Below are 230,686 nucleotides of genomic sequence, written 5' to 3' on the forward strand. Positions count from 1 at the left end.
AATGTGGCGATACGTTCTGAGGAGTTACAATCTATTCAGGTGATAATGGAGGAGAAGACGGAGGAGGAAGAGGATGATTCCGCCCTGGTATTTCCTCACAGCCCGTCCCCTGAAGATGGCGCACAGGGGCTGGAAAGCACGGTGCAATTGGCCTGGGCCGCGGATAGTTTAAATGCAGAAGGTATCACCTATAATTTGGTCGTGTACCAGGGAAGTCAGGATCAGATCTTTGATCAACGATTAGGTTTAACCGATACCACTTATACTTTAAATGCTTTTCAGGGACAAAATTATTTTTGGCAGATCACTACTGTAAAAGGAGGTTTGGAAAAGGCAGGGCCCATTTGGAGTTTCAGTACGGCCTCCTCGACGAATAATCGGTTGGTATTTTCTAAAATGACCAACGCTGGATTACAACTTTTTTCCGGAAATGTAGCATCTCAGGCGGAGGTACAATTAACCCGCTTTGCTAGTGGTGTTTATTGGCCCCGAATTAATCCTCTGAATGATTTAGTCGCTTTCGCCTCTTTGGAGGAGGGACGCTGGCAGCTTTACTTAACGGATTTAGACGGCTCCACGCCAAAAAAGCTCACCACCCTTCCCATGGATAATTATCATAGTTATGGTGGAGGGTTTTGCTGGTCAGCCGATGGAAAGTATTTGATCTATCCGCACTATGATAAGTTGTACAGAATCGATTATAACGGAACGGGACTAACCGAATTTGCTACCGCTCCTGCCGATCGGCATTTTGCGGAAGTGGAATGGGCGCCGGATAATTCTAGGCTGGTCACCCGAGTAATTGGAAGTACGGTAGATGAGGATGATATTTATTTAATGGACCGTGATGGGGGTAATATGATCCTGTTAGTCGCCAATCAGGAAGGGGCTATGCGTTCGCCAAGCTTTACTTTGGACAGTCGCCATGTGCTCTATACGGTAGATAAATCAGGGAGTACGAGTGTGGATGGTCGGCAACTAGATGCGGGAATTTTCAGTATAGATATTAATTCACTGGAAATAACGGACCTGAGCTTTGGGAAGCCTTCAGGGACTAATGACTTTTTCCCCAGAGTAAGTCCGGATGGCGCTTCATTAATCTTTCAAAATGGCTCCAACCAAGCAGGAGCTTCGGCAGATATAATCGTAGGAAATAATCTTTCAGATTCCGAATTGGAATCGAGAACGCTAGTATTTGAAGATGCTTTTTATCCTGATTGGCAATAAAAAAGGAAATATTTATTTTATAATACCGGCTAAGGCCGGTTTTTTTATGCTCAATAGTTAAGAATGGGAGAGTTTCTCCTTGTGATTTAGGGGCTGTAATGGATAAAAAGTCCAAGCGATTCATATTTTTAAGGGAATCTGTGACGCTTGAAACGTACCTTTGGGCGGAGAAGGGAGATTTGCGAATAGGCTATTTATACTGAGGAATGTATTCGGAATTACACCCAAGATTCAAAGCCCCCTTTCTTGTTTTCCTTTCTATTGAGGGGGAGTTCCGGTATGTTTTTTAGTTTCTAAGAAGGTGTTTGAAGGGATATAATAGCCCTTTGCCCTTTCCAAGGGGCATTACTGAAAGGCTTTGGATTTCTCTTTGGGAATCGCCAGAGAGCTGAAATAAAAAAAGGCCAACCAAATCAGATTTGGCTAGCCTTTTTATGAAGAGTATTCCTTTTAGTTAAAAGTTATTGTGGCAGTCATTCCCCCCGTTTGGGTGATGGAATACTTTATTGGGTTGGCGGCATTGGTGCCGCTTCTCAGTTCATGATGTTCTAGTTGGTTGTTGTTACCGACCTGATTAATATTGAGGTTTAAATGATTTCCCTGAATGGTTTGTGTCAGTTGATTTTCACGTCCGTCCTGAATATTTTCTAAACGAACATTCTGACCCTCCAAACTCAAATCATAGGTGTTACTGCCTCCCTGTTGTAAAATGGAAGCTTCATAATCAGCAGCGCTAATGGTAAGTTCCGCTTGTTGGTGGGTTCCTGTTTGGATGATCACCACCCGCTGGTCCCGAACTCCCAAACTAGATGGGGCAGTGTTTTCAACCAAAAGGTATTCTTCAGAAGAAGGAATTACTTGTGGATCCTGCGCCTGTAGCTGATGAATTGAGATTATTATAAGACATGCCACTAATAGATGTCTCATGACAGTTGTGTTTAAGGGAGTGAATCATCACTCCCTGAATTTTAATTATTGTTGAGTGATCACAGCCGTATGGTTTCCGCCGTGCTGTAGGATCAATGCCTGATCACTATTACCAGCTTGGTCGATTAAAGCTGTTGAGGTACCACCAGTGAAGATATCTTGGAAAATAGCGGCTTCATTGTTATTTCCATTTACTACGATAGTCGCTTCAGCAGTAGCGCCATTAGTTACTAATTGACCGATTACAGCATCATTATTGTCTCCGGTAATTATGGTGTTTGCTTCTGCAGTTGCTCCAAAAGTAGCTACCTGACCAGTAAATGCAGTGTTGTCTTTCCCCATAGTGGCAATCAAAGTATTTGCACTACCGCCAAAGGCAGCACTTTGAAGGCTAATACCAACGTTACCTTTACCAGAAAGGTAAGTTTCAGAGAATGCAGAACCTCCCAGAGTAGCATTTTGTGCAGTGTAACCAGCATTGTCTTTACCTGCTGCATACACGCCAGCCAATGCTGATCCACCCATACTTACATTTTGATCAATATGACCATAGTTGTTTTTGCCATCTAAAGCAACTCCAGCACCCGCAAATCCAGCAGAAGCAGTTTGGTGAATAAAACCAAGATTTCCATCTCCATTTTGGTAGATACCACCTAATACCTCAGCGCCTTGAGAGCCCATTTGTTCGATTTCAGCATAGTTGTTTTTGCCAAATTCTTCTACTCCGGCAAGTTGGGAAGCTCCTGTGGAAGCTTCTTGATAAATGTAAGCAGTACTTTGAGTGCCATTTTGGTAAATGCCTAGTCCGTTAAATGCCTCACTAGTGGCGATTTGGGTGGTGAAAACATCACTATTATTACCTAATTGTCCTACTAATGCAACGTTTTCGCCTTTGGAATTAGCCATTTGGATCGTGTTACCAAAATTTTGCTCACCAACCTGCCCAACAATGGCAGTGTTTTTACTGTCATAATCAGATGCTTCCTGAGTAACAAAATATTCCCCCATTTTGCCGTTTTGGTCAATATCAGAATAGTTAGAGCCTTTGTCGGATGCATTTTGTGTTACAGTAGCTTTATCACTCATGCCTAATTGATCCACAAAAGATTCGTTAGAAGTCCAACCGGATCCTGAGGTGTATTGATTTGTAGTTACGGTATTGCCTTTCCCTTCTTGATTGGTTTTGGAATGGTTCATGCCGGTTTGCGCATCCTGCATCAAGGTGGCTGTGTTATTGTCACCAGATTGCTTGGACCAAGCCCAGTTTGCTGCAGCATTAGCATTTTGTGTTACATTACTAGTGTTGTCATCGCCTCCCTGTCTTAGGAAGGTGTAGTTCTTGGCATCCACACCAGCGGCATCTTGGTCCACATCAGCCATGTTATCATCACCACTTTGCGCAGCATTAACATCGTTGAAAGCGACATTTTTATCATGCCATTTCTGATCTGCATTAAACTCATTTTTATTTCCACTTTGTGTAAGCACCGCTTGGTTAGTGCCCATTTTGGTTCCAAATGGAGTCGTTTTGTTCTTGGAGCGTTGCCAGATAGTGGCCTCATTGTTTTTACCCGTTTGAGAGGCGTTCGAATAGTTGGCATCAAATCGCTGTTGGATTACAGCGCTGTTACCTTCTTTTTCCTGATTAAGGAAAGCGGCATTGTTCTCGGCCCAACCGACACCTTGCTGAATAGTACCATCATTGTTTTTACCGGTCTGAGTAGACTCAATGTAGTTGTTGTCTTCTCCATATTGTCTTGCATCAATAGATAAAGAGCGACCATCCTGAGAAACAGTAGCGAAATTGTTCTCGCCGAATTGGTTAACATCTACAGTATTAGCTTTGGAACTTCCTCCAGTTCCATTGGATGCAACAGTGGCAATATTACCAGTTCCTTCTTGTCCTACATAAGAATCTGTACCATTGCCAGTTTGATCAACATTGGCAAAATTGTCCTGATTCCCAAATTTAGTTGTAGAGCGATTTTGTCCAGGCATTGAACCCTGAAGGCCATTTTTTTGCTCGATTAGAGAAGTGTGATTGCTACCGGTTTGATTGTTGGTAGCATCTTGATTGATGCCATTTTGGTCAATAACACCCAAATTTGACTGAGCATAAGCCGCAGCAGAAAATACTACTGCAGATGCAAGCATTAATAGCTTTTTCATAAGTGGTTAAAATTGATAGATAAAACTTTTGTTAAAAGAGATAATATTTGCCTTAGACATTACGCTGTCTAATTTTTTCAATTGAAAATTGGAATGGACTAACTCCCAATTGCGCAATACTAAATTATCGTTTCGTGTGGAATTACACAATAAAAATGCAATTTATAAAAGGAATAGTGATGTTTGGTTTTTAGCGTTTTTAGATTTTTTTTGAAAAAATGTGACTTATTATCGAAAATAGAATAAAAAATTAAGGCCTGTAAAATTAATGAAGTTCCTTTTTTGAAGGAATCAGGACATTTTGGATTTGTTTACTGCAGTGATCTCCAAAAAAGTACAGATGTAAGATTGTAGAGAGATGCTAAAGCTTTGATTTTTTTAAAATTAAGGCAAAAAAAGGGGTTTCATTTTTCCTTGAGTATTTATACTTAAATATGATGAATTTCTTGTCCTGATAAAAATTATGTAATCTTCTGCCTGAAGTAGTGTTTTTTCATCAAAAAGTTTGTTATGTCGATTTTTTGCGCTTTTTGACATTTTTTAGGATTGGGCGCTTTCCCAGTGTTGGCTGATTTTCCCTACTTGCTCAAACAATCTTACATTCCTCATAGTCCTTTGAAAAAGGGAGTGTATGAAAGCATTATTGTGGGTAATTTTGATGACGGTCGGGCTGAGCTTCAGCGTGGAAGGGCAGGATGTTTTTCTTCGGGAAAAATTGCTTTTGATGCAGGAGCAGGCTTCAGTGGCCACCTTAATGGAGGAGCTATATGGGCAGGAGGAGGTCTTGGTGGATATTGATTTATCACCAGACTTAGAAGAGATCTATTATTTGAAAAACTGGGAATATCAAAGGAGGCTGGATCAACCAGTGCAGTTTTTCCCTCAAGAGGTGTTTTTCTATCCCCGGGATTGTTTTGTTTTTCCAGGCCTGGGACCGAATCCCTGTGTGATCGCTCAGCCTTTTCCACAAAATTTCCGTAAGTTTGGGGTCTATTGAACCAAAATGGAAATGAGGAATTTGGATATTTCAGTAATTGTGCCTCTTTATAATGAGGAAGAATCTCTGCCGGAATTAGTAGCCTGGGTGGATCGCGTGATGCAGGAAAACAACTTCCGCTATGAGTTAATCATGGTGGATGATGGAAGTTCTGATTCTTCCTGGGAGGTGGTCAAACAATTAGGCCTTGAAAACTCCAATATCCATGCGCTGAAATTTAATCGTAATTATGGAAAGTCTGCCGCTCTGAATACAGGCTTTACGGCTGCAAGTGGGCGAGTAGTCATTACCATGGATGCAGACCTGCAGGACAGTCCGGATGAAATTCCAGGTTTGTACAAAATGATTGAGGAAGAGGGCTATGATTTGGTGTCCGGTTGGAAGGCCAAGCGTTACGATCCCATATCCAAAACCATCCCTTCCAAATTCTTCAATTATGTGACACGCAAGCTGTCCGATATTGAGCTGAATGATTTTAACTGTGGCCTGAAAGCCTATCGATTAGAGGTGGTGAAATCTATTCAGGTATATGGAGAAATGCACCGCTATATTCCGGTATTGGCCAAATGGGCCGGTTTTTCCAAAATAGGCGAAAAAGTAGTGCAGCATCGCGCCCGTCAATATGGGGTGACCAAGTTCGGTTTGGAAAGATTCATTCACGGTTTCCTGGATTTGCTTTCGGTGACTTTTGTTTCCCGATTTAAGAAGAAGCCGATGCACTTTTTTGGCTTATTGGGGACATTAAGTTTTATGATGGGCTTCTTCACGACGGTATATATTATCCTGAATAAGGTTTATTGTTTGTATTATGATTTACCGGTGAGGGAGATTGTAGATCAGCCCTTGTTCTATATCGCCTTGGTGGCGGTGGTGATTGGTATGCAGCTGTTTTTGTCCGGTTTTATCAGTGAACTTTTGGTGATGAAAAACCATAATGAAAAGGATTATTTGATTGCGGAGTGTTTTTCAGAATCCAAGCCCAAGATTATGGAAGAAGTAAGTGTCAGAAGAGTTTAGTTATTCCCCATTTCCACATGTCATTATTTTTTTCGGTAGTGGTGCCGGTGTATAACCGCCCACAGGAAATTCAGGAATTTTTAGAAAGTGTAAAAAATCAGGATTACCGGGATTTTGAAGTTTTGGTAATTGAGGATGGTTCCTCCGTGGATTGTAAAGCCATCGTAGAGCGCTATGAACCACATTTCCAATTGCAGTATTTCTATAAGCCGAACAGTGGGCAGGGGCCTAGTCGGAATTTTGGCTTTGAACGCGCCAGGGGTGATTACTTTCTGGTGTTTGATTCTGATGTTATCCTGCCTCCGAATTATTTGGCACTGGTGAATGCCGCTTTAGCAAAAGAGGGCTTAGATGCTTTTGGGGGACCGGATGCCGCTCACCCTGATTTTGATGATCTTCAGAAAGCTACCACCTATGCGATGACTTCTCTATTTACCACTGGTGGCATTCGTGGCGGGAAAAAGGCGGATGCCAAATTCCAGCCCCGAAGTTTCAATATGGGCCTGAGTCGGGCTGTTTGGGAGAAAACCGGCGGATTCCAGCTGGAGCGATTGAGTGAGGATATTGATCTTTCAATCAGAATGCGGGCGGCCGGATTTAAAGTAGGTTTGATTCCCGAGGCCTGGGTGTACCATAAACGCCGCACCAGCCTGAAGCAATTTTTCAGACAGGTATTCGCCTTTGGGCATGGCCGCTGGATATTGTCCGCATTACATCCGGGGCAGTTGAAAGCCATTCATTTTATGCCCGCCTGTTTTGTGCTAGGCTTGTTGTTTTCCTTTTCTACTTATTTTTGGTGGCCCGAAGTGTTTCCCTTTTTTCTGGTTTGCATTCTGATGTGGTATTTGGCCATTTTCATTGATGCTGGTCGCCATTACCGGTCAGTAAAAGTGGGCGCCCTGAGCATGATCACTTCCACCGTGCAGTTGGGGGGGTATGGCCTGGGTTTTATCCGTGGGGGTTTTAGGAAAATACTGGGGAGGAAAATCTATTAAGCCGGATTATCAGGCTTAAATCCTCGTTTAGCTGCCAGGCGGGAAAAATGAAGGAATTTTTCCTGTTTCGAGTTTTTCCCAACGAAGCAGATGAATAAGGAGAAAGCAAGCATACCCAAATTTGAGCCATTGATAATTCGATAAAAACAACCGGAAGGTGCTGAAATGTAGGTATTTATGGTGGTTCACTAAATCTAGCGGTGAATAATTCGGGTTAATTTGCCTTCAATCCGGCAAAAAAAAAGCAGAGGTGATTCCTCTGCCTGTCTTATCTTATTTCTTACAAAAATACACAATCTCCTCTGCTGGCAATCCATATTGATGCACCACCTCAGCGGGTAATTGCTTTACAAAGTCATCCTCAATGACATCAAATCCGGCCTTTTCCAATCGCTTGCCATAATCTCTTCCGAACAGGCGCACATGATCTGACTGCCAAAAGGCTTCTTCCCGGGCTTTAGGGTCAGTGATCGTAGGATCCTCATATGTTTCCTCCCGGCTCATGTCCTGTGGCGATTGCATAATGGCAAAACCACCGGGCTTCAGCACGCGGCGAATTTCACTCATGGCCTTAATGTCATCCTCCACATGTTCCATCACGTGGTTACAGAAAACGGCATCAAAGGAGTTGGCCTCAAAGGGAATTTCATGTACATCCATTTTTACCTTGGCCAGCGGTGATTCTATGTCTCCGGTGATGTATTCCAGATTATCCATGGCCTCAAAGCGCTTGATGAAACACAGCTCCGGTGCTACGTGCAATACTTTTTTGGGAGCCGAAAAGAAGTCTGTTTTTTCCTGCAGATACATCCACATCAGGCGGTGGCGTTCCAAAGTAAGGCAATTGGGACATAGGGCATTGGAACGGGGAGGTTTGCGACCGTAAGGGAGAAATTCCCGATAGCTGTGATGGCAAACATTACATTCCACTTTATTTCCCAAATAGAACAATCCTAAAAACTTTGCACCGAAGTGGGCAAAAAGTTGTAAGTATTTTCGTGGGATATGCTTAATGACAAAGCTGATTAATCGCTTCATTTTCCTTCAAAAAATTTCATGTGTTAAGAGCGGCTACAAAGATAGACAAGATTTTGGTATCGCCAATCCCACCCCTTGAATACAGTTCTCTGCAGATTCCAATCCCCAATCCTGATTTTTTCGTTGAATATTGTAAATTAGAGGAATTTTGGTATTGTTTAAACATTTGTTACTTCTATGGCTGGTAGGGGACTCTTCCTTTTTCTCTTTTTATGCGGTTTGTCGGTGAACATTTCTATGGTTCAGGCGCAAAGGCTTAGTGACCGCACGAACGCCACTGCCTTTCGGTCATCGAAAGAATTACGAAAAAAGCACCAATCTTCTACTAAAGTGTACCCGGTGATTATTAAAAAGAATACCCAAAATACCTTGAATGGAAATCCCTGTTTTACAGAAGAAACACGAAAAATGGGCTTTGAATATTTGGTGATGCCCAAGGGTACTGCTCCCTATAAAAATGAATGGTCACGATTTTGGCGAAATTTTGGGGTGAAAACAAAGCTATGCTTTACCCGTGGGCCGTGGTGGAAAGCCACTCTGAATAAGAAATACAAAGATTGTCAATACCAAACCGGGGATTATACGCCCCACTTTTAAGCATAATACTATGAAAAACCTACTTTTTGCACTTCCCATTTTGGTTTTCTTAATGGCTTGCGGATCTGATGACAAAGTGGAAAATCCGAGCCTTAAAATCAATATGCTGCATACCGTGGATGGCGCCAAATTGAAAATGGATGCCATGTTGTATGCCAATGATTTGGGGGAGCAATTCAGCGTGACCAAAGTCAATTATTATTTGTCCGAATTGGAGTTGGTGAAAGCGAACGGGGAGTTGGTGAAAATAGACAGCATGTGGTATATATCACTTAATCCTCAAAACATGGAGGCCACGATTAATTTGCAAAGCCTTCCTCTAGGGGATTATCAGCAAATCAATTTTATTTTTGGATTGACGGATAAGTGGAATGATCAGTCTTTAGTGCCGGTGGATCAATTGCAGGCGATGATTTGGCCGGAAAATATGGGCGGTGGGCTGCATTTTATGAAGCTGGAAGGGCGCTTTTCCTTACCCGAAGCGGAAGCTTTGAATGGTTACAATACCCATATGGGGAATCTGAAAATGGGAGATATGGATTTGGATCACTTTTTCAAAGCGGAGGTGCCGGCAGCGGGTCTTTCTGTGGGGCAGGGGTTGACGGAGGTGAACCTGGAGATGGATTTGCTTAAATGGTATACACATGGAAGTACGCATTATTCGCTGACTGAATTTCAGGCGATTATGAATAAACCAGAAAAGCAGGCGATTCTAATGGAAAACGGGCAAAATATCTGGTCATTTAGTATAAAAGGAGAATAATCATGAGAAGGATTTTGATACTTTGTCTGTCTGTTGTGTCTTTAGTGGCCTGTGAGGCAGACGAACCTGTTGATCATTCCGCAGCAACGCCAATAAGCCTGAATGTTCCGGGAAAATTCCCTAAGGTGGTTATTCCGGCAGATAACCCCTTGACAGCGGAAGGTGTGGCACTGGGCAGAAGGGTTTATTATGACCGTAACCTAAATACCAAAGATAAAGGAAGGGCTTGTGGGGACTGTCATCAGCAAAAGACCGGTTTTGCCTCGGCGAATGAGCAGGGGCAGTTGGCCATTATGCCACATGCGAACCTGGCTTATGACCAGTATTTTCTTTGGAATGGCAGTAAGGAAGGCAGTCTGGAGGACGTGATGGTCTTTGAAATCCGTGATTTCTTTGAAGCGGATCTCGACTATGCCAATGGGAATGAGGAATACCGACATTTGGCCAAACTGGCCTTCGGGCATGAAGAAATTTCTTACAAGACTTTGGGTTATGCGTTGGCACAGTTTTCCAGAACGCAATTAAGTGGGAATTCCAAATTTGATAAATTTAACCGGGGAGAGGGCACGCTCACGGAGCAGGAAAAGAGAGGATACGACTTGTTTTTTACCGAAGATGCGGATTGCTTCCATTGCCATTCCACCGTTTTGTTCCGGGATGGTGATTTTCATAATATCGGCCTGGACGCTACTTTTCATGCTGGAAATGCCGGACGTTTTTTAGTGACAGGCGATTCCGTGGATATCGGAAAATTCAAAACCCCCTCATTGAGGAATGTTGCGGTGACGGCGCCTTATATGCATGATAATCGTTTCGCTACCCTGGAAGAAGTAGTGGATTTCTATTCGGATCAGGTGAATTTTACGGAGTTTACAGATCCCTTGATGAATCATGAAGGAGGAATTAATATGACTGCTGCGCAAAAGGAGGATTTGATCGCTTTTCTAAAAACCCTGACCGATGAGGAGTATTTGGAAAATGAAGACTTTTCCAATCCTTTTAATTCTCCAACCACAGATCGCTGATTTTTCATAGGCAATAACTATCTTTGCACGTCAATTAACCCTCATTGCTGTTCATTTCGAGCGGCTTGTATAAATTATTATTGTGCTGAATAGTTTCTTAAGACTTTCTATTTTCGGAAAGATCATGGTGGTATTGCTGTGTTTTTTCCTTGCTGGCTGCCTGTCAGTCGTTGGATTTGTGTGGTCCGTAAAGTGGGGAACCTTCGGGGACCTGCCTGTTGAGCAGGATTTACGGAAGATAGAAAATGCCCAGGCGTCTTTGGTTTACAGTGAAGATGGTCGGATTTTAGGGAAGTATTTTATACAGGAACGTTCCAATATTAAATATGAAGACCTTTCTCCGGATTTGGTTCATGCCCTGGTGGCCACGGAAGATGCTCGTTTTTTTGAGCATGATGGGGTAGACTATCGTGCCTGGGGGCGTGTATTGGTGAAAACCGTGATCTTGGGGCAACGATCGGCTGGTGGAGGTTCTACCCTTACGCAGCAATTGGCCAAGAATCTCTTTCCCCGAGATGGCTATGGAAAGCTGGATTTAGCTGCTTCCAAAATTAAGGAAGTGTTAATTGCCCGTCAGATTGAGTCCATTTATTCTAAAGAGGAAATCATTAATCTTTATCTGAATACGGTTCCCTTTGGAGACAATAGCTATGGCATTCGGACCGCCGCGCGAAAGTTTTTCAGCAAAGAACCCAAGGAGCTCAGCCTACAGGAATCAGCAGTTTTAATTGGCATGCTGAAGGCGAATTATTATTACAATCCACGGGTTTTTCCGGAAAGATCGAAAGAGCGTAGAGATGTGGTGATCTCGCAAATGGAGAAATACGGCTATTTAAATGCCCAGCAGGAAGATTCTCTACAGCAATTACCTTTGGAAATTAAGTATCGCTCTACCGGAGAGAATGAGGGGCTTGCCACTTATTTTCGGGAGCAATTGAAATTTGAGGTAAAGGATATTCTGGATTCTATTAATCTGCATCTGGAGGCGAAGGATCGTTATGATCTGAACCGGGATGGATTGAAGATTCATACGACCCTCAATTACCGAATGCAGGAATTGGCTGAAGAAGCCATGCGGGAACATATGACGGACCTGCAAAAAAGCTTTGATGCGCACTGGAAAGGGAAAAAGCCCTGGGCCAGACATCCGGAAGTTTTTGAGCGCGCCAAAAGAAATAGTAATCGTTATAAGGAGCTCAAAGCTCGTAATGCCTCTAAAGAAGAAATTGAAGAGGCCTTTAATACGCCGGTGTCGATGGAAATTCTGACGCATGAGTTTAAGCGTGAAAAGCTGGTGATGACGCCGAATGATTCCCTTTCTCACTTTCTTCATTTCCTGAATATGGGAATGATCGCCATGGAGCCCAGAAGTGGGGAGGTGAAAGTTTATATTGGTGGGATTGATCATCGATATCTGAAGATTAATCATGCCAAAGACTCCTATAAACGTCAGGTGGGGTCAACCATAAAGCCCTTGGTATATGCTACTGCCCTGGATCAGGGCGCTAAAGCCTGTAATTATTACCCTGCTGCCAAGCAGTATTATTTAGAAGACCCGAAAAAAGGTTGGTTGCTGGCAAAATTGCCCTCTACGGAGGATTTGGAAGAGGGAGAGGAAGTAGAAATGCCGGATTTGGAGGATGCCTGGGCGCCCGGAAATGCAGATGGGAAGTATGAAGGATTGTATTCTATGAAAGGAGCGCTCACCAATTCTGTGAATACAGTTTCGGTTCAGGTGGAAATGGAAGCCGGTTTGGTGACCGTCGGAGATTATCTGGAGGAATTTGGCTTGTCAGGAATTGAGCGAGATAATGAAGATCGTGTTCCGCCTTCCACGGTGTTGGGAACGCCGGAGGTATCTATTCAGGAAATGGTAAATGCATATGCGGTATTAGCAAATGGAGGCTACAAGGTTCGTCCAAGGTATTTGACAAAGATAGTGGATGGTTTGGGGAATGTAATTTATGAACAAGCCCCGGCAGAAAGAGGGGAACGTGTCATTAAGCAATCTACCGATCACCAGATTCTGGCCATGATGCAAAATGTGGTGAATAATGGAACCGGAGGAAGATTGCGTTATGTTTATGGTTTGAAGAATGATCTGGCTGGGAAAACCGGGACCACCCAATCCAATACCGATGGTTGGTTTATGGCTATGACGCCCCGATTAGTGGTCGGAACCTGGGTGGGGAATGATGAGCCGGCCATTCGCTGGAGAAGTACACGCCTGGGCCAGGGGGCGAATACCGCTCTTCCTGTTTTTGGTAAATTCATGCAAAAGCTAAACAAAGAGTCGGCATTCAGGCAGATTACCCATTCGCGTTTTCCATCTTTAACCCACTATGAATTGCAGGCCATGAACTGTGAGGACTGGATTGAGGAGCCGGAGACGAAATCCTTTAATGATGTGCTAAAAGATATTTTCAAATCTGATCCCATTAAAAAACAGGAGCGTATTCAGAAACGAGAGGAGAAGCGTGAGCCGAGGGAACCTAAGGAATTCCGCAAGCATAAACGCAAAAAGAAAAAGAAGAAGTTCTTCGATAAGATATTTGGATAATGGCAAGAAGGCGGTGGAATTTATTCTACCGCTTTTTTATTCATTTAGGGCAAAATAAGGGAAATCTGCCCACTTTCTAAATAAGGTGATTTTTTAATATTATTTGATTAGTGGCTCATTCCTGCCGTAAATTGAAGCCAAAAAAAAGCCCAACGATATTTCACCGCTGGACTTCGACTAAATTTTACCCCTAAAAGCTAAAATGACTAACGAAAACGTTAATCTAATTCTAACTCAATAGCAAGACTACTTTAATATCAACCATTATTTTCAATATTCCAATGTATCATCTCGCTTTTTTGGATTTTTTTTTGGCAGGCGCACCTGTTAGTGGGGACAGTGCCTGAAATAGAAAAAAGTCATTCCCATTAAGGTTAAAAACTATCCCACTTCTATCACCACTCCTTTGCTTTTTGGGTGACTGACACAGGTTAGAATATATCCGCCTTCCAACTCGTCTTCGGAGAGTCCGTCATCTTCTTCCATGGCCACTTTACCCTCAATGCATTTGCCTCGGCAGGCGGTGCATAATCCGCTTTGACAAGAGAAGGGCATGTCAATATCCTGATCTAATGCAGCCTCCAAAATGGTTTTCTCTGCCGGTACATTGACTTTAAAGGTTTCTCCTTCCAATAGAATCGTCACCTCTTGCTGCACAATTTCTGCGGATTCTGTTTCGCTTAATCCGCTGCTACCGGAAAATTTTTCATGATGAATCTGTGCTTCCGCAACACCCGCAGCCTGCAGGCTTTCAGCTACCAAATCCATCATGGCTTCCGGACCACAGCTATAAACCTGAGTTGCTCCTGTTTTTTGGGGGAGGTTTTGATAGATTTCCTGAATTCGTTCTTTGCTTAATCGGCCTCTTTCTCCCGTCCATTGGTCAGAAGCCCGCGTTAGGGTATGGATTACTTCGAAATTTTCATATTGAGCCTGAAGCTGTGAAAGCGTTTCCGAAAATATGATGCTTTCTTCATTGCGATTGGTATATACCAAAGTGACATGACTATCAGCCTCCTGGGCCAATACTGTTTTTAATATGGATAGCAAAGGCGTAATACCACTACCAGCACCAAATAATAAAATATTTCGACTTTGGCTCTCCGCTGGCGCTAGTACAAAAATTCCTTCCGGAGGAATGACTTTGATAAAGTCCCCTTCTTTTACCTGATCGTTAATATAGTTGGAGATCAATCCTCCTTCCACCCTTTTTATGGTAATGGCGAGGTCTTTATCAGTTACAGGAGAAGAGCATAATGAATATGATCGGGTTTCGGTTTGCCCATTGAGTTCAAAACTGAGGCTCAAAAATTGGCCAGCCTGATAGGTCCAGTTAGGATTTTCAAACACGAGACTCACCGTATCGGCAGTCTCTTGAATAATAGCTTTTACTTGTAAACCGCCTTGGGCAGTAGCTGGGGTTTCGGCCTTATTTTTTTTAAAAAAACTGAATGCCATATGGGTATTATTTTAGGTTATTGCTTGTTGATTATACGTTTCCTTGAGGAAACTAAAGTACGGAATAAATTTTTTTAACCGCCCTTTATGCTATAAGTTTAGCTATACTTCCTATTGTTTTTATCCATAGCCAAGGAGGTTTGGTTGCTAAAGTTTTCGCATTTGATAAGGTGATTTGAAATTCGTTTTGCGCACGTTCGCTACTTATTTTACAAGGGATTGGAAGACGGACCAATACCATGCGGGGTGTTTCAACGCAAGATTTATTCCATTACGCTAAAATTCTAAAAGCCCTTATATTTTGGGGCAATTTGCTGATTTATTAATGGCCCAATTATGAGCAAGCTTGTGCTCTCCTTCTTCATCTGCTTCTCTTTGAAAAATTTGAAATGGAACATTATTCCTTCATTTTCCCCTCATGAAGTAAAACAGGGATTTAAGCCTGGATAATCCGGTTGTTGGCATTAGCGTGTGCATTCAGATCCTTTTGTCAAAGAATATGGTTTTTGATAATAACAAGCCGGTGCTATTTTAATTGCAAATTCTTAAGATCACTTGGGTATTCTCAAAGAACGATGTTATTTTTGATTTTGAAATAATATCTCATTTACGTTTAATTTTGATATGGAATTGAATCGTCTTACTGCTGTTTCGCCAGTTGATGGTCGTTACGGGGCACAAACGGAGCCATTGGCGCCATATTTCTCAGAATATGGGTTAATTTGCTACCGTGTACGCGTAGAAATCGAATACTTTATTGCTTTATGTGAATATCCATTGCCTCAGCTGGAAGGTGTTGATGCGGGATTGTATGAGTCGCTTCGTGATATTTATCGCAACTTCACTGAAGAGGATGCGCAAAGCATTAAGAATATCGAGAAAACGACTAACCACGATGTTAAGGCGGTTGAATACTTTATCAAAGAGAAATTCGACGCTTTGGGCTTGTCCGATCACAAAGAGTTTATCCACTTTGGATTGACTTCTCAGGATGTGAATAACACCTCTGTGCCTTTGTCTTTAAAAGAGGCAATGGAAGAGCAGGTGTTGCCACTGTTCGAGGAAGTTTGCGCTTTAATGGAAAATAAGTCCAAGGAGTGGGGGAATGTTTCTATGTTGGCAAAAACCCATGGTCAGCCGGCTTCTCCAACGCGTTTGGGTAAAGAAATTGAAGTGTTTACCGAGCGTTTGGCCATTCAGAAAGGTCAGTTGCTGCAGGTTCCTTTCGCTGCTAAATTTGGTGGCGCTACGGGTAACTTCAATGCACACAATGTAGCCTACCCGGCTATCCACTGGAAATCTTTCGGTGATCAGTTCGTAGCAGAGTATTTGGGCTTGGTTCGTTCTCACCCTACCACTCAGATTGAGCATTACGATAACCTGGCAGCATATTTTGATGCACTGAAGCGTATCAATACCATTTTGATTGACTTCTCCCGTGATGTTTGGCAGTACGTTTCAATGAATTACTTCAAGCAGAAAATTAAGGAAGGGGAAGTAGGGTCTTCGGCGATGCCACATAAAGTAAACCCGATTGATTTCGAAAATGCTGAAGGTAATTTGGGTATCGCCAGTGCGATTTTTGAACACCTTTCCGCTAAATTGCCCATCTCCCGTTTGCAACGCGATTTGACGGATTCTACCGTATTGAGAAATATTGGGGTTCCTTTAGGCCATTTGGTAATTGCATTGAATTCCCTGAAAAAAGGACTCAATAAACTGGAATTGAATGAGGCTGCTATTCGTCAGGATTTGGAAGATAACTGGGCGGTAGTTGCTGAGGCGATTCAAACGATTTTACGTCGAGAGGCTTATCCGAATCCATATGAGGCGCTGAAAGCTTTGACGCGTACCAATGAGAAAATCACCGGGGAGTCTATTGCTGCCTTCATTGAAGGCCTGGATGTTTCGGAAGAAATTAAGGCAGAGTTGCGCGTAATTACGCCATGGAATTATACTGGAATCTAATTATTAGATTTTTTGCATTAAAAAGGCCTTGAGGTGATGCTCAAGGCCTTTTTCATATCAAATGCCTGCTTTCTCCTGATTTGTCTGCTTCCTCGGGAAAATTCGGAATAGGAAAAATTCTTTCATTTTTCCATCAGGCAACTAAACAAGGATTTAACCCGAATTATTCACCGCTTATTTTATTTATTAATCATAAGTATTTTATTTTTAGTCTATTACAATCAACTTCTTTGATTTATAATAGCCCAAATTTGGGCAAGCTTGCTTTCTCCTCATTCATCTGTTTCGTTAGAAAAACTCGAAATAGGAAACTATTCCTTCATTTTTTCCGCCTTACAGCTCAACGAGGATTTAAGCATGAATTATCCGGCTTAAGCATGCATAACCCAGTCTATTTTAAAAGGAAGGACAAATCATCCTGATGATTTACTTCCTCTGCTTTTTCTGCATTGAAGAATACTTTTCCGCTGTATTCACCAAGGTAGGTCGCCTTACCATCGCGAACTTCCACCATGGTGCCTTCCGGTAAGCCCAAAACTTCAATATCTGTATTTTTGGTCAGGAACTCCTGTAAACGTTGGGCGCGGCTTTCACCTCCGTGATTTGGAATGCGCTCCTCTGTATAATGCGGGTTAATTTGAAAGTGGATCAGGTTCAGGGCTTTGAATGAAATTGGCATTGTAATCGGCATATCATTCGTTGTTTTAATGGTCGGGCAAGCCATATTCGATCCGGCGCTCCATCCGATATAAGGTGTTCCGTTAATCACCTTTTTACGGATGATTTCAACAATGCGCTTATCGTATAATTTAGAAAGTAATTCAAAAGTATTTCCACCGCCAACAATAATGGCTTTGGCGCCCTCCACTGCATTAATGGGGTTGGAGAAGCTGTGAATGCCCGTAACCTCAATGCCAAATGGATTCAGCGCTGCCGCTACATTCGCCGTGTAGTCCTCATAACTAACCGTAACACCAGCATAAGGAATGAAAAGTACTTCCTTAACGTCCCCTAAAAACTGGGCGATATTTTCTTTACAATACCCTAGATATGCCTCTCCGGGCATGGTAGAGTTGCTGATCAGTAAAAGTTGTAGATTATTCATTTAGATTTTATTTCCATACGTTCACCGCAAATATGCAAAAGCCGGAGAATTATCAGCTATGATCTACATTAGTTTTCAAAAAGATCATCTGTGCTTAATCCCGTATTTTTATTGGAAATTTGGTGAAAGATATGGGGGAGGCCCTTTATGGTTGAAAAATGGACAAAAAAACGCCCGGATTACCAGTCCGGGCCGAAATAATAATATATCAACGTTAATTTTTAGATTGTGCTCATCTTAAAAGGGGGAAAATGACCTTTACACTCAAATGCCATTTTCCATTACCCCATCAATCACAAGGTTATTTTAGCAAATTCTATACCAAATCAGCCATTTGTTATTAATTTTTTAATGATAAAGGTGGAGGTATTTCCGCACACGACTTCATCCGAATTTTGTCTGCCTAAACCGGATTATTTCCGCTTTAATCTTTGTTGAACTACATGCGCTAAAAATGAAGAAATAATTCCTTTTATCGATTTTTTTCAAAGTAGCAGATGAGTGAGGAGGAAGCAAGCTTTGCCCAATTATGGGTATTTGAAATTCGGAAATAACAGGATTAATATGTTGGAAATAAAGTATTTAGTTGGGTTTGTTGAATCTGGCGGGGAATAATTTAGGCTTATTTTTAAGCGGAAATTTGGAGTGTGATAAGAGCTTGTTTAAAAGCACACTATCTGGCTGAAATTTCGAATTATTGCATGCGATTTTGGATAATTTCCCAACAAAAGTGATGCTGCCCTTAAAATAATCGGGTATTGTTTCTGCACTAATCAAATTTTCGCATTTAAATACACTCTAAATTTTTACCAGATGATAAGTCGATCAGCCTGCTTTTTGAAAAGTTGAAATTCATGCTTAGGAGCGGAAAATCGGGCTAATATTTTGCGGCAGATCCAATCTGAAATTAAGGGTAATGATCGTGAGTGGTACCTGAAAGAGGTTGAGAATTGTGCTAATTTCACGACCAACAAAAAAAGCCTGTAAACAGGCTTTTAGGGAGTTATTGGTGCGCACGAGAGGATTCGAACCTCCACGACCGTTAGGTCACCACCCCCTCAAGATGGCGTGTCTACCGATTTCACCACGTGCGCGCTTATTGAAAGCGAAGCAAATGTAAGGCGTTTTCTTTGAATTGTCTATGAATTTAGAGAGAAAAAAATAGTGCTAGGGGTAGGCGTTTGATAATGAGGGGCTTTGTGTGGAAAAATTAATTTTCACTCTAAATCTTACCTTTCGGGATAGCGTAAGATTGGGATAAATAGGTTTATTTATCTTGTAAGGTTCTGAGGATGAAAGTCCTAGCTATTTGGTGATCGTGCAATAAAAATGACGTATGTTATATAAAAACCTCTATTTGCCCATATATGCATATTCATCATTCTAAACTCAAGCGCCTTAACGTAGTATTTGCCTATTTTTTGTTGGTGTTGCTTACCAGCACTTTATTGGTATTATTTCTTTTTGACCGGAAGTTAGACCAGCAAGGCGCCATTACACATTTGGTGGATCAGCAAATAAAACGTATTCAGGCCATTTCAATCAGTCCGGATGTTTGGCGGTGGAAAGGGATTCATGATGGCCATTTGGAAATTAAAAGTAAATGTTCGGATTTGACTTATGGCGCTCAATGGGAAACTATGCTGTCTAAAGCCAACATGAGTTTTAATTATCTGCAAAAAGAGCGAGAGGCGCACCTCTCCTTTTTACAACATCCCATCGTTAAGAAGGACTTGATTCAATATGAACGGCAGCTGGAAGCGATGTACGAATTATTGATATTAAAATTCAGAAGGCAAAACTCGCAGTTGATTGACCTGGCTATGGGGCTGGTATTTGCCATTTCATTATTAGTGTTTTTGGGAATAATATTAATTACGCGACCTCTATTTCGTCATTTGAATACTAAAAACAAAGCGCTGGAGAATGCTTATAAGACTACCCGAGAAAAGGAGGTGGAGTTACGAGATGCCATGATGGAGCTTTCAAACACGCAGGAGCACCTTGTGATTCACGAGAACCGTTACCGCACGATTACTGAAAAAATGAGCAATGTAATTTTGCTACTAAATGAGGATGCCAAGATCATTTATGTCTCTCCTTCTTGCCTTGAACAATTAGGATATGAGGTGGCGGACTTATTGCAGGCCGGTTTTTCAACATTAATAACAAGGGATAATCATCAGGATATTGAGCAACATCTGGAAGGAATTTCCGAAGAGGAGATCATTGAAGTGCCAGTGCAATGGATACGATATGATGAGGTTGAGGTCTGGATGCAAATGAAAATTCAGCGGGTGCAAGGGATGGTGGATGCAAGTTTTTTGATAAGTGCTCAAAATATTGAATCGGAAATACGTGCAGAGAATCTGCTAAAAGGTACACAGGATATTGCTCGCCTGGGAGGCTTTGAGATCGATTTTATAAAACAATCGGTGGAGTGGACCAGCCAAATGAATCAAATTCATGAGTTAGGAGAAGGGTTTGAGATCTCATTTGACAAGCTACCTGCATTATATGGCTTAAACAACCAAAGTGCGCTGATGACATTTCTGGATTTGGATGAGAATACCGCTTGCTTTCAAAAGGAGTTTCAAATTCCTATAAAGGCAGGTGAGTTTAAATGGGTCAGGGCATTGGGACATGTGGAGTTTGAAAATCAGAGCATCACCAAATTGGTAGGGACGCTTCAGGATGTGGATGAGCAGGTGAAGGTGGCTAAAATGTTGGAAGATAAATCGCTGATGGTCGAGCAAATCATGAAAGCATCCCCTAATTTTTTAATGGTGGTGGAAGCTCGAAAACAGGAGGTTATTTATACCAAAGGCTCCGTGAATCGAGTTTTAAAATTAGAGGGAGAGGAAGCAGACTGGCGAAAGTACCTGCATGCGGAAGACCGGCGGAGCATGGAGGAAATGCTAGCCTCCTCCTCATTGGACTTGCAAACAACCGATAAGTTGGAAATGGATTTGCGATTAAAAAATGCGGAGCGCAAAAACCATTGGTTTCATTTGACAGTAAGCCCCTTCCGCCGAAATGAGAAAGAGGAAGTGACGGAGTTGTTATTCACCCTTTTTGATATTCAGTTGAAGAAAGAACGGGATGAAAAACTTAGAAGAAATGTCGTTTCGCTAAAAACTTTCGTAGGCGAAGCGCCGGCTGCTATTGCTATGCTAGATCAGGATTTGAAGTTTTTGGCGGTAAGTGAGCGCTTTCGGGAAGATTATCGCACCAAAGACCGGCAATTGGTAGGTCAATCCTACCATACCGTTTTTCCTGATTCTCCCGCTTATATGGAATTTTTATTGAAGCGCGGTTTGAAAGGTATTATTGAGGAAGAGGAGGAAATGCAGGTTTTTCGTTGTGACGGTAAAGAGGAATGGGCCAGATGGGAAATGCGCCCATGGTTTACCGATGATTATGAAATTGGGGGCATCATACTGTTTTCTCATTTTATTACAGAAGACCGAAAACTTCGGGGTGAATTAATTGAAGCCAAGGAAAGAGCAGAGGAGGCTTCCAGAACCAAAGCCCAGTTTCTTTCTACCATGTCTCATGAAATCAGGACTCCCATGAACGCCGTGGTAGGCCTTTCTCATCTATTAATTGAGGAGAATCCAAGACCCGAGCAATTGGAGTACCTGAGCAAATTGAAATTTTCTGCGGAAAGTCTACTTGGCTTGATTAATGATATCCTGGATTTCTCCAAAATTGAATCCGGAAAGCTGGAAATCGAAAGCATCACTTTTAATCTTTGGAAAGATGTAAAAGGCGTTTATGATATGCTTTTCTTCAAGGCACAGGAAAAGAAAATTTTATTAAAATATTTCATTGAAGAGGATGTGCCCAAAATGGTCATTGGTGACCCGGTTCGGATTCGCCAGATTTTGGTTAATCTGGTGAATAATGCCATTAAGTTTACGCCAGTCGGCATGGTAGAAATCAAAGTTTCAGCCACCTCGGTGGGCGATAATGCCTGCCAGATAAAGTTTCAGGTCATTGATACCGGTATTGGTATTCCGGAGGATAAGGTGGATGCTATTTTCCAAAGCTTTTCACAGGTAAGCGCAGAGACTACCCGGAAATTTGGAGGTACCGGCTTAGGCTTAACCATTACTAAAAAGTTGTGCGAGATGCAGGGCGGAAGTGTTTCGGTCTCCAGTGAACTGGAGGTAGGTTCAAAGTTTACGGTTCAATTACCTTATCGTCTCCCGGACTCTGTAGAGGAACGGGCAGAGGAAAAACAAGAAACAACGACCATGGGGGAAGATTTGGAGGGCGTACGTGTGCTTTTAGTAGAGGACAATACGATGAATCAATTTGTAGCGAAAAAGTTCTTATCGAAGTTTGGGGTGATCGTACAATTGGCGCAGAATGGAGTGGAAGCCGTAGAAATGGTCCAAAAAAATAAATTTGACATGGTATTGATGGATCTGGAAATGCCAATAATGGACGGTTTTGAAGCCACCAAAAAGATTAAATCCTTTAAGGAGGATTACTATCAAAAGCTACCCATTCTTGCGCTTACGGCTTCGGCCCTGTCGGAAGTTCAGAAAAGAGTATACGACTGGGGAATGGTAGATTTTATTACCAAGCCTTTTGACCCCAAAATATTCTACAATAAATTGCTAAAGCATTATCGTCCCAAAAAGAAGGATGGTTTGCCTGTCCTCAATGCTAAGAAATCTCCCTGACTTGTCCGTGTTTTTGCATAAATCTTTCTTTAAGAAGCGCATTTATTCGGCCAAACATCTCTATCTTTGCGGCTATCGCTATGAAAGAATACGAGATTTTAGAACTCCCCAATGGCATTCGGGTGGTTCATAAAGAAGTGAGTCACACCAAGGTGGTGCACTGCGGATTTATTTTGGATGTTGGAAGCAGGGATGAGAGTGCCGAGGAATTGGGAATTGCTCACTTTTGGGAGCATATGGCTTTTAAAGGCACGGCGAATCGTCGGGCCTTTCATATTTTAAACAGACTGGAAGCAGTAGGAGGAGAGCTGAATGCTTATACCACCAAGGAAAAGGTATGCTTTTATGCCTCGGTACTGGATGAGCATTTTCATAAGGCTTTTGATCTGCTGACGGATATCACTTTTCATTCTACTTTCCCGGAAAAGGAAATTTTGAAAGAACGGAATGTGATTCTGGAAGAAATGGCCATGTATCATGATACCACGGAAGATGCTATTCAGGATCATTTTGATGAGTTGGTCTTTCCCAATCATCCGCTGGGTTACAATATATTGGGGACTTCAGATTCCATCGCTCAATTTAAGCAGGAAGATTTCCTTAAGTTTGTTCAAAAAAATCTGACCTCCGGACATTTGGTATTTTCCAGTATCGGGAACATTCCGGCCAAGGTAGTTTTTGAGAAAGCCAAAAAATTCCTGGGAGACATCAAGCTTACAGGCACTCCTCAGCAACGAATAAAGCCGGATTATTATGAGCCGGTAAGGAAAATTGTGGAACGCAGAGATATTACCCAATCTCATTCGATAATCGGTTTGCCGGCGCCCCATTTTGAGCATCCCAAGCGATTACCCTTTTTCATGTTGGTGAATTTGCTTGGAGGACCAAGCCTGAATTCCCGACTGAATTTGTCTCTGAGAGAAAAATTTGGACTGGTATACTCTATAGAGGCTAATTTTACGCCTTATACGGATGCAGGACAGGTGAGCTTTTTCTTTGCAACGGATCCGGCCAGCCAGAGGAGAAGTGAAGCTTTGGTGATGAAGGAGATTCGACAGGTGAAGAAGAAAAAACTTGGGCCCATGCAATTGAGACAGGTAAAGGAACAATTAGTAGGGCAGCTGGCCATGGCGGAGGAAAATAATATGGGATTGATGCTGAGTATGGCAAAGGGCTTGCTTGATCAAAACAAAATTGAGTCATTGGATAATATCATCCGGGGTATTCGGGCCGTAACGGCTGAGCAATTGATGGATGCAGCCAATGAATTTTTAGTAGAAGAGCAATTTAGTTATTTGACTTACCAACCGGAGTTGGAAGCATAGAAAGAGTTAATATGGAATTTATAGATCCTGAATTACAGGCTTATTGTGATGCGCATACCGATAAAGAGCCTGAGGTTTTAACGGCTTTGGATCGTGATACGAATGTAAATGTATTAATGCCCCGCATGCTATCCGGACATTTTCAGGGAAGGTTTTTAAGCATTTTCACCCATATATTAAAGCCGAAGCGGATATTGGAAATTGGAACCTTTACGGGGTATTCCGGGATTGCCATGGCGGAAGGCTTGCCCGAAGACGGAGAGTTGGTGACAGTAGACATCAATGAAGAACTGACCGATATGGTGGAGGAATATGCGGAGCAGGCGGGAGTTTTGGATAAAATCAAAATCCTGAGTGGTCCGGCATTGGAGATTATTCCTGCCCTGGAGGGTACATTTGATTTGGTTTTTATCGATGCCGACAAGGGTAATTATGCCAACTATTATGAGTTGATCGTGGAGAAGCTTAATCCGGGAGGTGTGATTTTGGCCGATAATGTGCTTTGGAGTGGAAAGGTGCTGGAAAAAAACCGAAAGAAGCTTGATAAAGACACTGCTGCCGTACTAGACTTTAACCGAAAAGTACAGGAAGATCCCAGGGTGGAGAATATTTTACTTCCCTTAAGGGATGGCCTGATGATGGCACGAAAAAAATAAAGAAGAGCTACCTTGGGTAGCTTTTTTTTGTATCAAATGCTACCTAAATCCTCTTTTTGCTGCAGGGGCAGGAAAAATGAAAGAATCGTTCCCGGTTGCGAGTTTTTCCCAAAGAGGCAGATGAATGAGGTCAAAGCAAACATCCCCAATTTGGGCTATTAATCATCAAAGAAGATTGCCTGCAATTGGTTGATGTTTAGTGAGATTAGTGGTTTTGGCGGTGAATAATCCGGCTTAATACTTGAATGATCATTAAACGTGAAGGCGGGAAAATAAGGGAAATTGACCTGTTCCGAGTTTTTCTTGCGAAGTAAAGAAATAAGGAAAATTAGATCACCCTCATAGGGGCGATGATCAAAACAGGAAAGTCATGTGCAATCTACCGAAGGTTACTTGTCTGTGAGTGGTTGTAATGTACTTCCTTGCGCATAATTTGGGGTAAGCCGGATTCTATTAGGATCGTTCAGTTTTTGTAAAAAATGGGTTAATTGGCAGTTGATCAGGGGGCAAGGTGAGTCGGGAGAAAGCTTTGTTTAGAGGTGGATAAAGCGCAAACTGCTATGGGAATTTTGACGGGCTTTAGTCCTAATCCTTGATTCATCCTTGATTCTAGGGCATTGTCATGTGGATGATGTGAAGTGATCCATGCCCTCTACTCATCATTGGAATTTGCCGCTGATGATAGGGTTTGGAATACGCACTTTATTTTTGTGGCAAATATTATTCAGACGAAATTCAATCCCGGAAAACGATTTTTTTGGTATTATTGTGAGCTTGCTTAGCAAGAATGATCTAATAGAATTTTTTAACCCAATATTCATGATTAAAAAATTTGTGGGAGGCCTTTCCCTTATCCTTTCCCTTTTTATTGGAATGCAGTCCGTAATGGCGCAGAAGATAAAGGTTTCTGAAACCATGTACTTTGCTGGTGTAAAGCTTCAATTATCCAAATCCCTGCAGGCAGAACTGAAGAAAGAGGCCGAACAGTTACATAGAGGCGGCGTTTATTTCGATCAGAAATTACAAAGAATTTATGCCTATATGCCCGTTATTGAAGAGGTCATGAAAGAGGAGGGTTTGCCGGAAGACTTTAAATATTTGCCCATACAGGAAAGCTCTTTAATTGGAGATGCGGTATCTTCTTCAAACGCGGTAGGTTTTTGGCAGTTTAAAAAGCCAACAGCACTGGAAGTCGGCATGCGTGTGGATGGCAGTGTAGATGAGCGGATGAGTATTACGGGGGCAACCAAGGGAGCCGCGAACTATTTGAAGAAGCACAATCGCTATTTGGATAATTGGGTGCATACCTTGTTATCGTATTATGCTGGTTTGGGAGGTGTTAAGCGGCATATCAACAATAAATACAAAGGCGCCAAAAGTATGAAGGTGGATACCAAATTGCACTGGTATGTGAAAAAGACTTTAGCGCATAAAATTGCTTTTGAATCTTATTTGGAAAATATACCACCGCAAAAGTATTATCTGAAAACCTATAACCGGGGATCCGGCAAGACTATGCGTCAGGTAGCATATGAGCTGAAAATTGATGAAGACATCCTGAAAGATTATAACCTGTGGTTGAAAAAAGGAAGAGTGCCCACCGGGAAGACTTATACTTTTGTGTATCCTATAGAGGGACCAAGCAGAGCGCTGGACCGATTAAGTCCGGCCTACGCCCATAATGATGGGAATGTACCAGCGGAGATTAAAGATTATCCGGCTTGGAGACGAGTGGGAGATCGGGTGAAAAAGATCAATGGCATCCGGGGGATTGTAGCGCAAAGAGGCGAAGATATCTCTGATTTGGCCAACATTGGAAAGGTTTCTGAAATCAAGTTTATCAAATACAATGATATCCCAGCGCACAGACTGGTGCATGAAGGGGAAATTTTCTATTTCAAAAGAAAGAAAAGAAAAGCACCTAAAGGAGTGGACTTTCATATTGCGCAGTATGGGGAAACCATGTGGGATGTGGCGCAGCATTATGGTATTAAACTGAAATCGTTGTTAAAAAAGAACCGCATGCATGAATTCGATCCATTAAAGCCGGGTCGTAAATTGTTCCTGCGCGATACGCGAGCGTCCAGACAAGCTATCGAGTATGTAGAAGTAGAGGAACCCCAAAAACAATCGCCTCAGGCCAAGCAGGAATGGAAGCCCCTGCCAGCGGCTGAAGAAAAAAGTGCCGGCAGGGAAGCCGAAAAGGAATACAATCCTCCCAAAACGGAAGAGGTAGTGGTGGAGCAAGTGCCGGAGGAAAAGCCCCAGTCATCCCCAAAAAAGGTAAGCCGCTCGGAACCTGAACCATCAGCTAGCACCTCGGCCTATCATATTGTAGTCAAGGGAGAAACCTATTATGGAATTTCAAGAAAATACCAGCTTTCAGTGGAGGACCTGTTAGCATTAAATGGTTTAGCGGAAAACGCACCCTTATCCATTGGCCAACAGTTAAAGGTCAAAAATGGAGGTGTTACTGCAAAACCAAAATTAATAAGCAGTGATAAAATACATAAAGTACAAAAAGGGGAGACGATGTATAAGATTTCCAAGCAGTATGGGGTGTCTGTAGAAGACATCCTGAAATGGAATAATAAAAAAGACGCGTCTTTAAGTATAGGAGAAGAGTTGAAAATCCTTAATTCTCTGGCTCAGTAGTGTATTGAATATAGTTAAATTTGTGCAAATCCAATGCAAATCCTTATATTGGGAGCTTCTTGGGATATTGACCGCCCAAAAGGTTGGAGCAAAAATAAGGACCTCATTTAATAAATGGTAATGATATGCCTTCGGAAAAAATAGAATTGGTGATGTTGGTGGATGATAATGACACCGATAATTTTATAAGTAAGAGAATAATTGAAATAGCAGGCTTTGCCGAGAATATTGTAGTTCAGAATTCGGGGAAAGGGGCTTTAGATTACCTGAAAAATAATGCAGATAATCCGGAGGCTTTGCCTAATTTGATTTTTTTGGATATTAATATGCCCATTGTGGATGGCTTTGTTTTCCTCTTTGAGTTTGAAAAATTCCCCTCTTCAGTGAAAGACAAATGCCGGGTGGTGATTCTTTCCAGCTCGGATAACGAAAGAGATATTGATCAAATTATGAGCAATGATCATGTTTTGACTTTTATTACGAAGCCTTTGACAGATGTCTCATTAAATAAGGTGAAAGAATTTGTTTGATTTTCCTTAAAAGCTTGGCATAGGCCAAGCTTTTTTGGTTTTTTTGCAAATCAATCAAATTTTTACATTTCAGCCGCATGAAAAGACTGCTTTGGCTCTTCATCTTTTTTTTTCCAATGGCAGTGTTCGCTCAGCAAGAGGACGAACAGGATCAGGAAGACATTGAACAAATAGAAATCCTCAATTTTGGAAAGAAGTATAAAGCCAGGATGGATTCCCTGGAACGGGTGACTGAGGAATTACGCTACGACTCTCTTTATTATCTTTTGGAACCCGAGTATGTTGTCATCGCCCCCACGGCGCTGATGGATACCTTGAAGTTGTCCAACATCGATACGCTCAAGTTTTTCTTTCCTCCAAAAGTTTTACTGGTAGATGTGAATCATTACAATGATTCCATTTCGGTATATCAGGCTTCCACTGATACGATGGAGCTCAGAATGAATCCCAAATTTATGCTAGTGCCGGAAGGCTATGAAGTGGAACCGGATGAGAAACCTAAGTACTGGACGCACGGCGGGTATTTAAGAGTGCATATGGCGCAGGTATCTTTAACCAACTGGAACCCCGGGGGGAAAGCTCTCTGAATGCAACTACTGAGTTTAAAGTCTGGGCCAGTAAAAAGAAAGGGCATGTCGAGCTGGAAAACAGAATGGAATTACAATATGGGGTGATTCGGTCTGGTCAGAAGTTAGAGAAAAACAATGATCAGATCTGGTTAGTCTCCCGGCAGTCCCGGCAGATTACCAACTCCTGGCAGCTTTCCGCGCTGGAGGATTTTCGTACCCAGTTTCAGCCGGGTTTTACCATCAATGATGATAACAGTAAGAATTACATTTCCAATTTTATGGCGCCGGCCAATTTGGAACTTTCGCTCGGTTTCTCCTATAACCGCATCAAGAATTTGAACGTTTTGGTATCCCCGATTAAAGGTAAAGTAACCTTTCTGCTGGATGATCAACTTTCACAAGATGGAGCACATGGTGTGGAAGCCGGGAAAAAGTTTAGATCCCAGCTCGGTTCGGGTATTTTCCTCGATTTAAAGGAAACCGAAATATTACCCAATATCTTTTATACTTCCTCCGTCAACCTTTTTGCAGGTTTTCAGGCTTTTTCGCAAGTAGCAGTGGATTGGCGAAATGACATTCGTTTTCGAGTGAATCGTTATATGTCAACTAACTTTAGTTCCAGACTTGTATATGATCACGATGTGGCGGTAAGCCGGGACGATGGAACCTCCGGGCCTGCAATGCAGATGCGTAATGAGATCAGTTTGGTATTCATATTGGATTACTCCAAATAATAAAAAGGGAAAGCAGTATTGGTTGCTTTCCCTTTTTATTGATTAGCCAGCTTTTATTTGTCCACCGTTAAATTCCAAATCCACCAGCTCGAAAGATTCTTCCATCTGGGCATAGGTGAGGAGTTGTTGCTTTTGTGAATTGAATTTTCGTTTTTCCATATCGGTAGAAAAGCCGGCAAAAAGGGTTTGCCAACCCATTTGGAAGGCTCTGTTCAGTACTTCGTAAAGCACTTGCCCATAAGGATTTAAAGAATAAAAGGAGTGGTCAAGCCCGATGAGCTTAATTTCTATATGGCTATTACCAGCATAGATCCAAACCACAGCAATGAGTTGGTCACTTACCCGATGCCTGATTCTCAATATTTGCCAGTGCGGATCTCTCTCCATTTCTTCAAACCAGGCCTTTGGCAAGGGAGCGGTATTTATCGCCCTTCCCTTTTTTTGTACATTCAGGTACAGTTGGTAATCCTGAAGGTTATTCGCCTGGCCATTCCATTCAAACAGGAGTTCTTCCCGATGTCGAAGTACTTTCTGGCGAATATTTTTTCTTTTCTTGAGACTCATCGCCTGCAGGTACGCTATTATGGAGGAAAAGGGTTTAAGGTCATAATAATGATAGGCCGGCAATGGTGCCGCCACCCATCCTTTCTGGACAATTTTTTGATGCAGCGCACTTTTTTGACTTTCCTGAGGAAAGCAAAGCATGAAGCCATGTTTGGTGTTGTATTGTGCTTTGAGATCTTCATAGAACTGGTTGATTAAATCAAAGCTTTTGGCTTTTAATGTATCCTCCAGTGCTGCCTGCCACTTAAGATGTTCTCCTTCCGTAATGAGGGTTCCTGCCATTAATACCCGCTCACAAAGGTAATTTGGTCCATAAATCTTCCTCATGGTTTCGGCATACTCACTCACTTCTGCCCCAGAAAAAATATCCAGCTTTATTTTTAGTTCTGTGAAAAGTCCCGCGGCAATTAATTGCTGGTCATGGAAAACACCAAAATAGTGGAAGTTCCATCGTTCCTCTTTTGGCAGCTGGGTGAAAACCTTTTCCAAAGAACTAAGTCCTTCATAACTTAATTGCCCAGCATCCTGAAACAGGCTGCGCCAGTGTTTTTCCATCTCCTGAACAGAACGATAGCGCTTAAGTTTTAAAGCATGTTGTAGCTTTGGAATAATGGATACTTTTTGCTTTTTTTTGAGCTTGAAAGGACGGAAAATTTGTTGCTCATTAATTTCTAGTTGGCTAATGCCTTCCCAGTAAGCGGCTTCCATTTTATTCAGTAAGGCAAGGATGTCTGCTTTTTGGTGTAATGCTGTCACGGTGAATCGAACTCCGGATTTACGGATAGAGGTTGCCGGAAAAGTGCCTAAATTGGTCCAGTAGCCATCGGCCTTGAGCGAGGCAATCATCTCATGTGCCAGCTCCGGATAAGAGGTTCCCCAAAAGAAGATAGGTGTGTCATTTTTTCTCACTAATGGGTAGTCTCTTTCCTCAAACCAATCATTTACGGTTTGAATGTTCTCCATTAATTTGGCCTGTAATGGCAAAAATTCCTCTGAAAGCATGATATTCGCAGAGGCAATAGCCGCCCCTAAAGTGGCAGGCTGTAGTGGGCCGGAGGTAACCATGGGGCCCCCTACGGTACGGATCAGGCTCATCATTGCTGCATTTTCGCTACAAATCACCGCTCCTCCGGTAGCATAGGCCTTAGCTAGTGAAGTCGTGATGACCAGCCGTGGGTGGTTGCGTAAAGCATTATGTATATACCCTCTTCCATTTTTACCATACCAGCCCATGCCGTGGGCATCATCCAGATATAAATATAAGTTATCATATTTGTCCAGTAAGCGCTGGAGTTCTTCCAGGGGTGCGGCATCGCCATACATGGAATAAACCCCATCCGCCATATACCAAACCTTTCTGCCGGTATTGCGGTAATGCAATATTTTGTTTTCCAGCAGGTCCATGCGGTTATGGGGCAGTAATTCCGCCTGAACTCCCCTGGCCCGACAAAGGTCTACCGCGGCAGAGATAGAGCGGTGTGCCTGATGGTCAAGCAGAATGATGTCCTCATTGTCTACTAAAGTAGGGATAGCGGAAGCATGCGCCAAAGTAGTGGTGGGGGCAATGACTACCGGACATTCAAAAATCTGCACAAAAAGGGCTTCTAGTTCTTTGTAAAGGCTAATGCTGGCGTAGGCACGGGAAGAAGAAAACTGAGTTCCGAATTGGTCAATGGCGTCTTTGGCGTATTGGCGTAACTTGGGGTGAAACTCCAATCCTAAATAGGAACAAGAGCCAAAGTTAATAAGTTTGTCAGCGCCTATCTGGACTTGCATGTCTTCAGATGAAGTGGCTTGAATTTCCTGGTGTAAAATGGATTTGCTTACCGCAAATTGAAGGTTGTCGTAAACGGTTTTCAGTTTCTGAGAGTGCTTCATATAGAGGAATAGTAAAGTGTATTTTGCCTGAAAAGCCTGTTCCCGATTCCTGCTATGGGGAACGAAAAAGTAGGGCAAATAATTTCTAAAAATGGGAGAGGCATAAAGTATAATCACTCAGCCACCCCATGTGCTTTATGATACTGATTTTGAGGAGTTGAGTTAGGGGTAGGCCAATGGCGACTTGTACAGGAAAATACAGGGATCGTTTTGCGTAAATTAAAAAAAAATGCGGTGAAAGTAATTTGAAGTAAATTTTAATTTGTTCGTCAAATCTTACATCCCTTGATCACGCTTTATCCTGATGAATTACGTATTTTGGAGGATTATTTTTTTTTATTGATGTAATAAAATGGAAGATTTGGTGCCGGAAAAAGCGGGAAATATGCTTTTTTTTCACTGAGGAATGGGTTCCTGATTATTTTTTCGAAGAGGTAGACTGAGAGATGACTTCTTTAAGCTTAGTAATATCAAAGGGTTTTACCAATGCATCTGTAAATCCTTTGTCTTTCATATTCTCCAAATTAGAGGGAAGGGTGGCGCTTAGTGCAATGATAGGGCGTTTGTATCCCTGATCCCGAAGTACTTGGGTGGCTTCATAGCCATCCATTACCGGCATTTGTAGATCCATCAGGATGAGGTCAATATCTGGTTTTTCTTTTATTTTATTTACTGCATCCTGCCCATGAGAGGCTGTAAATACTTTGCAGCCAGCTCGACTCAATAATTTTTTGAGCACCATCAGATTAATGGGGTTATCATCAACGCCGAGAATATTGAGATTCTCGATTTGTACTTCCTCGATCGTCTCCGGAGTGGAGGAGTGTTCCGGGCTTTCATCGAACTCAAGCTCAAAAAAGAAAGTAGTCCCTTTGCCTACTTCCGATTCAAATAATAAATCTCCACCCATGGCATGCAGAATTTTCTGAGAAATGGATAGCCCTAGTCCTGTGCCGCCAAATTCTTTGTAAACATTTTCGGTTTCCTGCTCAAATGGGCGAAAAATAATGTCTTTTTTCTCCGGCGCGATTCCCTTCCCACTGTCCTCAATGGCAAATCGAACCCGGACTTTTGCATCAGTCTGCTTGATTTTTTGGATGGAAAGTTTCACAAAACCTTCATTGGTGAATTTTATGGCATTATTGATCAGGTTATTGATACACTGACTCAGGCGGGGGCCATCGAATAACAATAGCTTCGGAATGCTTTCGTCAATCTCTAATTGGGTCGTTAAGCCCTTTTTATCCGCACTGATCTGGTGGATGTTAAGGATCTCCTTTCCCAAAATAGAGAGCTCAAAGGGCTGTGGGTTGATTGGGATGTCCCGGTCATCAAATTTGGCGAGATCCAATACGTCATTTACCAAATGAAGTAATACCGTGGCGGAATAAGCCAGGGAATTAATCGTACTCTTCTCATTCTGACAACCTTTTTCCTTTAGCACACTGACTAAGCCCACAATGCCATTAAGGGGTGTTCTGAGTTCATGGCTAAGGGTGTTGAAAAATTTGGATTGTTTCAGCGCATGTTCCTGAATTTTTTCCATGGAGGCCTCCAACTCCTGGTTGGTTTCATACAGCTCCATGCTTAGTTTTCGGGCTTCCTTGGTGGCGGTTTCTTCTTTTTCTAGTGTGGAGCGATAATTTTTCTGTAGATTTTTTAAACCGAGGAAGCTCATTAATACTGCACAAACGCCATAGCCGATTCTCTGCCATTGTTTTTCAACCGGACTAAGAGGAGTTTGGTACTCTATTGGAATGGTGAAGAGGTTAACCACAAAAAAGCAGATTAAAACCGCAATGAGAATAAAGAGCTGTGCTTTACTTTCCTCTCTTTTAAAAACTAAGAATACCACTGCGATAGCAGCTATAAAGAGGTATTCCACCCCGACATTTCCACCGTATATTAATTCCAGGGCAATATTAGTGATCATCGCAACACTTATCAGGCCTGTTTTGATTTCGGTAATTCTTTGCGCCTTCATCAGGAAATATACTGGAATCAAAAGAAAGGTGGAGCCCATTAATACGGCGCCAATCAAGTAGTTTCCGGTAGAAAAAAGGATGGCGCCTAATATCAATTGAAGAGAATAACCAAAGACAATGAAGGTGATTACTAGCCGAATTTCATGAAGTGTTTCGGTACTGAGGCCCTTTACATCCGGGAAAAAGTGATGTTGAATTTTGCTGATAAAATTCTTTAGCATAAGTAAGGTTTTGAATGCCTAAAATACCATTAATCTTGGCGGTTGGTAAAAAAGGTAATTCGGTGAAATGTAATGTCGCTGCCTTTAAAATTTGGGTTTTTCAGGCATTTAAAATTGTTCGAACTTACATTATGCCGATAATATACTTAAGACGGGATATAGGTAATTAGGTACATCAGGGAAAAAGGAGGGTGGTGTAATAGGAGATGACCGATGTGCATAAATGGTGCAAGAGATGGGCGAAAAAAGGGCTAAAAAGGTATTTTCAGGCTACTTGTGAGTAGGAGTTTGAAGCTAAGCGTTAAAAGTGCTGTGTAAGAAAAAAACAGAACTAATGTTTTTTAGCGGCATTTAATGTCCGGCTGTTTGAGGCTTGATTTTCATTTCTTTTTTGATCTGCCGGCTGAAGATGCTTAATCTTAGCGATTCTGGGCAGAGTAAGAAGAACAATCGGTGAATTTTATTCCAAAGTCCGGGTAGGATGACCTTATCCCGGCGAAGCATTTTGGAGATACACTTTTCTGCTACTTCTGCGGGATCCATAAAAGCAGAGCGGACTAAAATGTTATGACTCGCCATTCGTTGAGCATTTTCCGGGCAGGTGGCCATTCCTCCGGGGTGAGCCACACTAACACTGATATTGAAATCTTTTAGCTCTTCCTGTAAGCCTCTGGAAAAGGAGTAAACGAAAGCCTTGGAAGCGGGATAGACCGTTTTGAATGGCATAGCGCCAAAGGCGGCCATACTGGAAATATTGAGAATGTATGCCTTAGGAGATTTTTTTAATAAAGGTAATAAGCGGTGGGTCATCAGCACCAGCGCCTGAACATTCAATCGAAGAATGTTAACCAGATAGCTCTCCGAAGATTGCTCAAAAGGCCGCGTTCCTCCAATGCCGGCATTGTTGATTAGGGTGTCAATGGCATAATGCTCTTCAATTTTGCTGCAAAGGTTTTCAATACCATTTTCTGAAGAAAGATCCACCTCCAGCGCGACGGTCTGTATGCCGTAATCAGTAGAAAGCTCATTGGCGAGCTCCTGAAGGCCTTCCATGGGCAAAGAGATCAGGATTAGGTTTTTGGATCTTCTGGCGCAGGCAATGGCTAATTCTTTTCCAAGACCTTTACTTGCGCCGGTAATGACGGTGTACAATGGTGCTTTTTCCTGCATGAGCATTTGTTCGAAATAATGAGCGGTTCAGGCATTTATTCAGATGGGATACTTCCCAGTGCCTGTGTTGAAAATGATAAAAAGTAGTCGTTCAAGTCATTGAAAAAGAGTTGAGTCCATTGAAGGTATATAATAATAAACAAAAAAAGGCTGCCTTGTGTAAGACAGCCTTAAAAATATTTTAAAAGGGTAAATTTATTTTACCTCAATTTCTTCGCGAATGAAAGTTTCTGTACGATCAGGACCTACCGATACAATATTAATTTTTACACCTGTAAAATCCTCAATGTATTTCACGTAATCTTTCAATTCCTGAGGAAGCGCTTCGTAATTATCACGTCCTACCAAGGTCTGATTCCAGCCCTTAAGGGTTTCATAAACCGGTTCGAACTCTTCATTGTCAATATCGAAAGGCATCTCGTCGGTCAGGGTACCATCTGCTAATTTATAGGCAGTACATACTTTGATTTCTTCAAATCCGTCCAAAACGTCGGCTTTCATCATGAACATCTCCGTAACGCCATTGATCATGGCTGCATATTTCAGTGCAGGCAGATCTAACCAGCCACAACGACGTTCACGACCAGTAGTGGCCCCGAATTCGTTTCCTACATTCTGAAGTTCTTTGCCTGTTTCATCAAAAAGCTCTGTAGGGAAAGGTCCTGAACCTACTCGCGTACAGTAAGCCTTAAAGATTCCATATACACGACCAATTTTATTTGGTGCAACACCCATACCCGAACATGCGCCCGCAGAAGTAGTGTTGGAGCTGGTTACATAGGGATAAGAACCGAAGTCAATATCCAACAAGGAGCCCTGAGCACCTTCGGCCAATACGGAATGTCCTTCGTTCAGGCGGCCATTAATGAAATAGGCACCATCTACAAAACAGAATCCTTTGATGAATTCAACCGCTTCGAAGAATTTAGCATTAACTTCCGTCAGGTCATATTCGAAATTATAGGAATCCAAAATACGACAGTGCTGTGCCACTAAAGCATCATAGCGATCACGGAAATTAGGGGCTAAAATATCACCTACACGCAAACCTAAACGTGCAATTTTGTCCTGATAAGTAGGACCGATTCCTTTTAATGTAGAACCGATTTTTTTATCACCTTTGGATTGCTCATAAGCAGCATCCAATAAGCGGTGAGTAGGTAAGATTAATTGAGTCTTTTTGGACAATACCAATCGCTCCTTTACATCAAAGTCAAAGGAAGCCATCTTCTCAATTTCATCTTTAAAGATTACAATGTCCAAGACTACGCCATTCCCAACAATGTTCAGAATGTTCTCACGGAAAATTCCCGAAGGAATTTGGTGCAAAACGTGCTTGATGCCGTCAAACTCAAGGGTGTGGCCCGCATTTGGTCCGCCCTGAAAACGAGCAACTGTATCGTACTTAGGGGCAAGGTAATCTACGATCTTACCTTTTCCCTCATCTCCCCATTGTAATCCTAAAAGGATATCTACCTTCATTTTTATTTATTTTTCAGTTCAACTATCGCCTCTTCTTCCGTGTCCACTATGGTGAAAATGGAATTCAGTTTGGTGATAATCAGCAATTTTTTTACACTTTCGGAAGGTTTAATCAATACCATCTCGCCTCCGGCATTGCGGAACTTGGTCAGGCCAGTAATTAGTACCCCGATACCACTAGAGTTCATATAGCGCAAAGCGGAGATGTCCATGGCTGCTAAAATCAGGCCGCTGGAAATGTGGTCATTGATATGTTCAATTAAATCCAAGCCCGCCTCCTGACCGATCAGGTCACCTTCTACCTGTAGGGATAAAATCCCGTCATGTACTTTTGAGCTAAACTTCATAATGGTTGTCGTTACGCTTTCCGAAGAAAACAGGTTATCAATTGGACAAAAAAAGGAGGGCATCACCTGCCCCCTCGCAAATATAATCACCTTCGGTCAGATGCGAAAGTTTATCCGGAGATAATATCCTCTGGACTAGGCTGAATTATGCACGCTTAATTTTTCGCTTGGCTGCATAGTGGGGAAAAAGAAGGAATAGCGCCCTATTTCGAGTTTTTACGAGGAAGCAGATGAATGAGGAGAAAGCACGCTTATCCCATTTTGGGTTATTAAAAATCAAAAAAATACACCCAATCGATTGATGGTTAGTGGTTTAATGTGATTTTCTGAATTAGCGGTGAATAATTTTGGCTATTTCGATTTTTTAAAAGGAAGCAAAGGAAGATCGCAGGCTCAGCCATTTTTGTCTATTCAAAAAATATAGGGAGCATACTGTAAAATTTCCCGCATGATGTGTGGATCATATCAATCGGGGCCACAGTCGGGTTAAGGAGTAGAAGTAAAATAAGAATAAGCCAGATAGGATGACAGTATGAGCAAGAGCATCAAGGTACCGATTACCTCCCGTCTAAAAGGAAACTTGTATTTGTTTTTATGCCATATATTCAGCCCGGCTCCAATTACTTCAAGAAGCAGCCAGGGAATCCAGTATTTCAGGGAAAGGTTAAGAATGAAATAAAAGATGCAAAACAGGATGAGTCCTGTGTAAATCAGGGGAGTTCCCCATGGATGATACTTTGGGACGGAGCTCATGGGTGGTGGCTTGTGGGTAGATGTCAACTGTACAGATTTTACGGTTTCCCCCAAAAAAAAGGTGCCGGCAATGGATGTAAGTAAAGGATAGCTTTCTGCCAAAATCTTTATTGCGCGCATAAGCACCGCGGAATGTAGAGGCAACACAACAAATAGCGAAGCCAAATTCTTCAGGGGTAAATCCTCCTTTAGTTGTATAGCGGTAAAAATGTAGGACTAGGAGCCTGTCGGATTATAATTGACTTCACAAAATTCACAAAATATTATTTTGGCCATTAATTGTGCGTTGAAGTCAAACTAGCTCTAAAGGCTATATTTCGGGAATTGGAAATATATTTTCTTCAATTGAAAATAGCGAAACTAAATAATATTTCGACTAATAGAATAAAATGGTATAAATCCGACAGGCTCCTAGTCACCTGTTTTACATTTTTTTCAAGGAGGCTGATGAAGGGGTAGAAATCAAGCTCACTCCTGTTTGAGTTGTTGGAAAATGCAAAATGCCTGTATTTTGCCGGTGATGAACGCCTTATTGTGTTTTGCGGAAATAGGCGGTACATATTTGGGTAAGTTTAGCGATCCTTAACCCGAATTATTCACCGCTATTTTTGGGGTTCGCTGTAAGGGTTTGTTTTTGAGTTTGTTATGGTTGGGTCTATTAAGTTTCTGATAGTCCAAATTTGAGTAGGCTTGCTTTCTCCTTATTCATCTGCCTCGTTGGATATACTCGAATTAGGAAACTATTCCTTCATTTTTTCCGCCTTACAGCTAAACGAGGATTTAAGCCTGAATAATCCGGGTTAATCCGTTTTTCATAGCCAGATATCCCATTTCAAAAAAAAGCGATAGCCTTTTAGGAGCCATCGCTTTGTAAATAACTTTTGTGTTGCTGCTTATTTGTCCCGGTCTTCCCGAATGACTTGTATCACGCCATTTACGTCAAGGAGGTTGCCGATCAGCTTGTCCAGATGCTTGGTGTCCTGCACGAAAAGCTCAATGTTTCCGCGAAATATTCCTTTGTCTGATTCAATAGAAACTGATCGCATATTGACCTTTAGTTCTTCGGAAATAATTTTGGAAATGTCATTGATCAAGCCAACGCGGTCCGTCCCTTCAATGCGTAGCCCCACCAGGAAGGACTCTTCCTTCTGACTCGCCCATCGGGCTTTGATCACCCGGTGTCCGTGATTAGATAAAAGCTCCACCGCATTTGGGCAGGAGGTTCTGTGAATCTTAATTCCCTCATTCACGGTAATAAAACCGAAGATGTCATCTCCCGGAATCGGATTACAACATTTGGCGGTTTTATATTCAAAGATGTCCATGTCCTCTCCGATATAGAGCACATCTTCATCTCTTTCCTTGGTTTTGGTAATTTCTTTTTTAAAAGTGCTGGCATCGGAGATCTTGTCCGCTTTTTTCTTGGCGGTAATCTTGTCTCGGGCTTCCTGGAATTTTTTTATTTCTTTAGGGTCAATTTCTCCCTTTCCGATTTTATCCATCAGGTCCGGAATCGACTTCTGATTGAAGAAAGCACGAAGGCGCTGCATGGTCACCTCATTGTACTCCATCTTCATTTGCTTCACTTTACGCTCCACTATCTCCTTACCTAAAGCAATATTGCGCTTGCGGTCCTCGGCCAAAGCATCCTTAATTCTGGAGCGGGCCTTGGAAGTAACCACAATTTTTAGCCAACCCTCATTGGGCTTTTGTTTGGTAGAGGTCAGGATTTCCACCTGGTCCCCGGTCTTCACTTTATAGGAAATGGGTACCAGCTTTTGATTTACCTTGGCGCCTATGCATCGCGCTCCTACCTCGGTATGGATTTCAAAAGCAAAATCCAAAGCAGTGGCATTATAGGGAAGGATCTTTAAATCTCCTTTGGGCGTAAAGATAAAGACTTCCTCCTGGAACAGGTTAGATTTGAAATCATCCACAAACTCCATGGCATTGGAGTCATTCTGCTCAAGCATTTCACGGACCTGACCTATCCAACCTTCCAGTCCGCCGCCCTTTTCTTTTCCTTTGGAGTTCTCTTTATATTTCCAGTGAGCAGCATATCCTTTCTCCGCAATTTCATCCATGCGTCGGGTGCGAATCTGCACCTCCACCCACTGCCCCGGCTTACTCATGACCGTGGTGTGGAGCGATTCATAACCATTTCCTTTCGGGGTGGAGATCCAGTCCCTTAGTCGGTCCGGATTTGGCTTATAAGAATCGGTCACCAGGGAATATATCTGCCAGCAGGTACTTTTCTCATCTTCCACCGGGGTGTCCACAATGATCCGGATAGCGAACAGGTCATATACCTTTTCAAAGGGTACATTCTGCTTTTTCATTTTTCGCCAAATGGAATAAATGGACTTAGGACGTCCCTTGATTTCAAAGGGGTAGTTCAGGGTTTGAATTTTCGTCCGAATCGGTTTAATAAATGACTTGATGAAATTATTGCGAGCGACCTTAGTCTGATTCAGCTTGCTGGCGATTTCTCGGTAGGTATCCTGTTCGGTATATTTCAGGTAAAGATCTTCCAGCTCTGATTTTATGGCATATAAGCCCAATCGGTGCGCCAAAGGTGCATAAAGGTATATGGTTTCCGAGGCAATCTTTAATTGCTTATGTCTCGGCATGCTCCCTAAAGTACGCATGTTATGCAGGCGGTCGGCTAATTTGATCAGGATTACCCGCACATCTTCTGAAAGGGTCAAGAGCATTTTTCGGAAGTTCTCGGCCTGTGCGGAAGTTCCATATTCAAATACTCCGGAGATCTTGGTCAGGCCGTCAATAATTTGCGCCACCTTGGGGCCAAAGTCTCTTTCAATGTCCGTTAATTCAATCTCGGTATCTTCTACTACATCGTGTAACAGGGCCGCAACAATGGAGGTGGTCCCGAGGCCAATCTCATCAATGCAGATCATTGCCACCTCGATGGGATGAAAAATATAAGGCTCACCGGATTTTCTTCGCATGTCCTGATGGGCCTCCATGGAGGTGTAAAAAGCTTTTTTGATGATTTTGGCGTCCCCCTCCTTTAGTACGGGTTTGGCGTGTCTCAACATCCTGCGGTATCTGCGGATGATCTCTTTGCGCTCCTCTTCCAGTTCGATTGTGGTCATGTCTTAAGATAAAAATTCCTAAAGCTAGATGAAAGATCTTCAGGGCTTTAATCGATAAATTAGGATGATATTCCTTAAAATAATAAAGCTTGAAAACGTAATAAACACGCTCTTAGAAAACGTACTCGTTTTTTGTAAATTCAATGTTACCTAAATATTTTAAAAAAGTGAAAGATTATTTCCTCCGTTTGAATCTAATTTGGATAGAATAAAAATTGTTAGCAAGACTTGGAGGGCATAGTACAATGGCCGCACATTTTTTCTAAATTTGTCAAAATTATTAAATGAGTTTCTTTTTTCGCATATGGACCTTGTATATGGCACTCATTGTAATGGTGCCCTGCTCGGATGATCCTGCTGTTCCGCATGATCATCACGGAGGAGCTATGCACCAGTGTGAACAGTTAAATCATGCGGAAGAGGAAGAAGACTTTGGAGAGACCTGCTCTCCTTTTTGTGGTTGCGGTTGTTGCCAAAAAGTCGCCGACCGATGTACCTTGAAGATTCCCACTATTGATCGTATCCCATCGGAGGCGGGCTTCAAAAATCCTAGGCTCCTGCAGCTTGTAGTGGATGAAGTCTATGTCGACCATTTTCAGCCTCCCCGGGCTTGATTGAATTTTCTCAGGATATCATTTTTTATTAGACTCGATCTGAATAATACGGATGGAGCGAAATCCCCTGTTTAATTATTTATAAACCGCGGCGAAGTGTTTACCTTTTGGTAAGGGCTTGTTTTGTATGTCGTTGGTGGTGAAAGGGGAAAGGTGTCCTATGTCAAAAAATTACCAGCCCTGCGCTTGGTGATTATTTTCTTTTCCGAACGACTTTAGGCTTCTGCTGTTCTTTAACAGTGGAGGGGCTTGCGTTCCAAAAAAAATCAATCAATGATTCAAAAGATAATAGATCTGTCTATCCGTAATAAGGGTGTCATTGCCCTGTTAATGGTAGGCTGGATATTGGGGGGGATCTGGGCAATGAAAGATCTCCCTTTGGATGCAGTACCTGATATTACCAATAATCAGGTGCAAATCATTACCGTGGCGCCGGATCTGGGCACGGAAGAAATCGAGCAATTTGTATCTTATCCGGTGGAGGTGAATATGGCCAATCTGCCCGGGGTGGAGGAAATCCGTTCTATCTCAAGATTTGGCCTTTCAGTGGTCACGGTGGTGTTTGAAGAAGATATGGGTACTTATCTTCCGCGACAGTTAGTGGGAGAAAAGCTGGATGAGGTCAAGGAGCAAATTCCTGCTGGATTCGGAACCCCGGAGATGGGACCCATTACCACCGGATTGGGAGAAGTTTATCAATATTTTCTGGAAGTAGATGCTGATCATGCCGATCAATATTCCCTTACTGATTTGAGGGAAATGCAAGACTGGATTATCCGCCGACAAATGGCCATGGTGCCCGGAGTCGTGGAGGTGAATGGTTTTGGTGGTTCGGTGAAGCAGTTTGAGGTGAAGTTAGACCCGGCAGTGATCAATGCGATGGGCATTACGGTGTCAGAGGTGTTTGAAGCTTTGGAAAAAAATAATGCCAACACCGGTGGTGCCTATATCGAAAAGAACCATAAAGCCAACTTTATTCGGGGGAAGGTTTATTGCGTTCAGCAGAAGAGATAGAGCAGGTCGTAGTGGCCAATGTGCAGGGCTTACCGGTTCTTATTAAAGATGTGGCGGAGGTTGGCATTGGCGGTGCGATACGTTATGGCGCTTTAACGGTGGACGGAAAAGGAGAAGCCGTAGGAGGCATGGTCATGATGCTGAAGGGAGGAAACTCTAATGCGGTAATTGATCATGTCAAAGTCCGGGTAGCGGAGATTCAGAAGTCCATGCCGGAAGGAGTGACGATTGTGCCTTATCATGATCGATCGGAATTGGTGAAGAAAACAACCAGCACAGTGGCGGGTAACCTGGTAGAGGGTGGGCTGATCGTTATTTTTATTTTGGTGCTCTTCCTGGGGAACTGGCGGGGAGGTTTGATTGTGGCCTCTACCATCCCGTTATCCTTGCTATTTGCTTTTATGATGATGCGCGCCTTTGGGGTGTGGGCGAATCTGATGTCTTTAGGGGCGATAGATTTCGGAATTATTGTTGACGGAGCGGTAATCATTGTAGAGAGTGCAGTCTTCATGATGCACAAAAGAATTTTGGGCGGACATGCCCTGAATCGAAAAGATCGGGATGAGGTAGCCTCCGAGGCTTCCGGTAAGATGATGAACTCTGCCTTCTTCGGGCAATTGATTATCCTGATTGTATTCCTGCCGATTTTGGCATTGGAAGGAGTGGAAGGGAAAATGTTCCAACCGATGGCACTCACCTTTGGCTTTGCTATTATTGGTGCTATGCTGTTGTGTCTGACCTATGTACCTATGATTGCCGCGACCTTTTTGAATGCCCGAGTTAATGAAAAGCCCGGTTTTGGAGATAAGGTGGTGAGCCGTTTGGAAAACAGCTTTAAGCCGCTTTTGGAAAAAGTACTGGATCATGGTAAGCAGTTTTTGGCCGTTTGTGTGGTAGCCCTTGCCCTTGCAGTGGGGGTGTTCAGCCAAATGGGGGGAGAGTTTATTCCGCAGCTGGATGAAGGCGATTTTGCTTTCCATGTCATCGCTAAGCCCGGTTCGGCCCTTTCTGAAACCGTGGATGCCACCACCAGGGTGGAACAATTGGTGATGAAGAATTTCCCGGAAGTAAAACATGTGGTAAGCCGCATAGGAGTAGCGGATGTGCCTACAGACCCCATGCCGATGGACGTAGCCGACGTGATCGTCAACTTACAGCCGGAAGAACTATGGCGGGAAGGGATGACGAAGCATCAATTAGTGGAGGAAGTAGAGGCATTGGTGAAGACGGTGCCGGGAATCAATTTCGAATTTACCCAACCAATTGAGATGCGATTCAATGAACTCCTCACCGGAGTACGCGAAGACATTGCGGTGAAGATCTATGGTGATGACCTGGAAGTGCTGGCACGTATTGCCAGGGAAACGGGGCAATTAATCAATGGGATTGAAGGCATCGGGGATTTGAAAGTGGAAGCCACCACCGGACAACCGCAGTTGAATGTTAAATACAAGCGGGAGCTTTTAGCTAAATACGGGGCTTCAGTGGCAGAGGTGAATCAGGCCATTCGAACCGCCTTTGCCGGTGGTGTGGCAGGGACTATTTTTCAGGGAGAACGTCGCTTTGATTTGGTGGTTAGGCTGGCAGAAGAAAACCGAAATGATCTGGAGGACCTGAAACATTTATTTGTAAGATTGGACTCCGGGGCAAAAGTTCCCCTTCAGGAATTGGCAGAAATTACTTTTGAGCCCGGGCCGATGCAGATTTCCCGCGATGACACCAATCGCAGGACTTATGTGGGGATTAACGTTCGGGGGAGAGATGTGGAGTCGTTGGTGAATGAAATACAGGAAAAACTGGATGCGGAATTGAAGATGCCTCCGGGCTATTTTATCCGATATGGAGGGGCTTTTGAAAATCTGGAGCGTGCAAAAGAACGTTTGCAAGTACTTGTTCCGGTGGTACTGGTACTTATTTTCGTGCTGGTGTACTTTGCTTTGGGCTCTGTCAAAAAGACCATCATGATCTATATGGCCATCCCGATGGCTACTATTGGAGGAGTGGTCAGCTTATGGTTAAGGGGAATGCCTTTTAGTATTTCTGCTGGTGTCGGATTCATCGTATTATTCGGGGTGGCCGTTTTGAACGGATTAGTATTAATTCATGGACTGGATGAATTGGAAGAATTGCCTTTGCGGGAGCGAATCCTTCAGGGAACCACACGTCGTTTACGCCCCATTTTACTGACAGCCTCTACGGATATTCTGGGCTTTTTGCCCATGGCGCTTTCCAATGGCGCCGGAGCAGAAGTGCAGCGCCCCTTGGCTACGGTGGTGATTGGGGGATTGTTTACCGCCTGTTTGTTGACCTTATTTGTTCTGCCCATTTTATATCAATTTGTTCATAAAGACGAGCATTCAAAAGTGGTAGAGGTTCCGCCAAAGGCCGTTATGGCCACCCTATTATTGATGGTAATGCCATTTTTTGGGAAAGCACAAGATCAAAAGCAGGAGCTTTCTCTGGAGGAGGCGCTGGATCGTGCCTATAAGAATTACCCCATCATGCAGCAGGCCGGTTTGAATATTGAACAGCAGCAGGCATTGAAGAAAACCGCTTTCAATTTTGGAACCACTCAGCTGACCACCGGTGGCGAGGAGATCGGTGAAAACGGGAGGGGAGTTTATACGCCCTTTATGATTAATCAGCAAAATATTGATATCTTTTCCATGTCCGCCAAATCCAAATATTATAAAAAGGCAATCAATGCGGCAGAGGTGGAGCAACAGTTGCAATGGCAGGATTTGAAGCGCTGGGTGAGTCAGGATTGGGTACGCTCTTCAGTAGATTATGCCCGCCTGCAATGGGTGAATCGCTTTATGGACATTAACAATGATTTTGAGCGTCGGGCCAAAATGTTGTATGAAACCGAAGCCACAAATAAGCTGGCCTATTTGGCGGCACAGAACAAAATGCAGATGCTGAAGAATCAGCAGATTCAGGTGGAGAAGGAATATCAGGAACAATTGGCTGCGCTGCAGCAGTGGATGATGTCCGACACCCTCTTTACCGTAGCGCAGGCACCGGAGCAATTCCTTTCGGAGGTGGATGCCGACAGTGTGTTGCTGCAACAGCATCCTTTAATTCAGTATTATGAGCAGCAGACGATGCTGGCAAAGCAATCAGTGAAGGTGGAGCAGGCGAATTATCTGCCTAAATTAAGTGTGCAGTACGGTTGGCAAACGGTGGAAGGGCAGTCCGGTTTTTACCAATGGCAGGGTGGAATTACCCTACCCCTGGTTTTCAATGCCCAAAAGGGAAGAGTGAAAGCCGCTAAAAAAGTAGCAGAAAGAACCGAAGCCGTACAACAAGAACAGCTGGCCAGATTGCAGGGACGATTAAATCAATCCAAAATCAATTTTGAAAAGTGGCAGCTGTCGGTCAGTAACTATCGGCAGTCCTTATTGCCGGTGGCAGAAGAACAAATTCAGGCGGCTCAGCTGGCTTATGAAGTTGGGGAGATTGATTATGTCACCTTTATTCAAAACCTGGATAATGCCATGCAGGCCTATCAGGCCTATTATCAGGCATTGGAACAGCTGCTATTGGCACAAATTGATTTGGAATACCTTCTGGTAACCCTTTAAAAAAACATGAAGATGAAATTGAATCTGAAAAATATATTGATATTAATGGCAGTCCTGCTTTTCGGGGCTTGTGGAAGTAAAGATCAGGCGACCATGGAAGCCAGTCTTGCAGAGGAGGAACATTTAGATGCTGGTCTGGTGAAGCTGACCAATATGCAAATTCAGGCCTTGGACTTAAAAAGTGGCCCGTTGGAAATGCGCAATTTGTCCGAGGTGGTCGTGGCGAATGGAAGTCTGGAAGTCCCTCCGCAGGGAAGAGCCAATGTGTCTTCGGTGATAGGAGCCAATGTGGCGAAGATTAAAGTGGTAGAGGGGCAGTTAGTGAAAAAGGGGGAGGTTTTGGCCTATTTGGAACATCCCGACATTATTCAGGCACAGTTGGATTATCAGGAAGCTTATCAGCAATTGTCCTATGTAGAGGATGATTTCAAACGTCAGGAAAAACTGTATCAGGAAAAAGTGGCCTCGGGTAAGCAATATCAGAAAGCCAAGGCGGATTTCATGACGCTGAAAAGTCGGGTGAGTGGCTTGAAGATGAAGTTGCAAATGCTAAATATCAATGCCGCCAAGGTAGTGGAAGGAGAAGTGATTCGGTATGCGGCCATTACTTCCCCTATCCATGGGGCGATCACCGAGATTGACATCGCCACAGGTCAGTATGTGGATCCGCAAAGGGTGATGTTTGAATTGATTGATGCTTCTCATGTGCATGCAGACCTGATGGTATATGAAAAAGATGCCTTTAAATTGAAAAAAGGCCAGCGAGTGAAATTTTCATTATCCCAGTATAAAGAAGAGATCTTTGAGGCAGAAATTATATCCGTGGGGAAAAATTTTGAAGAAGACCGCAAGGCAGTACATGTTCACGCCGAACCTTTCGCCGATAGCCCGAAATTATTACCGGGCCTATACATTAAAGGGCTGATTGAGGTAGGGGAGCATACCGTAGCGACGCTTCCGGAGGCGGCAATCGTGGAGAAGGCCGGGAAATATTACATTTTCCGAACAAAAGAAATTCAGGATAAAGAACAGATTTTTGAACAAGTGGAGGTGGTTCCCGGCATGAAGCATTTGGGATTTGTAGAGGTGAAAGCCATGGAGCCACTGGAAGCTGAGGATCAATGGGTGCTGAATGCTGCCTATTATCTGCTTTCAGAAATGGATAAGGAAGAAGCAGAGCATGATTAGCACCCCTAACATTGCGTTTCACCCAAATTATTAACCGATAAATTTATTAACTAAGCATAAATAGCTTGTTTTTAGTTTATGGCGATTTGTTTTCTTTGATTTATAATAGCCCGAAATTGGGCAAGCTTGCTTTCTCCTCATTCATCTGTTTCGTTGGAAAAAAACTCGAAATAGGAAAAATTCCTTCATTTTTTCCGCCTTGCAGCTAAACGAGGATTTAAGCAGGAATAATCCGAGTTTCACACTTGATGAAATGGAGGGAATAATCAGAGGCGATCAGATGTTGGTCGCCTCTTTTTGCTTTTCCTGTAGGGCTCCCTTGCCAATGGACCAGCGCCCGATTTTGCAGTGCAGACAGCGATGTAGCTGGCAATACTGCTGTTCCAATTGCAGCAGCCCTTGCCCTTCCCCCGCGTTCTTGGCCTTCAGGCCATGTGCAGCCCATTCTTTGATTACTTTATTTTTTTCGGAAGGTCGTTCTGCTAAAATATTCAATGCCTCCTCTTTGAGTAAAGATCTCCCGCTTTGTTCTCCATAAGCCAGCATAAACGGCACAATGGCATTGATCACGATGGTGTCCAAAGCCGAAGGACCAAGTTGTGCGAAATTTTTAGCGGAGGGCTTTGCGAAATGATGGTGTTTTTGCCAATAAGCGGATCCACAGATATTCCAGGATTCGGCAATGTCTTTTGGGTTTTTTAGCAGGGCATTTAAAGGAATGGGGTTTTTTAATAGCCAGTTGGCCAATTGGGCTAGTCGAATAGTGGGGAAATTAAAAGGACGCGTTCTGGCAAATCGCCAGGCTACCGGATTCATGGGTTGCAGGTTGAATTTTTTCTGATAAAAGGAAAACTCCTCCCAGAGTGCGGCTTCATACTGATCCCTTGGGCTGGAGGTGATCAGTCCTGCAGTACCAAAAAGTAAACATTCCGTGGTAAGTTTTTGGTCCAGCGTTTTCACCAGGCTACGCCAGCTTAGCGTTTCAGCAAGCATCATCATGGCATCGGAGTTTAAACGGAAGCCGAAAGCGCGCGCAATGACCCAAAAGGCCGTTTGTTGCCAGTGTTGTTCATTTTTGTAATGATATTCAAGTATTTGGTCTCGCTTAAGGTGTAGGCGTTCCATTAAAGCCATGTCCACCATGCCCATTTAAAGTAATCAGGGCATTGCGCCAGAAATGGCTTGCAGGGGTGTTGATGGTCGGTTTGTAAAAAGTGTTGGTATTTTTTGAGGGCTTTATCCCCAACTCTTTCTTTTAAGCTTAGGGTTGGGATAAGACTATTGTCTCTTCGGCGGATCGGTTGATTGTTTTCCCAGACCACATGGAGGATAACGCCGTCATAAGCGGGATCCTGCTGATGCTGGTGCGCCATCCAGTCCGAGGATTTGATGTGAATTTCTACCTTTCCAAGCCATTCTATTGCTCCTATCTTAATTCTCGCCTGCTCGAAATCCGGCCCAGCCTGATCGTTGATAAAGCCGGGTGTGAAAATTTGCAAAGCTTCCCCTTCGTCCGTTTGAAGGTGTTGATGGTGGAACTGCTGGCTTTGCCAAATATAGTGTAAAAAAGCTTCCTGCATGAGGAGGGAACCATCCGCTGTGGTGAATTGCTTATGGAATTTATCCGGCAATCTTACGCATAAAAAAAAGGAGAAAGAACCCGAAGGCTCAATCTCCTTTAGAATGTATTTTGAATCTGATTTTTACAGATATTTTTCCAAATATTCAGCCATCTCCTTTTGAAGCGTTTGGGCTGCTTCTGCTGCTTTGTCAGCGAAATCTTCTCCATTAGAAGCATAAATGATGCCACGTGATGAATTGACCAACAATCCACAGTGATCATTCATACCAGCTTCCGCTACTTTTTGAAGACTACCGCCCTGAGCACCCACCCGGGAACCAACAGGAAGTGATCCGGAATGATTTCGCGAACTTTTTTCAACATATCCGCACGCGTGGCGCCCACAACATACATCATGTTATCTTCCGTTCCCCATTCCTTTCCTTTTTTCAATACACGCTGCCATAGGGCTTCATTCTTGCCTAAGTCGCAGTGCTGAAAGTCAAAACTTCCCTGATTGGAGGTAAGCCCTAAAAGAATCACCCATTTGTTATCATAGCCTAAAAATGGCGTAACGGAATCTTCTCCCATATAAGGAGCCACTGTTACGGAGTCAAAGCTCATGTTTTCGAAAAAAGCACGTGCATATAAGCCTGAGGTATTTCCGATATCGCCTCTTTTGGCATCCGCAATGGTGAAAATTTCCTTCGGAATATAGTTCAGTGTTTTCTCAAGACTTTTCCATCCCTCAGCCCCTAAAGATTCATAGAATGCAATATTGGGTTTATAAGCTACGGCAAATTCTTTAGTGGCGTCAATGATCTCCTTATTAAATTCAAAGACCGGGTCTTCGGTATCTAATAAATGGCTTGGGATTTTTTTAATATCGGTATCCAAACCTACACAAAGGAAAGATTTTTTCTTTTGGATCTGCTCAAAAAGTGACGCTCTGTTCATGATAAAGTCCTGAATATCAGTAAATAAATTGCGTGGTTGATTCCTGTATAATTGCTCAGAATAACCGAGGCGCAAATTTAGTATAAAATGCTTGCAAACAGATGCTAAAAAAGGAAATGTTTTGAAGAAATAACAAAAAGGGTAATGAAGTCAATCACTACCCTTTTGGATGGAGTTTAACACTACAAAAACTCCGAACATCGATCAAATGAATAGGTGAGCATTTCAATCACCTAATACTATGACTGTTATTAAAGGAAAAAGTTCGTATTAAGCCGAATTATGCATCCTTTACCTCAATTATTCATGCATAAATTCACGTTTACCTGTAAGTCTGAAAAAATGAAGTAATTGTCCTCTATTTCAAGTTTTTTCCAAGGAAGCAGGTGAAGGAGGAGAAAGTAAGCTTAACCCAATTTGGGCTATTAATAAATCACCAATCATAATTTTACTAAAATGAAAAAAAGCCACTTAAGCCAACTCACTTAATTTTTCGGTGAATAATTCGGGTTAAAAATACAGTAAAACCATTCAAAATGGACAGAAGATTATTTTTTGTGAATTTCTGAACCCGGAGGTGCGGAATTCGGCCAAACGCAAAAAAGCCACCTCTTGGGCAGCTTTTTTGTTATTCTGTAAGAAGATTTATTATCTCAAATCAACAACTTCTACATCCGGATGAGCAGAGGTATTGAACTCAAAGCTACCCGCCGCTACGGTAGGATTACTTTCGAATTTATCAATTATGTATTCGTAATTAATACCGGAACGGTCGAAAATTTCCCAGGCCACCAATTCATGGTTCTTTTGTGCGATCTTCATTCTGATCTTAAAAATGCTTTGGCTATGATCTTCCGGTACCAAATCCACTACATCAACTGCCTGACCGCCTTCAGATACCTGCTCCAGATAAAGGTATTTATAACCTTCTTTATACATATTATAGATGGTCGATAATTCAAAACCACCCTCTTCCGGATCGTTGTGAGAGACATTGACTTCTTCATCCTCAATGAGCCAGGTCCAGACAGTAGTGCCGTTATTGTAAATGACCTGTCCAGAAGCTTCTAACTGGAATTTGTCTCCCTGCACCAAAATTTTCCCATTAAAAGATTCTTCAATATTTTCCATTTTATTGATAAGCTTTTGGGTGAATTCCGCCCGGAAGGCGTCCATCTTTTGGTATTTATTGCTCATCGCATCCAATACTTCGAGTGCCTTGGGGTCTTTTTGGGCAAAAGTCGTTGACACTGTAAAGAAGCACAGAAAGAAGGCGATAATATTTTTCATAGTTGAATAGATTACTGATATTCTTATTACCAATTAATAACCTGTTTTGATTTTTTTAAAACCTTACATAATTCGGTAATTATGACTAAATCGACAAAAATCAGGCCTAATTCCTGCGAAAGTACTTAAAAGTTTGCTATTAATTATAAATCATTTAACATTTGTTCCAGAGCGTATTCATCACTCACTAATACCTCTCTGGCCTTGGATCCTTCCGGTGGGCCTACAATTCCAGCCGCTTCCAACTGATCGATGATTCTCCCGGCTCGGTTGTATCCTAGTTTTAATTTCCTTTGAATTAGGGAGGTGGAGCCGGATTGATTGCGGACGACCATATAGGCTGCTTCTTCAAAAAGGGCATCTCTTTCAGATAAATCGACTCCTGCAGCGGCCGATTCCCCTTCCTCTCCAACATATTCCGGTAATAAATAAGCTGACGAGTAACCTCTTTGATTACCAATAAAATCACAAACATTGTCCACTTCCGGGGTATCCACAAAAGCGCATTGCAGGCGGGTTAATTCGTTACCGTCTGATAACAGCATGTCTCCACGGCCAATTAATTGTTCTGCTCCTCCCGTATCCAGAATAGTTCTGGAATCTACCTTTGAAGTTACCTTGAAAGATAATCTGGCCGGGAAGTTCGCTTTGATGATACCTGTGATAACGTTCACCGAAGGCCTTTGGGTGGCCACTACTAAGTGAATACCAATCGCGCGGGCCAGCTGTGCCAATCGTGCAATCGGAGTCTCCACTTCTTTTCCAGCGGTCATCATCAAATCCGCCAGCTCATCAATCACCAATACAATATAGGGCAGGTGGCGGTGTCCGTCCAGCGGATTTAGCTTGCGATCAATGAATTTCGCATTGTATTCTTTAATATTCCGACAACCTGCATTCTTCAGCATGTCGTAACGGTTGTCCATTTCAATACAAAGCGAGTTTAGGGTATGTACCACCTTTTTGGTGTCGGTGATAATGGCGTCGTCCCCATCCGGTAGCTTGGCCAGAAAGTGGCGTTCAATTTTATTGTAAAGCGTTAATTCTACCTTTTTGGGGTCAACAAGGATCAGTTTTAATTCCGAAGGGTGTTTTTTATAAAGCAGAGAAGTTAATACTGCATTCAGCCCAACAGACTTACCCTGACCGGTGGCTCCGGCAATCAGCAGGTGAGGGGTTTTGGCTAAATCAAAAACGTAAACCTCATTGGAAATGGTTTTACCGATTACTACCGGCAGGGCTTTATTGCTTTTTAGGAATTTCTCCGTGTTCAGTACGGATTTCATTGATACCATTTCCTTATTCGTGTTCGGTACCTCGATACCAATGGTGCCGCGGCCGGGAATGGGGGCTATAATGCGAATGCCCAAGGCAGATAACGACAGGGCGATATCATCTTCCAGGTTTTTGATTTTGGAGATTTTGATTCCCTTCGCCGGAACGATTTCATAAAGGGTGACAGTCGGTCCGACAGTCGCTTTAATATCGGAAATGGTGATTTTAAAGTTCTCCAGGGTTTCTACAATCCGCTCAAAATTGGCATTTAATTCCTCCTCTGAAATTTCGGCATTATTGGCCGGGTAATCTTTGAGCAAATCGGCTTGTGGGTACTGGTAACTCCCAAGATCCAGAGTGGGATCATAAGGCTCCATGACCAATTCCTTATTGGCAGATTCCTCTTCCTCATCCTCCGCTTTATCATCCACTTCGGCAATGTCTACACTCAGGGATAATTTGGGCTCCTCTTCCTCTTTTACCTCAGTCATGGGTTTATTTTCTGCAGCAGCAGATGGTTTTGGCCGTATTTCTTCCGCCACCGGTGCTTCCAGCGGTGTTTGAGGCAGACTAAATTCTTCCTCGTCCGGAATAAGAATGCGATTCGCGGAGGATTGCGGTTTTAATACCGGAGGCGTCACTTCTTCCTCCTGGGGTGTTGCTGTTTCCGGTAAAGGTTGAGTGCTTGTTTTTTTCTGAGGCAATTCCTCCTTAGCCACCGGGCTTTCCGGAATGGGTTTATTGATGGAGAAGTTGACTTTATTGGCAGGCTTTTCTTCCTGAGGTGGTGTTTTTACTGCTGATTGAACGTTTTCGGTAAGGTCTTCCTCGCTTGCTAAGGGATCCTCACTGGTGAAAAACTCATTATCGGAAGTATCCTCTGATGGAAGGGAATTTTCTTTCTTTTTGAGTATGCTGGGTGCAGAAAATTGCGGTAACTGAAAAGCTTCTTTGATGTCAAAGAAATAAATGATGAAGAAGCCAAGGATAATCAGTAGAATGATCAGCGTCCCCCAGGAGAAAAGATCATTAAAAATAAGGGCGATTTCATGTCCTATTCCTCCTCCAATGAAAGACCAGTAGCCGGAATATCCCCTGCTCTTGGCCATAATCAGGCAAAAAGAGAAAAAGGTGGATAGCCAAATAGAGGTGAACAGGACAAATTTGGCACTTCTCCTGATGGGCAAGTTTACATTGGAAAATGTTAATTGAATCCCGCTGATAAATATAAGGTAGGGGATTAAATAAGCGCCCAGACCAACGGTTCGGTACATTAAAAAGTGAGAGATGCCCGCTCCTAATGCACCCAGCCAGTTTTCAATTTCACGCCCCGACTGGAGTACGCCATTTTGGAAATAAGACTCCATTACACTTTGATCGGCCCTTCCGGTGAAAAGGAAAGAAACCAAGGCGAAAGCCAAATAAATTCCACTGAGTAAGAGGGTGATGCCAATTCCTAAACGGAGCTGTTTGTCATCCTTCAGGGATTTGATCTTGCTGAAGAAGCTGGGTCCGGACTTTTTCGGACTTTCTTTTTTTCGAGCTTTGGCTTTACTCTTTTTAGCAGGTTCCTTTGGTGGCTCAGGTTGCTGAGACGCAGGGGGTGTGAAAAATGTGTTTTCAGCCATGGGAAAATGTTGGTATTCTCAGGTAGAGATCAATATTTTGAGCGCAAAAAGGTGATTTTAGACCTTGGAAGCGCCTTCGTTGCGCAGATTTTTATCTAATCAATTCATGCGAATATAAGGAAAATTTCAGCTTCATGGATTCTTAGAAATTATTATCCAAAAAAAAAGGAGAGACCAACGCCCTCCTTTCGTGATATTTTATTTCTGAAAATTATAAGCCTGCCTTCAGGATCGCTTTGTTGATGGCTTTGATAAATCCCGGGCCCTGGTAGATAAAGCCGGTGTAGATCTGTACCAGAGAAGCTCCAGCTTTCAATTTTTCCACCGCATCTTCCGGGCTGTTGATTCCCCCTACCCCAATAATTGGGAAAGCACCATTGGATTTTTGGTGAAGATAAGCTACAATCTCGGTGGAGCGTTTGGTTAAAGGAGCACCGCTCAATCCCCCGGCGCCAATTTCTTCCACGCGCTCAGCATTTTCTTTCAAGCCTTCCCGGCTGATGGTGGTGTTGGTCGCGATCACGCCATCGATTTGCGTTTCATTTACAATCTCGATGATGTCATCCAACTGCTCATTAGTCAGGTCCGGTGCAATTTTTAATAAAATCGGCTTTGGCGCATCTTTCTGAGCATTGAGCTTTTTTACTTCTGAGAGGAGTTGCTTTAAAGGTTCTTTCTCTTGTAGTGCTCTCAGGTTGGGCGTATTCGGTGAACTTACGTTCAATACGAAGTAATCCACATAGGGGAAAAGCGCTTCAAAAGCTATTTTGTAATCCTCAAAGGCCTGCTCATTAGGGGTAACCTTATTTTTACCGATGTTGCCGCCTACTATAATATTGGTCTTGCGATTTTTTAGGCGTTCTACCGTAGCCTCTACGCCATCATTGTTGAAACCCATGCGGTTGATAATCCCCTGATCTTCCGGAAGACGGAAAATTCTTGGTTTTGGATTGCCGGGCTGTCCTTTAGGGGTCACCGTACCTATTTCCACAAAACCAAAGCCCATTTGAGCGAATTCATCAATCAGCTTGGCATCCTTATCAAAGCCTGCCGCCAAACCTACCGGATTGGCAAATTTAATCCCGAAAACTTCACGCTCTAGTTTTGGGTCCGAGAAATTATATAGTGCTCGACAAATAGGGCGGGAAAAAGGAAGGGATAACGCACCTTTGGTGAATTTCACTATCGAATGGTGAATAGCTTCAGGATCGTGTTTAAACAGAAAAGGGCGGATGACAGACTTGTACACAGTAAATTTTCTTTTTATAAAGATGAATAATGAATTGAATAAAAATGTTAGCGCAAAGAAAAGCCGCTTCCTAACAGGAAAGCGGCTTCAATATTAATTTTCTTCTGCCTCAGCAGGAGTATCTTCATTTTCCTCAGCTTCGAAGACTTCCGGCGCCTTCTCCAATAGCGTTTTATACCAGCTTACCAGCTTTTTGATATCAGAGGTATAAACGCGCTCCTCATCGTGATCCGGCAATACGTGCTTCATGAAAGCCCTTAATTCTTCCGAAGAAGAAGTGCTTCCAACTCCCGGATCATCACCGAATTCCTCACGGATTTTCAACATCACATCTCTCAAAGGGCAAGCGCCTTCGTCATCATTAGTGTAAATGGAGATCTCCTGAAGGATAGAAACGCGGCTGTTAGAGTTCGCCACCATCTTTTTTCCAGGTTCGTTAATGCTCTCTACAATAACTCCTGCGCGGGTAGGTTTCAATACTTTGAAAAGCCCTCCCTTTCCGGCAATTGCACAAATTTCTGAAAAGTTCATACTAAATATTTTTATCCAAATTGGTAATGTCGTTTACAAAAGCGGGGCAAACATAGGAGATTTGCCTTTTATTTGAAAGAAGATTAATTAATTTCCTGTTCCGGACATGAATCCTTCGGCCACTTCCTCAATAAAATCCAATACATCTTCTCTTCCGCGGCCATCATCGGAGCTGGTGGCAATCATGGTAGGGAGTTCCTCCCAGTTTTTTCTCATGATTTTGCGGTATTTGGCAATGTTGGATTGCAGCTTGGTGTGAGACTGTTTATCAGACTTGGTGAAAATGATCACAAAGGGAATGCTGTTTTCTCCCATCCAGTTCATGAATTCCATGTCCACTTTCTGTGGCTCGTGTCTGGAATCTACCAAAACGAAAGTACACAAGAGGTTTTCTCTTTTCTTGAGGTATTCCTCAATCATTTTTCCCCACTTGCTGCGGCTGGTTTTGCTGACTTTCGCATAGCCATATCCGGGAAGATCGACCAGGTACCAGTTGTTGTTAATTTCAAAATGATTGATCAGCTGGGTTTTTCCAGGAGTGGAAGAAGTTTTGGCCAAACTTTTACGCTCGGTCAGGCAATTGATTAAGCTTGATTTTCCAACATTGGAGCGTCCGATAAAGGCAAACTCAGCTTTATCTGCCTTGGGGCACTTACTAATGTCGGTATTACTAATGACGAAATTCGCGGATTTAATTTTCATAACTATGCTATCTGTCAGTGTGTAAGCCGGTGAGTGAAAGGCGAAATGCCTGATGGCTCACACTGCGGATTGAGCTGCAAAGTTAATGCCTTTCCCCTTTAACACAAAGTGCTAAAAGTCTAAAGTGAAAATGAGGGAGGAGCAGGCTAATTTGAAGCTAAAAACCGCATTTAAAATTCATCTATTACATGGGGTGGATTGGTCAAATTAACCATTTGGATTTAAACCATATTGACTGTAAATCATAAAAATTAGGAAGCAATCATTGGGATTGGATCCTATCTTTAATATATTTCAACAAATTAATAGCTTAATCTTGGTGTTAATTTGTTAATTTTGGCTTTGTGGGATTCACATTTATGCATGATTTTATTAATTATTACATCCATGTGTCCGCTCGAAATTTTGACTTCAACCTCTTACAGATCACGAATTAGGTGATGAATTTTAAGAAATATCGTTTTTTATTAGGAGTTTCTTTACTCCTCGGTTTTAGCAGTGCATTTGCTCAAACAGTAGATCCCAATAAGGAAACTGCTCGGCAATTATTGGAAATGGCGGAGGAGATTAACAAAAGTACTGCCGTAAAAACTCAGGCTAGGGATATTTATGTGCAGGTGGTGGATTTTGATCCTGAAAATCAGCGTGCTTTGTTTATGGCCGGAAAGCTCTATCTGGAGACCGTAAACAAGGAACGTGCGGTGAAATACCTGAAGAAACTCTATGAATTAAATCCTGAATATCGCTTTGATATCCCTTTTATGATTGGGGAGGCGTATCAGTATGCCATGGATTTTGATAATGCTTTGCTTTATTACCGAAAGTATAAATCCAAGTATGAGAGTAAGGTGAATTACCGCGGGCAGGATTTGGTGCCAATGGATTGGGTAGATCGCAAGATTTATGAGTGTGAAAACGGTAAAAAATTCATGGTGAATCCTTCTCACTGGACCATCGTGAATTTGGGGGAGAACATTAATTCCGACTCTTATGACTTTGCCCCGGTGTTTAATGAGGATGAAACCCTGATTATTTTTACTTCCCGTCGTCAGGATGGGAACCTGAATGAAAACGTGGATAAGGATAACTTTTATTTCGAAGATATTTATTATTCCAGAAAGGTAAACGGACAATGGGAACCGGCCAAAAATATTGGAACGAATGTCAATACCCGCTTTCATGATTCTAACCTGGCTTTGTCAGCAGATGGTCAGACCTTGTTTATTTATCGTGATTCTAATGGGGGAGATATTTACTATTCCACCTATAATGAGACGGAGGATGATTGGTCAGAGCCACTTCCGGTGGAAGGCCGTGTGAATACCTCCTTTTCTGAGAATTCTATATCGATTTCACCGGATGGTAATACGCTTTTCTTTTCTTCTGATCGCCCGGGCGGTATGGGAGAACTGGATATCTATATGGCCACCAAGGATGATAAAGGGGTTTGGTCAAAGGTGAAAAACCTGGGAGAAACCATCAATACGCCTTATGACGATGATAGCCCATTTATTGATTATGATGGGAAAACGCTATATTTCTCCTCTAAAGGGCGAGATGGAATGGGTGGATTTGATATTTTTAAAACCGTTTATGATTCCGCAGCCTCAGAATGGAGTGAGCCTGTGAATTTGGGATACCCGATCAATACCCCGGATAATGATATTTATTTTGTGTCTACAGCGGATGGTAAACGTGGGTATTACTCCTCCGTTCGGGAAGATGGAATGGGTTATACCGATATTTATATGGTTAAAATTCCGGATGAGTTTGATGAGCAGCAGCAATTACTTGCCGGAAAAGATATTGAAAAAGCAGAAGATGCGGCAGCACCGGATGTGATGTTGACCTCAGCAGAAACCGAAGAAGTAGTGGCGGTTATTCAGCCTGTTATTTTAGAGGTGAAGATTGTGGATCAGGGTAGTAAGGCGGCTATGGAGTCACGGGTAAATGTGCGAGAGGCTAATACCGGAATGAGCTGGAGAGGAGTAAGGCAGGAAAATGGGGCTTACCGTTTTGAATTAAAGCCTACAGAGACCTCGAATTTTACTTTGTCTTCGGAAAAAGATGGTTATGTATTCAAAAACCTGAAATTGAAATTACCGGTAGCGAACGATGAGGAGCAAATGGTGGAGCGCACCTTGGCCATGAGCAGGATTCAAACCGGACAAAAGTCGATCTTGCGTAATGTTTATTTTGACTTTGGTTCCGCTAAGCTGAAGAAAGAATCTTTTTCAGAACTGAATAAGCTGGAGCGTATGCTTTCTGAAAACCCATCCATCAAGGTGGAGATTTCCGGACATACCGATGCGGTGGGTTCTGCAGGAAATAATATGAAGCTTTCTCAGAAACGTGCAGAAGCGGTAATGAATTATTTGGAAGGAAAAGGAGTGGATGCTACCCGTATCACCGCCGTTGGTTATGGGGAGGAAAGACCACTGGCTTCCAATGATGATGAAGAGGAAGGACGTGAATTGAACAGAAGAGTAGAGTTTGAAATTATTGAGAAATAGTTCAGAAATATATGATATTGTCGTAGAGGTGGGGAAACTCGCCTCTTTTTTTTTGCGGCAAAGGAATTCGTATTACCTTTGTAGCATAAATTTCACATGAGCCAGATCATTATTGTCGGTGACTTTGAGGGAAATCGGGTCTACGAAAGGTTAGCTAGATGTGATAATTAAAAATGACATTTTGATGAAAGTAGTTCCATATAAAGATCAGCAAGAAGGGAAAAAGGCGCAGGTGCGTGATATGTTCAATAATATTTCCAAGAAATACGATTTATTGAACCATGTTTTAAGCCTTGGGGTTGATATTTACTGGCGTAAGCGTGCGGTAAAGATTTTGAAAAAATATCAACCGGAATTGATCTTGGATATTGCTACCGGCACGGGAGACTTCGCCATTGAGGCCCTTGCAGCCAATCCAAAGAAAGTGATTGGGGTAGATATTTCCGAAGGGATGTTGGAAATCGGAAAAGAGAAGATCAAAGCCAAAGGATTGGAGGATCGTATAGAAATGCGATTAGGAGATTCTGAGGGATTACTTTTTGAAGATAATTATTTCGATGCCGTGATCGTATCATTTGGTGTTCGGAATTATGAAAATCTGGAGAAAGGTTTGGCAGATATGTGTCGTGTGTTGAAGCCTGGTGGAAGGTTGGTGATCATTGAATTCTCAAAACCTAAGATTTTCCCTTTTAAACAAATTTACAACGCCTACTTTCGCTTTGTATTACCTGCTGTTGGAAGAATCATTTCAAAAGATCAGTCCGCTTATACCTATTTGCCGGAATCTGTAAATGCTTTCCCCGATGGTGAAAAATTCACAAAGATATTGGATAAGGTGGGTTATAAAGAGACAGAATGTATTCCACTAACCTTTGGCATAAGCTCCATTTATACCGCTACCAAATAATATTTGTATTAGCGTTCTTCTTGCCTTTAAGTACTGTCCTGGCACAGGCCGGGCCTAAGATCAATCTGCCCTATGTGGATCAGAAAAAGATTCACTACGGTTTTTTTGTGTCTACAGGGCTTTCAGGTTTTAAGCAAACCTATTCTCAGGCTTATTTCGATCGAATAGGTTTTGATCCGAATAATAACCCTGTGGATTTAGAAGGGGTTTTATCCATTCAGACCGAACGTCAGCTCTCCTTAGGGGTGGGTTTTATAGGAAACCTAAAGTTGGCCGAGGCTTTGGATGTGCGGGTGACCCCAAAGGCTGGTTTTTACACTTATCGTTTGACTTACCAGTTTAGTGATTCGGTATCTATCGGGCCTCCGGGGAATGGTGATTTCAGAGCAGAGCAGGATAATATTGAAAACGTAAGGTTCGAGATGCCAATTCTGCTAAAATTGAAGTCTCAGCGAAGAGGGAACATTCGTGCTTATTTTATCGGAGGGATTAATCCATCCGTAGAAGTGACCGGTAGGCGAGAAAAAGAAATTGCCTTCGAAATGGCCGGTTTTGACCTGGCACTGGAATGGGGTTTCGGCTTTGATCTGTATTATCCGCTTTTCCGTTTCTCTCCCGAAATTCGTTTTTCCCATGGCCTCATGAATATGAAGGGAACCAATGCCAATAGGCCTATCGCAGTGGCAGTAGATCGGCTGACCACCAATAGTGTGACATTGTATTTCAACTTTCAATAAAAATATGAACCTCCTTTTGGAGGTTTTTTTATATCCGGGGTGCAGATTTTTTGGGAGGTATTGAAGTATGAATAAGGCCAAATTTGCTAAAATAAATCCGTTTTGGTTGGTAGCCGTTTAATCCCGGCTTGTACAACGATGGATTTAACAGGCCTACTTAAGCAAACTATTAACACTGCCTACTCATTATATTTTCCGATTAACAATGGGTCACATTGTGGTAACTTTGCTTTCTCATCAATCTTTAGCTTCGTTGGAAAAAGCTTGAAATTGGATGAATTCCTTCATTTTTTTCGCCTTGCAGTTAAAAGAGACTTTAAATATGAATACTCGGGCTTGATGCAATTTATAAAGCGGCTTGCTTTAATGGCATTTATGAAAAAGGGAAAAAGCGCGAAAGGAGATTGGTGAACTTTATTAGCAAATAATAGTCTTTCATTTAATTGAAAAGGATTGGAGTATCTCTTTTTGGAAAAGGTGATGCCCCTAACCATTTGACAGATATGATGAAAGCAATTTTTCTACTTGTGATGTTTACTGGTGTCTTCTTGTCAACTTTACTCTATGGGCAAGCTGAGCAAGAAGGGCAAAGTCATCCTCATGAAGCAAAGGGAAGTGGACATGTGCACGGTCGACATGCAATAAATTTTTATACAGGTTTTACTTTTATTCCACCTAAGCATTATGCTCATATTGATGTGCTGGGATTGAGGAATACCGGTAATTGGGTGCCTACCCTTGGCTTAGATTATGTCTATAAAATAAATCATCGCTGGAGCCTGGGCTTGATGGCCGATGTTGAATTGGATCGGTACACCATGTTGACCCTGTCAGAACAGTGGATTGTACGTGAAAATGTGGTGGTGTTGGCGGCGGTAGCTAAGTTTGAGTTGCTGAAAGGTTTTAGTGTATTTGCCGGGCCGGGTTATGAACAGATGTTTGCTGAGGGAGGCGAAGATTTTTGGCTGGTGAAGGTGGGTTTGGAGTATGAAATTCGGATGGAGAAGGGCTGGCAATTGGCTCCCTCCATTATTTATGATTACAAAGATGTATATCAGACCATTTCCTATGGATTTGCGGTGGGCAAAAGGTTTTAAATTAGATACTAAGCATTGAATTTGTCGTTTGGTATTATTAATTATTTTTTAATAGATAAAATCGTTACAAATAGCTTTTGATTATGCTCGGTATTTTGGAACTTTGAACAAATTGGTGATTATCTCATCCTTTATGCTCAGGCTTCGGCCCAAAGCTGGAGAGTGAGGTGAAAACTGAATAAAAATTCAACTTATACATGAATAGCTGAGCTAATTTGTATATTTTGTGAATTGGTAGGGAATATAAATTAATTCGTTTTTACAAGGAGCATGGGCTTTTTTGACTTTTTAACAAGTGATATTGCAATCGACCTTGGAACTGCCAACACGCTTATTATTCATAAAGATAAAATTGTTGTTGACGAGCCGTCAATAATTGCCATTGATCGTTTAACCAATAAGGTTTTGGCGATCGGGCATGAGGCGATGCAAATGCACGAAAAAACGCATGAGTCAATTAAAACAATTCGTCCGTTGAAGGATGGGGTGATTGCAGATTTCCACGCGGCGGAGCAGATGATTCGCGGAATGATTAAAATGATTGACACCAGAAATCGTTTCATTCCGACATCTCATAGAATGGTGATTTGTATACCTTCCGGTATAACTGAGGTAGAGAAACGTGCGGTAAGAGATTCTGCTGAGCATGCGGGAGCAAAGGAAGTTTATTTAATTCATGAGCCTATTGCAGCTGCCCTTGGTATTGGTATTGATATCGAACAGCCGGTAGGATCTATGGTCGTGGATATTGGAGGAGGTACCACCGAAATTGCGGTAATCGCCCTTTCTGGTATTGTTTGTGATCAGTCCATTCGAGTAGCCGGAGATACTTTTAACCGTGATATTCTGGACTATATGCGTCGTCAGCACAATCTTTTGATTGGTGAGCGTTCTGCAGAAAAGGTAAAAGTGGCCGTCGGGTCTGCTTTAACGGAATTGGATGAGCCACCGGAAGAATATCAAATTCGTGGACGAGATTTGATGACCGGTATTCCAAAAGTGGTGACCATTTCTTATTCCGAGATTGCTTTTGCTATTGATAAATCTGTTTCTAAAATTGAAGAAGCGGTATTAAAAGCATTGGAAATTGCTCCACCGGAATTGTCTGCAGATATCTATGATAATGGTATTCACCTGACAGGAGGTGGTGCTTTATTGAGAGGATTGGACAAGCGTTTGGCTTTGAAAACCAAATTGCCTATCCACGTGGCAGATGATCCATTAAGAGCAGTGGTTCGCGGTACGGGTAAGTCTCTGAAAAATATGGAAAACAACCGTGCCGTGTTGATGACTTGATAATTTAATAATGGAAAACCGTCAAACAGTTTTTCGTGAAAAATTTTATAATTCAACATTTGGTGGCATTCGCCCGGCCGGATGTTGAATTTTCTTTTTAGGGAGATATTTGGAATTTGCAAAATAGATGCGGGAACTCTTTTTCTTTATTTACCGCTTTCGCGGCTTGATGCTGTTTTTGATTTTGGAAATGATTTGCTTTTGGCTGATTGTGACCAAAAATTCTTACCAAAGTATAGCTTTTTTTCATAGCTCTAATCGGGCTATTGGTGCCTTATATCAGAACAAAACCAAGGTCAATAATTATTTTGAACTCAGCCGAATCAATGAGGAGTTGGTCAAAGAGAATGCGGCATTACGTGCAGCTCTGAAGGTGAGTGAAGCTTCTGATTATTATTGGACACATGAATTTTCAGCGGATGAAGCTCGTCTGAAGCAATTTTCTTTCACGCCGGTACGGGTGGTGAATAATTCGATCAGTGAGTACCATAATTATATTACTATTGATAAAGGTTCGCTGGATGGAATAAAACCCAATGAGGGGGTGATTGGCCCCTATGGGGTAATTGGAAAAGTGAAATCTGTTTCTCCCCATTATGCCACTGTGATCTCTCTCCTTAATAATAAGTTTTTGGTTTCGGCCAAAGCGTACCCTTCCAATGTGCTTTGTTCGGTGAACTGGTCCGGAGAGGATTTTCAGTTTGCCGACCTGAACTATGTGCCGCGACATGTGGAGATGCATGTAGGGGATACCGTTCGAACGTCCGGCTATGACGGGATATTTCCGGCCGGTACGATGATCGGAACCGTGGAAGAGTTTGAATTGACGGATCAGGATATTTTTTATAATATCAAGGTGAGGTTATCTACCGATTTTTCTTCCCTATCCTACCTTTATGTAGTGGAGAATAATCTGGAAGAGGAGCAGTTAGAAGTTGAGCGTTTAACCGAGGAGAAAAAATGAAAAACAGCACTATTTTACGAATTGTACATTTCGTAATCTTTCTATTACTTCAAGTGTTGATTTTGAAGAATATTGCCCTTTTCGGCTTTGGTTTTATTTTTCTCTATATCGCAGTTTTGTTGTTTCTGCCTGCGGACATGGAGAAATCCACCCTATTGCTGCTGGGCTTTGTGTTAGGGATAATGGTCGATTGGTTTTATGATACCCTGGGGGTACATGCTGCCGCATCGGTGCTTATCATGTATTTGCGACCGAAATGGATGCAGCTGATCACGCCCAAGGGAGGATATGATGCGGGCGTAAACCCGATGTTGTCAGATTATGGTTTCAACTGGTTTGCGCTGTATGCACTGCCCTTAATTCTGATTCACCATTTCACCTTATTTGTAATTCAGTCCGGAGGTTTTGATCGCTTAATGAGTATTTTGGCCAAGACCTCTTTTAGTGGGGTACTGACATTTGTGTTAATGGTGTTAGTGCAGTTGTTATTTTATACCAAACAACGGAGGGTGATATGAATGAGGACAGACGGATAATTGTTCAGCTGCTCATCGCCGGAGTAGCATTGTTATTTGCAGGAAAACTATTATTCATCCAGGTGCTGGATGATGATTATAAGTTGGCTGCTCAAAACAATGTGATGAAGAAATTCATCGACTATCCCTTAAGGGGAATGATGACCAGTCGTGATGGGGAGTTGTTGGTGGTGAACAATCCGGTGTATGACATCACCGTCGTAGCCAAAGAATTTCGAAATTCCGATACTTTAGCTTTAGCGAAGGTGATGGGCATTGAAATGGAGGAAATGCGGGAAAAGCTGGCCAAGCTCAAAAAGGCCCGAAGTTTTTCCTGGGTGAAACCTCAGGTTTTGTTCAAGCAATTGAGTCCGGAAGAATTTGCCAAAATCGAGGTTTATTTGGATGATTTCTCCGGAATTTATGTTTCCCCAAGAACGGTAAGAGGGTATCAATACCCTTATTCGGCGAATAGCCTGGGCTATATTGGGGAGATTACCGATCGTCAGATTAAGCGGGATACCACTAATTATTATAAGGCAGGAGATTATATCGGCCGAAATGGTATTGAGAGTACTTACGAAGAACATCTCCGTGGGCAGCGCGGCATTAGCTTTAAAATGGTGAATGTCCGTGGAATTGTAAAAGGAAGTTTTCAGGATGGAGAATATGATACCCTTTCCGTGCCAGGGAATAATTTGACCACCACCCTGGATTTGGATCTTCAGGCATATGCTGAAAAATTAATGGAGGGGAAGATTGGTTCATTAGTTGCGATTGAACCATCCTCTGGAGAGATTCTGGCCATTGTCAGTGCGCCAGATTATGATCCTTCCTTACTTTCCGGGCGCTCATTCGGGAAAAATATGGGCGTATTACAAAAGGATTCCCTAAAGCCTCTTTTTAATCGACCGATCATGGCGGCCTATCCTCCGGGTTCCATTTTTAAGGTGTTACAATCCTTGGTGGCGCTACAGGAAGGGGTAATTGCCCCGGGTGAATTTATTTATTGTGATAATAAGTTAATAGGGGACCATGCGCCCCCGGGCAGATATGATACGCGCCGAGCACTTAAATATTCCTCCAATAACTTCTATGTAAAAGTCTTCAGGGAGGTATTGAATCAGCGGGTGGACGATAATACTTTTGTGGATAGCCGCCTGGGGTTGGATAAGTGGGTCACCTATATGAGTCGTTTTGGCTTAGGCAGTAAGTTGGGCATTGACCTGCCCGGCGAGAAGTCCGGTTTTATCCCAAATTCTGCATTTTACGATCGGTATTACGGTCGAAATCGCTGGAAAGCATCTAACGTTCACTCCCTGGCGATTGGACAAGGGGAAATTTTGGTCACTCCTATTCAAATGGCCAATATGGCTGCATTAGTAGCCAATAGAGGTTATTTTTATACGCCGCATCTGATTAAAGATATTGGAGGGCAGGGGCCACTTGAAAAATACCTTGAAAAACACGAAACCGGTATTCAGTCACAATATTTTGACGAGGTGATCGCCGGTATGGAAGAAGTAATTCAGGGGACGGCTACCCGGGCTTATATTAAAGATTTACCCATTGCAGGGAAAACCGGAACAGTTCAGAACCCGCATGGTCCGGATCATTCGGTATTTATGGCCTTTGCGCCGGTAGAGCAGCCTCAGATTGCCATTTCTGTTTATGTGGAAAATGCCGGTTGGGGAGGGAGAGCTGCAACTGCGATTGCGGGCTTGATGCTGGAGAAATATGTAAAAGGGGAGATTTCTCGCCCGTATATGGAAAAGTATGTGTTAAAAGGGGACTTTTTATACTAGAATGGAGCTACAAGGTAAGAATAGAGGGAATTTCTTTGGTCGTGTGGACTGGTTGTCCATCCTGATTTTCTTTATACTGGTCACAATCGGCTGGCTGAATATTTATGCCGCCGTTTATGATGAGGAGGCGCAACGCAGCATTTTTGATTTGAGTATCAACTCCGGAAAGCAATTGCTTTGGGTGGGGACCACCATCATTTTGATTACCATCATTTTTGCGGTTGACTTTAAGTTTTATGACTCCTTCGCCTATGTGATTTATGGGGCAGTGATGCTTTCCTTGATCCTGGTGTTAATTTTTGGTCGGGAAGTAGCGGGTTCTAAATCATGGATGGAGATTGGTCCTTTTCGGCTACAGCCGGCAGAGTTTGCCAAATTCGCAACCGGTCTGGCGGTGGCTAAATTTTTGTCTGACCCTGGCCTGAGGATGGATAAGATAGAAACTTACCGGAATGCCTTTATCTGGATTGCGATTCCTATGCTTTTAATTCATTTACAAGGGGATACCGGTTCTGCACTGGTGTTTTTAGCATTGGTTCTTGCTTTTTACCGAGAGGGATTAACGCCCCTGATCATGGTGGTGACTTTTATCGTAGGAGTAGTTTGCCTGATGGCCTTGTTGTATCCGACCATTTATGTCATTGGAGGGTTGGCTGTTATTGCCTTCCTGCTCGCCTGGTTCGGTGAGCGGACCAAAAAGCGCATTATCACCATAATAGCCGGTTTCGGTATTCTTTGTTCGGTAGCTTTTGGGGTTAACTATTTTGTGTATAATGTATTGAAGCCTCACCAGCAAGGGCGCGTAAAAGCTTTGATTGACCCGGACGGGGACCCGCTTGGAGTAGGATGGAACGTAACACAGTCCAAAATTGCGATTGGATCAGGTGGTTTTTGGGGTAAGGGTTTTTTAAACGGAACCCAAACAAAGTTTGATTTTGTGCCCGAACAAAGTACCGACTTTATTTTTTGCACCATTGGAGAGGAGCACGGCTGGATTGGATCTGTTGGAGTGGTGTTTTTGTTTGCTTTTTTAATGTACCGTCTGATATTTTTAGCAGAAAGACAAAAATCCCGCTTTGCGCGGGTGTATGGCTATAGCGTAGTTTCCATTATTTTCTTTCACTGGTTCGTAAATGTAGCCATGACAATAGGACTTTTCCCGGTGATCGGAATTCCTTTACCTTTAGTGAGTTACGGGGGGTCGTCTTTATGGGCATTTACCATACTGATTTTTATATTCCTGAAACTGGATGCTCACAGGATGCAGGTGATGGTTCGCTAATCGTCGGGCTTTTATTTGATTTGTTTATTGAAAAATGCCATAGCGGCGGCATTAAAAAAAATGTAAAAAAAGGGAATAGCTGCCTTAGGTTTTTAGGCCATGTAAGGTTTTGTGTAATAAAGTATTACAATAGCTTGTGATAAAAAGCATTGATATGCTTCAACATCTATTCTATTTTTATTGCACTTTATGGGATGAAACTGCGTATTTTTGTTTAAAATTGTTAATATAGTGATTAAGTCTTTTTAATTTGGATTTTTTCCTTGCAGGATATAGCTCCTTAAAAATGAAGGATTTTTACACTTTTTAATGAGTATTTGAATTCGACCTATTGATAAAAATTACCCAACAACAATGATTCAATTTAAGGGATGTTCCCGGTTTTTTTTGCTGGGATTGTTGATGATTGTGCTACCACTTAGCCTAATAGCTCAATCTCATAAAGTGGCAAGAGTAATTCTTGATGGAGGTAATAAATACACCAATTCTTCCTTTATAAAGGTGAGTTTTGACCTGGTAAATCCTTCCACCAAAGGATTTATTGATCAAATGCAGCTCTCCGAAAATCCCGATTTCTCCGGTGCCAGATGGCTTGATTTTTCTATGGAAGGCGTGAGCTACCAATTCAATGGTGGTGACGGCTTGAAAAAGCTTTATTTACGATTTAAAGATAAAGCAGGTAATGTCTCCCCGGCAGATGTGGGGACAATTGTCCTGGATCGTGCTGCGCCTAAGGGAAAAATTGTTATTAATGACGGAAGCGAATTCACGAATGATGTTCAGGGGCGGGTGATTTTAAGTGTTGAATCCAATGAAAATGCCAAGCTGTTTATAGCCAATCATGCTTCTCCGGAAAATACCCAGCCAATCGCATTGGAGCAAACCATGCGATGGAAACTGGATGATGACGGAGATGGCTTGAAAAAGGTATATGCTATTTTGGAGGATCGTGCCGGTAATAGATCTGATTTGCTGGAAGCTTCGATTCGCCTGGATCGTGAGGCCCCGCGCAATGGCCAAATTTTGATTAATGATCAGGAGGAGGTAACCAACCAAACAGAAGTTTTGCTGAAGATTAAAGCCCTGGATGTGGAAATGATCCGCGTGGTCGATCATCAGGTGGCGGAGGTGATGCGTTTTCAGCCTGGTTTAGATGGCTTTATGGAAGTCCCATGGACTTTGAAGGGGGAAGATGGGATTAAGAAGATTGGCGTATTTTTCATGGATAAAGCCAAAAATAGAACACGCGAAGCGGTTACTGCTGAGATAAAGTTGGATCGTCAGGGCCCAGAAATCAACTCCTTTAAAATTAATAATGGTCAAAGGTATGTTTCTAACCCCAAGGGAAATGTTGAGCTTTCAGTTGTAGTCGAAGATAAAAATAGGGTGAAGTACATGGAAGTCAGTAATGATGCCGACTTCACGGTATCGGAAAAATTCCCATACCAAACGACTATTCCATGGGAGATTGATGCGAGTGAAGATGGATTAAAAACGGTTTATCTTCGTTTGGCGGATCAGATTGGAAACATTTCGACCGTCAATCAAGCTAAGATTTTTCTTAAAAGGACAGAACCCAAAGGATTGGGTATTCAGGTGGCGAATGGAAAAGAATTTATCGCTGAACAGGCGACCTTTGTTCGCCTAAAGGCCAAAGACGCTCGTTTTATGCAAATTAGTGAAAACGCTAGCTTCACTGATGCAGAATGGCAGGATTATGCCGAGCAGCTGAACCTTAAATTATCTGATGGAGATGGCAAAAAGGTCATTTATGCGAGGTTTAAAGATGAGGTAGGGAATGTGTCTGAAGCATTAAGTACGGAGGTGCTTTTGGACTCAAAGCCTCCGGTAGGTAAACTGATTGTGAATGATGGAGAACCCTATGTGACGGCAAAAGATAGAGTAACCGCTTTGACTATTGAGGCTGGTGAGGATGCTTATGCCATGAGGGTGAGTAATTCTGTGGATTTTACAAAAGCACCCTGGAGACCTTTCCAGACAGAAATACGTCCCTGGACACTTGCCGGAGAGGATGGTTTGAAAATGGTTTATTTGCAGTTGGCTGACCGTGCAGGGAATAAATCAGAGGTGATTACGGCATCTGTAACCCTGGACCGAACCAAACCGACCAAAGTTTTATTCAGACTTAATGACGGTCAAAAATGGCATACCGGTGATAATTTAAATGTAAAGGTTTCATTAGAGGTACAGGGGGCGAATGAAATGATGATCGCCAATGATGAACATTTCGCCGGAGGTGAATGGCAACCCTATCAAACCGAGTTTATGCACAAGATTGAGCCGGGTGATGGAATGAAAATGGTTTATGCCAAGTTCCGAAACAAGGCTAAGATCGAGACGGATCCTGTTCGAGCACGCATTATGCTGGATACTACTCCTCCAAAAATTATCAGCGGAGAGGTGAATGATGGGAATTATTATGTTACGGCTCGCGACAGAAGAGTGCCAGTGGCGGTGAAAGCGGAGGGCGCAGCCTTTATGCGGATCAGTGCACAAGCCTTGGATCATCAGGCTTTAGAGGACCGGTCTAAATGGCAAAAGTACGAAGGTTTAGTGGCTTGGCTATTGGAAGACCGTGAAGGAGAACAGGAAGTTTTTGTATATACACGAGACTTTGCCGGAAATATCTCAGCGCCGTGGTCCGGTAAAGTGAATTTCCATACTTCTCCGGTAGAGGTGGTGAGTTTCAAAATTAATAATGGCACTAAGTATACTAATGCCATGGACCAGGTGGTAGAGCTGAATTTCAATGTGAATGGTGCCAGTGAAATGATGCTATCGAATTGGGAGCATTTTTCAAATGCCAAATGGCAGCCTTATCAAGCTAATGTAGATTTTAAACTGGATGGTAATGATGGGGTGAAATCTGTTTTTGCCAAATTTAGAAATGAGGCAGGAGTGGAGTCGGCGCCTTCTTATGGTCGGGTGATTCTGGACCGGGAACCTCCTGTACAGTGTAAAATTCGAATCAATAATGATTCTTCTTTTACTACGCATGCTAAGCGATTAGTAAAGGTGCAGCTGAAAGCAATGGGGGCGAAATACATGGTGCTGTCTGAGAAAAAGGATTTTTCAAATGTGCAATGGCAGCCCTATAAATCTTTTATGAGTTATCAGTTCTCGGATCCGGATGGAGAAAAGGTTTTGTACGCTAAGTTTAAGGATGAACCAGGTAATGAAAGCGCTATAGTTTCTGCCTCTATAATTTCGGATGTTACGCCGCCTAAAGGATTGGATTTTGTTATAAATGATGGCGCAAAATATACCAATGATTCCGGTAAGGAAGTTATCCTGAAAATAAAAGCAGATAAGGCGCGTCAGATGATGATTGATTTCTCCCCATCTTTTGCAAGAGGGAAATGGGAGCCTTATCAGGAAACGAAATCTGTTCAGCTTCCGGGAGAGGATGGAGAAAAAGTGGTGTACATCAAATTCCGAGATGAAGCCGGAAATGAATCTAAATTGATGACCACGCGAATAATGTTGAAAAGAAGTTTTAACTAATATGAAAAAGCCTCTTCCAAATTGCAGGAAGAGGCTTTTGTTTTTTTTGGCTTTTGGAATTAAGCTTATTTGATTGCAATCTCTTTAACCATATCTACTTCTTTGTGTTTCTTCATCTCAATGGTTAAGATGCCATTCTCAAATTGAGCAGTTAAACTTTCCTGATCAATAGATTTGGGTAATTTGAAGCTTCTCTCAAGGGGCTTGCTCTCAAATTCTTTTCGGATTACTTTTGAAGTTACCTTTTCTGTTTCAGTCTCTTCTGATTCCTTTCTTTCTGCGTTAATGGTTAAAATTCCATTTTTTACAGATAGAGTAATTTCCTCTTTTTTATAACCGGCAGCCATTAATTCTATTTTGTATCCGGACTCTTCTTCATAAACATTGGCCGGGCTGTTAGAGACTGCGTAATCACTTCCTGCAGGCCAATTAAAGTTTCTATCGAAAGCTCGAAGAATATCATTAGCGTTGTTAACTAAAGTGCGAGGAGTTTTATTGATTGTAGCGATCATAACTATTGTTGTTTAAAGTTTTCGTTATCAAATACAATCTCTTTTTATCAACTCCTGTACCATTCCAATTTTTAGGACAATTTGCCTTAAATGCAGACTTTGTTGATGACAATTTGTCATTTAAATTTCATTTTATCGCCTATTTGATGACAAAATGACTTAATTTAAGTGTTTTTTTCCGATTTCAGCGCAAATGAGGTTGCTGCCGACAAAAAAATACCCGACGTTTTGCCGGGTGAGTTTCATTTTAATGGCTTGAGGAGAATAATTTCCCCTGCCAGGTATTTCTTTCTTCCAATCGCTTTTCGATTTGGGAAAGCAAAGTATCTCCCCGGACCATACCCCAATTAGGGGCTATTTTGATGGCAGGAGGAGCCTCACTGGTAAATCGCTGAATTTGTAGATCCGGGCGAAGGCGCTCCACAAAATCGATCACAAAGTCGATATACTCTTCCCGGTCGAAAAAATTGAACTGATCAGGGTGATCTTTGTACTCTTTGGCCATGATCGTCCCTTTCACTACTTGCAGTTGATGAAATTTTATGGAATCTAATGGTAATTCATTGATCAACGCTACCTGTGCCAGCATTCTTTCCCTGCTGTCATTTGGAAAACCGAACATTAAGTGTCCTCCTACATGAAAACCCCTGCCAACAGACATCTTGATGGCCCTGACGGAATCTTCAAAGCTGTGTCCACGATTCACGCTGTCCAGGGTGTCATTGTAGCAAGACTCGATGCCATACTCCAACACAATTAAATGTTCTTTTGCCAGTGCTTCAAAATAGTCCAGTTGCGCTTCGTTGATGCAGTCTGGTCGTGTGCCGATCACCAATCCTTCAATATCCGGATGGGCGAGTGCTTCTTCATATACTTTTTTGAGATCTTCTAAATCTCCATAGGTATTGGTATAGGCCTGAAAATAGCCCACAAATTTCGCGGTTCGCTTGTACCGCTTTTTTAGGAATTTCAAGCCTTTCTCCAGTTGCGTCGTGATGCTTGGATTTTCCCTCACATAGGAAGGCGTAAAACTATCATTATTACAAAAGGTACATCCTCCTCTGCCCAGAGAACCATCCCGGTTTGGGCAGGTAAAATCTGCATTGATAGAAACCTTCTGGATCCGTCCGCCATAGGTTTGCTTCAAATAATCTACATAGGCATTATACCTTCTTCCGCTATCCCAAAAATTGGGAGGTGTATTTGCATCAATCATAAGAACGCAAAAGTAATATTCTTGCTTTAAAAATTTGCTAAACTAAGCATGCAAGCAAAATGCCAACCTTCTTTTTTTGGGAGAAAGTGCATAATTTAGTTCCTTTCCAAGATGTATTAGCTTTTTATTACCGAAAAGTAATCCCCATGTAAGTAGCCGCCTTTACCTTAATTGTAAATTTTTCATCAATACTTTTATTTCATGCTAAGGATTTTTTGTCTGGGATTGTTGCTATGGAGTTTTGGAATCGCTCACGCTCAGTTTGTGGACTTTCCCCAACACTATATTTGTTATAAGACCGATCAAGCAATAAAAATTGACGGGATGCCCGAAGAGACTGCTTGGTCTAAAGTGCCCTGGAGTAATGATTTCGTTGATATTGAAGGGGACATTCGTCCAAAACCAAAGTACCAGACCCGGGTAAAAATGCTTTGGGATGATGCGTTTTTGTATTTCTATGCCGAAATGGAAGAACCTCACCTATGGGGAACATTAACCGAGCGAGAGTCCATCATTTATCTCGATAATGATTTCGAAGTCTTCATTGACGCTAATGGCGATGGGCAGCATTATTATGAATTTGAGATCAATGCTTTAGGGACCGAGTGGGATTTAATGTTAACCCGACCTTACCGCTTTAACGGAAAACCCATCTTCGACTGGGATATTAAGGGTATGAAAACAAAGGTAGCCTTGAATGGTACTTTGAATAATCCGCAAGATATTGATCGTTCCTGGTCTGTGGAGATCGCGATGCCATGGTCAAGTTTGAAAGAGCTCTCCTCCAGAGGTGGAGCCCCGATTGCAGGAGACCAGTGGAGACTGAATTTTTCTCGTGTGCATTACGATTTGGAGGTGGTTGATGGGCAATATGAGAAAGTTAAAGGGCCGAATGGAAAACCAAAGCCGGAATATAATTGGGTTTGGTCACCGACCGGAAAGATTGATATGCACCGCCCTAATCGATGGGCTATTTGCAGTTTTCGGAATTGAAAGCCGGGGAAGGTGAAGAGGAGTTCCTGGCGGACCCTGATTTTACCTTACAACAATACCTTTACGAAATCGCAGATGCGGAATTGGCATTCAAAGCCAAACACCAACACTACACTTACCAATTGGCCGAATTGACAAGCCTTCCTGAATTACCAAAAGACATCGAGCAGGTTGAGATTTACCCTGGACCCAGCTTATGTTTTGGAGCAACTTCCTCCATTACCGGAAGACGCTATTATGTGAATATGGAAGGTAAATTATGGTCAGTACATTAAATTATCACTATTTATGAAAAAGCTAAATTTTTTACGATTGAGGCTACTGGCCCTCAGTATTTTTTCAGTTTTAGTAATGTTTGCTTGTCAAAGTTCCAAGCAGGAATTTACTTCTAAGAAAACGAAGAACTGGGTTTGGGTAACGCCAGATTTGGAGAAAACCGACGAGGTTTGGAGGAAAGAGTTTTATCGACTGAAACAAGCAGGTTTTGACGCGGTCCTGTTAGAAATTTATGCAGGAAATGAAGCATTTTTTGGCAGCAAACGTTTGCCGGTGAAGGCGCCCTGGTTGGAGCGTATGCTTCCCTTGGTAAAGGAAGCGGGCTTGGAATGTCATGCGTGGATGTGGACCATGCCGAATAATAATCCGGCAAATTATGAGGATCCGGCAAAGCTGGATTGGTATAATGTGAATAGAAAAGGAGAGAGTTCTTCGGATAAGCCGGCCTATGTCAATTATTATCGTTTTATGTGCCCCTCAAGTGAGGAGGTGCAGCAGTTTATTTTAGGCACCGTAAAAGAACTTTGTGCTTATGATATTGACGGGGTTCATTTTGATTATATCCGTCACCCAGATGTAATTCTGGCAAAAGGCCTTTGGATAATTATGGCATTGTACAGGATAAAGAATACCCGGAGTATGATTACTGCTATTGTGAGCGTTGTCGAAATGGTTATAAGGATAAATTCGGGCAGGATCCTTTAGAGATGGAGGATCCCACCCAAAGCGATAGTTGGAGACAATATCGTATGGATTTGATCACCCATTTGGCGAATGATATTTTGATCCCTGAGGTGCATAAGCGTGGGAAGTTAGCTTCTGCAGCTGTATTTCCAAACTGGACATCAGTGAAACAGGAATGGAAATCATGGCATATGGATGCGGTATTGCCAATGTTGTATAATGGTTTCTATGAAGCACCAGTGGCCTGGGTAGGCGAGCAGGTGCAGTGGGGAAAAGCGAATTTGAAGCATTCGGAGACTCAGTTGTATAGTGGATTATTTTTACCGGATTTAACGCAGGCGGATAGCCTGAAAGCAGCAGTAAGACATTCCCTGAAAAATGGAGCAGAGGGTATCTCCTTATTTGCGATGGGAGGGCTGACCGAGGCGCAATGGAAGGCGCTTGAAGAAATGTACGAAAATGGAGAATTGTGATTTTTCTAGATAGATGAGAAAAAAGGCGGAGGAGACTCCGCCTTTTTTATGGAGGGCTTCGTAAATTATTACATCAATTAGAACCTACAGCTCCTATGAACAAAATTTTCCTAAGCCTGATTTTTTGCCTTGCGTGCACCAGTTTTTCTTTTGCTCAGAAATTTAGAATGACCGCCTCTTATGCTATGGCACAACCCATAGGGGAATTTCAGGATTTATATTCCAGTTACAGTGGTCGGGGTGGGCACTTTACGCTTGAATATTTTATTTATCCTGAAAAGTGGAGTGTCGGGCTTTCCTCAGGAATCAATGATTTTCGATTAGGGAAATCTATTCAGAATCCGGCGGGTGGTGTAATTCCCGTGGGCCTTTCTACTAAGGTTTACCCTCTTTTGGTGCAGTCCCACTATTATTTACCCTGGGACAGTAAGATTAAACCCTATGCAGGATTGGCCTTAGGGACTTATTTGTTCAATGCTGAGGTCTTTCTTGGGGATGATGCCGAAGAAATAGATAAAGGAAGTTACTTTGGAATGGTGCCGGAAATCGGTGCTTATTTGAATTTGACTGAGACAATTGAGCTCCTGGCTGCCTTGCGTTATAATCATGTTTTTGTAGATAATAGCCCAATGCAGTATTTGCAGCTCAATATCGGTTTGGCTTATCGTTTTGTACGATATGATTATTAGATTTTTCAGCTTTATTTTTGATCTATTCGCCTGAATTTTGCGTTGCTCTTTTTTTATTATCGGACTACTATAATAAATTCATATTTTTGTGCCTAATAAAATTTGGATTTGCTAGAAACTCTTTGAGATTTTTTGGTTTCTTTTTGATTTATGGAGAATATAAATGAGTTGAAACCCTGGATTAATCAATATGAAGCCGGCGTGCCGGATGAGATTTCAGGGGAGATGTATAATTCATTGGTGGAGATGTTAAAAACCGCCATGGATAAATACCAGGATTTGGTGGCCTTTGAGTGTATGGGTGGGAAAATTACCTATGGACAGCTGGATACGCTATCAGACCAATTTGCGGCATATTTACAAGCCAATGGCCTCAAAAGGGGAGATCGCGTGGCTTTACAGATGCCGAATGTCCTGCAGTACCCGATTGCCCTGATCGGGGTTTTGAAAGCCGGTATGGTGGTGGTGAATACTAATCCACTCTATACGGCCAGAGAAATGGAACACCAATTTAATGATGCCAATGTTTCGGCTATTTTGATCGTCGAGAACTTCGCACATAATCTTCAAAAAATAATGCATAAAGTGCCGTCCCTTAAATTGGTGATGGTGACCGGATTGGGGGATATGCTGGGGGCATTAAAAGGTCCCCTGGTGAATTTTGTGGTGAAGCGCGTGAAGAAAATGGTTCCTCCATTTCATTTGCCAAATGCCATTCCATTCAAAAAAGTGATGAAGGAAGCCCAAAAGCTGAAGTTTTCGCCAGTGGAAATTGGTCGTGATGATATCGCCTTTCTTCAATATACAGGGGGGACCACAGGGGTCGCCAAGGGAGCAAAGTTGCTTCATCGGAATTTGCTGGCTAATGCTGAGCAACATATTCACTGGATGCGAAATTTACTGGAGGAGCGTACCGAGGTCGTGGTGACGGCTTTACCTCTATACCATATTTTTGCACTCACGGTGAACTTTATGACCTTTTTTCAATATGGATGTAAGAACGTCCTGATTACCAATCCAAGGGATATGAAAGCCTTCCTTGGAGAGTGGAAGAAGCATGAGGTGACCATTTTTACCGCAGTAAATACCCTGTTTAATGGGATGATGAGCCAGCCACAGTTTGATGAATTGAGCTTTAAGCGGCTAAAGCTTTCTATTGGAGGTGGCATGGCAATTCAGGATCACGTAGCAGAAAAGTGGAAGGCCAAAACCGGCGTAGTGTTAAGAGAGGGATACGGTTTGACTGAATGTTCTCCTGTAGTTTCATGCCAGCCATTTCATGATAATACCCGTCTGGGTTCGATTGGAATACCATTTCCTTCCACAAATTTAAGGATTGTAGGAGAAAATGACGAGGTACTTCCTTTTGGGGAAAAGGGCGAGTTATGCGTAAAAGGCCCACAGGTAATGGGAGGTTATTGGAATAATGATACCGAAACCGCAAAGGTGTTTGTAGATGGATATTTGCGCACAGGCGATATTGCCTACATCGCAGAGGATGGTTTCGTATATTTGGTGGATCGTAAAAAGGAAATGATCAATGTTTCCGGTTTTAACGTTTTTCCAAATGAGATCGAATCCGTGATCGCCTCTCATCCAAAGGTTTTGGAGGTTGGGGTTTGTGGGGTGCCGGATGATAAATCCACCGAGGCGCCTAAGGCCTTTATCGTGAAAAAAGACGAAAGCCTAACTGAGGATGAAATTGCCGCTTATTGTAAAGAGAATCTCACGGCTTATAAGCGCCCTCGACAGTTTGCTTTTAGGAAAGAGCTTCCGAAGTCCAGTGTTGGGAAAATCATGAGGCGTTTGTTAAAATAGAAATTTTAAAGCCAGGGGTATGGAGCTCCTGGCTTTTTCTTTATTTTTAATTTTTATTAACGGAGGCCAAAAGGCATAATGTAGCTTTTGTGTTGGCTTACAATCATCAACCTTAACCTTAAAATGAAACCATACTTTTCATTTATATTTTTCGCTATTGTTTTTTTATCGTGTAATCCCTATTCCTCGGATCAGGGCAAGGTGTATTTACAATGGAAGGAAATTCATGAATTCCAAAATCAGCGCAATACTGATACGCTATTGTATTTTTTGAAATCCGATCAGGCAGACATCAGGCGATCTGCGGCTAGAGCATTGGGATCTGTCCAGGATGAAAAAGCACTAAATGATTTGAAATTCGCCCTGGCTGATGATCAGGAAGAAGTGCGGGCTGCGGCAGCTTTCGCCTTGGGGCAATTAGCAAAACAACAGGCCTTTCCTTCTTTGCAGGCAGCTTTATTGAGAAGTCAGGAGGAAAGTACTTTGGAAGAAATTCGCATGGCCTTAGGGAAATGTTTGGCTCCAAAACAGGTCGGGGTTTTGCTGGATCAGCCGGCAAGTCCGGGGAATTTACGGGCCTTGACCTATGCTGCTCAAAATGGGGCCTATAATGATCAGGTCCAGGCTTATGTTTTGACATGCCTGCAAGATGAAAATGGTAGGGAGGTCCAATCTTTGGCGGCAAATATTCTGGCCAGAAACATTATCGATCAGCAAGATCTCATTCCTCAAATTCAAGCTTTGTTTGAGGAAAGTGACAACAAAGAAACGCGTTGCCATTTGCTGGAAGCCTATGGGAAAATGAAAGGAAACGCTGGATGGTTGAAGTATGTATTGGACAAGCAAACATTGGCGCCTATGGAAAAGTGTGCAGCAATTCGGGCAATAGGCAAAGATTGGAATTCATCGGATATCCCTTTGATCAAGAAATTATTAAAAGATCCGCTATATAATGTGGCTTCCATTATGGTCAGTGCTTTGCCGGAGGCTGATTGGGTAAAATCCGACTGGGCTTTGGAGATGCCGCTTATGATTCCCAAAGCACAATGGTTGGGGAAAACCGGAGATATGAAATTGATCTCATCAGCGCTGGATACTGCCCGTAATGTTTATGTAAAAGGGGAGTTATGGAAGGCTTATGCCCGCTTTCCTACAGGTCTGGAGGCTTTGCAAGAAGGTTTGGCCAGGGCCTCTGTTCCTGAGCAGGCTTTCGTATTTGAAGCCATCATAGAATGGGCGAATCAATTTCCGGAGCAATCGAAATCAGATTTGTTCAAGAGGGTGTTGTGGCAAGGGATGCAAAGCAGAGACGTTGCCATGATTTATTATGGCGCTTTGTGGTTGCAGTCGAATTGGGAAGACTATTCGGATTGGCAATTAAGACTAAGTGAACTTAAAAATGAACTGAAGCTTCCAATTGATCTGGAAGCGTATAATGAACTTGAGGGCCTTTTGGCCAAGATGGAAGGCAGAACTCCCAATAAGGCCAATCCAGCTGATATGCTATCGATTGATTGGCAACAGTTGTCCTTCTTGCCTCCTCATCCACAATTTGAGTTTTACACTACTCAAGGCGGCTTTGTATTGGAGTTATTGCCGGAAGCTGCTCCAGCTGCGGTGACGGCATTTTTAAAATTATGGAATGAGGGCTTTTATGAGGGGAAAACTTTTCATCGTGTGGTACCTGGTTTTGTGGCGCAGGGAGCTTGTCCTCGTGGAGATGGATTCGGAGGAATGAATTGGGTGATTCCTTCAGAATTTGATGAGCATCAGTTTGAGGCAGGTAGTGTAGGCTTAGCTTCTGCAGGAAAGGACACGGAAAGCTGTCAGTTTTTTATTAATTATACCAGCACTCCCAGACTGGATGGACGATATACCATTTTTGCCAAAGTTGTCTATGGAATGGAAACGGTAGAAAGGCTTGGTGTTGGAGATCAGATAATGGAAGTGAAATTTAAAAAGAAATAATTTAGGAAGGTGCTTCATTAGTTTGGAGCGTCTTTTTTAATTGTTGTAAAATCCTTTTGTCCGAAGAGCGGATCATCCATACCATAAAGGGACTTAAAGCAGCCCAAAAGGCATTTTTACCTTCGCAACAAACATCCAGTCGAACTTTACACTTTTGGTTTAAGCTGGTAAAATTGTAATGGTATTTTACCAGTATGCCACCGCTTTTGGATTCAATAGTAAAGGCTTTCTCCGGGTCGATATCGGTCACACGAAATCTGGAAAGGTAATCTTCCCCTCCTGTTTCAGAATGAATAGATACCTCAAATTGATTTTCACCTATTTGCTCAATGGTCCTGACCTCTTTCAGCCATAGCGGGACATTTTGAAAATCTATGGCAAATTCCCAAACGTGTTTTTTAGGTAGGTCAAATCGCTCTTCACAGGAAAAGGCTTTTCTCATGCGTATTATGGAGTAGTCTGGATGTACAAAATAAGAGGGCGAAACTTGAAAAGCAATATGAGGTGACTTTTCGATTGTTATTCGATAAATTGCTCTGGGTAAGTTTTTTGTGAAATTTTACCTGAATTAGGTATGCCTAAAACCTCCTTTGGCTTCAAGGAGGGAAAGTTGAAGGAATAGTCGCTCTTTGGTTTATTTACCAGGGAGCCAGAAGATAAAGGAGCATGCCTATTCAATCGTGGGTTATTAAAAAAACAGTAAAACCAATCAAAAAATACCACTTATGAGATTCGTGTGGTAGATTTAGCATCTTTCGGTGAACCATTGGGGATGAGTTTCTTGGGGCGGCTTAGCCTGACAGCGGCGTAACATCCGGGATAAGTTATTGGAATTGGTTTTTTTGTAGACTTTTTAATCTAGGAAGGATTTTATTAGCCCGGTTTTGAAAACCAGCAGTACCGTAGTCCCATTGATCTTCAATAAGGATAATGACTTCTGAGGCTAATTCCGGGTATATGGGAATGATATTAGCCAAACAGGTCATGGCGAAAATTTTGTTAGCGGTAGGGTAATTTCGTTTTTCTAAAATGCTCAAGCAAACGTTTAATAAATCTTCATGAAGGACTTCAGGAAAGGCATTGAGGCTTTGAAAAATTCCCAGGATATTCCGTTCTACTGGAATATGTTGGGTTTTGACTAAAATAGAAATAAGTTCAGGAAGGTATTGGGGTAATGTTTGAGGATTATTATCAAAAAATCCTCTGGAAATCCAGGCCGCATTGGATTTTTCTCTATCATCTCCGGTAGATAAAAATGTTAAAATGTGGGAAATAGTTTCAGGATTTTCTTCAATTTGACTTTGCCATCGGTTGATAGCTGCTTTGGGGAGAGGGGATTTTAATTCGGAGAAATTGACACTATGGATCATTGGTTTTCTGAAAAATGGTAGAGGATTCCAATTCCCAATATTAATGTTTTTTGAATCAGGAGAAATGAAAACTATCCCTTTGTTTTAGTATTTTCTTCCTGAGATTCCATAGTGGTAATCCATTGGTATAAATCTCCTTGTCGATTTTTCTTGCGCAGTTTTTCCAAATACTTGTTTTTATTTTCTTTCCGAAGGTTTTCATATAAACGAAGCAGTATTTGGTGGCCATTATTCTGAATCATGACGGAGGAAGCATGGGGGAAATCCATTTGCGTCATGGCCATGGCGCTCATATAAGGGATGAGGAGTTTTTGACTGATTTTCGGATTTTTATCCGAAATAATGTCCTTTAAATAAACCGCTTTCAGGTGAATATTGACTTCGGGGCTCCCTTCCAGATATTGGGTAATGAAAGCTGCTGCAAGATCCCATTCCGCATTTTTTTGTTGGACAGGTTGGCGAATCATCCACTTCATTGCCTCATACGCATGTTTACGATAGCGTTGATAATCTTCGATGTTTTTAAACTGGTAGTTAGCTGGCAGATTAAGATAATCTTGCGCATGAGCCGAAATTCCGGTAATAAACATCAGATTTAAGAGGATGAAACGCCAAATTGCCATATTATAAATCAATCTTCTTTAGTCTGGAAATTGTCTCTTCCAGGTGTTGGTCTGTGAAATCATAATGAGTGACAAAACGAATGCTTTGACCACCGAAAGGGACGGCATAAATATCTTTTTCTGCCAATACATTTAAGAAAGCCATGGCATCCAAATCCTGTCGAATATCAAAAATTAAAATATTGGTGCTTGGTGCAATCACCCTATCCACAAAGGGAAGTGGGGCAAGGGCTTCGGCCAGGATTCTGGTGCGTTTATGGTCTTCCTTTAATTTTGCAATATGATGATCAAGGGCATAAATTGCCGCTGCAGCCAAATAGCCAGATTGTCTCATGGCGCCTCCCAGTACTTTTCGGATACGCAATGCTTTGGCCATATGTTCTTTGGTGCCTAAAAGTACCGAGCCAATCGGGGCGCCAAGGCCTTTGGAAAGACAAATGGAAATGGTATCAAATTGCTCGCCATAAGCTAGAGGACTTTCCCCTGTTTCTACCAGTGCATTGAATAAGCGGGCACCGTCCAGGTGCAGAGGGAGCTCGTGCTGTTTACAAACCGATCTAATTTTCTTGATCTCTTCTAAATGGTAATAAGCTCCTCCGCCTTTGTTACAAGTGTTTTCTAAAGAGACTAAAGTACTTTTTGGCATGTAAAAGGCATCCGGTCGGATTTTTTCTTCTACTTGCGCAGCAGTAATGCGTCCATGATCCCCTTTGATGAGCGATGCTTGCACGCCACTGTTAAAGGCCATTCCCCCGGTTTCATAATGGTAAATATGAGAGAGTTCATCACAGATGACTTCGTCACCCATCTGTGTATGCAGTTTAATGGCAATTTGGTTCGTCATCGTGCCGGAAGGACAAAACATGGCTTCTTCCTTACCGAACATTTGTGCTATTTTTTCTTCCAGCGCATGCACCGTCGGATCTTCATCAAATAAGTCATCGCCTACCTGCGCTGCCCACAAGGCGTCAAGCATTTCGGGAGTGGGCCTGGTGACGGTATCGCTTCTTAAATCTATTTTCATTTTAAAGGATGTCCAGGATTTGAATTAAATCGTGTACTTCGTGTTGAATTTTTTTGCCATGTTTCTTGCGTGTGGGGTTGAAGAAAATGTGGTCGATTTGCGCTTTTTTCGCACCTGCAATATCGGTATCGAAATTATCTCCAATCATGATACATTCTTCAGGCTGAGCCTCAATCGTCTCCATGGCGAAATTAAATATCCCCTTGTGAGGTTTTTTATAGCCTGCTTTTTCGGAAGTAAAAACCGCTTCAAAATAAGGCGCTAATTTGGAAGCTTCCATTTTGATGTGTTGCACCTCCTCAAAGCCGTTGGTGATAATATAAAGCGGATATTGGGATTTTAAAGCTTCCAGGGTTTCAAATGTATTGGGAAATACATGAGGCATGTGTGGACTCTTTTCTAAATATACCTCCCCCAGGTTCGCGGAAATCAGATCCGGATTTCCACCCAGATTTCGGATAACGGTAGTAAAGCGACTATCTCTTAAATCCTCTTTGCTGATTTCATCTTTGTTGTATAGGGCCCAAAGCTGGTGATTGACTTTTTCATATTCCTCCAAAAAGGCCTCCAGGGTAATATTTTCTCCCGTGGAAGAAATTTGATGTTCTTCAAAAAGATCCTTTAGCACCAGGCTGGAGTTTTTTTCAAAATCCCAAAGGGTGTGATCCAGATCAAAAAAGATGTATTTATACTTTTTCACTTATCTCAAATTTTTAAGGCCTCAAGATAGTTAAAAATCCGGAATGGTCTGAAGTCTAGGGAATGGCTTTAAAGTTTTCAATCGCTTAAAGCTTACTAAATTCTGCTGTAATAAAGTAAAAAGGGGCTTTTCAAATTCCAATCTGGATAATAGTTGTTTCTCTTTTCCAGTCTTGAAAATGAAACGAACTGTTAGGCCGTGTTTAATAGCCAAAATTCGCAGCGAAAATTTGAAGTATTGCAGAAGCGATAAAGGATTATTATTAGAGAATTTCATCACTATTGTTGAGGAATTATCCAAAATCGCTTCCAATAGTTCGAATTTGCAGCCGGATTGTGTGCTTTTAAACATGCTATTAATCACTTTTCATTGAATCATTGACGTTTTTGGGTGATTTTAATTTTAGATGTATGTGCACAGCTAGAGGAAAAGTGATCCAGGTGGGCTAAATCCGAAATATTCACCGATAAATTAAGCGATTCGGTTTAAGTGATTTAATTTTAGTCTGCTATAGTTGTGATTGCTTATTTGTAATTAACTCCGGATTTGGGCAAGCTCTCTTTCTTCTCATTCATCTCCTTCATTGAGGGGGGGAATGAAATAGGGAAAATTGCATCATTTTTCCCATTTTGCAGCTAAACGGGGATTTATAGCGTGAATATTTCGGGTTAATTTACCACCGTATCTTTTGTAAATTTATTAGATGGAAATGCATGAAATCATTCGCCACATAGTTATTGATTCAGTTTTGATATTATTTGGCTTGAAAATCAGGACAACTTCTGTCGAAAAACCATTTTAGGCATGGGTTTTAAAAGGATTTATCGGCTTAAAAAATGTATGCTGGGAATATTTATTTAATTTATACCTTGTTCAAGAATAGGTTTATAATTTTCAATTAATCAGAATGGATTTAGATAGCTTTCGAAATTATTGTTTGGCCAAAAAAGGAGTTACTGAAGAATTGCCTTTTGATGATACCACTTTAGTTTTTAAGGTGATGGGGAAAATGTTTGCCCTGTGTAATTTAGAGCAATTTGAAGGCGCAAGCCTGAAATGTGATCCGGAAAGGGCGATTCAATTGAGGGAAGCGTATGAGGAGATTAAGGGAGGGTATCATTTAAATAAAAAACATTGGAATTCAATCAAAGCCAATGGAAGGGTCGGTGATCAATTGTTTATGGAATTAATTGATCATTCTTACGACTTGGTGGTGAGTAAATTGACGAAAAAAGATAAAGAATTATTACAAGGGATGTGATTTATACGTAAAAGAGTAAATCACGACAAACTCTAATTGTTGGGTTGGGTTATTTTTTGTGTTCTTTGAACATTTAATTATCTTGCCCAGAATCTTTCAAGATCTAAAACAGGTGTTTTTTTGCGTTCTTATCAGCATTTAATTCTAATAATGCTTGTGATGCTGGGGTCAATGTCTTGCCGAAAGCAAAATATTTGCCCCGCTTATCATAGTGCATTTATTTTCGATACGCTGGTCGCTGACCAAACCTTCTCTACGATGGACAGAGATGGCAATCCCCTATTTCCTGAAACTAGGGGGCGTAAAACGAAGGGCGGTATTCGTAAATCACCACCGGTTTATGCTTTTTGGCAAAAGAAAGATAAGCCCATGACCATTCCAATGGAGTATAAATATGCCCGTGATCGAAAGGTAGAGGGACCTATGGATGGTGAAATGGATGAGGCTACCTATGCTATGGCTGCGGCAGATACCGTGGAGTTTGGAGAAGTGAATCCGGCGCTTTTTGCGGATACTACCCAGGTGGCTCAACAAAAAGATACGGTCGAGCATCACTTCAATGAAGATCAAATTGTTTATTTAAGGTATTTCCTGGATTATCTTCCAGCCCCAAGGGCACAGGCCCCTACGCAATTGGATGAAAATGGCCAGCCGATGGAGCACATAGAGGGTGGTACTTCTGCTACCAATATTGGAGGCGGAAAGGAGAAAAAGAGCTGGTGGCCATTCGGGAAGAAAAAGAAAAAGGCCAAGGAGAAACAAGAGGAGGTGGATCCTGCCGCCAGTCCGAATCAAGATCAAGGGGTGATGGTTCCTCAGTTAGTAAATGATGATGAGGATGATTTATATGATGATTAAAAAGTGAAAATAACTTATATAAAAAGGCTTTCCGAGGTACATCGTTGAGCCTTTTTTTTGGTTTTTGAGAGTTTTCTGAATTGTTCATCGCTAGATTTAGTAGGTCAGATTAAGTCGTTTATTGTCAGGTTAGTAAGGTTGTGTTAATTATTAATAGCCCGAATTTGGGCAAGCTTGCTTTCTCCTCATTCATCTGTTTCGTAGGGGAAAACTTGAAATAGCGAACTATTCCTTCATTTTTTCCGCCTTACAGCTAAACGAGGATTGAAGTATGAATAATCCGGACTAATATAAAAAAAGGCTGCCTGAGGGATTTCGGGCAGCCTTTTGTCTGTTTTGGAAGGAATTATTCTCCTAATTTTTCGTCAATATAATCAAGTACTTTTTCCATCAGGTGAACCCGATTTTTTCCTCTTACATTGTGTTCATGCATGGGGTAAGTAAAGAAATCTACTTTTACCTCATTGTCTACACAGGCTTTTAGGAAAGCCATGCTGTGTTGAGGAACTACTACAGGGTCGATCGATCCGTGGATGATTAATAAATCTCCCTTCAGGTTTTGGGTTTTGTCTAAAAGTGAAGCTTCAGCAAAACCTTCCGGATTGGTTTCCGGAGTCTGCATATAGCGCTCTGTGTACATTACTTCGTAATATTTCCAGTCCATCACCGGGCCGCCGGCAACACCGACTTTGAAGGTATCCGGTGCTTTCAACATCAAAGAAGTAGTCATGAATCCTCCATAAGACCATCCGTGTATCGCCATTTTGTCGGCATTTACCCATGGTTGGGCTTTTAGCCAATTGACACCTTCGAGTTGGTCGGCAATTTCTTCCGTGCCCAGTTTTTTGTGCGTGGCATGCTTGAAGGTTTTGCCTCTGTTGTGGGAGCCCCTTCCATCCACAGTGAAGACAATGTATCCTTTTTCCGCAGCAGTGTACATCCAGGTGGAGGCGCCGGTGTTATAGCGGTTGGTAATCAGCTGAACCCCCGGGCCATTGTAAGTGTAAACAATCACCGGATATTTTTTATTGGGATCGAAATTACTTGGCTTGATGATTCTGCAGTTTAGTGGAGTGGCTTGGTCAGCAGCAGTGATTTGGAAAAGCTCTGGCTTTGCTACCTGGTATTGCTCCATTGGGTTTTCAGAAGTAAGGATGGTTTTTACGGTTTTACCGGAAGCAGCCAAAATACTTTCCTCACGTGCGATTTCATTGGAGCTGAAAGTGGCCAGGAATTGATTGTTCGCTTTATTATATTTTACAGTATAAACACCGGACTTTGGAGAGATTTTCTTTTGGCCGGTGTTTTTAACATCTGCTACATAAATTTGGCGATCCATACCATAGTTGGCTGTTCCGACCATATTGATTTTTTTACCGCTTTTATCAAATCCTAAAATTTCGGTAATCATCCAGTCTCCTTTGGTTACCTGGTTAAGTAATTCTCCCTTGGTGTTGTAGCGGTACAAATGCTCAAAACCATCTCTTTCACTCACCCATAGGAATTCATTTGGACGATTCGGAACGAATTGTAATGGATAATGCCACTGTCCGTATTTTTCCTCTTTTTCTTCGAATAAAGTTTTATCGAATGCACCATCTGAAAGTTGGTAGCGGTTAAGGGTAATGTGGTTTTGCTCACGGTTCATGATGCCCGCATAGATAAACTTGCCTTCCGGTCCGAAGGTGACATTGGTAATGTATTGGTCCCTAGGGCCGGTCACCTGAGCAAATACGGTTTTCTCCTGCTCTAAATTGTAGATTCCCAATTTTACATGCTCACTTGCTTGTCCGGCCATCGGGTAACGGATCGGCATTTCCTTAGCCGGAAGTGAAGTCACGTCCACCAAAGGGTAAATACTTATCGCAGTTTCATCCTTTTGGTAAAAAGCCAAAGTTTTTCCATCTTCTGACCAATAGGCGCCATTATGAATGCCGAACTCATTTCGGGAAGGTACCTGGCCGCTGACGATCGCCTCATTTTCTTCTGTGGTAACGGCTTTGAAATTATCACCTTGCCAAACATAAAGATTGTTTTCCCGGGTAAATGCGATTGCATCACAGGTTGGGCTGATTTCTAAATTTTCAGCTCCTTCCGGAAGTGAGGCCCACTGGCTTACTTTTTTGTTCGTAGCATCTAGTTTGAAAAACTTCAGCCCTACATGGAAGGCAAGCGTTTGCGGATCAACCCACTTTAATGAAGGCATTGCTTTTAAATTGGCCAAAGCTTCATGTGCCTGTTTGAGCTCCGGAAGGGAGATGATGCTTTGCTCATCATTTTTGCGAACCATCATTAAATGATCCTCTCCATCCAATTTTTCAATCAGGCTGTATTCATTACTTCCTTTTACCCATTGTAATTGCTTACTGTAATCCGGGTAAAGTTTGGAATATACTCCTAAAATGGAGGTTTTCAGATCAAGGGTCTGTTTTTGGGCCCAGCTGCTACTTAGTATAAATACCAAAGCAGGGATCAGCCTCAAGACTTTTTTATTCATAAGGTTCAAAATTTTTTCAAAGCGAAAATAGAACCTTAATAGTAAAGCGCAAAATGATTATCCGGACTTTACTTTGAATTAAATAGGATTAAGCTGAATCCTTTTCTTATCCATCTGCGTGATTTCTTTTTGGTGCTAAGGGAGTTATTCTGAAAAAATAATCTTACATTTGCACTTCGTTCGAGTGAGCGGCCCTGAAAAGGGATTCTTATTAATCAATTGAGTGGCCTGATTGCTCTAGGGTTATTCAGTATTATAGAGCAACATATTATTATGTCAGTAGATCCTAACGATTTTAATTGGGACGAAATCGAAGCTGGTGCAAAAGGCTTTGGTGATGAGTATTCTGCCGATAAGCGTGCAGAGATGGAAGCCATGATCGATGGCACTATGAACGCGGTAACAGAGAAGTCAGTAGTGAAAGCTACTGTAGTTTCTATCTCTGATCGTGACGTAGTATTGAACATTGGTTTTAAATCTGATGGTTTGGTGTCAGCGGCTGAATTCCGTGATACTCCAGAATTGTCAGTAGGTGACGAAGTTGATGTTTTCGTTGAAGAGCAAGAGAATGCTAACGGTCAGTTGGTATTGTCTCGTCGTAAGGCGAAAATCGTTAAAGCATGGGAGCAAATCCAGGGTGCTTTGGCGGAAGACAGCGTTATCGAAGGTGTGGTTAAGCGCCGTACTAAAGGTGGTTTGATCGTTGATATCTATGGTGTAGAGGCTTTCTTGCCAGGATCTCAAATTGACGTTAAGCCAATCCGTGATTTCGACGTTTACGTTGGTAAGAAAATGGAAGTGAAGGTTGTGAAAATCAACCACGCTAACGACAACGTAGTTGTATCTCACAAAGTATTGATCGAGAAAGATCTTGAGAAGCAAAAAGCTGAAATCTTGAACAACCTTGAAAAAGGTCAGATTTTGGAAGGTGTAATCAAGAACATGACCAACTTCGGTGTATTCATCGATTTGGGTGGTGTTGATGGTTTGCTTCACATTACAGATATCTCTTGGGGTCGTATCAACCACCCAGAGGAAGTATTGCAGCTTGACCAAAAGGTTAAGGTTGTAGTATTGGATTTCGACGAAGATAAAAAACGTATTTCTTTGGGTATGAAGCAGTTGACTGCTCATCCATGGGATTCATTGTCTGAGGAGATTCAGGTTGGTTCTAAAGTTAAAGGTAAGATTGTAAACGTAGCTGACTACGGTGCATTCTTGGAGATCATCCCAGGTGTTGAAGGTTTGATTCACGTTTCTGAGATGTCTTGGTCTCAGCACCTACGCAACCCTCAGGACTTCATCAAAATTGGTGATGAGCAAGAGGCTGTTGTATTGACTTTGGATCGCGAAGATCGCAAAATGTCTTTGGGTATCAAGCAATTGTCTGAAGATCCATGGACTAAAGGCGATGTATTGACTAAGTACGCAGTAGGTACTAAGCACCAGGGTGTTGTTCGTAACTTGACTAACTTCGGTCTATTCATCGAGTTGGAAGAGGGTATCGACGGTTTGGTTCACGTATCTGACTTGTCTTGGACTAAGAAAATCAAGCACCCATCTGAGTTCGTTAAAGTTGGTGAGACTTTGGACGTAAAAGTATTGGAGCTTGATGTTGACAATCGTCGTTTGGCTTTAGGTCACAAGCAATTGGAAGAGAATCCATGGGATACTTTCGAGACAATCTTCACTAAAGGTTCTGAGCACGATTGTACAATCTTGAACAAGAATGATAAAGGAGCTGTTCTTGAGTTGCCTTACGGTATCGAAGGATTCGCAACTTCTAAAAACTTGGTGAAAGAAGACGAGACTAACTTGGAAGCAGGTGAAACTGCTAAATTCGTAGTTGTTGAGTTCTCTAAAGACGAGAAGCGTATTGTATTGTCTCACACTGCAACTTTCAAAGAAGTAGCAGCAGAGGCGCCTAAGAAAGCCGCTCCTAGCAAGAAGAAATCTCCAGCAGCCGCTAGCAATGCAAATGTAGAAAAAGACACTATGGGTGACTTGGATGCATTGGCAGCATTGAAGAAAAAGATGGAAGGTGGTAAATAATTAACCATCTGAAAGCTAGAAATATAATAAAAAGGCGCCAGTTTTGGCGCTTTTTTTCTCCTTGAGGGTTTGCATAAAAACAAATGATTACTACCTTTGCATTCCCTTCAGAAAAGGCCTTAGGGGGCGCTTAATGGCCATTTTATTGAAATATTGGATTGATTTAATATCGATTTTTCGCAAAGAAAAATCTTTTCAAAAAAGTGGAATTTCTGCTAGTGAAAAAGAAAAGTTTTCTATCTTTGCACTCCCAATAAAACAAGCGAATACCAAATCGCTTACTTATTCGGGCTCTTAGCTCAGTTGGTTCAGAGCACCTGCCTTACAAGCAGGGGGTCACTGGTTCGAATCCAGTAGGGCCCACATCACAGATGTGAAAGGAATTACAAACGTGTGGTTCCGTAACGAAAAAGAATATTTAGCCTCCATAGCTCAGTTGGTAGAGCAACTGACTTGTAATCAGTAGGTCGTTGGTTCGAGTCCGACTGGAGGCTCACGGTCTCGTGGCCGAGTGGCTAGGCATAGGTCTGCAAAACCTCGTACAGCGGTTCGAATCCGCTCGAGACCTCAACTGTAAACCGATTGGGATGCAGTATCTCCACGCGAAAAGCATTGGGCTTTTCGCACTGGGGCTCTTAGCTCAGTTGGTTCAGAGCACCTGCCTTACAAGCAGGGGGTCACTGGTTCGAATCCAGTAGGGCCCACATCACAAGATGTGAAGGGAATTACAAACGTGTGGTTCCGCGATAAAAAAATCTTTAGCCTCCATAGCTCAGTTGGTAGAGCAACTGACTTGTAATCAGTAGGTCGTTGGTTCGAGTCCGACTGGAGGCTCAATGGTCTCGTGGCCGAGTGGCTAGGCATAGGTCTGCAAAACCTCGTACAGCGGTTCGAATCCGCTCGAGACCTCTCGATAACGTTGAGGAGCGTTACGGGCTCTTAGCTCAGTTGGTTCAGAGCACCTGCCTTACAAGCAGGGGGTCACTGGTTCGAATCCAGTAGGGCCCACATCACAAGATGTGAAGGGAATTACAAACGAGTAATTCTAAATTGAAAAAGTATTTAGCCTCCATAGCTCAGTTGGTAGAGCAACTGACTTGTAATCAGTAGGTCGTTGGTTCGAGTCCGACTGGAGGCTCAATGGTCTCGTGGCCGAGTGGCTAGGCATAGGTCTGCAAAACCTCGTACAGCGGTTCGAATCCGCTCGAGACCTCTCGATAACGTTGAGGAGCGTTACGGGCTCTTAGCTCAGTTGGTTCAGAGCACCTGCCTTACAAGCAGGGGGTCACTGGTTCGAATCCAGTAGGGCCCACAAAGCACAATTCATTTTTGGATTGTGCTTTTTTTATGCTCATTTTTTGGCTTACTGTCCAGGGGTGACAGTATTAACCCGAATTATTCACCGCTAGCTTTAGAGTCCGATACATGAAGTTGTTTGTCAATTTATAACGATTGGGCCTGCTAAATTTCTGATAGCCCAAATTGGGGTAAGTTTGCTTTCTCCTCATTCATCTGCTTCGTTGGGAAAAATTCAAAATAGGAAGCCATTCCTTCATTTTTGCTGCCTTACAGCTAAAGGAGGAGTGAAGCATGAATAATCCGGCTTTAACCACTAAATAGGAGGTCGTCGTGGAAATGGAAAGAGAAGCGATTTTCAAGCTTGGGTGATTTTGTGAAAAATGGCGAACGGGTGTTCGGGCCAAGGATAGAGGCAGAGGCGTAGCCGTTTGTTGGAGCTCTTTTTTTGATAGTAGTTTTTTGGGGGAAGCTGCGGTTTGTTTCTCAAAAAAAAGCGACTGCCGATAGCCTGACACGCTAGCGTGGGGCCCAAAAATAAAAAAGCTACAATACCTGTAGTACTGTAGCTTTTGTGAAATTAGGCGCAAAGCTAATATTTCTATTTTCCGTTGACGTAAGCCAAAAATTCTTTTTTACGGGCTTCCTCTTTGAATTTACCGCTGTAATGTGCCGTAATGGTGCTGGAGGAAGTATCCTTTACTCCGCGGCTGGAAACGCAAAGGTGAGTGGCGTCGATGATTACGGCCACATCTTCCGTTTGTAGCATTTTCTTTAGTTCAGTCGCAATCTGCATGTTCAGTCGCTCTTGTACCTGTGGGCGCTTGGCATAGTACTGAACTATTCTGTTCAATTTGGAGAGCCCGACAACCTTCCCGTTTGGAATATAGGCCACATGGGCTTTGCCGATAATCGGTACAAAGTGATGTTCGCAGTTAGAGTATAGTTCAATGTTTTTCTCTACCAACATTTCCTGATACGCATATTTATTGTCAAACAGCTTGACATCAGGTTTATTGGCAGGGTTTAAGCCACTAAATATTTCCTTCACATACATCTTGGCTACGCGGTGAGGTGTTCCGCTGAGGCTGTCATCTTCAAGGTCCAAACCCAGAATATGCATGATTTCCCTAAAATGTGCTGAGATCTGCTCAATTTTAGCATTATCATCAAGCTCAAAAGCATCGGGGCGAAGAGGGGTGTCTACGGATCCCGGAATATGCTCGTCACCCATCGTTTCGATGGTTTCCCAGTCAAGCTTTTCCTTATGCGGGATATTCGACAAAGTTCCGTTCTGTTTCATACAATGTGATTTTGAGGTCTTGATCGGGTGAAATATGTGGTTTTAGATCATCATATATCACTCGGGCAATATTTTCAGCGGTTGGATTTAAATTTCTAAATGCTTCGGTGTCCAGATTCAAATTTTTATGATCGTACTTATCGAGCACCAACTCTTTGATCATCCGACTAAGTACTTTCATATCAAAAACATAGCCAGTTTTAGGATCTACATCGCCGGTTATTTTAACGATAAGTTCATAATTATGACCATGATAATTCGGGTTATTACACTTTCCGAAGAGCATTTTATTTTCTTCATCACTTAACTCCGGATTATGCAACCGATGCGCAGCATTGAAATGTTCTTTTCGATAAACCGCTGTTTTCATAAATTTTTGATCTAATAGATTGATTGTTGATTGAGATGGTTGCCCGAACCCCCAAAATTAATAATAAAATTTTCAATTTGCACCTGAGCTGGCTACAAAGGCCTCTTTGGCTTATAAAACTTTAAGATATTGCCATTGAAGCCTTTGATAATTGAAACTATTTAATTTCTCCTAACGCTTTTAGGGTATGACTCAGACTATGAATACGAAATTTTCAGATGTGTTGGTTGTCGGGAGCGGGATGGGGAGCTTAACGGCGGCTTGTCTTCTGGCACAAAAAGGCTTAAAAGTCACCATACTTGAACAAAACTGGATTCCCGGCGGCTGCACGACTTCTTATTGGAGAAAGGGCTTTGTCTTTGAAGCTGGGGCGACCACCCTGGTGGGTTTAGATGAAGGAATGCCCTTAAAGGTCTTTTTAGATACCATTGGTCTTCGGATAAATGCCCGGAAGCTTGAACTCCCGATGCGCGTTAAACTTAAAAAAGGGGGTTGGATTAGCCGGTATCAGGATATTGATAAATGGATACAGGAGGCAGAGCGGGTTTTTGGACCTTCCGGTCAAAGAGGCTTTTGGGAGCGGTGTTATGCGTTAAGTCAGTTTGTTTGGCAGCAATCTTCCCGACAGCTTACTTTTCCTCCGGAAAAATGGCAGGATCTTTCCCGGATTGTTCGTCAAATGGATTATTCAAAAATAGGCTTTGGTCGGTTTGTTTTTAGTACAGTTCAGGATCTTTTGGTTGAATTTGGGTTGGCATCGAACCAGGCTTTCTGCGAATTTGTGGATGAGCAATTGATGATTACCGCCCAAAACACCCGGGAGCAGGTGAATGCACTTTTTGGGGCGGCAGCGCTTTGTTATACGAATTACAGTAATTTTTATTTAGATGGCGGAATGAAAAGTTTAGTCGATCCGCTGGTGGCTTATTTGAAAAGTAAGGGTGGGGATTTGTTGTTGAGGAAAGAGGTGCGGAAAATCCGATCCATCAGCGATGGCTATGAAGTACTTACTTCAAAGGAAAAATTTCACTCCAGATTTATAGTGGGGGGGATTCCGGTGAATAATTTGGCAGATATTAGTGAAGGCTTGCTTTCGGAAGAACTTTCCTCTCGTTTGTTTTCTCCTGAGGCATTGAATAGTGCTTTTCAGATGGGGATTGGGTTTAAGACGGATCAGAAATTTAAGGCTTTGCATTTTCAAATTCATTTGAAGGAAAAATTGAGTGGCTTAAGTGCGCAATCTATTTTTGTGAGTTTGAGTCATGAGCAGGATGCTTTACGATCTGATACATCCGGCTGTCGGGTGGCTTCCGTTTCTACACATTTGGCAAAACCTCACCACAATTTCACCCTGGAAAAGACGCAAATTGAGGAGGAAATTGTAGCTCTATTAGAAAAGGAAGGTATTTTTTCTAAAGAGAATATAATTTATCAGCATAGTGCTACTCAGAAAGCCTGGCAAAAATGGACCGGTAGAAAGTGGGGCTTTGTTGGTGGATATCCTCAGTTGAAATCTGTTAAGCCCTGGGCAATGAATGCTGCTAGATGGGATAAGAAAGGGGCTTATTTAGTAGGAGATACCGTTTATCCGGGGCAGGGAATTCCCGGGGTTACCCTTAGTGGGATGATTGCTGCGGAAAAATTATGGAATGATTGGAAAGGGGAAATTGAAAGGAGTGGAATAAAATTGGGGGTAAGTGATGTTTTTCGGTAATTTATTCTGTTAATCCGTTTTTAACTTTTGCTTGCTTTATTGTTTTTGCCCCGACGTTCATTCCCTTTGAATAATTACTATATTTGCCAGTCAATACTAAAAAAACAACACATTGGATTTCGAAGGAATTAAAACAAAATTGATGCAGTATAAAGAGGAAGGGAAAGGAGTTTTTACTTCATCCTCTTTCCAGACGCATAGTATTGTGTTGCTGCACATTTTAAGCCGAATCGACAAATCCATTCCGGTATATTTTATTAATACCGGTTTTCACTTTCCTGAAACTTTGATGTTTCGGGATGAAATTTCGGAGAGATTTGGTTTAAACTTGGTAGACCTGAAGACGCCCGTTTCGATGAGCCGTCAATTAGATCAGGATGGTCGATTTTTTTACGCTTCAGATCCGGATTATTGTTGCTTTTTGAATAAAACAGCTCCTATGCAGAATGTTTTACGGGAATATGATGTCTGGATCAATGGGGTGCGCGGAGATCAAAGTGCAGTACGGAAGGCGATGAAAGTAGAGCAGCCCGCTCCACACGATTCCATTCGTTTTCACCCCATGCTGGACTGGAATGCAAAAATGATCTGGCAGTATCGCAAGGAGTTTGATTTGCCGGAGCATCCGCTGGATTCAAAAGGCTATATGAGTATTGGTTGTGCTCCCTGTACCCGTAAATTGGATCCCGATATGCAAGAACGCGAAGCCAGATGGTACGGGATGAATAAAGTAGAGTGTGGTTTGCACACGGATCTTGTTAAAAAGTAATTTTAGAAATAAGCATTTTTTTATATGAAAATATTGGTAACTGGTGGGGCGGGGTATATCGGTACGGAATTGTCTCGCTTACTTGTTAACCACCCTGAGGTGGATGAGCTCATTGTTTATGATAACCTCAGTAGGGCAAATTATAACTTGTTTTTAGGCAGGCCTACGCCAAACGGTCACAAAATCAAGTTTATTAAAGGGGATATTCTCGACGGAAGAAAGCTTTCCAAAGCTTTGGAAGGTGTAGATGTGGTGTATCATTTTGCCGCTCATGTGTCTACTCCTCTTCAAAATAACGAAGTTTCTACCTTTGAGCAGGTCAACCATTGGGGGACAGCTAATGTGGTGGATGCGGTGGAAGCGTCTGACTCTGTGAAGATGTTTGTTTACCTGAGTAGTGTTTCTGTCTATGGTGATCATACGGATCAAATGCTGACAGAGGAAACGGCTCCTATGCCGAAATCATTATATGCTGTGTCCAAATTTCGTGGAGAGGAACATGTAAACCGATTAAAGGATAAAATTCGAACTTTTATTATCAGAAGCGGGAATGTTTATGGTTACAGTAAAACCATGAGATTCGATGCCGTGATAAACCGGTTCATGTTTGAGTCCCATTATTCCAACCGTATCCAAATTCATGGGGACGGGAAACAGAGAAGAGCGTTTATTCATGTAAGTAATTTGGTGAATGTGCTGTATCAAATGATCCGATCCAAAACTCCTTCAGGTGTTTATAATATGGTGGAGAAAAATTTGCAAGTGCTTGATATCGTTGATGTGTTGAAGGAACTCTATCCTTCTCTCGAGTTTATTTTTGTGAATCAGCATTTATCTCTCAAGGAATTAATGGTTTCCCCTGATTCCAAGCTTTGGGAGTATGTTAAGCCTTTGGAAAACCGACCTTTACAGGAAGAATTGGAAGACTTTAGAAGGGAATTCACAATGTGATAACTTTCTTATTATAAGATGAAAAACACCGCCAAATGCGGTGTTTTTTTTGTTTTTCCGTGTTCAATTATAAAAAATATTCGATATTTGCGCGTAAGAAATTTCTCAGTTGAGTAAGTTTTTTTATATTTTCAACTTAAAATGTCCTCTTTTTTAAAATTAGTTCATTTTTAGATTATCAACCTAATCAGATTTTTTAGAAGGTTACCTTTTTTTGGATCTGTATATAATAATAAGACAACACCCAACATCTTCATATGAAGCAGTATATATTTACGGTAATAGCTGTTATTTTTTTTGCTTTTAACTCATTGGCCCAGTCTCCTGATTGTGGAAATGAGCTCCGGTTAATTAAAGTAACTCCAACTTCGTCAGTAGAAGCTACTGGTAGCATTGAATTGATGGTGACCACCAGTTCAGGCTTTGAAGTGAAACTTCAGAAAATTTCTAAAAATGGTTATGAGACTATTCTTTCCGAAAAAAATTCAGGGAAGAAAAAAGTCTTATTTGATCAATTACAGGGTGGGTGTGAATACAAGGTATTAGCAACATTTAATAATGGGCAATCCCTTCTGTGTAAAAGTCAGGTCATTTTTGTAGAAATGAAGTAATTATGAGGAAGTTTATACTATTTCTTGTTGCCCTAATTTTTTCTTTTGGTTTCAAAGAAGCAAAAGCTCAATTAGTGGTTAGTCATACCGCAATTGACCCTACCTGCTTTGAGGGGAATGACGGGCGTATCATATTGAATGTTGATCAAGGAACAGGTCCCTTCTTATATGAATTATTTTTGGTCTATAATGGAAGTTTATATCCTATAGCCTCATCCAACGTTCCGGTTAGCGATTTCTCATTTGAGTTTAGTAGAGCTGCGGGTAATATTCCTGATGATCCTTTTGTAACCTTGTTAGGTGCAAATGATTATCGCGTAGATATTTCCGATACTTCTATTGGAGGTATTTTTGGAAAGACCAGCAGGTTTATCACTTTAGGAGAACCAGATGAATTAGTTCCAGATTTTTCAGGTACCATAGATAATGTTAATTGTGAGTCACCTTATACTGGCCAGATTCAGGGTGTTAGCGCCATAGGAGGGACTCCTCCTTACAATATTGATTTGTCAGGTCCACAGTCGGATTCTTTTCTAAATATTGGAGAAGGTGTTTCCGTTCAGTTTGAGGATCTTGTCCATGGGAATTACGCTATTACTTTTACAGATGCAAATAATTGTGTTGCGCAATTAACCGATATTGTTGTAGGAGATGGAAGAAATATTAACGTTCCAGTACTGGATGCAGACAATAAAACAGTTTGTTTTGCTGATCCAATTCCAACCTTTACGGCAACTATTGACGCCACCGGAACAGGAATAAATTGGTATTCCGATGCTGCCGGGACTAATTTGATCGCCACGGGGGTTACATTTAATCCAGCGACTGATGGAGGTGCGGGCGCAGTTAATACCTATACATACTATGTGACGCAGGAAAATACAGTCACTGGATGTGAAAGTGATCCGGAGCCTTTTACTTTGGTTATTAATGAGTTGCCAACCTTAACTTTATCAGCTATTTCGGTAGATGCTTGTGATAATTTTGACCTGCAATCCCTAATTACTGATTTTGATGGTGCAAATACTTATGAATATTATTTAGGAGATCCTGATGCTTCAGGGACCTTACTTCCTGGTAGTACCGTTTCAGATTTAGGAACAAATACCTATTATATAAAGGTAGAGAATGGATATTCTTGTACCGTGAAGGAGGCTGTTGAGGTAACCATTGATGAAACTCCAACCGCTGATGCTGGTGACCCCGGGCAGGTGTGTCAGGTAGATATTCCAGGAAATACTTTTGCATTTACAACGTCTTCTTTAACAGGTACTGGAGCTACAGGAAATTGGAGCCATGATGGAAATGGGGCGTTTAATGCTTATGATCCTGCAGATCCTTCTACCGCGGTTTATACATTTGTGCTTGGCGATGAAACTTTAAGTCAAATCACATTTACTTTGACTGTTTCCTCTCCTAATGGGAATTGTGCTCCCGTGACGGATCAGGTTATTGTTCAGATAAATGCAACTCCAATTGTTGACGCGGGAGCTGATCAAACGGTTTGCTCTAATGAGGTAGTGGCTTTGGATGGTTCATTTTCAGGTGGTGCGACCGGGATTACCTGGACCACTTCTGGTGATGGAATTTTTGATGATGTGTCAGATCCAAAGTCAAACTATACGCTTGGGGTGAATGATATTTCATCAGGTTCAGTGACTTTGACGATTACTTCAAATGTTAATGGTAGCTGTGATGCCGTAGAAGATTTTATTAATATTACTATTGATCCCGCTGTTACCACGGCCAATGCCGGCTCAGATGATGTTTCCTGTGATTTTGTTTATCAGTTAAATGGAAATACGCCTGATGCCAGTGCTGGAGAAACGGGAGAGTGGACAGTAGTTCCAACAACCGGTGCTTTTGATAATGCAAATTTACCAAACGCTACTTTCTCCGCGACAGCAGCAGGGACTTATACATTTACTTGGACGATTACAGGTACAGGGGTTTGTCCAGCCACCTCAGATGATGTATCTATAGAAATTTTTGAAGAGTCAGCAGCGAGTCTGGCTTCAGATCAAACCATCTGTGAGGGAGAGACCGCGAATTTAACGGTAAGCCTGACCAATACGATAGGCACTTATACCGTAGTCTTGAATGATGGTACGGCTGATTTAGCAGCGATTACGGGTTATACCTCAGGGGATAATATTCCGTTGAACCCAACAGCCACAACAACCTATACTTTGGTTTCTGTGACAAGTGAATCTAATGCTTGTCCTGCAACTATCGTTGATGCGGTAGCAGTGGTGACGGTGGATGAACCCGTAACTGCAGCGAATGCCGGTTCAGATGATGTTTCCTGTGATTTTGTTTATCAGTTAAATGGAAATATACCTGATGCCAGTGCTGGAGAAACGGGAGAGTGGACAGTAGTTCCAACAACCGGTGCTTTTGATAATGCAAATTTACCAAACGCTACTTTCTCAGCGACAGTAGCAGGGACTTATACCTTCACTTGGACGATTACAGGTACAGGGGTTTGTCCAGCCACCTCAGATGATGTATCTATAGAAATTTTTGAAGAGTCAGCAGCGAGTCTGGCTTCAGATCAAACCATCTGTGAGGGAGAGACTGCTAACTTAACGATAAGCTTGGTCAATGCGATAGGTACTTATACCGTAGTCTTGAATGATGGTACGGCTGATTTAGCAGCAATTACGGGTTATACCTCAGGGGATAATATTCCGTTGAGCCCAACAGCCACAACAACTTATACTTTGGTTTCTGTGACAAGTGAATCTAATGCTTGTCCTGCTACCATCGCAGATGCGGTAGCAGTGGTGACGGTGGATGAACCCGTAACTGCAGCGAATGCCGGCTCAGATGATGTTTCCTGTGATTTTGTTTACCAGTTAAATGGAAATATACCTGATGCCAGTGCTGGAGAAACGGGAGAGTGGACGGTAGTTCCAACAACCGGTGCTTTTGATAATGCAAATTTACCAAACGCTACTTTCTCAGCGACAGTAGCAGGGACTTATACCTTCACTTGGACGATTACAGGTACAGGGGTTTGTCCAGCCACCTCAGATGATGTATCTATAGAAATTTTTGAAGAGTCAGCAGCGAGTCTGGCTTCAGATCAAACCATCTGTGAGGGAGAGACTGCTAACTTGACGGTAAGCTTGGTCAATGCGATAGGTACTTATACCGTAGTCTTGAATGATGGTACGGCTGATTTAGCAGCGATTACGGGTTATACCTCAGGGGATAATATTCCGTTGAGCCCAACAGCGACAACAACTTATACTTTGGTTTCTGTGACAAGTGAATCCAATGCTTGTCCTGCTACCATCGCAGATGCGGTAGCAGTGGTGACGGTGGATGAACCCGTAACTGCAGCGAATGCAGGATCCGATGATACTTCCTGTAGTTTTGTTTACCAGTTAAATGGAAATACGCCTGATGCCAGTGCTGGAGAAACGGGAGAGTGGACAGTAGTTCCAACAACCGGTGCTTTTGATAATGCAAATTTACCAAACGCTACTTTCTCAGCGACAGTAGCAGGGACTTATACCTTCACTTGGACGATTACAGGTACAGGGGTTTGTCCAGCCACCTCAGATGATGTATCTATAGAAATTTTTGAAGAGTCAGCAGCGAGTCTGGCTTCAGATCAAACCATCTGTGAGGGAGAGACTGCTAACTTAACGGTAAGCCTGACCAATACGATAGGCACTTATACCGTAGTCTTGAATGATGGTACGGCTGATTTAGCAGCGATTACGGGTTATACCTCAGGGGATAATATTCCGTTGAACCCAACAGCCACAACAACTTATACTTTGGTTTCTGTGACAAGTGAATCTAATGCTTGTCCTGCTACCATCGCAGATGCGGTAGCAGTGGTGACGGTGGATGAACCCGTAACTGCAGCGAATGCCGGCTCAGATGATGTTTCCTGTGATTTTGTTTACCAGTTAAATGGAAATATACCTGATGCCAGTGCTGGAGAAACGGGAGAGTGGACGGTAGTTCCAACAACCGGTGCTTTTGATAATGCAAATTTACCAAACGCTACTTTCTCAGCGACAGTAGCAGGGACTTATACCTTCACTTGGACGATTACAGGTACAGGGGTTTGTCCAGCCACCTCAGATGATGTATCTATAGAAATTTTTGAAGAGTCAGCAGCGAGTCTGGCTTCAGATCAAACCATCTGTGAGGGAGAGACTGCTAACTTGACGGTAAGCTTGGTCAATGCGATAGGTACTTATACCGTAGTCTTGAATGATGGTACGGCTGATTTAGCAGCGATTACGGGTTATACCTCAGGGGATAATATTCCGTTGAGCCCAACAGCGACAACAACTTATACTTTGGTTTCTGTGACAAGTGAATCCAATGCTTGTCCTGCTACCATCGCAGATGCGGTAGCAGTGGTGACGGTGGATGAACCCGTAACTGCAGCGAATGCAGGATCCGATGATACTTCCTGTAGTTTTGTTTACCAGTTAAATGGAAATACGCCTGATGCCAGTGCTGGAGAAACGGGAGAGTGGACAGTAGTTCCAACAACCGGTGCTTTTGATAATGCAAATTTACCAAACGCTACTTTCTCCGCGACAGCAGCAGGGACTTATACCTTCACTTGGACGATTACAGGTACAGGGGTTTGTCCAGCCACCTCAGATGATGTATCTATAGAAATTTTTGAAGAGTCAGCAGCGAGTCTGGCTTCAGATCAAACCATCTGTGAGGGAGAGACTGCTAACTTAACGGTAAGCTTGGTCAATGCGATAGGTACTTATACCGTAGTCTTGAATGATGGTACGGCTGATTTAGCAGCAATTACGGGTTATACCTCAGGGGATAATATTCCGTTGAACCCAACAGCCACAACAACTTATACTTTGGTTTCTGTGACAAGTGAATCCAATGCTTGTCCTGCTACCATCGCAGATGCGGTAGCAGTGGTGACGGTGGATGAACCCGTAACTGCAGCGAATGCCGGTTCAGATGATGTTTCCTGTGATTTTGTTTACCAGTTAAATGGAAATATACCTGATGCCAGTGCTGGAGAAACGGGAGAGTGGACAGTAGTTCCAACAACCGGTGCTTTTGATAATGCAAATTTACCAAACGCTACTTTCTCAGCGACAGTAGCAGGGACTTATACCTTCACTTGGACGATTACAGGTACAGGGGTTTGTCCAGCCACCTCAGATGATGTATCTATAGAAATTTTTGAAGAGTCAGCAGCGAGTCTGGCTTCAGATCAAACCATCTGTGAGGGAGAGACTGCTAACTTAACGGTAAGCCTGACCAATACGATAGGCACTTATACCGTAGTCTTGAATGATGGTACGGCTGATTTAGCAGCGATTACGGGTTATACCTCAGGGGATAATATTCCGTTGAACCCAACAGCCACAACAACCTATACTTTGGTATCGGTAATCAGTGAATCTAATGCTTGTCCTGCTACCATCGCAGATGCGGTAGCAGTGGTGACGGTGGACGGGTTGATAACTGTCGATGTCGGTGCCGACCAACAAATTTGCGCTACTGATATCGTCACATTGTCTGGAAATATATCTGGCGATTACGATACTTTTGTTTGGTCTACTAATGGAGGCGACGGGGTATTCACTAACGAGAATACTTTGACACCAACTTATACGCCGGGTGTTGGAGATATTGCCAATGGTAGTGTGAACATTATACTCTCCGCAGAAAAGGCGGGTGGAATTTGTGGGATCATTTCTGATGACTTGGATGTGGTAATCAATAATTTAGAGTTCTCGGTAATTGCCAATCAATCAGCATGTGAATCTTTTGATTTGAATAATGCCGTAGATCAGCTAACCTCTGGTGCTAACCTTACTTTTTACGACGGCGATCCAAATGCAGGAGGCAATGTAATTAGCGCAGTAGTTACTGCTGATGGAGCGTATTGGATTGAAGCCACTTTAGGATCTTGTTCGGAATCATTACCGGTGAATGTGGTGATTACACCCTTGACTAATGTGACTTTCAATGTTACTCAGGTTGTAAATCAAAACGATCGAATCGTATTTGCCATTACCTCTGACGGAGTGACCGATTTACATGGAATGCAGTTTTCGGTACAATGGGATGATATGATTTTTGGGAACCCAATGGTGAATAGCTTTAATAGCGCTATTTCACCAGCGATTAACCCAACAACGGATATTGTTTTTGCTCCCGGTAATTTGACTTTTAGCTGGAGTAGTGATGCGGTGAATGCCCAAACCCTCGCTAATGGGGAGGTTTTATTTGAAATTCAATTGGACCGATTAACCTGTGGCGGAACCGGTAATATCGCTATTTCTTCCATCCCAACGGCGATTGAGGTGATAGTTGGAGAGGCTTTGTGCCAGGCGAATGTTTCTACAAACGACTCTGATTTTGGTATTATTGACCCGGTGGTAGTGACCCTTGATAGAAGTCAGGATGAACAAAGCTGTAATGGAAATGATGGAGAGATTGAAGTGTCTGCAACGGGTGGTGATTTGAACTATACCTTCATTTGGTCAGATGATGCCAGCATAACGATTAGCGAAAGAACAGGCTTAGCGCCGGGTTCTTATGAAGTCATTGCCAGAGATGGATTCGGTTGTGAAAGTGCGCCTTTAGAAGTGGTTATTAACCCTTCTACTAATTCTCCAATTTTAACTTTAGAGGAAGTACGAGATGAAACGGTGTGTAATGCAGCAGATGGTTATATTTTATTGAAAGTAGAAAATGGAACCCCTGATTACACCTTCGTTTGGGCAGATGATAACACCATTAATTCTGGAGAACGAAACAATCTGACTCCCGGAGATTATGAGGTTCATGTTACGGATGCAAATGGATGTAATTCAAATACTTTGAATATTACGGTTAATCCATCGGCAGATGGGCCGGTGGTTACTTTTACCAAAACCGATGAGCAAAACTGTAATAGTCATGATGGAACTATTCAGGTTCAGGTATCAGGTGGAACAGCTGATTACACCTATGTTTGGGCAGATGATAATACCATTACCACGGCAGATAGAACAGGGCTAGCGCCTGGGATATATACGGTTACGGTGTCTGATGCTAACGGATGTACAGCAAGTCCAGTAGATATTGAGATTTTACCATCATCTAATCGTCCGGTAGTTTTAGTAGACGATAAAATAGATGAGGGTGGCTGTAATGCCAATGATGGAGAAATTACTTTGTCAACCACTGACGGGACGGCACCATTTACCTACCACTGGGATGATGCTCCATCAGAAACTTCTAACTATAGAAATAACCTTGCCCCTGGTGATTATGTGGTGAGCAGTACCGATGCCACAGGTTGTACAAGTGATGCAATTACCGTGACTATTTTACCTTCTTCTGATCAGCCAATCATTACTTTGGTGGACAGTGAGGATGAAAGCACCTGTAATGCCAATGATGGTAGTATTGAGATTTCGGTTCTTGGTGGTGATGGTAATTATACTTATGCTTGGGAAGATGATGCTACGATCAATCTGCCAATTCGTACAGATCTGGCGCCGGGGACTTATACGGTTACAGTTACAGAGGGTAATGGTTGTGTGAGTGATCCATTTTCAGTTGAAATTCTTGCAGCGCCAAATACACCTTCGGTTCATTTAATTTCAAAAACAGATGAGACGGGCTGTAATTTGAATAACGGTACTATAGAAGTTGAAGGCCTGGGAGGTCTTAGCCCTTATACTTATGTTTGGGCGGATGATGCTTCAGTTACAGCAGCAACAAGAGATAATTTGGCGCCTGGGACTTATGAAGTTTATGTTCAGGATGACAATGGTTGTCAAAGTACTTCCATTGCTATTGAGATCTTACCTTCATCTGATACGCCAACCATTGTATTGGATACTAAAACAGATGAGACAACTTGTGGAGCTAATAACGGAACGATTACCGTTGAAGGTCAGGATGGAACATCACCATACACTTACATTTGGTCAGATGATGCCACTGAAACAGCGGCCAACAGAACTAATCTTGCTCCTGGAATTTATGAAGTTCAGGCAGTGGACGCGGCAGGTTGTACCAGTACCCCAATTTCGATAGAGATTTTGCCTTCTTCAGATACGCCAATGATCAGTTTGGTTGAAAAAATCGATGAGACAGGTTGTAATCTAGGAGATGGAATTATTGAGGTAGCCGGCCAGGGAGGTATCGGAGTGAATTATACCTATAAGTGGTCTGATGATGCCTCGGCAACGGAGGCAAGAAGAACAGGTTTGGCTGTGGGAGAATATACCATTAGCCTTATTGATGAGGCAGGTTGCGAAAGTGAGGCGATTGTTGTTGAAATTCTTCCATCCACCAATACTCCTGTAATTGTATTGGATGACTCAACGGACGAAACCAGCTGTAACCTGAACGATGGGACCATTACGGTTTCCGGTCAGGGCGGAACAGGTAACGGATATGTTTTCAACTGGTCAGATGATGCCTCTATCACGGATGGTAATAGAACAGGATTGGCTCCTGGCGACTATGTCGTTAGCGTTCAGGATGATGCAGGTTGTGAAAGTACCACCATTACCGTGACCATTAATAGAGCGTCAAATGTTCCGACAGTTTCCATTGATGAGGTAATCGATGAGCAATCCTGTAATGCCAATGATGGCGAGATTCGCGTTTCCGGCCAGGGCGGCAGCACAACCGGATACACCTTTATTTGGGAAGATGATGCGACGATTACGGATGGAGAAAGATTAAATCTTGTTCCTGGTGATTACACCGTAAGTGTTCAGGATGCTTCAGGTTGTATTAGTGATGCAGTGATAGTAACGGTGAACCCATCGGGTGATGCACCAACCATCGTTTTGGATACTAAAACCGATGAAACAACTTGTGGAGCTAATAACGGAACGATTACTGTTGAAGGTCAGGATGGAACATCACCATATACTTACATTTGGTCAGATGATGCCACTGAAACGGAGGCTATCAGAACAAACCTTGCTCCTGGAATTTATGAAGTTCAGGCAGTGGACGCGGCAGGTTGTACCAGTACACCGATTTCGATAGAGATTTTACCTTCTTCAGATACGCCAATGATCAGTTTGGTTGAAAAAATCGATGAGACAGGTTGTAATCTAGGAGATGGAACGATTGAGGTTGCTGGCCAGGGAGGTACAGGAGTGAATTATACCTATAAGTGGTCCGATGATGCTTCGGCAACGGAAGCAAGAAGAACTGGTTTGGCCGTGGGAGATTATACCATTAGCCTTATTGATGAGGCAGGTTGCGAAAGTGAAGCGATTGTAGTAGAAATTCTTCCATCCACCAATACTCCTGTAATTGTATTGGACGATGCGACAGACGAAACCAGCTGTAACCTGAACGATGGAACCATCACGGTTTCCGGTCAGGGCGGAACAGGTAACGGATATGTTTTCAACTGGTCAGATGATGCCTCTATTACGGATGGTAATAGAACAGGATTGGCTCCTGGCGATTATACCGTAAGTGTTCAGGATGATGCAGGTTGTGAAAGTAACACCATTACCGTGACCATCAATAGAGCGTCAAATGTTCCGACAGTTTCCATTGATGAGGTAATCGATGAGCAATCTTGTAATGCCAATGATGGCGAGATTCGCGTTTCCGGCCAGGGCGGCAGCACAACCGGATACAACTTTATTTGGGCAGATGATGCAAGCATCACGGTTGGAGAAAGACTAAATTTAGCTCCTGGTGATTACACCGTAAGTGTTCAGGATGCTTCAGGTTGTATTAGTGATGCAGTGATAGTAACGGTGAACCCATCGGGTGATGCACCAACCATTGTATTGGATACTAAAACAGATGAGACAACTTGTGGAGCGAATAACGGAACGATCACCGTTGCAGGTCAGGATGGAACAGCACCATATACTTACATTTGGTCAGATGATGCCACTGAAACGGAGGCTATTAGAACAAACCTTGCTCCGGGAATTTATGAAGTTCAGGCAGTAGACGCGGCAGGTTGTACAAGTACCCCGATTTCGATAGAGATTTTACCATCTTCAGATACGCCAATGATCAGTTTGGTTGAAAAAATCGATGAGACAGGTTGTAATCTAGGAGATGGAACGATTGAGGTTGCAGGCCAGGGTGGTACAGGAGTGAATTATACCTATAAGTGGTCCGATGACGCTTCGGCAACGGAAGCAAGAAGAACCGGTTTGGCCGTGGGAGAATATACCATTAGCCTTATTGATGAAGCAGGTTGTGAAAGTGAAGCGATTGTAGTAGAAATTCTTCCATCCACCAATACTCCTGTAATTGTATTGGACGATGCGACAGACGAAACCAGCTGTAACCTGAACGATGGAACCATCACGGTTTCCGGTCAGGGCGGAACAGGTAACGGATATGTTTTCAACTGGTCAGATGATGCCTCTATTACGGATGGTAATAGAACAGGATTGGCTCCTGGCGATTATACCGTAAGTGTTCAGGATGATGCAGGTTGTGAAAGTATCGCCATTACCGTGACCATTAATAGAGCGGGAGATGTACCGACAGTTTCCATTGATGAGGTAATCGATGAGCAATCTTGTAATGCCAATGATGGCGAGATTCGCGTTTCCGGCCAAGGCGGCAGCACAACCGGATACACCTTTATTTGGGCAGATGATGCGAGCATCACGGTTGGAGAAAGACTAAATTTAGCTCCTGGTGATTACACCGTAAGTGTTCAGGATGCTTCAGGTTGTATTAGTGATGCAGTGATAGTTACGGTGAACCGAGCGGGAGATGTCCCAACGGTAGAGTTGGATAATAAAACAGATGAATCCACCTGTAATGGTAAAGATGGAACGATCACCGTTATCGGTCAGGGCGGAAACGGAAATTATACATTTGCCTGGGCAGACGACGCAAATATTACCATTGGAGAAAGAACGGGATTATCCCGGGAATTTATACGGTAACAGTAACAGATGATGCTGCCTGTATGAGTGATCCTTTGGACATTGAGATTTTGCCGGCAAGTGATGGACCATCGGTTGTTTTAGTGAGCAAGCAGGATGAGCAATTCTGTAATGCCGAAGATGGTGCCATTGAAGTGGCTGCTGAAGATGGCGACGGGTCTTACACTTATATTTGGTCGGATGATGCGAGTCTGAACACCAATGTAAGAACCGCATTGACTCCGGGAACTTATGCCGTTAGCGTTGAGGATGGAAGAGACTGTATAAGTAATGTTCTGGAAATTGAAATTCTTCCGGCAACCAATTATCCGGAGGTTACCTTAGATTCCAAAGTGGATGAGTCCGATTGTGAGGCTGCGGACGGTCAAATCACCGTGGTGGCTTCCAATGGAAGTGATAGCAATTACACTTATATCTGGGCCGATGATGCTTCGGTAAATAGTGCAACAAGAACAGGATTAACTGCTGGAACTTATCAGGTAGTGGTTCAGGATGGTAATGGATGTCAATCCGATCCATTATTTGTGGAGATCGAAAATCCGGATCATTGTTTTGAGTGTTCCAGAGATTTGATTACCGCCGTTTCTACCAATGCAGAGAAATGTAATGGATCTGCAGATGGCGCCATCGTTGTTCAGGTTACGGGAGCACCAAATGGAACCGTATTCTTCTATGAAATTGATGGTGATCGTGGAACTTTCACTACTCCATTTATTGAAGTAACGGCGATCAATGGAAATGGCATTTCGGCTGGGAGCTATGAAGTAATGATTGGTATTGATGGTGGAGATACAGACTGTATTCAAACCAAAACAGCAAACGTTTCTACGGCCCTTGGCCTGAATACTTCTTTCGATGTGAACGATGCTTCTTGCGATACGGCTGACGGAACGATCAGAACCATTGTGACGCCAACCACCGGAACAGAATCTTTTGAACTATTTGATAATGCACAAAATTCCATTGCGACTAGTTCTACAGGCTTATTTGAGAATTTAGCAGCAGATGAATACTATGTTCAGGTAACGGATGAAGACTGTTCTACAGAGATGTTGAGAGTGGTTGTTGGTGATGATTGTGGATCTGTGGTGGACTGTAGTACACTGGAAATTGAAGTAAATGCTACCAATCCAACCTGCGACAAGCCTGAAACCGGAATGATCGTGCTGACGCCAAATCAAGCGGCTAATTTCACTTACCAATTGATTACGGCTGAGGAGACGATTGAGCAGGATAATGGTTTATTCCAGAATTTACTTGCGGGTGAGTATACTTATATTGTGACTTCCGCTGATAATAATTGTCAGAAGTCGGGTAAAGTATTCTTGGATGGTAATTCGGATATTGATGTTCAATGGTCCATAGAACCATCTTCATGTAATAATAATGATGGTGAAATTCACCTTCGCATTTCGGGCGGTGAGCAACCATATGCTTATAAGTTTAATGGACAGGATTACTCACTACCGGAGGATGGTATTATACCGGGCTTGTCAAGAGGGGAATATGTCTTTGAAGTAATCGATGCTAAAGGATGTTCTGTCATCAGGGAAATAGAGGTTACCTCTCCTGATTTGGTATACTACAGAGACCCTATCATTACCCCTCCTTCTTGCGAAGGAAATGGAAAGGATGGCGCCTTTACCATCAGAGTAGATGAAGCACAAACTTCTGCCCCGGCTCCATATTATATTTCCCTAAATGGGGGAGCATTTGAGCAGATGTTTGATAAGAAAATGACTTATGAGGGCTTGACCAATGGAGAGTATCAGGTGGTATTGAAGGCTGGTTCTCCTGATGCAGGCTGTCCTAATGAATTGCTTGTTTCTATCACAGGTGGGGTTTTATCCGTAACCTTTGATGTAAATACTACCGATCAAGGCTGTATTGATGAGTCCGCAATGGTGGAGGTAACCAATATTTTTGGAACGGCAGAGGTGGAAACTACGCTTCAGTTATTCAAAAAAGTAGGTTCATCAGAGTCATTGGTGGAGGAAATCACAGAGGATTTTACCGACTTCAATACTTTCACTTTTGATCAAAATATAGTTCCTGGAGATTACTTTGTGAAAGGTTTCCAATTCGTAGCCGGCTGTACGGTAGAATCCAGGTCTGATGTTTACACCATTATTGGTCCGGGCAGTGAAATGGCGATCGAAGGTATCGAAGTAATTAGGTTATCTTTTGAAGACCGTGGTTCAGGTATTATTGGTGTGAAAGATTTCTTCCGATCTGGTTTGGGTGGCTATGAAGTGAGAATTCATCAAATTGCGCCAGAAAAACCAGGACAAATACTACCAGAACAAGATTGGATAGCCATAGACGATCAAAGAATTATCGGAGACGTTTATGAAGAGCAATGGGAGCAGTTACCAGCGGGTAGTTACCAAATCGAATTCAGAGATCGCAAAGGTGAAGGCTGCTTAGTGATCAGTGATGAAATTTACCTGGAGGCTGACCCAAGTGTTTGGATTCCGAATGTCTTTACCCCTAACGGAGATGGCGTTAATGAAACGTTTTATGTTCGAAACATGCCGGAAGGAGATGAAGAAGGTGGTTGGAAAATGGTGATTACCAATCAGTGGGGTGGCATTGTTTATAAGAATGACGATTACAGAAAAGAGAATGCCTGGAGAGCAAATGGCTTGCCGGACGGTACTTATTTCTACTCTTTAGATGCCAAAGAACACGGGAAGTTCAGTGGTTGGGTAGAGGTCTTTAAAGGGAGGATATCATCAAATTAATAAAAAAAAGGTCGGGCATTTGCCCGACCTTTTTTTTATAGTGATCAATTATAAATCCTGCAGAAATGCCAGGGTATCGACATTGTCTGCGAAATCATCGATTTCGGGGGCCTGCGCTTTCCCAAAAGGAATGTATGGAGTAGCATTACCTACCACGCATTGAATCTTTTCCTGATGCTGGGAAAGGTATTGCTTAATGTCTTCCTCCGTTTTATAGGTTTCGTAAAACAAAACACTAATAGGGGAAACCATCGCCTCTGATTGTTGAAGCAGCAGAAAGCCGGAATCCAGGTGAGGCACTCGGTTGACTAGCAAAATGGATTTATTGTAATCATAATTATTGGCATACTTATGATGATCCCCTACCGCTTTATAAGATTGAAGGGCATCCAAAAAAGGGGTGAAGTTATATCCTTCCGGTACCAGCACTTTGGAGATATTTCGACAACCTAAACCGAAAAAGGTGAAAATGTCTTTTCCCAAGCCCTTAAAATCTTCTTCGGATTCATTTCCCGAAAGAATGGCCAGTGAAGTCCTGTTTTTTCGAATGATATTGGGCTTCTTGCTGAAATAATGGTGGAAATAACGAGCCGTATTATCACTTCCGGTGGCAATAAAAGCATCGGCATCATTCAACCTTTCCGCAATGGTAATTTGTTCATATAGAGGTGGGCAAATCTCTTTCAGGCTATTGATGATGAATTTCATCAGCACTTCATCCTGGCTGCTGAGTTTAATCAGGGCCCGGTGTCCGGATAAAAGTACGCAAAGCAAATCATGGAAACCTACCATGGGAATGTTGCCGGCTAATACCAATCCGATTTTTTTATCGCTGAAATTATTGGAAAGCCCCTGGTGCTGTTGGCAAAGCTCCTGTAATTTTGATGCTTCTAAAAATAGTAAAATACCATTAAAGGCTTCTTCAACATTGGAAGGGGTGAACCAATTGTTTTTTGACTCTGCACTGAAAAATAAACCTTCTTTTTCTGCTTTTGAGAGCCCTCTGAGGTATTGCCCCAAAACCGCTAATCCTTTTATTCGTTCGCTGACTGTCATTTATTTCATGTTTTTCGAACAAATATAATACACATTTCTGTTAGCAGATTGACTGTCGCAAATTTATTGTCTCTGGGTCGTAATATTAGAATTTAACAAAATCTGCTTATTTAAAATGATTAAAATCAGTAAAGCCGATGCTGATTGTAAAAAAAATACTAATTTTGGCTTTCCATTACGAATAGTGTAATTAAATAAAGACGTGATATTATGGCAATTATGATTACGGACGAATGCATCAATTGTGGTGCATGCGAACCTGAATGCCCAAATACCGCCATTTATGAGGGAGGTATTGAATGGAACTACAGCGATGGGACGAATCTTCGTCAAATCGAGCTGGAAGATGGTTCCTCGATGGAAGCTTCAGCAGAACAGGAGCCGTTGTCGGATGAATTCTACTATATTGTGAGCACCAAATGTACCGAGTGTATTGGATTTCATGAAGAGCCACAATGTGCTGCGGTTTGTCCGGTGGATTGTTGTGTAGATGATCCTGATCAGCCTGAAACCGAAGAGGAATTGTTAGCTAAAAAAGCTTGGCTTCATGCCGAATAAAAAAAAAGCGGGTAGATCCCCGCTTTTTTTGTTTTATACCATTTTTTGTCTTTTTAATAAATAGGAGAGCAATACCTGTTCATAATCTCCATTAATATCAACTTCCACAAAATCAATTTTTGCCAGGCCACACCTCATTTTTAGTTTTTCAAAATAGGATTTGGTGGCTTTCTGATAATATTCACGAATTTGGCTTGGGTGTGCCTTGATCACCTGATCACTCTCCACATCAATAAATTCATAAGGGCGATCCTCAAATTCAAAATCCATTTCTGTTTTATGATCCGTAATATGGAAAAGTAAAACTTCGTGCCGCTGATGTTTCAGGTGTTGAAGTGCCTGAAATAGCTGATTCTGATTTTCCCTGCGGTCAAACATATCGCTGAAGATAATGACCAGGGAACGTTTGTGAAGCTTAGTCGCAATTTGATGTAACACATGCGGAACATCCGTGCTTTTATTTTCAGACGGCTCCTCCATAATTTGCTCAATTTGTAAAAGCAGCTTATGCAAGTGGGTGCCGGAAGATTTTACAGGCGTCTGAATCTCCAGATCTTCAGAGAAAGTGGTTAAGCCCACCGCATCTCTTTGCTTTTGAAGCAGGTGAGCCAGGCTAGCGGCCAGAAGCAGAGAGAATTTGATTTTATCTCTTTGTGGACGTGGATAATGCATGGAAGGAGAGTTATCTACTACAAGCATGCATCGCAAGTTGGTTTCTTCTTCGAATCGTTTGGAATACAACCGATCCGTTTTTGCATATACTTTCCAGTCAATATTCCGGGTGGATTCTCCGGCATTGTAAAGCCTGTGTTCCGCAAATTCTACAGAGAAACCATGATAGGGAGATTTATGTAAACCTGTTATAAAGCCTTCTACCAATTGCTTGGCTAATAATTCCAGTGACCCAAATTGATTGATGGAGGAGAGATCGATTTTCATATAAATAAAAAAAAATACTTACAATTATAACGGAAATCTGCTTCGGTGCGTCACTTTATTTTTGAAATTATTATACAAAATATTAAATTTTATGGGCTTAGACTTGCAACTTAACAAGGAGGAGCTTTATATTAGTCCTATCATATGTGTGATTTTTACATTTTTTTTAACGAATTGTTGGACACTTAAATAATTGGATTGTGGAAGAGCACAAGGATCATAAGGGTGAGATATACTCGCGTAGGGTACGTGCTGGAAAAAGAACCTATTTTTTCGACGTTAAAGCAACGCGCTCTAATGATTATTACTTAACAGTTACAGAGAGCAAGCGTCGTTTTAAAGACGATGGTGATCAGTTTTATGAAAAACATAAAATTTTCCTGTACAAAGAAGATTTTAACAAATTCATTAATGCCCTGCAAGACACAGTAGGTTTTGTGAAGGAAGAGTTGATGCCTGATTTTGATTTTTCTCAATTTGATGAAAATGATGAGGTTTCGGACAATTCGTATGATGAAGAAGTTAAGTGGAATGTCTAATTCCGAAGAATAAGAAAGTAGGTCTGTATAGATCTAAAAAAAATAAACCCGTCAATTTTTATCAATTGTCGGGTTTTTTGATTTAAAAGTTAGCGAATAATAGCACTGAACGAAATGCGGCACAATCTGACCCTTTATGTAATTCTTGGTTTTCTCATATTCATTGGGCTTGCCTGGCTCTTTTCGGATATTTTCGTTTATGTGACCATTGCACTGATTGTCTCCACTTTCCTTAGTCCGCTAACGAATTATTTTTCCCAACGCAGAGCTTCCGGCTGGAGACTGTCGCGGGTCACCTCTGTTTTATTGTCTTATCTCATTTTTAGTGCGGTAATTACGCTCTTTATATTGCTGTTTTTGCCCCTCATCTCTGAGCAGATTGATGTTTTAAGCAAACTGAATGTGGATGATCTCATTGATAAAGTCTTGGAGCCTATTGCTTATGTGGAAGACTTTTTAATTGAGAATGGACTTAGCCGTAAGCCTGTTGGCTTTTTGGAAAGTGCTATTGGTAATAGTATAGAGGAACTTTTCAGCAGCATCGAGTTTTCCACCTTGGTGAATAATGTCATTTCTTTGACCGGAAACTTATTGGTTGGCGTACTGGCCGTATTTTTTATCAGCTTTTTCTTTTTACTGGAAAACGGTTACCTCCGTAGAAAAGCGATTTCCTTCGTTCCCAATAAATATTTTGAGCTTTTTGTCTCTACTTTCCAAAAAGCAGAAAAGCTGTTGACCAATTATTTATTAGGCTTGCAATTGCAAATGTTCTCCATATTTGGCTTGGCCGCAGTTGGCCTTACGATTGTTAATATTAGGTACGCGGCTACAATTGCGCTTTTTGCCGCAATTGCCAACCTTGTTCCCTACCTTGGGCCGCTTTTAGGGGCGATTTTTGGGATTATTGTCGGGATTTCTACCAGTGTAGATCTTTTTACTTATCACGATTATTTGATCATGATTATTAAGATCGCATCGGTCTTTGGCTTGGTACAATTAATAGACAATTTAGTCCTGCAGCCGGTTATTTTTTCAAAAAGTATAAAAGCGCATCCTCTTGAAATATTTATTATTATCTTTGCAGGCGCAAACTTATTAGGCATTGTGGGCATGGTTTTCGCTATACCTGCCTATACAATTTTGCGCGTTACTTTTGTAGAGCTTCGTGAAAGCTACAAACAGTACTATATTTTTAATCGGAATTAGAATAATTATATTATAAATCGCATATGGCACTTCAATGTGGTATTGTAGGTTTACCCAATGTGGGGAAATCGACGCTTTTTAATGCTTTGGCTAATAATAAGGCTGAGGCGGCCAACTTTCCTTTTTGTACTATTGAACCAAATGTAGGGGTGATTTCTGTCCCGGATCCTCGCCTTGGTGAATTGGAGGCCCTGGTTAATCCTCAAAGAGTAATTCCTACTTCTATGGAATTCGTGGATATTGCAGGCTTGGTGAAAGGAGCCAGCCGTGGGGAAGGTTTAGGGAATAAGTTTTTAGCCAATATCCGTGAAGTAGATGCTATTGCGCACGTGGTAAGATGTTTTGATGATGAAAACATTGTACACGTGGATGGTCGCGTTGATCCAATGGCGGATAAAGGGGTGATTGATGCTGAGCTTCAGTTGAAAGACCTGGAGTCTATTGAAAAACGTCTTCAGCGGGTAGAGAAAATTGCTAAATCAGGTGATGCAGATGCAAAGCGTGAGGTAGCGGTTTTAAAAATGTATACCGAAGCATTGGAGAACGGCAATAATGCCCGTTCAGTTGAAGCTTCAGAGGAAGATCTTGAAATTATTGGTCATTTGAATTTGTTGACCATTAAGCCGGTGATTTATGTGGCCAATGTGGATGAAGAAAGTATTCACACTGGAAACGAATTCGTTGATGCTTTGCGTGAAGGCGTGAAAGACGAAAACGCTTTGGTCATTACTGTATCAGCGGCTATTGAATCTCAGATAGCAGAGATTGAAGATAAAGAGGAGCGTGATATGTTCCTGGAGGAGTATGGCTTACAGGAGTCTGGCTTGAGCAGATTGATTCGCGCTGCTTATGAGATCCTGAACCTGATTACTTACTTCACCGCTGGTGTTCAGGAAGTACGTGCCTGGACGATTGAAAGAGGATGGAAAGCGCCACAGGCAGCTGGGGTCATCCATACTGATTTTGAGCGTGGCTTTATCAAGGCTGAAGTCATTAAATTGGGCGATTATCAGGAATTTAAAACCGAAGCGGGTTGCCGTGAAAATGGTAAAATTTCAATAGAGGGTAAAGAGTATATCGTAAAGGACGGAGATATTATGCATTTCCGTTTTAACGTTTAATAGAACTTAAAAGGAGCTTGTATTGAGCTCCTGAAGTTGAAATTTGAGGAAAGGATAGGCATTATTCTTTCCTCTCATTTGTAGTTTCAGGGTGTGTTTGCTGGGTTATTATTTCCTAATAAAAATCTAATTGATGTTATTTTTTAAAGGAATTATTTTAAATTAGTCGAATATTTCACGGTTAGTTTAAACCTTAGTAAAAGCCCGTAGTTACAGCAGTGTCCAGCGATGTTAGCATCGTTCCATGCTTGTAAAGTTTTTTACAATTTTTTTCAACTGAAAAATTCAGAAGGCTTGAGAATTCGTATTGTATTTATTTTGAAAAATAAAGGAGCAAATGTTCCTTTTCATCATCAGTTTTTATTAGCGCAATTGGTTAAGGGAATTGTAGTTAGAGGCGGGAATGAAAAATACCGTGGCTTCAATCACTATAATTTTTCCGGACTAAAGGGTCAAACCAAAATTAGCCGAAATGGGCTACACTTCTTTTCTAGTCGTGTAACATTGGTGTTTTCTTCTACAGATCAGGAATTTATTAATTACTTCCTGACGGAGTTGTTTAAATTTCCTACGGTTGAAGTGGGTAATCTAATTTTAATCCCTGAGGGAGTAGAAAAAGAAGAAACCCCAGCGCTTACGGAAGAAACAAAGTTTATTTGTATCTCTCCTTTGGTGTTGATTGTACCTGGGTTTAATGATTCTCAGGGAAAAAGATTTATTTCTCCGGAAACGGAAGACTTCTCCGACATGCTCTATGAGTCTACCATGGGGCGTTTAGCCGATTATGGTCATTACTCCACCGAGCAACTTGCTGAGTTTACTAAATTCCAGGTTGTTCCTGATGCCGAATATCTGCGAAAAATTAAAGAGAGTCAGAAGAAATTCGCGAGAATCTACCCTGTTTACGATCAGGATGTGAAGTATGAAGTGCGAGGTTATACCTTCCCCTTTACTCTTTATGCAGCGAAAGAAGTTCAGGAATTTGTATTCCATAGCGGCTTGGGTGCTTTTACCCATAAAGGTCTTGGAATGTTGGATGTAGCCAACACTGATCTGACTAACAGAACGACTCGCTACGAGTGGTAAAAAATGAATAACGCGTCTTCCGCTGGAACCTCACAGGACACCAGCGGAAAACGAATGTTATTTATTGTTGTAATGAATTGAAGGTCTTATATCCAATCACCTGATCGGCACGATCTGTAGGGCCTCTATAATAAACGATGATATCATAATCGTTTTCAGTATCCCAGAAGCTACCCTCTAGCTCCCACCACTGAAGTCCTCCTCCCAAAATTACATATTGATAATTGTAGAATCCCTGCTTTAAAAGGGTAGTACATTCATATAATCCGGAGTTTGGGTTTTTTTTCATTTTTAGTTTGGGCTGCAATTCCCAATTGCTAAAAGCTCCAATGAGGTAAATGTCTCCGCTGGCAATATTTTCTGCTTCTAGTCTGAAGGTGGCCTGAACGTAATCGGCACCGCTTAAACCTTGTTCCAATCCCACGTTTTCAAGAAAGAATTGCCCATTTTGATCCTCAAAACTGACATAAGGTTGCCCCATTCTGTTTTGGTCAACATTTAGCATGGCATAGTTCATATCCGTTTCGCGGCGTATTCTGGCCACATTCCTTCCGGTATAGGAGACTGACCTTAAATCGGTATAGCGAAATTCATTACCGGCTATAAAATTATTTTCACCATTAAAGAAATTATATTCGATCTGCCCAAGGTCATTGCGTACATTGGTAGGCTCCAGGTTAAAAATGGCGTTGTCCCATCTTTGGTTTTGGCGTAGGACCACCTTAATATCGGTGAAGGCATTTGAAACGGTGTAGGAACCATAATTAATGCCGAAATTAATCTGCTGGTTGATGTCTCTGTTCATTACTAAATCAGATCGTCTGACCTCTGAATTAATTGCGGCCACATTTCTGTAGACGACAAAACGCGAAGTGATAATTAAATCCTCCGGATCAGCATCGCGGTAAACAGCTACCAAATAATTACCGGTTTCCTTAAGTCTTGGAATAGGAAATTGATATTTTACGTATTCTACCCGGGTATTTTCAGAGAACTCATATTCCGTCACATTAAATTCATTATACTGATCCAAATAGTCCATATTGACCAAATTGGAGGGTTTCCAGTCATAATTGCAATGAATGATTTTTGCCCGGTACTCTTCATAATCTTCATTGATATCATCAAACTCCAAAACCAGCTGAATGCCACTCCCAATAGGGATTACCGGAGCGATCATCATTCCGATGGGGTCATTCGTTTTAGGAAATATCTTTACTCCTTTTATCCGATCTTCGTAAACATGATCTCGATAAAGCATTTTGGTCTTTTTGGCCCATGATTGAAGAGGGGCACAAAACAGCATGAGCAGCAAAGCCTGCAGGTAGTATTTTTTATTCATATACAACAGTAGAATTTTTTGAATATAATCATCATAGACGGGAAATGATAATTTAATTTTTAAGGCAGAATTATTGACGCTTAAATCGTCCTTCATCTGTAAGGCAGTAATAATGCTGGAATTTTTCCCTGTACGCTTTTTTTCCAGGGAAGCAGATGAATTAACCCGGATTATTTATGATTAAATCCTCGCTTAGCTGTAAGGTGGAAAAATGAAGGAATAGTTTCCTGTTTTGAGTTTTTTCCAACGAAACTGATGAAGGAGGAGAAAGCAAGCTTGCCCAAACTGGGGCTATTATAAACCAAAGAAAATAAATTATAATAACCTGAAAATAAACCACCTGCACTAAATAAATAAATTTGCGGTGAATAATTCGGGTTAAAAGAACGCTCGCCCTAATTTGGACTATCATAAAATCAATAAAAATAACCGCTATGCGCTAATAATAAGTCGTTTAGTGTGGCTTCCTGAAAATGGCGGTAAGTAAATCGGCCTTTGCCCATGGTCACCGAAGCAGCTAGGCATAAAAAAAGCCCTGAAGTGGGTGGATACCACCTCAGGGCTTTTTATTTATAGTAGTTTTTCCTCTAAATCTCCCACAGCGGTGGCATGGAGTTCCCAATCCTCATTTAGCTGTTTTTCTTTCGCTTTAATTTCATCGAGTTTTTGGGAAATTTCCCTCACCTTATCGTTATCAGCATAAATTTCAGGTTTTCCTAATTGAGCTTCCAGCTCTTCGCGGTCTACCTCCATTTCCATTAACTTCCCTTCCACCTGATCTAATTGCTTTTGGGCCTTTCTTAATTCTCGCTGAATATTTTTTCTTTCAGATTGAGAGTATTCCTGCTTTTTGGAAGGCTTCTCATTTTCATCCTCAGCGCTTGATTCGCTATCACTGGACTGTTCAGCTAATCTTCGGTTTTCCATCCAGGCATTATATTCCTGAAGGTTGCCAGGATATTCCTTTATTTGACCTTCCTCTATATACCAGATTTTATTTGCAACTTGTTCGATGAAGTTCCGGTCGTGAGAAACAAGTAGCAGGGATCCTTCATAGTTTTGAAGTGCCTGTGCCAATACGTTCACCGATTGAATGTCCAGGTGGTTGGTGGGCTCATCGAGTAACAGGAAGTTGGCTTCAGAAATAAGGACTTTTGCCAGGGCTACTCTCGATTTTTCGCCACCGGAAAGCACTTTGATCTTTTTGAAAACATCGTCCCCATTGAACAAAAAAGCACCCAGTATGGATCTTAATTCCGTTTCTGTTCTGGTGGTGCCGGTTTGTTTTAGCTCCTCCACCAGGTCATTCTCCAGACTTAAAGATTCCAATTGATGCTGAGCAAAGAAAGAGGGAATGGCATTATGGCCAAGTTTTGCTTCCCCGCTTTGGATAGGCTCTGTCCCCATAATAATTCTCAGCAGGGTAGACTTACCTTTGCCATTGGCACCTACAAGTGCAATTTTATCACCTTTTTCCACTACGCCGGTGGCATTTTTTAGGATTTCCAGCTGATCGTAACGTTTGTCCACTTTGTCAAATGTGGCCACAAACCTTCCCGATGCCTGAGAAAAGGTGAAGCGAATATTCACTTTGGCTTTGGACTCTTGTACTTCCTCTACTATGTCCATCCTTTCCAATTCTTTTACCCTGGATTGTACCTGTCGGGCCTTGGTGGCTTTGGAGCGGAAGCGTTCAATGAAACGTTCGGTTTCCTTTATTTTTTGTTGCTGATTTTCGAAAGCATTTCGCTGAACTTCCTGTCTGGCTACTTTCTCTTCTTTGTAAAAGTCATAATTCCCGGAATATAAATTGAGTTTTCCGCCGGAGACTTCCACTGTAATATTGGTGCAGTTATTCAGGAACTGTTGGTCGTGAGATACTACAATGACTGCGCCTTCATAATTTTTCAGATAATTCTCCACCCATTGAATAGAAGGTAAATCCAGGTGGTTGGTGGGCTCATCGAGCATTAGCAATGCGGGCTTTTCCAGGAGTAATTTGGCCAGCATTACGCGCATTCTCCATCCACCGGAGAATTGGCTCAAGGGTTTTTCCAATTCTTCCGTTCTGAAACCGATTCCTTCCAGAATCTCCTCCGCCTTTGATTTCAGGCTATAACCACCAAGTGTTTCAAACCTTTCCTGTAAAGTGGCCAGCTCTTCCACCATACGCTCTTCATAGGCAGTCTCCATTTTTTGGATCAAGGCTTCAATATCGGATTGAATTTTTAAAGCCTCGGAGAAAGCGCTCATGGCGATATGAAGAATGCTGTCGTCAGATTGAAAGGATAATAAATCCTGATTCAAATAACCAATAGAGGTTTCCTTACTTTTGGTGACATCTCCCTCATCCGGAGTGTATTCTCCTGCGATGATGCGGAGCAGGGTGGATTTACCAGCTCCGTTGGCACCGATAAGCGCGATCTTATTTTTGGGCTTCACATGTAAAGAGGCTTCAAAATAAATGGGGCGTCCGCCGATGTAATAGGTAAGGTTATTTATCGCTAGCATTTGTATTTTCTTCAATGAGTAAGCAAGCTCCAGAACCGGAGTAAATACAAATTTATAAGGAAATGATGGTTCCTCACAGTATTAGCCGGGAAAAAGGGTTAATCCTCTCGCTTGGGGATCTTTTTTATGATATTTTCCAAAAATTGATTGGCTTCCAGCAGGCGGATTTCCTCTGGCGGATGCTGGCGAAGGTAATTGATGAAATCCATCAGGCTTTTGCCCGATTTCCCTGTGCCGGAAAAGTAAACACAATGGGGCGTATTATCCGAAAGAAGGGAGCTTAAGGGAAGTGATGAAAAGTTGTCCCAGGAAAGTAAATTGCTTTCAGCGGCGATATTGGCGTCGAAAGTTTGAAGATCAGGAATGGGTTGAAATCCCTGTGGTGCTTTTTCCCAACAGTGAAAATGAATGTGAAAAAAATCAGACATTAATCTACAACAATTTTTTTGGTGATAATCCCCCTCTCGGATTTAAAAGAAAGCAAATATAATCCTTCCTGCAGCTTGATGGGATAGTTTTCTTCCTGAAAAGCAAAGATCTTAAATGCGGGTACGAGCGCCTGCCCGGCCATATTGTAAAGGTGTACTTCCGCATTTTGATTACTGTATATTGTAATTTTACTTCCTTTATTCACAGGGTTAGGGTAGCAGTTTACTTCCCAAGCTTGTTGATTTTCGGTTCCGGGTTTTAGCCAAAGCAAGCCACCGGATTTTTGCCCAAGGAGTAAGTAGGGCATTGCATGGCTTTCCCAAAATACCGGATTCAGATGATTGCCCTCTCCCAGACGGAAAGCAGTGCTGGTTTCATTAGTGCTCCACAAATGGGGGTAAAATTGGGGTTCCTGATGAATATCCTGAATCCAGGAAATATTGCCACTAAGATCCGTTTTGATTAAAGTGAAGTCATCCTCAAAATTGAAAATGCAGATATCAGGTTTGGCTTTTGTAAAATCGTCTTCAATTCCCAAAAAGCTTTTATTGATTAATATCGCCTGATTCTGATTGACTTCCCAAAGTTCTAAGCGGCCCTCTGTTCTGGCGATTACCAAATTCACCATTCCTTTTTTTCTATAGAAATAGAAATTATCCGAAGCTCTGATGTGCTGATTGGTCGGGAATTCAATGGAGATGGGATTTAAATCGGACAGACTTCCACCGGATTTTACCCAGTATAATTCTTTTCGCCTTTGGTCCTCAGAATGCACATTTATCAGTAAGTCCTCCTGTCCATTTCCATCATAATCGAAGACTTGCAATTGAGGGAAAGTGCGGTTAAGCATGCTAAGATCAATAGGCGGATTACTTTGCGTTTCAAATTGAGGGGCAGCATTGGAGCCCGTATTTTTTAGCCAGAATAGTTGAGCGGCACTTTTAGTGTTCTGCGATGGATGCTGGGCAGCAACTATAAGGTCTTTTAGGCCATCCTGATCCCAATCCATCGCAACGGCGGAGGCATGGCTTCCAAAATCCAACATTTCCCCCTGAAGAAAATTGGTGGAGGTAAGTTCCAAATCACCATTGGAGGTTTCTAATAGCCAGACAGTGTTCTGAAAGTCAATATCCAGCGTTTCATCATCCAAAATATTACTACTGGCGATGATGGAGGGTTTTTCATTGCCATAAATTTTCACCTGATAAGCGGTGGGGTAGAAAGGGAAATTTATTCCTTTGAAAGGGGCTTCGAAGGACTCGAAAAGGGCTTGTTCCGGTGTTCCGGTGTTAGGTAAAAAGTATAGCTCAGGACACTGTTCATGCCCTGCAAGTAAATCCAATAGGCCGTCATTATTGAGATCCATAAGGGTAAGACTTTTTCCGCCCACATGCTCTATTTTTAGGGGTGCCTGTCCGCATCCTTCCCCATTGAATGCGTAATGTTGACAATCACATTCTTCAAAAGTCCCCCAGTTTTTGCTGACCAGTTCGAAGTCAAGCCCGGCGACTCCTGTTCTGTCCATGGAAAAATTTTCATGTTGACGGACAAATCCACCTACCGCAAAATTGTAAACCAATATATCTAAATCTCCATCGGCATCAATATCTTGAATCACAGGAATGTCGGTAGAGGAGCACTGTAAATTCTGAAAAATACCACTGCTGAGCGAGATCAATGGATCCGCTACTAATTCAAATGAAAGGTTTCCACCGCTGCTGGTGTTTTCATAAACTGAAATTCCAAATAATTGCTTGGTGAAAATGTCCGGCCTTCCGTCTTGGTTAAAGTCCCGAATGAGTAGCCAGCCGGAAATGTCGGTGGGAAAGGGAAGGGCGCTTTCGGGCGAAAATTCATAATGATCCTCTCTCCAGATAAAGGTCTTTAATTGATTATTGTCCCGATCGTATAGGATCAGATCATCAATACCATCTCCGTCTAAGTCAAAATTATTAATTTGTGGGCTATTGAGTCCTCCTGCCCAGGCTAATGATTTTTGAACACTGCTTTTTAGGGGAAATGAAAAGTCAAATTGATAGCTGGGCTGCCCAATGGAAACCGAAGTGGAAAAAAACAGCAGAAAGGGAAGGTATTGGAGAAAGTTGGGCATTAAAAAACAGGCTTTTTTTATAACTTAACGTAATTCTAAAAAAAGAATAGCAGCATCAAATGAATTTAGAGGAAATTTATAGAAAATATAAAGAATGTTCTGGGGTGAATACCGATACCCGGAAAATTCTGAAGGATAATATCTTTTTTGCCCTTAAAGGTCCAAATTTCAATGCCAATCGTTTTGCCTTGCAGGCTTTGGAAAGTGGTGCCAGATATGCTGTAGTGGATGAACCGGAATTTGCCATAGATGAGCGATTTATTCTGGTGGAGGACGGCTTAAAGTGTTTGCAACAATTAGCAACCTATCATCGTCGCCAACTGGGGATTCCGGTATTGGGGATAACAGGTTCCAATGGAAAAACCACCACTAAGGAATTAGTGAATGCGGTGCTTTCTCAAAAATATAAAACCTATGCTACGGTGGGGAATTTCAATAACCATATTGGGGTTCCTTTGACGATTTTAGCCTGGGATGAATCTATTGAGTTGGCCATAGTAGAGATGGGGGCCAATAAGCTTGGTGACATTCGGGAGCTATGTGAAATCGCGGAGCCCAATTTTGGATTGATTACCAATATCGGTAGAGCGCATATTGGGGAGTTTGGAGGTTTTGAGAATATTTTACGGGCGAAGAGTGAGCTGTACCAGTTCCTTTTGGCTAATGACGGAAAGGCTTTTATCAACTCCAATAATCCGCTATTTGAAAATATGGCCCGCCGATTTGCAGAGCCCATAATGTATCCCAATAAAGGGGACAGCGTACAGGTGGATTTTATTGAGGCTAATCCTTTTGTGGAATACCGTTCTGAGAATGGGGAAGAAGTGATGACTCATCTGATTGGGGATTACAATTTTGAGAATATTGCGGCAGCTTTGGCTGTGGGGAAATGGTTTAATGTCCTTCCCGCGCAGGCAAATGAGGGTATTCGTAATTACATACCAGAGAATAATCGCTCCCAGATTATTCAGAAGGGGGATTTAACCATTATTTTGGATGCCTATAATGCCAATCCAAGTTCTATGGAAGTGGCCTTAAAGAACTTGAGTCAGATGTCCGGGGAACCAAAATATGTGATCCTTGGAGATATGTATGAGCTCGGGGAAGAGAAAGATCAGGCACATGGGGAGGTTGGTCAGCAATGTGAAGATTATGGTTTTGAATCCTTTTTTGTAGGGGAGTTTATGACGGCTGCCAAAAGGGAATTTCCCGGCGGACATCATTTCTTTAAGAAGTCGGATTTGGTACACTACTTAGAGGCACATCCCATTACTGAAGGATTGTTATTGATAAAGGCATCCCGGTCTATGGGCCTGGAGAGTTTATTGGAACAGTTTCATTAATGGCGTTTTTGAATCCAGCATATTCGAAGCATTTTTGAATTCAGCCGAATTATTTACCGATAGATTTGAGGGCTTGTCCTTAGGTGTTGCATGTGAGGTTGATTCGAGTGGTTTTGCTGATTAATCAATCACTCAGATTGGGGAGCGTTTACTTTTTCCTCAATTATCTACTTTGTTGGGGAAGTTCGAAATGGGGAGCAATTCCTTCATTTTTTCCGCCTTGCAGTTATACATGGATTATGGCATGAATAATTCGGCTTAGAAAAAGTGGTATTGGATATTTTAAAAACCAATCAATCCTATTTGTAAAATATAATACGGCATCACTTTAATTTTCAATGTCGTGATTTTGAAAGTGTTCAGTACTAAAAAGGGCTACCGGAATTCCGATAGCCCTTTTCTCTTTTCTTACTGGTGATTGGATCTCAATAAATCATTCACCGTTTTTACCGGGTTAAAAGTACTAATGGGTACTTCTACAAAAATAGTGTTCCAATCAGACATAGCACCGTTCCATAGGCCGGGAAGTTCCTGAGCTTTGATGTCTTTTCCATTACGAGATTTCAGGGTAATGAAGCCCGTCTTTGGGTCTACAAAATCTTTTAAATCGAATTTATTCCCTTTATAATCTTTTACCAGGCAGACTAAATCCACCGGGTTGAAATGAGTCGCATTATTTACAATTTCTAATTTTTCCAGACTTTGTAAATTGATCTGAGAGGACTCTACAATTTGTAGAGAAATGGTTTCATCATTGTTGATGGCCCAGAAAGGACCGCCACCCGGCTCCCCTTCATTTTTTACCATTCCACAAGCCCGAATAGGACGATTCAATTTTGTCTTCAACCATTCTACGCGGGTAGCACGAGCCGGATTTTTCAAATGAGAAATGGTGCAAAGCTCGTCTTCCACGAATCGGGTGATTTCGGCAATATCATTAGCCGTAAGGTTTTCCGGATTTTCCAGCATTTCTAAATATTGGAAAATCTTTTCCTGCGCCTTCATCGCTACCCCTGCCAAAACTTTTTTATAGGTGATGGTGTCCGCCACAACACGGTCATTCACAACATTGTCGATATTTTTGATGAAGATGACTTCTGCGTCAATTTCATTCAGGTTCTCAATCAGCGCTCCATGTCCTCCCGGGCGGAAAAGAATTTTTCCCTCTTCCTGGAAAGGTTCATTATTAATATCCACCGCTAAGGTGTCGGTAGACGGCTTTTGAATAGAATAACTGATGTCATATTTCACGCCAAAGGTCTTCTGGTATTTGCCCTTAACCTCCGCCACATGAGCTTTGAAGGCCTCAAGGTGTTGGGGAGATACCGTAAAGTGCAGCTGCACCAAGCCATTTTCCTGCTTCGCGTAAGCCGCCCCTTCTTTCAGGTGCTCTTCCACCGGGGTAGCCACATGGTCGGCATACGAATGAAATTTTAATAAGCCTTTTGGCAGAACGCCATAATTCATACCTCCTTTGCCCAGGACTTTATCCATCACCGCTACATGATGCCTTTCTGCAGCAATATCCAAATCTATTCCCTCAACGCTTAATTGTTCCTTAAGCTCCTGATAGAAGGCGAATTTTTGGATATTGTCAAAGAAATTATAAGCTGGAGCTACATTACTGTCTTCTATTAAATCAGCCGCAGAAGGGGAATAATCGCGGTATTTGTCTTTGTAACCAAAAAGGTTTTTAAACATTCTGGTGGCAGCTCCGGATGCCGGAATAAATTTGTAAACATCCGTGGACTTGATTTTTTCATCGAAGATATTGACAAATTCCTGAACCTCCTGTTCATCAAGCTTTAAAATTCCATCATCGATGGTAGCTGCTTTCAGAATTTCCATGAAAGGAAAGCCTTCATGAAAATTTTGGATTTGCTTTAATACCGCCTCCGTAGAAATTCCTCTTTCTTCAAATTGAGCTAGAACTTCATCACTGAAGCTTGTCTTTTCAATTGTTGGCATAGACTAAATAGTTGGTTTGGTGGATTAGGGGGAAAAAATGATTTATCTGCGATAAATTTGATTAGTAACAACTGATCAACCAGCAGGCCTAAAGTTAAGGATTTCAATCATATTCGAAAACGTTTTCGATTGCATTTTAGGCAAGCTAAGGGTGATTTATGTCTTTTTTTTGAACCTAAATTTACAATAAATTTAACAATAGTTTTACGCAAATTAACAAATAAATCTATGATTACTCATATTGTAATGTTTAAGCTTCATGAGGAGGCAGAGGGGAATAATAGGCAGGAAAATGCGCAGAAAATCAAGGACTTATTAGAGGCTTTGCCTTCTGAAATTGAAGCACTGAAAAAGATAGAGGTCGGCTTAAATTTCAATTCAACTCCAGCTGCTTATGATTTGGTACTGACCACTTTGCATGATGATGAAGCGGGATTAAAAGAATATGCTGCTCATCCGGCCCATTTAGAAGTCTTGGAATTTATAAAAAAGGTAATTACAGATAGAAAAGTGGTGGATTATATTTCTTAATTGAAAAAAGATCAGTAAAAATCTTTCGGGTGATTAAATTTTTATTTATCCGTTATTTCGTTTTGAAAATTTGGATTATGGCGTTTTTTGAAAAATAAAAGCCTGATAAATGGAAAAAGCTCGAAATTAATCGAGCTTTTTTTTGGGCGTAATATTTTTCTACTTTTTCTCTTAAACAGAGAAACTTTCTCCACAGCCACAAGTTCTTGTCGCATTCGGATTAATGAACTGAAACCCTTTGCCGTTCAGGCCATCGGAAAAATCCAGCGTTGTTCCCAATAAATATAGGAGACTTTTCTTATCGACAAGGATTTTAACCCCTTTGTCCTCGAATACCTGATCAGATTCTACCACATTATCATCGAATCCCAAATCATACATCAATCCGGAACATCCGCCTCCTTTTACCGAAACGCGCAGGTGGTGATTTTCATCTTTTCCTTCTTCCTGCCTTAACACCTGTAGTTGTGAAATGGCTTTTTCTGTTATATTAATCATTTTTTTCTCTTTCAGTGGGTTATTACTGTTTTAGGCTAAACGCTCAAACGTTTGGCGCTATCCAAAAGTTTAGGCATTTTTGCAAATATAATCAATTGGCAGCCAAGAATGAAAAATTGTAGTTTTAGCCAATTTGTTTTTAATATTTGAGATATGTCAACAGCTGATAATAATAAAAGAACAGAGCTTGGGGCTTTGGGGGAATTTGGGATTATTGACCGAATTGCTAAAAATTTTAAAACACATAAACAGGCTTCAACGGCACTTGGAATTGGAGATGATGCTGCACTCATTGACTGTGGGGATTTTTATCAGGTAATTTCCACTGACATGTTAGTGGAAGGCATTCATTTCGATTTAAGCTATATGCCTTTGCAGCATCTGGGTTTTAAGTCGGTGTCGGTGAATATTTCAGATATTGCGGCGATGAATGCAATCCCGAAGCAGATTACAGTGAATGTGGCTTTGAGTAATCGTTTTTCAGTGGAAGCGGTAGATGCCATTTATGACGGAATTCAAAAAGCTTGTGATACCTTTGGTGTTGACCTGGTGGGGGAGATACCACTTCCTCTCCCGGTGGATTAATGATCAGCATTACGGCGATCGGTACCGCAGAAAAAGATACGGTAGTGAAAAGAAGTGGCGCCTCTGCCGGGGACATTATCTGCGCCACAGGGGATTTGGGTGCGGCCTATATTGGACTTCAGGTCTTAATGCGTGAAAAGGCTGAATTTAAGGCTAACCCGGATATGCAACCGAAATTGGAGCAATATGATTATGTGGTAGGAAGACAGCTTCGTCCTATGGCACGTATGGATGTGATCCATGAGTTAGGAAAGTTAGGGGTGGTGCCCACTGCTATGATGGATATTTCTGATGGTCTGGCTTCAGAGCTGATGCATATCAGTAAGCAAAGTAATGTTGGGGTGAATGTTTTTGAGGATAAATTACCCATCCACCAGATTACTTATGAGAATGCAGTGGAATTTCAGTTAGATCCTGTTATTGCCGCCATGAATGGGGGAGAAGATTATGAATTGCTGTTTTGTATTAAGCAGGATGACTACGAAAAGATTAAAAACCTGCCGGATGTCCACACCATTGGTTATATTCAGGATTTGGAAAAGGGAAGGAATTTAGTCAGTAAACAAGGCAACGTTTATCCACTAAAAGCACAAGGCTTTACCCATATGTAATTTTTTGTATGCAAAAACTCATATTAACCACTGCAGCTGCTTTGGGTGCCCTGACCGTGATGATCGGGGCATTTGGAGCACATGGGCTTCAGTCCATTCTTCAGACTCATGGTCGAGTAGATACTTTTGAAACAGCTGTGAAATATCAGATGTATCACGTAATGTTGATGATGATTTTGGGGCTGCTCTACCCTAAAATTTCAGGAAATCTGGCTCATTATAGTTTTTATGCCAATATTTTTGGTATGCTGGTATTTAGCGGTTCACTATATGCATTGTGTTTGACCAATATTTCTAAATTAGGAGCAATCCCCCCTTTGGAGGGATGGGTTTTATTGCGGCCTGGCTGCTGTTTGGTATTGCCTGCTGGCAAAAACTATAATTTTGGGGGGACAGGATCATGTCCATTTCCTCCCCAGGGATGGCATCTTGATATGCGCTTCAGGCCCAGCCATAATCCTTTAAAAGGACCGTGGGTCTGGATAGCCGCTATCATATAAGAAGAACAAGTAGGGGTGTAGCGACAAGAAGGGGGGAATAATGGAGAGATCCCATATTTGTAAATATTCACTAGTAGAATTAAGAATTTGGATATAATGCTTTTCATGTTGATTTAATTTGGGGAAAGGATGCCCAAATATTTTTTGTTCTGAAAAGAAATATACGCTTTTTTTTGTCGATTCTTCGTAAATTCGATCCTATGAAAAACTCACCCGCTCGTATTGAGGAGGTAAAAAATATATTTACCAAGTATTTAGAAAATAACTCCCTTCGTAAAACGCCAGAGCGTTTTGCGATTTTGGAGGAAATATATTCCCGTGATGAGCATGTTGATGTGGAGTCTTTATACATTAACATGAAGAACAAGAACTACCGTGTCTCTCGTGCGACGGTTTATAATACCCTAGATCTTTTAATTGAATGTGATTTGGTGACGCGCCATCAATTTGGTAAGAATTTGGCCTTATATGAAAGTTCCTATGGAAATAAGCAGCATGATCATATAATCCTTACAGACACAGAGGAGATTTTGGAATTTTGTGATCCGAGAATTCAGCAAATCAAAAAAACCGTTGAGGACTTATATAACATCAAGATTGATGCGCATTCCTTAAATTTTTACGGTAAACGTGGAAAAGAAGAGTAGAGCGTAAGCATAGATACAAAAGGGAAATCCCAAATTTGGAACTAATTCCAGATTTGGGATTTTTTTTGTTCATATTTTTGAAGAAATAATACATTTCGAAGGTGATGTAAGCTTTTGGTAAGGAATTGTCTTTGTTGAGACTAGTTTTCGAGATAAAAAAGGAGATGGAATAAAGATTGATAAATTCGGGTAAACCTAACTCTATGATTTTGAGAACTTTACTTTCATTATTTCTGGCTTTGTCCTTATGGACGCTTCCGGAAATAGCCTCTGCCGGTGGTAAGCAGCACCAAAAAGAAATCGTTAAAACCAAAAAAACTTCGGTTAAGCGCCAAAAATCTGCGATCAGAGATCGCCGAAAGTTTCAAAGGAAGTTGGCGAAGTTTCAGGGAGAGCTCATGAAAAAAAGTGAGAAGCATGATAAACGCATTATTAAGCTTCAACGAAAAGGACGCTAGTCCATGTTTTTTTACTCCTGATTTTAATCCTTATGAAACTTACTATAATATTTCTTGCCAGCTTTTTGTTTGTTCTTCATTACACTGTTCAGGCTTCTTCAGCCTGCTATGATGATTCCACTCACTTTCATTTTAATAAAGCGCAGCAAATGATGCTGGAGGAGATGCCAGAAGAGGTGCTGATCAGAGCAAAAAAATTGAACGATAATCTCTTCTTCTACGGTTTGGTTATGCCAAACGGGGAAGAAATGGAATTTGTCAGTGAACCCGTTGGCTATATTAAACTCGGAGATATTCCCATAGATTTAAATCACGTCAATTCCGATACGGTCTTTATTGTAAATCTGAAGGAGTTGCAGCAGGCTCAACATCCTTTGGAGGTAAATAATAATCCCGAATTACAGTCCAATTATGAGGATATGGAAGGGGAGGTAGAAGTAGAAAAAAACGAATCTGAACTGGATATCAGGGATAAATTAGTTTTGGACAAATTTGTGGATGCGCTGATTGCTAACCGGCAGTTTCAGGTGAATTTGGAGTCTCAGGGAAGTAATGGAAAAGAGGATCGGAAATTATCGCTTTTTATGGATAAGGTGCAGCAATATTTATTGGATCATTGGGTAGACATTAGTCAAATACAGGTTCGGGAATATAAGCAGGTGAAGGCACTTAAGAATCAGGGGAAAAGCCTGGTAGCCCTTAAAATCAGCAATGAATAGAAGTTTTTCGGAGGTTTTTCAAAAGCCAAAATTCACAAAGAAAATACGCTTCTTTTAGAAATGATATCTATTGATTAGCGGGAACAGCAGCACTGTTTAGGTGGTGAGATATAAAGCCGCTTCTTATCGGGCTTTTTAATAAAACTGAAAATGGACATACTATAGGAAAGCTCCAGTTTCAAATCAGGTTCTATTTGATTGCTTGTGGTTAGTTGACCTCAATAATCATCGCTAGATTTAGTCCGAATAATGCCTGCTTCAATCCTTGTTTAGCTACAGGGTGAGAAAATAAAAGGCCAGTTTCCTGTTTCGAGTTTTTTCTAACGAAGCAGATGAATGAGGCGAAAGCAAGCTTGCCGAAATTGGGGCTATTAAAAATCAGAGAAAGATACGGGTAATAAGTTGAAGATAAGTTTCTTGGTTTGCTTTGATGAATTTAGCAGTGAATAATTCGGCTTAGGGAGTGGAGGTAAAGGTTTCGCTATTACTTTGATGAAAAAATAAGCTAAAAGAAAAGCCGCTTTATTGAAAGCGGCTTTTTTATTTATTGGAATACAACTTTTGACATTTTATCTCGGAGCCCATTTTTGTAGGTGTTTCCGATGGGCAATTCCACCCCATTTACCTGTACCCGATTACTGGTCATTTTCTGAATTTTATCGGTATTGGTAATGAAGGATTTGTGAATTCGGACGAATCTTTCGTCCAGTTGTTCCATGATGCGAATCATGGTTTCGGTCTGAATGTAAACTTTGTTCGGATGATGAATTTTTAAATAGTTACCAAATGCTTCTACATAATAAATTTCGTCGAAAAAAAGCCGGTGGTTAATGCCGTTTTCTTTCACAATTAAAGAAGGGCCTTCTTCTTTATTGGTCTCCACTTCTTCCAAAGGCGCCTTATTGTAAGTCGTTAAAGCTTTGTTGACTCCTTTGAGGAAACGCTGTAGCGTGATGGGCTTTAATAGATAGTCCACCACAGAATATTCATAGCATTCAAGCGCATAGCTCGGATCCGAGGTGGTCATGATAATCATGGGTTTGTCCACCAGGGTTTTCATAAAATCAATTCCGTTTAGCTCTGGCATTTGAATATCTAAAAATATTAGATCGACCGGGTTTTCGTTGATGTAGTTGAGTGCATCAATGGCATTCTCCAGGTTTGCACAGAGCTCTAGCGCTTCATTTTGCTCGACGAACTTCTGGATGATATTCCGCGCAAGAGGCTCGTCATCTACGATGATGCATTTAAGTTTTTTCATATAGAGAAGAAATAATATCGGTTTATAGGGTGGTGGAATAATTTGGTCATGAAAAAATGCCGAAAGGCTTTGTAAGTTTAACACGATGAAAATCAAAATGTTGGGCGGGTTTGGGAGAGTATTTTGAGATTAATTTCCTGTTGAAACTTACATGTTTGATCCTTTTGATATTTAGGTAATAATTCAAATTTTTATTTGATCCGAAAAGGCTGAGCAATTTTCATTTTTCTGTGTTAGACTTTAGAACAGAAAAGAAAAATACATGAGTGTAAAATGGGAAATAGAAAGGAGTATGCTCGGCCAGGTTGGTGACGAGTTTTTACTCAATACGTTGAATAATCTATATTCTATGTCCTTATTGGAGGATGGTAGGTTAACCGATTCATTGGTTAAATTATCCGATTTTTTCAGGTATCAGTATCGGGTTGCAAAATTGGATAAAATATCTATTGAAGAAGAGGTTCAGTTTTTAAAATCGTATTTTTATTTGCAGCGATTACGCTTCAATAATCAATTGGACATTAATTTTATTTATTCAATAGATAGAAATCATTACATCTCACCCTGTGTTTTTTTTCCACTTTTGAGCCTATCCTTTCAAATGTTGCAGCGTAGAGTAGTCGATAAATTGGGTTTTTCCGTTCATTTACACGCCAAAGAAAATAATATTGACTTGGTTTTAGAGATTCTGAAGCCGGATAATTTTAAGCCATCAGTTTTTAGTGCGGAGTTAGATGCCTGTTTAGAAAATTTAAGAACCGAATATAAAGGGCAGTTTAAAGTTTCTGTGGAGGAACGCCTGAATCAGTATGTGGTTGGGGTGGTATTGACGCCCTGGGTGGATGCCTAAAATTATTTTCTCAATGAACAAAAGAAAAGGTCGCCCTGTATTCCAGGACGACCTTTTCTTTAAGGGTTTATGAAGAATCTCTAAAGCTGATTATTCCGGCCTCCATCCTCGTTTAGCTGCTAGACGGGAAAATGAAAGAATTTTGCCTATTTCGGGTTTTTTCCAACAAAGCAGATGAATGGAAGGAGGTGAATGCAAGTTTAGCCAATTTCGGGCTATTTAAGATTCAGCAAAATTAACCACCGCGCATCGGTAATGAGCGTTTTCTAAACACACCACGGGATCTAGCGATGAATAATTCGGTTTAATCTTCCAGCACATTGTTCATAAAAGAAGACTTCAGGCCGATAAAGCAAAGTAGAAAGATAATGCCCCACTTCAAATAAACGTCATAGAAGTCCTGAGTGTCTTTGAAACGGGTCTCCATGATTTTTGCTTTCTCGAATTGGTCAATTTCATCAAAGACATTTTCCAGCGCTTTATTGTTGGATACCCGGTAAAATTGTCCGGCACCAATATCTGCAATTTCACGAAGGGTGGTTTCGTCCAGGGTATTTTCCACCATTCTCGGGCGTCCAAAGAAATCTTTCCCCCAGGGCACTCGACCTTCTTTTCCAATGGCAATGGTATAGATTTTGATCCCATAGGCTGCTGCTAATTTTGCTGCGGTAATCGGGTCAATATTACCAGCTGTATTTTCTCCATCAGAAAGTAAAATAATCACTTTTGATTTAGCATCACCATCCCGCATACGGTTGGTAGCTACAGCCAAGGCGGAACCAATGGCCGTTCCGTCATTCGCAATCATTTTAAAATCAATTTCCTCAATATACTCTTCCAGTAATTTGTAGTCCGTGGTGAGTGGTGCCAATGAATAGGCCTCTCCGGAGAAAATGACTAATCCGATGCGATCCTGAAAGCGGCCCTTAACAAAGTCAGAGCACACTTTTTTGGCAGCGACTAAGCGATTGGGTTTGAAATCCTCGATTTGCATGGATCCGGAAATATCCACGACCATGGTGATGTCAATCCCTTCGGTCCATTGTTCCACTCTTTCATTGGTCTTCTGTGGTCTTGCCAATGCGATTAACAAAAGGGCCATGGCAAGCGCAAAAAACAATGGTGGAATAAACCGCAGAAGCGTAATCGCACTCCATTGTAGTTCCCTTTTGGTGAGGGCAATGGGAAGTCTTTGCTTCAGCTTAATGTTCAGCAACCACTTTAAAATAAAAAGCAGGGGGATGAGTAAAATTAGAAATAATACCCAGCTGAATTCCCAGGTGAAATTATTTAATATGGACGGAGTAAACCATTGCAAACTCCACCATTCATGATCCAATGCGTTATTTACTTCAGTCATTTTTTAATTGGTTGAGCTTGTCCTCGTATTTGCTAATGGCCAGATCTCTCAGTCGGTCGTAATTTTGGGTGTCAATCTGCTGAGCTTGTTGGCTATAAATATTCATATCAATAAGACGGAGGGTTTCCAAAACTTCCGGCTGCTGGAGAATTTTCCCAATTTCTTTGGTGGTCAATTTAGGATAGGGACGATTGTCCACTTTTTCCATATAATGCTTCCATAAGGAAGAAAGCGCTTCCTCCTCTCTCTTGGAAGTATGCTGGTCAAAATTGCCCAGGAATTGTCGATGCTGACGCTCCAGCTTGCGAATGTTAAACAGGCGCTTGATTTTACCCCCAAATAATCCGAAGGAGATGATGGCTAGGAAAAGCAAAATACCGGTCCCGGCCATCCAATAAGGATAATTGAAGGGATAAATAACCGGATAGTAATCGGCAGCTGTTTCCAACGCAATGGAGTCCGGCATAGTCAATAGGCTGGGCTTGAAGTTGATCTCAGCCATGGGTGTAAATACCGGAACACTGTCTTTTTCCTGCACCCAGTAAATGGGTACGGAGAGTTGCTGCAGGCTATCGGTCTCAAAAGTAGAGATGTGGTAGACGATGCTATCTGTACTGATCCCTTCGGTGGTGACGGTAGTGTAAACCTCTCTGGAGTTATACTCAAAAGGATGAAAGTTGTATAGGGAATCCGGAAACAGGATGTTCAGATCCATGGGATAATGGGCCGTAACGATATACGTTAAATCTTCCCCTATCATTACTGAATCCCTCAGGAAAAATCCGTCTAGCTCAATTTCCTGTGCCTGGGTTTTTCCCAAAAAAGCCAGCTGAAGAAAGCTCACTAAAAAAATACAAAAGCGATTAGCCATTTTTCTTACTTAAATTTCTGACTTTGAAAAGTTTGATTAATTGTGGGACGTAGTCATCTTCCGTGTCTACTCTCAGATAATTGGCTTCATATTTTTGGCAAAAATCCTTGAGCTTGTTTTGGCTGTCCCCATACTTATCCTGAATTTTTTTTCGGAAGGCAGGAGAGGAAGTATTCACCCAAATGGTTTTCTGAGATTCTTTATCATAGAGCGGAATGATGCCTAACCTTGGGAGTTTGGTCTCCCTTTGATCAAAGATATGCAAAACCACCAAGTCATGCTTTTTGGCCAAGGCTTTCAGGTTTTTTTCATAGCCCTCATCGATAAAATCTGAAATCAGAATAATTACCGATCGCCTTTTGATCAAATTCAGACAATACTGCATGGCCCGCTCCAAACTGGTTTTTTTGGATTTTGGGGCCAGTTTATACAAACTGCTGATCAACTGATAAGCCTGAGACTCTCCCTTTCCGGGTTTTATATACTTTTCCTTTTGATCAGAAAAACAAATTGCCCCAACTGAACTGCCCTCTTTCACTGCAGAGAGCGCCAGCACACTGGTAATCTCGTTGGTGATGTCTATTTTTTGCTTCCCTTGCTTACCAATTTGCTGGGATGCACTCACATCCACCAAAAAGAAAACGGTCTGCTCTTTTTCTTCCTTAAATGTTTTGACATAGGTGCCATGTCCCTTGGCGGTCACATGCCAGTCGATGCTTCGGATGTCATCCCCATATTGGTAGGAACGCACATCATCAAACTCCAATCCGCTTCCTTTAAAGATGGAATGGTAGTCTCCCTGCATGTGGCTCTTTACCGCCTTTCTGATTCGAATTTCGTACTTACGTATTTTTTGAAAAATTTCTTTCACCTTATCCTATTTTTTGAAGGTCGGCGCTGAATCCGAACATTGGTATTTTTTTAAAATCATTGGCCTAAATATCATTTATTCCTCAGATGATATGGATATTGTCCAATGCTGTATTTTCAAAATTAGAAAGTATTCGCCTAATTTGCACTTGTGAAAAAATATTTTTTGTTATCGGTTCTATTCTGTAGCCTTTTGGGCTGTTCAGAAGAAAAAGTGAAAGTAGATAAGCCCAAGGGCTTGTTGTCTGAGAATGAGATGATACAGCTCATGATGGACTTCTATATTTTGGAGGCCAAGGTAAAAGAAGTGCGGGTGGGAAGAGATTCTGCAAAAGTGCTTTATCGTGAGTTAGAACCTCTGGTTTACCAGCAGCATGATATTGATTCGGTTGATTACCGCCAAAGTTTAGAATATTATCTTCACTTTCCAGAGACCATGGAAACCTTCTATTCCGCCATTGTGGACAGCCTGAGCTTGAAAGAACGAGTGGCAAATGATAAGGAAAAGGCGAGTAAGAAAAAAGATAAGTTAAAAGAGGCGAAGGAAAATGAGCCTCAGGATTAAGGAAGCGAAAGGAGAGAAAATCAATGCTATACCCCCGCAGTTTTGAGGAGAAATTAGGTTTTGACCGTATTAGAAGCATCATCAAAGAAAACTGCCTAAGCCCACTGGGCATGGCCTATGTGGAGAAGATGCGTTTTTCCAAAAACTTTGATCAGTTACAAACCTGGCTCCAGCAGACGGAGGAGTTTAGAAGAATTTTAACCTCAGGGGAAAGTTTTCCCAATGCCAATTATATTGATGCGACCAGCGGATTGGACAAAGCCAGCCTGCAGGGCACTTTCCTGACGCAGGAAGAGTTTTTCGATTTGCTGCTGGCCCTAAAAACCATTGAAGGCATTGTCCGCTTTCTGAAAAGTAATGCAGAGGAATACCCACTGCTGTCTGATATCAGTGGGGCAGTATTCTTCAATCAGCAATTAGTCCATCAGATAGAAGCCAAAATTGACGATAAGGGTCAGTTACGCAATAATGCCAGTGCGGAATTACAACAAATTCGCGCCAAGATACAGGGGCAGCAGGTACAGCTTCGCCGGGTTTTGGACCGAATCCTTCGGGAGGCTAAAGCCAAAGGCTATACCAAAGACGATGTAACGCCCACCATTCGTGATGGCCGGATGGTGATACCGGTGAGTGTTGCCTATAAGCGTTCCATCAAGGGATTCGTTCATGATGAATCCGCCACCGGGCAAACGGTATATCTGGAGCCGGCGGAAGTGCTGGAAGTGAATAATAGCATTCGGGAGCTGGAATATGAAGAGCGAAGAGAAATAGTTCGTATTCTGACCGTGCTGACGGATGCCCTTCGTCCGGAATTAGATTCCCTCAGAAAGGCTTTTCGCTTTTTGGGCTTGGTGGATTTTATTCGTGCCAAGGCCAAATTTGCTGTAAAGCTGGAAGCCCATATGCCGGAATTGCATAACCGTACCTTGGTGGAATGGTATAATTCCCGTCACCCATTATTATGGATGGCCCATCAGGAGCAGGGTAAACCTGTGGTCCCTTTAAATATTCGCCTGAGCCAGCAACAAAGGATATTGGTGATTTCCGGACCGAATGCCGGAGGAAAGTCGGTTTGTGTGAAAACAGTGGGGCTGGTACAGTATATGATGCAGTGCGGGCTTTTGGTACCCATGGATGGCCATTCCAAAATGGGGATTTTTCAGAACGTATTCTTGGACATTGGAGATGAGCAGTCGATTGACAATGACTTGTCGACCTATTCTTCTCACCTGACCAATATGCGTCATTTTGTGAATAATGGGAATAAGCGGACGCTGATTCTGATTGATGAATTCGGTACCGGTACTGAGCCTCAGTTTGGGGGCGCTATAGCGGAATCTTTACTGAGCCAGTTTGCAGAAATGGGCATGTATGGGGTGATCAATACACACTATGGCAATTTGAAGCGCTTCGCGGATAAAACCAAAGGCCTGGTGAATGGCGCCATGCGTTTTGATCTGGAAAAACTGGAACCGCTTTACGATTTAGAAATCGGCAAGCCGGGAAGCTCTTTTGCTTTGGAGATTGCCCGTAAAATCGGATTGCCCAAAGAGGTATTGAAAGATGCTCAGGGCCTTGTGGGGGTGGATCAGGTGAAGCTGGACCGAATGCTGGGGCAGCTGGAAAGTGATAAACGCAAGCTGGAAGAAAAACTGAAGAAGGCGGAAGACCGGGACCGTCGCCTGAAGCTTCGTATGGAAGAATATGAAGATTTGAAAGCCAGACTGGATGATAAGCGCCGAGACCTGATTGACGACGCCAAACGGGAGGCTAAAGGAATTATGGAGGGCGCCAATCGTCGGGTAGAGGCTGCCATTAAGGAGATTAAGGAAAAGAAAGCCTCCAAAGAGAAAACCAAGGAGGTGCGCGAGCAGCTGGAAAAATACAAGGGCAATATTAAAATTGGCCAGCGAAAAACACCGGCAGCAGAGGTAAAAGAGCCGGAATTCGTGGTTGAAGGCGGTACCATCAAGGTGGGCAATTATGTCCGGGTGAAGGATTCCGGCACTATAGGAGAAGTATTGGGCGTACGTGGTAAAGACCTGGAACTTTCTTTAGGTGGATTAAAAACCACCGTGAAAATGAACCGAGTGGAGAAAGTATCCCGCCGGGTGCAGAAGAAAGAAGAAAAAGAGCGCAGCAGTCGTGTGAGCATGAAGGGCATTGATATCAATGCCAAAATGTCTAATTACACAGCAAATCTGGATATCCGGGGTCGTCGCGGAGAGGAAATTTTCTTTGATGTCCAGAACTTTGTGGATGAAGGCGCCATGTTGGGGTTTGACGAATTGCGCATAGTGCATGGAAAAGGGGACGGCATTTTGCGGGATGTGGTGCGGAATATTCTGGACACCATGAGTCAGGTAAGGGCCTATAAAGATGAACATGTAGAGCGTGGAGGAGCGGGTGTAACCGTCGTCCATATCAAATAAAGAAATCAGGGAGCTTAGCTCCCTTTTTTTATTTCAGTTTTTTCCACTAAAATTTGCCTTCCATCGGGGGGATTGTGCAAATTGAGTATGCTTTTACTGACCGTAATCAATTTTTCGTTTTGAAGTTTTTTTTGAATAAAGTACTGCCCATGGCGGGCATTTTGGCTTTTATCGGCTTGTTCTCTTATTGGTATTTGGGTGGATTTGAGCCGCTGAATGTAGAGGAAAGTGGTGCCCTGGATTATCCCTTGATGGGAAAGTATTATGAGGGCAGCCCTAATGCTGCGGAATTTCGGGAAATATTCGAAAGCCTGCGGGATCAAATAAAATCCGGCCAAATGCAGGGGCCATTGGTGCTGGTGGATTATGGCTCCGAAGACAGTGAACTTATTCAGGTATTTGTCGGCGCGCAGGGGGATTCGTCTGTGGGAGCGGGATGGGAGCGTAATCATATTCGTTCTTCAGGAGGCTTTGAAGTGAGCCTGGGGAACAGGTCATGGTGAAGCCACGTCCGGAAGAAGTAGTCCAAGAAATCCGGAATTTTGCCAACCAAAAGAGCCGGAAATTGGCCAATTATTCCTTAGAATTGTATTTTGAAAATGAAGAAATAAAGGTGCAGATACCTTTTCAACCTTAAGTTTATGGGGGCAATTTTTAAGCTTATTCGTTTTAATAATCTGTTGATTCTGGCATTTACCCAGATATTGGTGGCCATAGCCCTGGTAGGGGTTTCTCCGGCGTCAGTAGATTTACAGCAGTGGCTTCCGCTGTTTTTTATCGTACTTTCCACTGTATTCATCGCAGCTGGTGGCTATGTGATCAATGATTACTATGATGTGAAAATCGATTATATCAACCGGCCGGAACGGGTAACCATCGGTTCGGATATCAGCCGGCGAAAAGCCATGTTTTTCCATTTTATCATTACCGGGCTGGGCATTTTAATTGCGCTGATCCTTTCCTGGAAAACCGGCCTGATCGCTGCCTTTTCGGCCTTTTGCCTGTGGTACTATTCCAATCAGCTGAAAAGAATGCCGCTGATCGGTAATCTGACCATCGCCATGCTGACCGCCCTTTCATTGATGCAGGTCAGCATCTATTTCGGGCAGTCCTATCTTATTACCGGCATTTATGCCGTATTTGCTTTTGCCTTAACGGTCATCAGAGAGCTGATCAAGGATATGGAAGATGTGGAGGGCGATAAAATGCACGGTTGTAAGACGGTGCCCATCCTTTGGGGGATGCGCAATACCAAGCGTTTGCTGATGGTGTTTATCACCCTTTTTATTCTATTGATGATGGGCTGGATGGTCAGCACCAACAATGTGCACCTCAATATTTATTTTATGGGGCTGAGCCTGCCATTGATATTGGTGGTGATCTATCTGCTAAGGGCAGATACAAAAAAGCATTTTAAAAACCTCAGTCTGTTTTGTAAACTGTTAATGATGGGTGGTGTACTCAGTATGTTGATGGTTTAACGAACTCTTTGCTTCCTTCACGCGTTATGAAAGCATCAGTGTAGCGCCAAAGAATATTCAAAACGTCATTTTCGTAGAAGGAAGTGGCGTTTTTTTGTTGGTACATTTTTTAACCCGAATTATTCGCTGCGAATTTTGGTTTTTAAACATACCCTAAGTATGATTATTCATGGCTTTTTTATGAAAATACCAATGGGCAGATTATGGGAAAGATCCAGTTCCCAATGAAGATCTATTTGATTTGAGTGCTTGTTTATTAGTTAGGTTACTATCTTTTACAATATTGACTTTATAGTAGGCTGTCGAATATTTCGGACAGCTATCAGGTTTCTTCCTGACAAAGGGCTTTGACGTGATCAGAAAAGGGTTTGATTTCCTTACGTTAAAGGATTTTCGACAGCCTAACTTTATAGTACAATATCTTCCACATTAACAGTCCGGCCTTGATCAATGGGCGGATAGACAAAGGTTCTGCTGGCGACCAGAAGGCATTACAGCGACATTTTAGCCATATTTCACAAATCTCCTGACCTCTCCAAATGTCGCCTTGATGGATTCCGTCAGCAGGTTCGTTGTCCCGCCGACATTGATCACAGCCTTGATTTTTTTGTTTCGTTTTTTATCAAGAAAAAATGAAAAAGAAACGATTGATGATTAAATATAATGGTTCGAAAGGCCGATCTAGCTTTTTATGAAAAGCCCTGCATGACTATTCGACTTTTAAATTATTTGGGCCAGTCCTCCTGACGTCGGTCGGGCTTTCGGCAGTCGATCTTTATGCAAGCCGCTACGCATGAAGGCTGCGAAAAGGAGCTTCGCAAAGCGGCGCCGGCAGGTCTCGAGTATGCTCGCGGGCGATAGCCCGCCGGGGCAAGGATGAAGCGGGTCTGTTTAAACCACAGCGGCCCAAAAGGCCGATGGGGTGAGCCGCGCCAGCCTGATGCTGACGTCTAAGCGGCAGCAGCCCCCCAAAAAAAGTACCCTCTGAATACCGTGCTGTAAGCCGAATTACTCACCGCTGGATTTATTGATGGTGCTCAAAGGGTTTGCTTTCAGTTTGGGCCGGGTGTTTTGTTATTTTATCGCCCCGATATGGGTAAGCATGCTTTCTCCTCCTTTATCTGCTTTCCTGGAAAAAACTTAAAACAGGAGACTATTCCTTGATATTTTCTGTCTTGAAGCAGAACGAAGATTTAAACATGCATAATTCGGTTTAGCTACCGCAGGCCATGCAATCCTCCGGATTATCCAGAGAGCAACTCATGTCCGACTGTTTCTGCGCTTTGATTTCTTCCGCCGTGGGCTGCAACTCCTCTTTTTTCAGGGTGAACTTGATGGCATCTGCCGCCGCTTTGGTTCTGAGATAATACATGCCGGTTTTAAGGCCTTTTCGCCAGGCATAAAAATGCATGGAGGTCAGCTTGCCGAAGTTTACATCCTGCAGGTGAACATTCATGGATTGTGACTGGCAGATATAGGGCCCGCGGTCAGCAGCCATCTCCAAAATTGATTTTTGAGAGATTTCCCATACGGTGCGGTAAAGATCCTTGATGTTCTGAGGGATTTCATCTATGGTCTGAATAGAACCATTGGCCGCAATCAGCTTTTGCTTCATCTGTTCATTCCAGAGCCCAAGTGAAATGAGATCTTTGAGTAAATGTTTATTCACCACAATGAACTCGCCCGAAAGGGTTCTGCGGGTGTAGACATTGGAGGTATAGGGTTCGAAGCACTCATTGTTTCCCATGATCTGGGAAGTGGAGGCGGTGGGCATGGGGGCCACCAGTAAAGCGTTTCGAATGCCCTTATTGACCACCTCCGCTTTCAGGCTTTCCCAGTCCCAGCGGTTGGAGGCCGGTGTTACGCCCCAAAGGTCAAACTGGAATTGCCCTTTGGAGGCGGGGGAGCCCTCGAAAGTTTCATAGGCGCCCTGCTCTTCTGCCAGTTCTTTGGAAGCCGTCATGGCCGCAAAATAGATGGTCTCGAAAATGTCGGTGTTCAGTGCTCTGGCTTCTGGCGAATCAAAGGGCATGCGCAATTGAATGAATACATCAGCGAGTCCCTGTACGCCCAGGCCAATCGGGCGGTGCCTTTTGTTGGAATATTCGGCTTCCGGCACCGGATAATAGTTGCGATCAATGACTTTATTCAGATTGCGGGTGATCACTTTGGTGATCTCGAACAGTCGCTGATGGTCAAACACGCCTTTGATGATGAACTTCGGTAGTGCGATGGAGGCCAGATTACATACGGCCACTTCTTTTTCTGACGTATATTCCATAATCTCTGTGCAGAGATTGGAAGAGCGGATGGTGCCCAGGTTTTTTTGGTTGGACTTCTCATTGGCGGCATCTTTATAAAGCATATAAGGGGTGCCGGTTTCTATTTGGGATTCCATGATCTGAAACCAAAGGTCCTGTGCTTTGATGACTTTTTTTGCTTTTCCCTCCCGCTCATATTTTTCATATAATCTTTCGAAGGATTCGCCATAGGCATCATACAGGCCCGGGCATTCATTCGGGCAGAAAAGGCTCCATTCTTCATTGGCCTCTACCCGCTTCATGAACAAATCGGAAATCCAAAGGGCGTAAAAAAGGTCTCTGGCCCGCATTTCCTCTTTTCCGTGGTTCTTCTTTAATTCCAGAAATTCAAAAATGTCGGCATGCCAGGGCTCTAGATAAATGGCGAAGGAGCCTTTCCGCTTGCCACCACCCTGATCTACATAGCGGGCCGTCATGTCAAAATTACGCAGCATGGGCACGATTCCATTGGAATTGCCACCGGTGCCACGGATGTAACTGCCTTTGGATCTGACGTTGTGAATGGAAAGCCCGATACCTCCGGCCGATTGGGAAATGAGTGCGCATTGCTTGAGCGTATCATAGATGCCCTCAATGCTGTCGTCTTTGGTAGTGAGCAGGAAGCAGGAAGACATATTGGGTTTGGGGGTGCCGGCATTGAAGAGGGTGGGGGTGGCATGGGTGAACCACATCTGCGACATGAGTTCATAGGTCTCCAGGGCGGCCTCAATATCTTCTCCATGAATGCCAATGGCCACCCGCATGATCATATGTTGCGGACGTTCGACTATGCGGTCGTCCAGACGCATGAGGTAGGAGCGTTCCAAAGTTTTAAAACCGAAATAATCATACTGATAGTCCCGGTCATAAATGATGTTGGAGTCCAGGGTGGCGGCATTGGCACGAACCACCTCGTAAAATTCCTTGCTGACCAGGGGGGCACGTTCTCCGGTGGCCGGATTTACACAGGTGTATAGTCTTTTCATGGTGTTGGAAAAAGACTTGGCGGTTTCTTTATGCAAATTCGATACGGCAATGCGGGCTGCCAATCGCGCGTAATCGGGATGCCGTGTGGTCAGGGAGGCGCATACTTCTGCCGCCAGTTGGTCCAATTCCACGGTGGTGACCCCGTCGTATAAGCCCTCAATAACTTTTTGGGCCACATCGAGGGGGCTGATATAGTTTTGGTGGAGGCCATAGCAGAGTTTCTCTATGCGAGCGGTGATTTTGTCGAATCGAACGGACTCTTTGCGGCCATCTCTTTTTAAGACTAGCATATTCGGGAGGTAGGTTTTAGGAGGATTGAAATTGGTGATTAGAAATCTTCGTCCATACTGAATTTTGGAGTATCAGCATTTTCTTCCTGTTGCATGACGCCGGCTTTTTGGTATTCGGCCACGCGTTTTTCGAAGAAATTGGTTTTTCCCTGCAGGGAAATCATTTCCATAAAATCGAAGGGGTTTTCAGACTGATATATCCGCTCGCATCCTAATTCTACTAAAAGCCGGTCGGCGACAAATTCGATGTATTGGTTCATTAGTTTGGCATTCATTCCAATCAGGCTTACCGGAAGGGCATCCGTCACGAACTCCTGCTCAATGTTTACGGCATCACTAATGATTTCTCTGATTTTTGCTTTGGGCAATTGATTTACCACATGTTTTTGATGAAGGTGGCAGGCAAAATCACAGTGCAGGCCTTCATCTCTGCTGATTAATTCATTGGAGAAGCTCAGGCCGGGCATTAAGCCTCTTTTCTTTAACCAAAAAATAGAACAGAATGAACCGGAAAAAAAGATACCTTCTACCGCTGCAAAGGCAATTAGACGTTCCTGAAAGCTGCCGTTGTCAATCCAGCGCAAGGCCCAGTCGGCCTTTTTTTTCACGCAGTCAATGGTCTCCATGGCATTGAAAAGTTTATCTCTTTCTGCCGGATCCTTGATGTAGGAGTCAATCAGCAGGGAATAGGTTTCTGAGTGGATGTTTTCCATCATCACCTGAAAACCGTAAAAAAACTTGGCTTCCGTATACTGTACTTCACTCAGAAAATGTTCGGCCAGGTTTTCATTCACAATCCCATCCGAAGCGGCAAAAAAGGCCAGTACATGGGAAATGAAATGTTTTTCTCCTTCATTTAAATTTTCCCAATCTTTTAAGTCCTGACTCAGGTCAATCTCTTCCGCCGTCCAAAAGGAGGCTTCTGCCTTTTTATAAAATTCCCAGAGGTCATGATGCTGAATAGGGAAAAGGACGAATCTGTTGGTATTTTCCTGAAGAATAGGTTCTTGTGATAAGGGGCTTTCTTGGTTCATGTTGTAGGTTTCAGTTTTGATTTGTTGATGGGCTACCGGATAACTCCACGCGCAAGTCGTGAGAGGTGATGGCCTGCTAACTTATAAATTCAATAAAAACGCCTTAAATTGCAAGCGGGGCAAATGGGTGAAAATCTGCTGTTTAGCGTTTGGTAAAGTATTTGTTGTGTGAGCTGGGTGGTTGTTTTTCAGTGAGTTATAGTTGGGTCTGGAGGATGTTTTTCGCTCTTTGAACTTTATTTTCAGAAGGCGGAAAATCTAATAATCAGGCAGACTTTGTAAGTTGCAGAAAAACACCTATATTTGCATTCCGTTTGAGTAAACGGTACTTAATTATTAATCGAATAATTATTTAATTAACAAATGTACGCGATTGTAGAAATAGCCGGAAAGCAGTTCAAAGTAACGCAAGATCAGTACATCTACGCTCCTTTAATGAAGGACGCAGAGGCTGGCGCTTCCGTAGAGTTCGACAAAGTATTGTTGGTTGATGCCGACGGTCAGGTCGAGATTGGTGCTCCTGTTGTTGAAGGTGCTAAAGTTTCAGCTGAAGTAGTAGAGCACGTAAAAGGTAACAAAGTGATCGTTTTCAAAAAGAAACGTCGTAAAGGTTACAAGGTGAAAAATGGTCACCGTCAAGGTTTTACTAAAGTTGTAATTAAAGGTATCTCTAAATAATTTGAACCATGGCACATAAGAAAGGTGTAGGTAGTTCCAAGAACGGTCGCGAGTCGGAAAGTAAACGATTGGGCGTTAAAATTTTTGGTGGTCAGGCAGCTATCGCTGGTAACATCATCGTTCGCCAGCGTGGTACAAAGCATCACCCAGGTGAGAACGTAGGTATTGGTAAAGACCATACTTTGTTCGCATTGGTTGATGGAACAGTAGCATTCCGCAAAGGTTACAAGAACCGTTCTTTCGTATCTATCGTTCCTGCTGAAACAGCAGAAGCATAAGATCAGAGACAGAACAGTCGAAAAAATTAGAAAGCTCGCCTTATGGCGGGCTTTTTTGGTTTTGGGCTTATTTTTTTTGTTGCCTCATGATTGAGGGAGGATGGAGTTAAAGGTGGGTGGATTTTTTTAACCACGAATTTCACCAATTTTCACGAATTATTTTGAGGATGGATTGGGTAATGCGCATTTCCGGGGAGGTTTACTTTTACATCGATCGGTCTTGATTATTTATGGTGCTTGCTTTGGGGGAGAGGCAGGGAAGGATTTTTTTGTCATGAATGACGCGAATTTTCACGAATGATTTTTAGGGTGGATTGGGTAATGCGCTTTGCCTGGAAGGTTTACTTTTACATCGAACGGTCTTACTTGATTATTTATGATGCTTGCTTTGGGAGAGAAGTAGGGGAGGATTTTTTTGCCACGAATGACGCGAATTTTCACGAATGATTTTTAGGCTTGCTTATGAGGGTGGAGGTAGTTGAGAAACCTTCCATCACAACACTCCGGCCTTGATTAAAGGGCGGTTAGGCAAGGGTTCTGCTGGCGACAAGAATGCATCACAGCGACATTTCCTTTTCATCCTCTCCAAATGTCGCCTTGATTTTTTGTCAAGAAAAAATGAAAAGGAATATTGTGAAGGTTGGATTGGTGGTGAGATTTTTTTAACCACGAATTTCGCCAATTTTCACGAATTATTTTGAGGATGGATTGGGTAATGCGCTTTGCCTGGAAGGTTTACTTTTACATCGAACGGTCTTGCTTGATTATTTATTGTGCTTGCTTTGGGTGAGAAGTTGGGAAGGAGTTTTTTGCCACGAATGACGCGAATTTTCACGAATGATTTTTAGGCTTGCTTATGAGGGTGGAGGTAGTTGAGAAACCTTCCATTACAACACCCGGCCTTGATCAATGGGCGGTTAGACAAGGGTTCTGCTGGCGACAAGAATGCATCACAGCGACATTTCCGCAAGCGCTTACTAGTTTTCATCTTCTCCAAATGTCGCCTTGATTTTTTGTCAAGAAAAAATGAAAAGGAATATTGTGAAGGTTGGATTGGTGGTGAGATTTTATTAACCACGAATTTCGCCAATTTTCACGAATTATTTTGAGAGTGGATTGGGTAATGGGCATTGCCGGGGAGGTTTACTTTTACATCGATCGGTCTTGCTTGATTATTTATGGTGCTTGCTTTGGGAGAGAAGTAGGGGAGGAGTTTTTTGCCACGAATGACGCGAATTTTCACGAATGATTTTTAGGCTTGCTTATGAGGATGATCAGTTGGAAAGCATCATAGTAAATCTTTCATCATAAATAATCATCGTTTGGCAACTTTTTGATTTTGAGTGGATTGTAATATTGATTAATTAATGAAAATCATATTGAACGAAATCCAAACCCAACGTTTTCAAGAATTAAAGGATAAGCCACCAATATTGACAGATCACATCGCTTCCCAAACTTTTATGCATCATCTGACCTTTTTTTTATTTGAATTAAAAGAAGATCATAAAAAAAGTCGTCAGCGACTTCGGGCCGTCAGGCGGTATGTGATGAAGTTTCAGGCGCTGTGCTGGCAGACACAGGAACAGCTGAAAGTGGCCAAGGGGAATTCGGTTGAAGTGAGGGATTTACAGGATAAAATGGCGGAATGTCATGACCGTTTACAGCACTATATGAACTTGAAGGGGCTGGAAGAAAAAAGTACAGAATTAGAACGAGAGGCCATAAATTCGGTCAAAGCCTATGGTCAGGAATTATGTAATGCCTTTAAAGTGGAGGGGCCAGAGGGTACGTCCTTAGTTTGGGAGGGGCGGGCGTATATTGTGCCGGTGAAAACGACCATTGTTTAGATATAAGTTTAGTTTTTTAGTTAGAAACCTTCGTGTTAACCTCTTTGGCATGAAGGTTTTTTTGTGGCCTGGAATTTTAACTTTGCCTGCTAATGGGCATCTATTTTGTAGATGATTATATTGTCGGAAAATTTTGAATAAGATAATACAATTCATAGATGAGTTTTGTGAAAAATATGGAATCGCGTTATACTACTAAAATGTATGATGCTTCCAAAAAGGTCAGTCCAGCGCAAATTGCTGATTTAAAGCGAATCCTGCAGTTGAGCCCATCTTCTATCAACAGTCAGCCATGGGGCTTTACTTTTGTAGAAGAAGAGCAGCTTAAAGCGGCATTGGCGCAAGTGTCATTGTTCAACGCACCTAAGGTTGAAAATGCTTCTCATGTAGTGGTGTTTAATGTAATCAGTGATCTGGCTTATTTTGAGGAAAATCATATTGGGGCTTTGCCGGAGCGCCAGCAAGAGTATTATAAAAATTTCCTAAAGCCCATGCCGGAAGCGGAGATCAAGGCCTGGATGAAGCATCAGGTTTATCTGGCTCTTGGGGTATTTTTAAGTGCATGTGCGGAGATGGGAATTGATTCCACCCCTATGGAAGGGATTGATGTCGCGGCTTATGCTGACTTATTGAAGCTGGAAAAGCACGAGACGGTCTTTGCAGTGGCAATTGGTTATCGGGATGTGGAGGATTTTAATCAGTTGGATAAAAATCCAAAACAAAGAAAGGTGTTGGAAGAGGTGATTGCGACTATTTAGAAGGTGTTGAAAGTCCGGAATTCGTAAAGGGAAACAGGAAGAATTGCAGCGGCACGGCTTTTTCATAAAACTACAAATAGGCAAATTATAGAAATGATCTAGTTCCCAATGGGGGCTATTTGATTTGAGCGCTTGTTTATGAGTTAGCTTACTACCTTTTACAGTATTGACATTATGGTATAAAATCTTCCACATCAACCCTCCGGCCTAGATCAATGGGCGGATAGACAAAGGTTCTGCTGGCGACCAGAAGGCATCATAGCGACATTTTAGCAATATTTCACCAATCTCCTACCCTCTCCAAATGTCGCCTTGATGGATTCCGTCAGCAGGTTCGTTGTCCCGCCGACATTGATCTCAGCCTTGATTTTTTGTTTCGTTTTTTATCAAGAAAAAATGAAAAAGAAACGATTGATGATTAAATATAAGCTGTTGAATGGCCGATCTAGCTTTTTATGAAAAGCCCTGATTACAGAAGCGAACACCTTTTATTTTGAAGTTATACCAGTACTATTTTGGGGAAATATTCCAACATTGTTTTCAATCATTCGAATTTGTGTTTGGATGGGCTTGATTTTGCCTCTTTCGTCATCTTTGTTAGATAAAAATTGAAATAGGGGAAGTCCTCAATTTTTCTCGCCTTGCAGCTAAACGAAGATTCAAGACTGAATAATCCGGCTTAAGCATAAATAATCCTGATAATTAATTCTGGATAAGTGCCCCTATAAAAGAAAAGCCCTTTCGGTATAGAGTCGAAAGGGCTTTTTTATTATTTTCTGAGTGCATTGTACTTCTCCTGCACCTCTAAAGGCGGGTTGAAGTAGCCGTAGGCAATATGTGGAAATTCCTCATGAATGGCTTCCATAACCTCAGCTACGCCCATACCATCGCCGGTATCCTCAATGCCCATTTTTTCCAAATACCAGTTCAGGTCAATATTGAAGTTACGCCACTGAATCATGCTCAGGTCAGTGTATTCAATCACCTGTCGGAGGGTTTCATATTCCTCAATATTGTCGGTGAATCCCGGCAGGGTGAAATAGTTGATGGATGCCCACTTCCCATGCTGACGCGCAATCTTGATGGACTCAATTACATCCTCGTACTCGTAATTATTGGGCAGGTAGTAATTGGTGTACAGGTCTTTTCGCACTGAGTTCATACTTACCCGAATGCTGTCCAATCCCGCTTTGAAAAGCTCATCAACGGCCTCTGGTTTGGAGCCATTGGTGTTGAGGTTAATAATGCCCCTTTTGGTCTTTTTTCGGATGGCGATAATGGTATCACGGATCAATTGCCAAACCAATAAGGGTTCTCCCTCACAGCCTTGTCCGAAGCTGACAATTGGGAGTGGAGCGGTTTCCAGATGCGGAACGGCCATTTCCAAAACTTCTTCAATATAAGGGATGAAGTCCAGGCGGTTTTGCATGGCATCAATTTCATGTTCTTCCGGCTGAAAGCTGATACAGCCTAAGCAATTAGAGTTGCAGGCAGGGGATAAAGGGATCGGGGCTTCCCAGCGACCCATAAAGAAATTCCGGGCGGCAGGGCAACTGTAGGTCAAAGAACAGTTATTGCCTAAATGCTGAATCAGGCGATTTTCTGGAAATTTTTCCAGGGTTTCAACAGTTTTTTGCTCTATGGCCTCGCAATCAAATTGCTCAAAATCCTGACGTTTGTCCGGGTCGATTCTCACGGCGGTAGTGTAGAACTTGCCATCCAGCCAGCCTACAGCAGTATAAGCATACAGTGGAAGGGTTTCTGCTCCTTCTGTTTCTTCATAAGCCGGCATGAAGGTCTGCGTATAAGCCGGCGAAACAAAGGCTGCTACCGCAAATACATCTTCCAGTAATTCAATTTCGCCAGTATGGACATTTCGTCCGTAAGGGTTGCGACAAGGCATGGTGAAAAATTCACTTCCTTCCGGTAACTCAATAAAATCCTCGGGCTCCAAACTTACCAGGCGGGTGCCTGAGCGGCCAATAACCTCATAATTTTCTTCTTCAAACATATTGCCCTCAGCATCGCAGGTAAGCAATAGCGGAAGGCTGTCCGGATGCTGATTGGCAGCCGCTTTGGTTTTATGAATGTTCGATTGTTCCTTCAACACGGTATTCCTTTTGAATGATTGTTGATAATAACCTATTGATATTAAGTGCTTTTCCTAGGTGTTGGCCTGCGGAAATGTCGCGCAATTTAAGGAAAAATTGTCAATAGATCATCAAAATACCTTTTTCATCCCTTCTTGCTTAGGCATTAATAGCTGTAGACCATCTTGATATGTGGGATTCGGTCTTCTAGATAAATGTCTCCTTCCGGAATAAATCCAACGGACTGGTAAAAGCTGACAATGGCTTGTTGAGCGGAAATTACGATCTGCTCTGTTTCGGGAAAGGCGCTTTTGGTGGCTTGTAGTGCTTCTGTCATCAATAGTTTGCCAACTTTTTGCGGGCGAAATTCCGGACTGACGATGATTCTGCCCAATTTCTTAATGGCAGGGTTTTCGGTGGCAATTAAGCGGGCATATAAACCTAATTGGTCCTTGTTTTTTCCCAGAAAGTGATGGCAGTTTTGGTCCAATTCCTCTAAATCCGGATAGGGGCAATGCTGTTCTACGATGAAGACATCGATGCGCAGTTTGGCCAGATCAAACAATTCCTTTTTGCTTAGCTCCTGATAATGCTTTAATGCGAAATCCCAACTCATCTTTTTTTTGGCAATCTAATAAAAAGGAAATCAATAGCGTTCAAATAGTCGACGGAAACTTCTTCCTGTAGCAGCGCCTATGCCTCCCAAAAAGGCACCCATAAATCCGGTAATTACGAAAATAAATTTGTCCATATATTCCGGTAATTGAAAGAGCAAGGCGATTTGCCGGGAGAGTATTTGTTGGTTTTGCTGATCCAGCCAGATGGCATACGACAGCCATAGGAAACCAATAGCCAGAAAGCCGGTGGCAAAAGCACTTTTGTTGAATAGAAAAGCGACTATGGCGGTAGCAGGTAATATGATCCAAAAAGGGAAAAGCCTGCTTAGGAAGCCGCTAATCACCACCATGAAAGTGAACTGTAGGAGGTTGTGCAGGCTATTTGACTTTGGCCTGAATATGTTGAATTTCATAATTGCTTGTCGCATTAAAGTTTTTGAAAAAAGGGATCTCCCGGTATTGGCCATTCACCCATTCCTCTACCTGATTTTGGTAATAGGGACTCGCTGGATTGCCGGAGGGCCCACCGGGGTAAATGCCCCATATTTTGTTGCCCTCCGGATGCAATGCGGTAATCATACGCCAGGAGGGGCCATGCCGTTGGGTGGCCGCATTAATGGAGCCGGCATTTCCTGCCACAGGAGCGGCAATGTTGAAGGCTTTGATTCTGGCTAAATGTTGCAAATAGGTGCCCTTATAAGCTGCCCATTCTAATTTTTTACCACTGATCTCTTCCTGCATTAATTTGTGCATAGCATTTTTGAATGCCAGCTGAATAATGGCCGGAGCATCTTCCTTTTCCGGGGTGGATAGCAAATCAAAAAAGTAAAAATCAGGATTTTCTTTCAAGATTTTGATGGTGGTATAATGGGAGGGTTTCAGTAGCGGAAGTCCTTTTTGATCCCATTCATCATAGAGTAATCGGTAAAGCTCCTTCCACCAGGCGGCATAAAAGGTGGGGGCTTTTTCATAGGCCTCATTTTGAAAATCCCAGTTTTTAAGCGCTATAAATGCTTTCTGGTGAAAGTCGGGTAAGCCCTCCGTATTGATTTGATTTAGCCAAAAGGGAAGACTTTCTGAGGCTTGCAGGTTGAAGTTATCATTTTGCATTTGCATCATTTCCGATACGGACCATTTTTCCTTTTCTTCCAGCAATTGAAAAATTCGGCGATTTCGATAATATTCATATTTTTTCGCGGTGATGAAATAAGGGTAGGTAGAATCAGCCGGATGCTGGTTGGCTGAAAAAACGAAATTTCTCTCCGGTTGGTATTCAAATACATTTTCTTCAAAAGGAATATAAGTTTTCCAGCCATTCTCAAGACTGTTTCCTTCCTGTAAAAAACGCCCATTATGATTGGTTCGGGCCGGGAACTTCCCATGGACGTGCATGGCGATCTCATTGTCCACTGAGGCAAAGACAAAATTTTGCGCCGGCGCCTGGTAATAAGATAGAGCCGTCTTAAATGCTTCATAATTTACCGCCCGATTGATTTTATAAAAAGCCAATACTTCATTGCTGGGGTCATGGGCAATCCATCGGTAAGCGTAACCCGATCGGGCTTCCTCAGCGCGGTAGTGCCGATCATAATAAACAGGTCCAAAAGCAGTATACTTTACCGTATCTACAAAATCCTCCTCGTCTCTGATTTTGATAACTTCCAATCGATTTTCTACCGGTGTGGCTTTTCCGTCTAAAAGATATTGATGTTGCTGATCGTCTAAAAAGGTAATGCGGTACCAATCCACCAAATCCCTTTGTGCATTGGTGACGCCCCAGGAGATATGATCGTTCATGCCGATGATGATACCGGGTGTACCAGGCAGGCTGGCGCCTATCACATTGATGTCCGGAGACTGGAGTTGTATCATATACCAAAGGGAAGGAAGGTTAAGTCCCAAATGTGGGTCATTGCACAGGATGGGATAAGCTGTTTCACTTTTATTACCATTGACGGCCCAGTTGTTGGAGCCATTTAATGGGTTTGGACCTTCATCTAATGGCATATTGATATAGCTGAAGGGGATTTCAGCTTCCTGTAAATCGGGGGAATGTTTCCATTGGTTGGCTTTGTTGACGATCGGGATTTGCCCCTTTTCCATCAGTGGATAGAGCAGATCAAAATTCTTCTTTCCTAACCAGGCTAAAGCGTTGGTATTTTCCAAATCTGCATTGGAAGAAGAAAGGCTTTCTGCCATATATTTTAAAAGTAAAGCTGATTTTAGGGGGCTCCAGGTTTCAGGTCGGTAACCGATTAACTTATACTCAATGGGTAGATCTTTTTTGTTGAGCTGATCAATATAAGCATTGACACCGGCGGCATAGGCCTTTAGCATATTGGCGGAAGTCTTCACGGACATGAAAGCGTCCCTTGCTTTTTCAGCGGCATATAGCATTCCTTTTCTTCTCTGTCCCCGATCAAACTGGAGAATCAGCGAGTCTTTTCCCAATATTTCAGAAAGTCTGCCTGCTGCGGCCATGGTTTGAAAATCCATTTGCCAGAGCCGATCCTTGGCCGTCATATAACCCTGCATATAGTACAAATCCCAATCGGATTGGGCGAAAATATGTGGGATGTGGCTGGAGTCCAATGCGATGTCTACCGTTTGGCGAAGGCCTTTGGATTTAATGGTTTTCGGGCTTTTTAAGCCGGTGTTGCGTGGAGTCGCATTTTGCCAGAAGCCTTCAAAAGGATTTAGGAAGTGTCCTAATGCCGGAACTTTGCCCCAGGGCCGATTTAAACTATAGCCGAAGAAAATGGAAAGCCCTAAAAGGAAAAAGAAGCGTATGACTTTCATGAGGAGGAATTGATTAGGTTAAAAAATTACAGCAATGCCTAAAAAATATCAAATTATTTGGGTATTTTCCTTAACCACAGACTGATAAAGCCGCTTTAAAAAGGCGTTTAATGATATCAGTTGGAAAAACTAAACCCAAAATTTGAATCCCTATGAATTATACAGAAGGTATGCTTCGCCCTGAAGCATTAAGCGGTAAAACTATTATTGTGACTGGTGGCGGTACCGGATTAGGAAAGTCCATGGCCCATTATTTTTTGCAATTGGGCGCCAATGTCGTAATCTGTTCCCGGAAAATGGAAGTGTTGGAAAATACTGCAAAGGATTTGATGGAACGCACAGGTGGGCAGGTGTTGCCTGTGGCTTGTGATGTGCGGGAGGTGGAGCAGGTGGAGGCGGTGATTGCCGCGGCTGATGCTAAATTTGGAGGCGTGGATGTTTTGCTGAATAATGCAGCCGGAAATTTCATTTCACCCACTGAACGTTTATCCGCCCGCGCTTTTAATATTATTTTGGATATTGTATTGAAAGGAACTTCCAATTTTACTTTGTCAATGGGGAAATACTGGATGGAAAAAGGTCGGCCGGGGAATATACTGAATATTGTAACGACTTATGCCTGGACGGGTAGTGGTTATGTAGTCCCCTCTGCAGCAGCAAAGGCGGGCGTTTTGGCAATGACAAGATCGCTGGCGGTCGAGTGGGCCAAATATAATATCCGCTCCAATGCCATTGCACCCGGGCCTTTTCCAACAGAAGGCGCCTGGAGCAGGCTGTTGCCCGGAGAATTAGCGCAAAAGTTTGATCCTTCCCGAAGAGTGCCGCTAAAAAGAGTAGGAGAGCATCAGGAACTGGCTAATCTGGCCGCTTATTTGGTGTCGGATTTTTCGGCCTATATTAATGGCGAGGTGGTGACCATCGATGGGGGAGAGTGGTTGCAAGGTGCTGGTGAGTTTAATGGCCTGGATCGGATTACCCCTGAAATGTGGGATATGTTTGAGGCGATGAGAGGAAAGAAAAAATAAAAAAAAGGCTTCCGTTTTTCGGAGGCCTTTTTTGTTAGCCGAATGATGCATGCTTCAATCATCGAATAGCTGGTAGTCTGTAAAAATGAAGGAGGAGTTCTCTGTTTTGAGCTACTCCAATGCAATAGAAAAATGAGCAGAAAACAAGCTTGCCCAAATTTGGGCTATTAAGTATTCAGCAGACCCGAATGCAATGCACTGATCGCGATTCGGTTAAAGCAGATGACTAAATCTGGCGGTAAATAATTCTGGCTAAGTGTTACAATTGGATCTTGTGCCTAGTTTTGAGGCTTTAATTTGTCTTTAAACTTCTCCCTAAGTTTTTGAACCTTTGGCGCTACTACAAAAGTGCAATAAGGGTTTTTATCAGAGTTTTCATTGTAATAGTTTTGGTGATAATCCTCCGCAGGGTAAAAAGTAGTCGATGCCGATACCTCCGTCACAATAGGATCACCATACAGACCTTCCTTATTGAACTCGTTTATGACCTTTTCGGCCGTCGCTTTTTGGGTGGGGCTATGGTAAAAAATGACCGAACGGTATTGCGTACCAACGTCATTTCCCTGTCGGTTTAGCGTAGTTGGATCATGGGTGGTGAAAAATACCTCCAGAATTTCTTCGAATGAAATAATTTCCGGTTCAAAGGATACCTGCACCACCTCTGCGTGTCCGGTGAGTCCGGTGCAAATTTGTTTGTAGGTAGGATCTTTCACCTGCCCTCCCTCATAGCCGGATACTACCGTATCTACGCCATGTAATCTCTGCATTACTGCTTCCACGCACCAGAAGCATCCTCCGCCTAATGTGGCAATTTCCATGGGTTTTTCTTTTAGTTCGATTTGTGATTGACTTTGTCCCCAGACATTTATTGTGCTAAAGACCAGTAGTGGAATAAAATAGATTAAAAATTTCATTTGGGTTTCAGTGTTGATTGTATCACATAAGTACGAAATAGCGCAAATAATTGATGAATAATTGAAAAAAATTAAAAAAATATGAGATTTTGTTGTTGTGACGTATAATTAAATTGCTAAATTTAAGTTCAGTAGAATTTAATTTTAAGTTTAGTGAACCCGAGGTAATTAAATTTCGTGAACAGTGATTATTGCAGAATTAAAATCCTCATTTTAAGGGTAGGCTTATGAGTAAACAAGAACCCCATTCAGAAAAACCGGAAGGTGAGCAACAGATGTTCGCCATGGTGATGAGTGAAAATGATCGTGCCTGGTACGTAGTTTTCATGACAGAGAAGGAGGCGGATATTTATCATCCGCACACAACGGATTTATTAGAGTATGAAGAGTTAAGAAAGACGGACTATGAAGCCTCATTCGTGCGTTCATTGTCACTGAAATCTCGAGATTCTTTGTTGTCGGGTCAATTATATAAATTTGCTAAAAGAAGTTATTCAACATTCATTTGATATAAAGATCCAATTGCGTTTTGTTCTACATCATGAAAGTCATTCAGTAATGAATGGCTTTTCTTTTTTGGGGCATTTAAAAAAAAATGGAGGAGTATAAGCTGCATAATGCATGGATAAATTTAGTAGCAAGGTGGAAAAAAGGAAGGGATTTTCACCTTTTCGAGTTTTCTCAAGGAAGCAGATAATTGAGGGGGAAGCCAGTTTGCTAACATTTGGGCTTTTCAAAATTTAGTAAATTCAACTGTATTCCACAGATAATAAGCCTTAAGTGTGTTCTTGCGGAAATTACGTTGAATGTAACGAGATAAAAAAAAAGCCCCTGAAATTCATCAGAGGCTTGTACCTAAGGCCGGGATCGAACCGGCACTCCCGAAGGAACACGATTTTGAGTCGTGCGCGTCTACCAGTTCCGCCACTCAGGCATTCATTTAGCTTCCGAAGAAGCAAGGTAGAAGATTGTTTTGAAGAGGAACAATCAAACCTCAGTACCTAAGGCCGGGATCGAACCGGCACTCCCGAAGGAACACGATTTTGAGTCGTGCGCGTCTACCAGTTCCGCCACTCAGGCATTTATTTAGCTTCCGAAGAAGCAAGGTAGAAGATTATTTTGAAGAGGAATAATCAAACCTCAGTACCTAAGGCCGGGATCGAACCGGCACTCCCGAAGGAACACGATTTTGAGTCGTGCGCGTCTACCAGTTCCGCCACTCAGGCATTTATTTAGCTTCCGAAGAAGCAGGGTAGAAGATTATTTTGAAGAGGAATAATCAAACCTCAGTACCTAAGGCCGGGATCGAACCGGCACTCCCGAAGGAACACGATTTTGAGTCGTGCGCGTCTACCAGTTCCGCCACTCAGGCATTTATTTAGCTTCCGAAGAAGCAGGGTAGAAGATTATTTTTGAAGAGGAACAATCAAACCTCAGTACCTAAGGCCGGGATCGAACCGGCACTCCCGAAGGAACACGATTTTGAGTCGTGCGCGTCTACCAGTTCCGCCACTCAGGCATTTATTTAGCTTCCGAAGAAGCAAGGTAGAAGATTATTTTGAAGAGGAATAATCAAACCTCAGTACCTAAGGCCGGGATCGAACCGGCACTCCCGAAGGAACACGATTTTGAGTCGTGCGCGTCTACCAGTTCCGCCACTCAGGCATTTATTTAGCTTCCGAAGAAGCAGGGTAGAAGATTGTTTTGAAGAGGAACAATCAAACCTTAGTACCTAGGGCCGGGATCGAACCGGCACTCCCGAAGGAACACGATTTTGAGTCGTGCGCGTCTACCAGTTCCGCCACCCAGGCATGCTTTAGCTTCCGAAGAAGCAAGGTAGAAGATTATTTTGAAGAGGAATAATCAAACCTCAGTACCTAAGGCCGGGGTCGAACCGGCACTCCCGAAGGAACACGATTTTGAGTCGTGCGCGTCTACCAATTCCGCCACTCAGGCAATTGCGCTTAGCTTTTAAAATTTGCTTCGCTTGTTTCGTAATTGGGATTGCAAAGGTACGAGCAAATTCCTTTAATGCAAGCGTTCAAGGATGGTTTTTTGATCTTTCTTAGAACAATTCTTTTAAAATCGTCATGTTCAGATCCTTAAAATCCTCAATGGTCATGTCGCATTCCCGAAGCTCATAAGCTGAATGGGTGGTGGTTACCCCAATGACTTTGGCGCCTGACCTTTTAGCGGCTTCAATGCCTGACATGGAATCTTCAAAAATGATGCATTTTTCGGTAGGAAAGCCTAATTCTTGTGCACATTTAATGAAAACTTCCGGGTTAGGTTTGCTGAAGGTTATTTGAGCGTCATCCACTATCACATCAAAGGCATTTTCCAAATTAAGCTTTTGAAGGGTAAAGGCGACATTATCCATAGGGGCGGAGGTGCCGATCGCGATGGGTACCTCACTTCGTTTTAAATGATAGACGAATTCCGCCACTCCTTCGACAAAAGCTTCCTCTTCTTCGAAAATTTTCCGAAAAATAGCTTCTTTTTCAAAGGCATAATCGGTGAGCTCTTCTTCAGCAAGTTCCCTTCCGAAAACAAAGGGAATCCAGTCTGCATTGGTTCTTCCAAAAACATTCCGGATCAGGCTTTCTTCCTCTATTTCCAGACCATGATTGGCTAAAAATTCTCTTATGGCTCCACGGTGGGCATTATTACTGTCAATAATGACCCCGTCCATATCAAAAATTACGGCAAAATTACTCATGGATATTCTTTATTAATTTTAGCCTGTCAACTTGTAGAAATGTTTAGGCGTGGCCTAATAATTTTTCAATAAGTTGTATTAGGATGTGAATGATTTTGATGTGGATTTCCTGAATGCGGTCAGCATATCCAAAGTGAGGGACACGAATTTCGATGTCTGCCATACCCGCCATTTTGCCACCATCTTTACCGGTTAGGGCTACGGTGGTAATGCCTTTGGTCTTGGAGGCTTCAATGGCATTGATTACGTTTTGCGAATTGCCGGAGGTACTCAGTCCTAACAGCACGTCACCATTTTGTCCCAGGCCTTCCACAAAGCGGGAAAAGATATAATCAAAGCCATAGTCATTGCCCACACAGGAAATATGGGAGGTGTCTGCAATGGCCAGGCCAGCGAGAGACGGGCGTTCATCACGGTACCTCCCTGAGAGTTCTTCCGCAAAATGCATGGCATCACAATGACTTCCTCCATTTCCGCAGGACATCACTTTTCCACCATTTTTGATGGATTCGGCCATTACTTCTGCTGCGGCCTTAATATTTTTGATGTTTTCCGGATTGTTCAGGAAATCATTCAATACTTTTTGTGCTTCCTCTAATTCTGAGGAGATGATTTTTTCAATATCCATAATTTATCCGATGGGATAACTAAAAAAGGAATTCTTCAAGATTTTGAGTGCCGGGCGCCTAAAGGATTTTACACTTCCTCGGCAGGTTATCTTTTGCCTGCTCAAATATTAAATATTTTAGAAGGATGATAAATCCTTTTTGCTTTGGTGTATATTTTTTTCCGAATTATTCTCCGCTAACATCAGGAGCTCGTATTAATGGCTTTTTTTCAATTCAATAATAGCCAAATTTGGGCAAGCTTGCTTTCTCCTCATTTCTCTGATTCGTTGGAAAAAAATGAAATGGAAAAATTCCTTCACTTTCCAGCCTTGCAGCTCAAAGAGGTTTTAAGCAGGAATAATCTAGAGTAAGTGTACCAAATTGCCACAGCTTTACTCAGGCTTGGCAACCTAAGAAAAAAATAGCTAAGAATGAATAATGAAATTGAAATGAGGACATAAAAAAAGCGCCATGGGCTTCATGACGCTTTTTTTATTTTTTTAGATCGCACTTACATTGGCCGGGCGGTGAATTTTTTTTACCAAGCCTTGTAATACTTTTCCTGGTCCGGACTCTACAAAGTCAGTGGCGCCGTCTTCTACCATTTTTTGAACGGATTGCGTCCATTTTACCGGAGCAGTCAATTGAGCGACCAAATTTTGCTTGATGGTCTCTACATCTGTAGCTGGTGCAGCAGTAGCATTTTGGTAAATCGGGCAGGAAGGGGCGCTGAAGTTAGTGGCTTCAATCGCTGCTGCTAATTCTTCGCGTGCAGGCTCCATCATTGGAGAGTGGAATCCGCCACCCACAGGAAGAGGTAATGCGCGTTTTGCTCCCGCCTCTTTTGCTTTTACGCAGGCGATTTCAATGCCTTCTTTGGAACCTGAAATCACCAATTGGCCCGGGCAGTTGTAGTTGGCTGCCACCACATCTTCCACTTCATTACAAAGGGTTTCTACCTGCTCATCGGTTAAACCTAAAACCGCCGCCATGGTGGAAGGGTTGATTTCGCAAGCCTTTTGCATGGCTGCAGCACGTTGAGCTACCAGCTTCAATCCATCTTCGAAAGAAAGTGCTCTTGCAGCTACCAGGGCAGAAAATTCACCCAATGAGTGACCTGCCACCATTTCAGGAGAGAAATCTTCCGCCACCAATGCTTTAATGACAGAATCCAAGAAAACCGCTGGTTGGGTAACATTGGTCTGCTTTAATTCCTCCGCAGTGCCTTCGAACATGATGTCCGTAATACGGAAGCCTAAAATTTCATTGGCTTGTTCAAAAAGTGCTTTTGCCTTTTCGTTAGTATCGTAAAGTTCCTTGCCCATGCCAGGAAACTGAGCTCCCTGACCGGGGAAAACATATGCTTTCATAGTGATATTATATTGCTTTAAAATTGGCGCGCTAAATTAGGGCGCAAAAACTTATTATTGAAAAAATTAACAAAAAAATGGAGTGTAGAAACGGAAACTCCTTTTAGCTGAATTTAAAATGTTGATAAAAAAATTATTATCTGAGGCGAAATTCGGTAATAAATTGATTTTCTGCAAATTTTAGATATTAGGTGGTTCATCTTCAGGTAATAGAGCGACCACGGGTGTTCCAGTGTAATTTTATATATTTTCCTGGCATGAATCAAATAACATGACCGGTCGCTTTAATTAGAGAGCATCGTTTTTTTGGGAATTGAGGTTGGGTGCGAAAAAAAAGGGTGCAGCGCTTATAACATGAGCAGGTAATCAAAACCTGTTTACTTAGCTTTCTTCAGCCGAAATCATAATAACCTGAGTTCGATTTTAAAAAATAGCCATTTGTCCAGTGTTTTCAGTCTCAAATTTAATTGAAGGTTTCTTTTCAAAGAAGGAATAAGCTACCAAGCCTGCAACTAAATTTGAAATGAAGTTTCCAAATGATCTATGTCTGGAATGTTCTACTTGGCAAATGTTCTTTAGCTGATCATTTATTGTCTCAATAACGGAACGTTTACGAAGCAAAATTTTATCATTAAAGCTCATCAGACAGTTCTTCATATTGCGTCTAATTCCTGTAAAAAGGTGAATCCCATTGCCGAAAAGCAACTCACTTAGGGTCTTTGAAATATATCCTTTATCAGCAAATAGCTTACCTTGAAGAGAATTTATAAATGACTCCTTTTTAAGAGGTTCTCTATCATCCACGTTTCCTGGAGTGATCATAAAGGAGAGTAGTTCCCCTCTGTCATTTACAACCAGGTGCAATTTAAAGCCATAAAACCAACCCATCGTTGATTTTCCCTTAGCTGCTATTCCGTCGAAAGTTTTGTGATTAAAAATGCGTTTATTTTTACAAACTCGAATGGGAGTGGAATCGATAAAAGCAATGCCAGTTCCTTCTCCCATACAACAGTGTTTCAAGAAAAGGACAAGAGGTAAGCAAGCTTTCTGCATTAGCTCTGTAAAACGGTTATAGCTTACAGTTTCCGGAAATTCGGATTTCATATGCACAAGGACATAGCTATTGTAGAAGGTCTTCATATCACGAAACCCCTTAAGATGAAACAATACCATTATCGTCATAATTTCACTATGTGACATTTTTGGCTTTCGTTTGGGAGGATTTCCAATAGAAGATGCCTCTATGAGTTGATCTAATTGTTGACAAAACTCATCAATGTTAAAAAATATTTCGGTAATTTTATCTTGTGAAATAGTCATTGTATTGAGTTAAATATTTAAATTTTAGGTACTTAAATATACTCAATTTCAATGGCTTTTCCTTTATGAATTGTACTTTTTTTATAAATTATATAAATCGAACTCAGGTTAATAAATCATTTCTGAAAATTCGTGCAATTTGAGGTCATGACCGTCCAAATATCATCTGTATGCTAGACGCTTCAAATATCTATAAATTATCCCACCTTACCGATTTTGGCAAATAACTCAGTTAGTTTATGGATGATAGTGAATGTTACCTGCTTTTCACTTAATGTATCCATATTTTGAGAGTTCCTCAACTTCAAATATTTCCCTCAAGTTACCTTCATATAATATGTAATATTTGTTGGCGGTTGACCAAATCGTTTGATACTGGTGATCTGTCATTATAATACCTTTCGATTTTGATTGATGAATAATATGAGGTATTAATTTTTCTACAAGAACAGGCGATAAATAGGAAAATGGTTCATCTAGAAGGGTGAATTCTGAATCTGCATAAAGTAAAGTCAAAATTTCAACCATTTTCTTAACGCCACCTGACATATTTCCGATTTTCTTATTTTGATTATCCCTTAGTTCTTCAATCTTTAGCATCTGATCTAGCTTAGATTCTAGTTTAAAGATCTTAACCAAGTCCTTAAAAGTTAAATAGTTCATGAAGAGTCCATCCTGAGGTACATAATGAACAGCTCCTTTAGTCTTATATAGTTGGTTAGTATAAACTCCGTTGATTCGTACCGACTGGTTATCGGCTTTTAATGTTCCGAAGATTAGTTTTAATAGGCTAGATTTTCCAGAGCCATTCCTTCCCAGAATCCCAACAATGTTTCCAGTTTCACATTTAAGAAATGCATTTGATAATATGTTTCTTCCCTCAAATGCTAGTTGAACACTGTCTATTTCGAGCTTACTCAATTAAAAATACTATTGACGATTGATAAAAAAATAATGGTGGTCATCGTATCTACAATGACAGCAGATGTTATCAAATTTCGACGGTTCATGTTCAAGTTATGGAAAAAATAAAGATATTTTTTTCTGTTCCAGTAATATACCCACCCAGTGAATCCATATCCCATTAATTTAAGCCAGAAAATATATGAAAAACTCAATGTTCCGAATTGAATTAACAGGCCAGCGCCAATTAAGGTGAATAGGAGGTTGTAAACCACACATTCACGGTATAAATATTTGAATGAAATTATCCAGTTTCGCATAATTGCAGGTAACACCTATCTTAAACCATCATCCATTGGAGGTGAAATAGTACTTTCCAGGAATGACTAAGTTTCAGTTTTGATAATATGGCTGAGTACTCCTTTTAAAGGAATCGCTGTTGTAATTCCGGATTCGGGAGGCGGCAGCTATCTTGTTTTCCGAACCAGCGATATCGGTTTTGAGCGATGAAATCATACATAAAATCCCGGATGAATTTGGGGAGAATAAAGCCCAGGCTGAGCAAGTTGACGGGGAACTTTAAATGCCTGGCCACCCGAACAGCTGCTTCGCTTTTTTCATACCATTGATTGCCCTGAATCAGAACGACGGAATCCAGTTCCGCTGGTGCCGGGTGATGCACTTCTTTCAAAAGTTTTTGCCCCACCTGAGATTGCAGGGAGGCAAAAACAAATTTTTTATCCGGGTCATGATCAATGATAAAGTTCACGGCCCAGGAGCAGAGGTTACATACCCCATCAAACAACACGATCATTTTACGATCCTCACCCATCCTTTGTATTTCTGCTTTTTCATACTTTGGTCCAATACATCAAACTCTACTTCAACCTCATAGAAATAAGTGCCGGATTCTAGTTCCGTGCCTCCATTTGTTTCCCCGGTCCAGTTGATATTAATATCGGTACTCGGGTCACTCAGGGATGCCTGATAATCATATACCATATTGCCGGATGGCGAATAAAATTTAATGTCTAAGGCTTCAACGAATCGTGGACATTGCTTGTTAGCCTCCTCCATATTTACATTGCCCTTCAGGATGATTTCTCTGGTCAGTGTGGAGAAAGTATCATTGATGCCATCAGCATTAGGGGTGAAAATATTCGGAAGAATAAAGAAAGGGCAATTGTCCATACAAACGATCTCCGAAGGAGGTGAGGCGTTACCGCTGCGATCAATGGCTACTATATAGTAGCAGCCTTTTAAGGATGGAAGTCCCTGGTGAACGAAGGAGGTCGTTATGGTAGTGCCCACCAATTGGAAATCTCCTTCTTGTTGCTCGGAGAAATAAACCTCATATTCCAGGATGTCATTCTGGCAATCATTTCCACTCACTTGAGGTTCCCAGCTTAAGAAGTTCTCAAATGTGATGGGTTGGCAATTGTTCTCTTCAAATAGCTTTTCACAATGTTCCAGTTGATCCACGCTGTTCACAATAAGCGTAAGCGGTTCACAGGGAGGAATGCCGTCATTTAAACGGCCGCACTCCAGTTGCGTTCTATTGATCAATGGGCTTTCCACCTTTGGGTTACCATAAGAGCCTTTTGTCTCTACATAATAACAATACTCTCTTCCCTGAATGAAATCCGGGTCCTGATCTGTAAAGCGCAGCCCTTCTTTGGTCACATCCACGGAAGCATAAAATTCTACCGCAGTGGTGTCGTCCGGGTTTACATGATTGCGAAAAATCAGGTGTGTCGGGTGTTCGGAAACGTTAATACTCCAGGGTACATCACCATTCCAGCTCAGGTCCATACGGTCGCCTTCGGATTGTAACCTTAAACGGATATTGGAGGCAGGCGCACTGAGCGGTAGCTCTTCGTCAGGAGGGCTGGTAGCTGCAATCGCCCTCACCTGATAGGTATATATTTGTTCGAGGGTGTTCAGTCCTGTATGGGTGAAAGTAGTATCTGTCCCGGCGTAAATAGGATCGCTGCTGATTTCACCATTTTCCACGGTAAATAATTCATAACGGTAGGGAGGTTGGTATAGGGCCGGATCGGCATCAAAAGGGGAGGTCCATTTGATCATGATTTCTCCATTGTCCACAGAGGTAAGCTCGGGAACCACATCCACATTGGTGATCAGTGAAGGGAATTTACCTTCATATGGGCCTATTTCTATGCACATTTCTTCTGAGGCATAACTTTCCCCTCCCTGATTATCGGTGAAAACGATCACTATCCGATAGCAATAAACAGAGCCAAACTGCAAATTGTCATCATCCACAAAAGTAGTTTGTCCATCATCCCGCCTACCAATGAGTTGATAGTCCGAGCCCTCAGGGATGCCCGTTTCACAATTGTCCGGTTCGAACAGATTTTCGCCCACTTTCCGGTAAATGAGCATAGAGGTCGGGCGCACCGTCCCGCAAGTGGAGCTGTTCGCGTAGTCTTCCCATTCCAGTTCTACCGTTCGGTCATCCACCAATTCGGCTCGTTGGAGAAGGGGCGCCGGGGCAACCACTTGTATGAAATAAGTCTTAAAGGAAGCCAGTGGGACTTCCTGGGAATTCCTTCCGGTCGGGTCATCCGAGGCCTTGAAATGCACCTGGTAAGGATTTCGTCTTACTAAATTACAATCCGGCGTCCAGACGAATTTGCCCACCGTGGGGGAAGGCTGAAAGCCCGGGCCGGCTGGAGTGAATGTTGCCTGTAAGTCTGGTGGGTAGATATTTTCAAAAATACCACCAAAGGCCTCCAGTTTGATGGGGTCATTATTGGGGTCTATGGCTAAAATGTCGGCTTCAAGGGTGGTGTTGGCTTCAATACAGGTATCTGCCGGAATCAGAATCTCCGGGGGCTCATTATCACACAGCTCTACAATAATCTGCATGTCGCGGGTAACATAGCCCATCGGCACGAATTCCCCGAGCCCAATTTTCGCCACTCAATTACTTTAAAGGCAATATTGTATTCTCCTTCTTGTCCCGGGGAATCCCAGATTAAATCCCCAGTGATGGGGTCCATGGCATAGGTGGCAGCAGCTCCTGGGTTGTCTTGTGGAGAACCATTAAAAACGGGATCGTTCGGGAAGCGGTAGCCATCTACCGGACGACCGACATCCTTTTTGTTGACGGTTAACTCGAAAGAAAGAGAATCTCCATCGGGGTCGAAAGCCCCCGGGTTATGGAAGAACGTTACTCCGGTACAGCCGCGATCAATAGGAGGAATCAACATGCGGATGGTTTCATTACATCCCAGGAAGGGATCAATGATGATTTGGGTCTCTACATAAAAAGGCGTGTTGACGGAGTTGATCATATTCACCACATCGGCATTTCTGTTGAATTCTTTAAAGCCAATGATATATTCTCCCGGGCCAGGGAAAGTATGTTGAATCACAAATTCCGTAAGCCCCACTTCAGGGCTTAAGTCTGATTTGTTGGTAAAGTCGTTGGGGTTGAGTTGTAAAATTTCTGAACCATCACCAAAATTGATTTCTCCGCCCCCAAATTGGACGTCTGATCCTTTGTCTGTATATCCGGTAATCGTGAATTCATAAGTGAACTGTGCACAATTTATGACGCGTGCCGTGATTTCACCTGCACGAATGTGAGTGGCCTTGGATAGCTTTGGGGTAAAAAATAGGAGTAGCGTGAAAATCAGCGCGCTGACTCTAAGGTTAATGCAGGTTAAATTCAATTGAGTACTGTTTTTAGGTGATGATGATCAGACCCTCTAATTGTCCTAAAAATAGAGAAGAAAATAGATTATTGGAAGCGATAAAGGGTTAAGACTTCTATAAATATTCACTTACTACTATATTTTTGTCTCAAATATTACTTACGATTCCCTTGCAGCTGAGTTGGTTAAAAAACATTCTCAAATTTGAAAAATTTTGATAAACCTGCCTGGTTCATCAAAAAGTTCTGTTTCAGCAGACTGCAAACACTCCCTTGTTTAGAAATATTCAAAATAATTCGATTATGATGCACCTCATAATTGCGAAAAAGTCACAGATGTATCTTTGATGCGAGTTAATTATTTTCCGGTTAATGTTCATTTAAATTTTTAAAGATGAGTTGGGTAAAACAAACGCTTAACAGCACGTTAGGCCAAAAAGTGATCATGTCCCTGACAGGACTATTCTTGGTTACTTTCCTGATTGTACACCTTATTGGAAACCTTCAGATTTTGAAAGCTGATGGTGGAGATGCATTTAATGTTTATGCAGCATTTATGTCTACTAATGGCTTGATCCACGCGGTTTCTTATGGAATGTACGCAGCAATTATCGCACACGTAGTTTATGCAATCACATTGACATTGCGTAACAAAAAAGCGCGTCCGGTATCATATGCTGTTCAGGATGCAAAAGCAAACAGTTCTTGGGCATCTCGTTCCATGATGTTGTTGGGATCTATGATTTTGGTTTTCCTTGTTTTGCACTTAGTTCATTTCTGGGCGAAGTATAAAATGGGTTGGATCGCTTATGATTTCAAAATGGTAACGATCGAGGGAGTTCAGTACCGAGATATCGCATCATTGGTAATCGAAACTTTCAAAGACCCAATTGCAGTTGGTATCTATGTTTTGGGATTAATTGGTTTAGGATTCCACCTGAACCACGGCTTTCAGTCCGCTTTCCAAACTTTGGGTTTAAACCATAAGTCCTACAATAACTTCATCAAAGGTTTTGGAGCAATCTTCTCTATCGTTATGGCGGTTCTTTACGCTGTAATGCCTTTGTATGTTTTCTTTAGTTAATTGAGATCCTAATATTGTTCATATCATGTTAGATAATAAAATTCCTCAGGGACCTTTGGCTGAAAAGTGGAGCCAGCACAAATTCAATTTGAAGTTGGTTAACCCTGCCAACAAGCGTAAATATGACATTATTGTAGTAGGTACTGGTTTGGCTGGTGCTTCTGCCGCAGCTTCCTTTGGTGAGCTAGGATACAATGTAAAGGCATTCTGCTACCAAGATTCTGCTCGTCGTGCGCACTCTATTGCAGCACAGGGTGGTATCAACGCAGCAAAAAATTATAAAAATGACGGTGACTCTATCTTCCGTCTTTTCTACGACACCATTAAAGGGGGTGACTACCGCTCGAGAGAGGCTAACGTTTACCGTTTGGCAGAGGTATCTAACGCTATTATCGATCAGTGTGTAGCGCAAGGTGTACCTTTCGCACGTGAGTACGGTGGATTGTTGGATAACCGTTCTTTTGGTGGTGCGCAGGTATCTCGTACTTTCTACGCTAAAGGACAGACTGGTCAGCAGTTGTTGTTGGGTGCTTACTCGGCATTGTCTCGTCAGGTGAAAACTGGTAAAGTAAAGCTTTACACTCGTAATGAGATGTTGGATCTTGTATTGGTGGACGGTAAAGCACGTGGTATCATCACCCGTAACTTGGTGACTGGTGCGATCGAGCGTCACTCTGCACACTCTGTAGTATTGGCCACAGGTGGTTACGGTAACGTATTCTTCTTGTCGACTAACGCGATGGGATGTAACGGTACTGCAGCCTGGAGAGCATACAAGAAAGGGGCTCAATTCGGAAACCCTTGTTTCACGCAAATTCACCCAACTTGTATTCCAGTACATGGTACGCAGCAGTCTAAATTGACTTTGATGTCTGAGTCTTTGCGTAACGATGGTCGTGTATGGGTTCCTAAGACCGTAGAAATGGCTCAGAAGCTTCAGAAAGGTGAAATTAAGCCTACTGAAATCGCGGAAGAGGACAGAGATTACTATTTGGAGCGTATTTACCCATCATTCGGTAACTTGGTACCTCGTGACGTAGCTTCACGTAACGCTAAGAACATGTGTGATGCGGGTAAAGGTGTGAATGAAACAGGTTTGGCGGTATTCTTGGATTTCAAAACGGCTATCGAGCGTGATGGCGAGGATGTGATCCGTGCGAAATACGGTAACTTGTTCCAGATGTATGAGAAAATCACAGATGATAATCCATACAAAACACCAATGATGATTTATCCTGCGATCCACTACACAATGGGTGGTCTTTGGGTAGATTACAATTTGATGACAACCATTCCTGGTTTGTATGCCATCGGTGAGTGTAACTTCTCTGATCACGGTGGTAACCGTTTGGGAGCTTCTGCTTTGATGCAGGGTCTTGCGGATGGTTATTTCGTAATCCCTTACACTATCGGTGATTATTTGGCGCAAACTTCCTACGATAAAGTTCCTACTTCTCACCCGGCTTTCGAAGAAGCGGAGAAAGAAGTACGTGACCGTATCAATATCTTGTTGACTTCCAAGGGAGAGAAAACTCCAGACGAATTCCACAAAGAGCTTGGTTTGATCATGTGGGAATATTGCGGTATGGCGCGTAACGAAGAAGGTTTGAAGAAGGCGAAAGGCATGATTCAGAAGCTTCGTAAAGAGTACTGGGCAGGTGTGAAGTTGATCGGTATCAACGAAGAAATGAACTTGACTTTGGAGAAAGCATTGCGTATCGCTGACTTCCTAGAGTTGGGTGAGTTGATGGTGGACGATGCCTTGACCCGTACTGAGTCTTGTGGTGGTCACTTCCGTGAAGAGTCTCAGACTCCAGAAGGTGAAGCACTTCGTAAAGATGACGAATTTGCATTTGTTTCATGTTGGGAATACCAAGGCGATGATCAGCCAGCTAAGCTTAACAAAGAAGAGTTGGTATTCGAGAATGTGAAGTTGACTCAACGTTCCTACAAATAATCCTTGAGCATTTAAACTGAAATAATCATGAGTAATCATAAAGGTCTGAACTTCACTCTGAAAGTTTGGAGACAAAAAAACGCTGCCGCTAAAGGCGAATTCAAAGAGTATCCTGTTACTAACGTTTCTCCTGATTCTTCTTTCCTGGAGATGTTGGATATCATGAACGAGGACTTGTTGCACAAGGGCGAAGATCCGGTATACTTCGATCACGATTGTCGTGAAGGTATCTGCGGGATGTGTTCTTTGTTCATCAATGGTCGTCCTCATGGACCAGGTGAAGAAATTACCGTTTGTCAGTTGCACATGCGTGAGTTTAATAGCCAGGACGGTGGGGTAATCACTATTGAGCCTTGGAGAGCAGCTGCTTTCCCTGTAATCAAGGATTTGGTGGTTGACCGTACTGCTTTTGATCGTATTCAGCAGGCTGGTGGTTATGTGTCAATCAATACTGGTGGTATTCCTGATGCGAACGCTATTCCGATTCCAAAGGAAATAGCAGACAAAGCAATGGATGCAGCGACTTGTATTGGTTGTGGAGCATGTGTAGCAGCTTGTAAGAACGCTTCTGCAATGCTATTCGTTTCTGCTAAAGTTTCTCAGTTCTCCTTGTTGCCACAAGGTCAGGCAGAGAAAAGCCGTCGTGTATTGGCGATGGTAAATCAAATGGACGAAGAAGGTTTCGGTGCTTGTACTAACACAGGTGCTTGTGAAGCAGAATGTCCAAAAGGAGTATCATTGGAGAACATCGCGCGTATGAATCGCGATTACTTCGGTGCTGCGCTTTCTACTGAGCACTAATTATTTTGTGAAAATAATGTTGTCGTAAAAGCCGGGATTTTCCCGGCTTTTTTTTGCCTAAATTTTCCTGAGACAGGTAGGGTTGATGAGCTGAGATTTAAATATTTAAAGATGACTGATCCCTAGCGAATAGTTTCAAAAATTCATTCTTGAACATTTCCATATTTCGTGGCAAATAAAAACACTATATCCATAATCAGCGCAATTTGCCCAGTCCCCGATAAAAGGAGATATCCTTCTTTCCTTTTTCATTTTTTCTTGATAAAAAACGAAACAAAAAATCAAGGCTGTGATCAATGTTGGCGGGCCAATGAACCTGCTGCCGGAATCCATCAAGGCGACATTTGAAGAGGACAGGAGACTGGTGAAATCTTGCAGAAATGTCGCTGTGATGCCTTCTTAACGCCAGCAGAACCCTTGCCTGACCGCCCATTGATCAAGGCCGATTGTTGTGATGGAAGTTTTCGCAGCTACCCCCATTCTAAACATCATTTGTGAATATTCGCGTCACCTTAGGTTTGCAATGCAGAAACGGGTAGGATTAATCCAAGTAATTTACAATCAGATGTTAGAGATTGATTTTGAGTTAAATATAACTTTAATGATATTGGTTTCAATTCTAGAACCTGAAACCATAAGGGTTAGTGAACTTCATTTTGCGTCCAGGTAAGACCTATACGAATTCTAACAACTAACCCTTTGACTCAGACAGGACCTGCATGAGAGATCAGATTTGATAAGGTTTTTAGGTGGTATTTGAGTCATGGTTTCTAAAATTGTATTGATATGGATTTTAACCATTATTTAGGTATTGATGTAAGTAAGGGAAGTCTGGAACTCCATCTTATTTCACTGGATCAGTCGATTGAATTTGAGCCTATTGATAATACTGATGATGCCATCACTACTGGTTTGTTTGAGTTGTGTAAGCTTTATCAGTTGTCGGGTGAAAACACGCTCATTATTGCGGAACATACCGGAATTTACACCTATCCATTGATTCGGGTATGCTCGGAATTAGGCTTGAGCCTTTGGCTACAATCTGGTTATGAAATTAAGCATAGCCAGGGGCTGCAAAGAGGGAAAAATGACAAGGTGGATGCATATCGAATAGCGGAATACGGACGTCGTTTTAGAGATAAGTATTCCCCCATTGAATTAGGGGAAAAGTCAATTGAATATCTTCGTTATTTGCGTTCAGAGCGTCGATTACTGGTAAAAGACAGAGCGAAATTTCAAGCCCAGCAGTCGGATCATAAAGATTTTATTTCTCCCGAGATTTATAAAGGAAGAGCGAAAAGAAACAAGGCAAGGATCAAGTTGCTGGATAGCCAAATCAAACAACTAGACCAAGAAATAAAGGAGGTAATACATGAAGATCCAAAGCTAAAGAGGTATTTGAAGCTTTTGACCTCTATAAAAGGCATTGGTTTGCAGATAGCACTGAATGTAATTATTGAGACTTTGGGGTTTACCAAAATTACAACCGCAAAAAAATTTGCTTGTCATAGCGGAATAGCGCCCTTTAGATACACTTCCGGAACGAGCGTAAGGTCTAAAAATAAAGTTTCCTACAAAGCCAACAGGAAGATGAAATCGCTGCTTTTTATGGGCGCTCTAAGCCTGCTTAATGTAAAGGACTCAGAGGAATACAGGTACTATAAAAGAAAGATTTCAGAAGGTAAAGAACATTATTCTGTGATGATCGCTCTAACTGATAAACTAGTGAGGAAAATGTACGCGGTCATTCGGGATGACCGGCCATACAGTAAGGAATATGAACCTAATTGGAGGAATGCTGAGGTGGCATAATTGAATGATTTGGAGAAATGAGTCTTTCGAAAAAAATAGAGTAAAATTGTACTAAAATAAACGAAAAAGCTTGACTTTACCATGAGAGAATTCGTGGTTAAAAAACACTTCAATTGGTGGTTTCACTTACGAAAAATCCATTCGTGAAAATTTGCGTCACCTTAGGTTTGCAATGCAGAAACGGGTAGGATTAATCCAAGTAATTTACAATCAGATGTTAGAGATTGATTTTGAGTTAAATATAACTTTAATGATATTGGTTTCAATTCTAGAACCTGAAACCATAAGGGTTAGTGAACTTCATTTTGCGTCCAGGTAAGACCTATACGAATTCTAACAACTAACCCTTTGACTCAGACAGGACCTGCATGAGAGATCAGATTTGATAAGGTTTTTAGGTGGTATTTGAGTCATGGTTTCTAAAATTGTATTGTTATGGATTTTAACCATTATTTAGGTATTGATGTAAGTAAGGGAAGTCTGGAACTCCATCTTATTTCACTGGATCAGTCGATTGAATTTGAGCCTATTGATAATACTGATGATGCCATCACTACCGGTTTGTTTGAGTTGTGTAAGCTTTATCAGTTGTCGGGTGAAAACACGCTCATTATTGCGGAACATACCGGAATTTACACCTATCCATTGATTCGGGTATGCTCGGAATTAGGCTTGAGCCTTTGGCTACAATCTGGTTATGAAATTAAGCATAGCCAGGGGCTGCAAAGAGGGAAAAATGACAAGGTGGATGCATATCGAATAGCGGAATACGGACGTCGTTTTAGAGATAAGTATTCCCCCATTGAATTAGGGGAAAAGTCAATTGAATATCTTCGTTATTTACGTTCAGAGCGTCGATTACTGGTAAAAGACAGAGCGAAATTTCAAGCCCAGCAGTCGGATCATAAAGATTTTATTTCCCCCGATATTTATAAGGGAAGAGCGAAAAGAAACAAGGCAAGGATCAAGTTGCTGGATAGCCAAATCAAACAACTAGACCAAGAAATAAAGGAGGTAATACATGAAGATCCAAAGCTAAAGAGGTATTTGAAGCTTTTGACCTCTATAAAAGGCATTGGTTTGCAGATAGCACTGAATGTAATTATTGAGACTTTGGGGTTTACCAAAATTACAACCGCAAAAAAATTTGCTTGTCATAGCGGAATAGCGCCCTTTAGATACACTTCCGGAACGAGCGTAAGGTCTAAAAATAAAGTTTCCTACAAAGCCAACAGGAAGATGAAATCGCTGCTTTTTATGGGCGCTCTAAGCCTGCTTAATGTAAAGGACTCAGAGGAATACAGGTACTATAAAAGAAAGATTTCAGAAGGTAAAGAACATTATTCTGTGATGATCGCTCTAACTGATAAACTAGTGAGGAAAATGTACGCGGTCATTCGGGATGACCGGCCATACAGTAAGGAATATGAACCTAATTGGAGGAATGCTGAGGTGGCATAATTGAATGATTTGGAGAAATGAGTCTTTCGAAAAAAATAGAGTAAAATTGTACTAAAATAAACGAAAAAGCTTGACTTTACCATGAGAGAATTCGTGGCAAAAAAATCTCCTATCCAACTTCTCATCCAAAGCAAGTACAATAAAAAATTAAGCAAGACCAGTCCTTGTAATGGCAAGTCTCCACGTCAAAGTGCATTCGCCAATCCATCCTCAAAATAATTCGTGTAAATTAGTGCCATTCGTGGTTAAAAAACACTTCAATTGGTGGTTTCACTAACGAAAAATCCATTTGTGAAAATTTGCTTAATTCGTGGCAAAAAAAAAACACCACCTCTGCAATCAGAACCAATTCGGCTAATCAGTGACTCAATACACCCTTTATATCAATTCAAGCTCACTTACCTCTTTAATGAAAAATCTTTTGACCGATTTTTTGAGCCCCCAGAAGGGCTTCTTCATTAATGGGGAAATTGATGTTTTTCTCTTTTAAGGTGTCCAGTATTAGTTTGCTATCGATATTTCCCGTTAACTCTTCTTTGGCCATCGGGCACCCGCCATATCCCCCAGCGCCCCATCCAATCTGGTGACACCAGCCTCCAGAGCGGCTTCTATTTTGCTTTTTGAATTGTAGGGGGTGGAATGTAAATGCATGCCAATTTCCATTTGAGGAAATGCCTGATGGCACAAGTGGAAGGTGTTTTGGATTGCTTTCACCTCTGCATTGCCAATAGTGTCGGAAATCATAACAGTGTGGACTTCCATCTCTTGCAGTTTTGCTAAAAATGGCAAGAGCATTTCGGGATGAAAGGCTTCTTCGTAGGGATTTCCAAAGGCCATGGAGAGGTATACAATTAGTTGGCGGCGCTTACCAATGCAGCGGTTTTGAATGTTTTGCAGCGCTGCCCAGGCTTCCTCTATGGATTTTCGGGTGTTGCGTTGCTGGAAGGTTTCGGAAATGGATAAAGGAAAGCCTAAGTGGCTGATCTCCTTAAAGGTTAAGGCATCTTCTGCGCCTCGGGAATTGGCGACTATGGCGATAAGTTCCTGCTCGGTTTTGTCTAACTGTGCTAAAACTTCGGCCGTATCCCGCATTTGCGGGATGGCTTTTGGACTAACGAAGCTTCCAAAATCCAGGGCTGAAAAGCCGACTTTCAATAATTGATTCAGGTATTCTATTTTTAGGGCAGTAGGAATAAATTCTTCCAATCCCTGCATGGCATCTCTGGGGCAATCAATTATTTTTATCATAAGGAGTCCGATAGTATGAAATAAGGAAAAATTCAGATTGAAACGTTTTAATAGAATTTAGTGTTTTGTGAATAGCTGAGCAAGAAATAGATATCAAAGATTTGACTTCCTGAGGTTTCCGTTTTGAGCCGGTGAAAATTATGGTAGCGCAATGGTAATTTTTCAGTCGGATTCCGAAAAATATCCTTATGAATTTCTATTTTTGCCGACCTGTATAATAATGAGAGACGGAATAATGGGATTGAAAAAACAAACCCTTGATCAATTTTTTGCGCACGTCGTGGAACAGTACCATGCTAAGCAGTCATTGGCTTATGTGGGACAAAGCCCGATTACTTATGCCGAATTTGGCAGAAAAGTAGTGAATGTGCGTTTACAGCTCGAGGAATCAAATATAGTATATGGTGATCGTGTCATGATATTGGGGGCACCCTCCCCGAATTGGTGCGTAGCCTTTTTGGCGATTACGACCATGGGAGCGGTGGCAGTACCGGTAATGGACGAAGTAACGCCAAACGATATCGATCATATCATTAAGCACTCTGAATCCAAAGCGATTTTTATTGCGGAGAATATTCATGAATCCACTTCACTTTCTCGTTTGCCTAAACTGAAGGTTTTTAGCTTAGATAGTTTTGGGGTATTGTCGGAGCCACTTAAGCCAATCGAAAAGCGTGAGCAGGAGAAGGTGGAAGTGCAGGAAGATGATCTGGCAGAAATTTTATATACTTCCGGGACTACCGGGCACTCCAAAGGAGTAATGCTTTCCCACAAAAATATAGTTTCCAATGCCATTTTGAGTTCTTCTCAGATTGGGATTATGGACTCCACCTCTGTGGTGTTGGGTATTTTGCCATTGGCACATGCTTTTGGGGGACTGCGATGTTTCTTGGTGGTATTTACCATGGCTCAGAAATTCACTTCCTGAGAAGAAAGCCTACACCAAAATTGTTGTTGGCTGCTATGGAAGAAGTGAGGCCAACCGTTTTGTGTGCCGTACCATTGATCTTTGAGAAGATCTTCCATAAGCAGGTTTTGCCAAAAATCAATAAGAGTAAGATATTCTCAAAGTTGGTAAAAAGTGCGGTGGGGCGTCGTTTGGTGTATCGCCTGATCGGGACCAAGATCATGAAAATGTTCGGTGGTCGATTGAAAGGGGCGATCATCGGTGGTGCCAGCCTGAACCGGGAGGTAGAGCAATTCCTGAAAGATGCTAAGATTCCATTTGCTCCGGGTTATGGTCTTTCAGAAGCGGCGCCGGTAGTGGCTTGTTGTCCGCCGGAGGATGCTAAAATGGGCTCTGTCGGGAAAATTACCCAAGGCTGTACGGTGAAGATCGTAGAGCAAAATGATAAGGGCGTTGGAGATATCCTGGTAAAGGGTCCAAATGTGATGCAGGGGTATTTGAAAAATGATAAAGCTACAGAGGAAGTATTCACGGAAGATGGTTGGTTGATCACCGGAGACCGAGGTTATATGGATGAGGAAGGTTATTTGTATATCCGCGGAAGAACGAAGAATGTGATCATTGGCCCTTCAGGAGAAAATATCTATCCGGAAGTGGTGGAGGATAAATTGAAGGAATCTTTATATGTGGAAGAGGCTTTGGTTTATGCGGAAAATAATTTGGTTACCGCCAGAGTTTATCCGGATTTATCCTATATCGAAAATGAGTTGAACGGGCACCACCTGTCCAATGAAGCCATGCAAAAGCATGTGGATGGAATCCTGAGCAATGTGATGAAGGAAACCAATAAGAAGTTGGCCGCCTCCGCTCGTGTGAAGAAGATCAGGTTGCAGTCTGAGCCTTTTATTATGACGCCTACCAAGAAAATTAAGCGTCCACTTTATGTGCCGAATTACGGGCAGTAAAACAAGAGGGATTTTGATAAATAAAAAAAGACGATTCGCGAGAGTCGTCTTTTTTTATTTCCTGTTATGTTGATTTTTTTTATTCTAAAGAATTGTCAATAATGGCCGCTTCGTCATCAATGCCTTCAATTTGCATCACCGAACGAATTTCCATCCGCCATTGCCCTTGGTTAAAACGAGGGTCATTTTTGGCGATATTGACCGCTTCCTGCATATTTTCTGCCGTGATAATGTAATAACCTGCCGAATCCACCTCATTCGGTGGAATAGAAGTTACTTCAAAATCTCCCTGACTACCCCGAATGGTGACCGCGCCCGGATCAAAAGGCTGCGCTTCTTTTAAATGTCCCTGTAGGGATAATTTTTCCAGGTATCGACCGATATCCGGAATGTTATCATTGCCCCCTTGCTCTGGTTGGTGCTTCTCTGGGCTTCCTTCTGGGAATATAAGAATCATGTAATCTTTCATCGGCCGAAATTTACTAAATCCTGTTTGGTCCTGATTGATTTCGTTGATTAAATTTAAAGAAATCTTTGAAATATAAACGGAGATCCCCTTAAAGGTTTATCCCTGATTGAAAAAAAGCCATAAAAAAGGGGGAAAGCTCATTGAACTTTCCCCGCTTTCTTGCTTTTATAAATTTCGTGATTATTTCCCGAAACCTAATGCCTTTCGAACCTCGTCGATTTTTTTATTGGCCAAAGCCCTTGCTTTTTCTTCCCCTTTTTGTAGGATCTCTTCCAGCTCGTCCAGGTTTTCCATATAATAATTGAAACGTTCCCGAGGAGCCTCATACTTCTCCAGGATCAGTTCTAGCAAAGCTTTTTTGGCATGACCAAAGCCGTAACCGCCAGCTTCATAGTTTTGACGCATCTCTGCAATTTGCTCTTCAGAAGCCAAAAGTTTATAGATGGCAAAAACATTACAAGTGTCTGGATTCTTAGGCTCCTCTAAAGGAGTGGAATCGGTCACAATGCTCATCACCTGCTTTTTTAGCTGATTTTTTGGAAGGAAGATATCAATCACATTGTTATAGGATTTGGACATCTTCTGGCCATCCGTTCCGGGGATAATCATCACTTTATCACTGATGCTCGCCTCCGGTACAACAAACAGATCTTCTCCATAGCGGTGGTTCATGCTGCTCGCCATATCGCGGGTCATCTCCAGGTGCTGTTTCTGGTCTTTCCCTACCGGTACTATTTCTGCATCATAAAGCAAAATATCAGCCGCCATCAATACCGGATAGGTAAATAAACCGGCATTCACGTCAGAAAGCTTATCTGCCTTATCCTTGAAGGAGTGGGCATTCTGAAGCATAGGGAATGGTGTGTAGCAACTCAGGTACCAGGTCAATTCCGTGGTGGTTGGGATATGCGACTGGCGGTAAAAGATGTTTTTTTCTACATCCAAGCCAAAAGCCAGCCAGGTGGCGGCTACATTATATACATTTTGCAGACGCTGCTTCGCATCCTTAATCGTTGTTAGCGAGTGTAAATCCGCAATGAAGTACAATGCTTCATTTTTCTCCTCCTGCGCTAATTCAATAGCAGGCTGAATGGCACCCAAAATGTTGCCTAAATGCGGACGCCCTGGGTTTTCAGGGGTTCCTCCGGAGGATTGAATTCCTGTTAAAATCCTAGCCATGGATTTATTGATTTATCTAATGTAAAAAATTGCTCTTCCATACAGCATTCGCTGCCATAGCCTGCAAGTTACAAAAATATACGAATTTCCGGCTGACCCGCAGGAGGGGATTATAGTTATCTGAATGTTAAAGAATAGAATCAGTTCGGGCGATTCACTCGTAAATAAAAAAATTGGAATATATTTGGGGATGGTTTATTAAGCCGAATTATTCACCGCTTCATTTTTGAAATCCAGCGGAGAGTAATTCGCGTTAAAACCCCAACATTAAAAGACGTGGTCTGGAATTTCAGACTAAAAATGATTGAATATGAAACGATTCCCATTAATGTTGTTGGCAATGGTCATTTCTTTTGCGACCATGGGACAGCAGGCAAAAATCACCTTTGTAGAGCAAACACATGACTTCGGAGAGATTAAAGAAGCGGATGGCCCGGTAACCTATGAATTTAAATTCAAGAATGAAGGCCAAATTCCATTACAAATTTCCAATGTAAGGGCATCTTGTGGCTGTACCACCCCGGCCTGGTCAAAAGAGCCGATATTACCAGGCAAGGAAGGATTTATTAAGGCTTCCTATAACCCGAAAGGTCGACCCGGATCTTTCCACAAATCATTGACCATCACTTCTAATGCAGATCCTAATGTGCAGTATTTGTACATCAAAGGGAAAGTGGAGCCAAGGCCACGTACGCCGAAGGATGATTTGCCTACGCAGCTGGGAGCGCTTCGTATAAAGTACCGTTCCTTCAATATGGGTAAATTAACCAATCAGAAGGAGGTCACCAAGACATTCGATATGATGAATGATTCCGAAAAAACTTTGACCCTGAAAGGAGCGACCTCTCCTGACCATATTGAGGTTTCTTTTTCTAAGAATATTTTAGCGCCACAGGAAAAAGGGAAGATTTCTATCACCTATGATCCTGCAGCTAAAGATGATCTTGGGTTCTTAAGCGATCAGGTAACCATTACCACTGATGAGGCAGGGGCTGATGCCAAGAAATCTTTGAGAGTAGTCGCTACGGTGGAAGAGTATTTCCCTCCAATGACCAGCTCTGAGCTGGCGCAGGCGCCTAAACTGAACATCAGCGGTGCGACTTATGATTTTGGCACTGTCAATGAAGGCCAAAAAGTAGAACATGATTTCGTGATTCGCAACAATGGCAAGCAACCTTTGAATATCCGTAAAACCAAAGCAAACTGTGGTTGTACGGTACCGGAATTGCCAAAAATGACTTTAGCGCCTGGTGAGCAATCAGTCATCAAGGTGGTATTCAACTCCAAAGGCAGAAAAGGAAATCAGTATAAGACGGTTACCATCTTCTCTAATGATCCAGCAAACCCAACTCAGGTCGTGACTTTGAAGGGGAAAGTGAATGGCTAATTAATCGCCTTTCTCATTTCTTGAAGATACGGAAAGCAGCAAGCGTAAACTTGCTGCTTTTTTGTGTTTTATGGTTAATGATTAATCTTTTTCTAACAGTGTATTTTGTTTTTATTTTTACATTGGGGGGTAACCTACTTAAAAAAATGAAACGATTAGCACTTTTTATTGTCCTGATTTTGGCAGGGCTAAACGATATTTATGCTCAGGAAAGGCACCAAGTTGGATTAGAGATTGGATACCATAATGCCGCATACATTAAATCATCCAGCATGGATGGAGGAGGTAGCACAAATGGTAAGGATGGTTTTGGCCTGCAGTTAAATTATTCCTATTACCTCAGCCCTGAAATTGCTTTAAAGTCTGGATTAATGTACCACCGAAGCATCGGAGAATCTGCTCCGGAATTTATGCCGGACCGTGATATGACTCCGAATGCCTTTCACCAGGAGTTTCTTTCCATTCCATTGATGTTTCACCACGAGGTAAGCCCATTTTTCTTTTATGAGGCGGGTTTACTATTTGATAAAGACCTGAACACTCCTTTTTGGAAATCCATGTCCGGGGTTGGGGCCGGCTTGGCTTTAGGGCTGCAATTACCCCTGGAAAAATTACTCCTATCTTTACAGCCCTTTGTAAATGTTCATGGACTGATGTTGACCGGGAATGGAACAGGTCGTCAATTATTGATTAATTCCGGCTTTAGAATAGGTGCGGCTTACCGTTTTTAATAAATTGTTCCCATAAATTTTTTTAATTGATGGACATGGGAACAAACAACCTACTCGAAATTCGGGACTTACTGGAGTCAGACATTGCTTTGATTTCAGACTATTGGTTTACCTCAAGTGCAGATCATCTGCTTGGAATGGGGGTGGATTTAAACTGTTTGCCCAGCAGGGAAGAGATGGAAGCTTTTTTATACCGGCAGCTGGATACAGAGGATCAGGAAAAGGAGTCTCTGGCCATGATCGCAACCCTTAAGGGGGAGCCGATTGGGCATTGTAACGTAAATCAGATCACTTTTGGAGAAGAGGCGCATATGCATTTACATATTTGGCACGAATCTCATCGAAAAATGGGTGTTGGTGCTCAAATGGTGTTGGAATCCATACCGGTTTTCTTTGAGCGGCTTCAATTAAAACGACTGTGGTGTGAGCCCTATGCAGAAAACAAAGCGCCCAATGCCACTTTGAAGAAGATTGGTTTTAAGTTCAAAAAAAATTATTTTACCATTCCGGGCTCTTTTAGTTTTGAGCAAAGTGTAAATCAGTATGAGTTGAAAAAAGAAGATTTGGAAAAGCTGTCGACCATCTGAGTACCTGTTTTTTCCAGGAAATGGTAAAAGCTAAAATGAGAGACTTTCTTTTAGAAATTGGACTGGGAAGCTAAAAAGCCTGCAAAATACCGGGAAAAGGGATTTCATCCTACCCAGGCTTTTGCAGGCTTTTTTTTAGATATTACTTTTAAACTGCATAATTTCTTGCTCCAAAAATGGCGGAGCCTACCCTTACCATGCTGCTGCCTTCTTCTACCGCAATTTGGTAATCCCCGCTCATGCCCATGGAGATTTCTTTAAGGTCTACATTCTTACATAGTTCCTTTGTTTTATGAATGTCGAAGAATTTTTTAAGGCCGGCAAACTCCTTTCTGACCTGCGCCTCATCTTCCGTATTGGTCGCCATGCCCATTAATCCCACAATCCTTAAATTCGGGTATGCTCCTGCAATTTGCCCCATAATATCAGCCGCTTCTTCGAAAGAAAGGCCAAATTTGGATTCTTCCTCCGCAATATGAATTTGTAATAGGCAGTCAATAACACGTTCGTTTTTCGCAGCCTGCTTGTTAATTTCCTTCATCAGCTTGATGCTGTCCACCGAATGAATCAAATGAACGAAAGGGGCAATATATTTTACCTTATTCGTTTGTAAATGACCGATTTGGTGCCACTGAATATCTTCGGGCAATTTGGCTGCTTTTTCGGCCATTTCCTGCACTTTGTTTTCACCAAATGCCCGCTGTCCGGCGGCATAGGCGGTTTGGATATCTTCTAGTGGTTTGGTTTTACTTACAGCAATTAATTTGGCGGAAGTGCCGGCTAGTTGCTGATTGAAAGCATTCAGGTTATCTGCAATTGACATGTTTTTGCTTTTTGAATTCGGTCTGCAAATTAATTGAAAAGCTGGAAAATGAAAAAGGTGAAGGGAGGCGGTCGTGTCGGTTTATTGCTACTAAGATCGGTAATTAGCGGTAAGAAAGGCGGATGAAGAAATAGCGCTCTTTTTGTTTTTTTTAATGAATTAGAAGGAGGTTAGTATTTTAGCCTAATTCTGGTAGTAAATTTTTTTTTGGCGTGCCGTAATGATATGGTGGTAAGAGGGAAGGATGAGGTGTCTGGTTTGGCGCTTTATTGCCTGGAGAAAGCCTGTTTGAATGATGAAATCGTCATAATGAGATATAAATAATTTGTGGTGGTGGGAAAATTAAAGTTTGCGCCCTAAATTTGTGCGTTTGTGACTGGTCCTAAAATTTGGATTTGGTTATTGGGAATGGGAATTAATTATGTTAGGATTTTTTAAAGGAGTAATGTTTGGAGTGTTGCTGGCGTTCATGGTAGGGCCGGCTTTCTTTGCATTAATTCAAACAAGTATTCATAAAGGTTTTAGAGCAGGGGCCACGCTGGCGGTGGGAATCTCCACTTCCGACGCACTTTATATATTGTTGAGTTATATCGGAGTGACCTCCTTGGTAGATAATCCGGAGGTGCATGAAATGATGGCGACGGTCGGTGGCTTGGTGATGGTGGTGTATGCGGGACTGTTATTGTTAAGGCCTCCCAAAGCTCCTCAGCGAATGGAGAATCGTGCCACAACGACTATTTCTAAAGTGGGACATTTCGGTCAGTTTCTAAAGGGTTTTTTCCTGAATGGAATGAACCCGGGGATTGTCTTGTTTTGGATCGCAATGGTGGGCATCATTACCACAAATCAATCCTATACCCCAATGGATCGACATCTGTTTTTTGTGGGGATTATTGTGAGCGTATTTTCAGTTGATTTAACCAAGGCCTATGCCGCCCATCGGTTGAGTCAGATCATTACCGTTAAACTATTACGAAGACTGAATTTGATCATTGGGGTGGTATTAATGGTTTTTGGTATGAAATTACTCTTTGATGCCTATCAGGATCATTATTATCCCGGTAGTAGAAAAGGGCCGGATGTCGAGTTTTTGAAAGAATTATAAAGCGGGTATTTACTCGAAAAGAAGCACTGATTTTTAGAGTCAGTGCTTTTTTTATATCCCTTTGAGGAAGAAGTTATGGTAGTGGTTGATGTGATTATTAGTATTTTACGTCTGGTTTTATTGATGTTATTTGTTTATTATTAGGTGAATGGGGGCAGGGCTTGTTTTGGTCAAAATCCACCTACCATCGTGATCAGTCAGGGTAGCAGAGGTTTATTGAAAAGGGATGCCAGATCCTATAGCTATGGCCTTCGCTTTGGAACGAAAAAGGGATGTTTGAGAGGTATTACACTCAGCCTGCAATGAGTAGTGAGCTAAGCATAGCAAGGGTAAACACTTTGATTAGGATATAATAATACTCATTTGTGGGTGGTTTGAATCGAAATAAGAGCCCGACCTGAATGGGTAGGCTCCTTCAAAAAGCGAAAATGAGGTGACGCTTCACCCAGTATTTGTTGTTAAAACTTTTGAATGCTCATGGAAGTCATGCGCTTCACCGTTTCCAGGAAGGGTTCCGGATGTACATCCCACCATTGATCAATGGTGTCCAGTTGTTCCTGAAAGAGGAGCATGATTTCCGTGAATTCTTCAATGAGCCAATCGAGTACGGGGTGCACCACCCAACTAGAACAGGCTTTGTATAGGTGAAGGAATGCGATTTGGTTTTCAAAGGTGCCGACCATGGAGGATAGAAACATCATGCATTCTATTTTGTCCTCACGAATGGCCTGATAGTCGGGATTGTACTGGTTCAGCTCCTCGATTACCTCATCCATATAATCCATGAGTACATCATGGTCACAAGTGCCAAGACCATAGCCGTTGGTCATGTTCAGACTATTACCACTATAAGTTTCCCCGCGGAAGGTTAATTCATAGTATATCCGATTATGGAAACCATCGAATCTGAATTGCCCATGTATATCAGGGAGCTCTACCTCAAATACCCGGAACCGTCCCTCTTCCAGCTCTACGGCTGAAGTAAAGGTTTGTGGCTTGGGGACATTTACAGGGCTAACCTCTTTGATGGGAATACCATTGAAAGTCCCCTGAAGCTGTCCGTCCACTATGGGGTTGAGGTTCAGGCTTCCAATGTAAGGGGTGAGCATATAAAAACCTTCAATAGGTAGTAATTCCGGCTCAATGATGGTATCGTTTTTTTTGGAGCAATTACTTAAGCCAAAGAGCAGGCCGAAGGCCATTATTAGGGAGTATATTTGCTTCATGTTGATTATGCTTCTGATGATTGTTTAAGCTAAATCAAACAGGATGCCATGAAGCATTAAAATTCAACCTCTCGGAAGAATTGGTTGAAATGGGATAGCCTTTAATTGCATCAAGATACCCCTATGCCGGTGAAAAGAAAGCAGCACCCAATTAAGGATGCTGCTTCAGAATGGATAATGTGGGGTTATCGGATTACGACAAACCCTCGATTTCACCGTTTATCACGTCGATATTATTCGCTGCCGGAACCTTTGGAAGGCCTGGCATACGCATAATCGCACCGGCCTTGGCCACGATGAAGCCTGCACCGGTATTGATGATCAGATCATCAATCGTAATCTTGAAATTCTTCGCTACGCCATAAGCTTTGGCGTTGTCACTGAAGGAGTATTGCGTCTTGGCCATACACACTGGCAGGTGTTCCAGTCCTAGGCGTTTGATGCGACGTAACATTAATGGCGCTCGGCCTTCCAATACTACACCCTCTCCTCCATAAATATTTTTCACAATAGTTTCCAGCTTGGTGACCACTCCGGCCTCTTCCTGATAGCTGAAATCCAATTGACTGTTGTCATGCTCAACAGCGTCTACCACGGCCTGGGCAAGCTCCATCCCTCCTTCACCACCATCGGCGAATGCAGTCATTAAAGCAATGCGGATGCCTTTGGTGGAAGCCCAGTCTTTCACTACGGCTAATTCTGCATCCGTATCCCATGGGAAACGGTTTAGGGCAATGACTACTGGCTGTCCGAAGGACTGCATGTTTTCCACATGTTTGGCCAAGTTCTCTAGGCCTTTAGTTACCCCTTCAGTGTTTTCCTGTTTCAGCTCATCTTCCGCTACACCACCATGCATTTTCAATGCCGGACAGGTCGCCACAATTACGGTTGCCTTAGGAGCAATACCCGCCTGGCGGCACTTGATATTGAAGAATTTCTCCGCTCCCAGATCCGCACCAAAGCCTGCCTCGGTTACCGCATACTCTCCAAAAGTCATGGCCAGTTTAGTGGCCAATACGGAGTTACATCCATGGGCAATGTTGGCGAATGGTCCGCCGTGTACAAATGCAGGCGTGTTTTCAGTGGTTTGTACCAGGTTCGGGTCAATGGCATCTTTTAATAAAGCCACGATAGCGCCTGCTACCTCCAAATCTTTCACGGTGAAAGGCTTGTTGTCAGCAGTATAACCTAATAAAATATTCTCAATGCGGTGGCGCAAATCTTCCAGATCCGTAGCCAGACACATAATGGCCATGATCTCTGAAGCCGGGGTGATGTCGAATCCGGTCTCACTCATCACACCATTGGCATTCCCCCCTACGCCGGATACCATCTGGCGAAGGTTACGGTCATTCACGTCCAATACGCGCTTCCATACGACCTCTTTCAACATTTTACCGTTGAATTTATTCTGATGCTGGTAGTTGTCCAACAAGGCAGAAATCATATTGTGGGCAGAAGTAATGGCGTGGAAGTCTCCTGTAAAGTGCAGGTTAATTTTCTCCATCGGCACTACTTGAGCGTATCCACCACCGGCAGCTCCTCCTTTCATGCCAAAGCATGGTCCAAGAGAAGGTTCCCGTAGGGCTACTATGGCCTTTTTGCCGATTTTATTAAGTCCAAGGGTTAGCCCGATAGAGGTAAGGGTTTTACCGTTGCCTGATTTGGTAGGGGTAATGGCCGTCACCAAAATCAAATTCGACTGCTGAACTTTCTCCTCATCCACCAAGGTATGAGGTACCTTAGCAATGTGTTTTCCATAAGGGTAAAGCTCCTCTGTAGGGATATTTACCTGTTTGGCGATGTCTTGAATGGGAGCAAGCTTTGCCTCGCGTGCGATTTGAATGTCCGTCTTCATGTAAGATTTGCGTCAATAACCATGCTATTTTTAACAGTGGGCGCAAAAATAAACATTTTTCCTTTGCCACTTACTGCCGCAGGTCATAATCTTTTTAATACCTTTGCGGCATCAAATAAAATTACAGGATTATGGGAAGATTGATGGCCATCGATTATGGCACAAAACGGGTGGGAATAGCCGTAACCGACCCTATGCAGATTATCGCCAGCCCGCTGGATACGGTGCATTCCAAGGATATAGTGGATTTCATCCTGAACTATAGTAAACAGGAGACCGTCGACGCGATCATCGTGGGCTGGCCTAAGAATTTGGATAATACGGATACGAACAATACCCGGAATGTGCAGGCCTTTATTAATCGGCTAAAGAAGATGACCAGCATTCCCATCCATTTGGAAGATGAGCGATTCACTTCCAAAATCGCCATGAATGCCATGATCAGCAGCGGGGCGAAGAAGAAAGATCGCGCCAATAAAGGAAATATAGATAAGGTAAGTGCTGCAGTAATCCTGCAGTCTTATATGGAAAGAAATAGCGGATTTTAATAGGCAATGCATCAGGAGTTTATTTATTTTTTGGATTTGGCAGGTACGCTAGCCTTTGCCATCTCCGGCATACAGACGGCCGCTGATAAGAAGATGGATGTTTTCGGGGCTATGATGATTGGGTTTATCACCGCATTAGGCGGGGGGACTGTCCGCGATATGTTGTTAGGCAATCAGCCCGTATTTTGGTTTCATGATCTGAACTACCTGGCGGTAGTCGGTATTGCGGTGGGGATTGTTTATGCCTTTGCCGGGCCTGTACGTCGTTTGAAGCAAACGCTCTTTCTTTTTGATACCATTGGTATCGGTGTGTTCACCGTGATAGGGGTGACGAAAGGCCTGGATGCTGGGATTAGTGCGCCTTACGCCGTGATTATGGGGATGGTGTCTTCGGTAGTGGGCGGTGCGACCCGTGATGTATTGTGTAATGAGATACCCCTTATCTTGCGGAAAGAGGTTTATGCTACTGCCTGCCTGTTTGGTGGTGCCGTATATGTAATTTTACATGGTTACGGACTGGACGAAGTGCTGGTTTCTTTTGTGACCATGGGGGTAGTAATCGCCATTCGATTGCTGTCCATTAAACACCATATCTCCCTGCCACGCATGCGGAGCTAGTTTGTTTTTTAGATACTTATTCCGCAAATTCAGGTTATCAACAAGCATAACCTATGAAATTTAGAAGCAGAAAGCTCGTTCAACCTTCAGATCTTAATTCTCATCTTACCCTCTTCGGAGGAAAGCTATTAGCGTGGTTGGATGTGGAGGTTTATATCTTCGCTCGTTGTCAGCTGGCGACGCCTCGCCTGGTGACCAAGTACATGTCTGAAATTAACTTTATGGCTTCCGCCAAACAGGGAGACATCATCGAAATCGGTTGTGAAGTGGTCAACTTTGGGCGAACATCTATTACCGTACGCTGCGTAGCACGCCGTAAAGAAGATTTGAAGGAGATCATCACCATCGATAAGGTGGTCTTTGTCAATCTCGACGAAGAAGGTAAGCCTGCTCCTCATGGCGTGACAGCGGCAAGAGAAGACTAATCTTTATTTGGGGCTTCCCGCGCTACCGCACGGTCGGGCTGGCGCGGCTCACCCCATCGGCCTTTTGGGCCGCTGTGGTTCAGGCAAGCCCGCTTCATCCCTAAGCCGATCGCCCTTTTGTTTCTTCTACTTTAGAAAGCTTCCGCTATTTCAATATAGAATCCTGAGTTGCCATCGTTCCCCAGTCCGTAGTCTAAGCGGATATTCAGGTTTTCATCATCTTTCACGCGGAAGCGCAGTCCTGCGCCATAGCTCCATTTGAGGTGGTTAATGGTAAACTCCCCAAGGGAAGAAGACACATCACCCACACCGGCAAATGCGACCATGCCAATACGCCACCAAATGTGCTGTCGGTATTCAACTTGTGTGGCCATGGTGACTTTGTCCCGGTATTTGCCTTTGAAATAGCCACGCATAATTTCAGAAGATCCCATCTTCGCCAGACTTTCAAAGGGGACCTCTCCGGTGGTAAATTCTCCCCGATAGTGCAAGGCCAGTACACCAGAAGGATGTAGTCGGTGGAAGTAGCGCATGTCCAGCCCCATCCAATCATAGCGGAAGCTACTTCTCAGCAAGCCCATATTGTGTTCGGTCTCTAATTCTATCAGGTGGCCGGAGGTGGCATTGAGGACATTATCCCGGGTATCCCATTGAAAGGCCAGCCCCAGCCCGGAAGAAGTGTAGCCTCCATAGCCGGTCAACTCCATGTCCCGGATCATGCTTTCTTCGGGAAGGTCGATGTCCATGGCACTGTAAAGCTGGTAGCGGGGACCCAGGTACATATTCTCGGCAATCCGAAAGAGGAAAGAAGCGCGGTACTTTAGATCGAAAAAGGCGATTTGTTCTTTATCATCTTCTGCGACGATGTCCTGCCCAATGCCGTAGAAAAAGTCCGGATAGCTTCTCAGTATAAAGTAGTTTTTCATCCGCATTCGGTCATCCCGGAAGAAAAGGGCATTGTCCACCTCAAAAAGATATTGATTGTTCAGCGTATAAATGAAGGCCGATCGTACATAGGACGTTTGGGTGAGGGTATCCTCCGGTTCCATATGGAAAAGGTTAAATACCAGACCTCCAAAGGCAAGTTTGGTTTCCGGGGAGTAATAGATTACCGGTAAGGGCAATATGGAATGATTTTTCTCTTTTTTCTGTTCCTTTTTTTTCTCCGCAAAGGAGATCGTGGAGCAAAGGCACAGGAATAAGGCGATTAGCCCAAGGCGAGGGTTTAGGTTTCGGCTCATGTAGAGGCTGGACTTTGGTTTTTGGGTTAGGATAGTTTTTGGAGTATCCTAAGAATATACAAAAAATGTAAGGGATTTACCAATCCAAACCTGAAGAGGCCTAAAACCAAAACCCCTGAGTACCGGAGGCATCAGGGGTTTGTTTATGTTCACCGGCAAGGGCAAGCGATAGGTGCAAATTCAATGGCGCATAGACTTGTCTCTGTCTGTATGCTCCTTGCCTCGGATAATCATCTTCGATCAGTGTACATTTGAATTAAAGGAATTCCGTGGCGATTACCAAGCTTAACCCTGTCTTTTGTTTAGGTTTTTGTGATTATAGGACCAGAATTGTTGGTTTTGCTTGCGCGTAGGGTTATCCAGATCCTAATGAAACGAAAAAAGGGAGTGTAGTTAAATTCTATGCTCCCTTTTTAATCCTTAGTCAGGCTATTTATTGTCAAATGTTTAGTCTGCAGGGTTAAATTTGAGGGAGCCATCCTCGTTCAGACTCAGGAAGGCATTAAAGACCTGTCCCTTTGGGCTCTTAAACCCTTTGATTACCGGTGTTTTTCCTTTTTCCACCAATGCCTTCAGCTGGGCTTTGGTGATGGTCTTGCCATAGGTTTTCATGGGGATTCTGAGGGTACAGCCTTGTCTGAAATTGGAGCAGCCATGGGCTTCTTTCCCCTGAATCACCTCCCCACCACACCTGGGGCAGGCCAAAGGCTTTTCAACTTTCAGTTCGAAGGCCAGCCGGAAGTGTTCTCCGAAGGTGATATGGCCATTCACTTTCTTACCTTCCTTCTCAAAGCCTTTGATCAGTCCGGTATTGCCTTTTTCCAATAAGTTTACCCATTGCTTTTCGGTGATCTTCTTGCCCAAAAACTGAAAGGGTAATACAAAGTCACAAGTTTTATTACGGACATTGGAACAGCCAAAGGCCGTATTGCCCTTCATCAATTGCCCTTGTTTGCATTTAGGGCATGGAATACCGGCTACGCCATCAGTTTTACTATTCGTTGCAGGTTTTGAAGTGCTGCTTTTTCCTTTTTGCTTCACTACCTCTGCGGCCATCTCTATAGGGCCACGGTGATCGTGCTTCACCTCATGTACAATGCCGTTGATCAGGTGGCGCATCTCATCCAAAAAGGTGGTCGTAGGGTAGTTGCCTTTTTCTATTTGCCGCAACTTGTATTCCCACTGGCCAGTCAGTTCTACAGATTTCAACAACTCATTCTGAATGGTATGGATCAGCTGTACTCCGGTGGTCGTGGGGACCAGGTTTTTGCGTTGCTTTTGAATGTATTTTCTTCTGAATAGCGTTTCGATAATGGCGGCCCGGGTGGAAGGTCGGCCGATGCCATTCTCCTTCATGGCTGCCCGAAGTTCTTCTACATCAATATCATCACTGCCTTCTTCTGCCTCTTTTTCGCCTTTATGGTCTTCAATCAGCTTACCGGCGGTCTCCATTGCCCGGAGTAAAGTAGCCTCGGTGTATAGCTTCGGAGGCTTGGTTTCTTTCTGTTGAAGCTGCGGTTGATGCGGCCCCGATTCCCCAACGGTAAATGCCGGCATCAGCTGGTTTTCATCCGGTCCTTTTTTGCCGTCTTCTTCCTCTACCTGCTGATTGCTTTGTGCGTATACCTCTCTCCAGCCAGGGGAGAGAATCTGCTTGCCACTGGCTTTAAACTCTACCTTTTCTGCCATTCCTTTCACATTGGTCTTTGACACAATACAGTCCGGATAGAATACCGAGATGAAACGCAAAGCAATAATCTGGTAGACCATGGCTTCCTGCTGATTCATGCCCACGGCAGTCACATTTGTGGGAATGATGGCGTGGTGATCGGTCACCTTTTTGTCATCAAAGACCTTTTTAGATTTCCGGATCTTTTTGCCCATAAGCGGGGCGGTCAGTTGGGCATAAGCCTTCATGCTTCCCAGAATGCCCGGTACCTTGGGGTAGATGTCATTCGGCAGGAAGGAGGTGTCCACACGAGGGTATGTCACAAACTTTTTCTCATAGAGGGATTGCACCAGTTTCAGGGTCTGGTCTGCAGAAAAGCCAAACTTCTTATTACATTCCACCTGTAGGGCGGTCAGATCAAAAAGCCTCGGCGGGTGTTCTTTTCCTTCCTTTTTTTCAAAATCAGTGATCTGAAAAGGCCCTTGTTTAATGGCCTCCAGGGCTGACTCTGCCTTCTCCTTCTGCAGGAACCTTCCCTTGGCAGCGGAAAACAAAACCTCCCGGTATTTGGTCTTCAATTCCCAATAAGGTTCCGGCCTGAAGTTCTGAATCTCCTCAAAACGATCCACAATCAGGGAAAGCGTTGGCGTCTGCACCCGACCAATGGACAATACCCCTTTGCCTCCCCCGTATTTCAGGGTATACAGGCGGGTGGCATTAATGCCCAGGATCCAGTCACCAATGGCACGGGCACTTCCTGCCGCATAAAGCAGATCGAAGTCCTTTCCGTCCTTCAGATTCTGAAAGCCTTCAATGATGGCTTCACGCGTAAGGGAGGAAATCCACAGCCGTTTGATGGGCGCCTTGCATTCTGCTTTATGCAATACCCAACGCTGGATCAGCTCCCCTTCTTGGCCGGCATCACCACAGTTGATCACCTCAGAGGCGCCTTTAACCAATTTCTCAATGACTTTAAACTGCTTTCGCATGCCGGCATCCTTGATCAGCTTGATGCCGAACTTTTGTGGTAGAATGGGCAGCGTACTCAGTCCCCAGCTTTTGAGTCCTGCGGAATAATCATGCGGCTCCTTCAGGGTGCATAAGTGCCCGACGGTCCAGGTCACCTGATAGCCATTGCCCTGCATATAGCCATCATGCCTTTCTTTGGCACCAATGATGGCCGCTATTTCCCGGGCCACCGAGGGTTTCTCCGCAATACATACTTTCATAAGCCGAGGATGAGGATTTAAGGTTTTACGATTTCTCCGTTTCTGACTACCGGTACAATATCGTACTGATTTGGCGTCAGCGCAAATTCAATGTCTTTCTGAATGTTCATTTTTGCCAGGCGCTTCGCATGGGAAGAGGCGGCCAGAAAACCCAAAAGGTCATGCTTCACCGAAAGGTATAGCACTTTCATGGCCAGGGAGGCGTCATCCGCAAATTCAAATTGTCCTTCTAATGCCTCGGCCAAAGCTCCTGCAAAAAGGCTGTCCTCCAGGTTGAATTTACCCTTCCAGCCAGCTGCCACGATCACCACATCTTTATCCTGAGCAGCCAGGTAGTTGGTCACTGCTTCCAGGTTGATAAATGCCCCGATGATAATTTCATCTGCATCTGCTGATTTGGTGATGGCTAAGGTCCCATTGGTGGTGGTGGCCGCTACCTTTTTACCGGTGGTGGCTGCCTCCATATAGGAATATGGACTGTTCCCCATATCGAAGCCATCCACTTTAGCACCTCCTCTTTCGGCCGCTGCGATATAACCTTTTTCCTGTAAAACCTTACATTCCTCAAGATGGGCTACGGGGGTGATGCTTGGAATGCCCTTAGCTATACCGGTCACCATGCAGGTAGTGGCACGAAGTACGTCTACCACCACAGCAACCTTACCTTTCAGGTCATATAAATGAATCATCTCCGGAGAGAGACAGATATCAATTTTCTTCATTTTCCTCAATTTTTGAACATGCAATTTAAAGAAGCTGCACAAAATTAAAAAGGTTGATTCACATGAGTTGGAGCCTTTTTGCATGGATATTGATAGAAATTATCTTAGATATTTTTGATGGATATTTTGTTTGTATAAATTGAAATAAGTTAAAAAGCTAATGCTATGATGAAGAACTTAATACTACTTTCCCTTGGGATGCTCTTGTCCTTTTTCGTTCAGGCTCAGGTGACTGAGGTCGCTGATCATGTGAAGTTAGAAACTAAAAATAACCAATCATATTTTGCTGTACCCGGTACGATTCGTATTACATCGGATAAGCAAAAGAAGAAGATGTTCTCTAAAAAAGGGGATAATTTCCAGGCGACGCGCATGGTGAAATTTCAGGATCATCAGGGTAAAATTATTAGTTTACCTGTAGGAAGCCTGACCGAGACTTCGGTGAGAAATTTGCACGTGGCTTATAATAATCAGGTGAACCGCCCACTGAATCCGGAGGAGCGAATGGAACTTTTTCGAAGAGCGAGGAATAAAGCCCGTGTAAAATATGTGATCGGTGGCGTGTTAGCGGGAGTTGGCGCAGTGGTGAGTGGTGGTACTGCTCCGGTGATTTTATTTGCTGCCGGTGGCGCCTTTGGGGCCTGGGGATTTGGTCAGGATTGGGCCGCGAGCCGATATCTGAATTACGAAAAGCATGAATTTAAGGCAGTGGATGATCTGCATGAAGATTTCTAAAGCATTGAAGAGCATAAAAAAGAGGCTGTCTCATCATTCGAGATAGCCTCTTTTTTTGTGCTTTTTGGGGACGTTTCCCCTTTTATTTCTTCAAAATTTTGAAGGTTTCGCTATTGCTGGCCGTAGTGATTTTTAGAAAGTAAAGCCCACTAGGGAGCGGTGAATATACCTTTAAGTCCAGAGATTCGGATGCATTACTTACTTCCCAGCGTTGTTCCAAACGGCCACCGCTATTCAGCAGGCTGATGTTTTTGATGGATTTTCGACTGAGGTTATGCACGTGAATGTCCGTAGTAAAGGGATTGGGATTGATTTGGAATAAAACTGCCCCCTTGTTACTACCAAGTGGATCGTCAGGATTTTCAGGTTCTTCTGGCTCTTCCGGTTTTTCATTGCTTCCACAGGCTTCACCAGGCAATCCATAGCAGCCATTATTCTGTACGCCTTTGTAGATATCCCAGTCTACCCCTGGTACCCAGTTGTCACCAAATTCATAGGCGCCGGCATCAGGTGCATTCCCGACAAATCCATCGGTATAGCCATCGATTTCTCTACCAAAGTCAATAGCGCGGCCATTGGACTTCAAGGTGAAGTCATTATTGAAATAATCAGTAAAAGAGGTATTGTCATTCAGATTATTTTGCTTGTCAGACTGAGGCTCCCAATTGTCTCCTGTAGGTTGGTTTCCGTCGGCATCTGAGGAACGCTGGTCCGATATATTGTTCCATACTTTAACGTTGGTGAATTCCGTACCCGGTTTATGCCAGGCGCCCATGGTACCGTGATCAGCCTTCAGCAGGGTATTATTAAAGATGTCGATATCCGTTCCGTCCCAGTTAATCTGGATATTAGTCCAGCTGACATTCCAGACGACATTACGGTAAACGCGTACATTCCCTGCGTCATTGTCCATATATATGCCGGCTGCTTTATAGAGCTTTCCTCTGCTGGAGGCATCGTGAAACCAGTTGTGGTGGATGTCCATATTGAGGTTGGCGCCAATGGTGTACAGCAGAGCGCAATCATCCGCAATTAAATTGCTATAGGAGAAATCATTGTAGGCTACTTCCGAGCCTTTGGAAATAATCTGAAGGGCATCCCGACCTCCGCGGGTAACGGTATTGTTGAACACTTTGGCATTATTCTGACCGCGTACCATTAAGGGAGCATCATAGGATCCCAGCATGTTAAAATCATGAATGTAGCAGTTTTTAATCGTGGTGCCCGAACCGGAATCCCAGATTCCGGAACCATCACCGAAACCTACTTCACATTTTTCGATCAGGGTATTGGAGGAATTCCAGGCTACATTAATGGCATTCACTTTGGAATTAAAGTCTTTGGTGATTCCTCGGGTCATGGAACCATACAAACTGGTAATGCCTTGTAATTGGTTGTTTTGTCCTTCGATTTCTATGCTTCCGCCAAAGACTGCCAGGTTTTTGACATGGATGTAATTTTTACCTTTGAGATCGATGGTTTTTTCTCTGCGGGCCATGGCTACGGCGCCATCTTCCGGCTGCGCTCCCCCCGGTAAAATGACATAAAGCGTTTTGGTGTTAGCATCAAAATACCACTCATTGTCATAGTCCAAAGCCTCTTTGATGCCTTCCAGGAAGTAGTCGCCTAAATCTTTCGGAGGGTGAGCCGAGATGATCCAGCTTTGATTTTTGATGGCATCAAAGTTAATTCTGCCAGCAGACTGGCTTTTGATCCAGGCGCGCCAGGTGGTCCATCCGGACCCCGGGCGGTCACCGTAAAACATGACCGAGCCGCCATTCGACCAGTCCCAATTAGGAATTTCGGAATGTAAGAGATAGGCGTCAACCATAACGTCCTCACCGCTTCCGCCTTCATTGCGAAGGGAGTTTAGGGTGAATCGATCTCCATCCGTATTATTGGGCCAGCGGGCTAAATCCAGTACCTGATCTCCATTCATGACAAAATTTCGCTGCCCTAAATCCCAGTCGGTTTGGGTTTTGTAGATGTTGCCGCCGTCGCTCGTCCAGCCTTCCAGTGCCTGCATGGCGGAAATAATTACTTTTTGGCCGTCAATGGCCTGATAGATGATGGGGTTGCCGGCTGTTCCGGATTGCTGAGGGCTAAGACATTCTTCATAGGTGCCTTCACCAATATAAACAATATCACCTGGCTGGGCAGTTTCTGAGGCTTTCTTTAGCGTCAGAAATGGAGCTGACTCTGATCCGTCGTTAGTGTCTTGTCCGTCTTTAGTGACATAGATGTCCCGGGCATAGTTTAAGTGGGGTGTTATTAACAGGAGTGCCAGTAGGGCGAAAAGTGTAGCCTGCCTGAAAACGTCTTTTGTATTCATGATCAATAGGGTTGATGAAATAATGTATTGTCTAATTTTCAGTAGGGAAGTTAGCCCTGATGGCTGAGACTATCAGGAATATTCGAAAGGCTTTCAGGGGGTTGTTTTTTGAATTTTTGCTAAAAAAAATATCAGTCAGAGGGGGGGTAATTTTCTGATTCCCTCACTTTCTTGCCGGTAATGAGTGAGCTTGCGAGAGAAATATTTATGATTTACGACTTCAGCAGGGCCAGTGGCCCGCAGGGGCAGGGATGAAGTGGGGTTGTTTAAACCACAGGTGGCCGGTAGGCCATATGGGGTGAGCCACGCCAGCCCGGTGTTACCGCTTGCGGTAACAGCCCCCCAAAAAACGAAAACAAGGCTTACGGAAGGGCAATAAAAAAGCCACCGTGTATCAGTGGCCATTCATTTATTCTTCTTCCAAAATATAGAAATCGATATATTCGCTGTTTTCCTTACCGAACTCATCTCTGGCGTAAAGTCCGAAATGGTATTTGCCGGATTTGATCCCCGTGGAGGGAACCTCAGTAACAGTGGTGTTCAGGTCAATTTCCATGGGTTGGTCCGTGATGAGAATGGTTTTGGTGAATTCCCAGGCCACCTCACTTGATTTGCCTCTATGATTATGGTCATTACCATCGTCAATATGGATTTCAAAGCGATATTCAGTCAGTGGGGTGTCGCCTTTGATCATGGCGGACAGGGGGAGTGCTTCACCGGATTGAACAGCAAAAAATTGTTCATCTTCAACGGTAATGGTCTCTGTGCCCAGGCTATTGATGCTGATTTGCGGGCCGGACTGGCTTTCCTCTGTATTGCAGGCAAAGAGGGAGAGCAGGGGCAATAAAAACAGTATAGTGAATTTTTTCATAAATGTGTGTTTTGGGCAAATTTAATCATTTCGCTTTGTATGCGCTAAAATTGTTCCAAAACAAAAAAGGCTCCCAAATTGGAAGCCTTTTCTTATGGATATATCCGTATTTTAGTGTTCGTGGTCATGATGCTCGATCAAAAGATCTTGTCTGGCTACAGTCTCGTTACCAAATTCATCAATAGCAAAAACTGAAAAGTGGTATTTGCCTTCTTTAATATGGTTGCCCTCAATTTCGTCTGGAACCATTACAATGTTTTCATCAATTTTGATTTCGTAAACATCACCTTCCAACTCTTCTATCTTATTCCAACTCCATTCTACATCCGTGCTTGAAGTACGGTGATCATGATCATGGCCTTCTCCGAAGTGGATATCGATTTTGTAAGAAGCAATTTTGTTTTTACCTGTAATGTCTGCGTTTAAATAAAGCTCTTCTCCAGGCTCGACTAATGCCATTTCTTCTCCGTCATGCTCTTCCGTTTCTTCCGCTAACTGGTTAATCGTAACTTCCGGAGCAACCGTGTTGTCATTGTTGTCGTCGCTGGAACATGATGAAAAGAATGCGCCCAATACGAAAGCAAATAAGAACTTCTTCATTTTGATAAATTGTGTTTTTGATTTCCTTTATGCAAACATATTGCAATTATTAATGAGAGTCAAATTTTATGCAATTAAGTTGCATGAACAATTAGAAATTTAATTTCACCGTAATACTGACATTGCGCCCCTGCTCGGGTAGGTTCAGTAATCTGTACCTGCTTAAATGGTTGTAATAGGCGACATTGGTCAGATTATCTATCCTGAAAATTACGTTTAACTGCGTTTTGGGGTAGCAAACTTTCAGGCCGGCCTGTACATTAAATAAATGATAGCCGGGAGTCGTTAGTTCGTTCCGGTCTACGCGATTCTGAGCTGCTGTGGCCCGGTAACCAGCTCCGACATAAATGTCTTCCACATGCAGTACATGGCCGAAATGATAAATAGACTCCAGGTAATTGCTTACCGGAGGAGTAAAGGGGAGTGGTAAATTTGTATCCAGGTTGATGTTGTACAGGTATTCAAAAGCATTGGTGAATTCCCAGTTATCGGTCGGGCGAAAGGTGGCTGCAAACTCAAATCCGGTGTGGATGGCTTCCGCCTCCCGGTATTGATATATCTGACCTGCATCCGGCAGAGGAGAAAATATTCCGCTTGGGGCCAGGTAGATATAATTCGAGAAATAGTTGAAATAGGGGTTGAATTCCAGTTTCCAGGCATAATTTTCCCAGGCAACAGACCAATCTATTTGAATTCCCTGCTCCGCTTTAAGGTTAGCATCTCCTTGTTCATGTCGGAAAGTGCCATGATGTACGCCGTTCATGGTTAATTCTGCCACCGTCGGCATGCGGAAGGTTTTACCGATATTGAATTTAGTGGACCAATTTTGATCATGGTTATAAGCAAAACCAATGGCGCCGGACCAGTTGGCTTCGGTACGGTTGATTTCCGGGCTTCGGTTTATCCAATAGCCGGAGCGGCTTCCGGGTTCAAAGCGGGAGCTGTCATTGAATTGATCGACATCGTAATGATAGAAGTCGAGACGGGCGCCGCCGTTCAGCGTCCATTTTTCATTCAGTGTTTTTTGTACGAAACCGGTAAAATAAGCGCTTTGGGTTTGGTAATTGGGCAGCAGGAATTCAAATCCGTCGAAGTGGTGATGTTGGAATTGCCCACCAGCTCCCAGATTGATTTCCCAATCTTCAACAGAGGTTAATTTATATAAAATATCGGCGGTATAGGTCTGTAAGTAGAGGCCATGAGCTACATTTCCGGGTTCCCGGTATTCCGGGTAGTCTGCCGGGTGGGCGTTGGGGTTGGATTGTTCCTGTCTTTGGTTGTATTGCGCTCCCAGGGTAATTTTTAACCAATCCTCTCCAATTTTGAGATCCGTATTTAAGATGGCCTTGCTATGTTGGTTCACTTGTCTGGGGATATCCGGATTTCGGCTGGAGGTAGGGAAATTATCCAGCCAACCGAAGGTAGGCGTACCTACCGCTCCGGGGAATAAGCCCACCGTTTGTTGATAGTCAGATACATTCAGGTTAATGCGTCCCCATTTTTGCGCCGTTCCCAGATTTAAGCCAAGGGACTGGTCGTAACCTCCTGTGTTGACCAAAGTGTTTTCTTTCAGCGGGAAAACGAAATCCAGGTATTTGAAATCGTCGGCAGGTACCCGGTAATTATTGAAGGAATTATAAGAACCCTCTAAAATGAAATAGTGGCCATGGTGATTTCCTTTTAACTGCATGCCGCCGCCAATGGCCTTATTGTTGGACTGATAATTGGTGATGGCTTGTCCGCTGATTTCATTTAGGGTAGGAACGGTCGGTTCATCAATTTTAATCACTCCACCGATTCCATCGGAACCATATAGCAAACTAGCAGGCCCTTTGATGATTTCTACCTTATTGGTATTGAAGTTGTCTACGGGCAGGCCATGGTCATTTCCCCATTGTTGGCTTTCCTGTTTTACTCCTCCATCGTTGACCACCACACGGTTGCCGAACATACCCCGGATGACAGGTTTGCTAATGCCGACTCCCGTGGAAATGGCATTAATGCCGGCTTTGTTGGTAAGGGCATCTACAAAGGTGGCGCCCCTGTTTTTGTCAAAATAATCCTGATCGATCAATTCTACGGACTGACTCTGTTTTTTAAATCTTTCTCCCTCCTCAGATTTTATAATTACCTGATCCAATTGCCGGATTTCCGGTTCCATCAGAAAATTGAACCTTTTAATGTTTTTGTGAATGATTAAATCTTTGGAGATGTGCAAGTATCCCAGATACTGGGCATGTACGGTATAGTGTCCGTCTTTTATCTGCGGGAAAAAGAAATTTCCATCTTCGTCGGTAAGGGTATTGATCTTGCCATTATCAAGAAAAATGGCGACTCCCATCAGCGGCTCTTTGGTATCATGATCCAAAACACGTCCGGAAAGGGAAGGGGATTGTGCCCAGGTGGCTATGTGAAGAAGGAAAAAGAAGAAAAAGGGAACTATTCTCATTATGTGTTGCAATTGAGTTGCAAATTTGATGAAAACAATTCCCTTTTAAAAGTACTCGAATGAATTATTTAGAGTTTAAACGATTTTTGGATTATTTTTACATTTAAGTTAATTCCAGCATAGGTACTTCAATTAATAATAATTTGGAATTTTCTAAGGATTTAATTTCAAACTGACCGGTCTCCGAAATTCCTACAGCGTCTCTTTTTCCCAGCTTTTGACCATTTATTTCAATGCTTCCATCAATAACAAAAAGGTATCCGCCCTGCTCCGGATTTCGGAATTCGTAATTCAAGTTTTTGCCTTTTTCCAGATTACTGATGTTGAAATAGGCCTTTTGGTTGATCCAAAGCGCACCTTCTCCATCGGGACTTACCACCGTCTGCCATTGATTATGACGCCCCTCCTGGTCGAAGATCTTTTGATCGTAGCGCGGTTCAATGTTTCGCTTTTCCGGAAATACCCAAATTTGAAGTAAATTGGTGTGTTGATCATGATTGGGGTTAAATTCAGAATGGTAAATACCCGAGCCGGCCGACATGATTTGTACTTCTCCTTCCCGAATGATTTCCTCATTCCCGGTGCTATCCTTATGTTTTAATTCTCCCTCCAGGGGAATGGTGACGATCTCCATATTGTCATGAGGGTGCGTACCAAAGCCCATTCCGGGTGAAATAATGTCGTCATTCAATACTCTCAAAGCTCCGAAGTGCACTTTTTCAGGATCATACCATTGGGCGAAACTGAAACTGTGGTGAGCGTCTAACCAACCATGATTAGCATGTCCTCTTTCTGTGGCTTTGTGAAATACGGTTTTCATTATGATTTCCTTTCTTGATTATGATTTGTTATTTATGACGCTAAACAATAATTGTTGTTACAACAATTTTAGAAAAAAGAATTCCAAAGCACAATTTTCTTGGAATTATTCGCTGAAATCTTGGGAAAGGAGGTGAATAAAAAAGCAGTCCGAAGACTGCTTGCTGTTATTTTGTGCTGGCCATTAATTTGGGAATGTCCCGGATAAGGCGGTCTACCTGATCTGCTTTTGTTCCGTCATACAGTCCGCGGATATGCCCTTTCTGATCGACAAGAATAAAGGCTCCGCTGTGGATGAATCCTCCGGGAGCTTCGGGATCTTCCAGGGCGCTGACCATATAGCTTTCTTGTCCAATGCGGTAAATTTCTGACTTTTCTCCAGTGACAAAGTTCCATTTCGGAGCTTCCACGCCCAGTTGGCCGGCGAATTTGTGAAGTAAGGCCACGTCATCATGTTCCGGGTCAATGGTATGAGAAAGAATTTTTACCTGTGCTTCGTCCTTAAATTCCTCATAAACCCGTACCATTTGGGTTTTCATGATCGGGCAAATAGTTGGGCAGGTGGTAAAGAAAAAGTCTGCTACATATATTTTACCTTCAAAGTCTTTATTGGTGAGTAGTACGGAGTCTTGATTATAAAAAGCGAAATCACCGATTTTATGGTAAAGGGTATCAGTTTGGCTTTGGCCGTCCACGATATTCTCCACGGTGGTTCTCGGTCCTAAAATGGGTAATTCTTTTTTAGTGCTTTCACAGGAAAAGAGTGTGAAAGCCAAAATGCCAATAAAAATGAAGTGGAATACAGATGGTTTGTTCATGGGTTATGATATTGTTTTAACGGGATTATCTTTAGTGTTTTGAATGGAAACAGCATAGCCAATTTTGATTTCTCCTTCCTCCATCGGGTATAGATTTTCCCCAAAAATGGCGTTGTTTTTCCAGTTTCTGAGTTTAGAAAGGGTTTTCAGCGGTTCCTTTCCGGTAGGTTCACCCGTTTTTGGATTGAGCGTGGTAACCTTGCAGCGGCCACAAGGCTTAACGCCCTTGAAGGTAATGCCATTGATCTGAATTGTCTCCCAGCTGTTTTCAGCCCAGGCTTCCGCTCCGGAAATCACCAGGTTAGGGCGGAATCTTTCCATTTCCAGGGCGGTATTGCTTTTATCGGAAAGATCTTTTAGGGAGGCTTCATTAGATAGGAGTATGGGGAAGCCATCGGCAAATGAAACAGCTACTTCGTCTTCTCCTGTGTATTTTTCCGGAGCGATCCGGTTTCGGTTCGGGCTTAATTGCACCAGCGCACAATTTATCCCCAGCTTTTTAGTAAACCATTGGTTACATTCCTCATTGACTTCCTGCGCCTCAAAAGTATCCTCCCAAACGGTGACCTGCCTTGGAGCACCTTCCGCCTGCAGAGGAATAAAAAGTTTCTCTCCGCCAATGCGGTGAGCAACCTGAAGGCCCTGCGGTGTGATTTCAGGTTGAAGTTGTGCCATTTTTCCTATTGTTCTTTGGCTGAGGAATTTCCCGTTTTCATCCACCAGCATCCACCGGCGGTCAAACTGCAAACCTTCTTCTTCCACCTTACTTTTGTTAAGGCTAATACCTGCTAAGGATTTGATGGGGTAAATATAAATGCCGGTAAGAATAATGGCCATAAGGAAAAATTCAGGATTTTCAGATCTATTTTTTCAGTGCACGTAATATCACTAAATTGAATTCAAAATTCGTTTATTCTAATAAAAAACTAAAGTCATGGACCAAAAAAGCCAAGAATTTCTATATAAATATCTGAATGCCAATGCGCCTACCGGCTTTGAGGCGGAGGGACAGCAGATTTGGCTGGATTATGTGAGGCCGTATATCGATGAATATTTTGTAGATAATTACGGAACGGTTGTCGGGGTGGTGAATCCAAAGGCAGATTATAAGGTGGTGATTGAAGCGCATGCTGATGAAATCGCCTGGTATGTAAATTATATTGATGATAAGGGTTATTTATATGTGGTGCGCAACGGTGGCTCCGATTTCGAGATAGCGCCTTCCATGCGGGTCAAAATTCATGGCGAAAAGGGTGTGGTCAATGGTGTTTTTGGTTGGCCGGCGATTCATGTTCGTGGAGGCAAGGAAGGGCCGAAACCTAATGCGGAGAAATTGACCATTGACGTGGGGGCACATTCGAAAGAAGAAGTAGAGGCTTTAGGTATTTATGTGGGAACGGTGATCACTTTCGATCAGGATCTGATGGAATTGAATGATCGTTACTTATGCGGACGCGCATTGGATAACCGTATTGGTGGTTTTATGATTGCCGAGGTGGCAAGGAGACTGAAAGAAGGTGGAGATCAATTACCTTTCGGCCTTTATATCGTGAATGCCGTACAGGAAGAGGTGGGATTGAATGGGGCGAAAATGGTGACGGAATCCATCAAACCGAATGTAGCCATTGTGACCGATGTTTGTCATGATACCCAATCTCCGCTTTATAGTAAAGTTAAGGAAGGCGACTTCACTGCCGGTAAAGGTCCTGTTTTGACCATTGCCCCTGCGGTACATAATAAACTGTTGAAGATTTTGATGGATACGGCCAAGGAAAAGGAAATCCCTTTCCAGCGCGCGGCTTCTTCCCGATTTACCGGAACAGATACCGATGCCTTTGCTTTCAGTAATGGTGGGGTGGTTTCAGCTTTGATTTCCCTGCCCTTGAAATATATGCACACCACCGTAGAGATGACCCATAAAGAGGATGTGGAGCATGTGATTCAGTTGATGCTGGAATCTTTGAAAAAGATTGAGGATCAGCAGGATTTCAGATATTTTAAATAGAAGGCGTTCATCCTTTTTTGGGAGAGGAAATTTTCGATTTCTCAAATTAAACTTACCTTGCGACTGAAATTTGGTTGCAAGGTATTTTTATTTTTGGAGAGTTGTAACGAAAAGGCAAAAAAATACGTGCAACTAAAATATAGTTACCTTGAGTAAAATTGAGAAATTAATAGAGAAATTAAATGCGTCTCCTAAGGATTTTACCTACGATGAATTAACAAAGGTATTGAACCATTTGGGCTATGAAGAATATAAAAAAGGGAAAACGGCGGGCTCAAGGCGGGCTTTTGTGAACCCGGACAGCGGGCATATTATTCGTTTGCATAAGCCCCATCCCCTGAATATTCTGAAACCCTATCAGGTTAGGGATGTAGTGAAATCGTTAAGGGAGAAATATTTGATTTAGGAATTTTGATGGTAGAGCAAGGTGATGAATGAAGGGGAAATGAAAAAAATTGTAGAGTTATGGGTGTTTTAAAGTATAAAGATTACGTCGCAGAGTTGGAATACAGTGCGGAGAGCAATGTATTTCATGGTAAAATATTCGGGATAAAAGATGTCGTGACCTTTGAGGGAGAGAGTGTGGAGGGCTTAAAGGAGGCTTTTGCAGAAGCAGTGGAGGATTATCTGGAGATTTGCCGGGATTTGGGCAAGGAGCCGGAAAAGGCATATAAAGGGTCTTTCAATGTACGGGTCAAGCCGGAGACCCACCGGGCAGCGGCCTATCATGCCACTGAGCGGGGGCAAAGTTTAAACCAATATGTGGAGGATGCCATTGAAAGCTTTATTGTTCGAGAGCCCGGAGCGATCTACGGTAAACCTTCAGATGAGGATAAAAAAAAATCGGCCGAATAATATCTTCGGCCGATTTTTTTATGCTTGTTCTGTCACTTTTTTCAGATCCTCCCAAAAGTGTGGGTAGGATTTTTTTACCACTTCCTTTTCCTCAATCTGAAGATCCATCAGCAGGCTGAGTGGCGCAAAGGCCATGGCCATGCGGTGATCTTCATAAGTGTTGATCAGTGGATTGTGCTCCGTCGGGAAGCCTTCCGGATTCGGGCTGATGGTAAATTCATAAGGATCATTTACCGGCTCGATGCTCACACCGAATTTGGTTAATTGCTCCTGAAGCGCCAGGGTGCGGTCGGTCTCTTTGATGCGCAGGGACTGAACGCCCTTGAAGTGCGCATTGACTCCTAAGGCGCCACAAACCACAGCAACTGTCTGTGCCAGATCCGGGCATTTATTAAAATCAAAAACCACGGCTTCTTGTGTTACTTTGCCGGAGTTCCAAATGCGCAATCCACCTTCCTCGAATTTCGCTTCAACACCTAATGGTTGCATTAACTCGATAATGGCTTTGTCTCCCTGCGTAGAATCTGATCTAAGTCCGTTCAGGAATAATTCAGAGTCCTTTTGCAAGGCCACGGCAGAGAACCAATAGCTGGCACCGGACCAGTCCGACTCTACCGCAAATTGATCTGTGTGATACGTCTGTGGTGCAATTCTGAAAGTACGCTCGTCGGCTTCTTCCACGCTCACGCCGAATTTCGCCATCAGGTCAATGGTCATTTCGATATAAGGACGACTATTGATATCGCCGGTCAATCGAAGTTCCAATCCTTTTGGGAGCATAGGAGCACACATCAGAATGGCCGAAATGTACTGAGAAGAAGTGTCTCCTCGCATTTCAATCACCTCTGACTGCTGAGCCTGAAAGCCCTTGATTTTCATTGGCGGGTAGCCTTCCTGATTCAGGTATTCAATTTCTGCTCCCAAACTGCGGAGTGCATCTACCAAAATGCCAATCGGGCGCTCCTGCATGCGCTCGGTGCCAGTCATGGTTTTCTCCCGATTGGTCAGGGCGGCATAGGCTGTCAGGAAGCGCATGGTGGTACCGGCGTCTAAAACATCCCATACCGGGCCATCCTCTTCCAATAAGCGGATCATGGTTTGCGAGTCGCGGGCCTGAGAAATATTCTCAATTTTGGCTGGTGATGGCGCCAGTGCATTAATCACCAGTGCGCGGTTACACTCACTTTTTGAAGCCTCCATGGGAACGATGCCACCTTTAAGGAGACGGCTTTTCTTTAATTGTAGCATTGTTAAAGGCTTTGGTAGTATTGTAGTGCTGCTTTTACTTCAGCTAAAGTTATTTCAATGTCAAAGGCACAATCCCCAACTTGGTGCAGTAGAGAAGCCTTAATTTTTCCGGTATCGTTCTTCTTATCCTGCAGACAGTGCAGGGCTATTTCCTCCAGGTTTTCCTGACTCAGGTCCACTTTTCCATAAATGGATAAAATGTAATCCTGAATCTCTTTTAATTCACTTTCCTGAATTTCACCCTTTGTAATGGATAGCCAGCTTTCGGCAATCATTCCGATGGCAATGGCTTCTCCATGCAGCAAACGCCCATTTTCATGATTCAGGAAATGACTTTCCACCGCATGACCAATAGTATGTCCGAAGTTGAGGATTTTACGAAGTCCTTTCTCGGTAGGGTCTTCGGTAACGACTTTATATTTTACCCGAACGGAATGATCAATATGAGCCGGCCAGTCCTGACCCTCTAATTGTAGTTGCGTAATGACTTTCCAATAGTCCGCATCCTGAATCAGGCAGTGCTTGATGATTTCCGCATAGCCGGAACGCAGCTCCTCCTGCGGCAGGCTGTGAATGAATTCGGGATAAACGATGACCGTTTCCGGTTCCTTGAAAATACCGATGTGGTTTTTATAGGGACCGAAATCTATCCCCAATTTCCCGCCAACGCTGGCATCTACCTGTGAAAGCAAGGTAGTGGGGAGGTTCAAAAAACGGATGCCTCGCTTATAAGTGGCGGCGCAAAATCCGCCCATATCACCGATTACTCCTCCTCCTAAATTGATGAGCAGGGCTTTGCGGTCAAAAGCAGCATCTGTCATGGCTTGCCAGATTTGCTGACAAGTGCCTAAATGCTTGTTTTCTTCTCCGCTTTGGATCTGAATGGTCAGGATGTTTTCCGGTAGAAATGACTTAACGATTGGCAGGCAATGTGCCGCAGTATTTTCATCCACCAATATCGCCAATTGGCTATAGGTGGTTTCGTTAAGAAAATGCTGAAGGCTTTGGCCAATATTGGTGGTAATGTCGATGGTCTTGGGAAGCATATCGATAAATTATACCATAAAAAAAATGGGTACAGGAAGAACCCGTACCCTTAAATTTTATATAGAAAAGGTGGTTCTGATTAAGCCTTTTCTTCCGTTTCGTTCATGATCAAAGTCTGACGACGAATAGCTGCATCATGAATCAAAGAGAATACATTCTCCATAAACTCATCATTTAAATGCAACTCTTCTGCCCACTCACCACGAGCTTTCATCATTTCTTTATAGCGGTTGATCTGGAAGACCGTTACCTTATTGTCTTTTTTGTACTCGCCAATCTCATCAACGATTTTCATGCGATCCGCCAAAGTTTCAAAGATTTCACGATCCAATTCATCAATCTTTTCGCGAAGCTCTGCCAGGTGCGTCTGGAACTCCGGATTGTCAGATTTGGTATGGCGTAAAACCAATGCTTCCAAGATCTCTTTCAAATGCGTTGGGGTTACCTGCTGAGCGGCATCAGACCAGGCATTTTCAGGATCAATGTGCGATTCGATGATCAATCCGTCAAATACCAAATCCATGGCTTTCTGAGATAACTCCTGGATCATATCACGTTTACCGGCAATGTGTGACGGGTCACAAATCATCGGCATTTCCGGATATTTTCTTTTCAATTCCAATGCCATTTGCCACTGAGGCAGGTTACGGAATTTAGTCTTTTTAGAAGTGGAGAATCCACGGTGAATGGCTCCCAGCTTCGTGATTCCAGCCTGGTTCAAACGCTCCATTGCGCCGATCCAAAGTGCTAAATCAGGATTTAATGGATTTTTTACCAATACCGGTACATCATGGCCTTTAAGTGCGTCGGCAATTTCCTGTACGGTAAATGGGTTTACTGTGGAACGTGCGCCAATCCACAGGATGTCAATTCCATATTTTAAAGCTAATTCAACGTGCTGTGCATTTGCGACTTCAATCGCAAATTTTACGTCTAGCTCTTTTTTTATTTTCTGAATCCATTTCAAGGCATCTTCTCCGATACCTTCGAAAGTGCCCGGACGTGTACGGGGCTTCCAAACGCCGGCACGAATTACGTTTATGCCGTTCTCTTTTAGCTCTTTAGCAGTTTGGAATAACTGCTCCTCCGTCTCTGCGGAACACGGCCCAGCGATAATGAATGGCTGGTCGCTTCCATCTGTCCAAGCGCTAAGTTGTTCGATTTGCATGGTGCGTTGCTCTTTTAAAAATGAAAAAAACTGACTATATTCGGCAGTTTTTCGACAATGTAGTGTATTATTATTAACCCTTATTTCGGTGTTTATGGTGGAAATGAAACCAATCAATTTCAGCAACACAGCAACTGCCTTTGAGGCTAAAACTGATGGAGACCTTAGAAGAAGCTATCTGCTCTTTAAGACCATCAATTATCCCACGCTGGTAAAGTTAGGAACTTCTTTTATAAATGTAGCATTAAAGCTCCGATTACCAATAAAAAATATCATTAAGGCTACATTATTTAAGCAGTTCTGCGGGGGTGAATCCATCGAAGATAGTCAAAAAACCATAGAAGATCTGTATAGATTTAAAATTGGAACAATATTAGACTATTCTGTTGAAGGAGAATCAAATGAGTCCGACTTTGATGCGACCTATGAGGAAACCCTGCGGACGATTACAAAAGCTAGAGGGAATAAAGCGATTCCTTTCTGTGTTTTTAAGCCTACAGGTGTTGCGAGTATTGAGTTGCTGACGAAGGTGAGCGAAGGGAAGGCTTTAACCGAAGAGGAAACTGCCGCTTTTGAGCGCGTAAAACAACGTTTCGATGGTTTGTGTAAAGCTGCGCATGAGGCGGGGCAACCCATCTTTGTAGATGCAGAAGATAGTTGGTATCAGGATGCTATTGATGATTTGGTGTATGCAATGATGGTGAAGTACAATCAGGACCAACCTATTGTATATAACACCTTCCAGATGTACCGTAAGTACATGTTGGATCGCTTGATGAAGGGGCATCAGTTTGCGCAGGAGCATGGTGTTCAGTTTGGTGCAAAATTAGTACGTGGTGCTTATATGGAAAAAGAAGCGGAACGTGCAGCCGAATTGGGTTACGAGAATCCGATTAATCCTACCAAGGAAGCTACGGATCAAATGTATGACGATGCTTTGCGTTATTGTATGGAACACAATGCGACTGTAGGTCTAGCCTCCTGTTCTCATAATGAAGACTCTGCGCATTTATTAATGGAGTTGATGAATCGTTATGGGATTGCTAAGGGCAATAAGAGGGTGTTTTTTGCGCAGTTGCTGGGAATGAGTGATCATTTGAGTTATAATCTGGCAAGAGCAGATTATAATGTAGCGAAATATGTGCCTTATGGTCCGGTAGAAAAAGTGATGCCTTATCTTTTCAGAAGGGCGGAGGAGAATACTTCCGTAGCAGGGCAAAGTAGCAGGGAGTTGATGTTAGTGAATCAGGAACTGAAACGCAGACGCGCTCAACGATAAAGAACCGAAACAAACAATAACACTACACTTATGGCGAGCCCGGCAATTTTGTCGGGCTTTTTTATAAAAGGCACTTTAAGCCTGATTATTTAATGAACAAATGCTTGTTCAACTGGAAGTTGGGGGGGATAGTCCTCTGTTTTAAGTTTTTTCTAAGGAAGCAAAAGATTAAGCAGAAAGCAAGTTTGCTCAAATTTGGGCTATTAATAAATCAAACCTGAATAAGTTGGAGATAAATCGTTTAAAACGACTCACTCAGTATGGTGGTGAATAATTCAGCGCAATTTTAATGAACATTAGGTAAGGCAGAAGGATTTATCGGTATTTTAATTTATTCCGAAGGTGTTTTTTTTGTAAGACCCTTGTGTTGAAGGTGTTGTGGTTTTGGGATTGATTAGGGTGGAGTAGTTGGAAGTTGAAGCAGGATTATAAAAACATTAAAATGCCCTTAGTTAGGGGTGCTTATGATAAAAATCATTATTTGAAATGTGAATATACGTATTGAATAAAGATAAATTTGAATCTTTTGATATGATTTATTCAATCTTAATCCATGTGTTTTTATTGGTAAAATTATATTTTACAATATTTGTATTAGGTAGTTGAAATTGTTGAGTATTTGATCTGTCAAAAAGCGCAAAATAAGTTTAGTTGAATAATAATCATGCATTTTTTGTCAATGTCGTTTTTGGTGATCTTGGTCAGGAATTAGAGTGACATTGATTAATAGATGAAATGAAAAATAGGCAACATCTTTGTGATGTAATCATCGAGAACAATTAACAATCATGGGAAAAGCTAAACTTATTTCGTCATTATTTTCAGTAGTATTTATTGTACTATTTTCTGCATCTGCATCTTTTGCAGAGGGTTTTAAAATTACTATCAAAGGAGTGAGTAATGTTCACGATTGGGAATGCGAAGTAGAGCAGGCCGATGTGAAAGTGACCGCAACCGCTAATGGTGGTACTTTGGAAGCTTTGGAAGGTGCAAAAGTAGTGGTGCCTGTAAAGTCTATCAAATCCGGTAAAAGCGGAATGGATAAGAATATTTACAAAGCGCTTAAAGAAAGCAAACACGCTGATATTGCTTTTGAAATGAAAAAAGTAAATAGCCTGGATGGAAGTAAAGTGAGTGTAGACGGTACGTTGCGCATTGCTGGTGTTACGAACAATGTTACTTTAAATGCTGAATTAACAACTGTGGATGGAAAGGTAGCGATTAAAGGAGCTGAAGTAATTTCCATGAAAGCATATGAGGTGGAGGCGCCTACGGCTATGTTCGGTGCGATCACCACTGAGGATGAAGTTACAGTGGAGTACGTAGTATTCCTATAAACTATACAAGGCTGTTCGGTTATGGTCCCATCAGGTCCCGGGGCCATTCGGTCAGCCAATTTCCAAACTTGATTTTTTGAACTCCGATTCAATTTAAACCTTACAGATTATTTATATTATGAGATTTAACAATACTGTTAAAGCATTGGGTGCGTCTGCCCTAATGTTATTGGGAGGTAATGCCTTCGCACAAGAAGCCAGCGAAGATGTATTTGCTAACTTGCGTGCTAATGACAAAACTGGAATTAATGTTTTCGAGCCTGCGAAAGTAGAGATCGAAGAATTTAAAGCGCCTAAAGTTCGTGTTGGTGGTAACTTCAACATGATGTTCCAGGGCATGACGCAGTCTAACTATTATAATGGAGTTGAAGTTTCCAATGGAAATGAGGTTCAGCCTTCAGCTTACCGTTTAGCTAAATTGGGTCAGGATTTCAACTTGCCAATGGCCAACTTGAACATTGATGTAGCTTTTGCTCCTGGTGTTACGATGAAATTGGAGACTTATTTGTCTTCTCGTCACCACATTGAGGCAAACGTTAAAGGTGGTTACTTGCAGTTGGATGCACTTCCATTCTTGAACTCTAATTTCTTGGATGGTTTGATGCAAAACCTTACTTTGAAGGCCGGTTTGATGGAAATCAACTATGGTGATTCTCACTTCCGTCGTTCTGATGCAGGTAATGCCATCTACAACCCATTTGTAGCGAACTACATGATGGATGCTTTCTCTACTGAGCTAGGTTTGGAAGCACTTTACCGTCACGAGAATGGTCTATTGGCTATGGTAGGTATGTCTAATGGTAAATTAAACCAGACTACTTTGGAAATGGAAGGTGCTGCTCCTTCTCTATATGGTAAATTGGGTTACGATAAGCAAATCAATGATGATTTTCGTTTCCGTTTGACTGGTTCTGCTTATCACTCATTTGGTGATGCGCGTGCGTACCTTTACTCTGGTGACCGTGCCGGTTCTCGTTACTACAATGTAATGACTTATTATGATGCTGAAGGTAACCGCGTTTCAGGTGGAGACTGGTCTGGTCGTATCAATCGTACTTTCAACCGTTTGACAGCTGTTCAAATCGCAACTTTCGCGAAATATAAAGGTTTGGAGTTCTTCGGAACTTATGATAACCAGTCTGATTCTCACGAAGATGGTGTTGGTACTATGAACCAGATTGGTGCTGATTTGATCTACCGTTTTGGTAAGAATGAAGATTTCTATGTAGGTGCTCGTTACAATACTGTATTCGGTACTTACACTGACGAAGCAGATATTGATGATATCAATGTTAACCGTATCGCTGTTGGTGCTGGTTGGTTCATGACTAAGAATATCTTAGTGAAAGCCGAAATTGTGAATCAGGAGTATACTAAAGGCTATGAGCAGTTGGGTATGCAATTCCGTGATGCATCTTTCAATGGTGTGAACGTAGAGGCAGTAATTGCTTTCTAAGCCATTTGAAGCTAAGCTAAAAAATAAAATAGGGCCGGTGGTTGTAGGATCACCGGCTTTTTAACATTTAAGGCATGTGGAATTTTCTTTTAACATTTTTGATGGTATTGCTTCCTGAGGGGGAATTCAAAGGGCAATTGATTTGGGATGAAGAATGCGAAATGGAGGTGTTTGGAACCACCAATGTGAGCCATTTTTCATGTTATTACCGTCATGAAGAATTAGAGGAAGTTCGTTTTGACTTAAATTTTCAGGCAGAAAACCAGGGGCTGGTAGCTCATTTAAAAGGAGCGGAAATAGCAGTCCCAATAGAGGCGTTTAAATGTCGGCTACCCGGCATGACCAAGGATTTTCGTCATTTATTAAAGTATAAGGAGTTTCCCAATTTAAAGATGGAAATGCACCGCTTGCTAATTCCGGAGCAGGGCTGGTCTTCTATTGCTGCAGACATGGAGGTAACTTATGAAATTGCCGGCGCAAAGAAAGCTTTTACCACACCGGTGCAGCTGGAAAAGTCGAAGGACGGGCAGTATTATATTTCCGGGGAAACTGCAGTAGACATCCGTGATTTCGGTTTGGAGCCACCGGTGAAATTTTTGGGAGCGGTTAAAGTGGAGCCTTTGGTGACCCTAAAGTTTAAAATGGCCGTTCAAATAGCCCGTTTATTATAGCGCTGTATCTCATTAAACCGAATGATTCTTCACTAGATTCAGCGACTTGGCCTAAGGGATTTACTTCAGTTTGCTAAGGTTGATATTGCTGATTTTCTAATAGCCTAAATTTGGCTACGCTTCCTTTCTCCACATTCCTCTGTTTTCTTGGAAAAAGCCCGAAATAGAAAAAATACCTTCATTTTTTTCGCCTTGCAGCTAAAAGAGGATTAATACATTCATAATTCGGGTTTAGCATTCATCATCCGTATTAACATTTATCCTGTGGATATTCTTCCTGCCGAAGTCAATTTGGGCGGGATTTTTTTTAACTTGGCCTTTATCCAATAAGATTTTTTTTCCATGACAATAAATGAAAAAATTGCTGCTTTAAGGGCAGAAATGCAGCAACAAGGAGTGGCAGCGGTAATCGTTCCCTCAAATGATCCTCACCAAAGTGAATATATCGCAACACGCTTTGCCTGCAGAGAGTGGATTTCCGGTTTTACCGGTTCTGCGGGAACGGCAGTGGTAACATTGGATCATGCCGGTGTATGGACGGATTCCCGTTATGAAATTCAGGCGGAGGAAGAGCTGGCCGATAGTGAATTTGTGCAGCATCAGCTGAAGGTGCAGGGCGCGCCGGAATTCATTGACTATTTAGCAGAAAATTTACCTGCCGGGAGCGTGGTCGGTATTGATGGTCAATTGTTTTCCCTTCAGGTTTATCACCTATTAGAGCAAAAATTAGGAAATAAAAACATTGCCATTAAAGCAGATTTTGATCCTTTTGAAAAAATTTGGACGGATCGTCCAGCAATGCCAGGCTCAGCATTTTATAACCACCCTATAGCATTGGCTGGTGTATCTACCGAGGAGAAATTAGAAAAAATCAGAGCGGAAATGCAATCCAAGCAGGCGGATGCATTAATGATAGAGGCCTTGGATGAAATTGCCTGGGTGTTGAATATCCGGGGAGCAGATGTGGATTGTAATCCGGTAGGCTATGCTTATTTGACTGTTGAGTCCGCAGCGGCCACTTTGTTTGTGGATCCTGCTAAAATTGGCGTAGAGGTAGCGGCTGCCCTTCAAACAGCGGGAGTTGCGGTGGAGCCATATGAAGAAGTGGAGAAATGGCTGGCAGAAGGGGAATTCACCAATATTCAGGTGGATCCGGCGCGTTTTTCTATTCATCAGTATGAATTGTTGGCGGAGGGAAAAGTCGTTGCAGCGGAAGCATCTCCGGTGCAGTTCATGAAAGCGGTGAAGAATGAGGCGGAATTGGCAGGCATGCGTTCAGCGATGAAAAAGGATGGAGTCGCGCTAGTGAAATTCTACAAATGGGTGGAAGAAGAGGCGGCAAAAGAGGGGCTGTCGGAGGCGCAATGTGCAGAGAAATTGAAGGAATTTCGTGCGGAACAGGAAGGCTACGTAGGGGAGAGTTTTTCCGCTATTGTTGGTTTTCAGGGCAACGGAGCCATTGTACACTATCGTCCGCAAGACCCGAAGGCGAAAAAGTTAAATGGCGAGGGGATGTTATTGATTGATTCCGGTGGGCAGTACAAAGACGGTACCACGGACATCACCCGAACTTTTTACCTGGGTACGCCATCAGCAGAACATAAAAAAGCCTATACCCTGGTTTTGAAAGGGCATATTGCGATTGAGCAGGTGGTCTTTCCAGCTGGCTATGCCGGTCCTCAGATCGATGTTTTGGCACGTCAACCATTGTGGGCAGAAGGAATGAATTATGGCCACGGAACGGGGCATGGTGTCGGGGCTTCTTTAAATGTACATGAAGGTCCAATAAACTTTGGAAATAAGGGGGTGACTGGCGGAACGCCTTTTCAGGTCGGAATGATCATTTCTGACGAACCAGGTTTCTATAAAACAGATGCCTACGGTATCCGCTTAGAAAATTTGGTGACGGTAGTGGAGAAATATAATAATGAGTTCGGGCAGTTTTTGGCTTTTGAATCATTGACCTTAGCTCCTTTTGAACCCAAATTAATTGAGGCAGACTTGCTGTCTGTAGCAGAAAAAGAATGGTTAGTACAATATCAGCAAGAGGTGAGAGCGGAGCTGCTGCCTTTGCTGTCTGAAGAAGAAGGACAGTGGTTGGAGCAAAAATGTATTTCATTCTAAAAAAAATGATGAAACAGTCTTCCTTCATGATTGGCCTTGGTCATTGGTTTTAGGTCAATCTTTTGAGTGAAGGATGTTAAAAATGGAAGGCAGTTCAATCGTTTGAGCTGCCTTTTTTGATTTTCAGGTGGATTATTTAATTGGGGTAAATAATTTTGAATTTCCATTTATTTAACAAATGGGTTTTGTGTTTGTGTTATTGATATGTTTGATACTTGTTTGTTTTGATATTGGTAATTTTTTTAGCATTTTAAAAACTTTCATTTTATTACTTACCCTTTTAACCCTTTGCTTATGAACGTTACTTATGGCGTAAAAATGACGATTGCACAAGAAGTATTGTGGGATATTGATCGCGTAAATGAAGATTTAAATTTATCAGAAGACTGTAAATTGGATTCCAATAGTCTTGACCGCGTGATCCTTCGTTTGGAAACCTTACTCGGGATTACCATTGATCCGAAAGATAAATCAAAGCTGCATGTAGTAGAGGATTTGATTAAATTATTCAAAGGGAAATTGCAGCATACGCAGGTTTAAAATCGATGGCGAAATGGGAAATTTCCAAATGAGCTTAAAATAAGGTTTCATTTATGTAAGATTTTTTTCTTTTTGATATTTTTCTGAGAAATAAATCATTTAACCTATTGGTTTAAAGTCTCTTGCTTGTTGGGTGTGGAATTGAATTTCAGCTTGGCAGGCATTTTTTTTGCGCTTAAAAATTTCGTATTTCTTTCTATTATTGAACATGTCCAAGGAAGAAGGACCAAATTGTAAACCATTAATTTTTTTGTAAAATGAAAACAAAAGCGGGCCAAAAGAAAGCACATGCCCACTGGTATGACAAAGAGGATGGTGTTAAAGTGCAATCGAAAAAAAACCGTCCGAAAAGAAAGGTTCACTTTTTAGAAGAAGATTACCCAGCTGCTCAGTTTGACCTAAGCATGCTTAAGGGGAATACTGATTATCTATAGGAGAGTTCAGATATAAAAAAACAGAAGACGACGGTAGGTCGTCTTTTTTTGTTTGCGATGGGATCGGGTATTAGGAATCGGGGGAATCAGTCTGAATAGAAGAACAAAATAGGGGGGATGCGGCTTTTCTTACTGTAACTAATCCGATCTGTTATGAAAGTCTTGGTGATTTTATTGTTGTCCTTATCGATATTAATTCCGGTATCTGCTCAGGAGGTTACCGACAAAGCAAAACAGAAAACAGAGCAGCGGGTCGATCAAAAAGTGGACAAGGGAATCGACCAGGGCCTTGATAAGCTGGAAGGCTTTTTTTTCGGCAAAAAGAAGAAAAAGAAAAATCAGACTTCTGTTACTCAGGATAGAGAGCATATGGAAGAGGTTCATCAGGAACAGGCGAATAAGATGATTGAATCCATGATGGGCAATATGAGTAAGCCGGTGGATGTGGCAGAGGCCTATGCTTTTGATAAAACGGTGACCTTAAAAGTGACAAATACCAATAAAAATGGAAAGGTCGATCAGTCAGATTTGCATCTGTTGATTCCTTATGAGGAGAGTGATCATTGGGGAATGTCAGTCCTTCCCGAAAAAGAAAAAGATTCGCAGAGCATATTGATTTATGATACTGGAAATAAGGCCGTCATTACTTTAATAGAGGAGAAGAGCGGGGAGAAGAATGCGATGGCAATGGCTTTGGATGTGGATCAAATTATGGAAGATATGGCGGAAGAAAAGGTGGAAGATGTAGAGAAAGGGGTAAAGGATCCGACTTTGCTATCTAATGAGGTGAGTTTTACGAAAACAGGAAAAACCAAAACCATGCACGGTTACGAATGTCATCAGTATATGGCTAAAGGGCCGGATGGTGAGGCAGAATTTTGGCTGGCGCCGGAATTCAATCATGATAATGCGCCTTTCTTTTCTGCTTTTGCCAAAAGAGGAGCGAAAAAAGGAAAGCAGCAGAATGTACTGGGGTTGGGGCAGGCGCCGGATGGTTTCATCATGGCCATTTCAGGCAAAACATATAAAACCGGAGATACTTTTGCCTATGAAGTGACGGAAATCTCAGATCAGGATCGAAAGTATTCCATGGCCGACTGGAATTTAAAAACCATGCAGGATTATATGCAAAAACAAACGGATTGATATTCCGCTTTCCTGTGAGGATGTAAGGGATCCTTATTCACCCTGAGGAGGATTTGTTATTGACAGTTTCATTCGAATTAACCCGATCTATTCATGCTAAAATCCTCGTATAGCTGCCAGCCGGAGAAAATGGCGGATTTTTGCTATTTTGAAATTTTCACGCAGGCTGATGCCGGAGTGGAAAGTGGAGGCGATCAATTCGGGGCAATAAAAAAATAGAAGAAACACCTGTAAGATGCGGGGGATAAAATCATCATCCTGGCTTTTGGTCTGGAGCTACATCATTTTGGTTATTGCGTGAAAAAGAATACCATTTCCCTAAACAGCCGGGGAGGCAAATTTGTAGGATGATGATCCATAGTGGTATATTGCTTTTGAAAGCCCCGTTATTTGGCGTATACGCAAATAAATTAACCTATTAACTGTTCTGCTAAACTCCGAATTGTCTCAGGTGATGATCCAGATGTTTGTACATCCCCCAGCCTTTTTCTTCCAGACTCATCGCACCGAAAATCGGATGTTTTTTTTCTTTAGCTATTTGTTCGGGGGTGTTATAAAACTCAGAAATTGCCATTAATAGACGTTCTTTTTCCTTTTCGAAATTTTTTTCTCCTTTCTGAACGTATTGGGGATGCGTTTTCGTGTTGTGAGGGTAGGGCGTATCGTTGATGACCATTTTTTTGATGAATCCGCTGAAAAGTTTTACCAGGAAAGGGGTGTTGTTTAAAGGTTTTCCATTGGTGACTTCCTGTACCTCTGCAGTGTGTGCCAGCATTTGAGCGGCATTCATTTTGCCCCAAAGCGGAATGGTGTCCGCTTTTACCTGATGGATTCGTTCCCTTATTTCTTCAAAAACGACTGCTTCGTATAAGTTTTTGTGTTCCATGAGTTTCGGTATTTTTTCTAGAAAATACGCAATTCACAGGGGATTATCCACTGATGTTTGAAAAATTGGAATATTCCTTTGGTAATACACTTCTTTTTGCAATAGCTAGGCGTGGCTTTGTACTTCGGTATAGTTTATTTATTTTTGCAGCCGAAATGTGTCTAAGGGTCTGAGCCTGCTAGGATAGTCAGGTAGTACCTTTAACTTATACGTGAAAATTTTATGCACTTAAGCGAACAAGAAATCAGAAGACGTGAAGAGCGTGAGGCGCTCATGCAGATGGGAGTGAACCCATATCCTGCCGAAGAATTTGTAGTCAGTACCACTGCTGATGATATTAAACAAAACTTCGAAAAGCGCCCTGATGATTTTAAGGAAATTACGGTTGCCGGCCGTATCATGTCCCGTAGAATCATGGGTAATGCCTCCTTCGCAGAAATTAAAGACAGCACTGGAAGAATCCAGGTATATTTCCGCCGTGATGACATCTGCCCGGGTGAGGACAAGACGATGTACAATCAGGTGTTCAAGAAGATGTTGGACATCGGGGATATCATTGGGATTAAGGGTTATGTTTTTAAGACGCAAGTAGGAGAGCTTTCTGTTTACGTAACTGAATTCAAGCTTTTGACTAAATCTTTACGTCCGCTTCCAATCGTGAAAGAGACCAAAGATGAGGCAGGAAATGTGGTACAGCACGATGCTTTTACTGATCCTGAGTTGCGTTACCGTCAGCGTTATGTTGACTTGATTGTAAACGATAAGGTTAAAGACACTTTCATTAAACGTACTAAGATTGTAAACTCCATGCGTCAGTTTTTCAATGATGCGGGATATTTGGAGGTAGATACCCCAATTTTGCAATCTATTCCGGGTGGAGCGGCAGCACGTCCATTTATTACGCACCACAATGCTTTGGATATTCCATTGTACTTGCGTATTGCGAATGAGTTGTACCTGAAGCGTTTGATCGTAGGTGGTTTTGATGGTGTTTACGAATTTTCCAAAAACTTCCGTAACGAAGGAATGGACCGTACGCATAATCCGGAATTTACGGCCATGGAAATTTATGTTTCCTATAAGGATTACAACTGGATGATGGATTTCACTGAGCGTTGTTTGCAGTACATTGTAAAGAATGTGAACAATGGTGAAACCAAAGTTTCTGTTGATGGTACTGAAATTGATTTCGGTGGTAATTTCCGTCGTGTGACCATGATCGATGCGATTAAGGAGCACACCGGAGTGGATATTACCGGTATGGATGAAGCTGCTTTGGTGCAGGTTTGTAAAGATCTGGGCATCGAAACAGATGAAACCATGGGTAAGGCGAAATTGATTGACGAGATATTCGGAGAGAAATGTGAGCCACATTACATTCAGCCTACTTTCATCACGGATTACCCGGTAGAGATGTCGCCGTTGTGTAAGCGTCACCGTCATAATCCGGAATTAACCGAGCGTTTCGAGCTGATGATTAACGGTAAGGAGGTAGCGAATGCTTACTCTGAGTTGAACGATCCGGTTGATCAGCGTGCACGTTTCGAAGAGCAAATGGGCTTGATGGATAAAGGAGATGATGAGGCGATGTTTATCGATCATGACTTCCTTAGAGCATTGGAATACGGTATGCCACCAACCTCTGGTCTGGGTATTGGTATTGATCGTTTGGTGATGTTGTTGACCGATAACATTTCCATTCAGGAAGTATTATTCTTTCCACAAATGAAGCCGGAGAAGCGTGTGGTTTATATGTCGGAGGCGGATTACCTGGAAATGGGTGTTGCGGAAGATTTAATTCAGATTCTTCAGAAATTAGGCTTGGTACAGAAGTCTGATTTTGCAGAATTGCAGGCCAATAAATTGCATCAGGACGTTTGCGGAATGCGTAAGAAAATGAAATTGAAAGAGGTGAAGAACCCAACCAAAGAAGAGGTGGAAGCCTGGTTGGAAACGGTTCAGGCTTAATCAAAAAAAATATAACAAGAAAGGACATTGCATTCGTGGTGTCCTTTTTTTTCGCTTTTAGCGTGTTTAAAAGCCAAAATGACTAGCGAAAACTGGAAGTAATGCAGAAGCGATGTCGATTATTTTGAGAGAATAGCATCGCTATTGTTGAGAAATTATCTAAAATCTCGGCCAATAATTCGAATTTGCAGCCGGATGGAGAGCTTTGAAACATGATTTTAATCCGAATGATTCACCGCTATATTTAGCGACTCCTTCTAAGTTGGATTGTTGTCATATGGTTATGGGGGGGCTGATTTTTTAATTGCCATATTTGGGTGAGTTTGCTTTTAACTCCATCATCGGCTTCCTTGGAAAAAAACTCGAATTAGTAAAAACTCCTTCATTATTCCCGTCTTGCGGCTAAAGGAGGATTTCAGTATGAATAATCCGCCTTAAAGCTTTTTATTCCTGGATTGATTAGTATTTTTATTTTGAAAACTAAAATCCAATTTTTTGAAACCGGAAATAACAATTATTTATTGCACACAATGCAAGTGGCTCCTTCGGGCCGGCTGGATGGCGCAGGAACTTTTACAGACTTTCGAAACCGAAATCGCGGGGGTAAAGCTGCAGCCGGGAACAGGTGGTATTTATGAGGTTTGGATAGATGCCGAACAGGTGTTTTCCTTTAAAACTTCACGCAGATTTCCTCAGCCCAAGGAATTGAAACGCTTAATCAGAGATATCATAGCGCCTGAAAAAGATTTGGGGCATAATGACAGAGGAATATGAAACGCTACTTTTTTTCCACAATTGCTATTTTTTGTGCACTGACGGCCTGTGATGAAGAAACCACCAAAACCAAGCAGTATATGGTACGGGGGCAGCAGTTGTATCAAACCTATTGCGCGAACTGTCACCAGCAAGATGGAAGTGGGCTGGGGAAATTATATCCTCCTTTGAAAGATTCTCAACACTTATCAGATAAGGAAACCGTCATTTGCACGATAAAGAATGGAATGGAAGGGGAGATTGTGGTAAATGGGCAGACTTATGACCAGCCCATGCCCGGGATTCCTGAGCTTAAAAATTTGGACATTGCCGAGATTGCCACCTTTGTCCGGATTACCTGGGGGGGGCTTCAGATCGCGTGAGTTTAGAGGATGTGGAGCACGCTCTAAAAGACTGTGTTAAATAACAATTGTACCTAAATTTATATTTTTTGTAATTATTTCCCTTGAGGCTTTGGTATGTGTTCTTAAATAATTAATTTCTAGTCTGTTAGTCATTGTTGGACTGATTGACATAGAGAAATTTTTCTTTATAGAATCTGGATATGCTGAATTCTCATTCCTTCCGTATTCCTCAAAGGATAATTGCTCCTATTTTAATCTTTTAATTATTTTCAAAATGAACATTTTTGTTGCTAAGCTAGGGGCGGATACCACTAGCGATTCCCTTCGTGAATTATTTGAGCAGTATGGTGAGGTAGCTTTTGCGCGGGTTATTTTTGACCGTGAAACAGGTCAGTCAAAGCGATTTGGTTTTGTAGAAATGCCGAATGATCCTGAAGCCTATATGGCAATTGTAGAAACGAATGAACTTTACTTTGAAGGAAGTACAATTGTAGTGAAAAAAGCGAAGCCAAAAGAGGAAATGGCTCCCCGCTCTCACTAAAAAACATAAACAAAAAAGGCCGCTGATTAATAGCGGCCTTTTTTGTTATGGAACCATATTTTTTGCCTCTTCCTGGGCTTCTGCCATCATTTTGTTAATGGCTGAAATATTATTTTTTTCTTCTAATAAATACTGTCTTGCCTCCTGATAGTCCAGCGTATCATATTGGGTGTTGAGGTGATGCATCCATTCCATCATTGCCTTTTCAGACTTTAATAAAGCAACATTAACCTGTCTGAGTTGTGCATGTTGCTCTTCGCTGGAGGTGGAATCTTTCAACAATTTTTGAATTTCTGATTGGTATCGCACAATTGGACCCATCCGGGGCATAGCTTCGTCATGAATATCGATCACTTCATTATAGATGCTTTGAAGCTCTTCTTTCTGTTTTTTTTCCTCACTATTGCAGGAACATAAAAGAAGGAGGAGGGTGAAAATCGATAAGGTTCTTGTCATGACATTATTTGTTTTCCCAAAAGTAATCAATCTTTTTTAAAGGGCAAAAAAGCTATTTTGGCTATAAATATTACATATCAAGAATGGTGAATTCTACTCTTCGGTTAATAGCTCTATTCTCATCCGAGTCATTGGAGACTTCCGGTTTATCCGCTCCATATCCCTGAGAAGTGATTCTCCACTCGGCGATACCCTGACTGACCAAATATGTTTTTACCGCTCTGGCCCGGTCTTTAGAAAGCTTGCGGTTATATTGATCATTCCCAACATTGTCGGTATGTCCGGAAATTTCAATCTGCATGCTGGGTGTTCCCTCTAAAAACTCCACCACTTTATCTAATGCACCATAGGAAGTTGTTTTCAGGCTAGCCTTGTCAAAATCAAAAAATACATTATCCAGTCTTACCGTAGTCCCCACTTCTAGTGGACTCAGATAAATGTCCAGGATATAGCCATTGTCAAAATGTTCTGCTTCAATCTCTACAGGCAAGGAAACCGCTAAAAATCCTTCGGTGTTAATGGTTATTTCATAACTTCCTTCTTTGGCGAGTTCAACTCCGTAGGCGCCATCAAAAGCGTCATTGTTAGTGGTGAAATTCTCCGAGCCATTGATTTTTATCTCGCATTCCACCGGCAGGTTGGTGTTTTTGTTGAGTACCAGTCCGCTGAGGCTTGCCAATTTTTTTGGCGCATCAATTTCGAAGTCCAGAACCATGGTAGAATCTTGCTTAATCTTAGGCGTTTTCAGTTGTTGGCTGATCAGTGTCTTACTGCCTAAAGCAATTTTGAAATCATACTCATATTCCTGTGGTAGATTTATTTCGTAATATCCACCTTCATTATTGTAGAAAAAGGTATCTACTTTTGCATGAACATTGATTAATTCCAGGCTTACCTGTGCCGGCATTTGCGTGGATTTGTCCAAAATGGTTCCGGATAAGGTCAGAACCGGAGGTTTTGGGATTAAGCCCAGGATATCCAGGGAGTTGCCCACCGTGCCCGGATAAGTACGGGTAGAAAAAGCATTGCCTTCATTATCGAGTGAGAAATAGGCGTCAAATCCGTCGGTATTGATCGGCTTACCGATGTTCATGGGCTTGCTCCATCTCAGCCAGGTGTCATCCATTCTTTCTGCCCAGTAAATATCCATTCCTCCGTGGCCACCAGGTCGGTTGGAGGCAAAATACAAGGTGCGATCATCCTGAGATAAGTATGGGGCAAACTCATCTCGCCGTGTATTTAAACTTTCCAAGCGCATTGGAGTAGAATATGCTGTCCCACTTACTCTAAAACTTACATAAAGATCGCTAAATTTATCATTGTCTTTTTCACTAAAATAAAGAATGAGCACGCTCATGTCACTGTTCATGGTGGCGCCTGAAAATCTCCCTTTTCGCATTTTCAGAAAGTCCTTAACATCTAATGGCGTTGGAGTGGACCAGCTGTCCCCCTTACGGGTAGTAATGGCTAGGCCATCTTCTTTTTTCTTACTGGCACCGCGAACCAATAGGTAATTACCATCAGGAGAAATCCACATCACCTCATTAAACCTTCTGTTATTGAGTGGGGATTTCATGTGTTGGGCCGGCCCCCATTTGCCATTAGGCTGTTTTTCGGAGAACCAAATATCTTGTCCGCCATCCGTCCCCTTTTTATTATCCGGGTGATTGGTTCTGGTAAAATATAAGGTAGAACCATCCGGGGAAACAAGGGGGGAACTTTCGTGATAGGAGGAATTGACATTTTTGCCAATTCTGTTAAAATCAAATTTATTAGGATCAGCTTTTTGTGCACACAAGAAATGGGGAATGCTGAACCAAAAAAATAAAGCAATAAAAATGTAGCGTAGCATAGGTCAATGTTTGGTCATTAAAAAATGACAATATAGGTGACTTAAAGTTTATGAAAGATCAGGTTAACTTTTAAAGATTTTGGTTATAACCTTACTATACAAAAATATCAAAAAAATTAACAAAGCACACAAATGTTACATGCTAGTTCTTGTTGTTTTATATCAAATTATAGGATATTTTCTCTAGGAGGCCATTTGGACTGTTTAGCTAAAGGGCATTACCCAGAGGTGTTCCTTCCTTAGGGTTGATGGTTGATGGCCTCATTATATATTTTACGGGTAACCGAATCTACCTCAATATAAATGTTTTCCGCTTTCATTCCGGTGACAATAAATCGACCCAAAACAGGCTGCTCTGAGATGATATTGGTCTGAGGGTTTGAGGGATGGCCGAAAAAAGGCCTCCGGCGTTGTTGATGCCCCCTTGTACTTCTTTGAAATAATTATAAGCTTCTTCCGTGTAGGCTAATACCTCCATTGAAGCATTATCACCCGGCTTAAAGGTGACAGGAGCTTTGAAGTTACTAAAGGAAGAGGCGAAAAGTTCGTCATCGAATAAATATACAGTGGATTGGTTTCCGTTGGATTCTATGCCATTGACCAGAAAGCGAATTTGGTAGTAATTTTTTTCTTCAGTGGGTTCTTTAAAGTTCACCATTAAATCGAAAACACGCCTATCCTTTTCTTCCTTCGGATTATTCTTTAAGCTTTCCATTCTTCCGGAGTTCAGCTTATAGTTCAGGCTAATTTCTGATTTATTCTCCACTAAATAGTCCTCCGCACTAAATTTTTGCCCCATCCAGTTGACAGATAAATGATAAGTAGCTCCAACTTTACCCTTAAAAATTTCCCAATTTGGTGGAAGGTATTTTTGTTTGTTTTCATTCCAAAGGAAAGGGATTTTTAGTGTTTTCTCCCCGTAGTGTTCGGTAACGATGATCTCGGCATTGGTAATTATATCATGAGGAGATAAAGAATCATAAAACCCAAAAGTTTGATTAAGAGAAACATAAGAATATCCTTCCAAATCAGCCACCAGGCCTTCGATTACCAAAATATTTTCATGTGCCGGAAGCTCTATTTGAATGACTTCTTCACAGGCTAAAATTACTGTACAAAGGAAAATAAGGCTTAAGTTTCTATAAATATTTTTCATACTAAAATTCAAAATTATAGCTTAAAGTTGGCATTACCGGGAATAGGTAGACTTGTTTGAAAACAGCTTTTCCACTGGGATCGTTGGATGCCATAATGGTAAACAAGTTTTTTCTATTGTAAACATTATAAACGCCCATGGTCAACGAGCTTTTGAATCGGCGATCCTGGTTGGATTTGGGAGTCCAGGTAGCCGAAAGGTCTAATCGATGAAAATCCGGCATTCGGTAATTATTTCGTTGTGGGAAGTAATTGAGTGCATAACCCCTGAATTGATATTTGGAGGAGGGAAGGGTGGTTGGTCGTCCACTAGCATATTGAAAGGTGCTCCCTACTTTCCATTGTTCATTGATTTTATAGGTCATCCAAAGATTGAAGATATGGGGGCGGTCAAAAGAAGTGTCGTATTGTTTTCCTTGATTCACGCCATCAATTTTTCGAATACTGCGGGAGTAAGTGTAGTTAAACTGCCCTTTTAGTTTCCCCTTAGTTTTGTCAATGGTGAACTCCACCCCTCTACCCATTCCCCGACCTTGTCTGACGTCATAGATTAAATCCGGATTCCCGATGGTTTGTGCATTATCGGAAAACTCAGAAACATTGGTGAGTTCTTTGTAGAACAGTTCCACTCGGGTACTAAAAGAAGCATTTAACTGTTCTTCTATTCCTAGAGTGTACTGAATAGAGGTTTGTGGATTCAGGTTTTTAAAGCTTGGTATCCAGGTGTTAAATGGCAAAGGAATAGTGCCATTGGTAATTTGATGTACCGGTTGGTACATATTCTGAAAGGTGAAAAAGAGATCGGTGTTTTTTTTCGGCTGATAATGAATATTCAGCCTGGGAGAAATATGATAAAAAGAGGACACAGGTGCTAAATCCTTAATTTTTGATATTTTCTGTCCATTTTGTCGGATTTCCCAGGGGCCAATATGCTGAAAGACGGAGGAGCGTAGACCAAAGCTCATTTGCAGTTTGTCCCAACTATAGTTTTCCTGTATATAAATGGAATATTCCGTATTATGATATTGGGGGAGGTTAAACTCTAAAAATTGGCTAAAGGTGGATAGCGGGCTAATCTCTCCCGGACGGTAGTGACTGTAATTTGCCTGAAGCCCGATTTGGAGATCGCTTTTGGAATATTTCCAATTCATTTCTGAAAATAGCTGTGTGTTTTGAACCTGATTTTCCCATAAAAAGGCCAGTTGGGGATCAGCCGGATTGTTCATCTGGAAGCCAAATTCAGAAAAATTTGCCCCGGTTTTTATGTAGAAATTTTTGTGGAAATAGTGATCCCAGTTTATTTGAGCCAGTTTGTTTCCCCAGGAAAAGGAAAAATTATCAATGGAAGTGAATTGATCCCGTCCATAATAGACTGAAATATGAATCTGATCTTTTTCAGAGGGTCTGAAATAGATTTGTCCATAAAGATCCCCAAAGTATATAAAGTTTCTTTTAGCTTCTTCAGGAGCAAGTTGTTTTTGAAAATAATCGATGTATGATCTCCTGCCACTGATGCTAACGCTGAGTTTTTCTTTGATGATCGGGCTTTCGACATTTATTCTTGAGGACAATAAACCAACTCCTCCGCTAATATTTAATTGATGAAGATCCGGTTTTTTTGTCTTTGCATCTAAAACAGAGGATAGTCGACTTCCATACCTGGCCGGGATGCCTCCGGTATAGAGGTCTGAAGAAGAAAGCATGTCCTGGTTGAATACGGATACTATTCCAAATAAATGGGAAACTTCGTAAATCGGGACACCATCCAAAAGGATGAGGTTTTGGTCAGCGCTTCCTCCCCTGACGAAAAAGCTGGAGGTACCTTCGCTGACCGTGGATACCCCGGCTTGCATCTGAATATTTTTGATAATATCGGTTTCTCCCAGGAATTGAGGAAGGCTTTTGAGTTCCTCCAATTGAATCGTTTTATCGGCTCTTTCCAGAATTTTTTCAGGCGATTCATTCGCGAGAATCATTACATTTTCCAACTGTTTGGCTGCTGGGATGAGGGAGATGGTTTGGGATGCCTGAAGTGGACTGCTTGTGGTTTTGTATCCTACGGAGGAGAAGGTGAAAACAATACCAGCAGGCGCTTTAAATGAGAAATTCCCATTTTCATCACTAATTCCCCCGTATTTCCCATGCTGATCCGCGATGAGCGCAAATGGAATAGGGGTATTGTTTTCAGCATCTATGAGCTGACCCTCATATTGAAGGATTTTTTGGGCATAGCCAGAAAGTGACAGACTAAAGCAAAAAAGGCAAAAAAAGAGACGTAACATTGGATTCATAAATGGTCGATTAATGGGCATTTATGAATTATACTTAAATTTCTTACGTCTAGTTTACATTAAAAATTAGAATAGTGATGTAAGGGCTGTTTTTGGGATTAATCAATTAGATCCTCAACTATTTATTCACAAGTCACGAAAAATAGGCCTAATCGGTCCACATGGAGCGATCCAAACTCCGGTATTGGATGGCCTCGGATAAATGCTCCACCTTAATGTTTTCGGAATGGGCAAGGTCAGCAACGGTTCTGCTGACTTTTAGAATTCTGTCAAATGCTCTGCCGGAAAGTCCCAGTTTTTCCATCGCTGATTTAATAAGCTGTTTACCGTCATGGTCAATTTTGCAATATTTTCTTACCAGGGTGGAGGTCATCATGGCATTGTTGTGAATTTCCGGGAAGTCTTCAAATCTTTGGTGTTGAATTTCTCTGGCAAGCATCACTCTTTCTCTGATGCGGTCACTTTTTTCCTCAAGCTGCTCGGAGGTTAGTTGTTCGAAATTTACGGGAGTCACCTCTACATGTAGGTCTATTCGATCTAATAGAGGACCGGAAATTTTATTTAAATAACGATGTCGAAGGTTGGGGTTACAAACGCATTCTTTTTCAGGGTGATTGAAATATCCGCACGGACAGGGATTCATGCTGGCAATAAGCATGAAATTAGAAGGGAAGTTAACGCTCAGTTTGGCGCGGGAAATATTTACCTTTCGCTCTTCCAGTGGTTGTCGCATCACCTCTAAAGCCGTTCGTTTGAATTCGGGTAATTCATCCAAAAACAGGATGCCATTGTGGGCAAGCGAGATTTCTCCTGCTTGTGGAATGGTTCCGCCTCCCACCAGTGCGGTGTCGGAAATAGAATGGTGTGGCGCGCGGAAAGGTCGGGTGGCGATGAGTCTGGCGTCGGATTTTAATCTTCCGGCAACGGAATGGATTTTGGTGGTTTCTAAGGCCTCGCGTAAATTTAAAGGGGGGAGAATGCTGGGCAATCTTTTGGCGAGCATGGTTTTTCCAGCCCCGGGAGGGCCAATCATGATCAGGTTATGTCCTCCGGCAGCGGCAATTTCCAGTCCGCGTTTGACATTTTCCTGTCCTTGTACCTGAGAGAAGTCATCCTGAAAAAGGGTACTTTCATTTACAAAAATCTCCCTGGTTTCAATTCGGGTGGGTGGGATGGTTTTGTGTCCACATAAATGGTTGATGGCGTCTTTGAGGTGATCCACTCCGATGACTTCCAGTTGATTCACTATTCCGGCTTCATTGGCATTACTTTTTGGAAGAATGAACCCTTTCAATCCTTCATTTCGGGCAGCAATGGCCATAGGCAAAGCACCTTTTATGGGGCGGATGCTGCCATCGAGGGCGAGCTCTCCCATGATGAGGTATTGCTGGAGAATGTCGGTTTGGATTTGGCCGGAGGCCTCTAAGGTTGTCAGGGCAATCGGCAGATCATAAGCAGCGCCTTCTTTTTTGAGGTCAGCAGGTGCCATATTGACTACCATTCCATTTCGGGGCATGTAGTAGTCATTGTATTTGATGGCCGCCTCTACCCTTTGTTGACTTTCTTTGACCGCAGAATCGGGCAAGCCAACGATAAAAAATTTAGTACCGTCTCCAATGCTGGTTTCGATGGTAATTAATTGTGCGTCTACGCCATAAACAGCGCTTCCAAAGGTCTTGGCAAGCATAGGCTAATGATTAGGTTCTAACTACTACTGGGAGGTAGTGAAGAACTTTCATCAGTCTTATTACGCTTTTGTTCTTTCACTTCCTCATCAAGATCGAACATCTTTGCCTTGAGTCTCGTGATTTCCTTTTCCTGAAGCTTAATGCGGCTATTTTTCTTACGGAAATTCCATATGACATTTCCCACTGAAAAAAGGTAAATGGCGAATATAATCACCATGACAATACCAATCCAGTCAAAGTATTCCAGTATGTGCAAAGCGTAATTTTCGGCATTCAGCCCGAAAAATAACATCATGCACATGATGAAGAAAAATAATACGTGTAGTGATGTTGAGAGACCTTTCATTCAAACAAAGATGATAAATCTTTTAGGAAGTAAACTTAGAAATGTAATATTTGATTCTTTAAATACGGCCATTTCCTTACCTGTATGGAAAAATATAAAAATGTAATGGATATTCCATCATTTTTTTGGGAAAGAGCACATATTTTATGTGCTCTGCAGGGCTTGTAATTTTTTGTAAAGCCCATTCATGGCCACCAAATCATCATGTTTTCCCTGTTCCACTAATCGCCCATCCTGAATTACTAAAATCTGGTCAGCATGCTGAATGGTACTCAGGCGGTGCGCAATGACAAAGGCAGTTCTGTTCTGCATCAGCTTGTTAAGTGCGTCCTGAACCAGCTTTTCGGATTCGGTATCCAGGGCAGAGGTGGCTTCATCCAAAATTAAAATGTCCGGGTTTTTCAAAATAGCTCTGGCGATACTGATGCGCTGGCGTTGTCCGCCAGAAAGTTTTGAACCTCTTTCACCAATGATGGTATCGTAACCCTCTTCCTGATTAGTGATGAAATCATGTGCATTAGCGATTTTGGCTGCCTCCGTAACGGCTTCTCGGCTGCTATTGGGCATGCCAAAGGCGATATTATTGTGAATCGTATCGTTAAAAAGCACAGACTCCTGAGATACAATTCCCATATCCGCTCTGAGGCTCTCAATGGTTGTTTCTTTGATGTCCTGATCATCAATGGTGATTTTTCCTTCCTGAATATCAAAGAATCGGGGAAGTAAGTCTGCCAGGGTAGATTTTCCGCCACCGGAAGGCCCGACTAAAGCCACCGTGCTTCCTTTCGGAATTTCAAAGGAAACATCCTTGATGGTTTGTTCTTCATTATCATCATAGGTGAATCCTACGTTTTGAAATTTGATGGATTTTTCAAAACCTTTTAACGGTTGAGCGTTAGGGGCATTTTGGATTTCTGGTTTTAAGTCGATCAATTCAAATACACGCTCTGCAGCAACTAAACCCTTATGAATATTAGAAAAGGAATTAGACATGGCCTTGGCCGGAGAAAGTACCTGAGAGAAAATGATCATGAAGGAAATGAAAATACTCCCTGAAAGCTCCGGGTTTTCTGTCAGGATCATAGAAGACCCAAAGAATAATAGGCCGATGATTACAAAAATTCCCAGGAATTCAGATAGCGGACTTGCTGCCTGGTTTTTTCGGGCATAGGAGTTGGTCAGTTTGCGGAATCGGTTGATTTCTTCTTCGAATCGACCAATGACAAAACCCTCCGCACTGAATGCTTTAATAATCCGAATACCACCTAATGACTCGTCCAGTCGGCTCA

General features: G+C 42.4%; 177 protein-coding genes, 19 tRNA genes and 6 pseudogenes (2 of these 202 cut by a window edge). 110 read left to right on the forward strand and 92 right to left on the reverse strand.

Features of this window, described 5'->3' with window-relative positions:
• Positions 1-1,227, forward strand: partial view of a carboxypeptidase-like regulatory domain-containing protein gene (locus NG22_RS00910; RefSeq protein WP_082304953.1) — the 3' portion only. The gene continues 282 nt to the left of window position 1, outside the view; the window shows 1,227 of its 1,509 coding nt (coding positions 283-1,509); the start codon falls outside the window, past its left edge; its stop codon occupies positions 1,225-1,227.
• 450 nt (positions 1,228-1,677) lie between these two features.
• On the opposite strand, the gene NG22_RS00915 is transcribed toward NG22_RS00910, so the two are convergent.
• Positions 1,678-2,154, reverse strand: a complete 477-nt coding sequence (locus NG22_RS00915; protein ID WP_157600798.1) for a hypothetical protein — start codon at positions 2,152-2,154, stop codon at positions 1,678-1,680.
• A 45-nt stretch (positions 2,155-2,199) separates the two neighbouring features.
• Positions 2,200-4,323, reverse strand: coding sequence for a hypothetical protein (locus NG22_RS00920; protein ID WP_053403987.1), 2,124 nt, complete (start codon positions 4,321-4,323; stop codon positions 2,200-2,202).
• Positions 4,324-4,954: 631 nt separating this feature from the next.
• On the opposite strand from NG22_RS00920, the gene NG22_RS00925 reads away from it, so the two are divergent.
• Genes NG22_RS00925 through NG22_RS00935 form a run of 3 tightly spaced genes read left to right on the forward strand, consistent with a single transcriptional unit; the run spans position 4,955 to position 7,332 of the window.
• Positions 4,955-5,320, forward strand: a complete 366-nt coding sequence (locus tag NG22_RS00925; protein ID WP_053403988.1) for a hypothetical protein — start codon at positions 4,955-4,957, stop codon at positions 5,318-5,320.
• Positions 5,321-5,332: 12 nt separating this feature from the next.
• Entirely contained in the window at positions 5,333-6,337 is a 1,005-nt protein-coding gene (locus NG22_RS00930) for a glycosyltransferase family 2 protein (RefSeq protein WP_053406850.1), read from the forward strand.
• Positions 6,338-6,354: 17 nt separating this feature from the next.
• Positions 6,355-7,332 carry a glycosyltransferase gene (locus NG22_RS00935; protein ID WP_053403989.1) on the forward strand — a complete coding sequence of 326 codons (978 nt, stop codon included), beginning with the start codon at positions 6,355-6,357 and terminating at the stop codon, positions 7,330-7,332.
• A gap of 273 nt (positions 7,333-7,605) precedes the next feature.
• On the opposite strand, the gene NG22_RS00940 is transcribed toward NG22_RS00935, so the two are convergent.
• On the reverse strand, positions 7,606-8,370 hold the full coding sequence (locus tag NG22_RS00940; RefSeq protein ID WP_053403990.1) for a class I SAM-dependent methyltransferase: 765 nt from the start codon (positions 8,368-8,370) through the stop codon (positions 7,606-7,608).
• Between the two features lie 177 nt (positions 8,371-8,547).
• Between NG22_RS00940 and NG22_RS00945 the strand changes: the two genes are divergently transcribed.
• The 4 genes from NG22_RS00945 (at position 8,548) to NG22_RS00960 (ending at position 13,315) form a co-directional block, all read left to right on the forward strand.
• Complete coding sequence (locus NG22_RS00945; protein WP_157600799.1) at positions 8,548-8,967, forward strand: hypothetical protein; 420 nt, start codon at positions 8,548-8,550, stop codon at positions 8,965-8,967.
• 10 nt (positions 8,968-8,977) lie between these two features.
• Complete coding sequence (locus NG22_RS00950; protein ID WP_053403992.1) at positions 8,978-9,730, forward strand: MbnP family protein; 753 nt, start codon at positions 8,978-8,980, stop codon at positions 9,728-9,730.
• A gap of 2 nt (positions 9,731-9,732) precedes the next feature.
• The gene (locus NG22_RS00955; RefSeq protein WP_053403993.1) at positions 9,733-10,755 is read left to right on the forward strand and encodes a cytochrome-c peroxidase; all 1,023 of its coding nucleotides are present in this window, start codon (positions 9,733-9,735) and stop codon (positions 10,753-10,755) included.
• Between the two features lie 82 nt (positions 10,756-10,837).
• Positions 10,838-13,315 (forward strand): transglycosylase domain-containing protein, encoded by a 2,478-nt coding sequence (locus NG22_RS00960; RefSeq protein ID WP_253275637.1) that lies wholly within the window; start codon positions 10,838-10,840, stop codon positions 13,313-13,315.
• 381 nt (positions 13,316-13,696) lie between these two features.
• Here the strand turns inward: NG22_RS00960 and NG22_RS00965 are convergent, their stop codons facing one another.
• Positions 13,697-14,773 carry a ferredoxin--NADP reductase gene (locus NG22_RS00965; protein WP_053403995.1) on the reverse strand — a complete coding sequence of 359 codons (1,077 nt, stop codon included), beginning with the start codon at positions 14,771-14,773 and terminating at the stop codon, positions 13,697-13,699.
• Positions 14,774-15,397: 624 nt separating this feature from the next.
• On the opposite strand from NG22_RS00965, the gene purB reads away from it, so the two are divergent.
• The gene (purB, locus tag NG22_RS00970; protein ID WP_053403996.1) at positions 15,398-16,741 is read left to right on the forward strand and encodes an adenylosuccinate lyase; all 1,344 of its coding nucleotides are present in this window, start codon (positions 15,398-15,400) and stop codon (positions 16,739-16,741) included.
• 391 nt (positions 16,742-17,132) lie between these two features.
• Here purB and pepE read toward each other — a convergent pair whose 3' ends face one another.
• Together pepE and NG22_RS00980 are read right to left on the reverse strand one after the other, a co-directional pair.
• Positions 17,133-17,846, reverse strand: a complete 714-nt coding sequence (gene pepE / locus NG22_RS00975) for a dipeptidase PepE (RefSeq protein ID WP_053403997.1) — start codon at positions 17,844-17,846, stop codon at positions 17,133-17,135.
• Positions 17,847-18,853: 1,007 nt separating this feature from the next.
• Positions 18,854-18,940, reverse strand: a tRNA-Leu gene (locus tag NG22_RS00980).
• A 273-nt stretch (positions 18,941-19,213) separates the two neighbouring features.
• Between NG22_RS00980 and NG22_RS00985 the strand changes: the two genes are divergently transcribed.
• From NG22_RS00985 to NG22_RS01015, 7 genes are all read left to right on the forward strand, one after another.
• Entirely contained in the window at positions 19,214-22,540 is a 3,327-nt protein-coding gene (locus NG22_RS00985) for an ATP-binding protein (protein WP_053403998.1), read from the forward strand.
• A gap of 80 nt (positions 22,541-22,620) precedes the next feature.
• Complete coding sequence (locus tag NG22_RS00990; protein ID WP_053403999.1) at positions 22,621-23,865, forward strand: pitrilysin family protein; 1,245 nt, start codon at positions 22,621-22,623, stop codon at positions 23,863-23,865.
• Between the two features lie 11 nt (positions 23,866-23,876).
• Positions 23,877-24,521, forward strand: a complete 645-nt coding sequence (locus tag NG22_RS00995; protein ID WP_053404000.1) for an O-methyltransferase — start codon at positions 23,877-23,879, stop codon at positions 24,519-24,521.
• 819 nt (positions 24,522-25,340) lie between these two features.
• Complete coding sequence (locus NG22_RS01000; protein WP_053404001.1) at positions 25,341-27,176, forward strand: lytic transglycosylase domain-containing protein; 1,836 nt, start codon at positions 25,341-25,343, stop codon at positions 27,174-27,176.
• A 125-nt stretch (positions 27,177-27,301) separates the two neighbouring features.
• Complete coding sequence (locus NG22_RS01005) at positions 27,302-27,706, forward strand: response regulator (protein WP_053404002.1); 405 nt, start codon at positions 27,302-27,304, stop codon at positions 27,704-27,706.
• 77 nt (positions 27,707-27,783) lie between these two features.
• Positions 27,784-28,293 (forward strand): hypothetical protein, encoded by a 510-nt coding sequence (locus NG22_RS01010; RefSeq protein ID WP_053404003.1) that lies wholly within the window; start codon positions 27,784-27,786, stop codon positions 28,291-28,293.
• Entirely contained in the window at positions 28,290-29,009 is a 720-nt protein-coding gene (locus NG22_RS01015; protein WP_253275711.1) for a DUF3078 domain-containing protein, read from the forward strand. Before NG22_RS01010 ends, NG22_RS01015 begins: the two co-directional genes overlap by 4 nt.
• Before the next feature lie 42 nt (positions 29,010-29,051).
• Here the strand turns inward: NG22_RS01015 and NG22_RS01020 are convergent, their stop codons facing one another.
• The 6 genes from NG22_RS01020 to NG22_RS01050 form a co-directional block, all read right to left on the reverse strand.
• Positions 29,052-31,451: an aminotransferase class I/II-fold pyridoxal phosphate-dependent enzyme gene (locus NG22_RS01020; protein WP_053404005.1), complete on the reverse strand. Its 2,400-nt coding sequence runs from the start codon at positions 31,449-31,451 to the stop codon at positions 29,052-29,054.
• Positions 31,452-31,869: 418 nt separating this feature from the next.
• Complete coding sequence (locus tag NG22_RS01025; protein WP_053404006.1) at positions 31,870-33,657, reverse strand: ATP-binding protein; 1,788 nt, start codon at positions 33,655-33,657, stop codon at positions 31,870-31,872.
• Positions 33,658-34,008: 351 nt separating this feature from the next.
• Positions 34,009-34,827: an SDR family oxidoreductase gene (locus NG22_RS01030; protein ID WP_072159013.1), complete on the reverse strand. Its 819-nt coding sequence runs from the start codon at positions 34,825-34,827 to the stop codon at positions 34,009-34,011.
• Positions 34,828-35,022: 195 nt separating this feature from the next.
• Positions 35,023-36,309, reverse strand: a complete 1,287-nt coding sequence (locus tag NG22_RS01035; protein WP_053404007.1) for an adenylosuccinate synthase — start codon at positions 36,307-36,309, stop codon at positions 35,023-35,025.
• Between the two features lie 2 nt (positions 36,310-36,311).
• Positions 36,312-36,656: an STAS domain-containing protein gene (locus NG22_RS01040; protein ID WP_053406851.1), complete on the reverse strand. Its 345-nt coding sequence runs from the start codon at positions 36,654-36,656 to the stop codon at positions 36,312-36,314.
• A 1,646-nt stretch (positions 36,657-38,302) separates the two neighbouring features.
• Complete coding sequence (locus NG22_RS01050; RefSeq protein ID WP_053404009.1) at positions 38,303-40,525, reverse strand: bifunctional (p)ppGpp synthetase/guanosine-3',5'-bis(diphosphate) 3'-pyrophosphohydrolase; 2,223 nt, start codon at positions 40,523-40,525, stop codon at positions 38,303-38,305.
• 284 nt (positions 40,526-40,809) lie between these two features.
• On the opposite strand from NG22_RS01050, the gene NG22_RS01055 reads away from it, so the two are divergent.
• From NG22_RS01055 to NG22_RS01065, 4 genes and pseudogenes are all read left to right on the forward strand, one after another.
• Entirely contained in the window at positions 40,810-41,139 is a 330-nt protein-coding gene (locus NG22_RS01055; RefSeq protein WP_172674299.1) for a hypothetical protein, read from the forward strand.
• A gap of 330 nt (positions 41,140-41,469) precedes the next feature.
• A pseudogene (locus NG22_RS01060) lies at positions 41,470-45,080 on the forward strand (CusA/CzcA family heavy metal efflux RND transporter); the annotation flags it as partial.
• Between the two features lie 177 nt (positions 45,081-45,257).
• Entirely contained in the window at positions 45,258-45,737 is a 480-nt protein-coding gene (locus tag NG22_RS18065; RefSeq protein WP_253275712.1) for a TolC family protein, read from the forward strand.
• Positions 45,738-45,743: 6 nt separating this feature from the next.
• Positions 45,744-46,925, forward strand: a complete 1,182-nt coding sequence (locus NG22_RS01065; RefSeq protein ID WP_082304956.1) for an efflux RND transporter periplasmic adaptor subunit — start codon at positions 45,744-45,746, stop codon at positions 46,923-46,925.
• A 276-nt stretch (positions 46,926-47,201) separates the two neighbouring features.
• Here NG22_RS01065 and NG22_RS01070 read toward each other — a convergent pair.
• From NG22_RS01070 to yihA, 7 genes and pseudogenes are all read right to left on the reverse strand, one after another.
• Positions 47,202-48,505, reverse strand: a pseudogene (locus NG22_RS01070) (DUF2851 family protein).
• A gap of 123 nt (positions 48,506-48,628) precedes the next feature.
• Positions 48,629-49,443 (reverse strand): annotated as a pseudogene (gene pyrF, locus NG22_RS01080) (orotidine-5'-phosphate decarboxylase).
• A 648-nt stretch (positions 49,444-50,091) separates the two neighbouring features.
• The gene (locus tag NG22_RS01085; protein ID WP_053404013.1) at positions 50,092-50,733 is read right to left on the reverse strand and encodes an outer membrane lipoprotein carrier protein LolA; all 642 of its coding nucleotides are present in this window, start codon (positions 50,731-50,733) and stop codon (positions 50,092-50,094) included.
• Between the two features lie 143 nt (positions 50,734-50,876).
• Positions 50,877-53,636 (reverse strand): DNA translocase FtsK, encoded by a 2,760-nt coding sequence (locus NG22_RS17515; protein WP_053404014.1) that lies wholly within the window; start codon positions 53,634-53,636, stop codon positions 50,877-50,879.
• A 211-nt stretch (positions 53,637-53,847) separates the two neighbouring features.
• Positions 53,848-54,885 carry a quinone-dependent dihydroorotate dehydrogenase gene (locus NG22_RS01095; RefSeq protein WP_053404015.1) on the reverse strand — a complete coding sequence of 346 codons (1,038 nt, stop codon included), beginning with the start codon at positions 54,883-54,885 and terminating at the stop codon, positions 53,848-53,850.
• 93 nt (positions 54,886-54,978) lie between these two features.
• Positions 54,979-55,416 (reverse strand): DUF5606 domain-containing protein, encoded by a 438-nt coding sequence (locus NG22_RS01100; protein WP_053404016.1) that lies wholly within the window; start codon positions 55,414-55,416, stop codon positions 54,979-54,981.
• Between the two features lie 87 nt (positions 55,417-55,503).
• Positions 55,504-56,118 (reverse strand): ribosome biogenesis GTP-binding protein YihA/YsxC, encoded by a 615-nt coding sequence (gene yihA / locus NG22_RS01105; RefSeq protein ID WP_053404017.1) that lies wholly within the window; start codon positions 56,116-56,118, stop codon positions 55,504-55,506.
• A gap of 440 nt (positions 56,119-56,558) precedes the next feature.
• Between yihA and NG22_RS01110 the strand changes: the two genes are divergently transcribed.
• The 10 genes from NG22_RS01110 (at position 56,559) to NG22_RS01160 (ending at position 70,759) form a co-directional block, all read left to right on the forward strand.
• Positions 56,559-58,631, forward strand: coding sequence for an OmpA family protein (locus NG22_RS01110; protein WP_053404018.1), 2,073 nt, complete (start codon positions 56,559-56,561; stop codon positions 58,629-58,631).
• A gap of 184 nt (positions 58,632-58,815) precedes the next feature.
• Positions 58,816-59,538, forward strand: a complete 723-nt coding sequence (gene ubiE, locus NG22_RS01115) for a bifunctional demethylmenaquinone methyltransferase/2-methoxy-6-polyprenyl-1,4-benzoquinol methylase UbiE (RefSeq protein WP_053404019.1) — start codon at positions 58,816-58,818, stop codon at positions 59,536-59,538.
• Positions 59,487-60,275: an outer membrane beta-barrel protein gene (locus tag NG22_RS01120; RefSeq protein ID WP_082304957.1), complete on the forward strand. Its 789-nt coding sequence runs from the start codon at positions 59,487-59,489 to the stop codon at positions 60,273-60,275. Before ubiE ends, NG22_RS01120 begins: the two co-directional genes overlap by 52 nt.
• Positions 60,276-60,778: 503 nt before the next feature.
• On the forward strand, positions 60,779-61,372 hold the full coding sequence (locus NG22_RS01130; RefSeq protein WP_157600800.1) for a hypothetical protein: 594 nt from the start codon (positions 60,779-60,781) through the stop codon (positions 61,370-61,372).
• 270 nt (positions 61,373-61,642) lie between these two features.
• Positions 61,643-62,668, forward strand: coding sequence for a rod shape-determining protein (locus NG22_RS01135; protein WP_053404023.1), 1,026 nt, complete (start codon positions 61,643-61,645; stop codon positions 62,666-62,668).
• A gap of 127 nt (positions 62,669-62,795) precedes the next feature.
• Positions 62,796-63,632 carry a rod shape-determining protein MreC gene (gene mreC / locus NG22_RS01140; protein WP_053404024.1) on the forward strand — a complete coding sequence of 279 codons (837 nt, stop codon included), beginning with the start codon at positions 62,796-62,798 and terminating at the stop codon, positions 63,630-63,632.
• A complete protein-coding gene (locus NG22_RS01145; RefSeq protein WP_072159014.1) occupies positions 63,629-64,150 on the forward strand; it encodes a hypothetical protein in 522 nt (173 codons plus the stop codon). Before mreC ends, NG22_RS01145 begins: the two co-directional genes overlap by 4 nt.
• Positions 64,147-65,952, forward strand: coding sequence for a penicillin-binding protein 2 (gene mrdA / locus NG22_RS01150; protein ID WP_053404026.1), 1,806 nt, complete (start codon positions 64,147-64,149; stop codon positions 65,950-65,952). The genes NG22_RS01145 and mrdA overlap by 4 nt, the downstream gene beginning before the upstream one ends.
• A 1-nt stretch (position 65,953) precedes the next feature.
• Entirely contained in the window at positions 65,954-67,234 is a 1,281-nt protein-coding gene (gene rodA / locus NG22_RS01155; protein WP_053404027.1) for a rod shape-determining protein RodA, read from the forward strand.
• A gap of 444 nt (positions 67,235-67,678) precedes the next feature.
• Entirely contained in the window at positions 67,679-70,759 is a 3,081-nt protein-coding gene (locus tag NG22_RS01160; protein WP_157600801.1) for a hypothetical protein, read from the forward strand.
• Positions 70,760-70,824: 65 nt separating this feature from the next.
• Here NG22_RS01160 and NG22_RS01165 read toward each other — a convergent pair whose 3' ends face one another.
• Entirely contained in the window at positions 70,825-71,271 is a 447-nt protein-coding gene (locus NG22_RS01165) for an Hsp20/alpha crystallin family protein (protein WP_053404029.1), read from the reverse strand.
• A 247-nt stretch (positions 71,272-71,518) separates the two neighbouring features.
• Positions 71,519-72,487, reverse strand: coding sequence for a TIGR01212 family radical SAM protein (locus tag NG22_RS01170; RefSeq protein WP_053404030.1), 969 nt, complete (start codon positions 72,485-72,487; stop codon positions 71,519-71,521).
• 201 nt (positions 72,488-72,688) lie between these two features.
• Here NG22_RS01170 and NG22_RS01175 point away from each other — a divergent pair, with 201 nt between their 5' ends.
• From NG22_RS01175 to NG22_RS17520, 7 genes are all read left to right on the forward strand, one after another.
• A complete protein-coding gene (locus NG22_RS01175; protein ID WP_053404031.1) occupies positions 72,689-73,480 on the forward strand; it encodes a carbohydrate-binding family 9-like protein in 792 nt (263 codons plus the stop codon).
• A complete protein-coding gene (locus NG22_RS01180) occupies positions 73,462-73,755 on the forward strand; it encodes a hypothetical protein (protein ID WP_157600802.1) in 294 nt (97 codons plus the stop codon). The genes NG22_RS01175 and NG22_RS01180 overlap by 19 nt, the downstream gene beginning before the upstream one ends.
• Positions 73,756-73,768: 13 nt before the next feature.
• Complete coding sequence (locus NG22_RS01185; RefSeq protein WP_157600803.1) at positions 73,769-74,461, forward strand: hypothetical protein; 693 nt, start codon at positions 73,769-73,771, stop codon at positions 74,459-74,461.
• Positions 74,462-74,463: 2 nt separating this feature from the next.
• On the forward strand, positions 74,464-74,913 hold the full coding sequence (locus NG22_RS01190; protein ID WP_053404034.1) for a hypothetical protein: 450 nt from the start codon (positions 74,464-74,466) through the stop codon (positions 74,911-74,913).
• A 95-nt stretch (positions 74,914-75,008) separates the two neighbouring features.
• Positions 75,009-75,602, forward strand: coding sequence for an outer membrane beta-barrel protein (locus NG22_RS01195; RefSeq protein ID WP_072159015.1), 594 nt, complete (start codon positions 75,009-75,011; stop codon positions 75,600-75,602).
• A 150-nt stretch (positions 75,603-75,752) separates the two neighbouring features.
• Positions 75,753-77,420 (forward strand): AMP-binding protein, encoded by a 1,668-nt coding sequence (locus tag NG22_RS01200; protein ID WP_053404036.1) that lies wholly within the window; start codon positions 75,753-75,755, stop codon positions 77,418-77,420.
• Between the two features lie 123 nt (positions 77,421-77,543).
• A complete protein-coding gene (locus tag NG22_RS17520) occupies positions 77,544-79,388 on the forward strand; it encodes a peptidylprolyl isomerase (RefSeq protein WP_082304958.1) in 1,845 nt (614 codons plus the stop codon).
• A 1-nt stretch (position 79,389) separates the two neighbouring features.
• On the opposite strand, the gene NG22_RS01210 is transcribed toward NG22_RS17520, so the two are convergent.
• The 5 genes from NG22_RS01210 to NG22_RS01230 all read right to left on the reverse strand — a co-directional run bounded on the left by NG22_RS01210 (position 79,390) and on the right by NG22_RS01230 (position 83,105).
• Entirely contained in the window at positions 79,390-79,830 is a 441-nt protein-coding gene (locus NG22_RS01210) for an SRPBCC family protein (protein ID WP_053404037.1), read from the reverse strand.
• Between the two features lie 382 nt (positions 79,831-80,212).
• On the reverse strand, positions 80,213-80,758 hold the full coding sequence (locus tag NG22_RS01215) for a hypothetical protein (protein WP_053404038.1): 546 nt from the start codon (positions 80,756-80,758) through the stop codon (positions 80,213-80,215).
• A gap of 71 nt (positions 80,759-80,829) precedes the next feature.
• On the reverse strand, positions 80,830-81,381 hold the full coding sequence (locus tag NG22_RS01220) for a hypothetical protein (RefSeq protein WP_053404039.1): 552 nt from the start codon (positions 81,379-81,381) through the stop codon (positions 80,830-80,832).
• Between the two features lies 1 nt (position 81,382).
• Positions 81,383-82,405 carry a low specificity L-threonine aldolase gene (locus NG22_RS01225; RefSeq protein ID WP_053404040.1) on the reverse strand — a complete coding sequence of 341 codons (1,023 nt, stop codon included), beginning with the start codon at positions 82,403-82,405 and terminating at the stop codon, positions 81,383-81,385.
• Between the two features lies 1 nt (position 82,406).
• Entirely contained in the window at positions 82,407-83,105 is a 699-nt protein-coding gene (locus NG22_RS01230; RefSeq protein WP_053404041.1) for a YjjG family noncanonical pyrimidine nucleotidase, read from the reverse strand.
• A gap of 907 nt (positions 83,106-84,012) precedes the next feature.
• Here NG22_RS01230 and NG22_RS01240 point away from each other — a divergent pair.
• A complete protein-coding gene (locus NG22_RS01240) occupies positions 84,013-84,366 on the forward strand; it encodes an MmcQ/YjbR family DNA-binding protein (protein WP_053404043.1) in 354 nt (117 codons plus the stop codon).
• A 159-nt stretch (positions 84,367-84,525) separates the two neighbouring features.
• Complete coding sequence (locus NG22_RS01245; protein ID WP_172674301.1) at positions 84,526-85,224, forward strand: hypothetical protein; 699 nt, start codon at positions 84,526-84,528, stop codon at positions 85,222-85,224.
• A gap of 346 nt (positions 85,225-85,570) precedes the next feature.
• Here the strand turns inward: NG22_RS01245 and NG22_RS01250 are convergent, their stop codons facing one another.
• Entirely contained in the window at positions 85,571-87,721 is a 2,151-nt protein-coding gene (locus tag NG22_RS01250) for a S9 family peptidase (protein ID WP_053404045.1), read from the reverse strand.
• 273 nt (positions 87,722-87,994) lie between these two features.
• On the opposite strand from NG22_RS01250, the gene rpsA reads away from it, so the two are divergent.
• The 11 genes from rpsA (at position 87,995) to NG22_RS01305 (ending at position 91,085) form a co-directional block, all read left to right on the forward strand.
• Positions 87,995-89,773 (forward strand): 30S ribosomal protein S1, encoded by a 1,779-nt coding sequence (gene rpsA / locus NG22_RS01255; protein ID WP_053406854.1) that lies wholly within the window; start codon positions 87,995-87,997, stop codon positions 89,771-89,773.
• Positions 89,774-90,061: 288 nt separating this feature from the next.
• Positions 90,062-90,136 (forward strand) — tRNA-Val (locus NG22_RS01260).
• A 58-nt stretch (positions 90,137-90,194) separates the two neighbouring features.
• Positions 90,195-90,267 (forward strand) — tRNA-Thr (locus tag NG22_RS01265).
• Positions 90,268-90,270: 3 nt separating this feature from the next.
• Positions 90,271-90,341: transfer RNA gene (locus NG22_RS01270), tRNA-Cys, on the forward strand.
• 61 nt (positions 90,342-90,402) lie between these two features.
• Positions 90,403-90,477 (forward strand) — tRNA-Val (locus NG22_RS01275).
• Between the two features lie 57 nt (positions 90,478-90,534).
• Positions 90,535-90,607, forward strand: a tRNA-Thr gene (locus NG22_RS01280).
• A gap of 4 nt (positions 90,608-90,611) precedes the next feature.
• Positions 90,612-90,682 (forward strand) — tRNA-Cys (locus tag NG22_RS01285).
• Between the two features lie 24 nt (positions 90,683-90,706).
• A tRNA-Val gene (locus NG22_RS01290) sits at positions 90,707-90,781 on the forward strand.
• A 57-nt stretch (positions 90,782-90,838) separates the two neighbouring features.
• A tRNA-Thr gene (locus NG22_RS01295) sits at positions 90,839-90,911 on the forward strand.
• 4 nt (positions 90,912-90,915) lie between these two features.
• A tRNA-Cys gene (locus tag NG22_RS01300) sits at positions 90,916-90,986 on the forward strand.
• 24 nt (positions 90,987-91,010) lie between these two features.
• A tRNA-Val gene (locus tag NG22_RS01305) sits at positions 91,011-91,085 on the forward strand.
• A 585-nt stretch (positions 91,086-91,670) separates the two neighbouring features.
• On the opposite strand, the gene folE is transcribed toward NG22_RS01305, so the two are convergent.
• Positions 91,671-92,372, reverse strand: a complete 702-nt coding sequence (folE, locus tag NG22_RS01315) for a GTP cyclohydrolase I FolE (protein WP_053404047.1) — start codon at positions 92,370-92,372, stop codon at positions 91,671-91,673.
• Positions 92,335-92,742, reverse strand: a complete 408-nt coding sequence (locus NG22_RS01320) for a 6-carboxytetrahydropterin synthase (protein WP_053404048.1) — start codon at positions 92,740-92,742, stop codon at positions 92,335-92,337. The genes folE and NG22_RS01320 overlap by 38 nt, the downstream gene beginning before the upstream one ends.
• Positions 92,743-92,941: 199 nt before the next feature.
• On the opposite strand from NG22_RS01320, the gene NG22_RS01325 reads away from it, so the two are divergent.
• From NG22_RS01325 to NG22_RS01350, 6 genes are all read left to right on the forward strand, one after another.
• Positions 92,942-94,456, forward strand: a complete 1,515-nt coding sequence (locus tag NG22_RS01325) for an NAD(P)/FAD-dependent oxidoreductase (RefSeq protein WP_053404049.1) — start codon at positions 92,942-92,944, stop codon at positions 94,454-94,456.
• A 142-nt stretch (positions 94,457-94,598) separates the two neighbouring features.
• Complete coding sequence (locus tag NG22_RS01330) at positions 94,599-95,225, forward strand: phosphoadenylyl-sulfate reductase (RefSeq protein ID WP_253275638.1); 627 nt, start codon at positions 94,599-94,601, stop codon at positions 95,223-95,225.
• Positions 95,226-95,249: 24 nt separating this feature from the next.
• Positions 95,250-96,176 carry an NAD(P)-dependent oxidoreductase gene (locus NG22_RS01335; RefSeq protein ID WP_053404051.1) on the forward strand — a complete coding sequence of 309 codons (927 nt, stop codon included), beginning with the start codon at positions 95,250-95,252 and terminating at the stop codon, positions 96,174-96,176.
• Positions 96,177-96,433: 257 nt separating this feature from the next.
• A complete protein-coding gene (locus tag NG22_RS01340; RefSeq protein ID WP_157600805.1) occupies positions 96,434-96,787 on the forward strand; it encodes a hypothetical protein in 354 nt (117 codons plus the stop codon).
• Between the two features lie 2 nt (positions 96,788-96,789).
• Complete coding sequence (locus NG22_RS01345) at positions 96,790-107,697, forward strand: hypothetical protein (RefSeq protein WP_053404053.1); 10,908 nt, start codon at positions 96,790-96,792, stop codon at positions 107,695-107,697.
• Between the two features lie 23 nt (positions 107,698-107,720).
• Complete coding sequence (locus NG22_RS01350) at positions 107,721-110,441, forward strand: gliding motility-associated C-terminal domain-containing protein (protein WP_053404054.1); 2,721 nt, start codon at positions 107,721-107,723, stop codon at positions 110,439-110,441.
• A gap of 48 nt (positions 110,442-110,489) precedes the next feature.
• On the opposite strand, the gene NG22_RS01355 is transcribed toward NG22_RS01350, so the two are convergent.
• Positions 110,490-111,497: an acyl-CoA reductase gene (locus NG22_RS01355; protein ID WP_053404055.1), complete on the reverse strand. Its 1,008-nt coding sequence runs from the start codon at positions 111,495-111,497 to the stop codon at positions 110,490-110,492.
• Between the two features lie 210 nt (positions 111,498-111,707).
• Here NG22_RS01355 and NG22_RS01360 point away from each other — a divergent pair, with 210 nt between their 5' ends.
• Complete coding sequence (locus NG22_RS01360) at positions 111,708-112,055, forward strand: 4Fe-4S dicluster domain-containing protein (protein ID WP_053404056.1); 348 nt, start codon at positions 111,708-111,710, stop codon at positions 112,053-112,055.
• 33 nt (positions 112,056-112,088) lie between these two features.
• On the opposite strand, the gene NG22_RS01365 is transcribed toward NG22_RS01360, so the two are convergent.
• Positions 112,089-112,994, reverse strand: a complete 906-nt coding sequence (locus NG22_RS01365; protein ID WP_053404057.1) for a DUF58 domain-containing protein — start codon at positions 112,992-112,994, stop codon at positions 112,089-112,091.
• A 200-nt stretch (positions 112,995-113,194) separates the two neighbouring features.
• Here NG22_RS01365 and NG22_RS01370 point away from each other — a divergent pair, with 200 nt between their 5' ends.
• The 4 genes from NG22_RS01370 to cas6 all read left to right on the forward strand — a co-directional run bounded on the left by NG22_RS01370 (position 113,195) and on the right by cas6 (position 116,946).
• Positions 113,195-113,533, forward strand: coding sequence for a DUF3276 family protein (locus tag NG22_RS01370; protein WP_053404058.1), 339 nt, complete (start codon positions 113,195-113,197; stop codon positions 113,531-113,533).
• 114 nt (positions 113,534-113,647) lie between these two features.
• Positions 113,648-114,739 carry an AI-2E family transporter gene (locus NG22_RS01375; protein WP_072159016.1) on the forward strand — a complete coding sequence of 364 codons (1,092 nt, stop codon included), beginning with the start codon at positions 113,648-113,650 and terminating at the stop codon, positions 114,737-114,739.
• Between the two features lie 23 nt (positions 114,740-114,762).
• Positions 114,763-115,860 carry a redox-regulated ATPase YchF gene (gene ychF, locus NG22_RS01380; protein WP_053404060.1) on the forward strand — a complete coding sequence of 366 codons (1,098 nt, stop codon included), beginning with the start codon at positions 114,763-114,765 and terminating at the stop codon, positions 115,858-115,860.
• A gap of 294 nt (positions 115,861-116,154) precedes the next feature.
• Entirely contained in the window at positions 116,155-116,946 is a 792-nt protein-coding gene (cas6, locus tag NG22_RS01385; protein ID WP_072159017.1) for a CRISPR-associated endoribonuclease Cas6, read from the forward strand.
• 61 nt (positions 116,947-117,007) lie between these two features.
• On the opposite strand, the gene NG22_RS01390 is transcribed toward cas6, so the two are convergent.
• The 4 genes from NG22_RS01390 to NG22_RS01405 form a co-directional block, all read right to left on the reverse strand.
• A complete protein-coding gene (locus NG22_RS01390) occupies positions 117,008-118,288 on the reverse strand; it encodes a type IX secretion system plug protein domain-containing protein (protein ID WP_072159157.1) in 1,281 nt (426 codons plus the stop codon).
• A 570-nt stretch (positions 118,289-118,858) separates the two neighbouring features.
• A complete protein-coding gene (locus tag NG22_RS01395; RefSeq protein ID WP_053404062.1) occupies positions 118,859-120,799 on the reverse strand; it encodes an ABC-F family ATP-binding cassette domain-containing protein in 1,941 nt (646 codons plus the stop codon).
• Between the two features lie 98 nt (positions 120,800-120,897).
• Positions 120,898-121,227, reverse strand: coding sequence for a hypothetical protein (locus NG22_RS01400; protein WP_053404063.1), 330 nt, complete (start codon positions 121,225-121,227; stop codon positions 120,898-120,900).
• Positions 121,227-123,338: a T9SS type A sorting domain-containing protein gene (locus NG22_RS01405; RefSeq protein WP_053404064.1), complete on the reverse strand. Its 2,112-nt coding sequence runs from the start codon at positions 123,336-123,338 to the stop codon at positions 121,227-121,229. Before NG22_RS01405 ends, NG22_RS01400 begins: the two co-directional genes overlap by 1 nt.
• A gap of 59 nt (positions 123,339-123,397) precedes the next feature.
• Here NG22_RS01405 and murF point away from each other — a divergent pair, with 59 nt between their 5' ends.
• Positions 123,398-124,681, forward strand: coding sequence for a UDP-N-acetylmuramoyl-tripeptide--D-alanyl-D-alanine ligase (gene murF, locus NG22_RS01410; protein WP_053404065.1), 1,284 nt, complete (start codon positions 123,398-123,400; stop codon positions 124,679-124,681).
• A 408-nt stretch (positions 124,682-125,089) separates the two neighbouring features.
• Here the strand turns inward: murF and NG22_RS01415 are convergent, their stop codons facing one another.
• Positions 125,090-126,649, reverse strand: a complete 1,560-nt coding sequence (locus tag NG22_RS01415) for a DUF4301 family protein (protein WP_053404066.1) — start codon at positions 126,647-126,649, stop codon at positions 125,090-125,092.
• Between the two features lie 129 nt (positions 126,650-126,778).
• Here NG22_RS01415 and NG22_RS01420 point away from each other — a divergent pair, with 129 nt between their 5' ends.
• Positions 126,779-127,180: a Dabb family protein gene (locus NG22_RS01420; RefSeq protein WP_216597580.1), complete on the forward strand. Its 402-nt coding sequence runs from the start codon at positions 126,779-126,781 to the stop codon at positions 127,178-127,180.
• A gap of 171 nt (positions 127,181-127,351) precedes the next feature.
• Here the strand turns inward: NG22_RS01420 and NG22_RS01425 are convergent, their stop codons facing one another.
• Complete coding sequence (locus tag NG22_RS01425; RefSeq protein WP_053404068.1) at positions 127,352-127,678, reverse strand: iron-sulfur cluster assembly accessory protein; 327 nt, start codon at positions 127,676-127,678, stop codon at positions 127,352-127,354.
• 153 nt (positions 127,679-127,831) lie between these two features.
• Here NG22_RS01425 and NG22_RS18240 point away from each other — a divergent pair, with 153 nt between their 5' ends.
• The 3 genes and pseudogenes from NG22_RS18240 to NG22_RS18070 form a co-directional block, all read left to right on the forward strand.
• Positions 127,832-128,263: a thiamine-monophosphate kinase gene (locus NG22_RS18240; protein WP_367379212.1), complete on the forward strand. Its 432-nt coding sequence runs from the start codon at positions 127,832-127,834 to the stop codon at positions 128,261-128,263.
• Positions 128,263-128,874: a thiamine-monophosphate kinase gene (locus NG22_RS18245; protein ID WP_367379213.1), complete on the forward strand. Its 612-nt coding sequence runs from the start codon at positions 128,263-128,265 to the stop codon at positions 128,872-128,874. Before NG22_RS18240 ends, NG22_RS18245 begins: the two co-directional genes overlap by 1 nt.
• Before the next feature lie 59 nt (positions 128,875-128,933).
• Positions 128,934-129,140, forward strand: a pseudogene (locus NG22_RS18070) (DUF423 domain-containing protein); the annotation flags it as partial.
• A 110-nt stretch (positions 129,141-129,250) separates the two neighbouring features.
• On the opposite strand, the gene yidD reads toward NG22_RS18070, so the two are convergent.
• On the reverse strand, positions 129,251-129,481 hold the full coding sequence (yidD, locus tag NG22_RS18075) for a membrane protein insertion efficiency factor YidD (protein ID WP_071932169.1): 231 nt from the start codon (positions 129,479-129,481) through the stop codon (positions 129,251-129,253).
• A 93-nt stretch (positions 129,482-129,574) separates the two neighbouring features.
• Here yidD and NG22_RS01440 point away from each other — a divergent pair, with 93 nt between their 5' ends.
• The 3 genes from NG22_RS01440 to NG22_RS01450 all read left to right on the forward strand — a co-directional run bounded on the left by NG22_RS01440 (position 129,575) and on the right by NG22_RS01450 (position 131,198).
• Entirely contained in the window at positions 129,575-130,021 is a 447-nt protein-coding gene (locus NG22_RS01440; protein WP_082304959.1) for a Fur family transcriptional regulator, read from the forward strand.
• 203 nt (positions 130,022-130,224) lie between these two features.
• Entirely contained in the window at positions 130,225-130,479 is a 255-nt protein-coding gene (locus NG22_RS01445) for a hypothetical protein (RefSeq protein WP_053404069.1), read from the forward strand.
• Positions 130,480-130,511: 32 nt separating this feature from the next.
• On the forward strand, positions 130,512-131,198 hold the full coding sequence (locus NG22_RS01450; RefSeq protein ID WP_053404070.1) for a hypothetical protein: 687 nt from the start codon (positions 130,512-130,514) through the stop codon (positions 131,196-131,198).
• 544 nt (positions 131,199-131,742) lie between these two features.
• Here the strand turns inward: NG22_RS01450 and NG22_RS01455 are convergent.
• The gene (locus NG22_RS01455) at positions 131,743-132,459 is read right to left on the reverse strand and encodes a LytTR family DNA-binding domain-containing protein (protein WP_053404071.1); all 717 of its coding nucleotides are present in this window, start codon (positions 132,457-132,459) and stop codon (positions 131,743-131,745) included.
• A gap of 292 nt (positions 132,460-132,751) precedes the next feature.
• On the opposite strand from NG22_RS01455, the pseudogene NG22_RS18250 reads away from it, so the two are divergent.
• Positions 132,752-132,964, forward strand: a pseudogene (locus NG22_RS18250) (histidine kinase); the annotation flags it as partial.
• 96 nt (positions 132,965-133,060) lie between these two features.
• Positions 133,061-133,309 carry a hypothetical protein gene (locus NG22_RS18080; protein WP_253275639.1) on the forward strand — a complete coding sequence of 83 codons (249 nt, stop codon included), beginning with the start codon at positions 133,061-133,063 and terminating at the stop codon, positions 133,307-133,309.
• A gap of 304 nt (positions 133,310-133,613) precedes the next feature.
• On the opposite strand, the gene NG22_RS01465 is transcribed toward NG22_RS18080, so the two are convergent.
• The 3 genes from NG22_RS01465 to NG22_RS01475 are packed head-to-tail and all read right to left on the reverse strand — an operon-like array spanning position 133,614 to position 136,411.
• Positions 133,614-134,669 (reverse strand): VWA domain-containing protein, encoded by a 1,056-nt coding sequence (locus NG22_RS01465; RefSeq protein ID WP_053404073.1) that lies wholly within the window; start codon positions 134,667-134,669, stop codon positions 133,614-133,616.
• The gene (locus tag NG22_RS01470) at positions 134,662-135,540 is read right to left on the reverse strand and encodes a hypothetical protein (protein WP_053404074.1); all 879 of its coding nucleotides are present in this window, start codon (positions 135,538-135,540) and stop codon (positions 134,662-134,664) included. The genes NG22_RS01465 and NG22_RS01470 overlap by 8 nt, the downstream gene beginning before the upstream one ends.
• Positions 135,533-136,411, reverse strand: a complete 879-nt coding sequence (locus NG22_RS01475) for a DUF58 domain-containing protein (protein ID WP_053404075.1) — start codon at positions 136,409-136,411, stop codon at positions 135,533-135,535. Before NG22_RS01475 ends, NG22_RS01470 begins: the two co-directional genes overlap by 8 nt.
• 150 nt (positions 136,412-136,561) lie before the next feature.
• Between NG22_RS01475 and NG22_RS01480 the strand changes: the two genes are divergently transcribed.
• The 4 genes from NG22_RS01480 (at position 136,562) to NG22_RS01495 (ending at position 140,888) form a co-directional block, all read left to right on the forward strand.
• A complete protein-coding gene (locus tag NG22_RS01480; RefSeq protein WP_157600808.1) occupies positions 136,562-136,975 on the forward strand; it encodes a DUF4296 domain-containing protein in 414 nt (137 codons plus the stop codon).
• A 23-nt stretch (positions 136,976-136,998) separates the two neighbouring features.
• On the forward strand, positions 136,999-139,407 hold the full coding sequence (locus NG22_RS01485; protein ID WP_053404077.1) for an endonuclease MutS2: 2,409 nt from the start codon (positions 136,999-137,001) through the stop codon (positions 139,405-139,407).
• A gap of 53 nt (positions 139,408-139,460) precedes the next feature.
• A complete protein-coding gene (locus tag NG22_RS01490; protein ID WP_053404078.1) occupies positions 139,461-139,910 on the forward strand; it encodes a hypothetical protein in 450 nt (149 codons plus the stop codon).
• Positions 139,911-140,048: 138 nt separating this feature from the next.
• Entirely contained in the window at positions 140,049-140,888 is an 840-nt protein-coding gene (locus NG22_RS01495; RefSeq protein WP_053404079.1) for a geranylgeranylglycerol-phosphate geranylgeranyltransferase, read from the forward strand.
• Between the two features lie 1,213 nt (positions 140,889-142,101).
• On the opposite strand, the gene NG22_RS01500 is transcribed toward NG22_RS01495, so the two are convergent.
• Both NG22_RS01500 and NG22_RS01505 read right to left on the reverse strand, forming a co-directional pair.
• Complete coding sequence (locus NG22_RS01500) at positions 142,102-144,465, reverse strand: ribonucleoside-diphosphate reductase subunit alpha (protein ID WP_053404080.1); 2,364 nt, start codon at positions 144,463-144,465, stop codon at positions 142,102-142,104.
• A 38-nt stretch (positions 144,466-144,503) separates the two neighbouring features.
• Positions 144,504-145,499 carry a ribonucleotide-diphosphate reductase subunit beta gene (locus tag NG22_RS01505; RefSeq protein WP_053404081.1) on the reverse strand — a complete coding sequence of 332 codons (996 nt, stop codon included), beginning with the start codon at positions 145,497-145,499 and terminating at the stop codon, positions 144,504-144,506.
• A 363-nt stretch (positions 145,500-145,862) separates the two neighbouring features.
• Between NG22_RS01505 and rplU the strand changes: the two genes are divergently transcribed.
• The 4 genes from rplU to NG22_RS01530 all read left to right on the forward strand — a co-directional run bounded on the left by rplU (position 145,863) and on the right by NG22_RS01530 (position 149,063).
• Positions 145,863-146,177 carry a 50S ribosomal protein L21 gene (gene rplU / locus NG22_RS01510; RefSeq protein WP_053404082.1) on the forward strand — a complete coding sequence of 105 codons (315 nt, stop codon included), beginning with the start codon at positions 145,863-145,865 and terminating at the stop codon, positions 146,175-146,177.
• Positions 146,178-146,185: 8 nt separating this feature from the next.
• A complete protein-coding gene (gene rpmA, locus NG22_RS01515) occupies positions 146,186-146,455 on the forward strand; it encodes a 50S ribosomal protein L27 (protein ID WP_053404083.1) in 270 nt (89 codons plus the stop codon).
• A 1,367-nt stretch (positions 146,456-147,822) separates the two neighbouring features.
• Positions 147,823-148,305 (forward strand): hypothetical protein, encoded by a 483-nt coding sequence (locus NG22_RS01525; protein ID WP_053404085.1) that lies wholly within the window; start codon positions 147,823-147,825, stop codon positions 148,303-148,305.
• A 176-nt stretch (positions 148,306-148,481) separates the two neighbouring features.
• Positions 148,482-149,063 (forward strand): nitroreductase family protein, encoded by a 582-nt coding sequence (locus NG22_RS01530; RefSeq protein WP_253275640.1) that lies wholly within the window; start codon positions 148,482-148,484, stop codon positions 149,061-149,063.
• Positions 149,064-149,832: 769 nt separating this feature from the next.
• Here NG22_RS01530 and NG22_RS01535 read toward each other — a convergent pair.
• From NG22_RS01535 to NG22_RS01550, 4 genes are all read right to left on the reverse strand, one after another.
• A complete protein-coding gene (locus tag NG22_RS01535) occupies positions 149,833-151,173 on the reverse strand; it encodes a radical SAM protein (RefSeq protein ID WP_216597581.1) in 1,341 nt (446 codons plus the stop codon).
• Positions 151,174-151,319: 146 nt separating this feature from the next.
• Positions 151,320-151,769 carry a GNAT family N-acetyltransferase gene (locus NG22_RS01540; protein ID WP_053404087.1) on the reverse strand — a complete coding sequence of 150 codons (450 nt, stop codon included), beginning with the start codon at positions 151,767-151,769 and terminating at the stop codon, positions 151,320-151,322.
• A 30-nt stretch (positions 151,770-151,799) separates the two neighbouring features.
• A complete protein-coding gene (locus NG22_RS01545) occupies positions 151,800-152,183 on the reverse strand; it encodes a hypothetical protein (RefSeq protein ID WP_053404088.1) in 384 nt (127 codons plus the stop codon).
• Positions 152,149-154,569, reverse strand: a complete 2,421-nt coding sequence (locus NG22_RS01550) for a penicillin acylase family protein (RefSeq protein WP_053404089.1) — start codon at positions 154,567-154,569, stop codon at positions 152,149-152,151. Before NG22_RS01550 ends, NG22_RS01545 begins: the two co-directional genes overlap by 35 nt.
• Positions 154,570-154,721: 152 nt before the next feature.
• On the opposite strand from NG22_RS01550, the gene NG22_RS01555 reads away from it, so the two are divergent.
• Positions 154,722-155,594 (forward strand): SDR family oxidoreductase, encoded by an 873-nt coding sequence (locus tag NG22_RS01555; RefSeq protein ID WP_053404090.1) that lies wholly within the window; start codon positions 154,722-154,724, stop codon positions 155,592-155,594.
• Between the two features lie 278 nt (positions 155,595-155,872).
• On the opposite strand, the gene msrA is transcribed toward NG22_RS01555, so the two are convergent.
• Positions 155,873-156,412 carry a peptide-methionine (S)-S-oxide reductase MsrA gene (msrA, locus tag NG22_RS01560; protein WP_053406858.1) on the reverse strand — a complete coding sequence of 180 codons (540 nt, stop codon included), beginning with the start codon at positions 156,410-156,412 and terminating at the stop codon, positions 155,873-155,875.
• Positions 156,413-156,735: 323 nt separating this feature from the next.
• Between msrA and NG22_RS01565 the strand changes: the two genes are divergently transcribed.
• Positions 156,736-157,017, forward strand: a complete 282-nt coding sequence (locus tag NG22_RS01565) for a hypothetical protein (protein WP_053404091.1) — start codon at positions 156,736-156,738, stop codon at positions 157,015-157,017.
• A 343-nt stretch (positions 157,018-157,360) separates the two neighbouring features.
• Here NG22_RS01565 and NG22_RS01575 read toward each other — a convergent pair.
• From NG22_RS01575 to NG22_RS17525, 16 genes are all read right to left on the reverse strand, one after another.
• A tRNA-Leu gene (locus NG22_RS01575) sits at positions 157,361-157,442 on the reverse strand.
• A gap of 64 nt (positions 157,443-157,506) precedes the next feature.
• A tRNA-Leu gene (locus tag NG22_RS01580) sits at positions 157,507-157,588 on the reverse strand.
• 64 nt (positions 157,589-157,652) lie between these two features.
• A tRNA-Leu gene (locus tag NG22_RS01585) sits at positions 157,653-157,734 on the reverse strand.
• Between the two features lie 64 nt (positions 157,735-157,798).
• A tRNA-Leu gene (locus tag NG22_RS01590) sits at positions 157,799-157,880 on the reverse strand.
• A 65-nt stretch (positions 157,881-157,945) separates the two neighbouring features.
• Positions 157,946-158,027 (reverse strand) — tRNA-Leu (locus NG22_RS01595).
• A 64-nt stretch (positions 158,028-158,091) separates the two neighbouring features.
• Positions 158,092-158,173: transfer RNA gene (locus tag NG22_RS01600), tRNA-Leu, on the reverse strand.
• Between the two features lie 64 nt (positions 158,174-158,237).
• A tRNA-Leu gene (locus NG22_RS01605) sits at positions 158,238-158,319 on the reverse strand.
• A 63-nt stretch (positions 158,320-158,382) separates the two neighbouring features.
• Positions 158,383-158,464 (reverse strand) — tRNA-Leu (locus NG22_RS01610).
• Positions 158,465-158,573: 109 nt separating this feature from the next.
• Complete coding sequence (locus tag NG22_RS01615) at positions 158,574-159,227, reverse strand: HAD family phosphatase (protein WP_053404093.1); 654 nt, start codon at positions 159,225-159,227, stop codon at positions 158,574-158,576.
• 43 nt (positions 159,228-159,270) lie between these two features.
• A complete protein-coding gene (lpcA, locus tag NG22_RS01620; RefSeq protein WP_053404094.1) occupies positions 159,271-159,855 on the reverse strand; it encodes a D-sedoheptulose 7-phosphate isomerase in 585 nt (194 codons plus the stop codon).
• A 480-nt stretch (positions 159,856-160,335) separates the two neighbouring features.
• The gene (gene fabD / locus NG22_RS01625; protein WP_053404095.1) at positions 160,336-161,205 is read right to left on the reverse strand and encodes an ACP S-malonyltransferase; all 870 of its coding nucleotides are present in this window, start codon (positions 161,203-161,205) and stop codon (positions 160,336-160,338) included.
• 423 nt (positions 161,206-161,628) lie between these two features.
• On the reverse strand, positions 161,629-162,525 hold the full coding sequence (locus NG22_RS01630; protein WP_053404096.1) for an IS982 family transposase: 897 nt from the start codon (positions 162,523-162,525) through the stop codon (positions 161,629-161,631).
• A gap of 267 nt (positions 162,526-162,792) precedes the next feature.
• The gene (locus tag NG22_RS01635) at positions 162,793-163,446 is read right to left on the reverse strand and encodes an ATP-binding cassette domain-containing protein (protein ID WP_053404097.1); all 654 of its coding nucleotides are present in this window, start codon (positions 163,444-163,446) and stop codon (positions 162,793-162,795) included.
• 406 nt (positions 163,447-163,852) lie between these two features.
• The gene (locus NG22_RS01645; RefSeq protein ID WP_053404099.1) at positions 163,853-164,260 is read right to left on the reverse strand and encodes a thiol-disulfide oxidoreductase DCC family protein; all 408 of its coding nucleotides are present in this window, start codon (positions 164,258-164,260) and stop codon (positions 163,853-163,855) included.
• Positions 164,239-166,374, reverse strand: coding sequence for a gliding motility-associated C-terminal domain-containing protein (locus NG22_RS01650; RefSeq protein ID WP_157600809.1), 2,136 nt, complete (start codon positions 166,372-166,374; stop codon positions 164,239-164,241). The genes NG22_RS01645 and NG22_RS01650 overlap by 22 nt, the downstream gene beginning before the upstream one ends.
• Entirely contained in the window at positions 166,305-167,129 is an 825-nt protein-coding gene (locus tag NG22_RS17525) for a hypothetical protein (protein ID WP_053404101.1), read from the reverse strand. The genes NG22_RS01650 and NG22_RS17525 overlap by 70 nt, the downstream gene beginning before the upstream one ends.
• Before the next feature lie 375 nt (positions 167,130-167,504).
• Between NG22_RS17525 and NG22_RS01660 the strand changes: the two genes are divergently transcribed.
• The 5 genes from NG22_RS01660 (at position 167,505) to NG22_RS01685 (ending at position 174,225) form a co-directional block, all read left to right on the forward strand.
• Positions 167,505-168,194, forward strand: a complete 690-nt coding sequence (locus NG22_RS01660; RefSeq protein WP_053404102.1) for a succinate dehydrogenase cytochrome b subunit — start codon at positions 167,505-167,507, stop codon at positions 168,192-168,194.
• Positions 168,195-168,216: 22 nt separating this feature from the next.
• Entirely contained in the window at positions 168,217-170,151 is a 1,935-nt protein-coding gene (locus NG22_RS01665; protein ID WP_053404103.1) for a fumarate reductase/succinate dehydrogenase flavoprotein subunit, read from the forward strand.
• A 45-nt stretch (positions 170,152-170,196) separates the two neighbouring features.
• Entirely contained in the window at positions 170,197-170,952 is a 756-nt protein-coding gene (locus NG22_RS01670) for a succinate dehydrogenase/fumarate reductase iron-sulfur subunit (protein WP_053406859.1), read from the forward strand.
• 786 nt (positions 170,953-171,738) lie between these two features.
• Complete coding sequence (locus tag NG22_RS01680; protein WP_053404105.1) at positions 171,739-172,764, forward strand: IS110 family transposase; 1,026 nt, start codon at positions 171,739-171,741, stop codon at positions 172,762-172,764.
• A gap of 435 nt (positions 172,765-173,199) precedes the next feature.
• A complete protein-coding gene (locus NG22_RS01685) occupies positions 173,200-174,225 on the forward strand; it encodes an IS110 family transposase (RefSeq protein WP_053404106.1) in 1,026 nt (341 codons plus the stop codon).
• A gap of 525 nt (positions 174,226-174,750) precedes the next feature.
• Here the strand turns inward: NG22_RS01685 and NG22_RS01690 are convergent.
• On the reverse strand, positions 174,751-175,473 hold the full coding sequence (locus tag NG22_RS01690; protein ID WP_367379214.1) for a hydroxymethylglutaryl-CoA lyase: 723 nt from the start codon (positions 175,471-175,473) through the stop codon (positions 174,751-174,753).
• Positions 175,474-175,708: 235 nt separating this feature from the next.
• On the opposite strand from NG22_RS01690, the pseudogene NG22_RS18255 reads away from it, so the two are divergent.
• Positions 175,709-177,345: pseudogene (locus tag NG22_RS18255) on the forward strand (AMP-binding protein).
• A 79-nt stretch (positions 177,346-177,424) separates the two neighbouring features.
• Here the strand turns inward: NG22_RS18255 and NG22_RS01705 are convergent.
• Entirely contained in the window at positions 177,425-177,814 is a 390-nt protein-coding gene (locus NG22_RS01705; protein WP_053404109.1) for a YciI family protein, read from the reverse strand.
• Positions 177,815-177,994: 180 nt separating this feature from the next.
• The gene (gene trpS / locus NG22_RS01710; RefSeq protein WP_053404110.1) at positions 177,995-178,993 is read right to left on the reverse strand and encodes a tryptophan--tRNA ligase; all 999 of its coding nucleotides are present in this window, start codon (positions 178,991-178,993) and stop codon (positions 177,995-177,997) included.
• A gap of 310 nt (positions 178,994-179,303) precedes the next feature.
• On the opposite strand from trpS, the gene NG22_RS01715 reads away from it, so the two are divergent.
• From NG22_RS01715 to NG22_RS01725, 3 genes are all read left to right on the forward strand, one after another.
• Complete coding sequence (locus NG22_RS01715; protein ID WP_053404111.1) at positions 179,304-180,380, forward strand: DUF1573 domain-containing protein; 1,077 nt, start codon at positions 179,304-179,306, stop codon at positions 180,378-180,380.
• 146 nt (positions 180,381-180,526) lie between these two features.
• Entirely contained in the window at positions 180,527-181,111 is a 585-nt protein-coding gene (locus NG22_RS01720) for an outer membrane beta-barrel protein (RefSeq protein WP_157600810.1), read from the forward strand.
• A gap of 29 nt (positions 181,112-181,140) precedes the next feature.
• Positions 181,141-181,698, forward strand: a complete 558-nt coding sequence (locus NG22_RS01725; RefSeq protein ID WP_053404113.1) for a GNAT family N-acetyltransferase — start codon at positions 181,141-181,143, stop codon at positions 181,696-181,698.
• A 148-nt stretch (positions 181,699-181,846) separates the two neighbouring features.
• On the opposite strand, the gene NG22_RS01730 is transcribed toward NG22_RS01725, so the two are convergent.
• A complete protein-coding gene (locus tag NG22_RS01730; protein ID WP_053404114.1) occupies positions 181,847-182,521 on the reverse strand; it encodes a YggS family pyridoxal phosphate-dependent enzyme in 675 nt (224 codons plus the stop codon).
• 421 nt (positions 182,522-182,942) lie between these two features.
• On the opposite strand from NG22_RS01730, the gene NG22_RS01735 reads away from it, so the two are divergent.
• Positions 182,943-183,626 carry a LysE family translocator gene (locus NG22_RS01735; protein ID WP_053404115.1) on the forward strand — a complete coding sequence of 228 codons (684 nt, stop codon included), beginning with the start codon at positions 182,943-182,945 and terminating at the stop codon, positions 183,624-183,626.
• Positions 183,627-184,084: 458 nt separating this feature from the next.
• Here NG22_RS01735 and NG22_RS01740 read toward each other — a convergent pair whose 3' ends face one another.
• Positions 184,085-184,852: a hypothetical protein gene (locus tag NG22_RS01740; protein ID WP_157600811.1), complete on the reverse strand. Its 768-nt coding sequence runs from the start codon at positions 184,850-184,852 to the stop codon at positions 184,085-184,087.
• Positions 184,853-185,045: 193 nt separating this feature from the next.
• Positions 185,046-186,710, reverse strand: coding sequence for a formate--tetrahydrofolate ligase (locus NG22_RS01745; protein ID WP_053404117.1), 1,665 nt, complete (start codon positions 186,708-186,710; stop codon positions 185,046-185,048).
• 131 nt (positions 186,711-186,841) lie between these two features.
• Here NG22_RS01745 and ruvX point away from each other — a divergent pair, with 131 nt between their 5' ends.
• From ruvX to NG22_RS01760, 3 genes are read left to right on the forward strand one after another with little or no spacing between them, the layout of a single operon-like run.
• On the forward strand, positions 186,842-187,258 hold the full coding sequence (gene ruvX / locus NG22_RS01750) for a Holliday junction resolvase RuvX (protein WP_053404118.1): 417 nt from the start codon (positions 186,842-186,844) through the stop codon (positions 187,256-187,258).
• A 6-nt stretch (positions 187,259-187,264) separates the two neighbouring features.
• Complete coding sequence (locus NG22_RS01755) at positions 187,265-187,876, forward strand: trimeric intracellular cation channel family protein (protein WP_053404119.1); 612 nt, start codon at positions 187,265-187,267, stop codon at positions 187,874-187,876.
• Between the two features lie 53 nt (positions 187,877-187,929).
• The gene (locus tag NG22_RS01760; protein WP_053404120.1) at positions 187,930-188,301 is read left to right on the forward strand and encodes an acyl-CoA thioesterase; all 372 of its coding nucleotides are present in this window, start codon (positions 187,930-187,932) and stop codon (positions 188,299-188,301) included.
• 131 nt (positions 188,302-188,432) lie between these two features.
• Here NG22_RS01760 and NG22_RS01765 read toward each other — a convergent pair whose 3' ends face one another.
• From NG22_RS01765 to NG22_RS01775, 3 genes are all read right to left on the reverse strand, one after another.
• Positions 188,433-189,542 carry a BamA/TamA family outer membrane protein gene (locus tag NG22_RS01765; protein WP_053404121.1) on the reverse strand — a complete coding sequence of 370 codons (1,110 nt, stop codon included), beginning with the start codon at positions 189,540-189,542 and terminating at the stop codon, positions 188,433-188,435.
• Between the two features lie 447 nt (positions 189,543-189,989).
• A complete protein-coding gene (locus NG22_RS01770; protein WP_053404122.1) occupies positions 189,990-192,440 on the reverse strand; it encodes a type IA DNA topoisomerase in 2,451 nt (816 codons plus the stop codon).
• Positions 192,441-192,457: 17 nt separating this feature from the next.
• Positions 192,458-193,162 (reverse strand): 2-phosphosulfolactate phosphatase, encoded by a 705-nt coding sequence (locus NG22_RS01775; protein WP_053406860.1) that lies wholly within the window; start codon positions 193,160-193,162, stop codon positions 192,458-192,460.
• A gap of 165 nt (positions 193,163-193,327) precedes the next feature.
• On the opposite strand from NG22_RS01775, the gene NG22_RS01780 reads away from it, so the two are divergent.
• Positions 193,328-193,897, forward strand: coding sequence for a hypothetical protein (locus tag NG22_RS01780; protein ID WP_157600812.1), 570 nt, complete (start codon positions 193,328-193,330; stop codon positions 193,895-193,897).
• 82 nt (positions 193,898-193,979) lie between these two features.
• On the opposite strand, the gene NG22_RS01785 is transcribed toward NG22_RS01780, so the two are convergent.
• From NG22_RS01785 to NG22_RS01820, 7 genes are all read right to left on the reverse strand, one after another.
• Complete coding sequence (locus NG22_RS01785) at positions 193,980-196,229, reverse strand: right-handed parallel beta-helix repeat-containing protein (protein ID WP_053404124.1); 2,250 nt, start codon at positions 196,227-196,229, stop codon at positions 193,980-193,982.
• Between the two features lie 409 nt (positions 196,230-196,638).
• On the reverse strand, positions 196,639-197,100 hold the full coding sequence (locus NG22_RS01795; RefSeq protein WP_053404126.1) for a DUF4625 domain-containing protein: 462 nt from the start codon (positions 197,098-197,100) through the stop codon (positions 196,639-196,641).
• Positions 197,101-197,211: 111 nt separating this feature from the next.
• Complete coding sequence (locus tag NG22_RS01800) at positions 197,212-197,700, reverse strand: DUF4625 domain-containing protein (RefSeq protein WP_053404127.1); 489 nt, start codon at positions 197,698-197,700, stop codon at positions 197,212-197,214.
• A gap of 91 nt (positions 197,701-197,791) precedes the next feature.
• Positions 197,792-200,149, reverse strand: a complete 2,358-nt coding sequence (locus NG22_RS01805; RefSeq protein WP_082304964.1) for a TonB-dependent receptor — start codon at positions 200,147-200,149, stop codon at positions 197,792-197,794.
• Between the two features lie 103 nt (positions 200,150-200,252).
• Positions 200,253-200,969 (reverse strand): pirin family protein, encoded by a 717-nt coding sequence (locus NG22_RS01810; RefSeq protein WP_053404128.1) that lies wholly within the window; start codon positions 200,967-200,969, stop codon positions 200,253-200,255.
• Between the two features lie 166 nt (positions 200,970-201,135).
• Positions 201,136-201,786 (reverse strand): SCO family protein, encoded by a 651-nt coding sequence (locus NG22_RS01815; RefSeq protein ID WP_053404129.1) that lies wholly within the window; start codon positions 201,784-201,786, stop codon positions 201,136-201,138.
• Positions 201,787-201,789: 3 nt separating this feature from the next.
• The gene (locus NG22_RS01820) at positions 201,790-202,623 is read right to left on the reverse strand and encodes an MOSC domain-containing protein (RefSeq protein WP_053404130.1); all 834 of its coding nucleotides are present in this window, start codon (positions 202,621-202,623) and stop codon (positions 201,790-201,792) included.
• Positions 202,624-202,720: 97 nt separating this feature from the next.
• On the opposite strand from NG22_RS01820, the gene NG22_RS01825 reads away from it, so the two are divergent.
• From NG22_RS01825 to NG22_RS01835, 3 genes are all read left to right on the forward strand, one after another.
• Positions 202,721-203,791, forward strand: a complete 1,071-nt coding sequence (locus tag NG22_RS01825) for a M42 family metallopeptidase (RefSeq protein WP_053404131.1) — start codon at positions 202,721-202,723, stop codon at positions 203,789-203,791.
• A 148-nt stretch (positions 203,792-203,939) separates the two neighbouring features.
• A complete protein-coding gene (locus NG22_RS01830; protein WP_053404132.1) occupies positions 203,940-204,197 on the forward strand; it encodes a type II toxin-antitoxin system HicA family toxin in 258 nt (85 codons plus the stop codon).
• Between the two features lie 59 nt (positions 204,198-204,256).
• Positions 204,257-204,646 carry a type II toxin-antitoxin system HicB family antitoxin gene (locus tag NG22_RS01835; RefSeq protein WP_053404133.1) on the forward strand — a complete coding sequence of 130 codons (390 nt, stop codon included), beginning with the start codon at positions 204,257-204,259 and terminating at the stop codon, positions 204,644-204,646.
• Between the two features lie 18 nt (positions 204,647-204,664).
• On the opposite strand, the gene aroA is transcribed toward NG22_RS01835, so the two are convergent.
• The 3 genes from aroA to NG22_RS01850 all read right to left on the reverse strand — a co-directional run bounded on the left by aroA (position 204,665) and on the right by NG22_RS01850 (position 208,109).
• Positions 204,665-205,894, reverse strand: a complete 1,230-nt coding sequence (gene aroA, locus NG22_RS01840) for a 3-phosphoshikimate 1-carboxyvinyltransferase (RefSeq protein ID WP_053404134.1) — start codon at positions 205,892-205,894, stop codon at positions 204,665-204,667.
• A 2-nt stretch (positions 205,895-205,896) separates the two neighbouring features.
• On the reverse strand, positions 205,897-206,940 hold the full coding sequence (gene aroB / locus NG22_RS01845; RefSeq protein ID WP_053404135.1) for a 3-dehydroquinate synthase: 1,044 nt from the start codon (positions 206,938-206,940) through the stop codon (positions 205,897-205,899).
• A gap of 80 nt (positions 206,941-207,020) precedes the next feature.
• Positions 207,021-208,109 (reverse strand): bifunctional 3-deoxy-7-phosphoheptulonate synthase/chorismate mutase type II, encoded by a 1,089-nt coding sequence (locus NG22_RS01850; protein ID WP_053404136.1) that lies wholly within the window; start codon positions 208,107-208,109, stop codon positions 207,021-207,023.
• 103 nt (positions 208,110-208,212) lie between these two features.
• Here NG22_RS01850 and NG22_RS01855 point away from each other — a divergent pair, with 103 nt between their 5' ends.
• From NG22_RS01855 to NG22_RS01885, 8 genes are all read left to right on the forward strand, one after another.
• Positions 208,213-209,388: a proline dehydrogenase family protein gene (locus NG22_RS01855; RefSeq protein WP_367379215.1), complete on the forward strand. Its 1,176-nt coding sequence runs from the start codon at positions 208,213-208,215 to the stop codon at positions 209,386-209,388.
• Between the two features lie 788 nt (positions 209,389-210,176).
• The gene (locus NG22_RS01860; protein WP_053404137.1) at positions 210,177-210,725 is read left to right on the forward strand and encodes a YceI family protein; all 549 of its coding nucleotides are present in this window, start codon (positions 210,177-210,179) and stop codon (positions 210,723-210,725) included.
• Between the two features lie 118 nt (positions 210,726-210,843).
• Positions 210,844-212,181 carry a hypothetical protein gene (locus tag NG22_RS01865; RefSeq protein WP_072159018.1) on the forward strand — a complete coding sequence of 446 codons (1,338 nt, stop codon included), beginning with the start codon at positions 210,844-210,846 and terminating at the stop codon, positions 212,179-212,181.
• 74 nt (positions 212,182-212,255) lie between these two features.
• Positions 212,256-212,852, forward strand: coding sequence for a YceI family protein (locus NG22_RS01870; protein WP_053404139.1), 597 nt, complete (start codon positions 212,256-212,258; stop codon positions 212,850-212,852).
• A 342-nt stretch (positions 212,853-213,194) separates the two neighbouring features.
• A complete protein-coding gene (locus NG22_RS01875) occupies positions 213,195-214,976 on the forward strand; it encodes an aminopeptidase P family protein (RefSeq protein ID WP_053404140.1) in 1,782 nt (593 codons plus the stop codon).
• Positions 214,977-215,270: 294 nt separating this feature from the next.
• Positions 215,271-215,516 (forward strand): acyl carrier protein, encoded by a 246-nt coding sequence (locus NG22_RS01880; protein ID WP_053404141.1) that lies wholly within the window; start codon positions 215,271-215,273, stop codon positions 215,514-215,516.
• Between the two features lie 257 nt (positions 215,517-215,773).
• Entirely contained in the window at positions 215,774-215,950 is a 177-nt protein-coding gene (locus tag NG22_RS17700; protein ID WP_157600814.1) for a hypothetical protein, read from the forward strand.
• A gap of 153 nt (positions 215,951-216,103) precedes the next feature.
• Complete coding sequence (locus NG22_RS01885) at positions 216,104-217,096, forward strand: DUF4412 domain-containing protein (protein ID WP_053404142.1); 993 nt, start codon at positions 216,104-216,106, stop codon at positions 217,094-217,096.
• A 430-nt stretch (positions 217,097-217,526) separates the two neighbouring features.
• Here the strand turns inward: NG22_RS01885 and NG22_RS01890 are convergent, their stop codons facing one another.
• A complete protein-coding gene (locus NG22_RS01890; protein ID WP_053404143.1) occupies positions 217,527-217,982 on the reverse strand; it encodes a DinB family protein in 456 nt (151 codons plus the stop codon).
• Between the two features lie 222 nt (positions 217,983-218,204).
• Here NG22_RS01890 and lysS point away from each other — a divergent pair, with 222 nt between their 5' ends.
• The 4 genes from lysS (at position 218,205) to NG22_RS01910 (ending at position 221,609) form a co-directional block, all read left to right on the forward strand.
• Positions 218,205-219,950 carry a lysine--tRNA ligase gene (lysS, locus tag NG22_RS01895; protein WP_053404144.1) on the forward strand — a complete coding sequence of 582 codons (1,746 nt, stop codon included), beginning with the start codon at positions 218,205-218,207 and terminating at the stop codon, positions 219,948-219,950.
• 495 nt (positions 219,951-220,445) lie between these two features.
• A complete protein-coding gene (locus NG22_RS01900) occupies positions 220,446-220,724 on the forward strand; it encodes a SelT/SelW/SelH family protein (protein ID WP_053404145.1) in 279 nt (92 codons plus the stop codon).
• Positions 220,721-221,086 (forward strand): cytochrome c, encoded by a 366-nt coding sequence (locus tag NG22_RS01905; RefSeq protein WP_053404146.1) that lies wholly within the window; start codon positions 220,721-220,723, stop codon positions 221,084-221,086. The genes NG22_RS01900 and NG22_RS01905 overlap by 4 nt, the downstream gene beginning before the upstream one ends.
• Positions 221,087-221,342: 256 nt before the next feature.
• Positions 221,343-221,609, forward strand: coding sequence for an RNA-binding protein (locus NG22_RS01910; RefSeq protein ID WP_053404147.1), 267 nt, complete (start codon positions 221,343-221,345; stop codon positions 221,607-221,609).
• 45 nt (positions 221,610-221,654) lie between these two features.
• Here the strand turns inward: NG22_RS01910 and NG22_RS01915 are convergent, their stop codons facing one another.
• The 7 genes from NG22_RS01915 to NG22_RS01945 all read right to left on the reverse strand — a co-directional run.
• Positions 221,655-222,065 carry a hypothetical protein gene (locus NG22_RS01915; RefSeq protein ID WP_053404148.1) on the reverse strand — a complete coding sequence of 137 codons (411 nt, stop codon included), beginning with the start codon at positions 222,063-222,065 and terminating at the stop codon, positions 221,655-221,657.
• A gap of 70 nt (positions 222,066-222,135) precedes the next feature.
• Positions 222,136-223,917 carry an OmpA family protein gene (locus NG22_RS01920; RefSeq protein WP_053404149.1) on the reverse strand — a complete coding sequence of 594 codons (1,782 nt, stop codon included), beginning with the start codon at positions 223,915-223,917 and terminating at the stop codon, positions 222,136-222,138.
• A 316-nt stretch (positions 223,918-224,233) separates the two neighbouring features.
• Positions 224,234-225,073 (reverse strand): DUF4249 family protein, encoded by an 840-nt coding sequence (locus NG22_RS01925; RefSeq protein ID WP_053404150.1) that lies wholly within the window; start codon positions 225,071-225,073, stop codon positions 224,234-224,236.
• Between the two features lies 1 nt (position 225,074).
• The gene (locus NG22_RS01930; protein ID WP_172674306.1) at positions 225,075-227,363 is read right to left on the reverse strand and encodes a carboxypeptidase-like regulatory domain-containing protein; all 2,289 of its coding nucleotides are present in this window, start codon (positions 227,361-227,363) and stop codon (positions 225,075-225,077) included.
• A gap of 148 nt (positions 227,364-227,511) precedes the next feature.
• Positions 227,512-229,050: a YifB family Mg chelatase-like AAA ATPase gene (locus NG22_RS01935; RefSeq protein ID WP_053404152.1), complete on the reverse strand. Its 1,539-nt coding sequence runs from the start codon at positions 229,048-229,050 to the stop codon at positions 227,512-227,514.
• Between the two features lie 17 nt (positions 229,051-229,067).
• Positions 229,068-229,346, reverse strand: coding sequence for a hypothetical protein (locus tag NG22_RS01940; RefSeq protein WP_157600815.1), 279 nt, complete (start codon positions 229,344-229,346; stop codon positions 229,068-229,070).
• A gap of 195 nt (positions 229,347-229,541) precedes the next feature.
• Positions 229,542-230,686: the 3' portion of an ABC transporter ATP-binding protein gene (locus tag NG22_RS01945; RefSeq protein WP_053406863.1), read on the reverse strand. Its footprint extends 691 nt past the window's final position; the window shows 1,145 of its 1,836 coding nt (coding positions 692-1,836); the start codon falls outside the window, past its right edge; it ends in the stop codon at positions 229,542-229,544.

The organism is Persicobacter sp. CCB-QB2 (genome assembly GCF_001274635.1).
GTDB lineage: Bacteria > Bacteroidota > Bacteroidia > Cytophagales > Cyclobacteriaceae > Persicobacter > Persicobacter diffluens.

Bases quoted from the DNA above. Each gene is read 5' to 3' on its own strand.
- NG22_RS00915 (WP_157600798.1), bottom strand. From the start codon at position 2,154: ATGAGACATCTATTAGTGGCATGTCTTATAATAATCTCAATTCATCAG.
- NG22_RS00920 (WP_053403987.1), bottom strand. From the start codon at position 4,323: ATGAAAAAGCTATTAATGCTTGCATCTGCAGTAGTATTTTCTGCTGCG.
- NG22_RS00925 (WP_053403988.1), top strand. From the start codon at position 4,955: ATGAAAGCATTATTGTGGGTAATTTTGATGACGGTCGGGCTGAGCTTC.
- NG22_RS00930 (WP_053406850.1), top strand. From the start codon at position 5,333: ATGAGGAATTTGGATATTTCAGTAATTGTGCCTCTTTATAATGAGGAA.
- NG22_RS00935 (WP_053403989.1), top strand. From the start codon at position 6,355: ATGTCATTATTTTTTTCGGTAGTGGTGCCGGTGTATAACCGCCCACAG.
- NG22_RS00940 (WP_053403990.1), bottom strand. From the start codon at position 8,370: ATGAAGCGATTAATCAGCTTTGTCATTAAGCATATCCCACGAAAATAC.
- NG22_RS00945 (WP_157600799.1), top strand. From the start codon at position 8,548: ATGGCTGGTAGGGGACTCTTCCTTTTTCTCTTTTTATGCGGTTTGTCG.
- NG22_RS00950 (WP_053403992.1), top strand. From the start codon at position 8,978: ATGAAAAACCTACTTTTTGCACTTCCCATTTTGGTTTTCTTAATGGCT.
- NG22_RS00955 (WP_053403993.1), top strand. From the start codon at position 9,733: ATGAGAAGGATTTTGATACTTTGTCTGTCTGTTGTGTCTTTAGTGGCC.
- NG22_RS00965 (WP_053403995.1), bottom strand. From the start codon at position 14,773: ATGGCATTCAGTTTTTTTAAAAAAAATAAGGCCGAAACCCCAGCTACT.
- purB (WP_053403996.1), top strand. From the start codon at position 15,398: ATGGAATTGAATCGTCTTACTGCTGTTTCGCCAGTTGATGGTCGTTAC.
- pepE (WP_053403997.1), bottom strand. From the start codon at position 17,846: ATGAATAATCTACAACTTTTACTGATCAGCAACTCTACCATGCCCGGA.
- NG22_RS00985 (WP_053403998.1), top strand. From the start codon at position 19,214: ATGCATATTCATCATTCTAAACTCAAGCGCCTTAACGTAGTATTTGCC.
- NG22_RS00990 (WP_053403999.1), top strand. From the start codon at position 22,621: ATGAAAGAATACGAGATTTTAGAACTCCCCAATGGCATTCGGGTGGTT.
- NG22_RS00995 (WP_053404000.1), top strand. From the start codon at position 23,877: ATGGAATTTATAGATCCTGAATTACAGGCTTATTGTGATGCGCATACC.
- NG22_RS01000 (WP_053404001.1), top strand. From the start codon at position 25,341: ATGATTAAAAAATTTGTGGGAGGCCTTTCCCTTATCCTTTCCCTTTTT.
- NG22_RS01005 (WP_053404002.1), top strand. From the start codon at position 27,302: ATGCCTTCGGAAAAAATAGAATTGGTGATGTTGGTGGATGATAATGAC.
- NG22_RS01010 (WP_053404003.1), top strand. From the start codon at position 27,784: ATGAAAAGACTGCTTTGGCTCTTCATCTTTTTTTTTCCAATGGCAGTG.
- NG22_RS01020 (WP_053404005.1), bottom strand. From the start codon at position 31,451: ATGAAGCACTCTCAGAAACTGAAAACCGTTTACGACAACCTTCAATTT.
- NG22_RS01025 (WP_053404006.1), bottom strand. From the start codon at position 33,657: ATGCTAAAGAATTTTATCAGCAAAATTCAACATCACTTTTTCCCGGAT.
- NG22_RS01030 (WP_072159013.1), bottom strand. From the start codon at position 34,827: ATGCAGGAAAAAGCACCATTGTACACCGTCATTACCGGCGCAAGTAAA.
- NG22_RS01035 (WP_053404007.1), bottom strand. From the start codon at position 36,309: ATGAAGGTAGATATCCTTTTAGGATTACAATGGGGAGATGAGGGAAAA.
- NG22_RS01040 (WP_053406851.1), bottom strand. From the start codon at position 36,656: ATGAAGTTTAGCTCAAAAGTACATGACGGGATTTTATCCCTACAGGTA.
- NG22_RS01050 (WP_053404009.1), bottom strand. From the start codon at position 40,525: ATGACCACAATCGAACTGGAAGAGGAGCGCAAAGAGATCATCCGCAGA.
- NG22_RS01055 (WP_172674299.1), top strand. From the start codon at position 40,810: ATGAGTTTCTTTTTTCGCATATGGACCTTGTATATGGCACTCATTGTA.
- NG22_RS18065 (WP_253275712.1), top strand. From the start codon at position 45,258: ATGCTGGCAAAGCAATCAGTGAAGGTGGAGCAGGCGAATTATCTGCCT.
- NG22_RS01065 (WP_082304956.1), top strand. From the start codon at position 45,744: ATGAAGATGAAATTGAATCTGAAAAATATATTGATATTAATGGCAGTC.
- NG22_RS01085 (WP_053404013.1), bottom strand. From the start codon at position 50,733: ATGAAAAATATTATCGCCTTCTTTCTGTGCTTCTTTACAGTGTCAACG.
- NG22_RS17515 (WP_053404014.1), bottom strand. From the start codon at position 53,636: ATGGCTGAAAACACATTTTTCACACCCCCTGCGTCTCAGCAACCTGAG.
- NG22_RS01100 (WP_053404016.1), bottom strand. From the start codon at position 55,416: ATGAACTTTTCAGAAATTTGTGCAATTGCCGGAAAGGGAGGGCTTTTC.
- yihA (WP_053404017.1), bottom strand. From the start codon at position 56,118: ATGAAAATTAAATCCGCGAATTTCGTCATTAGTAATACCGACATTAGT.
- NG22_RS01110 (WP_053404018.1), top strand. From the start codon at position 56,559: ATGAATTTTAAGAAATATCGTTTTTTATTAGGAGTTTCTTTACTCCTC.
- ubiE (WP_053404019.1), top strand. From the start codon at position 58,816: ATGAAAGTAGTTCCATATAAAGATCAGCAAGAAGGGAAAAAGGCGCAG.
- NG22_RS01120 (WP_082304957.1), top strand. From the start codon at position 59,487: ATGTATTCCACTAACCTTTGGCATAAGCTCCATTTATACCGCTACCAA.
- NG22_RS01130 (WP_157600800.1), top strand. From the start codon at position 60,779: ATGATGAAAGCAATTTTTCTACTTGTGATGTTTACTGGTGTCTTCTTG.
- NG22_RS01135 (WP_053404023.1), top strand. From the start codon at position 61,643: ATGGGCTTTTTTGACTTTTTAACAAGTGATATTGCAATCGACCTTGGA.
- mreC (WP_053404024.1), top strand. From the start codon at position 62,796: ATGCGGGAACTCTTTTTCTTTATTTACCGCTTTCGCGGCTTGATGCTG.
- NG22_RS01145 (WP_072159014.1), top strand. From the start codon at position 63,629: ATGAAAAACAGCACTATTTTACGAATTGTACATTTCGTAATCTTTCTA.
- mrdA (WP_053404026.1), top strand. From the start codon at position 64,147: ATGAATGAGGACAGACGGATAATTGTTCAGCTGCTCATCGCCGGAGTA.
- rodA (WP_053404027.1), top strand. From the start codon at position 65,954: ATGGAGCTACAAGGTAAGAATAGAGGGAATTTCTTTGGTCGTGTGGAC.
- NG22_RS01165 (WP_053404029.1), bottom strand. From the start codon at position 71,271: ATGATCGCTACAATCAATAAAACTCCTCGCACTTTAGTTAACAACGCT.
- NG22_RS01170 (WP_053404030.1), bottom strand. From the start codon at position 72,487: ATGATTGATGCAAATACACCTCCCAATTTTTGGGATAGCGGAAGAAGG.
- NG22_RS01175 (WP_053404031.1), top strand. From the start codon at position 72,689: ATGCTAAGGATTTTTTGTCTGGGATTGTTGCTATGGAGTTTTGGAATC.
- NG22_RS01185 (WP_157600803.1), top strand. From the start codon at position 73,769: ATGAAAAAGCTAAATTTTTTACGATTGAGGCTACTGGCCCTCAGTATT.
- NG22_RS01190 (WP_053404034.1), top strand. From the start codon at position 74,464: ATGGAGGATCCCACCCAAAGCGATAGTTGGAGACAATATCGTATGGAT.
- NG22_RS01195 (WP_072159015.1), top strand. From the start codon at position 75,009: ATGAACAAAATTTTCCTAAGCCTGATTTTTTGCCTTGCGTGCACCAGT.
- NG22_RS01200 (WP_053404036.1), top strand. From the start codon at position 75,753: ATGGAGAATATAAATGAGTTGAAACCCTGGATTAATCAATATGAAGCC.
- NG22_RS17520 (WP_082304958.1), top strand. From the start codon at position 77,544: ATGAAACCATACTTTTCATTTATATTTTTCGCTATTGTTTTTTTATCG.
- NG22_RS01210 (WP_053404037.1), bottom strand. From the start codon at position 79,830: ATGAGAAAAGCCTTTTCCTGTGAAGAGCGATTTGACCTACCTAAAAAA.
- NG22_RS01215 (WP_053404038.1), bottom strand. From the start codon at position 80,758: ATGATCCATAGTGTCAATTTCTCCGAATTAAAATCCCCTCTCCCCAAA.
- NG22_RS01220 (WP_053404039.1), bottom strand. From the start codon at position 81,381: ATGGCAATTTGGCGTTTCATCCTCTTAAATCTGATGTTTATTACCGGA.
- NG22_RS01225 (WP_053404040.1), bottom strand. From the start codon at position 82,405: ATGAAAATAGATTTAAGAAGCGATACCGTCACCAGGCCCACTCCCGAA.
- NG22_RS01240 (WP_053404043.1), top strand. From the start codon at position 84,013: ATGGATTTAGATAGCTTTCGAAATTATTGTTTGGCCAAAAAAGGAGTT.
- NG22_RS01245 (WP_172674301.1), top strand. From the start codon at position 84,526: ATGCTGGGGTCAATGTCTTGCCGAAAGCAAAATATTTGCCCCGCTTAT.
- NG22_RS01250 (WP_053404045.1), bottom strand. From the start codon at position 87,721: ATGAATAAAAAAGTCTTGAGGCTGATCCCTGCTTTGGTATTTATACTA.
- rpsA (WP_053406854.1), top strand. From the start codon at position 87,995: ATGTCAGTAGATCCTAACGATTTTAATTGGGACGAAATCGAAGCTGGT.
- folE (WP_053404047.1), bottom strand. From the start codon at position 92,372: ATGAAACAGAACGGAACTTTGTCGAATATCCCGCATAAGGAAAAGCTT.
- NG22_RS01320 (WP_053404048.1), bottom strand. From the start codon at position 92,742: ATGAAAACAGCGGTTTATCGAAAAGAACATTTCAATGCTGCGCATCGG.
- NG22_RS01325 (WP_053404049.1), top strand. From the start codon at position 92,942: ATGAATACGAAATTTTCAGATGTGTTGGTTGTCGGGAGCGGGATGGGG.
- NG22_RS01330 (WP_253275638.1), top strand. From the start codon at position 94,599: ATGCAGTATAAAGAGGAAGGGAAAGGAGTTTTTACTTCATCCTCTTTC.
- NG22_RS01335 (WP_053404051.1), top strand. From the start codon at position 95,250: ATGAAAATATTGGTAACTGGTGGGGCGGGGTATATCGGTACGGAATTG.
- NG22_RS01340 (WP_157600805.1), top strand. From the start codon at position 96,434: ATGAAGCAGTATATATTTACGGTAATAGCTGTTATTTTTTTTGCTTTT.
- NG22_RS01345 (WP_053404053.1), top strand. From the start codon at position 96,790: ATGAGGAAGTTTATACTATTTCTTGTTGCCCTAATTTTTTCTTTTGGT.
- NG22_RS01350 (WP_053404054.1), top strand. From the start codon at position 107,721: ATGAGTGATCCTTTGGACATTGAGATTTTGCCGGCAAGTGATGGACCA.
- NG22_RS01355 (WP_053404055.1), bottom strand. From the start codon at position 111,497: ATGACAGTCAGCGAACGAATAAAAGGATTAGCGGTTTTGGGGCAATAC.
- NG22_RS01360 (WP_053404056.1), top strand. From the start codon at position 111,708: ATGGCAATTATGATTACGGACGAATGCATCAATTGTGGTGCATGCGAA.
- NG22_RS01365 (WP_053404057.1), bottom strand. From the start codon at position 112,994: ATGAAAATCGATCTCTCCTCCATCAATCAATTTGGGTCACTGGAATTA.
- NG22_RS01375 (WP_072159016.1), top strand. From the start codon at position 113,648: ATGCGGCACAATCTGACCCTTTATGTAATTCTTGGTTTTCTCATATTC.
- ychF (WP_053404060.1), top strand. From the start codon at position 114,763: ATGGCACTTCAATGTGGTATTGTAGGTTTACCCAATGTGGGGAAATCG.
- NG22_RS01390 (WP_072159157.1), bottom strand. From the start codon at position 118,288: ATGAATAAAAAATACTACCTGCAGGCTTTGCTGCTCATGCTGTTTTGT.
- NG22_RS01395 (WP_053404062.1), bottom strand. From the start codon at position 120,799: ATGCTAGCGATAAATAACCTTACCTATTACATCGGCGGACGCCCCATT.
- NG22_RS01400 (WP_053404063.1), bottom strand. From the start codon at position 121,227: ATGTCTGATTTTTTTCACATTCATTTTCACTGTTGGGAAAAAGCACCA.
- NG22_RS01405 (WP_053404064.1), bottom strand. From the start codon at position 123,338: ATGCCCAACTTTCTCCAATACCTTCCCTTTCTGCTGTTTTTTTCCACT.
- murF (WP_053404065.1), top strand. From the start codon at position 123,398: ATGAATTTAGAGGAAATTTATAGAAAATATAAAGAATGTTCTGGGGTG.
- NG22_RS01415 (WP_053404066.1), bottom strand. From the start codon at position 126,649: ATGCCAACAATTGAAAAGACAAGCTTCAGTGATGAAGTTCTAGCTCAA.
- NG22_RS01425 (WP_053404068.1), bottom strand. From the start codon at position 127,678: ATGATTAATATAACAGAAAAAGCCATTTCACAACTACAGGTGTTAAGG.
- NG22_RS18240 (WP_367379212.1), top strand. From the start codon at position 127,832: ATGTCAACAGCTGATAATAATAAAAGAACAGAGCTTGGGGCTTTGGGG.
- NG22_RS18245 (WP_367379213.1), top strand. From the start codon at position 128,263: ATGATCAGCATTACGGCGATCGGTACCGCAGAAAAAGATACGGTAGTG.
- yidD (WP_071932169.1), bottom strand. From the start codon at position 129,481: ATGAAAAGCATTATATCCAAATTCTTAATTCTACTAGTGAATATTTAC.
- NG22_RS01440 (WP_082304959.1), top strand. From the start codon at position 129,575: ATGAAAAACTCACCCGCTCGTATTGAGGAGGTAAAAAATATATTTACC.
- NG22_RS01445 (WP_053404069.1), top strand. From the start codon at position 130,225: ATGATTTTGAGAACTTTACTTTCATTATTTCTGGCTTTGTCCTTATGG.
- NG22_RS01450 (WP_053404070.1), top strand. From the start codon at position 130,512: ATGAAACTTACTATAATATTTCTTGCCAGCTTTTTGTTTGTTCTTCAT.
- NG22_RS01455 (WP_053404071.1), bottom strand. From the start codon at position 132,459: ATGAAAAAACTTAAATGCATCATCGTAGATGACGAGCCTCTTGCGCGG.
- NG22_RS18080 (WP_253275639.1), top strand. From the start codon at position 133,061: ATGTTGCAGCGTAGAGTAGTCGATAAATTGGGTTTTTCCGTTCATTTA.
- NG22_RS01465 (WP_053404073.1), bottom strand. From the start codon at position 134,669: ATGACTGAAGTAAATAACGCATTGGATCATGAATGGTGGAGTTTGCAA.
- NG22_RS01470 (WP_053404074.1), bottom strand. From the start codon at position 135,540: ATGGCTAATCGCTTTTGTATTTTTTTAGTGAGCTTTCTTCAGCTGGCT.
- NG22_RS01485 (WP_053404077.1), top strand. From the start codon at position 136,999: ATGCTATACCCCCGCAGTTTTGAGGAGAAATTAGGTTTTGACCGTATT.
- NG22_RS01495 (WP_053404079.1), top strand. From the start codon at position 140,049: ATGGGGGCAATTTTTAAGCTTATTCGTTTTAATAATCTGTTGATTCTG.
- NG22_RS01500 (WP_053404080.1), bottom strand. From the start codon at position 144,465: ATGCTAGTCTTAAAAAGAGATGGCCGCAAAGAGTCCGTTCGATTCGAC.
- NG22_RS01505 (WP_053404081.1), bottom strand. From the start codon at position 145,499: ATGAACCAAGAAAGCCCCTTATCACAAGAACCTATTCTTCAGGAAAAT.
- rplU (WP_053404082.1), top strand. From the start codon at position 145,863: ATGTACGCGATTGTAGAAATAGCCGGAAAGCAGTTCAAAGTAACGCAA.
- rpmA (WP_053404083.1), top strand. From the start codon at position 146,186: ATGGCACATAAGAAAGGTGTAGGTAGTTCCAAGAACGGTCGCGAGTCG.
- NG22_RS01525 (WP_053404085.1), top strand. From the start codon at position 147,823: ATGAAAATCATATTGAACGAAATCCAAACCCAACGTTTTCAAGAATTA.
- NG22_RS01530 (WP_253275640.1), top strand. From the start codon at position 148,482: ATGGAATCGCGTTATACTACTAAAATGTATGATGCTTCCAAAAAGGTC.
- NG22_RS01540 (WP_053404087.1), bottom strand. From the start codon at position 151,769: ATGAGTTGGGATTTCGCATTAAAGCATTATCAGGAGCTAAGCAAAAAG.
- NG22_RS01545 (WP_053404088.1), bottom strand. From the start codon at position 152,183: ATGAAATTCAACATATTCAGGCCAAAGTCAAATAGCCTGCACAACCTC.
- NG22_RS01550 (WP_053404089.1), bottom strand. From the start codon at position 154,569: ATGAAAGTCATACGCTTCTTTTTCCTTTTAGGGCTTTCCATTTTCTTC.
- NG22_RS01555 (WP_053404090.1), top strand. From the start codon at position 154,722: ATGAATTATACAGAAGGTATGCTTCGCCCTGAAGCATTAAGCGGTAAA.
- msrA (WP_053406858.1), bottom strand. From the start codon at position 156,412: ATGGAAATTGCCACATTAGGCGGAGGATGCTTCTGGTGCGTGGAAGCA.
- NG22_RS01565 (WP_053404091.1), top strand. From the start codon at position 156,736: ATGAGTAAACAAGAACCCCATTCAGAAAAACCGGAAGGTGAGCAACAG.
- NG22_RS01615 (WP_053404093.1), bottom strand. From the start codon at position 159,227: ATGAGTAATTTTGCCGTAATTTTTGATATGGACGGGGTCATTATTGAC.
- lpcA (WP_053404094.1), bottom strand. From the start codon at position 159,855: ATGGATATTGAAAAAATCATCTCCTCAGAATTAGAGGAAGCACAAAAA.
- fabD (WP_053404095.1), bottom strand. From the start codon at position 161,205: ATGAAAGCATATGTTTTCCCCGGTCAGGGAGCTCAGTTTCCTGGCATG.
- NG22_RS01630 (WP_053404096.1), bottom strand. From the start codon at position 162,525: ATGACTATTTCACAAGATAAAATTACCGAAATATTTTTTAACATTGAT.
- NG22_RS01645 (WP_053404099.1), bottom strand. From the start codon at position 164,260: ATGGGTGAGGATCGTAAAATGATCGTGTTGTTTGATGGGGTATGTAAC.
- NG22_RS01660 (WP_053404102.1), top strand. From the start codon at position 167,505: ATGAGTTGGGTAAAACAAACGCTTAACAGCACGTTAGGCCAAAAAGTG.
- NG22_RS01680 (WP_053404105.1), top strand. From the start codon at position 171,739: ATGGATTTTAACCATTATTTAGGTATTGATGTAAGTAAGGGAAGTCTG.
- NG22_RS01685 (WP_053404106.1), top strand. From the start codon at position 173,200: ATGGATTTTAACCATTATTTAGGTATTGATGTAAGTAAGGGAAGTCTG.
- NG22_RS01690 (WP_367379214.1), bottom strand. From the start codon at position 175,473: ATGATAAAAATAATTGATTGCCCCAGAGATGCCATGCAGGGATTGGAA.
- NG22_RS01705 (WP_053404109.1), bottom strand. From the start codon at position 177,814: ATGAAAGATTACATGATTCTTATATTCCCAGAAGGAAGCCCAGAGAAG.
- trpS (WP_053404110.1), bottom strand. From the start codon at position 178,993: ATGGCTAGGATTTTAACAGGAATTCAATCCTCCGGAGGAACCCCTGAA.
- NG22_RS01715 (WP_053404111.1), top strand. From the start codon at position 179,304: ATGAAACGATTCCCATTAATGTTGTTGGCAATGGTCATTTCTTTTGCG.
- NG22_RS01720 (WP_157600810.1), top strand. From the start codon at position 180,527: ATGAAACGATTAGCACTTTTTATTGTCCTGATTTTGGCAGGGCTAAAC.
- NG22_RS01725 (WP_053404113.1), top strand. From the start codon at position 181,141: ATGGACATGGGAACAAACAACCTACTCGAAATTCGGGACTTACTGGAG.
- NG22_RS01730 (WP_053404114.1), bottom strand. From the start codon at position 182,521: ATGTCAATTGCAGATAACCTGAATGCTTTCAATCAGCAACTAGCCGGC.
- NG22_RS01735 (WP_053404115.1), top strand. From the start codon at position 182,943: ATGTTAGGATTTTTTAAAGGAGTAATGTTTGGAGTGTTGCTGGCGTTC.
- NG22_RS01740 (WP_157600811.1), bottom strand. From the start codon at position 184,852: ATGAAGCAAATATACTCCCTAATAATGGCCTTCGGCCTGCTCTTTGGC.
- NG22_RS01745 (WP_053404117.1), bottom strand. From the start codon at position 186,710: ATGAAGACGGACATTCAAATCGCACGCGAGGCAAAGCTTGCTCCCATT.
- ruvX (WP_053404118.1), top strand. From the start codon at position 186,842: ATGGGAAGATTGATGGCCATCGATTATGGCACAAAACGGGTGGGAATA.
- NG22_RS01755 (WP_053404119.1), top strand. From the start codon at position 187,265: ATGCATCAGGAGTTTATTTATTTTTTGGATTTGGCAGGTACGCTAGCC.
- NG22_RS01760 (WP_053404120.1), top strand. From the start codon at position 187,930: ATGAAATTTAGAAGCAGAAAGCTCGTTCAACCTTCAGATCTTAATTCT.
- NG22_RS01765 (WP_053404121.1), bottom strand. From the start codon at position 189,542: ATGAGCCGAAACCTAAACCCTCGCCTTGGGCTAATCGCCTTATTCCTG.
- NG22_RS01770 (WP_053404122.1), bottom strand. From the start codon at position 192,440: ATGAAAGTATGTATTGCGGAGAAACCCTCGGTGGCCCGGGAAATAGCG.
- NG22_RS01775 (WP_053406860.1), bottom strand. From the start codon at position 193,162: ATGAAGAAAATTGATATCTGTCTCTCTCCGGAGATGATTCATTTATAT.
- NG22_RS01780 (WP_157600812.1), top strand. From the start codon at position 193,328: ATGATGAAGAACTTAATACTACTTTCCCTTGGGATGCTCTTGTCCTTT.
- NG22_RS01785 (WP_053404124.1), bottom strand. From the start codon at position 196,229: ATGAATACAAAAGACGTTTTCAGGCAGGCTACACTTTTCGCCCTACTG.
- NG22_RS01795 (WP_053404126.1), bottom strand. From the start codon at position 197,100: ATGAAAAAATTCACTATACTGTTTTTATTGCCCCTGCTCTCCCTCTTT.
- NG22_RS01800 (WP_053404127.1), bottom strand. From the start codon at position 197,700: ATGAAGAAGTTCTTATTTGCTTTCGTATTGGGCGCATTCTTTTCATCA.
- NG22_RS01805 (WP_082304964.1), bottom strand. From the start codon at position 200,149: ATGAGAATAGTTCCCTTTTTCTTCTTTTTCCTTCTTCACATAGCCACC.
- NG22_RS01810 (WP_053404128.1), bottom strand. From the start codon at position 200,969: ATGAAAACCGTATTTCACAAAGCCACAGAAAGAGGACATGCTAATCAT.
- NG22_RS01815 (WP_053404129.1), bottom strand. From the start codon at position 201,786: ATGAACAAACCATCTGTATTCCACTTCATTTTTATTGGCATTTTGGCT.
- NG22_RS01820 (WP_053404130.1), bottom strand. From the start codon at position 202,623: ATGGCCATTATTCTTACCGGCATTTATATTTACCCCATCAAATCCTTA.
- NG22_RS01825 (WP_053404131.1), top strand. From the start codon at position 202,721: ATGGACCAAAAAAGCCAAGAATTTCTATATAAATATCTGAATGCCAAT.
- NG22_RS01835 (WP_053404133.1), top strand. From the start codon at position 204,257: ATGGGTGTTTTAAAGTATAAAGATTACGTCGCAGAGTTGGAATACAGT.
- aroA (WP_053404134.1), bottom strand. From the start codon at position 205,894: ATGCTACAATTAAAGAAAAGCCGTCTCCTTAAAGGTGGCATCGTTCCC.
- aroB (WP_053404135.1), bottom strand. From the start codon at position 206,940: ATGCTTCCCAAGACCATCGACATTACCACCAATATTGGCCAAAGCCTT.
- NG22_RS01850 (WP_053404136.1), bottom strand. From the start codon at position 208,109: ATGCAAATCGAACAACTTAGCGCTTGGACAGATGGAAGCGACCAGCCA.
- NG22_RS01855 (WP_367379215.1), top strand. From the start codon at position 208,213: ATGAAACCAATCAATTTCAGCAACACAGCAACTGCCTTTGAGGCTAAA.
- NG22_RS01860 (WP_053404137.1), top strand. From the start codon at position 210,177: ATGGGAAAAGCTAAACTTATTTCGTCATTATTTTCAGTAGTATTTATT.
- NG22_RS01865 (WP_072159018.1), top strand. From the start codon at position 210,844: ATGAGATTTAACAATACTGTTAAAGCATTGGGTGCGTCTGCCCTAATG.
- NG22_RS01870 (WP_053404139.1), top strand. From the start codon at position 212,256: ATGTGGAATTTTCTTTTAACATTTTTGATGGTATTGCTTCCTGAGGGG.
- NG22_RS01875 (WP_053404140.1), top strand. From the start codon at position 213,195: ATGACAATAAATGAAAAAATTGCTGCTTTAAGGGCAGAAATGCAGCAA.
- NG22_RS01880 (WP_053404141.1), top strand. From the start codon at position 215,271: ATGAACGTTACTTATGGCGTAAAAATGACGATTGCACAAGAAGTATTG.
- NG22_RS17700 (WP_157600814.1), top strand. From the start codon at position 215,774: ATGAAAACAAAAGCGGGCCAAAAGAAAGCACATGCCCACTGGTATGAC.
- NG22_RS01885 (WP_053404142.1), top strand. From the start codon at position 216,104: ATGAAAGTCTTGGTGATTTTATTGTTGTCCTTATCGATATTAATTCCG.
- NG22_RS01890 (WP_053404143.1), bottom strand. From the start codon at position 217,982: ATGGAACACAAAAACTTATACGAAGCAGTCGTTTTTGAAGAAATAAGG.
- lysS (WP_053404144.1), top strand. From the start codon at position 218,205: ATGCACTTAAGCGAACAAGAAATCAGAAGACGTGAAGAGCGTGAGGCG.
- NG22_RS01905 (WP_053404146.1), top strand. From the start codon at position 220,721: ATGAAACGCTACTTTTTTTCCACAATTGCTATTTTTTGTGCACTGACG.
- NG22_RS01910 (WP_053404147.1), top strand. From the start codon at position 221,343: ATGAACATTTTTGTTGCTAAGCTAGGGGCGGATACCACTAGCGATTCC.
- NG22_RS01915 (WP_053404148.1), bottom strand. From the start codon at position 222,065: ATGACAAGAACCTTATCGATTTTCACCCTCCTCCTTCTTTTATGTTCC.
- NG22_RS01920 (WP_053404149.1), bottom strand. From the start codon at position 223,917: ATGCTACGCTACATTTTTATTGCTTTATTTTTTTGGTTCAGCATTCCC.
- NG22_RS01925 (WP_053404150.1), bottom strand. From the start codon at position 225,073: ATGAAAAATATTTATAGAAACTTAAGCCTTATTTTCCTTTGTACAGTA.
- NG22_RS01930 (WP_172674306.1), bottom strand. From the start codon at position 227,363: ATGAATCCAATGTTACGTCTCTTTTTTTGCCTTTTTTGCTTTAGTCTG.
- NG22_RS01935 (WP_053404152.1), bottom strand. From the start codon at position 229,050: ATGCTTGCCAAGACCTTTGGAAGCGCTGTTTATGGCGTAGACGCACAA.
- NG22_RS01940 (WP_157600815.1), bottom strand. From the start codon at position 229,346: ATGATGTTATTTTTCGGGCTGAATGCCGAAAATTACGCTTTGCACATA.